Source organism: Cutibacterium sp. LaCa_255 (assembly GCF_057458005.1).
In genome coordinates this window covers 1,782,335-2,013,020 of record NZ_CP190956.1, presented here as the reverse complement: position 1 = coordinate 2,013,020, position 230,686 = coordinate 1,782,335, and the positions used below count along the sequence as shown (strand labels likewise).

The window sequence follows — 230,686 nt, the reverse complement described above, 5'->3', positions numbered from 1 at the left end:
GGCTCTCACCGGATGCGCGGAGAATTCCAGTGAGGGGCCGCGAGCGGCTCGTCCGGCGAGGAGTCCGGGGCGTCGACCGCCCCGAATGGGACGCCGACCCGCCGAGGGGCGGCTCCCGTGTCGCCGACCTCCGCGACCTCGCCCGCCCATGTCGACGACTGGCAACCGGTGCGCGAGCACTGGGCCGAGTCCGACCTGGAACCCTTCCACGGCACCGTCCAGCATCTGTTCATCCACCAGATCATCCCCCTTCCCCCACGTGGCGTTCGCCAGCGAGGAGGGGCAGGACTTCGACGACTGGTACATCACCAGGTCGGAGGCCGTCGCCCTGCTCGACGAGCTGCGCGCCCGTCACTACGTCCTCGTGTCGCTGGCCGACTGCTTCGTGCATCGCGGTCACGCCGTGGTGCCCAACCCCGAGCTGCGCGTGCCTCGCGGTCACAAGCCCCCGTCCTGTCGATCGACGACCTCAGCTTCAACCGTTTCCTCCTGGGCAAGGGGTTCATGGACCGGATCATCATCGACTCGACCGGGCACCTGTCGAGTATCGGCAAGGACCCGTCGACCGGCAGACAGGTCAAAGAACCCACGAACTGCATCGTCGGACTGCTCGACGGGTACCTGCGTGCCCATCCTGAATTCAGCCTCAACGGGGCGGCCGCGACCCTGGCTCTCACTGGGTACGAAGGCATCATGGGTTACCGAACCGACCGTCACGAGCGCAACCGGGCCGCCCAACAGGAGGCCGTCAAGCCCATCATCGCCCTCATGAGGAAACGGGGGTGGACCTTCGCCAGTCACTCCTACGGACACATCGACCTGGGTTCGAAACGGATGACCCGGGAGTGGGTTACCGATGACACCGCCAAATGGAAGCGGGAAGTCGGCGAACTCCTGGGCCCCACGTCCCTGTACATCACCCCGTTCGGTTCCCTGGCCGCCTTGGATGGCCCCTCATGAAGGTCATCCGCGAGGCTGGTTTCGACGTCATCTGCGACGTGTCCGACGGCACGACGGTGGACCAGTGGCCCGACCTCGGCCTCGTCGTGCAGAGCAGAGTGCACGTCGACGGATACGGGATGCGTCACACCCCCCACATCTACCGGGGCTTCTTCGATGTCGACAAGGTCTTCGACCACCGTCACCGGCTGGCCAGGTGGGGCCACCACCACTTGTGACGGCCCACCGACGCTGGTGACGTCGCGGTGACGCCGGCCGCGGGACGATGCGGCCGCTAGGGTGCGTTCCGATAGACTTCGCACCATGTGTGCCAACATTCTTGCCGCCGTCGCGTGGCCCTACGCCAATGGGCCTCGACATATCGGCCATGTGTCCGGATTCGGTGTCCCCTCTGACGTCTTTGCCCGGTACATGCGAATGTCGGGCCACCGAGTTCTCATGGTCTCCGGCTCGGATTGCCACGGCACCGCCATCTCGGTCAAGGCTGATCAGGAGGGTCTCACGGCCCAGGAGTGCGCCGAGAAGTATCACCGCATCATCGCCTCTGACCTGCAGGGCCTTGGCCTGTCCTACGACCTGTACACCTCGACGATGACGGACAACCACGCTCACGTCACCCAGGAGATCTTCACCCGCCTCCACGACAACGGCTACGTCGTCAAGAAGACCGAGATGGGTGCTTTCGAGCCGTCCACCGGCCGCACCCTGCCAGACCGTTACATCGAGGGCACCTGCCCGATCTGTGGGTACGACGACGCCCGCGGTGACCAGTGTGACGACTGTGGCCGTCAGCTCGACCCGGCCGATCTGCTGAACCCGCGTTCCAAGACCACCGGGGCCACTCCCGAGTTCCGCGAGACCGAGCACTTCTTCCTCGATCTCCCCGCCCTCGCCGAGTCCTTGACGGCCTGGATCGACACCCGCACCGATTGGCGTCCCAACGTTCTCAAGTTCTCCCACAACCTCCTCGAGGAGCTGCGCCCGCGCGCCATCACCCGTGATCTTGACTGGGGCGTCAAAGTGCCGGTCGAGGGCTGGGAGAACGAGCCCATGAAGCGCATCTATGTGTGGTTCGACGCTGTCATCGGCTACCTGTCGTCCTCCATCGAGTGGGCCCGGCGCATCGGCAAGCCAGATGCTTGGCGCGAGTTCTGGAACGACGATGATGCCCGCTCCTACTACTTCATGGGCAAGGACAACATCGTCTTTCACTCCGTCATCTGGCCCGGCATTCTGTTGGGCACCAACGGACGTGGTGACAAGGGAGGCGAGCCTTCCGCGGAGCTCGGCATCCTCGACCTGCCGACCGAGATCGTCTCCAGTGAGTTCCTCACGATGAGTGGTTCGAAGGTCTCGAACTCGCGTGGTGCCACCATCTTCGTCGGGGACTTCCTGCGTGAGTTCGGACCAGACGCCCTGCGTTACTTCATCGCGGTGGCCGGCCCGGAGAATCAGGACACCGACTTCACCTGGGAGGAGTTCGTCCGGCGGGTGAACTTCGAGCTGGCCAATGAGTGGGGCAACCTCGTCAACCGGTCCATCTCGATGGCCTTCAAGAACTGTGGCGAGATCCCGGCTGCCGGTGAGCTGACCGACGCCGATCGCGAACTGTTGGACGCCTCGGCTGGCGGATTCGACACCGTTGGGGACCTGCTGGCCCACGCCAAGTTCAAGGCCGCCATCACCGAGGCCATGAGGATCGTCGGACTGGCCAACGCCTACATCTCCGCCCAGGAGCCTTGGAAGCTCAAGGACAACCTGGAGCGCCGCAACACCGTGCTGCACGTGGCCCTTCAGGTCGTCAGTGACGTCAACACCATGCTCACCCCGTTCATGCCGCACTCGGCCCAGAAGATCTACGAGGCGCTGGGTGGCGAAGGCGTGTGGGCGGCCCAGCCCGAGCTCGTCGAGACCGACGGTGCTGCCCCCATCCTCATGGGTGACTACGCTTCGGAGAAGGCTTCGTGGGGACGTCGCGAGATCGCGGTCGGAACCCTGCTGGTCAAGCCCAGCCCGATCTTCCGGAAGCTGGACGCCAAGCTTGCCGAGACTGGTCCGGAGTGGGCCCCGGTCAACCCGCAGTCCTGATACACGGAGCTGCCAAAAACCGGCGATGGCAACGTCACCATCGCCGGTTCCGGGCAGTTTTTGGCAGCTCCGTGTAGTACCCGGCGGGTACCGGCTGGGGCAAGAGGTCAGAGTTGGCTGGCCAGTCGCTGCAATTGGCAGACGATGAGGGCGCACGCCTCGGCGTCGGAGTCCGCCCGGTGGTGATTCAGGTGGTAATTCGGTTCACAGGCCTGAAGTACCGTCGGAAGCTTGTAATTGGGCAGACCACGGATGAGGCGTTGGGCCGTCCGGTAGGAGCAGAAGAACGGGGACGGCAGGGTGACAGTGCCGAAGTACTCGTCGAGCTGGCGCCACACCCGAGAGTCGAACATGGCATTGTGAGCGTAGACGGGGGAGCCGGCGACAAATTCCGAAATCTCGTCGGCCACCGCAGGCCACATCGGGGAGTGCTGGACATCTGCTGCGGAGATGCCGTGCAGGTAGGTGAACTGGAAAGCGTCCCATCCGGGAGGAGGACGCAGCAGGGAGTTGAATCGGTCGACGATTCGGCCTTCACTCACCCTGACCATGGCGAGCTGACATGCGGACACCCCGCCCTGCCGGTTGGCCGTCTCGAAGTCCACGGCGACGAAGGTGTCGCAGGCCATCTGTTCCGGTGAGGGAATCAGTCTGGAATGCCGAGGCGTTCGTGTCGCGCGGCCCTTCCGGATGGGGGCCACGGTGTGCGGCGCCGGGGGCTGACTAACGACGGGCCAGTCCAAGGACATGGTGTCCTTCGTCCGCTTGCCGGCTTCCACTAGACGTTTCCATTCCTCGTGGTATTCCGTGGCGTCGCGTTCCTCCACCTTGGCCCACAGTTCCTGGGCCTTGGCCCGACGTTTCCGCAGGTCTAGGTGTTCGTCGATCCGATAGGACTCGATACCCAGGTTGAGCCAGAACTCGATCGTCCGCGCCTCCTCGGGGTAGCACCTCATCCTGTGGAGGATCTTCGCCACCTCGATGACCCAGGACTCGTCGGCGGTGTCAGGGGCCTCCCGTGCCATCGAGATCATCGAGAACATGCATCCGGATGCCAGGATCAACGCCTGTTCGTAGTCACCCTCACGCTTGAGGGCCGCGATCTCCTGACGCCACCGGCCATTGTCTCGGCCTCGGTACATCGGGACAATCCGGTCGGAGTCGTCCACCATCGCGAAGAGATCGCGAAGGTCTTTCGGTGTCGCACGCTCGGGATGACGCAACAGCCTGCGCAGCCACTGCGGCACTGTCATGCTTGATGCCATGCTGAACGCCCTTCCAGAAACCATCACCGGTCAGGTGCGACCAAGGATTCCGCTCAGGGTATTCCTCGGGGCCGACAGCGTCCCCGTGCGTTGTCACGCCTCCTGCCTTCGGGCCTGACGCATGACCATGAAGGATCCGAGCAGGCCGAGCACCAGGAAGAGTGCGGAGAACCCGATCGACCATGCCGCCGCGTGTGCAAAACCAGTCTCGAGGCCGTGGATGACGGCGTTCCGGGCGTCACCCAGTGAACGGATGAACGGGCTGTCAGGAGAGGCGTTGCGCAGTCCGGTGATGGCGGATCCAGCCGAGTCCTGGGTGGCCCGGACCAGCTTGTCGAGCACCTTGGTCGGCACACCGCTGGTCGAGGACACCTCGTCAGGAATGGTGTGGCTCATCGCAGAGCCAAGGGCAGACCCGGCGATCGCAGCACCGAAGGCCGAGCCGAGCTGACGCACCGTCGACTGGCTGGCCGAGCCCGCTCCCGAGTGCTCCTGGGGAATGTCATGCAACACCGTCGAGGTGAGCTGAGCCGATGCCAGGCCGAGGCCAATGCCGTAGACCACCAGAGTCAGCATGACGAACCACGTCGATGCCTGGGCGCCGACCGTCCAGGCCAGCAGTCCGACGCCGACGACTTCCAGGGCCAGCCCGAGGACGACGACGCCAGGAGCTCCCACACGGGCTGCCAGGTGACGGGCCGAGGCCCCGGAGAAGAAGGCACCCAGGGCCATCGCGGCCAGCACGACACCAGTGCGCACCGTCGACAGACCGACCGAGTTCACCAGGAACAGGGGCAGTACGAACATCAGCGAGAACTCACCGATGGCCACCGTCGCTGCGGTCAGGTTGCCCCAGGAGAAGGTGCCGACACGGAACAGGGTGAGGTCGATCAGGGCGTCACGGCCGATCTTGGCGCGGTGGCTTTTCCACACGATGAACAGTGCGATGAAGACCAGACCGATGGCGATCGCCCACGGCACCGGGGACATCGACCAGCTCTCCGGCCACGACCAGCCGAAGACCTTGAGGGGCTCCTTCTTGGTCCACCAGCCGAGCGAGGTGGCCTCGATGAGGCCGAAGACGAGCAGGCCGAAGCCGATGGCCGAGGTGAGCAGACCGTCGACGTCAACGCCCTTCTCGGCCTGCTTGCCACGAGTCTGTGGCACCCATGCGGCGATTCCCGCCAGCACGAGCAGACCCAAGGGCAGGTTGACCCAGAAGATCCAGCGCCAGGAGGCGTACTCGGTCAGGACTCCACCGAGCAGCGGGCCGAGAGCGGCCATACCGCTCATGACGGCGCCCCAGATGCCGAAAGCCGCGGCGCGGTCCTTGCCCTGGAACAGCGAGTTCACCGAGGACAGGGTGGACGGCAGCACCAGCGCACCACCAACACCCTGGACGGCACGCGAGGCGATGAGTGAACCAGAACCTGACGCCATCGCGGCGAGCAAGGAGCCTCCGACGAAAAGCACGACACCGGCGGCGAAGGTGGTACGACGGCCAACCCGGTCACCGAGACGCCCGGCGCCAAGCAGCAGAGCGGCGAAGATGACGTTGTAGATGGCGTTGACCCACTGTGCGTCAGTGAGGTCCAGGTCGAGGGCCGAGATCATCGTCGGCAGGGCGACACCGACAATCGTCCCGTCCAGGATGATGAGTGAGAGCCCGGCGGCGAGGACGGCGAGGGCCTTCCAGCGTCCGGGGACGCGTTGGGCCGCGGTGGCGGCGGAGGATCTGTCTGTCACGGCATTCCTTTCGACCCCACCGACACTACGGAGCACGAGGCTCCTCAGCATCGATCAAAAGGTTGAAAACCCTCCGGCACTCAACCCATGGTGACTAGTCCATGAGGGACGCGACGGTGGCACTCGCCCGCCTCATGCTCATCGGCTGGAATCCCATGACGATGGCCCGTGATCGCAGTGCAGGCTCTGCCTGGCACAGGGCCAGACCACGACGAATCAGCACGGGTGGGGACTTGCGGTGCTGTCGCAGATCGCGGATGAGACGACGGGCGAAGTTGAACCAGCGGGGACGATCCAACCAGATGGGCAGGACCTCCATGCCGGCTCGCAGGCACGGATCGAGCAGGTCGAGGGCGAAGATCCCCTCGGCGACGACGGCTGTCGCATCTCCCACATCGACGAGGTGGGTGCCATCGGCCCGAGACCTCGAGATGTCGTAGCAGGGAACGACGGTCTGCCCGTCGGCCGCGAGTTCACCGAGGGCGTCCACAGCCGCTGGAAGGTTCCAGGAGGCGACGTCGTCCCAGTCGACCATGCCGCGCACCCGGGGGAGGCCGGGCTCGTCATGATCGTGGTAGAAGTCGTCAAGGCGCAGTTCAGGCAGCTTAGCCATATGGGTCAGACGGGATTTCCCGGCCCCAGAGGGTCCTGCCAACAGGATGATCGTGCGCGCCACGGCTGATCAGTCTATCGGTAGGCCCATCATGACCATGGAGCGCCCACGAATCTGCCGACGATGGAAGAGGCAGCACCGCCTCAGGGGGTTGGTCTCGCAGGGCGCTCGCTGCCAACCGCATGGCGTGGCTCAGTTTCCTGGTGAATTCGCTGATCCCGGTGGCACGGTGTCGTCGCCCTCGACCACCATGGGAGTCTAGAGTGTCACCAGCTTCCACCGCCCCCACCGCCGAAGCCGCCGGAGGATCCCGAGGAGAATCCGGAGCTGGAGCTCGAGGTGCTGGACGACGCTGCTGCCGTCATGGACGACGACATCGCTTCGGTCATGTCGTTGAAGGCCGAGGTGAATGACTGGTTGCGGTGATAGCCGTAGCCGTACAGCGGGTACCACATCGGGTCGGGGGACCAGCGTCCCTCAGCCTCGAGCCGTTCGAACAGGGTGACCCAGCGGTCGACGATGCCGAAGGCCGCGGCCCAAGAAAGGTAGGCCGAGAAGATGTCGAGGTCCTCCTCGATCTGGATCTGCTCCGCCTCGATGGTAGCCAAGTAGTCGCGGAATCCCCGCACCTGATCGGTTACCGCGGTGCCCAGAGCGCTGCGAGGTGGTCGGACTTTCCGGGACAGGCCGAGGAAGAGGATGCCGGCCACGAATGTGACGAAGGTCAGGACGAAGTAGACAATGGTGCTTCCGCCTCCGAGAAGGAAGGGGAATCCGGAGACGAACCCGAGTATGCCGAGGATGATCAGGGCGACCCCGATGGCGACGATCCCGAGCCGTGCCTGGCGATGGGACTTCGTGAAGTAGCCGGCCTGGTCGTTGAGCTCGTCGAGATCCTTCTTGGCGTTCGGCAGAGCAATGTTGCCATTCTGGCGACGCAGTTCTCTGGTGGTGATGCTGTTGCCGCTGCCGATGAGGGAACCGAGGAGACGAGCTTCCCAAGGCGCCAACGAGTCCTCCCCGCGCAGCCAGTTGAACCGCCACTCCGGCTTCTTGAACACCAGGCCGGAAGGCTCTTCCTGGTTGATTGACAGATGGTGCCGAGCGACAAGGTCGAGCATGCCGGCGGTTACGGTATTGGTGTCGGCATTGCCGTTGAGGAGGGCTCCTGCTTGTGCCGGGGTGATGCCAGCCGGCGGATGGACGAGGATGGGCGCCTCGACCTTTCCTCGTCGACGCCGGACCTGCTGCAAATCAGGTGCCGGAATGAACCCAGGGGCTTCGTCGGCAAATTCCATGTCGCGCTTGCGGAACAGGGACGCCCCGAGGCCGATGAGGCCTAGTACAACAACGGCGACAACGTAGGGGATGACGGTGAGGTACTGCGGGAGGTCGGCCCGGGAGCCCGATGTGGCCTCGGTCACCGTGGCGTCAGCAGCGGAGGTGAAGGTACCGGCAGGGACACCGGCCACCACCCGCCAGGTCTTGTTGGCATCAATCTTGCGGGCCGAGAAGGTAACGGTTTTCGTGCCCGTTGAGGAGGTGTCGCACTCGCCGTCCTCGACCTCACAGTAGACCTTCGTTACATTGGCGGGTGCCGTGATGGTCACCTTGGAGTTGCCGACGAGAACGCCCACATTGGTGAAGATGCGCCAGTTGATCTCGTCGAGGTGAGATTCCTTGTTGTCCCGACCGATGAGACCGTGAACCATGTAGGTGATCCGGTATTTCTGCATACCGGTGACGGTCTGGTCCTTAGACCCCATGCGCAGCTGTAGTGCGCCGCCATTCTCCTTGTGGAGGTTGGCCGGAGCTCCCGACGGGCTCGAGGCATGAATGTCACTGTAGGTGACATGGCGGACGTGGCCGGGATTGTCGGTGAGTGACTGTCTCGTGACGAAGGTCAGGTAAGGCCCGTGTCTGTCCGCGTCAGCGAAGTCGTAGGTGAGGTCAAGGGTGACTCGAGCGTCGCCGTCTCGATCGAGGGTGGCGTTGACGTTGTAAGCCGTGATGCGTTCGTCGCCCTGGGCATGGGCCGGAACGGCCGGGACCACAGCGACAAAAAGCGTCAGCAGGAATGCTGTTAATACGGCGAATGGGGTACGTCGCATGGAATCAGTGTGAGGCACCCTAATTCGACCGACACCCTTTCTGAAGAGGAGTGGTGGTCAGTGAGTGGACTTGGGGATCGCTATCCGAGATGTTTTTCGTCTCCCAGGTGAGGTGGTGCCGCTGACCTGATGACCATTTCCCGTGGCCCTTCGGAAGCATCCTCGTCGAGACTGACCTGGGCATCCCCACCAGCGTCGAGAACGGTACCGGCGTCATATTCGGTGATGCGTGACAGCTCGACGGAATGGGTCATCGGAGGCAGACGGTCGGTAGGAAGGCGAGCTATCACGGCACACCGGGGATGTCGCACGATCGACGATGTAGGAGCAAAGGGTTCATTCGCCGCGTACAAGTGACCTCACACGGTGAGAAAGGGGAATCTACCGGTGGCTATTACGGCTTATGCGGAAGGACCCTTTTCATGGGTTCTGATCCGGAGCCATTGCGCCCATACGTCGAGCATCTCCAACGGATACGGCACCACCGATACCGTCTGGAACACCGGCCTGCGCCCCTTCGACCATCCGGCGATGGCTGATCCGGACGGGGAGGCCGCCCCGGACTCGATTCGGGGCGGTGACACTGGGTCGGAATTCCTTGTCAGAATCGCGTCAGATCCCGAGCGCCTTGGCCATCTCCCCGCGCAGGGCGACCATTTCGGCGTCCAGCTTGGACTTGGCAGCCGGCAGGTCGGTCGACGACTCCTCAGGAGTTGCCCGCACCTCGAGGTAACACTTGAGCTTGGGCTCGGTGCCGGAGGGACGAGCAACGACGTGGACGCGAGGTCCAGCCAGCTCGATGGCGTTCTGCTCGGGCAGCCCGGACCCATTGCTGGGGTCGTCGAGGTCGCAGACGTCGACGGGGTCGCCCAGCAGGGTGGCCGGAGGCTGGCTGCGCAGACGGTCCATGGCGTCGGAGATGATCGACATGTCGGTGACGCGCACGGCCAGCTGGCTGGTGCGGTGCAGACCATGGGTGGCCCAGATCTCGTCGAGCCGCTCCGAGATCGTGGTGCCGGAGGCCTTGAGCTCACCCACCAGACGCATGATCGTCGCCAGGGCAGTGATGCCGTCCTTGTCCGGCACATGGGAGGGGTCGCAGCAGTAGCCGATGGCCTCCTCGTAACCGAAGACGAGGCCGGGAACGCGGCCAATCCACTTGAAACCGGTCAGGGTCATCCGGTGCTCGCGTCCTGCTGCCTTGGCCATGCGTCCCAGACAGGTCGACGAGACCACCGAATTGGCGTAGACCCCGTCCAGACCACGACGCAGGGCATCGTCACCCAGCAGGGTTCCGAGCTCGTCACCGGTGAGCATCCGCCAGTCACCGTCGATGACGGCGGCAACGGCACAACGGTCGGCGTCAGGGTCAGAGGCGATGACGACGTCAGCGTCATGTTTGCGAGCCTGGGCGATGGCCAGGTCGATGGCGCCCGGCTCCTCGGGGTTCGGGAAGGCCACGGTGGGGAAGTCCGGGTCCGGGTCGAGCTGCTCAGCGACACCGACGAACTCCGGCAGACCGGCCGTCTCGACGAGGTGACGCACGACGCGGGTTCCGACACCGTGCATGGCGGTGTAGACCCAGGTGACGTCCGGATTGGCCGTGGTCAGTTCGGCAGCACGGGCGACGTAGGCGTCGATGAGTTCGTCGCCGATGAGCTTGATGTCGTCACCACGCGGGATCGCCCCGACAGGATCGGCCGACACGACCTCGATCTCGTGGGCGATTTCGGTGTCGGTGGGAGGCACGATCTGGGAGCCGTCGCCCAGGTACACCTTGTAGCCGTTGTCGGCTGGCGGGTTGTGGGAGGCGGTCACCATGACGCCGGCAACTGCGCCGTAATGCTTGATGGCGAAGGCGGTTACCGGGGTCGGGATGGGGGAGTCGGCCAGCAGGGCGTGGAACCCGGCCCCCGCCATGATCTCGGCTGTGTCGCGGGCGAAGACGTCGGAGTTGTGCCGGGCATCGAAGCCGATGATCACCGACCCCTCCTTCTCGCCGTGGGCACGCAGCCAGGCTGCGAATCCGGCAGCTGCACGCTGGACGACGACTCTGTTCATCCGGGACGGTCCGGGTCCGAGAGCGGCACGCAGGCCAGCGGTACCGAAGGTCAACGGGCCGGAGAAGGCCGACTCAACGGCCGCGACGGCCTCGGAGTCACCGTGCTGGGCACGGGTGAGCAGGTCGGACAGTTCGGTGCGGGTGGCCTCATCAGGGTCCTGGTCGAGCCAGGACTGAACCTGGGTGACGAGTTCGGGGGACAGCCCCTCGGATTGTGTGGTGGTCATGGTTCCTCAATGGGTGTGGGGTGGATCAGATGGCAGCCGTGATGTCAGCGAGCAGACCCGCCAGCCGGGGGGCGGCCTCCTTACCGGCGGCAATGACCTCGGCGTGGTCCAGCGGGGCGTCGGTGACACCAGCAGCGTGATTGGTGACCAGGGACAGGCCGAGCAGGTCGAGTCCGGCTTCCCGGGCGGCGATGGCCTCAAGTGCGGTCGACATGCCGACGAGGTCGGCGCCGATGGTGCGAGCCATGCGTACCTCGGCAGGAGTCTCGTACTGGGGGCCGCGGAACTGGGCGTAGACGCCGGTCGGGGTGCCTGGGGCGACCTTCTCGACGACCTCGAGCAGTGTCGGGGTCCATGCCCTCGACATGTCGATGAAAGTGGCGCCACGCAGCGGGGTGGCACCTGTGAGGTTGATGTGGTCGCGAATGGCGACGACGGTTCCCGGGCCCCAGGACGGGTCGAGGCCTCCGCAGCCATTGGTGAGGATCATCGTGCTGGCGCCAAGAGCCGCGGCGGTGCGCACTCCATGGACAACCGGTTCGACTCCACGTCCCTCGTAGAAGTGGGTGCGTCCGGTCAGAACGACGGCGGTCCTGCCGGTGGGCAGCTTGACAGCAACCAGGTCGCCGCCATGCCCGGCAACGACCGGTGTCGAGAATCCAGGCAGTTCGCCGAGCGGGATTCGTCCAATCATCTCGCCAAGGCGATCAACTCCGGCGGACCAGCCCGAGCCGAGCACGAGTCCCACATCGACGCTGGTGAGCGAGAGGCGGGAACGGATGGCATCGGCAGCATCGCGGGCGATGGCCTGGGGATCGGTGAAATCCGGTGTCGTCATGGGGTCAACCCTAGAGGTTTTCGCCGATCCGGGCGCGCGAACCCCGGCCCATTCGCAGCCGTCTTCCGAGTCCGGAGGAGCAGCGTCGATACGTGTGTTGGAGCAACCTCATTGTCGGGGTAAGCAATTTCTCTCGATGTCAACAGAAATCTCGCCATGGCTGAAAGAATGCGGCCATGACGTCCATGGTGATCATTGGAGCTGGGCCCGGGGGCTATGAGGCCGCCAACGTAGCGGCGGCAGGTGGCGTTGACGTCACCGTCGTGGAAGAAACCGGCATCGGAGGAGCTGCCGTCCTCACCGACTGTGTTCCCTCGAAAACCCTCATTGCCACTGCCGAGGTCACCGCGGCCCTGCGGCGCGCACCCGAGCTCGGCCTTCGCCAGACCCACAAGTTCGAGGTCGATCTCGACGCCGTCAACTCCCGCGTACGCCGTCTGGCTCAGGCCCAATCCGACGACATTGGTCGAGGCCTGGAGCGCAAGGGAGTGCGCCTCGTCAGTGGTCGTGCCCGTCTGGCCGCGGGTGCCCCGGGCCACCTGCACCGGGTCATCATCAATGATGACGAGATCATCGACGCCGACATCGTCCTGCTCGCCACCGGCACGACCCCGCGTGAGCTCCCGGCGGCTCGCTGCGACGGGGACCGCATCCTCACCTGGAAGCAGGTGTACTCGATGACGGAGATCCCCGAGCACCTCGTCGTGGTGGGATCGGGTGTGACAGGTGCTGAGTTCGCGTCGGCCTACGACTCATTGGGATGTCGGGTGACCCTGGTGTCCTCGCGTGACCAGGTGCTCCCCGGCGAGGACCCCGACGCAGCTCGTGTGTTGCAGCAGGTCTTCGAGTCTCGCGGCATGCAGATCCTGTCCCGCTCTCGCGCGGTCTCTGCGGTGCGTGACGGTGATGGTGTCGTTGTCGGTCTCGAGGACGGCCGGACCGTGCGCGGATCCCACGTTCTGATGGCCGTCGGGTCAACGCCGAACAGCTCGGACCTCGGCTTGGAGGAGGTCGGTGTTGCCGTCGGTCCGCGTGGTCACATCACCGTTGACAAGGTTTCGCGCACCAGTGTGCCGGGCATCTATGCTGCCGGAGACTGCACCGGTGTCTTCGCCCTGGCATCCGTGGCAGCCATGCAGGGGCGCATCGCCGTGTGGCATGCCCTGGGCCAGGCCCTCCAGCCCCTCGACCTGTCCTTGGTGTGCTCGAATGTCTTCACCTCTCCCGAGATCGCCACGGTGGGTGTGACGCAGACCGACGTCGACTCCGGAAAGGTCCAGGCCCGATCCACCCGACTCGACCTGTCGACTAACCCGAGGGCCAAGATGCAGGGAATCCAAGACGGTTTCGTCAAGCTCTTCTGCCGTCCTGCCACCGGCAACATCATTGGTGGCGTCGTCGTCTCCCCGCGGGCCAGCGAACTCATCCATCCGATCTCGGTCGCGGTGGCCGAGCGGATCCCCGTCGACGCCTTCCAGCACGACTTCACCGTCTACCCGTCCCTGTCGGGATCGGTGTCAGAGGCTGCCCGACGGTTGCAGAACTTTGTGGAGTGACGTCGTGGTGTGAACCTGCCACGAGACACACCGTGAGAAGGACCCCTCGACGATTCGTCGAGGGGTCCTTCTGGGGGTCGACAATGGATCAGAAGTCGTCAAAGAGGGCTGAGAAGAGCCCCAGACCAACAAGGCCGAGACCACCGACGGCCAGTCCGCTGATGACTGGGTCGGACTCATACCGGCGGTAGTAGCCCTGCACCCACGGCGCGTAGTCCGGGCCAGCCTGCCAGTAGGGCAGCTGGGCGCCATTGACGTCGACGGTGCGGATCCACGGGGAGCGCCCCTGCTGGATGCGCTGGGCGTCGGCGGCGCAGGCCGGAACCTTGCGCGCGACTCCGCCGTCGGGGGAGTACATGACGTCAGTGGTCGACGGGCCGTGAGCCGGGTCGAAGAAGCACGGCGGACGCACCTCGGGAATCGGCTCGCCATTGGCGCGGGCCTGCACGCAGGCGATGGAGTGACGACCCTCCTCGAGGGTCTCGGTGACGAGCGGGATCGAGCGGGTGCCCTTGTCCTGGGCCATGAGTGTCTTGGCGCGGTCGTAGCAGTCCAAGGCCGTGTTCCAGTCCTTGCGACCCTCGGCCGACACCTCCTTGCCGATCATCTCCATGTCGAGATCGCGCAGGGCCTCGCCAAAGGTGGTGACGTCCTCCTCAGTCTCCTGGCGCATCTGCGAGACCTTGGCCTCGATGGCTTTGGCGCGTCGGGCCTCCATCTCGCGGGACTGACGCTGGGCACGCATCAGTGATGCCGTCGTTGCCACAAGCCCCACGAAGAACAGCAGGAAGAGCAGGAGGTCACCGGACATGATCACCAGAATGCTCTCTGAAATGGACACTCACAAGAAAAATCACGCTGCAAACCTCACTCATCGACGATCTCACAGATGACCTCGCCCGAGGCGACCGTCGAGCCGACCGTGGCATTGAGGTCACGGATGACGCCTGAGCGATGGGCGGCCAGAGGCTGCTCCATCTTCATGGCTTCCATGACGACGATCTGGTCGCCCTCGTTGACCTGCTCGCCCTCGACGACATTGACCTTGACGATGGTTCCCTGCATCGGGGATGCCACCGAGGTGCCGGTCGCCGCAGTGTGACGTCCCGCGCGGTTGCGACGGGTGGGGCGACGAGACTTCGTGCTGGGGGCCTGACGGGCGCCGTGCAGGGATGCCGGGATGCGCACCTCGACCCGCTTGCCGTTGACCTCCACGACAACCTCGTGAGGGGGCTCGGTGTCGGCGGACTCCCCCAAAGATCCGGTGTAGGGCTCGATCTTGTTGTCGAACTCGGTCTCGATCCAGTCGGTGAAAACGCCGAAGTGACCGTCGGTTGCGGTAAAGGCAGGGTCCTTGACGACCGCACGGTGGAAGGGGACGACAGTCGGCATACCGTCGATGACGATCTCGTCGAGGGCCCGGGCGGCGCGGGCCAGAGCCTGCTCGCGGGAGTCCCCCGTGACGATGAGCTTTCCGACGAGGGAGTCGAAGGCTCCCGGAACAGTCATGCCGGAGTGGTAGCCCTCGTCAACGCGGATACCGGGGCCACACGGCGGCTGCCACGAGGTCAGGGTGCCAGGCGCAGGCATGAACCCCATGCCGGGATCCTCGGCGTTGATGCGGAACTCGAAGGAGTGGCCGCGCAGTTTCGGATCCTCGGGCTCGAGGTGGCCGCCCTGGGCCACGTGGAACATCATCTGCACCAGGTCGACTCCGGCAACCTCCTCGGAGACCGGGTGCTCTACCTGCAGACGGGTGTTGACCTCGAGGAAGCTGATGGTCCCGTCCAGGCCGACGAGGAATTCGCAGGTTCCGGCACCGACATATCCGGCCTCCTTGAGGATGGCTCGGGAGGACTCGTAGAGACGGGTCAGCTGCTCGTCACTGAGGAACGGCGCCGGGGCCTCCTCGACGAGCTTCTGGTGGCGACGTTGCAGGGAGCAGTCACGGGTCGAGATGATCTGCACGGTGCCGTACTGGTCGGCGACGCACTGGGTCTCGACGTGACGCGGCTTGTCGAGGTAGCGCTCCACGAAACACTCGCCGCGTCCGAAAGCAGTGACGGCCTCGCGCACCGCAGACTCGTAGAGATGGATGACCTCGTCCATCGAGCGGGCGACCTTGAGGCCGCGACCGCCGCCTCCGAAGGCGGCCTTGATGGCGATCGGCAGGCCGTGTTCCTTGGCAAACTCGACGACCTCCTCCGGGCCGTTGACCGGGTCGGCGGTGCCGGGAACGAGCGGGGCGCCGACCTTCTGGGCGATGTGACGGGCCTGAACCTTGTCGCCGAGGGCCCGAATGGCCTCCGGCGGCGGGCCGATCCAGACGAACCCGGCGTCGATGACAGCCTGGGCGAAGTCGGCGTTCTCGGAGAGGAACCCGTACCCGGGGTGGATCGCGTCGACCTCGGCCCGACGGGCAATGTCGAGGATCTTGTCCACGTCAAGGTAGGTCTGAGCAGGGGTCACGCCGTTGAGGGCGAAGGCTTCGTCGGCAAGCTTGACGAACAAACCCTCGGAGTCGGAGTCCGCGTAGACAGCCACGCTCGTAATACCGGCGTCCTCGGCGGCACGGATGACGCGCACCGCGATCTCGCCACGGTTTGCGACGAGTACCCGCTTGATGGTCCTGTCCACGGTTCCTCCGATCGGCTCTCGGGGCGGGTGCCCCTCACGGTGAGTCTAAAGGGTCAGCGTTCGTCCATGGTCACTGTCCACGTCTTCTGGCTCCGAAAGTGCCGTATCGACGTCGCGTGGTACACCCGGAAGATCCGATGGCAACGGCCCGGTGTGGTGGCAGCTCCTGCTCGGATTACCGGGATTGCCATCGCGAATGCGCCGCGAGGCTGTCGTGGATCTGGGACCACGGCTCACTCGGCCGCTAGCCTGACGGTCATGGCGACACCGCAGTTCATCGTGGACCTTAGACGTCACATCGGTCATGACCCGTTGTGGCTGTCCGGTAGTAGTGCTGTCGTGCTGCGCCAGGGGCCACGCGGACCCCAGGTTCTGCTCGTCAAACGTGCCGACACCGGAGCGTGGACACCGGTCTGCGGAATCATCGAGCCGGGGGAGAGACCTGACGAGGCCATCCTTCGAGAGATTCGGGAAGAGACCGGGGTGACGGCGGAGATCGTCCGCCTGGTCCGTGTCAATGTCGCGGCCCCCATCATCTACCCCAATGGCGACCGCTGCCAGTTCCTCGATCACGACTTCCTGTGCCGATGGATCAGCGGGCAGCCGCGAGTGGGTGACGACGAGTCCAGTCAGACCGGTTTCTTCGACGTCGACGACCTGCCCGAGATGGCCCCGCGTCATCGCCGTCGCATCGAGACCGCGTTGCACTCGTCTAACCACGTCATCTTCAGCTCGGATGGGGATGACGACGGCGCTCTACGTGAGGAGACTCCATGAGTCTTTCCCAACTCTCCTCCCGGGTGTGGCAGCGCGGGAAGGTCGTTGCCGAATCAGTCCCCCTGGAAACTCTGAGCGACGAACTCGCCGACGATCAGACGCTGAGCTGGTATGACCTCACCGCTCCCGATCGCGAGGACATCGACACCCTTGCCGACGAACTCGATCTGGAGTTCCACACCGTCGAGGATGCCGAGGCCCCCGGCGAGCGTCCGAAGGTCACCCGCTATCCCGACCATCTCTTCCTGACGACCTACGCCGCGACGATCGGCGAGACGAATGACCCCAACAGTCGCCTCATCATGTCACGGGTCTCGGTGTGGGTGTTCGAACATGGCGTCGTCAGTGTCCATCGAGACGACCTGCCCGAGGTCAAGGAGGTGCTCAACCGCCTCGACGCCAACCTCGATCTGGTCTCGAACGGCCCGATGGGCATCGTCCATGCCATTCTCGACGTCCTCGTGGACGGTCATTTCGACACCGTCCAGCACCTGGACGACGTCGTGGAGCTCGTCGAGGATCAACTCTTCGACGACTCGATCGACACCCAGAAAGTGCAGTTGCGGGTGTATCGGCTGCGCAAGGAGTTGGTGCAGTTTCGTCGAGTCGTGCTCCCGATGCGCGAGATCGTCTCGACGATCAGCCGTCCGAGCAGGGAAGCCGTGGCTGTTCCCCGGGTCCTCGAGCCGTACTTCAACGATCTGCACGACCACTCCATGCGCGTCTCGGAATGGTCCGATTCCCTGCGGGACCTCGTCGCGACGATCTTCGAGACCAATCTGTCCATCCAGGACGCCAAACTCAACACCGTCATGAAGAAGTTGGCAGGGTGGGCTGCCATCATCGCCGTCCCGACCCTCATCACGGGGTGGTTCGGACAGAACGTTCCCTTCCTGGGTGATGGCCGACCGTTGGGGTTGTGGATCTCGGTCGGGCTCATCATCGTGTCGAGCCTCGTGCTGTACCTGGTTTTCCGTAAGGAAGACTGGATCTGAGGAGACCAATAGGCGCCTGACAGTGCAGAACTCTTGTCCTCAGATTGCATCAATTGGGTAAGGCCGCTTACCGTATCGGCACATGTGAGACACCCCGAGGCCGGACAGATCGTGCTGCGCCAGGTTGACCTCGGGTCGTCCCTGTCCATCGTCATCGAATTGTGTAGCGGGGATGCTCCTCCTGGCCCTGCTGCCCACCGGAAAGGACCGCGGACGACCCAAGAAGGGACCTGCTGACGAAGCCATGTCGACGGCCAGGTCACTGTCGATAGAGCAACTGGCCGCTCCCCGCGACATGCGCATACCGGTCAGCCGGATCGACGACACGCTGGTTGCCGCGTACTACTTCATCCCACCTGAGGCGACGGTCAAGGACGAGTCTTGGCGACGCCGCCATGGGCGGTTCCGTCAATTTCAGACGGTGTCGTGGTCACTCCCCGGCAACTCCCGACATCACCGGGCAAGACTCCTAGACTGGCCGACGTGACGAAGATTGCACTAGCCATTGCCGGGTCCGAGGCCTCCGGTGGCGCCGGAGCCCAGACCGACCTCAAGACCTTCCACCAACTCGGGGTGTTCGGATGCACGTCCCTGACCTGCATCGTCTCCTTCGATCCCGACAACGACTGGGGACACCGATTCGTGCCGGTCGATCCGCAGGTCATTCATGATCAGATCGAGGCCGCTGCAGCCGTCCACGGCCAGATCGACGCCGTCAAGATCGGCATGCTCGGTACCCCGACGACCATCGGCGTCGTCGCCGAGGCCTTGGAGGCCTACAAGTTCCCCAAGGTTATCCTCGACCCCGTCCTCATCTGCAAGGGCCAGGAGACGGGTGCCGCCCTCGACACCGACAACGCCCTGCGCGAGCAGATCCTGCCGCATGCCGACGTCATCACGCCGAACCTCTTCGAGACGCAGACCCTCGCCGGCGTGGACGAGATCACCTCGGTCGAGGCCCTCAAGGACGCTGCCAAGAAGATCGGTGACCAGGGAGTTCCGGTCGTCATCGCCAAGGCCGGCACCCTGTTGAACACCGGCACCGCTCTGGACGTCTACTACGACGGCCACGACTGCGAGGTCCTCGAGGTTCCCGCCGTCGGTCAGGAGCGCGTCTCCGGTGCTGGCTGCACGCTGGCTGCCGCGATCACCGCGGAGATCGCCAAGGGAGCCAGTCCGCTGGACGCCGCTCGCACTGCCAAGCAGGTCGTCGTCTTGGCCATCGAGAACCGGATGCACGGCAACGCCCCGTTCGACTGCGTCTACCAAGGTAATTACCGAGCCTGATCATTCATGACTTGACCCCGGCGGATATCCGCCGGGGTCAAGTCATGTCTCGATCCGTCATGATCACAGAAGTTGGGGGTCAGCGTCGGAAGACCGGACGCACTGACAGCTCCTCGATCATGGCCTCGGGGCTGGCCTCCAGGGCCGCGCGGACGGTGACGGCGACGGACTGTGGCCGCAGGTGCTCGGAGGCGTCGTAGGGACGTCCGGCTTGGGCCTGCAGTTCCACCTGCATGTCGGTGTCGACACGACCGGGGTGGATTGACGTCACCCGTACGACACCACGCTCCTCCTCACGCAGGGCATGTGTGAGGGCCCGCAAGGCGTACTTCGAGGCCGCGTAGACGCCGCCGCCAGCCGGGGTCCGCAAGAAACCAGATCCTGAATTGATCATGACGATGTCGCCATGGCTGGCCCTCAGCAGGGGCAGCACGAGGTGAGCGAGGTCGGCGACGGCGACGACATTGATCTCCAGCACTCGACGCCACTCCTCACGGCTCTGAGCTGCGATCTCACCGGGAGACGCGGCACTCACCCCGGCGCTGTTGACGAGAACATCGAGACTGTCCAGCTGAGACACGGCCGCCGCAGTGGCCTCCTCGTCAGCCAGATCGACGACGAAGGGGGAGGCGTCAGGCAGTTCAGAGACCACCTTCTCGACGGCCTCGCGGTGGCGTCCTCCCACGATGATGTGGTGGTCTCGCCCCAGCTCCTCGGCGATCGCCCGTCCGATGCCGCGCGTCGCCCCGGTCACGAGGACTTTCTTGGTGTGCTGGTCGTTGTGTGAAGTTTCCGACGTCGTGGGGGTTTCCATGACGCAACCGTACTCGTCTTGCCAGCGAGCAATCCCGGGTTGTGGTTGGCTACCGTCATGGCAGAAAGCACGTGCGATGTCAGATCCGAAGTCGGGCGGTTACGGACAGTCATCCTGCATCGCCCTGGCGACGAATTGCGCAGACTGACTCCTCGCAACAATGACAAGCTCCTCTTCGATGCAATGCCGTGGGTCGACCAGGCCCAGCGTGACCACGACATTTTCGCCTCGATCCTTGAGGACCGCGGCGTCGAGGTCCTCCTGCTCGGAGAGCTCCTGCGCGAAACCCTCGACGACGAGGTTGCTCGGCGGCAGGCCCTTGACGATCTGCTCACCGATTTGAGATATGGCGACGGGCTGCGCAGATACCTGCGCCAGCGTCTGTCAGAGCTGTCCAGCGAGATGTTGACGAAGGTGCTCATGGCCGGTCTGTCCAATGGTGAACTGGCCACCGTCGAACCCGCTGCACCCCGCAGCTTGGTCACGAGCCTGCTGGCTCCCGAGGACTTCATCATCGACCCGCTTCCGAACCTGCTCTTCACCCGCGACTCCAGCGTCTGGGTGGGTAACCATCCGGCCGTGACATCCCTGACGATGCCAGCACGGCGCCGCGAAACCCAACTGACCGACCTCATCTATCGTCACCATCCGAGGTTCCGGGGGCACGGTGACTGTTACGGCTGGCGGCTGGAGAACCTTGAAGGTGGGGACGTCATGCATCTGGGTGAGCAGGTCATGGCGATCGGCGTGGGGGAGCGCACCACCCCGTCCGGGGCCGAGCGTCTGGCGCGTACCGCCTTCGAGCTGGGAGTGGCTCACACCGTGCTGGCCGTGCCGATCCATCAGCAGCGCGCCACCATGCACCTGGACACCGTGTGCACCATGGTCGACGTCGACGCCGTCGTCATGTACCCGCAGATTGCCGACAGTCTGACGGCTGTTCCGCTCACTCCTGTCGGTGACGACATTCGTATCGGTGAGCCGACACCGTTCCTGACGGCCGCCGCCGACGCTCTGGGGATCGAGCGAATGCGCGTCATCGACACTGGCCTCGACCCCGTGACCGCTGAGCGTGAGCAGTGGGATGACGGCAACAACACCCTCGCCCTGGCGCCACGTGTGGTGGTGGCTTATGAGCGTAACACGAACACCAATGCTCGTCTGGAGGCCGCCGGCATCGAGGTACTGACGATTCCGAGCTCGGAGCTGGGGTCAGGACGTGGTGGCCCACGGTGCATGTCGTGCCCGGTGCTGCGCGACGAGCTGTGAGGTGACATCAGCGATAGCATCACCGGCATGAGGTCCAGAGCAGCGATCGTAGCGACGGCACTGCTCGTCGTGGCAGGGTGCGCTCCCTCGCACGAGGGAGCCGTGCCCACCCCGGCCATCGGTTCACCCACCCCGGCACCGGCTGGGGAGGAGACCCTGGCGAGCCTGGGGTTCGAATATGGTCCGCGGAACTTCCGTCTACCCCAGGGGCTTGACGTCACGATGCGGGTCGATCACGTCAACAACATCACCCTGCTCACCCAGCCCGACACTTCCGGAAAGGTGCATGACTTCCTGGCACAGAACCTGCCTGCGTCGGGGTTCACGGTGACCGGGGATGGCAATGGGTCATTGACGTTCACCTCGAACCGCCCCGACACCACGGGCTGGACCGGGGCGTTCACGAGCTCCGATGAGGCTGCCGGACTGACCCTCCGGCACGGCTGAGAGTCGGTCCCGCGCGGGTCAGTGCCGCGCATACCCTGGCTCAGGACAGGTGCCCGCCCCTGGGCCCGTTCCACAGCGAGGACCATTCGACGTCAAGGTCCATGAGCATCTGACGCACCAATGGCAGGGAGATGCCGGTGACGTTGTGGGGGTCGCCATTGATACGGGTGATGAAGGCGCCGCCCAGGCCGTCGATGGTGAAGGCACCAGCCACCTTGGCCGGCTCGCCGCTGCTGGCGTAGGCATCGATCTCGGCGTCAGTGAGATCTGCGAAGGTGACGACGGTTTGGCCGACGCGGGTCTGCTCGCGGATCTGACCGTTCTCGATGACGGCGATGTGGTGTCCGCTGACGAGGACGCCCTGGTGACCTCTCATCCGGCGCCACCACTGCCGGGCACGGTCAGCGGTGTGGGGCTTGCCGAGGACACGTCCGTCGAGATTGAGTACGGAGTCGCAGGCCACCACGATCGTCCGGTCGGCGGGGTGCTCGTCAAGGGCCCCGGAGCCGATGACCGAGTGGGCCTTGAGGCGGCACAGCCGGGCCGTCATGGTGGCAGCGTCCTCCCCAGGAAGGCGGCTCTCGTCAGCTCCCGAGGCGATGACGACGGGTTCGATGCCGGCTGAGCGCAACATACGCAGTCGGGCGGGCGATTTCGATGCGAGAACGAAACGGGTCGTCATGTCAGTAGCGCCGCAGAGATCCCCGCCAGGCCGCCTGGCCGGGCATGAAGGGTTCACGGATGGTGCGCCAGTAGGACTTCCAGCCGAAGGCGATCGGTCGGTCGTCCGGCACGTAGGCGTCCGGGCCCGGACGGGTGAGCTCGGTCAGCACCGCGACGAGGGCACCAAGCTCCTCGTCGGTGAGATTTCCCCTGGTGACCTTGATCGGATCGTCGTCCATGGTGTGCTCACTCACAGCGGGATGTTCCCGTGCTTCTTGGGAGGCAGCGCCTCGCGCTTGGTGCGCAACAGACGCAGGGTACGGATGACCGAGGCGCGGGTCTCGTGCGGGTGGATGACCTGGTCGATCCATCCTCGCTCAGCTGCCTGGTACGGGTTCGACAGGGTCGTCTCGTACTCGTCGATGAGCTCCCTGCGCTTGACCTCCGGATCGGGATCGGTGGCCAAGGTGCGGCGGTGCAGGATGCTGACGGCTCCTTCAGCACCCATGACGGCGATCTGGGCTGTGGGCCAGGCGAGGTTGACGTCGGCCCCGAGGGTCTTGGACCCCATGACGATGTAGGCGCCGCCGTAGGCCTTGCGGGTGACGACGGTCAGCAGCGGCACGGTGGCCTCGGCGTAGGCGTAGATGAGCTTGGCGCCACGACGGATGATGCCCTCGTGCTCCTGCTCGACGCCGGGCAGGAATCCAGGGGTGTCGACGAAGGTGAGTACCGGGATGTTGAAGGAGTCGCAGGTCCGGACGAACCGGGCAGCCTTCTCGGAGGCATTGATGTCGAGGGTGCCGGCGTTGACCATTGGCTGGTTGGCGACGATGCCGATGACGTGGCCCTCGATGCGTCCGAATCCGCAGATGACGTTCGGGGCGAAGAGCTCGTGGATCTCCAGGAAGGTGTCCTCGTCGAGCACGGTCGTGATGATCTCGTGCATGTCGTACGGATGGTTCGCGGAGTCCGGAATGAGGACGTCGAGCTTGCGGTCGTGATCGGTGATCGTCAGGTCGGCCTCACCGTCGTCGTAGAACGGCGGATCCTCCAAGTTGTTTTGTGGCAGGTAGCTGACCAGGTCGCGGACGAACTCCAGGGCGTCGTCCTCGTCATTGGCCAGGTAGTGGGAGTTGCCCGACTTCGTGGAATGGGTACGAGCGCCGCCCAACTCCTCGAGGGAGACGTCCTCGCCGGTGACCTGCTTGACGACGGCCGGGCCGGTGATGAACATCTGGGAGGTCTGGTCGACCATGACGATGAAGTCGGTGAGGGCGGGGGAATAGACGTGACCGCCAGCTGCGGCGCCCATGATGATGGAGATCTGGGGGATGACGCCGGAAGCCCTGGTGTTGCGGCGGAAGATGTCACCGAACCGGGCCAGGGAGGCCACGCCTTCCTGAATACGAGCGCCGCCGCCCTCGTTGATGCCGATGAGGGGGCAGCCTGTCTTGACGGCGAAGTCAATGATCTTGCAGATCTTCTCGCCGTAGACCTCACCCAAGGACCCACCGAAGATCGTGACGTCCTGGCTGAACACACAGACCGGACGACCATGGATCGCACCGACACCGGTGATGACGCCGTCGGTGTAGGGACGCTTGCGTTCCATGCCGAAGTTCGTCGAGCGGTGACGAGAGAACTCATCGAGCTCGGTGAAGGAATCCTCGTCCAGCAGCCGCAGGATGCGCTCCCTGGCGGTCATCTTTCCGGCGGCGTGCTGCTTTTCGATGGCCGAGGGGGATGCGGCATTGACGGCCTCGTCGATCCTCCGACCGAGGTCGGCGATCTTTCCTGCCGTGGTGTGGATGTCGATCTCCATGAGTTGAGACTATCCGTCACAGGCGACAAGCGTGGCGTCGGGCCGCTTTCCGGGATGGATGGCGGCCATGCGGACCGTGGCTGTCACGAGCTTCCGGAAGTTCCACGGCATCATCGGGCCGGTGACTGGCTGGTCGTCTGGGCCAGGGATGAGCTGGCGCGCAGCACGATGGCTTACGGATAGTCTGGACGGGTGCCTTCCACGCCTGCTGCCATTGCTGATCGCGTCATCGAGCTTGCCGGGAACACGATGTTCACCGGGCCGTGCGGAGGGGGGATTGCCTGTGTCGACTCCACCGGCTCGACCAACGCTGACATGGTGTCCTTCGTCCGCGCCGGGGGAACCTCGTTCCGCCTCCTCGTTGCTGATCACCAGGAAGGCGGACGAGGACGTTTCTCACGCAGTTGGCACGACGTCCCGGGAACGAATCTGGCGATCTCTGCCCTGGTGCCCAATGATCGTCCCGCCCAGGACTGGGGCTGGCTCTCGATGGTGGCCGGACTCGCCGTCGTCGAGGCCATCGAGGAGGTTGGCGGGGCTGATCGCTCCCGGGTGACGTTGAAGTGGCCCAATGACGTCCTGGTGGATCTTGGCACCGACCATGGTGGCAAGGTGAGCGGGATCCTGTCGGAGCGCGTCGACGGACCGGCTGGTCCTCACGCCGTCATCGGGATTGGGATCAACGTGTCGATGGGGACCGACGAACTGCCCGTCCCGACGGCGACCTCCCTGGCGTTGTGCGGGTTGAACCACGACAAGAACGAGCTGTTGGCCAGCCTGCTAGTCCACCTCGACGAATTGCTGACGGTGTGGCTGGCGACCGGAACCGTGCGAGACCAGTACGTGGCGCGGTGCGACACCATCGGTGCCCCGGTGCGACTGACCTTCGACCCGGAGACCATCGGTGGCGGTGACGAGGCCGTCGACGGTGTCGGCGTCGACGTGGATGTCGACGGTGCCATCGTGGTGGAAACCTCGGAAGGACGTCGCACCTTCAACGCGGGAGACGTCAACCATCTGCGCACGAGGTGAGTTCCACCACGGCACCCTGAACGTCCCGACCACCTAGACTGCTGACCATGACGACCCACATCCTGGCCCTTGGTGGCGGCGGTTTCTCGATGTCGAACCGTGGTGAGCCCACCGCTCTCGACCGTCACATCCTTGACCTGTCCGGAAAGTCCTCGCCCTTGGTGTGTTTTGCCCCCACCGCGGCAGCCGATGACCCGGTTTACGTCAATCGTTTTCTGGCCGCCTACTCGGCGCTGGGTGTGCGGACCATGGTGCTGACCCTGTGGCAGGGGGCTGCGGAGTCGGTGGAGCGTCTTTCCCAGGCTGACGTCATCGTGTCGGGTGCCGGCTCGGCGGCCAACCTCATGGCGCTGTGGCGGATGCACGGGGTTGACCACGTCATCCGGCGGATGACGTCCTCGGCGGACGACGTCGTGCTCGCCGGGGTCGCAGCCGGTGCGGCGTGCTGGTTCTCCGGCTGTCTCACGGACGCATTCGGTGACCTGCGTGCGTGGCGAGGTGGAATGGGTCTGCTCGACGGGTCGTTCTGCCCCCACTTCGACGGCGAGTCGGAGCGCGCCCCGATCTACGCACAGTCGGTTGCCAATGGGGTTCTCCCCGCTGGTTACGCAGTCGATGACGGAGCAGCAATCCACTTCGTCGACGGTGAGTTCTCCGTCGCCGTTGCTGAGCGTGAGGAGGCCACGGTCTCGAGGTTCTCCGCATCCGAGGAGCCGACCTCGTCGGGAATCCTGCGCGAGGAGCTCGACGTCACCGTGCTGTGACATTCCACGGTTGCTGATAGTCGTCGAGGTCCTCGTCGCCGTCATAACGCCCGTCGGTCAGGTCCGCGAAGAGGTCTGCCACTCGGCGGGCGCCCGGGACGTTATCGAGGACCAACTGGTCTGACGGTGCGGTGAGGATGAGTTTTCCACAGCCCATCATCCGATCGACGACGTCGGCCTGCCAGGACACGTCGACGAGGCTGTCAATCATGACGTCGTGACCCCGTCTGACGATGACGCCATGACGCAGCATCACGCGTCGTTCAGTGATCGTCATGGTGGTGGTGAACCACTTCAGCCACGGAATGATGGTACCGACGATTATCAGCGCGACTGCGACGACCGCGACGATTGGCCAGTACCGGGCTCGTATCTCGAGCGTCATGAGTCCGAGCAGCGCGGCAGCCCCGATGACTGCGACGAACCCCATGACGACAGGCCAGAACAGTGCTTTCGCGTGACGGCGGGAGTGCACCAGCACCGTCTCGTCACGATTGCGCCGCAGTGGCTGTCCGACTCGCACCATGTTTCCAGTATGGACGACCCCGCAATGTGAACGCGTGACGTGCGGTCTGTGGCCAGGCATGAGGTACGAGTGGGTGCCATGCCCTTACAGTGCAGTCTGTGCCCCAGACAGTCCTCCTGCGTGTTCACGTCACCTTCGAGAGTGTCCGCACCAGCCTTGACCCAGCCGTCCCGGGGCCCTCACCTGGTTGGGGAGGGCGGCTGCGGCCAGCTTTCCCTGCAATACTCGTGGAGAACCCGGAAAGACGGCTGCGCTCTGCTTGATGAGATGGCAGCAGCCCTTCATCTTTTCGGCCGTTCCACGGGCGATCGCTAATAACCCTCGGCCGGTGTCCGGATGGAAAGCCGACGCGAAGACGATCTGACAGGGAAATCCACGGGTGGAAGATCCGGGAGAACAGCTCTTCCGCGGTTCTGTGTCCGGTGGCCGTTACGATGAAGGTCGTGACCTCCTACACCATTGGAATCATTGGCGGCGGGCAGCTTGCCCGCATGATGCACCAGGCTGCGATCGGATTGGGGGTGCGCACCCGTCTGCTGGCCTCCGACCCTGACGAGTCCGCGGCCCAGGTGATGTCTGATGTCGTCGTCGGCTCCCATCTCGACCACGACGCCGTCATGGACTTCGCAGCTGGGTGTGACGTCGTGACCTTCGATCACGAGCACGTGCCGACCGTCCTCGTCGAGGAGATGGAACAGGCAGGGTGTGCTGTCCGCCCCGGATCGGCCGCGATGGTCCATGCTCAGGACAAGGTCGTCATGCGTGAATTCATGGCGAAGGAGGGATTCCCGAACCCGGCCTGGAAGGTCTGTGACACCCCTGACGATCTCGTCGCCTTCGGTGCGGACCACGGCTGGCCCGTCATCGCCAAGACGTCTCGCGGCGGATATGACGGCAAGGGAGTCTTCAAGATCGACGGACCTGACGGTGCCGGGGAACCCTTCGAGGCTGCCGGAGGACTGGCCGACGGCAAACAACCGATTCGTATTCTCGCCGAGGAGTTCGTTGATTTCCGACGCGAACTCTCTGCCGTTGTCGTCCGCTCCCCATCGGGTCAGGGAGCCGCCTATCCGGTCACGGAGACCATCCAGCGTCACGGGGTCTGCGCCGAGACCATCAGCCCGGCACCGGACATGTCCTCGGACCGCCAGGTGGAGCTGCAAACCATGGCCCTGGACATTGCTGGGCGCCTCGACGTCGTCGGTGTCCTCGCCGTTGAGCTCATGGAGCGCGAGGACGGTTCCGTCATCGTCAATGAGCTGGCGACCCGCCCCCACAACACCGCCCACTGGACCATCGACGGTGCTGAGACGAGCCAGTTCGAGAACCACATGAGAGCCGTGCTTAACCTTCCGCTCGGTTCACCGGCCTTGACTGCCCCCGTGGTCGTCATGGCCAATGTCCTCGGCGGGTCTGAGGAAGACCTGACCGGGGCTCTGCAACACTGTTTCGCTCGTGACCCGGAACTGCGCGTCGAGTTGTACGGGAAGTCCGTGCGACCCGGCCGCAAGGTCGGTCACGTCACCTGCCTCGGTGACGACGTCGAGACGACTCGTCGCCGGGCGCGCCACGCTGCCGCCTACCTCATGGGAGAACATGATGCCTGAGACCACCGCCAACAGCCGCAAGCCGCGTCGCGGCAAGAAGGTCGAGACAGCGGCCGGATCCGCACGCCGGTTGGCTGGTGACGCCACGGGCCCGCAGGTGTCGATCATCATGGGTTCGGACTCCGACTGGCCGACGATGGAGCCCGCCGCCCAGGTGCTCACCGACTTCAACGTGGGATTCGAGGCGGAGGTCGTCTCGGCTCACCGGATGCCCGAGGACATGGTCGAGTTCGGCCGTGGCGCCCACGAGCGCGGTATCAAGGTCATCATCGCCGGTGCCGGTGGTGCTGCCCATCTACCCGGCATGGTCGCCGCGCTGACCCCGCTGCCGGTCATCGGAGTGCCGGTTCCGCTGGCCCATCTCGACGGCATGGACTCCCTGCTGTCCATCGTCCAGATGCCTGGTGGTGTACCGGTGGCAACGGTCGGTGTCGGTAATGCCAAGAACGCCGGTCTGCTGGCCGTGAGGATTCTTGCCGCATCGAATCCCGAGCTGTGCGACGCCATGGTCAAGTACCAGACCGAGCTGCACGACATGGCGGCCGCCAAGGGGGAGAAGGTGCGCACCCACTCGCGCCCCTGAGCGAGTCATCGATACGCGGATGGCCCCGAACTGTTGCGGTCCGGGGCCAGTTCGCTGCTTCTAGACCCTTGGTCAGATCAGGGACAGGGTCAGCGACATATCAACCGGGCGGGCGTACAACCGGTGGGACATGATCGGCATCGGGCCGCAGGAGGTCGATCCCAGCGGGGCCGAGAGGGCGTCCAAGGTCAGCCAGGTGTGCCCGTCGGGCTCCAGATCCCAGGTATGGGCGGCGCTGAACAGGGCCTTGGACGTCCACGGGCGAACCGCGAATGCCGGCCAGCCGCCATCAGCGGCGACGCGCAGACCACCGTCGGGGCCGGTGATCGTAAGCTCGTGGACACCCTGACGAAGACCATTCTCCTGAGGCATGACGTAAGGCGTCTGGAGGCTGGCGACGTCGGAGTTCCAGCGTCCCCAGGTGGCGGCGTGCTGGGAATCCGGGTAGTTCTCCGTCGGGCCGAGTCCGAACCAGGACACGGTGCTCCACTCATCCGGCAGCCCCATGGTCACGCCGATGCGCCCCAGCATTGCTGGCCAGTGGCCGTGCGGTTCGACGTGGAGGTCGAGATGGATCCCTTCGGATCCCTCGTCGACCTGGACGGCTTGCCAACTCCACGTCGTCGTCATGGAATCTCGAGCAGCTGCTGCGGCACTACGAGTGACGACGACCAGGTCATCTCCCTCCTCGCGCACCGAGACCGTGGTGTGGACGAGCCGGTCGAGACCGGCAGCCAGTGCGGAGCCACCAATGTTGTTACGAGCCAGGCTGCTGGCCCGGTCGTTGTCGATCAGGGCGCGGAAGAGATCGAGAACCGGTGTGACGATGCCGTTCCCGCCCAACTCCACGAGACGACCACGACGGTCGAAGCGAGCAGGTCCGAGAACCCAGCCGCTACCGTCGCGACGCGGATGGGACGATGCCGGAGGACACGGACGGGGGAGAGGCTCAGGGATCAGCAGGTCCGACGCCCGTGCCACCACGTGGCCCGCCTGAGCCCAGATGGTGTCCTCGACCAACCTGGCCTCGACGACGACGACCATCCGGTCGGAGATCTCGTCGGGAACCGGCACGGATCCGGTCCAGGACTGATGAGCGGGCAGTGCTCCGATGTCCAGAACACCTTCGTCGGTGACCTTGCCGTCGTCGACGAGTTGCCAGACGAATTCGAGATCGGACAGATCGGCGAAGTCGAGGCGGTTGATGACGGTGATGCCGTCGCCGGCGCGCAAACGTGAGCCGTCGACCTCGATGCGCACTGCACCCATCGTCGCCGTGAACTCCAGCAGGCCCGGCGAGGGGGTGCGATCGGGCATGACGAGCCCGTCGCAGACGAAGTTTCGATCGTGCAGAACCTCGCCGAAGTCGCCGCCATAGGCATATCCGCGTCCGGTGTCGATGCCGTGGTCGATCCACTCCCAGATGAATCCGCCGTGCATACGATCGCGGTGGAAATGCGGGTCGAAACAACGTTCCTCGTAGTCAGCGAGCTCACCCGGGCCATTGCCCATGGCGTGGGCGAACTCGCACATGAAGAAGGGCAGTCCGAGCTCGCGGCCGGTCTGCGGAACAGGCTCGGCGCCCGGCATGACAGTACGGTCGCGGACGGCCTCGACCCACTCCATCCCCGGGTACATGACGGTCCACACGTCGGAGATGGTGTGGGTGTAGTCGCCCTCGTAATGGGTGAACCGGGACGGGTCGCGATGCTTGACCCAGTCGTTCATGAGGCGGATGCCCTCACCACAGTGGGACTCGTTACCCATCGACCATCCGATGATCGATGGGTGGTTCTTGTCCCGTTCCACGGTGCGCTGGATGCGGTTGAGTAGGCAGTCGTACCAGCGGTCGTCGCCAGCGGGGTTTCCGTCCCAGCCACCCCACTCGAAGCCGTGGGTCTCCAGGTCGCACTCCAGAAGCACCCAGACGCCGTACTCGTCGCACAGGTCGAGGAAGCGGGCGTCCGGTGGGTAGTGTGAGGTGCGGATGGCATTGACGCCGTGACGCTTCATGAGTTCGAGGTCGGCGCGCATGGTCTCCTCGTCGAGGGTGCGTCCGGTGTGCGGATCCCACTCGTGGCGGTTTACGCCGCGGAAGACGACCTTGTGTCCGTTGACGATGATGACGTCCCCGTCGATGGCGACGGTGCGGAATCCGATCCGCAGGGAGACGGTCTCGGAGCCCGTTGAGACGGTGGTGTCGTAGAGCCTGGGGGTCTCAGCTGTCCAGGGCTGCGCGTCGGGGACGGTCACCTCGGTGTTGCAGGTGGTGGTGACGCCGAGTTCCGGGATGGCGACGGTGGCGCCGTCGGGTCCGTCAATGGTGATCTTGGCGGCGCCGTCCTCCCAGGATGCATGGACGAAGAGGTCGTCGATGCCGCCCTGCGGGCGTGCCAGCAGCGTGACCTTGCGGAAGATCCCCGACATCCGCCACATGTCCTGGTCCTCCAGGAAGGTGCCGTCGGACCATTGACTGACGGCTACTGCCAGCACATTGCGGCCGGGGCGCAGTTGCGCAGTGACGTCGAACTCACTGGTGAGACGCGAACCCTTGGTCCAACCCAGTTCGACTCCGTTGAGCCAGACGCGGGCGAAGGAGTCGACTCCCTCGAAACGCAGCAGCACCCGGTCAGCATTGGTGAACGTCTCACTGACCTGGAAGGTGTGGCGGTAGCACCCGGTCGGGTTCTCATTGGGAACGACGATGTCTTCGTCGGAAGCCGGGACCGGAATCGGGTAGTTGACGTTGAGATAGGCGGGGCGCCCGAACGGTGCTTCGCCTGCCGGGTCGGTCATCTGCCACATCGAGGGAACGGCGAGGTCGACGAAGTCGGTGTCGTCGAATCCAGGGTCGAAGAAACCTTCCGGTACGTCAAAGGGGGAGTCGACGAGCTGGAAACGCCACGTTCCAGACAGGTCGAGGGTCGGGGCATCGGTGTGCAGGTGAGCCCGTGGGGCCACAGGCCCCTGCCACGGGACGAGGTTCGTCAGGGCGGCGTCGATCCCCGGAGCGGTGTCGGCATTGGCAACCATGGACACCACCATAGAACCTGATGATGAAAACGTGTACACCGCGATGTCAGAAGGTGAGCACTGAGGTGATTCGAGGTGTGGTCTCGCTCGGCAGGCTGATGATGCCGTGGTGGTCCCGGAAGATGCGTATCGCACAAGCAGGTGGGATGGCAGTGCCGCCACGGTTTTCCGGAGCTACCGCGGCCTGCTCACGTGATCAGGGCTGGGACGGGCGAGCCAGGCCGTGGTAGTGCGACCGAGAGGAGAGTTGATGGAGACACCGACCTCGGCGTTTCAACGTCAGATCAGGACAGTTCGGTCACCTTTGAGGTGTCACCGCTCCTCAGCTCATCCCACAGCCGAGCCGCTTTCCTGTCATTCCACAGCACCGAGGAACCGGCCGAGGTGTTGGCCGAGACCGTTGACACCGGGACCGTCATCTTGATGCCGTCGTTGCCGGAAACCTTCATGAGACCGCGAGCGGTCTTGAGGGCAGTCAAGGTCGAAGTGTCGGTGCCGAGCTTCACCGCATCCGAGGCCGCCATGTTGAGGTTCCAATATCGCACCGGGTTGATGAGGGTCCACGGACTGAGGGCCTTCGTCGCGACTTGGGAAGCCACCTTCTGCTGCCTCTTGACGCGCCCCAGGTCGCCTTCGGGATCGGCCTTTCGCATGCGGACATATCCCAGGGCCTGAACTCCGTCGAGGGTCTGGGTGCCGGCAGGAAGGTTGGTGTGGGAATCCTTGTCGACCATCGGATTGTCGAGGGTCACCTCGACTCCGCCGACCGCATCGACCATTTCCACGAAGCCACCGAACCCAATCTCGACGTAGCCGTTGACACGCAGGTCGGTGGCCCTTTCAATCGTTTGGACCAGTAGCTTGGCGCCACCAATCGAGTAGGCGGCGTTGAGCTTGTTGTGATGGTGCCCCGGGATGGGCAGGTATGAGTCGCGCGGCAGGGAGATCAGGACGTTCTTTCCCTCCGGCGGCATGTAGAGCAGCAGCATGGTGTCGGTGCGAAGACCGCTCTCGGTGCCGGTACCCAACTCCTTCTGCTGCTTCGTCGTGAGGTTTTGCCTCTCGTCGGTGCCGACGAGAAGCACGAGGGTACCGGGATGGCTTGCACCCCGCGGACCGTCGGGGGTGGCATCGACGGTTCCGGTCCGACTCAACGCATAGGACGGTACGGCGACAAGCCACACCAACCACGCCAACAACAGCACCATGATGACCTTGAAGGGGTGCCGACGCTTGCGAGGGCGTGGTGCGGGACGACTCGCCCGCTGCCGCAGACGAGGAGGAGGGGCTTGACGCGGGGGCCGACGGGCTGGTTGGGCACCCGGCCGGTACGGATCACCAGTGGGCCGTGGGGATGACGTCGACCGTGGGCGCGGTCGGGTGGATCGGTCGGCACCCTGCCGGGATTGCGGACGTCGACCACCTTGCGATCGACCCGCCCCACTGTGGGGTCGGCCCGATTCGCTGTGCGGTGCATTTATCGGATCGATACGGGTGGCGTCATTGGCGTCAACTCCGTATAGCCAGTCCAGGTCGGACTGACGAGATCGCTTGTCGCGGGGACCGCGCCCAGTGTCTCGATTAGGCATGAATTCCACGGTAGTCGCAAGGCCATGCAGATTCCTGAGGCTTATTGGGCGAGTCCCGTGTGCCTCAGGATTCACAGTTCCTTCCGAACTGGCACAATGTCGTCCATGTCATCATACCTCGCGCCCCCGGTCAGTGTTGTCATACCGGTGAGGAACGAGGAACGGTACCTCGAGGAATCGGTGGCCGGTGTCCTCAATCAGGGCTACCCGGGACAGATGGAGGTCATCCTTGCCATCGCTCCCAGCACTGACCGCACCGCTGAGATCGCTCAGGAGCTGGCTGCCCGGGACGATCGCATTCGGGTCATCGACAATCCCGGCGGCACCACCCCCAAGGCTCTCAACCTCGGTGTGGCCGCTTCTCAGTACGAGATCATCGTGCGCGTCGACGCTCACGGTGAGCTCGGCCCGGAGTACATCGCGACGGCTGTCGAGTTGCTGGAGCGAACCGGGGCGGCCAATGTCGGTGGAGTCATGGACGCCAAGGGTCGTACCCCCTTCGAGCAGGCCGTCGCCGTCGCCTACACCTCGAAGCTCGGCCTGGGGAGCAGCGCCTTCCACCAGGGAAATGCCCCTGAAGGGCCAGCGGAGACGGTCTTCCTCGGGGTGTTCCGCAAGGCGGATCTTGAGGCCGTCGGCGGCTTCTGCGCCAAATTCGATCGGGCTCAGGACTGGGAGCTCAACTATCGTCTGCGGCAGTCCGGACGAGAAGTGTGGTTCAGCCCCGATCTTCGGGTGACCTACCGCCCCCGTTCCACCGTCAAGGCGTTGGCCCGGCAGTTCTTCCGCACCGGCCAGTGGCGTCGTGAAGTCATGCGGCGCCATCGCGACTCGGTGAGTCTGCGCTATCTGGCCGCTCCCATTGCGGTCACCGGAGTGGTGACGGGAACCGCCCTCGGAATCGTCGAGGCGGTCAGGCGCAGGCCGTGGCTGAAGCGTTGGCCACTCATCGGATGGGTGGCCCCGCTGGGTTATGGAAGCATCATCGGGATTGGATCGGCGGCGATGAAACGCGACATGGATCCGGGCGTCCGGGCTCGACTGCCAGTGGTGCTGGCGATCATGCACATGAGTTGGGGAGTCGGATTCCTCGTCGGTCTCGGCGAGCGTTCCGAGGACTGATCTCACACCTCGACGGCTCCCTCTTGAGTGGTGATGGCAGCGACATCGTCGCTTGACTCGACCAGGACGAGTGACCCGCCGCCGAGCAGGCAGCTGACGAGGGTCGTGGCGACGAGTTCCCCACCACCGACCCGAATCCGTTCCGGGGAGAGCAGCACCGCTCGGCCCAACGGCACGACGCTGCACAGCTGCTCGCCGGTCCACTCCTGGCATCCCCTGAGCCACACTGACCCGGACGCGGCGGGTCGTGCAGTGACGAGGTCGTCGGGGCCAGCCAGCACGTCAGCGTTGTCGATGGCCCCCGGAACGGGGTTCTGGCACGGGGTTGCCAGTGGCGTGAGGCTGCACTGGACGAGGACCTCGGGGGAGTTAACAGGGTCGGTGTCCGGGCCGATCACTTCCACTGTGGCTTCGTCCAGCCCGGTAAGGTCAACCCGCAGACCGGCCCACCAGGAGGACAGCAGCCACACGCAACTGGTCCAGTGGCCAGGGCGCTGCCTGAAGACCGACAACCTCGCGACGTCTCCTGCCGCGATTCCCTCGGAGTCGAGCAGGTGAACCGACTTGGTCACCCAGGTCAGCAGGGTGCGGGCGGACAATTCGCCGCGATCCGCGCCGTCGTACCAGGTCAGGATCGGCAGCGCACCGGCCTCCTTGCTGCGACGCCACAGGGCGGTCAGCGGGTCAGAACTGCGGGAGGCGGTCGGTCGGGCCAGGGAAACCATGGCAACCATTGTGAAGGATGAAACGCTGTGGTGCGTCCAACACGGTTGCGTCAGTGTGGCCAGATACTCTGTCGACATGCAACACGTCCTCATCCTGGCCGGCGGGTCCGGCACGCGCCTGTGGCCGCTGTCTCATCAAGGAGAGCCCAAACAGCTGTTGGAACTCATCAACGGGATGAGCCTGCTGCGGATGGCATACGAGAGGGTCGCCGGTCTGGTCCCGGACACCAGCATCGTGGTGTGCACCGGAGCCTCGTATGCCGACACGGTGGCCAAGTTGTTGCCGGAGATCCCGGCCGAGAACATCCTCGGTGAACCGGTGGGACGTGACTCCCTCAATGCCGTGTCATGGCCGGCCGGCATCATCGCTGACCGCGATCCTGATGGCGTCATGGCTGTCGTCACGGCTGACCACATCATCCGTCCCGCTGACGACTTCCGTGCCGCTCTGCAGCACGGATTCGATCTCGCCACGGACGACCCTGCCGCACTGGTGACCTTCGGAGTCGTCCCCACCGAGCCGAACACCAGTTTCGGTTACCTCCACCGGGGCGGCCCGCTGGAGTCGGATCCGCGTGCTCACAACGTTCTCGAGTTCGTCGAGAAGCCCAGCCCGGAGCTTGCCCGCGAATACCTCGATTCAGGTGAGTACTGGTGGAACTCAGGTATGTTTGTCTGGCGGGCCTCGACCCTGTTGGACTGCTTGTCCCATCTCAAGCCGCAGACCCGACGCCAGGTCGACGAGCTCGTCGCCGATCCCTCCCGGATCGCAGAGGTCTACCCACTCATGGAGAAGATCTCCGTCGACGTCGCGGTGATGGAACCGGCTTCCCGCGGTGGATGCGGGGTACGTGTCGCTGCGATTCCGCTGGAGATCCAGTGGTACGACGTCGGCTCCTACGAGGCGTTGGCCCCCCACCTGCCTGATGACGGCGAGGGCAACCACGTGATGGGTCTGACCGTCACCGTCGACTCGGACGGGAACCTGCTCATCAACGACCGCCCTGACGCCGTTCTGGCAGTGGCAGGTCTGCACAACATGGCCGTGGTGAGCACCGATCGTGCCACTCTGGTGGTGCCGTTGTCCCAGTCCCAGCAGGTCAAGGCTCTGGTGGCCGAGGTGGCCGCCCAGGCGGGAGGACGATTCGCGTGAAGAACGCCCGGGAAATTCGCGAGCCCATCGCATGGACCGTCATCGTTGTCAGTATCGGATTCCTCGTGGCCGTTCTGGTGCGGGCTGTCACGATGATGACCCACGAGCACAGCGGACTTTTCGGAATGGCTCGTAGCCTGTCGGGAAGCTCGCTGGGCATCGGCATGATCCTGCTGCTGGTGGCCGCAGTCTTGGTGTGCCGGTTCATTCGTCCGGCGACTCCTCATGCCAAATTGCTCGGCAAGGTGTCTGCTCTCATCGTGGCCATCGCGGCCGGATTCGACCTCATCCTTGCCCTGCTCGCTCCCATTCATGGTCCTGGGGGATTCCTGGGAGCGTCCCTGGGGCTCTTCGGTGACCTTCTGGCCATTGCCATCAAGGTTCTGGCCGCGTGGGTACTGCTGGTCCTGACGCGGCCGGAGGTATCCACCTCCGACGATGTCGAGAACTCCGACGAGGAGCCCGAGCCGGAGGATTCGGAGTCGGAACCCGCAAGTCAGCTTGTGGCCACCCAGGAAGCTGACACTCCAGCTCAGGAGGAGTTCAGCTGGCCCGAGGGGGTCGGTGCGGTCTGGACGAGGGCCGGTGATGCCGCGAGTGGAGCAGGCGCATCCGCATGGGATCCGGCGCCGACCAGAAACGCTCAGAGTTGGGCGAGCGATTCGACATCTCAGCAGACCGGAGGAAACTCGGAAGACCACCAATGGTCGAACGACTGCGGACGGCGCTGAGAATCAATCACAGGTATGCCTTGAGCCCCGGCGCGACACGCCGGTAGCTGTGGGGTTTTCCCGAGACGGAGTCGCGCGCTGAATCTCACACGTGTAATTTGTGCATCGGCGCGGAACCCGCCGCGTCTGATCTCGAGGAGCTTCCCCCATGGACGAGATTCTGACTTTGTTTTCCGGAGGCGGTGACGACGAGCCGGAATGGCACGACAAGGCCTTGTGCGCCCAGACTGATCCGGAGGCATTCTTCCCTGAAAAGGGCGGATCCACCCGTGAAGCCAAGCGCATTTGCGAGTCCTGCGAGGTGCGTCAGGAGTGCTTGGAGTACGCCCTCGAGAACGACGAGAGATTTGGAATCTGGGGCGGGTTGTCGGAGATGGAGAGGCGTCGACTGCGCAAGCGGGCGTGACCATCCTGGCGGCACACCACGGTGGGGATGACGGCCCGTTAGAATTTCCTGTCTGCGCGGAGGTGCCGTCGGCGCGATTGGTATGTGTGATGATCAGTCGTGTACATATGACGTGCACGCCGAGTTCCATGACGTCGACGAACAGGTGGTCTACCAGGTGAGTGACGAGAAGTACTCTGCGGAGACCGAGCCCGACGAGGGTCGTTGGCCTGACCTCGGCGATGCTCCACGCACTGCGGAGGGGCTCACGGACTGGACGATTCCCGTCATCCCATCGGTGCGTGTCGATCCGGCGGACTGGGCATGGGCGCATGAACGTCGTGAGCCGGCCGTCCCTGACATCACCGCTGACGAAGTGGCCGTCATCCTGCTCGTTCACCAAGCGGCAGATTGGTTGCCGCGAACTCTCAACGCCTTGCGTCGCAGCGACGAGAGGGCTGCGGTCCAGATCGCGGTTGACCTTGGTTCCACCGACGAATCCACGAACTTGTTGGAGGAGGCTGTCGGTGAGGGGCTGCTGGAAGAATGTGTCACGGCCAGCGCCGACACCACGCCTGGTCAGGGCGTCAACCTCGCCCTTGATCGTCTTCCCGACGACGTCACTCACGTTTGGATCTTGCATGACGACGTGGAGGTGGGCCGGGACTCCTTGAGCTCACTGCTCCATGAGGCTTCTCGCAAGCCTCACCCTGACGTCCTGTACCCGACCTTGCTCAAGCCGGCTCGGCACAATTACCCCGAGTTCATTGACGAGCAGGGCCAGAGTGTCAGTACCGGCGGTACTCGGGTTCTTCCCGTCGTTGACCGCGGTGACATTGACCAGAAGCAGGCTGATCCCGGCCCCATCCTGGGGGGATCGACGGCTGGGATGTTCGTCCGGTTGGAGGCGTGGAGCCGGCTCGACGGATTTGATCCCGCCCTTCCGCTCTTCCGTGACGGTGTCGACTTTGGATGGCGTGCCAACGAAGCAGGCATGGTGGTGCGCACTGCGCCGACCTGCACCATCCACCACCGTCAGGCCGGTCGAGGGTGGCAACGTGAGTCGAATCTGGCCCCTCGCCCGGACGCCACCGACCGTCTCGCCGGCATGCGCATGGTCGCGGCCCGCACCGGTCACCCGACCCGCACCAGTTTCGCCTTGTTGCTGGCCAGCGTGTGGCGATTCATCGTTCTGCTGGTCGGCAAGGCCCCCTCCCGTGCTGCCGACGAGTGGCGAGCCGGATGGCAGCTGTGGAAGACCCGTTCAGTCACCCGCGAGATGTCCCAGCGGTTGCAGGAATTCCACGCTCAGTGCGATCCCGACGATCTGGAGAACACCAAGCGTCTGCTGCCCAGCCGACGCAGTGTGTGGGCTCGAGCCGTCGACCGTTACGCCGGGGACCTCTCCGACCGGATGCATCCGTGGCGAAACGAGGACGGAACGACGATCGACGATCTCACCGGCGACGATTTCACCGCCCGGGACCATCGCTTCGTCGTCAACCCGTACATCGTGATGGTCGGGCTCATGGTGCTCTGCGGGCTTATCGCCTGCCGGGGCCTCTACGGGCCGGGAAGTGTGACCTCGACGTGGCTGGCTCCGGCTCCACATGGGCTGTCCGGTGCCTGGCACCGGTGGCTCACCGCTGTTTCGGGCGTGACGGGAGCGAATGCCCCGTGGCTTGCCTGGTCGGCCTTCGGCTCGGTCCTGACGATTGGCGAGCCAGAAGTCCTCGTCCGCATCCTGCTCGTCCTGGCACCGCTGCTCACAGCGATGTCGGCACATCGTCTCTTCCGTCGCGTCATTGGCGTCGGCGTGACGACCGTGCTGCTCTCCAGCTTCTGGGGACTGTTGCCGATTCTGACCGGAGGTCTGGCACGCGGTTCGGTGACGGCCGTGGCACTGGGCGTCATCCTTCCCCACATGGCATTGCACACCTGGCGTCTGGTGAACTCCGAAACGATTGACGTCGCCGAGCTGCGTGGTGCTGAGATCGGTACCCGTCAGGTCGGGGGCGTCTCTTCCGCAGGTGGCCTGGCCCTGTGGTCAGCTCTGGCGATCAGTTTGGTCCCGGCGCTGTGGATCTACCCGCTGGCGGTTGCTGTAGGCATCCTCACGACCCGGCCGCGCCGTCCGCTGCTGGCAGCCATCGTCACGGTGGGACCGCTCCTGGTCATCTCGCCGTGGATTCCACGGCTGTTCAGCGAGCCCGGACGGATGGTGACTGGGGCCGAGCCGCTGTTGAGCCCCGTCGTCGAGACGCGAGCCGGGCTGTGGTTGTTGGTCGGACGCTCGATCGTCCCGGGCACGGCTCCTACCGCGTTCACCCTGATCGCGATGATCCCGTTGTGGATTGCCACGTTGTGGGCGGTGTGGCGCCTCATCATCGACCGGTCGGCCTCCATCGGATCCCTCACCGGACATCCGAGAGGCCGGATGCTCGCCCTCATCCTCGTCTATTTGGTGTGCCTCATCCTTGCCGGTGTCGGATCGCGCGTCCTGGTTGACGTCTGGGGTGTGCAGGTTCATCCGGCCATTGAGCCGTGGCAGCTCGTAGGCGTCGGCGTCCTGCTCATGCTCATCGCAGCAGCACGCCAGTCCGCCCTGCTCAAGCGGGCTGAGGCCGATCATCATCCCGCTGACGAGTCGCCGACCTTGGGAGAGCTCCTCGTCGGTATTGGTAACCGGTGGTTGCCCTGGGTGATGGCAGTCTCCGTCGCCGCAGGTGGCGTCTGGTGGTTGGTCGGTGGCGCTCGTGGCCCGATGTCCACCACTGACGAGATGCGTCCCGCCTATGTCACTGCGGTGGAGGGCTCGCCGCGCCAGACTCGCACCCTCATGGTGAATGTGCATGGCAGCGATGTCCGCTGGGATCTCGTCGATGCCGAGAACCCGAGCTGGGGAAGTGGCGAGCGCCCCGCCATTTCCTCGGACAGCCGGATCGCCAATCCAGCTTCTGATCTTGCTCTGGCAGTGGCGACGGGTGCTGTCCCTGACGACCTCGCGAGCTGGCTGTCCGCGCTGGGAATTGGCCATCTGTGGCTGCGTGGGGCAGGAGCCGACGTCGTCGCCCAGGTAGGCAATGCGGCTGGTCTGACAGCCGCCATCACTGATCCGATGACGACTGTCTGGACGGTGGATGGGCAGCCGTCCAGGGCCGTCGTCGGCGCGCCCGAGGGAGACCGGGAGCCAGTTGTCGGGAAGGTCACCACGTCAGGCACTCTGACGATCCTCGAACCCCGCGACGACCGCTGGAAGGTCGAGGTGGGTGGCACCGAACTTCAGCCGACCGCTCAGCACGAGATCGGGGAGTCCTACCGCGTCGGATCGGCTCGTGGTGACGTGACTTGGTCGATGCCGACCCAGGGATGGGCCTGCGCCATTGAGGTGGTGGCCACTCTGGCGTTGCTGTTGCTCGCCGGCCCCCAGGCCGCCCAGCGGAATCGTGCCGTCGCCCCGCGTCGTTCCGTCCCCACCCGTGGCCGCAAGGCGCGCCGTAACCGTCGTCAGGAGGAATCATGAGCGACCGTCCACGCCGCGCCCTCGCCGATGACGAGGAGCCCGAGGAGATCTTCGAGGCCGAGCCCGGCGAGGCTGGTCTTGCCCGACGAGCTGTGGATGCTGAGGATGCCGGCGACGAGCCGGTGGTTCGTGCTGCCCGAGCCATGGATCCTGACGACGTTGCCACTCCGGATGAGGACGACCTTGACGGAAACGATGGCGATCCGTCGACAGCATCAGCAGTTGAGAGGCCGGCCACTGACGACAAGGCAGGACACTACTGGAAGGGTCCGGTCTGGGCAGTGACCTTGGCCGTGGCAGCCGTGGCGATCTCATTGTTGACGACGGCGATTCCGGAGTCCCAACGCACGGCTCCGGCGGCTCAGCTCATCTCGTCCGGGCGCACCCTCGTGTGCCCGCCCTCCCAAGGGAAGGCCAGTCTCGCCGCTGGCTCCGTGGGCGGCAGTCTGCACGTCGGCACGTCCGCGGACAAGCTGTCCGAGACCTCGGTTCCTGCCGTGACGAAGATCGACAACTCGGCTGGATTCGTTCGTTCCATGGCAGGGCAGCATCCTCCGACGGGATCAGTCCTGTCTGCCGACCATGGCAAGACGACGTGGGTTCCTTGCGTCGGGACGGCCACCGATGGTGCGGTGAGCCTCACCAATCCGTCTGCCTCCGATCTCGTGGTCGTCAACGCGGATACTCGGGCGGCGACTGTCGACGTCACCTTGTTGGGTTCCAAGGGAGAAATTGACACCGCCGGCATGCGTGGCATTCGGGTGTCTCCCGGGCAGACCAAGGTGCTGCCACTGTCAGTGTGGAACAACGACACCACCCCTGTCACCGCGTTGATCGGCTCCAGGGAAGGGAGAGTCGTCGTCGGCGCCCGTACCTGGGCTCCCAAGGGCCGCGAGACGATCGCGATGGCCCCAGCTTCCAAGACCGTCTACTTGCCAGCGGTCCCGGCGAAGGTGTCCACCGCAACCCTCGTCATCTCCAACCCCGGCACGACCCGGCTGGGTGTGTCCGTGACGGCACTGGCGGGACACGGTCCGTTCACCCCTGACGGTGCTGACCAGATCGACATCGATCCGCGTTCGACGATTCAGGTCGATATGTCAAAGGCGTTGGCGGGAGAGGCCGTCGGCCTCAAGCTGTCGGCCCACCATCCGCTGGTGGCCAGGTTGTTCGTGCAGGGAAAGCACGGCACCACCGACTACGCCCTCGTCGGACCCGGCTCGTCCAGCAAGGTGCTCGAACAGACCCTTGGTGCTGGTGGCACCCTCGAGCTGTCGAACCCCGGTGGGGAAGCCGTGACGTTCACAGGCACTCTGACAGCTGACGGCGGGAAGAAGACCGCGGTCAACGGGACGGTTCCGGCAGGATCCACCTGGTCAGGGAAGGTTCCAGCAGCAGGTCACCTGCACGTCGTCGGGTCGGCTCCACTCATCGGCGGTGTGGTGTCTGGCAGCGGCCTGGCCGTCTTGCCGCTGGACGCCATCGCCACGTCGACGAACGGACGCCGCGCCACCGTCGACCCGCTGCTGCGCTGACAACAGTTGGCCTCAGTCGTCGATATCCGGGTCGATCTTCTCCACCGGAAGACCGGTTAAGGCCGATAACTGCTCTACCAAGGTGCGATGGACGAGGATGGCCAGTCCACGCCGACTGGCAGTTCTCAGTTCGAGGGGACGTCGGTAGATGACGACCCGGGCAGGGGAGTCGTCACTGCCGTCGACCGCCGACGACAGCGGAACCCGTTCCTCGGTCCAGCCCGGCATCGTGGGGACGTCCTCCGCCCCTACGATGACGTTGTCGAGAATCCCCGGACACGACCGCTGCACCTGGCGGACGGCTTCGGCCAGGCAGGCCGTGAAGAACTCAGCATCGGTGGGGTCGATGCGGTCGATACGCCCGCCATAGACACGCGGCAGGACGACTGGCCCACGCTGCCCACGACCATGACGGTTTCGACGCTTGGACATGACACCACTGTATTGCGGATGTACCAATGGTGCGATCAGACGAGTCCGGGCCCCTCCGCAGGTGCAGGTTACATGTCCCTGGTGCACACGCTCGCGCAGCCCCGACCGTATGCGTCGGTACCCGCGTGGCACCACAGGGAAAACAGGACCGTGGCGTACCGTGCCCTGAGTGAGAGAGTGCATTCGACCCGGATGTTCCCGACCGGCAGTCGCGACGCTGACCTACGTGTATGCCGAGCGCACCGCGGTCCTCGGCCCCTTGGGGCCCAGCCGTGAGCCTGGCGCCTACGACATGTGCGCGGAGCACGCCGAAGCCCTCTCAGCCCCGGTGGGGTGGGAAGTCATCCGGCTCCCGGGCATCGATGATCCTGCGCCGGCACCGCCGGTGGACGACCTCATGGCCCTTGCTGCGGCTGTTCGCGAGGTGGGAATGCTGGAAGACGAGGTTGTCCCCGAGCCAGACCCGGCCTCGGTCCATGTCCTGGGTCGTCGTGGTCACCTGTCGGTGATCACGGACGCCAGCCACGACGTGCGAAGCCACTAGGATGACGGTCATGCCTGATCTACCGCTGGCCCCTGAGGCACTCGACCTCTCACCGGCATTCCTGGAGGTGGCGGCCTGCCCGGCGTGCCACTCCCGGTTCGCGCTCGACTTCGACAGCGGGGAACTGGTCTGTTCCTCGCCGTCCTGCGGGCTGGCCTTCCTGGTGCGCGACGGTGTGCCTGATCTTCGCCTTGACGCCGCCCGTCAGAGCGGGGAGACGAGGGCCGCTGACGCGCAGGACACCGAGGCCTTCGAGCCCACCCGTCGTCATGAGCTGAGACCCCAGTGACCTTCGACGACTCACGTCTCGACGCGCCGCTCGACCCTCTGACCGAGGGGGTCTTGCGACATCTGGCAAGCACCGGTGCACGTGTCCGTCGCGACTCGGCCAACCTCGACGAGGTGCGTCGAACCGTCGGTGAATGGGGACAACCCAGGGGAGTTCTCGTCGTCGGTCCGGAAGCCCGTCTGGTGCGCTCAGTTCTGGAGCCGGTGTGCCCGGTCCCCCTCGTCGCGTGGCCGTTCCGTCGTCTACCGGCATGGGTGGGTCCCCTGGATCTCGTGGCCGTCCTCGACACCGATGGACGATGCGCGGCCCAGGTGGCAGAGGCGCGCCGTCGCGGTAGCGCCATCATCCTGGCCTCCACCGGGGACGGCGAATCCTGGCGAGCTGCCGGTAACCATGGCACTGCCCGCATCCAGATGATCTCCGAGGATCCCATCTCAGCCGCAGTTTCCGCGCTGGCAGTGCTGGGCGATCTGGGGCTCGGTCCTGCCGTCGATCCCGGCCAGGTCGCTCGGGTGGCAGACATGGTGGCTGAATCGGCCTCACCGCATCGCGATCTGGCGGTCAACCAGGCCAAGGACCTTGCCTGTGCCCTGGCTGACGCCGAACCTCTGACCTGGGGCGGATCGGTGCTGGCCGCACGCGCTTCTCGTCGCCTGGCTGAGTTGATGCGTCGGGCCACAGGCCGAATCGCGCTGTCGGCTGACGCCGCCGCGCTGCGTCCCATCATTGAATCCGCTCCCAGACGAGATCCCTTTTCCGATCCTGATCTCGATGGTGAATCGCGTCGACCGGTACTTGTCGTCATGGATGACGCCGAGGCCGAGCACGAGGTCACACGTCGGGAGTTGGAGCAACTTTGTGCCGTCCACGACGTGAGGGTGCGCAGCGTCACCCTGCCGTTGGGTATTGATGAGAGGTCCTCCTCGATGGACCGTTACGTTGCCCTCCTGCTGCAGGGAAGTTTCGCCACCGTTTATCTGGCCCTTGGGCTGGACCGCCTGGAGGAGATGTCATGAGTCAGTCCCACGTGGCTGGGGAGCCGGACGAGGCCGAGAAGCCGGAGGAGGAGGGCGGAGGCCGCAAGGCAATCATTGCCGCTGCCTCTGCCAACCTCGCGATCGCGGTGACGAAGGCCCTCGCATGGGCCCTGACCGGCGCATCCTCGATGCTTGCCGAGGCGATTCACTCGGTGGCCGACACCACCAACCAGGTCGTCCTCATGGTCGGAGGCAAAGCTGCCCACAAGAAGGCCGACGAGGACCATCCGTTCGGTTACGAGAGGGCCCGTTACCTGTCCGGCTACATCGTCGCCGTGGTCATCTTCAGCGTCGGTGGATTGTTCGCCCTGTACTCGTCGTACGAGAAGATCAGCGACACTCTCGCCGGTCAGCCTGACGAATTGCTCGACTCCCAGTGGTGGTGGGTGCCGCTGGTCGTGACCGTCATCTCGGCATGTGCTGAGGGAGCCAGCCTGCACACCGCTCTCAAGGAGAGCAAGCAAGATCGTGAGGGCATGACGATCCTGCAGTACATCCGCAAGGCCAAGGCCCCGGAGTTGCCGGTGGTCATGATGGAGGACTCGGCTGCCGTCCTCGGTTTGATCTTCGCGTTCCTCGGTGTCGGCCTCACCATCCTGACGCACAACCCGATCTTCGACGGTATCGGTTCGGCCTGTATTGGCGTCCTGCTGGTCGTCGTCGCAGCCATTCTCTCGCGAGAGATGAAGTCCCTGCTGGAAGGGGAGTCGGCAACTCCGGAGTCACGCAAGGCCATTCACGACGCGCTCGTGAGTGCTGACGGCGTTGACTCGGTCATCTACATGAAGACGGTCCACCTGGGTCCCGACACCATCCTGCTGGCTGCCAAGATCGCCGTCGATCCGGGCGACTCCGCACTCGAGGTGGCACGCATCATCGACAATGCGGAAGTGGCCGTACGTGTTGCGGAACCACTTGTCGGCCCGCTCTTCCTCGAACCTGACATTCGGTACGGCGATCGTCGCATTAGGGAGGATGAGAAGCGTCCGGAGGATCAGGTATGAGCAAGCCTGTCCTAGTGCTCAACGGCCCGAACCTGGGACGACTGGGTCGCCGTGAACCCCAGATCTATGGGGCGACGACTCACGCTGCCCTGGCGGCTCGGCTGATCGAGTACGGCCGCGAGCTCGGGCTCGACGTCGAGGTGCGTCAAACCGACTCCGAGGAGCGGATGATCGGGTGGATACATCAAGCTGCTGACGGTCGGATCCCGGTCGTCATCAATCCGGCTGCCTGGAGCCACTACAACATCGCGATTGCCGACGCCGTGGCCCAGTTGGAAGCTCCCTGCATCGAGGTGCACATCTCGAACATCGCGACCCGGGAGGAGTACCGCCATCACAGCGTGGTCTCGGCACACGTCACAGGGACGATCGCCGGACTCGGCCTCAAAGGTTACGAGTTGGCTCTCGCCTGGTTAGCGACGGTCTGACGCCGACGCGCTCTCTCCGACGTGACCGAACCTGTGTGACGATGGTGCTGGGGGACTCAGCGCTTCATCGACTCGAAGATCTCCTTGCACTCCGGGCAGACGGGGAATTTGTCCGGATTGCGGGAGGGCACCCACACCTTGCCGCACAGGGCGACGACAGGGGTCCCGTTGACCATGGCGTCGGTGAGCTTGGCCTTCGGGACGTAGTGGGAGAAGCGCTCGGCGTCACCGTCATCAAAGGATGGACGAGTCTTCTCCTCGACCGCCGTACTGGAACCTGGTGCCACCTGTGTGCTCATGGTGGACCAGTGTACGTGGCAGACATCATGCCTGACCATGGAGGACGACGAGTCCAGCTGGCAGCGGACGAAATTAGCATCATGGGCCCATCGTGGGAGAATGGACCGGTGACGAATGCGACTCCTCCCCCCATGGGCTGGTACCCCGACCCTGCCGGAAGTGATCAGGAGCGGTATTGGGACGGCGAACGATGGACCCGCAATCTGCGGAATCCGCCGGAACCCGAACCGCGTCATGTCACCGGCCATGTGCCTGAGGCGCTGGCCCCGGTCTCACGGGTACCGTCGTCCCCGCGTCAGACGACCGCTGCGCCGCGGCACGGAGAGGTAGCGCCGCCGCGCAACAAGTGGGGCACCACCGCTGACGGTGTGCCCCTGGCCGGGTGGTGGTGGCGAGCCTTGTCGACCGTCATCGATTTCGTCCTGGTGTGGGCCGTTGTCGGCATCACCATGCACGAGAAGATCGCCAGCATTATGGCCAGCTACCAGGCGTTCCTCGACGAATCGATGCGCAGGATCAGCGCGGGGGCGAGCCCGTCTGACGTCATCACCACGCAGTCGCTGAGTGATGCAGGGTTCGTCTACGACATGACGAATCTTGTTGGTGCCGTCATCATCGCCCAGGCGATTTACCAGTTCATCATGTTGGCGACCTGCGCCGGTTCGGTTGGCCAGCTTGTCTGCGGGCTGCGCGTCGTGGCCACTAATCAGGGCAAAGACCATCGCCGACTGGTGTGGTGGCGTGCCCTTGTCCGTGCCACGGCCTGGGCCTGTGTGGAGATTGGTAACCAGGTCATTGTGTTGTTGACTCCGTTCAGTTATCTCATGCCGCTGTGGCAGCGGTCTCGCCAGACCATTCACGACGCCATTGCCGGCACTCAGGTGGTTCGTCCGGTCCGCCAGCTCGACGCCGAGTGAGTTTCGTCTAGACGGGGCGACGATGTCGTCCCCACAATCCGTCCGCATTGATCCCGCCCCCACGCTGGGGCACCGAAAGGCCGTCATGTCCTTGACAGATCCCCACCTGACGACCCTGGCCGATCACTTCGGCATCGCTCGTGATTACCACGACTGGAAGGGCCAGTACATCGAGGTTGAGGAGGCGACCGTGATCGCCGTCCTTGCCGGGCTCGGGATCGATGCGTCGACCCCGGAGCTGGCCGAACAGGCATGCCAAGAGGTCGCCAACCGCACCTGGCGTCGTGTCCTGCCTGGAATCGTCGTGCTGCGCGAGGGGCAGGAAGGACGCGTCGACGTCCACGTCAATGCCGGGGAGTGGGTCGACGTTCACATCATCTGTGAGGACGGTCATCATCGTGGGTGTTGGCAGGTCGACAACTGGAACCCGGATCGCCGGGTCGAGGGACGCTGGATCGGTGAGGCCACCTTCGGCATCCCGGCTGACCTTCCGCTGGGTTACCACACCATCGTCGCGACGACGGCTGATCATCGCGCCACGTCGACCCTGGTGGTTTCCCCGAACTGGCTCGGTCTGCCGAGGTCAATGGGCTCGTCCCGGGTCTGGGGCCATGCGGTGCAGCTGTACTCCACGCGGTCTCGGGGGTCGTGGGGAATGGGCGATCTGGCGGATCTGGCGGATCTGTCCACCTGGGCGGCAACCCAGGGTGCGGACTACATGCTCGTCAACCCATTGCATGCCAGCCAGGTCGTCTCCCCGATCGAGCCCTCACCGTATCTGCCCTGCAGCCGTCTCTTCCTCAACCCGCTGTACGTGCGCCCTGAGATCATTCCTGAGTTCTCAGACCTCGACTCCTACGAGTGTTCCAAGGCCCGCTCCGCCCAGGCTCATGCGGCTGCGACCACTGAGACGATCGACCGTGACCGTTCCTGGGACTCCAAGCTGCCGGTCCTCGAGGCCGTCCACGCCCTCGGTCTGGAAGGGTCGCGGGAGCTGTCCTACCAGGCCTTCCGCAGGCTGCGCGGCACCCGTCTGGTCGATCTGGCCACCTGGTGTGCGCTGACCGAGGTCTACGGCAGCGACTGGCACGAATGGCCCGAAGGGTTCCAACGTCCCAGCAACCGAGCCGTCTCGGAGTTCGTGCGCGCTCACGAGGATCGCGTCGACTTCTTCATGTGGCTGCAGTGGATTGCTGACCAGCAGCTCTCGGCCGCCCAGTCGGCCGGACGTGACGCCGGGATGTCCCTGGGCCTCATCTGTGACATGGCCGTCGGCGTCTCGGGTGCCGGAGCAGATGCGTGGATGCTCGGTGAACTCTTTGCCGACGGTGTCTCCGTCGGCTCCCCGCCTGATGCCTTCAACCAGGCCGGTCAGGAGTGGGGTCAGCCGCCGATGCGTCCGGACATGTTGGCCGACATGGCCTACCTGCCCTTCCGTGAGATGGTGCGGGCGGCCCTGCGACATGCGGGCGGTATCCGTATCGACCACATCCTTGGCCTGTTCCGGCTGTGGTGGGTCCCAGCCGGTCTTGGCCCGTGCATGGGAACGTACATCCGGTACGACCATGAGGCCATGGTCGGTATCCTGGCCTTGGAGGCCTACCGTGCCGGCGCCCTCGTCGTGGGCGAGGACCTGGGCACCGTCGAGCCGTGGGTGCGCACGTATCTGCGTGAGCGGGGGATCATGGGTACTTCGGTGCTGTGGTTCGAGAATGGCGAGGACGGCCATCCGCTGGCTCCCGAGCAGTGGCGTGAGTACGCCATGAGTTCGGTGACCACTCATGACCTCCCGCCCACCACTGGCTACCTCGCTGGTGACCACGTCGAGGTGCGTAACGAGCTCGGACTGCTCACAGAGTCCTTGGAGCACGAGCGGGCCGAGGCAGCCCGTCAGACCGAGACCTGGATCGGCATCCTGCGGGCGCGTGGAGTGCTGGAGGGGGACGACCCCTCGGAGGAAGAGATCGTGTTGGCGATGCACCGCATGCTCACCCAGACGCCGGCTAAGGTCCTCAACGTCACCCTCACCGATGCCGTGGGGGATCGACGTACCCAGAACCTTCCTGGCACCACCAATGAGTACCCGAACTGGCGGGTGCCTCTCAGCCATCCGGACGGCTCGCCGATGTGGCTCGAGGAGGTCTTCACCGATGAGAGGGCCGCGCGACTGTCCGGGGTCATGAACGAGAAGTGATCGGCTGACTTTGGTCGTAGGAGATGTGAAACCGGGGTCCGACGCTTGATGGCATCGGACCCCGAATGCTTGATCACGGGTCAACAACCCGTGTCAGTCGCTCAGTCGGCAACGGCCTTCTTGAGGGTGCTGGAGGCCGAAATCTTGACAGCCTTGTGAGCGGGGATGGTCATGGACTCGCCGGTGCGGGGGTTGCGACCATTGCGAGCGGGACGCTCGACGGCCTCGGCGGTGAACAGACCGGGAAGCTGCACCTTCTCGCCCTGGGCCAGGGCACTGGTGATGACGTCGGTGAGAGCCTTGACGGCCTCGTTGGTCTGGGCCTCGGTGAGCGAGGCCTGCTTGGCGACGGCCTTGATGAGCTCGGACTTGGTCATGGGGTCTCCTCAGATGGACTGTGTGCGGTTTCCGGCTTCTTGCCGTTTCCCTACTCAAGGACATTAGCGGGTGTTGGTCTTCAGTCAAGCCCAGATGCGCTTTAACAGCGGGCTTTCCACCCATTTCGGGCCAGTGTTTACCCGGTTGTCACACTTCGAGTAGTTGGAGCGGCCGGTTGAGCCAGTGCCGGATTACTCAGGACAACGAGGCGCCGAGTACGGTATCAGCGCCGTCATTTCCCTGCTTCACCATGATGGTCGGAATGGCCTGGTCGCCGCGGGAGATACGTCGTCCGGAGATCGGCAGCTCGGCTATGGCAGCCTGGTGACGCTTACGTGCGGCTTCCAGAGGCTCACGGCCCACGACTTCGCCATTCACGACGAGGGGGACGATGAGGTTGCGGTCGTCAGCGTCGGCGGTCGGCTGCTGGCCCACCCTGACGACCTCGGCGGTGGCGGTACCACCTGAGCCGATGCGTCGCACCGCGTACTTGCGTCCTCCCACGGTGTTCTTGTGAGACGACTTCTTGGCCACCGGCAACAGCTCGGCGTCCGGAGCGTTCGAGATCGCGCGGGCGACCAGCTTGTAGACGAAGGAGCAGGTCGGCGCTCCCGAGCCTGTCACGAGGGAGGTTCCGACGCCGAAGCCATCGACGGGGGCGCCACGCAGGGCGGCGATCTGCCACTCGTCAAGGTCGCTGGTGACGATGACGCGGGTGTTGGTGGCACCGAGGTCATCGAGCAGATCGCGGACCTGGCGGGCGGCGATGGACAGGTCTCCGGAGTCGATGCGGACCGCGCCGAGGCGTCCTTCGGTGAGGCGGACGGCCGTGCGCACGGCGTTCTCGATGTTGTAGGTGTCGACCAGTAGGGTGGTCTTCTCTCCGTAGGCGGCCAGCTGGGCACGGAAGGCGTCCTCCTCGGTGTCGTGGAGAAGGGTGAAGGCGTGGGCGGCGGTGCCGGAGGTGGGGACGCCGTAGCGGATGCCGGCAGCGAGGTTCGAGGTCGGGCCGAATCCAGCGATCCAGGCGGCGCGAGCAGCGGCGACGGCGGATTCCTCATGGGTACGACGAGAGCCCATCTCGATGATGGAGCGGCCCTCGGCCATCATGACCATGCGGGAGGCCGCCGAGGCGATCGCGGAGTCATGGTTGTAGATGCTCAGCAGCAGGGTCTCGAGAACGCAGGCCTCGGCAAAGGTGCCCTCGACGGTGAGGAGCGGCGATCCTGGGAAGTAAAGATCGCCCTCAGCGTAACCATGGATGGATCCGGTGAAACGGTAGTTCGACAGCCACTCGGCCATGTGCGGGCCGACGACCCCGGTCTTCTCCAGGAAGGAGACTTCTTCGTCGGTGAAGTGGAAGTCCTCCACCGCGTCGAGGACACGCCCAGTGCCGGCGACGACGCCGTAGCGGCGGCCCTCGGGGAGACGACGTGGGAACAATTCGAAGACGCAGCGGCGGTCAGCGGTTCCCGATGCCATGGCAGCCTCGACCATGGTCAGCTCGTAATGGTCGGTGAACATTGCGGTCGACATGGGCCACAGTTTAGGGGGATGGGACGCCCTCGTCGGTGGGGTTGTGTGTCCTCTCCTGGTGACAGAATGGACACATGTCTGCAGCCACCGTGGAACCCATTGCACGGACCGACCGTCTCACCGATGAGGAATCGACGTGGACGACGGTCGTCTGGGACGATCCGGTGAACCTCATGGACTACGTGACGATGGTGTTCATGAGGTATTTCGGCTATCCCCGCGAGAAGGCCGAGCAGCTCATGATCCAGGTCCACAACCATGGCCGGGCCACAGTGGCTGAGGGGTCAAAGGAAGAGATGGAGATCGCAGTGCACGCCATGCACGGCTACGGACTGCAGGCCTCGGTCGAAAAGGGCGGACGGGAATGAGGATCGAGGGCACCCGGGATCGGTGGGTCTGGTACTTGGAGCGTCGCGAGACCATCGGCATCGAGATCGCCCTGGGCCACTACGTCGAGGCCTTGTCGCGGTTACGCACCGCTCCGGCCCATCGCACCTCGGGCGGAGATCCGTTCGTCTTCTGGGAGAGCCAGTTCTCCGGTCCCCAGGAGGACGACGAGGTACGTCGCGCCATCCTGCCGAGCGCCTATCGCGACGACGACGCTGCCGACGCCCAGTTCCATGCCAGCCATGACGCCGAGGAGGTCGCCGCGCGTTGGGGAGATGCCCAGGCATTGCGGACTGATCTGGAGACCGTGCACCGAACTGGCCGTATCTCCATGAATCCGGAGACGACGCAGCGGTGGCTTCGTACTGTCAATGTGCTGCGGGGGATGATGGCGGCCAGGTTGGGTATCACTGACCAGATCACCGCTGAGGAGGTCGCCCGGGTCGCCCGGGAGGAGCTGGAGGCCGAGGAGGAGTGCGTTTACGAGTGGCTCGGCTTCGTCGTTGAGGTACTCGTCGAGGTGGAGCTGTCAGAGTAGAGGTCACATCTCTCGGACACTCACCGGCTCGCGCAACCTCAGGCTGAGCTGGCGTTCCAACCTCTGGTGCAAGGTGATGACAGCTGCCGGACAACCCCGGCAGGCACCTTTCATGGCCACGTCGACAGTGCGCTGCCCGCAGTGGAGCGTGACGTCGACCAACTCGATCGACCCACCGTGCATGGCGGCCACTGCACCGACGGGTCCGGCGATGAGCTCGTCGGCACACCGTCTCAAGGTCTCGACCTCGTCAAGGGCCTGGGCCCCAGGACCGCCGATCCAGTCGTCAGTTCGCTCGAGGGCCATCGTCAGGGCCGTGCGGAAGCCGGCGCCGATGCGTCCCCAGCTGTCGTCGAGGACGGTGGCGATGACGGCGCCAACCGTCACCTCGACGCGCACCCGGCCCAGAAACCCATCGAGACCTGGAGCGCTCACCAACTCTCCGGCGAAGGGCAGGCTCACCCCAGACACCACCCAGCGCAGGGTCGCGGGGTCAGCCGTTGTCTCCGGATGGACTGCCATGGACGGACGCGATGCGAGCTTCATCAGATCACCAGGTTCGTCACGAGACGACCGATGAAGGCCATGATCCACGCCAGCGCGAACATGTATCCGAAGGCGACCGCCGGCCACTTCCAGCCCCCGGTCTCCCGTTTCATGATCGCGATCGTCGACATGCACTGCAAGGCATAGGCGAAGAAGAGGATGAGGGCGACGATGGTCGCCGGGGTGAAGACCTTTTCGCCCTCGTGCTCACCGTGTGTCCACGTCCAGCGGTCCAGCTGCTGGGCAACCTCGGCATCGTCCTCTGGGTCGGTGGCTGAAGCCATCTGGCCCAGGGTGGAGACGGCCACCTCTCGAGCAGCCAGTGATCCGATGAGGGAGACGTCAATGCGCCAGTCGAATCCCAGCGGTTCAAAGACCGGCTCGACGGCCTTGCCGACACCAGCGGCGATGGAGTGGTCCATGGTGTAGGCCGCCACGGCGACGTCATCGCGCGGATCGACACCTGCCTTCGACAGTGCGGCGTCAGACCGCATCGGGAAGGTTGTCAGCGCCCAGATGACGATGGTCGCCAGCATGATGATGGTTCCGGCCTTGCGCAGGAACGCCTTGGTGGGCTCCCACATCGCGATGCCCACCGAGCGCAGTGTGGGAATCCGGTAGGGAGGCATCTCCATGTAGAAGGGCAGCAGGACCCCGGACCGGTCGGTGATCTTCTTGACAACCCACGCCGCCGTCATCGCCGAGACCGCACCGAGCAGGTAGAGCAGGAACATCGCCACCCCCCGTCCGGAGAAGGGGCCTGCGCGGGTGGCGTCGGGGATGAGCATTCCGACCAGCAGCACGTAGACGGGTAGTCGGGCCGAGCAGGTAGCCAGCGGGACGCCGAGCATCGTGGCGATCCTGTCCTTGGCCGAGGGAATGGTCCTTGTGGCCATGATGCCAGGTATGGCGCAGGCGAAGGAGGATAGCATGGCCACGAAGGCTCGCCCCTCCAGCCCGGCACGGCTCATCACCTTGTCCATAAGGAATGCCGCCCGTGACATGTAGCCCACCGCATCAAGTAGCGCCAGCAACAGGTACATCAACAGGATCTGGGGGACGAAGGTCAGCACTGCGCCGACACCGCCGATGATGCCGTCGCCCAGCAAACCGGCAAGGATTGGATTGGAGACGTGGGTGTTGACCGATTCACCGAGCCAGCCAAAGAAGCCGTCGAGGGCGTCCTGGAGGGGTGCCGCCCAGGTGAACAGCGCCTGGAAGAACAGGAACATCACGAGGAAGAAGACGATCGTTCCCCACACCGGATGCAGCAAGACCTTGTCAATGCGCTCGGTACGAGAGTCAGGCTGGGGATCCTGGTAACCGACGCTGGCCAGGATCGAGTCGACCCAGCCGGCCAGTTCCTCGGCCGCGGTGGGTGGCGGAATGGGAGGACGGCTCCAAGTCTGCCACTCGCTGATGAGGTGACGTAGTTCCCCGATGCCGATGCCACGGTTGGCGACCACGGAGACCACTGGTACGCCCAGTGCCTGGGACAAGGCTGCGGTGTCGAGGCTGCCGCCGCGGCGTCGCAACTCGTCAGCCATGGTGACGACGACCGCTGTGGGGAGGTCTCGCTCCAGGGTTTCTGCGAGTAGCAGCAGAGATCGGCGCAGGGCCGTCGCATCGGCGACGACGAGGACGGCGTCAGGGGCCGGAATTCCCTCGATCGCCCCGTCCAGGGCTTCGGCGACGACGGCCTCGTCGGGGGAGATGGGGGTCAGGGAATACGTGCCGGGGAGATCCTCGATGCCGTACTCGCTGCCGCCGATCTGGCACACACCGGTGATGCGGGAGACGGTGACGCCGGGGTAGTTGCCAGTCTTGGCGTGCAGGCCGGTGAGGTGGTTGAAGATGGACGTCTTGCCACCATTGGGGGAGCCCACCAGGTCCAGTTTGGGTGAGCCCTTTGCCGGCGCTGCTGTCGGAACGGCATGGCAGGATGTTGCGGTGGGTGTGGGCATCAGGAAACCTCGGATCGGCGCAAATCGGGTTGCGCAAGGTGAAGGTGGAAGGTCACGCGGCGGCAGCGGTGACGCACTGTTGAGCGGCTGGCTGTGACTGGGGTATCGGACGGACCATGATCATGTTCGCCTGGGCGCGGCGCAGGCACATCTGGACGTCGCAGACGTGAAAGACCATGGGGCCGCCGAAGGGCGCCTGGCGAATTTTGGTGATCTCGCGGCCGCGCCCAAAACCGAGCATGTGGAGACGGTGACAGATATGATCCGCGCAGTCGACGGCGATGTCCTCGATGGTTGCGCCTTGCCCGATCGGTAATGAACTGAGCGGTACGACGACCGAGTTGTTCGCGATGTTGCCGTTCATGGACCCCGTCATCCTGATCCCCCTTGATGTCCTTGGCGGCGTCGGAATCCCCAACGCACCCTCAGAGAATAGCCAAGCCTTACCTCAATGTCATCACCGGGGGCGAGTTTTCGTCAGGCGAGCGTCGTGAAAACCTCCGGGGTGGTCACCTGGTGACAATCGCGCGGTAGTGTGTCGAGCCGTGACCGAGCCTGATTCCGACGTTGTCGACTCACCGATCGGCATCTTCGACTCTGGATTCGGAGGGCTGACGGTGGCCCGATCCGTCGTCGACCTCATGCCCAACGAGGACATCATCTATCTGGGCGACACGGCCCGCGCACCCTATGGCGAGAAGACGATTGCCGAGGTGCGTCGCTACGCCCTGCAGTGCCTCGATCGGCTCGTCGCCCACGGCGTGAAAGCCCTGCTCATCGCCTGTAACACGGCGTCATCAGCAGTGTTGAGGGATGCCAGAGAGCGCTATGACGTCCCGGTCATTGACGTCATCATGCCGGCTGCTCGCCGAGCCAGTTCGGCCACCCGGAACGGTCGCATCGGCGTCATCTGTACCGAGGCCACGGCTCGCTCCCTGTCCTACGAGGACGCGCTGGCGGCGGTGCCTGGCATCACCCTGACGACCCAGGCCTGTCCGAAATTCGTCCCCTACGTCGAGGAGGGAATCACCAGCGGACGGGAGTTGGAAGCCATCGCGCGGGATTACCTGGAGCCGATCCGGGAGGCCGGTTGCGACACCCTCATCCTGGGCTGTACCCACTACCCGCTGCTGGCGGGGCTTATTTCCTATGTCCTGGGCGACGACGTCACCCTCATCTCCTCCTCCCACCAGTGTGCGCGGGCTTCCTATTCCTTGATGGCTGACTCGGGGTTGCTGCACTCCGAGCCGCGCGAGTCCATCCGCTACTTCCTGACGACGGGCAATGCAGAGCGCTTCGAGAGATTGGGACGGCGGCTCATGGAGGGTTTCGTCCACGACGTGCAGTCGGTGCACGATGACCGGCATCCTCTCGGGGACCGTGCGGTCGTGCGCGACTGAGCGACGCCGCTGAGTGACCTGGGGAGCGTACCGTGTCGTAGCCCTGATTCGTGTCAGCCCCTCCCACTACCCTTGGCAGCGTGAGTGAGACTTCTCGAATTGATGGACGCCGCCTGGACCAGTTGCGGGACGTCAGGATCGAACGCGGCTGGTTGACCCAGGCCGAGGGATCGGTGTTGGTGAGTTTCGGACGCACCACTGTGCTGTGCAATGCCTCGGTCACCGAAGGGGTGCCGCGCTGGCGCAAGGGATCCGGGCTCGGCTGGGTGACCGCTGAGTACGAGATGCTGCCTCGTGCCACCAATGAGCGCTCCGGCCGTGAGTCCCGCAAGGGCAAGATCGGCGGGCGTACCCACGAGATCTCCCGTCTGGTCGGACGGTCTCTGCGCGCTGTCGTCGACGACAAGGCGCTGGGAGAGAACACCATCATCCTCGACTGTGACGTGCTGCAGGCCGACGGAGGTACGCGCACTGCCTCCATCACCGGTGCCTACGTCGCCCTCGTCGACGCCGTCAACTGGCTGCGTGAGCGTGGCGGCCTCGTCGGGGACCCCATCACAGGTTCGGTGCAGGCCATCTCGGTCGGCGTCGTCGGTGGCACCCCGATGCTCGACCTGGCCTACGAGGAGGATTCCCGGGCCGACACCGACATGAACGTCGTCATGAGCGGCGACGGGGACTTCGTCGAGATCCAGGGGACCGCAGAGGGAGCCCCCTTCAACCGTGGCCTCCTCAATGAGCTGCTCGATCTGGCTGCCGGCGGCTGCGCCTCGCTCAAGGCTGCACAGTCCGAGGCCCTCGGGGTGACCCTGTGAGCAGGGTTGTGCTGGCGTCCAACAACGCCAAGAAGCTGGTCGAGTTGCGTCGTACTTTCGAGGCAGCCGGTACTGACGTCGACATCGTCGGTCTGGCGGAGGTCAGCGATGCCCCGGCTCCCGAGGAGACCGGCACCACCTTCGTCGAGAACGCCCTCATCAAGGCCCGAGCTGCTGCCCGTGACACCGGTCTGCCAGCTCTCGCCGATGATTCGGGTCTCGAGGTGGACGCCCTCAACCGGATGCCCGGGATCCGTTCCGCGCGCTGGTCGGGACGCGAGGCGACTGACGTGCGTAACCTCCAGTTGCTGCTCGACCAAACCTTCGACCTTCCCCACGAGCGTCGTCGTGGCCGGTTCGTGTGCGCGATGGCCTTCGTGGACCCTGATGGCACCGAGATCGCCAAGGTCGCCACGATGGAGGGGAGGATCATCTCCGAGGCTCGCGGGGAGAACGGGTTTGGTTACGACCCGATGTTCGTTCCCGATGCCCAGCCGGGTGACCTCACCAGCGCTGAGATGGCCGATGACGTTAAGGACGCCATCAGCCATCGTGGGCAGGCCGTTCGTGCCATCGTCCCGGCAGTCGTCGCTCATCTGGAAGGTTGCTGACGTGCAGATCTACCTTGACCTGTTGCGACGGATCCTCGACGAGGGCGTGCGTCGTGAGGACCGTACCGGTACCGGGACCCTGAGTGTCTTCGGCCATCAGATGGCCTTCGACCTGCGTGAGGGGTTCCCGCTGGTGACGACGAAGAAGATCTACACCCGCAGTGTGTTCGGGGAGCTGTTGTGGTTCCTGCGCGGGGACACCAATATCGGCTGGCTGCACGAGAACAACATCCACATCTGGGATGAATGGGCCGACGAGAATGGCGACCTGGGACCGGTTTACGGTCACCAGTGGCGTTCCTGGCCCGACGCCGACGGCGGCACGATCGACCAGATCGCCAAGGTCATCGAGCAGATCCGCGCTAATCCGTGGTCGCGTCGTCACATCGTCTCGGCGTGGAATGTGGCCGAGGTCGACGAGATGGCCTTGCCGCCCTGTCACACTTTGTTCCAGTTCTATGTCACCCCTGACGAGAACGGGGATCCGGAATGGCTGAGCTGCCAGCTGTACCAGCGCTCCGGTGACACCTTCCTCGGTGTGCCGTTCAACATTGCGTCCTACGCACTGCTCACCCGTCTGGTGGCATCGGTGACAGGATTGAAGCCGCTGAAGTTCGTCCACACCTTGGGTGACGCCCACCTCTACCTCAATCACCTCGATCAGGTGCACGAGCAGCTCGAGCGTGAGCCGCGACAGCTTCCTCAGCTGACCGTCAATCCGGAGATTCGTGACATCGACGGGTTCGAGCTGTCGGACATCACCTTGACCGGGTACGACCCCTGTCCGGCCCTTCCCGCCCCGATCGCCGTCTGAGCACGGCCGGATTGCAGGATTCGAAGTACCAGGAGGGATGATGAAGGTCGTCGCCATCGCCGCGGTCGCCGACAACGGCGTCATTGGGTCCGGTCAGGACATGCTCTGGCACATCAGCGAGGACTTCCGCCGCTTCAAGAGGGTGACGATGGGCCACACCCTGGTGTTCGGGCGGCGTACCTTTGACCAGATCGGCAAGCTCCCGGGACGGCGTCACATCATCTGCACTCGTGACCAGCAGTGGTCTGCCGATGGCGTCGACGTCGCAGCCAGCCCGCGTGAAGCCATCGGGATGGCTCGTGACGCTGGCGAGGAGATTTGCTTCATTGCCGGGGGAGGGCAGATCTACGCTGATGCCCTCGACCTGTGCGACGAGCTCGACATCACCGAGGTCCACCAGAGACCGGAGGGTTCGGCACGATTCCCCCGCATCGATCGGCGGGTGTGGGGCGAGATCCGACGTGAGCCCCGCGACGGGTTCGACTTCGTCGGGTATCGGCGCCGGGCATGAGATCGACGGCGTCGATCCTCCACCTGGACATGGATGCCTTCTTTGCCTCGGTGGAGCAACGGGACAAGCCCTCCCTGGTCGGCAAGGCCGTCATCGTCGGTGGGGTCGGCGGTAGGGGAGTCGTGGCGACGGCCTCCTACGAGGCCCGTAAATTCGGCGTCCACTCCGCTATGGCAGGGTCACAGGCTCGACGTCTGGCTCCCCATGCCGCCTTTCTCTCGGGACGATTCCAGGCATACCGGGAGTCCTCCAAGGTCGTCATGGCAACCCTGCGAGAACTGTCGCCCCTCGTCGAGCCGCTGAGCCTTGACGAGGCCTTCGTCGATCTGGAGTCGGGAGGGATCGACGTCGAGGATCTTGACGCGCTGCACCAAGTCGCCGCCGATCTCCGTGCCCGAGTCTTCGAGCGCACCGAGGGATTGAGTTGCTCGGTGGGGATCGGCTCGAGCAAGTTCATGGCCAAGGTTGCCTCCGAGATGGCCAAGCCGAAGCGCGGTCACAGTGACCAGGTCGCCCTCGTCGTCCCCGGGACCGAGGGCGACACCATTGCTCCCCTACCAGTGCGGGCGATTCCCGGAGTCGGACCAGTCACTGCGGAAAGGCTGGAGAAGCTCGGCCTGCGCACCATCGCTGATGTCCGTGCTGCTCGGGAGTCGGAGCTCGTCCATGAATTGGGCCATGCGTCGGGGACGAGCCTTGTCGCCTTGTCACGGGCCTGGGATGACCGCCCGGTGGTCGCGAGCCGGATCGCCAAGTCGATCTCGGTCGAGGACACCTTCGAGCACGATCTCACCAATCGTGAGGAGTGTCGCCATATCGTCGAGCGCCATGCCGTCCTGGTGTGCGGGCGACTCAAGAAGTCCGGGCATTTCGCCCGCACCGTCACTCTCAAGGCCAAGATGGCGGACTTCCAGGTGTGGTCACGGTCGGTGACCCTGACTGGCGCCACTGACTCGCCCGAGAGGATTACCCATCTGGCGGTGCGGATGCTCGATTCCCTCGACCTGCGTGAGGGGGTTCGGTTGCTGGGAGTTGGCGTCTCCAATTTCACGACCTCAGCCCAGGAAGAACTCTTCATCGTCGACGACGACGGACATCTGCTCGATGAACCCGAGGTGACCGAGGATGTCACGCCTGTCCAACCCGGGCCCTTCGGCCGGCGGCGATCCTTCGACGGCAGGCGTTGGCCGCCGGGCGCCGACGTGGTTCACGATGAGTACGGTCGGGGCTGGGTATGGGGATCGGGGCACGGAATTGTCACCTGCCGCTTTGAACATCGTGGCAGTGAGATTGGTCGGGTGAAGTCAGTCAGCCAGGATGACGAGGCCCTGCATCCGGCCCATCCGCTGCCGCTGGCATGGCAGCCGCCCCGGGAGGAGACGGCCTCGGAGTGAAGCCGCCCTGATCCCGTGGAATGGTTGGAAGGCTCACACCATGAGGGCGAGAACCGCCGCCATGAGGATCGGCCCGAGCCACACCCGTCCTGTCGCCCGATGGAGTGCGCGGTGAAACAACGGGATGACGATCAACGCCGGTAGCAGGGACCAGAGGGTCATGACCTGCATCCACTTGGTCCTCCAGAAGACCGTTCCGGTTGAGAAGAGGGTCGTGTACTGGATGACGAGAATCACCGTCAGGCTGACGGGGGCGGCCAGACCGAGGAGGATTCCGCTGCGTCGGCAGCTGTCGGACGGCGCTGCGACGAGTAGGGAATTCGCCGGCAGGAAGAGGAAGAGCACCGGCACCACCGTCAAGGCCGTCAGGAACCCGTGTGATGTCAGTGGTCGTATCGCGAGGATGAAGAGTCGATAGTCAACGTGGAAGAACCCGTGGACGATCCCCAGGATGACGTGAAAAACCGTCATGGCAACCAGGGCGAGGGCAATGGTGCGCACGGTTTGGGGCCATGACATCCGTACTCCGGACGCGCCTGCCTGGCCATGACGCAAAAGGATCCAGGCGATCACCAGTCCGAGGACGCCGTTGACGACGAGCCACAGCGCGATCGGCATAGAAACATAGGTCACTGCGGCCACGGCGGCCTGCAAGACGAGAGCTCCCCAGAACACCGCGGTACTGGGTGCCGACGTGGTGGGGGAGAGCTCGCTACGAGCCCCCGAGAACCAGGGAATCGTCAACAGCAACTTCGTCAACGGGACGAGCATGACCAGGGCCGCGATGAGGGAGAGGCCGTTGAAGAGTTCCTTGAGCCACCAGGTCTGGTTGGTGGTGCTCATCTGGTGCGGAGCGCCAATCGTGTCGTCGAAGAACTGGATCATCGACCCTATGGCACTGGGGGTCAGCGGCTGGAAGGGGTGGATGGTGTGGTCGTTGTATGCCACGCGGTAGGTTCGATCGGCAGCTGACCCATAGCCTTTTCCGATGACCACATGATTGACGTGCTGTGACTTCGGCAGGCCCGAGTTGATGACCGCGATGGCTTCCGGGGCATTGCGCAGGTCGCCGTTGTGGTTCTTGTTGCGGTAGCCGCCCTCGTCGTGGAGGGCATACCCCAGGCCGACATTGGAATGGATGTTCGTGAACTTGTCAGCGTCCAGATGGCGCAACCACCCTGCGATGTAGACAGCGTGAATAGGGTTGAGTTTCTCGGCCGTCCTCCGTGGTGATCGTGGTGCCACCGGGGGAGTCAGGAGTCTTGGCCTTCTCCAGGGCCTTGCTCTCCTTGGCGCCGTATATCGCGGCGGTCCTCCGGACCCGGGACCCGCCAGCCGAGTGTCCGATGATGCCGACCCTGGACGTGTCGACATAATTCAGGGTGTGAGTTCGGGTGGCGTAGTCGATGACTAGCTTGATGGCAGGGGCCTTGCTGTGGGCAGGCTGCTTGCTGGAATTCCCCTGGTTGTAGGGGCCAACCGTGATGGTGACGAATCCGCGGCGGGCCAAACTCCAAGGCGTAGGACACCACCGTCTCCTTGGTCTGGTTGAATTCTGGGGTGACGACGACGAGCGGTGCTCGATGCTCGGCAGTGGCGGTGTCGGGGCGGTAGAGATCGGCGCTGACCCTGGATCCATCCGTCCCTGGGATCACCAGTCCTTGGACGCTGATGTGGCCTCCTCCGGTCTGGACGGTGCTGGCGCTAACCGCGCCCACGATGACCAGAAGCAGACAGGTGAGCAGGTGCATCGTGCTGGAGGTCGTCGTGTCGTGGTTTCGGCTGGCATGGGTGCTCCTGATCAGTGAGTGCGTGGGTCATCTGGACCGAAAGCATCATCGGCACAGGCTAAAACCAAGTGACGCTAGGGATTGTAGAACGCCATCGCACCAGTCTCAATGAGGGCCGATCGTCCCTCCAAGGTTGTGGAACTGGAGGGCATTCGTCGTGATGTCAGGCTGGATTTTGCGGCGGGCCTCGGTTGCTCCCGGCTTGGGCCCGACAAGTTCGATCTTGAGTGGGCGTCCATCAGGAGTGATGATCTGCTGCCTGGTTGCACTAGGCGTCTCGTCGATGAACCATCCGAAGACTTCGAGCGGACCGTAGGACAGCGTTACGACGACAGTCCCCCCGAGCCGCCACAGAGCCTCCTTCAAGGAGTCCGTGATTGAGGAGTCCTTGCTCAAGTCCACCATAGAGACGATGAATCCGGCGATAAGGAGCAGGATCAGCCACAGCCAGTTCATGCCAGCCGTGACCATGAGACTCGCGCCAAACCAGAAGGTCGGCCCGGAACGGCCCCGACATACGTCATGGGTTGCCATTCCCAGCGCACCAACGAACGCGAGGGTAACACCCATCCAGCCCCATGGAGTGCCGCTAGCGAGAACAGTGTCCACAGAGTTCAACCAGCCGTCGGGGATGACGAGAGCCTCCAACCAGCCGTGCAGGGTGTCGAGTGGTCGCACGTGGGTGAAGATCGCGAACACAGAGAGGACTCCGACGAAGGAGCCCAGAATCGAGTAGAGAGAATCGAGGACTCCGTCACGAAGCCAAGAGAAAATTTTTTCCAGCATGAGATGGTCTCCTAGGGCGGGTTAGTGGTCCAAGTGGCCGCATTGGGGCCAGAAACCGGAATGTCGGTGGTTAGTTCGGGCTTCTGTGGTGGGATTTTGTTGACACTTCAATGTTGTCGTACAACATCTGTATTGCCATCATTTTTACTGAGAGTGCCGTGAAACACGGGTTTACTGAACGTGCCGCTATCTCTGTGATCACGAACGCCATGTTTACAAAGACATCATTTGACACGTCGCGGGTCCCCGGGGGTTGCGCCGCATCCATATGTCGGACCGGCTCAGTCTGGCCTGACTATCGAGGTCATGGTTTTACCGGCGGCCCCATGCACATTGGTGATCTTTCATGTCATGCAGTTGCGGCCGAAGCGCCGAGTGCTTATGGGCCAGGAGGGATGACTATGACTGACAATCTTGATGGACGGCTGGCGGCTTGGGCTGAATCGGATGCGTCTATCAGTGCACCAGACCAGACTTGCCACGGTGAGGCTGCTGCCGCTGCTGGTCGTCGCGCGATCAGCTGGGCTGGACGGCCCAACACTGGTGAACGCCATGCCACCCGGCAAGGCAGCTCGCCACGCCGCCAGCTCCGTCTGGATGCTAGGACGAGCGCGCGTTTCGATGTCATGGCGGCTGAGACCGGGCGCAGCCCCTCCGGCATCAGGCGCACTGCCCTTGTTGATTACCTCGATGCCGCAAATTGACATTGTTTGCATTCCGGTCGTTTTTAGGATGAGGCCATGGATGACCTAGTCGGGATGACAGTATTTGGCAGTCACCATTCGAAGATTGGTGGGCTTCGGAACCAGAACCCGCCGCAGCGGAAGGAATGTCTTATGACCGAGGTTGAGGCCCAGGGCTGGGAGGGGAGTCCCGGCGAGATGGCAGGGCTGACTCAGCTAGCCCGGATCGCATGGGAAGAGTGGGAGGAGTACGCTCCGACCGCGTTCAGCATGATCAAGGATCCCAGGACGTTCTTTTCGAGCTTGGGGGAGCGGGCTCAGGAAGAGGAGACCCGGCTGGCGGCGGCGATGCAGGGTCCGGACAAGCCAGGGGAATCGACGATCGCCAAAGCCGGACGGATTCAGCAGGCGATGAACGCCGCTCGCGAGCAAGTGATCGTCGGAATGTGTCGGCCCCCGGCGGATCTGATGGAGGACAACAGCGACGAGCTGCTCGACGACCCGGAGTGGGTGAAGACCTGGGTGAAGGGAGTCGATTACTACCTCCTTCCGTGGGTCGAGGAGGAACCCGACCCGGAGGAGGACGAGGAGATGTACGAGCTGTACTGGCTACTGATCTCCCGGAAGTACGAAGCGCAGGAGAGGATGGCCAACAAGCAGAAGGAGCACGAGAAGCTCGTGGTCCGTTGCAGGGAGTTCCTGGGCGACGACGCGATTCCGATTGGTTTCGAGTGAGCGAACCACCTGCCACAGCGGGGGAAGCGGATCTCACAGCCGCACCACGCGCCGTACGGTACGGAGATGGGCCGGGGGTTGCTCCCCGGCCCATCGTCGTCATGTCAGCCTGACAAGGTTTTTCGTCAGAATTCGCCGGTCAGAACATCGGGATGTACGCCACGGATCCGCCCAAGGCCATGAGGGCGAAGATCGTGGTGGTGACAATCGGTCCGAGCCACACCCTGCCCGTGGCGTGGTAGAAGGCCCGATTGAACAGCGGCAGCACCACCATCATGGGGAGCAGGGACTGCAGCATGTTGACGTAGAGCCAGTTCGTCGTCCAGAACACCGTCCCGGTCGAGAAGAAGGTGACGTACTGGATGACGAAGATGGCCGCCAAGCCGATGGAATTGGCCAGCGCAATGATGAGCCAGTTGACCCAGCGGCGTTGGTTGTTGAATCGCATTGAGGTGTTGACTCGCAACGAGTTCGAGAAGAAGAACAGGAACAGGGCGGGCACGTAGGCCAGTCCGATGAGGAACCAGCGCTTCGTCAGGGGGCGGGCAGCCACCACGAAGAGTCGATAGTCAACATGGAAGAAGCCGTAGACGGCGGCCAGGATCGTGTAGAAGATGACAATGACGAACAGGGCCAGCGCCAAGGTGCGTCCGGTCTGGGCCCAGTTCATCCGAACTCCCCAGCTCTTGGCCTCCTCGACACCGTGCTTCTTCGAGATGGAGTGACTGATCCACAGCAGGATGAGCCCCAGCAATCCGTTGACGAGGGACCACAGCACGACCCCGTTGACCATCCGACCGGGGAAGAACCAGCCGTTCTGTTTGTTGGCGGCAGCCGAGAAGATGTGCTGGCTGGCCACGGACAACGGGATGAAGGTCACGCACGCCACGGCGGCCGAGATGACGAAGATCGTCCAGAACATCACGGCTCCCCTGCCCTTGGGCTTCGGCGGGGCAGGCGGTACCTCGGTCCTGGCTCCGGCGAACCACGGGATCGTCAACAGCAACTTCGTCAACGGGACGAGCATGACCAGGGCCGCGATGAGGGAGAGGCCGTTGAAGAGTTCCTTGAGCCACCAGGTCTGGTTGGTGGTGCTCATCTGGTGCGGAGCGCCAATCGTGTCGTCGAAGAACTGGATCATCGACCCTATGGCACTGGGGGTCAGCGGCTGGAAGGGGTGGATGGTGTGGTCGTTGTATGCCACGCGGTAGGTTCGATCGGCAGCTGACCCATAGCCTTTTCCGATGACCACATGATTGACGTGCTGTGACTTCGGCAGGCCCGAGTTGATGACCGCGATGGCTTCCGGGGCATTGCGCAGGTCGCCGTTGTGGTTCTTGTTGCGGTAGCCGCCCTCGTCGTACAGGGCGTATCCAATACCGACATTGGACCGAACGTTCTTGAACTTCTTGGCGTTCAGCTTTTGCAACCAGCCGGAGATGAACACTGAACGAATCGGGTTGAGCTTCTCGGCCTTCTCTCGCTCCTCCTTCGTGATCGTGGTGCCACCGGGGGAGTCTGGAGACTTCGCCTTCTTGAGGGCCTTGACCTCCTTGGCGCCGTATTCGGCAGCCATGCGACGCACCTGGGAACCGCCAGCAGAGTGGCCGGTGATACCGATCTTGGTCTTGTCGACGTAGTTGAGGGTGTCGGTTCGCGAGACGTAATCAATGGCCGGCTGGATGCTGGGGTCATCACTGTGAGGAGGTTGGGACGTCGATTCGCCTTGGTTGTAGGGGTCGACAACAAGGGTGACGTATCCCCGTCGTGCCAGCTCCAAGGAGTAGGAGATCTGGGTTTCCTTGGTGCGCTGGAACCCTGGCGTCACGATGATGAGAGGGGCCTTGCGCTCTGCTGTTGCGGTGTCGGGTCGGAAAAGATCGGCACTGGCCACTGCTCCGTCCTTGCCGGGGATCATGAGGCCTTGGACACTGATGTGGCCGCCGCCAGTCTGGACGAGGCTTGATCCGACAGCTCCAACCACGATGAGTAGGAGGCAGATAAGGACATGTACCGCTGATCGTGATCGTCGCATCGCGGTTGCTGAGTGCATCATTGCTCCTTGTTGTTGGTTCCCGTGGGCACGGACTGCACAGGAGGCGGCAGTGCCATCGAAAGAGGCGTCGCCAGCTGAGGCAATGTTAGTATTTTTTCTATCAACGTCGATGACGTAGTTAAGTTTTCATAACGGTGATGGGTTGACGAAGGAGTCATCATGACAGCTGTGCTGGCGGTGTGTGCACTGCTCGTGACGGTTGCGGCCGGTTGGTTGCTGGTCAAGAAGTACAAGCCAGTGCTGGTTTTGCTTGGAGCCGGACTGTTGCTGCTGCTCATCAGGGTGATTCTCAGGCCTTCGGTTCCGCTGCTGGAAGGCAAGGAGAGTTCTGGCAGCGTCTGGTTCGACATCGTCGGGATGATTGAATCCATCGCGAAGGATCAGCTCACTGGCGTTGGGCTCATCATCATGGCTGCCGGTGGTTTCTCGGCATACATGAATCGGGTTGGGGCCACGGAAGCGCTTGTTCGACTCGTCATCACCCCGATCACCAAGCTGAAGCAGCCCTACCTCATCCTCGTGCTGGCCTACGTTATTGGCCAGCTCTTGTTCATGGTCATTCCGAGCGCCGCCGGTCTGGCCATGCTGCTGGTCGTCGTCATGATGCCAATCATCGTTGCGGCTGGTGTGAGCCCGGCGGCCGGTGCCGCCGTCATTGCGACGACGAGTGCCATGCCCATCGGACCGGCCACCGGAACCGAGATCCTGGCCGCCCACACGGTCGGTCTCTCTCCTGCGGTGTACTTCGTCAAGCATCAGCTGCCCGTGGCAATTCCGACAATCATCGCGGTTGCCATCACCCATTTCTTCGTCCAGCGCCGTCTGGATCGCAAGGGTGAGGACGAGGCCGGAGAACCCAGTGATGAGCACAAGTCCTCGGGCCGTGTGGCGCCGACGTGGTACGCCCTCTTCCTGCTCCTGCCGATCATCCTGTTGGTCGTCTTCAGCCCGCTGGTCGTCAAGGCCATCCAGCTCTCGACAGTGTCGGCCTTCCTGCTGGTGTGGGTGCTCGCCGTCATCGTCGAGCTCATTCGTAACCATGACCGTTCTGCGGTGCTGACTGACGCGAACACCATGTTCGTCGGCATGGGCAACATGTTCGCCAAGGTGGTGTCCCTCATCATCACGGCGCAGCTCTTCGCCGAGGGCCTCAAGCAGGCTGGCGTCATCAAGTTGCTCGTCAGTGGAGCCGAGGGGATCGGTATGCCGTTGTGGGGAATGGCGATTCTGTTCACCCTGGTCGTCGGTCTGGTGACCTTCCTGACGGGTTCTGGCGTCGGGTCCTTCACGTCCTTCGCATCGCTGGCCCCCGGTATCGCCAGCGGTTTGTCAGGCAACGCGACGAACCTCGTGACGCCGATGCAGTTCGCCGGTGGCTTGTTCCGCTCGGTGTCGCCCATCTCGGGTGTGGTCATCACGGTGGCCGGAGCCGCCGGGATCTCCCCGATGGCCGTCGTGAGGCGGACTGCGCTCCCGACGCTCGTCGGTTTCATCGTCATGATGGCCTCGAGTCTCATCCTCATCTGATCCACGGGTAGTATTCATGGCTGCTGAGGCCGCGTCGGTGGTCCTAGCATGCTCTTTACCTCGGAGGAGATGACGATGGCTGAGTCGACGGGCTCGGCGTGCGACGGCCTGTACGCCCGGTTGGGGGAGTTGCAGACAATGACGCCGACTGATGCTGTCATTGCTCAGTATTTTGAAGATTCATTTCCCCATCTGGCTCTGGAGAACCTTGACGAGATCAGTGCTGCGACAGGTGCGTCAACGGCGTCCGTGACCCGTTTTGTTCGCAAACTCGGGTACGCCAGTTTCCGTGACTTCTCACGCAGCCTCCGCGAGGAAGTGGCCGTCAATTTCGATCTTCCCAGCGATCGCACCACGAATGGTCCCATCACCAATGAGCCCGGGGCGATGTGGCGCTCCAAGATGGATGCTGCTCGTCGCAGCATCGACGTCGGCCTCAATTCCATGGACGGGGAAGCTTTCGACCGCGTCGTCGAGGTACTTCGCGACGATTCACGTCCGCTCTACCTCGTTGCGGCTGCCAGCGGCCATCCGCTGCTCGATTACTTCCAGACGTTGGTGCGCTACTACCGTCGCGAGGTCGTCCTGTTGGAATCGACGGATCGGATGGCCCATCAGCTCATCGATCTTCCCGACAACGCCATCCTGCTGGCCTCGGTATTTGACCGGCATTCGCGGATGGTTGAGTCGGTCCTGCGGATGTTCCATCAGCGTGACATGACGACGATCCTGCTGACGAACCGTTCGTCGACCCCGATGCGTCGTTACGCAGATCATGTCCTGCTGGTCTCATCGGAATCCTCGACGGCTTTCCGCTCCCGGGCCTGCTATCTCATCCTGTTGGAGTCGCTGGTGGCTGCCTTGGCCCCTGCGGACCCAGAGATGGAACGCTCGCGGGTCGAGAGGATGCAGGGGCTCTTCGACGAGCTGGGAGTCTTCATCACTCTGTGACACCGGTTCCAGTGTGCGGCTGACCAGCAGCAACACGCCGTGATAGTTCCGCAGACAGACCAGTGTACGACGACGGGTCGGACAACTTGTCAAGGTCGATGTCATCGAGTTTTTCGGCGATCTCTGGTCGGGCATCGACGAACTCGCGCAGGCTGGTTCCGGCAGCTCGATAAGCGGCTGAGAATTCCTGGAGGAGGTCGTGTGCTCCTTCGTGACCCAACCGCGATGCGAGCTCCATCATGATTCCCTCGCTGACGAGTAGAACTCCTTCGCGACGGGCATTGACGTCGAGCTGGCCGGTGCTGAACTCGAGCACGTCAAGGAGTTTGAGGAGCTTCTGTCCCGCTCCGTCGACGGCCGCGAGGATGCGGGGGATGGCGTCGCGTTCGACCTCGAGCTGACGATGGTCTCGCTCGAAGTCGCCAGGGGGGTTGGTGAGGACGGTCGCGGCGGCACCAGCAGCCATACGAGCGGCTGCCGTGATTTTCATCGTGGAGAAAGGGTTGCGCTTCTGCGGCATGGTGCTCGACCCGGACAGATGGGGGTCGAGGGGCTCAGCGGCTTCCTGGAAGTCGGTGCGCTGCATGTCGTAGAGGTCCTCGGCGATCTTCGCGAGGGTCTGGGCGTGGATGGCAAGGTTACATGCCAGCTCGGTGAGTCCGTCGCGGGAAGCGTGCCAGGCGATGAGCTCGCACACCAGACCCAGTTCCTTTGCGACTCCCATGGCGACGGTGGTGCCGTGTTCCCCCATCGAGGCATAGGTTCCAGCAGCTCCCGAGAACTGCACCAGGAGACAACGTTGCCGGGTCTCAGTGAGACGATCACGGGAACGTTCGAGATCGGCGGCCCAGCGGGCGAACCGCATTCCGAGGGTGGTGGGGACGGCATGCTGACCATTGGTGCGTGCCACCATGAGGGTCTTGGCATGGACGCCGGCAAGGTCACGGATACGCGTCAGGAGCTTGTCAGTGCAGTCGTCGATGAGGTCTAGGGAATCCCGGATCTGGAGACCGCGGGCAGTGTCAAGGATGTCCTGGGTAGTGGCACCGTAGTGGACCCAGGGACGGCGGTCGTCGTCAAGGGCGGAGCGCAGCGCGTCGAGGCCAAGAGCGAAGGGATTGCCCGTCCCCCCGCCGAAGATCTGCTCCATGACGGCATCGGTGGCTTGAGCTTGCTCGGTGATACGAGCCCCGGTTCCTTCCGGGATCATGCCGATCGCGGTCTGGACTCGAGCCAGTGCAGCCTCGACGTCATACCAGCTCTGCACTGTCGATTGTTCTGACCAGATCTCGTCCATCTGGGCTGTGACGTAGCCACGGCGGGTGATCTGGTTGTCGAAGGCTCCGAACGCCATTGTTTGCCACCTTTAATAACTAGCTGAGGGTGAAAGTTATTTTACAACGATGACGGGATGGGGGCATGCGGTTCGTCGTCATTGGTGCGTTGCGCTGGCCGATGTGGGAGTCGCGTGGGAGGCCCATGGGCTGTCTCAGCCCTGGTTGGAATGAATCGATGGTTGCTTTCGCCTCTACTGACGAGACGCCGGTACGTCTCGGGTAGGCGGAGACAGCCTGGACCATCCGGTCCCTGGCGATCATCCCCTTTTCCTCATCAGTGAGGTCATTGGTCTTGACAGACTGAGGTAAGGGGGGATGACCCTGGGGCCGAGACGCTCGGCCCTACAGCTGGATAAACCCATGGGGAGGTTCCCTGACGTGGTGACGACGATGTTCGTCACACGGTGCCGGAGAAGGGACTCGAACCCTCACACCACAAGGCACAGGAACCTAAATCCTGCGTGTCTACCAATTCCACCACTCCGGCATAGGGGTCGTAGCGGCCCCCGGGCCACCAATAGGCCCTCGGTGTTCCCGAATCAGCAGTCGATCTTGAGCTCCCTGCAGAGCTTGTCGACATGGCCCTTGGCCCGAACATTGTACTGGGCTTCAACGATCCTGCACGAACCGTCCGCACCGACATCGACGACGAAGGTGGAACGGATGACCCCGACGATCTCCTTGCCGTAGACGTTCTTGGGTCCGTAAGCGCCGTAAGCCGTCATGACGTCCTTGTCCTCGTCGGAGAGCAGGGTCAACGTCAGGGACTCCTTGGCGACGAATTTCTGGAGCTTGGCAACCGGGTCGGGCGAGATGCCCAGTATCTCGTAGCCGGCGCCCTCGAAGTCGTCCAGATGAGTCGTGAAATCGACGGCCTGAGTGGTACACCCAGGCGTCATGGCTGCGGGGTAGAAGTACACGATGACTTGCTTGCCAGCGAAGTCGGAAAGGGTGATCTGATTGCCGTCAGCGGCGGGCAGAGTGAAATCAGGGGCCGCATTACCGGGCTCAAGACGGGTGCTCATGACCTCAACGATATAGGCTGTTGCCAGACCAGCGCCGCGCCTACGCCGGCGCAAAGCGCAGACACGGCACCAGGAGGGGTCACATGGCTGATAGCAAGTCGAAGGCGAAGGACGAGCGCTCCGCTGATGAGATCAGGCGGGACATTGCAGCGACTCGTGCTCGTCTGGCGGCCGGGGTGGAGAGCCTCGTGGAGGAGGTGCATCCGGCCACCCTCAAGCGCGAGGCCACCGATCGCGCCCGTGACTACGTGCAGGGTGAGTTCGAGCAGGTGAAGGGCCAGGTCAAGGGCGAGCACGGCTGGCGGATGGATCGTATCGGCATTGCCGGGGGTGCGCTCGCTGCCGGCATCGTCGGCATCATCGTGCTGCGCGCGATCGTCGGCCGCGCCACCGGAACCACTGCTCGCCGCAAGCTCGAGAAGCTGCAGCTCTCCGAGGCCAAGCGGGTTCGAAAGGAGGCTAAGCAGCGTCGCAAGGACGATGCCAAGGCCGCCAAGAGGAACGCCAAGCTCGGTAAGAAGAATGCCAAGAAGTACGGCAAGCTCGACACCGATGACTCGTCGGTGAGCAACCTTGCGGAGAAGATGCTGAAGCAGGCTGCCGTGCTGCGTGCACAGGCCGCTGCTGAGCGCGAGGAGGGTGCTGCTTGATCGATCGGTTCGGCATGAGCTGATCGACCGCACCGACCTAGTATCAATTCGGCCCCGGTCCGTCGTGGACCGGGGCCGAACTATGTTGTTCAGCAGGCATCACTTGAGACCACCGGCAGCCAGACCGGCGACGATCCGGCGCTGGAAGACCAGCACCATGATGACCAGCGGCACCGTCATGATGACACCGGCGGCCATCTGGGAACCGAACGGGGTGTTGAACTGGGAAGCACCGGTGAACTTCGACAGCAGCACCGTGGCAGGTTCCATCTTCGGGTCGTTGATCATCGTGACGGCGACGAGGAACTCGTTCCACGCACCGATGAAGACGATGATCGCCGTGGTGAAGATGCCGGGGGCAGCCAGCGGCAGGATGATCTTGCGGAATGCTTGGGCGGGGGAGCAGCCATCGATCATCGCGGCTTGCTCCAGCTCGTCGGGCATCTGCTTGAAGAACGTCGTTAGGTTCCACACGGCCAGAGGCAGTGAGAAGGACAGATCAGGGATGATCATGGCTTGGTAGGTGTTGATCCAGTGCCATGCCGAGAAGTTCTTCAGCAACGGGACGATGATGGCCACCAGTGGGAACATCGACGTCGCAATGATGAGGATGAGGAATCCGCCCTTGCCACGAAAATCCAGCCGTGCGAGGGCGTAGGAGGCGAAGGTGGCGATGAGCAGGGCAATGATCGTCACCGAGATCGAGACGATGAGCGAGTTCCCCAGCCCGCGCAGGAAGTTGTTGTTTGGCTGGAAGACGGCCTGGTAGTTCTCCAGCGACGGGTGAGCTGGCCACCACGTGTTGTCGAAAATCTCGTTGTCAGGACGCAGCGAGGACACGATCATCCAGTAGAAGGGCGCCAGGCAGTAGACGACGATGAGGACGATGCCGATGACCGGCAGTACCTTGACCCAGGCGTTCTTGTGGTGGGTCTCCTGGTCGATGGCTCCCGGTGCAGTTGCAGTAGCGGTGCTCATGACGACACCTCCTTGCCACTCGAAGCTGCGGCTTGTGCTGCGTTGGCCTTCTCTCGGGCACGACGTCCACCAGGGCGTCCGCCATTGACGAAGGTGGTGGCCTTCATCTTCTTGCGCCTGTGCTCGTCACCGACGAGATCGGCGCCGAGGATCTTGATGAAGGCAAATGCGATGATGAACACGTAGAGGAACAGGATGATCGCGTACGCTGCGGCCGCGCCGTACCTCAGGTTCGAGGCCTCGTCCTGGACCAGCATCGACAGCGTCTCGACCGACTTCCTGCGCGGGCCGACGAGGATGAACGGCAGGTCGAACATGCGCAGGGCATCGAGGGTCCGGAACAGCACGGCGACGACCAAGGCCGGTTTGACCAATGGCAAGGTGATCGAGACAAATCTCTTCCAGGCATTGGCGCCATCGACCTTGGCGGCCTCGTAGACCTCGGTGGGAATTACCTGGAGACCTGCCAGCGTCAACAGACCGATGTACGGGGCGGTCTTCCAGACGTCGGCGATGATGATCGACCACTTGGCCGTCCAGTTGCCCGAGGCCCACATGATGTGCTGACCGAGGATGGCGTTGGCGACACCGTTCTGGTTGAAGATCCATCCCCACAAAATGGCGGAGACCGCTGTAGGGATGGCCCAGGGGACGAGGATGGCGGCTCGGACGACGCCTCGTCCAGCGATCGCCCGATGCATGATGAGCGCCATGATGACGCCCAGGATGGTCTCGAGAACGACCGTGACGACACCGAAGAGCGTGGTGTTCCAGAACGCGTTCCAGAATCGATCTCCGGAGCCGGTGAAGATGTCGGTGAAGTTCTTCATTCCGACGAACGGCTCGGTGTCGTTGACGAATCCAGTTTCGGGATCCAGACCGGGCTGGCCATAGAGGGCCTGCTTCACCGATTGGATGACTGGGATGACGATGACGATCGTCAGGGCGATGAGGGTTGGCGTGATGAGAGCTAAGGCCAGGCGTTCCTGGGTCCTGGCCCGAGAAGACCGTTTGTTGGTCTTCTCCACTGTTGCAGTGGTCATGATGAAGCTCCTTGTCCCCGGCGTTGTCCGTCGGGTGGTGCGAGCGATGTCATGGATACGGCGGGGTGAGTGACCCGCCCCGCCGTATCCGTGTGGTTAGTTCTGCGTGACGATCAATTCTTGATGATCGTCTTCAGCTTGTCGGCCAGCTGCTTGGCAGCGCTTTCGGCGTCCGTCTTGCCCTGGAGAGCTGGGTAGATGGCGTCCTGGATGGCCGCGGTGACGTCACCGTAGGCGACGGCATGCGGACGGCCCTTGGCGCTGTCCAGAGAGGCCTTCAGGGTCGGCAGGTACGGGAGCCTCTTGACGTTCTCGTCCTTGGTGTACAACTCGCCGTAGATCGGTGCGTTGGACTGCTTCTCGAGGTTGTACTGCTCGGACTCCTGGTTGGTCCACCACTTGACGAACTTGAGGGCCGTGGCCTTGTTCTTGCAGTTGGAGGTGATGGCGCAGTTGTGGCCGCCCAGGGTCGGCATGTAGTCCTTGCCGTCGATGGAGGGCAGCGGGGCGACGCCGAACTTGTCGGGTCCGAGTTCCTTCATGTCGTTGCCGTACTGGTAAGGCCAGTTGCGCAGGAAGAGGACCTTGCCGGACTCGAAGCCGTTACGGCTGTCCTCCTCCTTCCATTCCAGGGCTGCGGTCGGGATGAGCTTGGACTTGAAGGCGTCGACGGCGGTCTGGATGCCCTTGATGGACTCGGGGGAGTCGACGGTCACCTTCCCGGAGTCGTCGACGATCGCACCACCACAGGTGTTGATGAATTCAGAGATGTTGCAGGTGAGGCCCTCATATTTGGCCCACTGGCCACCGAACCCACCGATGTCCTGCATGCCGGGGAGCTTGCGGACGGCCTCGGTGGCCTTCTTGACGTCTTCCCAGGTCTTGGGAACCTCGACCTTGGCCTTCTCGAGGAAGTCCTTGCGGTAGTACATGATCGAGGCGTCAGTGGCATACGGAACGGCGAACTGCTTGCCGCGGTACGAACCGGTCTCCCACACCGAGTCAATGACGCCTTCGGGCTTCATGTCCTGCGGGATCTCCACGATCCAGCGGTTAGCCGCGAACTCGGCAACCCACACCAGATCGAGGCCAATGACGTCGTAGGCGGCAGAGTTCGTCTGAGCGGCGTTGATGAAGGACTGACGCTGCTGGTCGGCCTCCGAGGACAGCTCGATGAGAGTGACCTTCTCCTTGGGGTACTTCTTGTTCCACTCATCGATGCGCTTCTGGACCATTCCACCGGAGAAGTCCTTGCCCTGCACCCAGCTGATGGGGCCCTCACCAGTGAAGTCTGCGCCCTTGGCTGCGGGCTTATTGGATCCGGAGTCCTTCGAGTCTCCGTTGGAACAAGCTGCCAAGGCACCGAGCGCCAGTGCTCCGACGGAGCCCTGGATGAAGGCCCGGCGGGAGTGTGTGTAGTGCGTCATGTGACTTCTTCCTCCTTGAACTGGGCGATGTCGACAGCGACATCACGTACGCATCAGCGATTTCCTACGGGTGCGATAGGTCATAACCTCAGGCAGGACATTACACCGACTGTCCGGCATGTGTGCACGTCGTTTTGCGATGAACCCGAATGATTGTGCACGACAAGTGGGATTGAGGGGCGTTCCCTCCACCGGGGTGGTCAGAGCGGTGTTGGTAGATGACTGGATCAGTCTGAATCGTTGTGGAAGGAGGGTATTGCTCCGAGCGGTGTCCTGGGATTGCCGTCTGCTGGTGACTGGACAATCTCTGGCCTCGGGAGAAGGTAAATTAGGAGTACAGGATGCGAACATGAAGGAAGCCGTTCCATCCTGTCTCCAGTATGGAACGGCTTCCGTTTCGGTGCGCCGCCAGGGACTCGAACCCTGAACCCGCTGATTAAGAGTCAGCTGCTCTGCCAATTGAGCTAGCAGCGCCGGCGAGAAAAAACATTAGCGGACTTCGGCCAAGATGCAAAATCGAGGTGACGAGTTCATGGCCGACCAGTGCGTGCGGCATCGATTCGACGCTGTCTCAACGCCGTGATCTCGGGCAGGTCGAGGGGCTCCAAATGGCGTCCTAGGGCTATTTCGAGCACATGGTCGGCGAGCTGAGGGTTGCGTGCGAGAACTGGTCCGTGCGGGTAGGTGCCGATGACACGCCCCTGCACGGCTCCTTCGTCGCGATGGTTGCCGTTGCCCCAACCAACCTCGACAGCAGCCAGCGGCTTGGCGTCAGAACCAAGTTCTGTCCAGCCGCCGTGGTTCTCGAAACCGGTGATCGGGCAGGTGTTCCCGTCGGGCTGGGTCCAGATGTGCAGAACCTCCCCGACGGCACGCTCCGGGCCGCGTCGGGTCTCGGCGTCGAGAAGCCCGAGTCCCGCAATGACCTCGTCACGGGCTCCGATGGTGAAGGACCTGCCGCAGATCTGGTAGCCGGCGCACACCGCGAAGAGCATTGCGCCGTCGTCGAGGGCGGTGAACAGTCCGCCATCGGCCTTGAGTTCCCGGACAGCGGTGATCTGGGCGGTGTCCTCGCCGCCTCCCAGCAGATAGACGGCCCCGTCAGTGGGCACCTTCTGACCGGGCTCGACGGTGACGAGCTCGGCGTCGATGCCGCGCCATTGCAGCCTCTTGGTGAGGACGACTGCATTGCCGTGGTCGCCGTAGATGCCCAACAAGGACTGGTACAGCAGGACGATCTTGGGACGGTCGGTGTTCATGCCAGTCCTCCGAGTCGGCGCAGTTTCTGAAAGGGGGTGTAGGTCGACAGCACGTCGACGGGGTGGTCAGCGTCCCAAGTGCCGGCCAGCAGTGGGGAGCTGAGGGCCTGGGCGAGATCCTCGATGACGACGTGCTCCACTCCGGCGTATTGCAGCCTGACGGCCAGATCGAGTGCGCGCGGGCCGGTGCAGATGACGGTTCGTCCGGCCAGTTGCTCGTAATCGACGTCCCACAGCCATGAGACGTCCTTGCCGTCGGCGGCCACCGCGTCGATGGCGAGCACCAGCGGATCGGAGGTCGTCAGCGGCAGGGATTCGGTCCAGCCGGCAGGGTTCTTCGACAGCAGCAGGCGGCAATGGGTGCCGCCGATGGTGCAGGTGGCATAGCGGCCGGCGGGGGACTCCACCGTGGCAATTCCGCGCAGCGCGTCCTCGGGCTGAATACCCATGTGGATGGCCGCGGCAAGGGCGCAGATGGCATTGGTGAGGTTGAAGGAACCGGGCACCTGGACATCGAGGTGGAATCGTCTCCCGGAAGCCTCGACGGCCTCGTCACCCTCCACCCACCAATCGGCAGCAGGCTGACTCAGCTCACATCCGGGGCAGTCCCATCCGCCCTCGCCATGGGTGAGGACGGCGCCGCAGTTGGGACACAGCGTCGAGTCGGCGGTCCAGCGAGGCTTGGTGTCCACCCAGATGACGTGACGAGCCTTCTGGCACACCCACACGATGAGCGGATCGCAGGCATTGGCGACCACCGTCGGACCGTGCTCAGCGGCTTTCTCCAGGGCATCACGCCAGTCGCGTCCCAGGAAGGTCAGTTCGTGGTTACGGTCGAGCTGGTCACGGCTGAAGTTGAGCAGGATCAGTACTTCCGGGTCGCCCATCGCGACGACGTCGGCGACGACTCTCTCGTCGGTCTCCAGCACGGCGATGGTGGCGTCAGGGGCCTCTCCCAGGGCCGAGACGATGCCGTGATGCAGGTTGGCCCCATCGGCGTTGGTGACGACGCTTCGTTGGCCGTCAGGAGTCCCAGCTCGCACTGCGGCGGTGAGGAAGTGAGTTGTCGTGGTCTTGCCGTTGGTGCCGGTGACACTGGCGATGCGACGGTCTGCCAGCAGTTCAGGCAAGGCGTGGGGAGCCAACTTCATCGTCACCCGACCACGAATTGATGCTCCTGAGCCCTTCCCCGTCAGGCGGGAGGCTGTTGCGGCTGTCCGCCCGGCCAGCAGGGCCAGTTGCAGCCGCGGGGAGGTGCGGTGTCTTCGAGGTGACGAGGTCATGGCCCCAATCATGGCAGGAAGGGATGACGGCCCTGGTGTGCCCGGCCGGTGACGAGGACGGCTCTATGACCTCCAAACGCTGGCTGGCAAGGGTGTTCGCTGTTGTTCCAGGCAGTCGTCGAGAAACCTGTCGGGCACGCGTGTCACGGTAATTCCCGTCGGCTGCGACGGGCTGACGAACGCCGGACGAGGGGGTGCGTGATGGTTGACATCGAGGAGTTGGTGAGCCGTGGTGTCGACGGTCTGGAAGTTCCCGGTGGCCATGCCATCCACCCATTGCTTCAACCTCTTTTCCCCGGTGGTCTCATGCCCGCCGTCTATCGTCTGGACGGGGCTTCCTCGGTCGGGCTGGGGCTGCTCACCCATGGCTGGTGTGGGGTGGTCGGGCTGCCCGAACTCAGTGTTGAGGCGGCTCGGCAGTGGGGGTGGAGCTGTCACGATTGGTGCTCGTGCCTCATTCAGGAAACTGGCTTGAGACGGTGGCCACTCTCATCGAGGGCCTCGATGTCGTTCTTGCTGCAGCTCCGCCGCCGTTGCCGATGACGGCCAGCAGGCGATTGACGGCCAGGCTGCGTTCTCGCGGCTCGTCCTTGGTGGTGCTGGGGCCTTGGCCCAGCCCTGCCGCTCGAATCGATGTCCGCACTGTGGGGTGGCAGGGACTTGGTCAGGGGTACGGCTGTTTGTCGGCCCAGGAGCTTGAGGTGACCGTGGTGAGGCATCACCACAACCGTTCCGTGCGGCTCATCCGTACCGGCACCGGGGTGTACCCCGCCGAGGAGGTGGCTGATGTCTGCTGAACCACTCAGTGCCGCGCCGGTTCGAGTCCTCATGGCAGTGATTCCCGGGTGGCGAATCGTGGCGGCGTCTCGACGTCAGCCTGGGGATGCCCCTCTTCTGGTCGTCGATCGCGGGGTCGTCGTCGACTGCTGTTCCCGGGCAGCCGAGGAAGGAGCGGTCCCTGGTTTGCGAGTGAGAGCTGCCCAGTTACGCTGTCCAGACGCCGTTGTCGTGTCTCACGATCCTGCCTCTGAGGAGATCCTCTTCGACGAGGTGGTTCGCGAGATTGAGAGGTCAGTGGCGCCTTCGGTCCACGTGGTGCGCCCAGGGGTGGCTGCGGTGGCTGCTCGCGGAGTTGCTCGTTTCTACGGTGGTGAACGCGCCGCTGCGCAGCGCATGTCCGAGGTGTTGGCTCGTATCGGGTACACGGATACGGGGATTTCGGTGGCGGACGGGTTGTTCGCGGCAGAGGTGGCTGCCACCGCAGTGGCCGGCCCCGGGAGTCATGGCCCCAAGATCCTCAGTCCCGGCATGTCCACGGCCTTTCTGGCTCCCCGCGACGTCTCGGTTCTGGCGCGTACCGGACGAGCCGATGAGGCATTGGTTCGGACCTTGCGCCAGCTCGGTCTGACGACTGTTGGCTCCTTCGCCGGTCTGGACCGTCAACATGTCGTCCAGCGGTTCGCGGAGGTCGGTCAGCGCGCCCACGATTGGGCACGTGGCATGGACGTCGCGGTGCTGTCGGCACACCGGCCCGAGGACGACGATGCCATGGAAGTCGTCCTTGACGATCCGGAACCTTCCGGCGCACAGGTGGTGGCCGTGGTGCGTCCTGTGGTGGAGGAGTTCATGGCCGGCCTGGCAGCCAGCGGTCGGGTATGTTCCCAGGCCCGCATTCTCATCCGGGCCACTGCTGGGTTGTCTGAGCGCACCTGGCGTCAACCGTGGCAATTCAGCGGTGATGATCTGTTGGCTCGACTGTCCCGTCAGCTCGACGACCTTTCCCGGGGCATTGGCGAGTTCGGTGCTGATGAGTTCTGCCAGTCCGGTGTTGAGGCGGTGCGGATCGTTCCCACCATCCATCGTGCGGGTGAGGCGGCCGAAGGATTGTTTGGTGCCAGGCCCGCCGAGCATCTCGTCCACATCATCTCCCAGTTGCAGGAGAGGTTAGGCCCCGAGGGGGTTCTGATGGGGAAAGTCGATGGTGGCCGGATGCTCAGGGACCGACGCCGACTGATTCCTTTCGGGACGGTTGCTGAGGACGCGCGTCCGGTGGATCGTCCCTGGCCGGGCCACCTCGATGGCCCCGCTCCCGTCATCGTGTATTCCCGTCCTCTGCCAGCCCGGCTGGAGACGACCGACGGCATGCCACTGACGACATCGTCCGACTTACCGTCGATCAGCCCTGGATGGTTTCATGACGGCACTTCGCGACGGCGCGTCATCGCGTGGGCCGGGCCATGGCCGGTGCACCAGAGGTGGTGGAGCACCCCGGCCGTCTCCGTTGAGCGAGTGCAGCTGGTCACCGAGGACCAACAGGCGTGGGTGTTGGCGGGATCGGCTGACCGTTGGTGGGTCGAGGCTCGTTACGACGAGGCGTGATCGGGGTGAGTTACCACAATCCTCCGATTCCGTGGCGAGAGTTGGAAAGACGCATCTCGGGACGGCGTCCTCCCAATGGCCATCAGGACAGCCATGCTGATCAGACCGGCTATCGCCGCGTCCGTAAACCCTTTGACTGTCGTCCCCTCCGACCCGAGGGGCCAGTGGTGCCCTATGCCGAGCTGCACTGTCACTCCTCCTACAGCTTTCTTGACGGTGCCTCCAGTCCGGAGGACCTCGTCACCCGAGCGGTGGAGCTGGGCCTGTCAGGGCTGGCCCTGACTGATCATGACGGCCTCTACGGGGTCGTCAGAATGGCTGAAGCGGCTGAAGCCTGTGGTCTTCCCACCATTATCGGGTCGGAGTTGTCCATTGGAGTGCCGGAGCCTCAGAACGGGGTGGCTGATCCGGTGGGCAGCCACCTGCTCGTGCTGGCCAACGGCCCGGAGGGCTATCGCCGCTTGGCCGGTGCCCTCACGGACGCCTATCTGGCCGAGGGTGGGCAGAAAGGGCATCCGGTCCATGATCTCAACCATCTGGCCGAGGTGGCCGACGAGCACTGGACTGTCCTCACCGGATGTCGGAAGGGAGCAGTGAGGCAGGGCTTGGTCAAGGGGGTGGCTCAAGCTGAGGCCGAGCTCCATCACCTGGTTGATCTCTTCGGTATCGACAATGTCATGGTCGAGTTGACCGATCATCGCGCTCCCACCGATTCCCGTGACAACGACGTCCTCGCTGAGCTGGCGGGTCGTCATGGCCTGACGACGGTGGCGACGACAGCCGCCCACTACGCCGGTGCTGAGCAGTTCGAGCTGGCCTGCGCTCTCTCAGCGGTGCGGGCTCGACGCAGTCTTGACGAGATGGACGGCTGGCTTCCTCCCGGCCCGGTGGCGAGGTTGCGCAGCGGCGCGGAGATGGCAGACCTGCTCAGCCGTCACCGAGATGCGGTGGACAACACCGTAGCGGTGGCTGAGAGGACGGCTTTCCAACTGAGGTCGGTGCGTCCCCGTCTGCCCGACCAGAAAGTGCCCGAGGGACACACTCCCATCAGTTGGCTGCGTCATCTGGTGGAGGAGGGGCGTCGAGGCTGCTACGGGGATGACCCAGTGGCCAAGGACCGCCTGGCCACGGAACTCGACCTTATCGAGGTTCGGGATTTCGCCGGCTACTTCCTCATCGTCTCCGACATCGTGGAGTTCGCTCGGTCCCGGGGGATCTTGTGTCAAGGACGTGGATCAGCAGCGGCCTCGGCGGTCTGTTACGTGCTGGGCATCACCGTCGTCGATCCGGTGTTTTACGGCTTGCCCTTCGAGCGGTTCCTGTGGGTGCTGCGCGAGGAGGAGTCTGACATCGATGTCGACTTCGACGCTCGACGTCGTGAGGAGGTCATCCAGTACGTCTACGCCAAGTACGGGCGGCGCAACGCTGCCCAGGTGGCTGACGTCATCACCTATCGGCCGCGCAGTGCCATCCGGGACACGGCCAAAGCCCTCGGTTATTCCCAAGGGCAGCAGGACGCGTGGTCGCGTCAGATGGAGAGACGATCAGTGGTGCCGGGCTCCCGGAGCTCCGAGGGCCCCGAGATTCCTGACGAGGTCGTCGCCCTCGCCCAGCAGGTGATGGGGCTACCGCGTCACCTGGGCATCCACTCGGCCGGAATGGTGCTGACCCGAGAACCGGTGGGACGCATCTGCCCGATCGAGCCAGCCCGGATGCCTGGTCGCACGGTGCTGCAGTGGGACAAGGAGGACTGCGCCTGGATGGGGCTGGTGAAGTTCGACCTGCTGGGGCTGGGAATGCTCTCGGCGCTGAGCATCTCCTTCAATCTCATCGCTCAGCACTGCGGACGATCTTGGGCCCTGGCCTCGATTCCGCGCAATGAGCCGGGGGTCTACGACATGTTGTGCCGTGGTGACAGCATCGGCGTGTTCCAGGTGGAGAGCCGGGCCCAGATTGGCACTCTGCCGCGGCTCAAGCCGCGCTGCTTCTACGACTTGGCCGTGGAGATCGGGCTCATCCGTCCTGGTCCGGTGCAGGGAGGCGCGGTGCATCCCTATATCCGACGACGTACCGGTGTCGAACCGATCACCTATCCCCACCCGTTGCTCAAACCGGTGCTCGAGCGCACCTTGGGAATCCCGCTCTTCCAGGAGCAGCTCATGCAGATGGCTACGACGGTCGGCAATTGCACGGCTGCCGACGCTGACCTGTTGCGCCGAGCGATGGGATCCAAACGCGGGGTCGAACGCATTGACTCGCTACGCGCCAAGCTTTTCGAGGGGATGGCAGCCAATGGGATTGACGACGACACTGCCCAGGACATCTATGCCCGCATCGAGTCTTTCGCGAATTTTGGGTTCGCCGAGTCCCATGCCTTGAGCTTCGCCGGACTGGTCTACACCTCAGCTTGGGTCAAGCTGCATTACCCGGCAGCCTTTCTTGCGGCTTTGCTGCGCAGCCAGCCGATGGGGTTCTATTCCCCGGCGACTCTGGTGGCGGATGCTCGACGACACGGTGTGGTGACGCGACGTCCAGACCTGACGAAGTCGTCAGTGGGGGCAGATCTGGAAGCACTGGATCGTGGAGGCGATGACGTGGAGACAGGGATGGACGACTGTCTTCATGACCACGACGAGTCCGAGATCGGTCCTTTTGACCCCGATCGTGATGACGGTGACCATCGTCGGGATACTCACTTCGCGGTGCGGTTGGGCCTTTCTGACGTCTCCGGTATCAGTACCGAGACAGCCACTCGGATCATTGCGGAGCGGGAACGCGAACCCTTCACCAGCCTCGACGACCTCGCTCGGCGCGTTGAACTGGGCAAGGAAGAGGTGGAGGCCCTTGCCCTGGCTGGTGTCTTCGACGATCTCGTGGGGTCAAGACGGGGCGCTCTGTGGCAGATCGGTCAGATCGACGGTGTAGCACCGGGCCAGCTGGATGTTCAGGTGGCTACCCAGCCACCTTTGCTTCCCGAACCCACTCAGTTGGAGTTATTGGGTGACGACATCCGTGCCACCGGAGTCAGTACGGCCGACCATCCTGTTCGCCACGTCCGGGGCGTCCTTGATCGACGAGGTGTGGTGCGAGTTGACCGGCTGGGCGACGTCGAGGCTGGACGGCGTATAGAAGTTGCTGGAGTCGTCACCCACAGACAGAGACCTGGGACAGCAGGGGGAGTGACCTTCCTCAACGTGGAGGACGAAACCGGCCTGCTCAACGTCATCGTCACTCCGGGTGCATGGAAGCATCACCGACGTGTGGCCCGGACGTCGCGAGCTTTGGTGGTGCGGGGGATCTTGGAAAGAAGCGACGAGGGAGTGACGAGTTTGCAAGCAGATCGGTTGGAAGCCCTCGATTTATCAGTACCCACGAGATCCCGTGACTTCCGCTGAACAGCCTTTGACAAGGGGATACGATGACAGCGGCACCCTAATTTGCGTCATTGTTCATCCATGTGTAATGTTTTCCGAGCTGTCAGGGGCTGCTTGAAGCGGCTCCCAGATAGCAGCCGAACTGGATCTCAGCCCGATGGTTTTGGTGAGTCGGGGTTGATCCGGTAAGGTTGATCGGGTCGCTGCTTTTCGGGGTGGTGGCACGGTTTTGGCTGGTTTTGCTGGCTGATCTTGATACCGCGGGTTTTGCGGGGTTGGGGTTGGTGTGGTAGGGTCGGTCGGGTCGCCTCGGGGTGGTCCTGCTTGTTGGTGGGGTTGTTCTGGTGGGTGTGATGCTTGAGAACTCAACAGTGTGTCTTTGATAGTCAATGATTTTTTGATGCATCTATCGATGTGTCGGATTTGTTTATGAATTCCTTTGTGATTCTGGACATGGACTGATTTTTTTGGTCAGTGTTTGGGGTTAGTGTTTTGGATTCTCTTGTGACACCGTTGCCTGCATTGTGTGTGTGGGTGGGTGATATTTTTTCATTGGAGAGTTTGATCCTGGCTCAGGACGAACGCTGGCGGCGTGCTTAACACATGCAAGTCGAACGGAAAGGCCCCTTTGGGGGTACTCGAGTGGCGAACGGGTGAGTAACACGTGAGTAACCTGCCCTTGACTTCGGGATAACTTCAGGAAACTGGGGCTAATACCGGATAGGAATCCTTGCTGCATGGTGGGGGTTGGAAAGCTTCGGCGGTTTTGGATGGACTCGCGGCTTATCAGCTTGTTGGTGGGGTAGTGGCTTACCAAGGCTTTGACGGGTAGCCGGCCTGAGAGGGCGACCGGCCACATTGGGACTGAGATACGGCCCAGACTCCTACGGGAGGCAGCAGTGGGGAATATTGCACAATGGGCGGAAGCCTGATGCAGCAACGCCGCGTGCGGGATGACGGCCTTCGGGTTGTAAACCGCTTTCAGCAGGGGCGAAGCTTTTGTGACGGTACCTGCAGAAGAAGCACCGGCTAACTACGTGCCAGCAGCCGCGGTGATACGTAGGGTGCGAGCGTTGTCCGGATTTATTGGGCGTAAAGAGCTCGTAGGTGGTTGATTGCGTCGGAAGTGAAAACTTGGGGCTTAACCCTGAGCGTGCTTTCGATACGGGTTGACTTGAGGAAGGTAGGGGAGAATGGAATTCCTGGTGGAGCGGTGGAATGCGCAGATATCAGGAGGAACACCAGTGGCGAAGGCGGTTCTCTGGACCTTTCCTGACGCTGAGGAGCGAAAGCGTGGGGAGCGAACAGGCTTAGATACCCTGGTAGTCCACGCTGTAAACGGTGGGTACTAGGTGTGGGGTCCATTCCACGGATTCCGTGCCGTAGCTAACGCATTAAGTACCCCGCCTGGGGAGTACGGCCGCAAGGCTAAAACTCAAAGGAATTGACGGGGCCCCGCACAAGCGGCGGAGCATGCGGATTAATTCGATGCAACGCGAAGAACCTTACCTGGGTTTGACATGGACTGGGAGTGCTCAGAGATGGGTACGCCTCCTTGTGGGGCTGGTTCACAGGTGGTGCATGGCTGTCGTCAGCTCGTGTCGTGAGATGTTGGGTTAAGTCCCGCAACGAGCGCAACCCTCGTTCACTGTTGCCAGCACGTTATGGTGGGGACTCAGTGGAGACCGCCGGGGTCAACTCGGAGGAAGGTGGGGATGACGTCAAGTCATCATGCCCCTTATGTCCAGGGCTTCACGCATGCTACAATGGCCGGTACAAAGAGTTGCGAGCCTGTGAGGGTGAGCGAATCTCGGAAAGCCGGTCTCAGTTCGGATTGGGGTCTGCAACTCGACCCTATGAAGTCGGAGTCGCTAGTAATCGCAGATCAGCAACGCTGCGGTGAATACGTTCCCGGGGCTTGTACACACCGCCCGTCAAGTCATGAAAGTCGGTAACACCCGAAGCCGGTGGCCTAACCTGTGTGGGGGAGCCGTCGAAGGTGGGACTGGTAATTAGGACTAAGTCGTAACAAGGTAGCCGTACCGGAAGGTGCGGCTGGATCACCTCCTTTCTAAGGAGCACTTCATTGTAAGGACTCATCATTGCTGTGTGGCTCGTCGTGAGTCGTTGGTGGATGGGTTAGCTTCTTGTGGAACATTGGCGTGTTCATCTTGTGGTGGACGGTCTGAGGCATGCTGTTGGGGTTCTGGGGTATCACACGTGTGTGTGGTGGCCTGGTGCGGTGATGCTGCGTCTGCTGTGTGGTGGGTGTGGTGTTGATTCGTGTGGTGGTTGAGAACTGTATAGTGGATGCGAGCATCTTAATTTTTTGTGTCTTGTGTTGTTGTGCAAGTTGTTAAGTGCGATCGGTGGATGCCTTGGCACCAAGAGCCGATGAAGGACGTTGTAACCTGCGATAAGCCCTGGGGAGTTGGTAAACGAGCTGTGATCCGGGGGTGTCCGAATGGGGAAACCTGGAATGTCCGGAGTAGTGTCCGGTGACCCTGCCCTGAATGTATAGGGGTGTGGGAGGTAACGCGGGGAAGTGAAACATCTTAGTACCCGTAGGAAGAGAAAACAACCGTGATTCCGTGAGTAGTGGCGAGCGAAAGTGGATGAGGCTAAACCGTGTGTGTGTTCAAGCCGGCAGGTGTTGCATGTGCGGGGTTGTGGGGGCCTTTGGGTTCTGCTGCCGCAGGATTGGCCAGTGATAAATGTTGCGTGAAGGTGAAGCGTCTGGGAAGGCGTACCGGAGTGGGTGAGAGTCCCGTAACTGTAAGCGTGGCACTGGTGAGGGTTACCCCAAGTAGCGTGGAACTCGTGGAATTTCGCGTGAATCTGGCGGGACCACCCGTCAAGCCTAAATACTCCTTGGTGACCGATAGTGGATCAGTACCGTGAGGGAATGGTGAAAAGTACCCCGGGAGGGGAGTGAAATAGTACCTGAAACCGGTCGCATACAAGCCGTCAGAGCCTTGTGGGGTGATGGCGTGCCTTTTGAAGAATGAGCCTGCGAGTTAGTGATGCGTGGCGAGGTTAACCTGTGTGGGGGAGTCGTAGCGAAAGCGAGTCCGATAAGGGCGTGAGTCGCGTGTTCTAGACCCGAAGCGGTGTGATCTATCCATGGCCAGGATGAAGCGTCGGTAAGACGTCGTGGAGGTCCGAACCCACTTCAGTTGAAAATGGAGGGGATGAGCTGTGGATAGGGGTGAAAGGCCAATCAAACACCGTGATAGCTGGTTCTCCCCGAAATGCATTTAGGTGCAGCGTTGCGTGGTTCTTGTCGGAGGTAGAGCACTGGATGGTCTAGGGGGCCTATCAGCTTACCGAAATCAGCCAAACTCCGAATGCCGGCAAGTGGAGCGTAGCAGTGAGACGGCGGGGGATAAGCTTCGTCGTCGAGAGGGAAACAGCCCAGATCATCAGCTAAGGCCCCTAAGTGGTAACTCAGTGGAAAAGGATGTGGAGTTGCGCAGACAGCCAGGAGGTTGGCTTGGAAGCAGCCATCCTTGAAAGAGTGCGTAATAGCTCACTGGTCAAGTGATTCCGCGCCGACAATGTAGCGGGGCTTAAGTTATCCGCCGAAGCTGTGGCAAGCCCGTGAGGGTTTGGGTAGGGGAGCGTCCTGTGCGAGGTGAAGCTGCCGGGTGACCGTGTGGTGGATTGTGCGGGAGTGAGAATGCAGGCATGAGTAGCGAATGACGGGTGGAAAACCCGTCCGCCGATTATCCAAGGGTTCCAGGGTCAAGTTAATCTGCCCTGGGTGAGTCGGGACCTAAGGCGAGGCCGACAGGCGTAGTCGATGGATAACCAGTTGATATTCTGGTACCGGCTTGTCACCGTCCGTGTCGAGGTGTGTGATGCTAAGCGTGCGAGCCTGCCTCCGCGACATCGTTGATGTGGTGGTGGTGTGGTGAGTGTGTGAACCGATCATGTAGTAGGCAAGCTGCGGAGGGACGCAGGGAGGTAGCTCATCCCCGGCGATGGTTGTCCGGGGCTAAATGTGTGGACCGTCTGGTAGGTAAATCCGCCAGGGTTGTGGTTGAGGCATGATGGCGAGCCCACAGGAAGTGGGTGAGTGAGTGATCCTGTACTGTCGAGAAAATCTTCGTGAGCGAGGTGGCTGGTCCGCCCGTACCCTAAACCGACACTGGTGGATAGGTAGAGTATACCGAGGCGATCGAGATCATCATGGTGAAGGAACTCGGCAAAATGCCCCCGTAACTTCGGGATAAGGGGGACCTGAACCGTCAAGGCTTTTACAGTTGGTAGCGGTGAGGGGCGCAGAGACCAGGGGGAAACGACTGTTTACCAAAAACACAGGTCCGTGCGAAGTCGTAAGACGATGTATACGGACTGACTCCTGCCCGGTGCTGGAAGGTTAAGGGGAACTGTTAGCGTTGGCGAAGCGGTGAACTTAAGCCCCAGTAAACGGCGGTGGTAACTATAACCATCCTAAGGTAGCGAAATTCCTTGTCGGGTAAGTTCCGACCTGCACGAATGGAGTAACGATTTCCCTACTGTCTCCACCATGAACTCGGTGAAATTGCATTACGAGTAAAGATGCTCGTTACGCGCAGCAGGACGGAAAGACCCCGGGACCTTTACTATAGTTTGGTATTGGTGATTGGGACGACTTGTGTAGGATAGGTGGGAGACTGTGAAACGGCCACGCCAGTGGTTGTGGAGTCATTGTTGAAATACCACTCTGGTCGTTCTGGTTATCTAACTTTGGGCCGTGATCCGGTTCAGGGACAGTGCCTGATGGGTAGTTTGACTGGGGCGGTCGCCTCCTAAAAGGTAACGGAGGCGCCCAAAGGTTCCCTCATCCTGGTTGGTAATCAGGTGTTGAGTGTAAGTGCACAAGGGGGCTTGACTGTGAGACTGACAGGTCGAGCAGGGACGAAAGTCGGGACTAGTGATCTGACGGTGGCTTGTGGACGCGCCGTCACTCAACGGATAAAAGGTACCCCGGGGATAACAGGCTGATCTTGCCCGAGCGCTCATAGCGACGGCATGGTTTGGCACCTCGATGTCGGCTCGTCGCATCCTGGGGCTGGAGTCGGTCCCAAGGGTTGGGCTGTTCGCCCATTAAAGCGGCACGCGAGCTGGGTTCAGAACGTCGTGAGACAGTTCGGTCCCTATCCGCTGCGCGCGGAGGAATCTTGAGAAGGGCTGTCCTTAGTACGAGAGGACCGGGACGGACTGACCTCTGGTGTGCCAGTTGTTCTGCCAAGAGCATGGCTGGTTGGCTACGTCGGGTTGTGATAACCGCTGAAAGCATCTAAGCGGGAAGCACGCTTCAAGATGAGGGTTCCTGCAGATGAATCTGGTAAGGTCTCCGGTAGACGACCGGGTTGATAGGCCAGGCGTGGACGCATCGTAAGGTGTGGAGCTGACTGGTACTAATAGACCGAGGACTTACAAACACACACTTTCACGTCCAATAAGAATTTTGATGATCGCATCCACTGTACGGCTCCCAGCCCCCACGCGGGGGGTTGCGCCAAGCCTGACTGGCCCCATAGTTTTTCCGGTGGCCTTGGCGGAAGGGAAACACCCGGTCCCATACCGAACCCGGTAGTTAAGCCTTCCAGCGCCGATGGTACTGCACGAGGGATCGTGTGGGAGAGTAGGACGCCGCCGGAATTCTTATTTGTGTGCGTGTGGAGACAAGGATCATCCTTGTCTCCACACGCTTTTTCTGTATACCCACACACCCAACAGCCGGGGGCGATGACACCAATCAACCCCCGGCCCCGTGCCGTCTATTCACAACCACCCACACCAACGCAGATCTGTTTTCGGTTTCCCCTTAGGCGCTAGGTAAATACGGACAGAGCGGGCATAGCACTGAGGAGATTGTTCATCCTCAAGACGCCCTCCCGTAATTGATGCCGTTTCCTCCAGAAGCGGGCTTTCTGCCTTCAAAACACGGGGTCAGGGTCTCTCGGCCGAGGCGGTAGCAGCGCTGAGTCGAACTCAAGAACATGGGCCTTGAAGGCGACATGCATCCTCGGGAAAACTGACCGCAGTGCTTCCTTCCCCCGGCAACCGGGACCTGGACTCGCGTCCTCACCACGCTCGCGTACCGGCACATCGCCCCACTCGTGAGGTGCGGAGAAGCCGAGAGTGGCAAATGCATGGGTGGCGGCTGAGGTCCAGAGCCTGGGGCAGGAATGTCCCGACGAGAAAGTGAGGATACAAAACGTGGCCCCTCTCTGTGAGAAGGGCCACGTCAGTTTTGGAGGAGGACGTCAGCAGGTAGTCGGGATGAAGCTGGAGTTCCTGATCATGTAGGCAACGACCCTGCCGCCGTTGAATAGGTAGTCGACTTCCTTGCCATCGCTGGAGAACGCAAGGGCCTTCTCGTATCCCATTCCATGGAAGTCCGAGGTGACGTCGGTCAGCTTGAGCTTGGAGTAGTCGGACCGCAGCTGTGCCTCGGTGATGCCGATCCGCGCACCGTTAGAGCTGGCGTTAGTACCACCAACGAACAGGTAGGCCTGGACATCGTCTCCGCTCGTCCATACTCCGCCGAGGAAGCCGTTGTAACGCGCATACACCGGGGTGTTGCGGGTACATACTCCGCTGATGCCGTCCGGGATGACATGGATCGTACCGGCGAGTTCCGCGGTGGACTTGTCTAGGTTAAGAGGCCCGACACCTGCCATATCGCCGAGTCGGATTGAGCCCTTCTTCGCCATGTCGTAGACGATTGCCGCATCGCACTGCTTGCTGCTCATGACCTGGCTGGCAGCGACAGCAGCCTTGTCTCCCAGCACTTTGAGCATGGCATCGCAGTCATTGTCGTCAGCAATAACCCCGCCTTGGGGGAGAGGCTCCCAATGCCCTCCGTTCTTCCTCATGACGAGGTGGCCGCCATTAGGGCCGGCCGACTTGCCGTTGATGTTGAAATTGGGTGCATACGCCACAGCGGCGTTCTGACCGTCGGCGGCCAAGGAGACCCACTGGACCTGGGCGTCGGGCGCGTTGAAGAGCTGTCGCACGAGATCCGGCGTCGGCGTGACCGAGGCATTGTTCGGAACGCTCGGCTTCGGTGCGGCTGGTGTTGATGCTGTCGATGAAGCGGTAGCCGCAGACGAAGCGGTCGCCGTCGACGTCGAGGTAACCGTCACCTCTGGGGTCGGGGTGTGGGAGGCTGACGCGGCAGGCTTGGAGGCCGGCGCGGGGACTGCCTTCGTCGCATCATCATTCTTGGGCTTGAGGAAGTAGAAGAGGCCAACTCCCAGAGCCACGACGAGGATTGCGGCGACGGCAACGATCCAGTACTGGCTCTTACGTTTCGGTTGGGGCCCATCGCTGAAGGGGATGCCGCCTATCGACTCATTAACGTCTGGGCGATCAGCGGCAGTCGCACCCGCCAGTCCTGCGGACCTGTCAGGCAGGTACTCGGCGGCCTGTTTACCGTCGCCCAGCTGTTGCTGTTCCTGGGGATATGTGCCATCCCAGTTTCCCGTTGGCTCAGTGCCCGCCCAGCCTTGCTGGTCTTGATTGGGATCCCAGCCCTGCGGATTCTGAATGGCGTCCGAATCCTGCTGCTCGTCCCACCCCGGCTGGTTTTGGGACTCCTGCCATCCCTGTTGGCTGTATTGATCAGCGGTCCATGCCTGTTGGGCGGGTTGGCCTTCCCAGCTTTCCTGACTGGGCTGCTGTTCCCAGTCTTGCTGGGGGTATTGGTTCGGGTCCCAGCCTTGCTGGGGGTATTGGTTCGGGTCCCAACCTTGCTGCGGGTACTGGGCATTCCAGCCGTCATACTGACCTGTCTGAGGACTCCACTCTGGCGCGTTACCGCCCTGCGGATACTGGTTCCAGTCCTGCGGGTACTGGCCGTTCGGGAAGTCACCCTGCTGCGGATACTGCTGATCGGCGTAGGGGGTTTGCGAACCGTCCGGCTCGGCAGGGATCTGTTGTGTCGCGTCGTTGTTTTCTGGCAGCTCCTGGGTGGGTTCATGGCCCTGCCCCTCAGCAGAGCCTGAATCGGACTGCTCAGGGATCAGCCCTGTCTCATTGTCGTCAGAGTGGGCATCGTCGGGGTGATTCCCCTTGTCGAATCCATCGTCAGCCACGATTCATTCTCCCTCTCAGCGTGTCAGTGAATGCGCCAGTTTGACGTTGATGACATGGCGAGCAGCGTCACTGAGACGCTTCTTGCCCGACGAGGACGCCGCCATCGACGTCAACGCCTGAATCATGGGGCCTGCCAGGCCAGGATCGGCAGTAATCGCCAGGTCACCGCCAGCAGACACGAATTTGCTTGCACGGCGTCCACCGTCGACCGAGAACACCGACACTGAGCTACCCAGGTCATCTGAAACGATGAGGCCCTGGTATCCGAAGTCGCCGCGAAGCATGTCGGTCATAACCTTCGACGAGAACAACGCGAGAGTTCCTGGATCGATCTTCGAGTAGGTCGCGGAGGCGATCATGACCGCTTCAGACCCAGCATTGAATGCCATTCGGAACGATTCGAGATACGGGTCATGGCGAATTGTCTTGTGGTCGGTAATTCCGTCAGCTTTGAAATCCGTGTCCTCGGCGATGCGCCCAATTCCGGGGAAATGCTTAGCCGTCGGGATGATCCCGGCCTTGCGATGCCCCGCAATAACGGAGGCCGCGTACCGGCCACACGTCTGAGGATCGGTGCCGAACCCACGATGGTGCTTGGCGATCGGCTTGTTCTTGACGCCAAGTTCAGGATCGATGACGTCAGCGACGGGGGAGAAGATCATGTGGACGCCGAGGTCGGCGAGTTGGCGGGCACCTCTCATCACCACCGACTGAGCTTTGGCCGGGGACATCCGGGCCAGAGCTTCCTGGCTCGGCAGCCGGTCGACTCCCGGAATCCGGATGTTCTGAACCTCGCCGCCCTCATGGTCGCTCGCGACGATGGGCTTGATGCCGTGCGGGCTGACACTGTTGACGGCGTCAAGCATGGCCTCGAGCTTCGACCTCTTGGTCCAATGACCCAAGATGAAGATGCCGGCAAGGCACTTGGAGTCAATGAGGTTGGCGATGTACTCCGGAGAATCTGAGGGAACCACCCCGACGAGAATGCACTGACCAGCACGCTCTTCGAGCGACATATCCGCCACGACATGGGCGGCCCGTGGATCCATCGGGATTGGGGTCACCTTCTCCGTCGGCGTCGAGGTAGGGCTCGGGGTAGGGGTGGGGGTGGCTGAGGACGGGCTGGGAGTTGGCGTGTCAGACGGAGACGACGACGTCACGGGTGCAGGCGAGGGTGATTCGGCTGGGGGCTCGGCTTTTGAAACGCAGCCAGCCAATGGTGCGCTCAAAGCGGCTGTGATGATTGTTCGGCGTCTCATGGTCGCAGTATTCCACAGCCTTTCCATTGCTGACAGTGACCAAGAACGTTACCTCGGAATGACGAGGTATACCTCCAAATCGATGTTACTGCAGTCGAGGTATTCGCCGACAACATTGCAGAAGAACTTGTGAGAGCGCCCAGTTTGCGGGTTTCGCGTACTGACAAAGAAGTTCGACGGATGATTCGGCGGCACTGACTGAGCGAGGTTCAGAGCCAAGGAGCAATCCGTACGCGTGTTGGCGACCCATGTCCCCGGACCACACTCGGAGGCCCCGGCGGGGAGGTCGATGTGGGCGGGGACGCTGACTTGGGCGGGGACGCCGACCTGGGCCGGAGCCGGGGGTGGTGCAGCGGTGGTCGTCACCGTGGCATGGGCCGTTACTGTTCGCATCGGTCTGACCTCAGGCGTCTGGCTGGGTGCCGGGGTCGCGGTATGAATTGGCTGAGCGGTGGCCTCGGAATGAGATCCGGGCATCCCTTTGAGATAGACGAACGCGCCGGCTCCGACCAACAGAAGCAAAGCCAACAGAGCGATGAACCATCCAGCGTCGCTGCCGCGCTGGTTTGTCGCCGCATGTGCTGCTGGCGCAGACGGAGCCGGGGTTGCCATGCTCACCGCTGACGGAGGCCGCGCCGCCGAGGGCGCCGAGTACGGTGGAACCGGTTGTGGCGGCGCAACCGGGGCTGGCGGCGTCGGAGGAGGCGGTAGCGGACGAGGTACAACGAGCTGGACCGGCGGTCCGCCGTCGAGCCATGAGCGCAGCTCAGATGCCAGTAACTCCGCACTGGCAGGGCGTCCGGCCGGATCAGGCGCCAGACACGTCATGATGGTGTTCCACAGTCGTGGATCAACCCCGGGAATGTGGTCCGGGGGTTGGTCACGCAGAATATTTCCAGCTGAATCTGCCTGGAACGGAACGCGGCCGGCCAGCAATTGGTACAAGGTGACGCCGAAGGAATAGAGGTCGCTTGCCGCCAATGGCGTTCGTCCTGCAGCTACTTCTGGAGCCTGATAGTAGGGAGTCCCGACGATTTCGTGGGGATTGCCTGAAGCGACCATTTCCGAGACGCCGAAATCTGTGATTCGTGCCCCACGGACCTCCTCTCGGTCCTCGATGAGGATATTTGCCGGCTTGATGTCGAGGTGACGAATGCCGACCCGGTGAATCGCGGTAAGGGCCTGACAGACTTCGATTCCCAGGCGGACCGCCGTGGCTGGCTCGAGGCGGTGGTCGGGAATGGACTCCAGCACGTGCGCAAGGTCGGGGCCGTCAACCAATTCCATGATGATGGCGAAGGTGGAGGACTCGACGACCATGTCAGTCACCCGGACGACCGCGTCGTCGGCGACGGTCATCAGGATGTCGCGCTCCTGGATGAAGCGCCTCGTCGCGCCTTTGTTATTCGTCAGTTCGGGTTTGAGGACCTTGATGGCTCGAGGTGACCCGTCGTTGAGATCATGCCCACGCCAAACCGTTCCCATCGAGCCTTGGCCGAGCACCTCGTCGAGGATGTAATGGCTGCCAATTTGACGTACTGTCGACCCGCCGGTGGCGTCCTCCTCGGACATGATTCACCCCTTTAATGATCGCTCGGCAACCACTCTCACTGTAGCGACCACAGCTTGGCCGAGGACATAGCGGCCCTCAGTCGGTGACGTCTTCCAAGTCGTCACTGTGGGAGCGACGACGCACGATCACCCAGGCGATGCCGAGCACGATGAACCACACGGGGGTGGCAAGGAGAGCCTGGCGGGTGTCGTCAGCCCCAGCCAGAAGGACGACGACAAAGACGAAGAAGGCCAGGACAACCCACGGCATGAAATGGGCCCCAGGCATCGGGTAGATCGACTCGGCATGGGCCTGCGGGTTACGACGCACGTGCACGATGTAGCTGACGAGGATCATGCTCCACACGAAGATGAACAGCACGGCGGAGACTGTCGTCACCAGGGTGAAGGCCCCCATCACGGTGTCTTTCGCGGCAAGAATGAGGGCCGAACCAATGAGGATGACGGTGCACACCAGGCCCCAACCGGGGACGCCATTGCGGGTGAGTTTGCCGAAGGCCCTCGTCGCCATGCCCTTGTGGGCCAGTCCGTAGAGCATCCGAGAGGTCGAATAGACCCCGGAGTTGGCGCTGGATGCGGCAGACGTGAGAACGATGAAGTTCATGATGCCGGCAGCCGCGGTGAAACCGACGAGTCCGAACATCTGGACGAACGGCGAGGAGTCCTTCTCGATGAGATTCCACGGGATGACACACATCATGGCGAGCAGGGCAACCACATAGAACACCAGGACGCGCACGGGGACGGCATTGATGGCCTTGGGCATGGTCTTGCGGGGATCACGGGTTTCCGCGGAGGTAGTACCGACCAACTCGATGCCCACGTAGGCGAAAACAGCAATCTGGAAGCCGCCGAAGAATCCGCTCCAGCCCTTCGGTGCGAATCCGCCATGGTTCCACAGGTTCGACACTGAGGCCTTGTATCCGCCCGGCGAGGTGAACCCCATGATGATGAGCACCACAGCCACGACGATGAGGATGCCGATCGCGACAATCTTGATGAGCGCAAACCAGAACTCAAGCTCACCAAAGAGCTTCACCGTGAGCAGGTTGAGGACCAGCAGGAGAAGCAAGGTGGCCGCGGTGAGGATGAAGGCCCACATTCGGTCGTGGGTCCAGTAACCCCAATATGAGGTGATGGCGATCACGTCAGCCATACCCGTGACGACCCAACACAACCAGTACGACCAGCCGAGGAAGAATCCCGCCCAAGGGCCCAGGAGATCAGCCGCGAAATCCTGGAAGGACTTCCACTGCAGGTTGTGCAGCAACAGCTCGCCCATGGCCCTCATGACGAAGAAGAGCATCGTGCCGATCACGAGATAGGCAACCACGATGCTCGGGCCCGAGGTGTTGATGGACTTTCCGGACCCCATGAACAGGCCGGTTCCGATGGCGCCACCGATGGCGATCAGCTGAATGTGGCGGTTGCTCAGGCTGCGGCGCAGGTGCTGCATGTCTCCAGCCACATCGTTGTTCTCGCGGTTCATGGGGAGGATTGTTACGCGAGAAGGGGCCAGGTACAGCGTGTCATCTCACATTGTGCAACTACTGTCCGATCTTCGGCATTCCGGGGAATGCTGGAGTGAGCGTCGTTCTGCGAGGAGATGATGACGATGACCACGACCGTAGCTCTGACCGGTGCCAGCGTCCTGACATGCGACCGAGATGGAACCGTGCTGGCCGATCACACCGTGCTCGTTGGCGAAGACGGTTCGATCGAGGCCGTCGGACCCGCCCAGCAGCTCGCTGATCGAGCGGCGGCGGCTCAGCGGCGGATCGACTGTGCGGGAAAATGGGTCATGCCGGGGCTCATCAATGCCCACGCTCACCTCATGGCTGACGGGCGTCCGCTGCCCAGGGCGTTGACGAATCCGGTGCTCGCGCGGGGGATCGTGGGATTCTGGAAGACTCCGTTGGGGCGTCCCATGCTGCGCGAACGTGCACGGGGATTTGCAGACGCCGAGCTCAATTCCGGCGTGACCACCATTCGCAGCCTCGGTGAGTATGACAACGAGGCCGTCTCCCTGGGCCGCGAGAGCGAGTCCAGACAATGGCTCGGCCCTCGCGTCATGGCGTCGGGCCCGCTGCTGGCCATCACGGGCGGCCACGGTGCTGAGCTGGGCGTCGCGCGGATCGTCGATGCTCCCTGGGAGGGACGCAAGGCGGTGCGTCAGAACCTGCGTCTGGGGGCAACCTCCATCAAGATCGCCGCGACCGGCGGTGTCACCGATGCGAAGGCCGTCGGGGAGGCCGGGCGTCCACAGATGACTACCGAGGAAATGACAGCAATCTGCGAGGAGGCCCACTCGGCGGGCGTGCTCGTCGCTGCCCACGCCCAGAGCCCTGAGGGGGTGCTGAGGTCCCTCAAGGCTGGAGCCGACACCATTGAGCACGGCTCGGCCATGACCGACGAGATCGTCGAACTGTTCCACGACAATCCCAGGTCGCTGCGAGGTTGGTCGGCTTTCGACGCCACCCTGTTGGCTGCCGCTCCTCTGGTCGAGATCGACACGGAGATTACCGGGGCCAGCGATGTCGTCAAGGAGAATGCTCGCATCGTCCTGGACTCGATGGTCCAGGGGATTCGCGACGCCATCACGAACGATGTGGTGCTCGGATCCGGGTTGGATTCCTCGATGACCTTTACTCCCCACTACGCCATGTGGCGTGAGCTCGACCTTGTGGTGTCGCGGGCTGGGTTGTCCCCGGCACGGGCTTTGGAGGCCGTGACCCGGGTCAATGCCAAGATGCTCGATCTGGAATCCGTGACGGGTGCGGTGGAGCCAGGGCTGTCGGCTGATCTGTTGGTGCTGGGAGCCAATCCTCTTGACGATCTCAAGGCACTTGAGGGAGTTGAGACGGTTGTCGTCAGGGGCGATGTCATTGACACCCCGACGGTGGAGAGGTTCGGCGAGATCGACGAGCTGCTCGACACCTTGCGCGGATGATGGCGTCGACTATGAAGAGAACGGATGAGTGACGCGGCCAGGCAGATCGTCGTGCTGGGGGTTTGGTGAGCACGAGGTGCAGGTGTGGTCCCGGCCTGGACCTGGCAGCGCACCCTCGCCGGAGGAGACCACGCGGTGGTGGACCTGCATCGTCTCACCGGAGTTCAGCGAAAGCTGACGGAGCGAACCTGCTCTTACGAGGAGAGACGCGACCACGAAAGTGACGGCGGGGCCGAACTCGTCCCTGTCGTCGTTTTGCGCCGAGAATGCGACTCTGAGGAGTTCACATCGGAACAACGGTGTGGATATGTCCAGGGAAGTCGTCGGGAGCGTATGAAAACAGCTCGACCCATAAACTCGAGTACGAGGGAAGTCGCGATTCTCAGAGTGTCTTGCCCCTCTCGGGGTGGCAAGGGGGCCGCCCAAGTTTCAGGATAACCGGAGTGTGCCCGCTGGCTGGATTCGCTCGAGAAGTTCAAGGGGGAGTCGTATCCCCTTGATGAAAACTGGGGTGGCTAACGGGACTTGAACCCGCGACCCCCTGGACCACAACCAGGTGCTCTACCGACTGAGCTATAGCCACCATGTGCCTTCATCAGACAACCCGAGAAGAGTACCGGTTTTCGGAGTGTGAATGCAACCCGGCCTTCCCCTCCCGGTCGTCGGCGTCAGTCCCTGCCGGCTCCAGTGAGGAAGCCTTGGTACTTCGCAGCGATCTCGGCGCACCGGTTAGCGTCCGGGCCGGGGGAGGGAACCATGAGGGCTTCGCGCCAGTACATCAGCTCCTCGATCGACTCCTGGATGTCAGCGAGGGCACGGTGGTTACCCTGCTTCTCCGGGGTGTGGCCGAAGGCGCGTGGGTACCAGCGTCGTGCCAGTTCCTTGATGGAGGAGACGTCGACATTGCGGTAGTGCACGTAGGACTCCAACTCCGGCATGTCCTTGGCCAGGAAGGAGCGGTCGGTGCCGATGGTGTTTCCGGCCAAGGGGGTCTTGCCGGCTTGCGGGACGTGGGTACGGATGTAGTTGAGCACCTGATCCTGGGCCTCGGCCATCGTCAGTCCCTTGTCGAGCTCCTTGAGGAGTCCGGACTTGGTGTGCATGCCGCGCACGAAGTCATTCATGTGCTCGAGCCATTCGGGCTCAGGCTTGATGATGACGTCCACACCCTCGCCCTGGACGTTGAGCTGCCCATCGGTGACCAGGGCGGCCACCTCGATGAGTCCGTCGTGGGCCAGGTCGAGCCCGGTCATCTCGCAATCGATCCACACCAACATGTCTTTCACGTCACAACAGACTAGTTGGTGGTGACGACATGCCACTTTTGAGCGGTTGATGAGGAAGAGGTCCTTACCTTTTGCCGCGCGGCACCCAGCGGCCCATCCAGTAGCTGCCGACCAGACCGATAATCGCCATCACGATGCTGGCTGCCGACAGCGGCCAGACCAGGGTGACGAGGGTGACGACGATAGGCCCCATCGCCGAGCCGGTGTCCGAGAGCAGTCGCCATGCAGCCAGGAACTGAGGCCGTCCGATGGCGGGAGACGCGTCGGACCCCAGGGTCATGACGATGCCGGAGCTGGCGCCATTTCCGATGCCGATGATGAGGGCGACGATGCCAATCGTCGTCGCAGTGTGGGCCAGCGGCAGGGTCAACAGCGCGACGGCCTGGATGAAGATCGACGGCACTGCCACCCACCAGCGTCCGAACTTGTCCATGAGGGCACCGCCGGGCAGGAAGAGCAGGACGTCGGCAGCCATCGACCAGGCGTAGATGAGATCCGTGGTGGCCGGGGTGAGTCCGCTCGCATGGCACCACAGCGGCAGCAGAGAGCGGCGGGCCGACCGAACGAGCATGAGGGCCGTCACTCCCAGACCAGTCGTCCAGAGGACTCTCGCGTTCTGTTTGGCGATGGTCCAGGTCGAGACCTTGTCGGGAGCTCCTTCCTCGGCGAGTTCCGGGGTGTCGACCGGTGGCAGGTCGGGCATGACGGTGGTCACGGCGGCTGCGAGCACACTGGCGATGGATGCAAATCCATATGCCCATGCCATCGAGGATTCCCGGAGGATCCATGACCCCGCCATGGGGCCGACGAACCAACCCACCCGGAATACCCCTCCCAGGGTGGACAGGGCACGGGCGCGGTAGCGATAGGGGATGGCGACCGTCAGGTAGTTCTGTCGAGCGATGCCGTAGACGGCACCGGCCATGCCATTGACGAGTACCGCGATGGCGAGCAGTCCAAGGTGATGGGCCAGCCCCATGGACCCCAGGGCCATCGCGTCGATGAGCATGGCGATGACCAAGGACCACTTCTCGCCGATCTTCGTGACCAGCCACCCTGCAGGTACGTCACCGATGATCTGGCCGATGCCGACGAGAGCGGCGATCGCGGCAGCGAGGGCAGCGGATGCACCGTTGTGAACCGCGGTGAGCGGAATGAGCGGGATTACCGCGCCGTATCCCAGGGACGACATCAATGTCGGCAGGTAGGCGGAGACGATGATTGACGACCATTTCACCGGTGGGGTCGGGGACTCGGTGCGCGTCGAATCAATCACGGAGAAAGGTTAGGACGGCGAACAAATGTGTGCAGCCTTGCTCGCCACCTGATTGGGGCGGGCTGGGTGATGGTGGCCGGATCCCGTTAGGATGTCAACCATGGCCCGGTAGCTCAGCGGATAGAGCAGCAGCCTTCTAATCTGTCGCGCGTGGGTTCGATTCCCACCCGGGCCGCCATCATCCTTCCGCGTTCCGCGGGGCGAGGAATTGACGCAGCGGAAACTGTCCCAGGTGCCCGGTAGTCTTTCAACTATGTCCTACGTTGCCCCCGCGCCCGTTGTGCGTCGTCCCTGGTGGCAGCGTCTGTTGCGTAATCCGTGGTTCTGGGTGCTGCTCGTCCTGGTGTTGGTGTCAGCTGCTTGTGTGGTTCACACCTACGTGAGCATGCATGCGGACACCGAGGTGGAGCGCGACGGCCAGAAGGGTGTCGTTCCCGGCATCACCAATCAGTCGTTCAAACTTGCCTTCCACTACGCATGGCCGACGGCAGCGGTCTGGTCGGCGATCTTCATCCTCATCGACCGTTTCAGGACCCGGCATCTTCACGTGTGGTTCCTCTGCTTCTGCTGGGGAGCGTGCATAGCGACCTGGATCAGCCTGCACGTCAACACCTGGATGGCGGGGATGCTCTCGGTGACAGGCGGGGTCGATCCGGCTTCAGGTGCAGGTCCTGCGGTGTACTCGGCTCCCTTCGTCGAGGAGTCTTGCAAGGCCATGGTGCTTTTCGGGCTGGCCGTGGTCACCGGGCGACGGATGACCTCGGTCGTTCAGACGGTCAGCGTGGCCGGGCTCTCGGCGATCGGCTTCGCCTTCGTCGAGAACATCATGTATTACGCCCGCGCTGACAACTATGCTCGCGTGACCGCCGCGGCCGGAGACCCGAAACAGGCTGTCATGGAGATGGTCATGCTGCGCGGCGTGTACACCTCCTTCGGCCATCCCCTGTTCACCAGCATGACGGGTATCGGTCTGGCTCTCGGGCTGAGATCGCGTAGCCGCCTCGTGCGGGTCCTGGCCCCGACCACCGGCTTCGTCATCGCTGTGCTGGGGCACATGCTCTTCAACGGCTTCTCCTCGGTACTGCCGATCGGCACTCTGAAGAACCTCTGGTATGTCGCCCTTGCCATCGTCGCGTCCGTCGTGGTTTTCGTGATCATCCGCATGGTGCGCGAGGGCAGGACGATTCGGAACCGTCTCGAGGACTACGTCAAGGCCGGATGGTTGCCGGAACACGATGCCGACACCCTCTCGGCGCTGCGGCGTCGTCAGTGGGCGGCTCTGGTCGCTCTCAGCCAGGGCCCGCGTCGGTGGTGGCACACGCTGGAGTTCCTGCGTACCGGCACTGATCTGGCCTATCTGCGTGACGCCGTTGTGCGAGGACTCGACGATGACCCGGGAACGCGTCAGATCCAACTCATCAATCACATGAACTCGCTGCGTCCCATGGCTGTTACCGTGGCCCGAGGCGCGAAACTGTCCAAACCGAGACTGCCCGCATTCCTCAGACGACGTCGGAACCAGCCGGTCAACAACGAGTTGCAGTGGGCACCGCCACAGGCCTGACGAGTGACCAGGAAGGATCACCATGAACACCGAGCAGATGCTGCTGTCGCTTACGGATCTGCGGCACGACCTGCGTCAGGCTGAGTTTCCCCTTGATCTGCCCGAGGCCATCACCCAGGCAGGTTTGGCTCGTCGAATTTCCAACCAGCTCAACGACTACGTCCTTCCTCGGCTGGAGACCGTCGACGCACCGCTGCTCGCCGTGGTCGGTGGGTCGACAGGTGCCGGAAAGTCCACCCTGGTCAATTCGCTGGTCGGACGAGTGGTGACACGGCCCGGCGTCATTCGTCCCACCACAACCTCTCCGGTTCTCGTCCACCACCCTGACGACGCAGCGTGGTTCGACGGTGACCGGGTGCTGCCCACGCTGGTGCGCTCCCGAGTTGCCAGCAATGACGCCTCGAGCCTCCAGCTGGTCGCTGAGCCTGGGATCCCGAAAGGGTTGGCCATTTTGGACGCCCCCGACATCGATTCCGTGGTAGCGCGAAATCGCGACCTGGCTGCCCAGCTGTTGCAGGCCGCAGATCTGTGGGTCTTCGTCACCTCGGCTGCTCGCTACGCGGACGCCGTGCCCTGGGACTTCCTCAACGAGGCCCAGGAGCGACATGCCTCGGTGGCGGTGGTGTGCGACCGCGTTCCGCCGGAGGCCATGAGGGAGGTTCCCCCGGATCTCGGTCGGCTTATGACAGAGCGTGGGCTGGCCGATTCCCCGCTCTTCGCCGTGCCGGAGACCAAGACCAATGCCGATGGCCTCCTTCCTGACCAGGCCGTTTCACCGCTACGGTTCTTCCTGTCGAGCCTGGCCCAGGATCAGCAGAAGCGGCGTGAGGTCATCGCGTCCACCTTGTCCGGGGCCATCGGCTCGGTGTGCGAACGGTCGTCCTACATCGCCGCTGGCCTGGAAGCCCAGGCGGATGCCACATCCAGGCTGGCTGAGGATGCTCAGTCGATCATGGCCGAGGAGTCGCAATCGATTGCTGCGCAGTCGGCCGACGGTACCCTGCTACGAGGCGAGGTGCTGGCACGGTGGCACGAATTCGTGGGAACTGGTGAATTCATGCGGGCCATGGAGGCGAAGGTCTCGTGGCTCAGAGACCGCGTCGTCCGGGCATTCAAGGGAGCACCGCCGGAGGTCGAGAAGGTCAGTGTCGCGGTGGAATCTGGCCTGGAAAACCTCATCATCGCGGAAACCCAAGCTGGGTGTGAGCGAATCGAGGCCGTGTGGCAAGCTGACCCGGCCGGCCGCAGTGTCCTGGAACGGGCGGACGAGGATCTGGCCCGCCCGTCGCAGAGTTTTGAGGAATCCGTCTCTCGCATGGTGAGGGACTGGCAGGGCGACGTCATGGAATTGGTTGCTGGGGAGGGCATGGACAAACGATCCAAGGCCCGATTCATGGCCTTCGGCGTCAACGGGGTTTCCGTCGCACTGATGCTCGTCGTCTTCGCCCACACTGGCGGACTCTCCGGGGCGGAGGCCGGAATTGCCGGCGGCTCGGCCATCGTCGCGCAGCGGCTTCTCGAGGCCCTCTTTGGCGACGACGCGGTGCGGCGTCTGGCGAAAGTCGCCAAGGAACAGCTTGACGCCAGTGTCGAGGGGCTGCTCGCCAATGAGGTTGCGCGCTATCAAGACGTGCTCGGATCATTGGGGGTTGATGAGGAGCTGCCTGCTCGGATCCGCACCTCGATCGAGGAGGTGCGGCAGGCCCAGGAGGCGCCGGAATCTCGCGATGGCGAGGTGACGATTCGAACCCGTCCGAAGATCCGGGAGGTGGAGGCGTCCGGGGCTCCTGAACTCGGGCAGATGAGAGCTGGCATGCCCGTTCTCGACGCCGAGATCGTCGAACCATCGGCTGTTCTGGAACCTGAGCCTCGTCAGGAGGAACGATGAGGAGACAACGCGTCGACCTCGCCGAGCGCATCGAGATGCTGAGCAAGGCGGTGGAGCTGTCTGCTGGACGTGTCCCCGACGATGTGGCAGACCATGCCCGTACGGTTCTGGATCGTGCTGACCAACGCTGCCGAATCGGTGGGGACCACACCGTCATTGCCCTTGCCGGCGCCACAGGCTCGGGGAAGTCATCCACCTTCAACGCACTGGCAGGTGCGGAACTGGCGGATCCCGGCGTGCGTCGTCCGACGACCTCGAAAGCCACGTCAGCAGTGTGGGGAAGCGAGTCGGCCGAGTCCTTGCTGGACTGGCTCGATGTCCCTCGGCGACACCACATGGGCAGCGACGATGCCCTCGACGGTCTGGTGCTGCTTGACCTGCCCGACCACGATTCGGTGCGAATCGAGCATCGCCTGGAGGTGGACCGGCTGGTCGAGATGGTCGACATGATCGTGTGGATCGTCGATCCCCAGAAATATGCCGACGCCGCTCTGCACACTCGTTATCTGGCGCCGTTAGCGACCCATTCCGAGGTCATGACGGTCGTTCTCAACCAGGTTGACCGTCTCGACAAGGAGCAGCGCAAGAATTGCCTGCGCGATCTGCGTCGGCTGCTGGACTCTGAAGGCCTGGACAAGGCCAAGATCATGGCGATCTCGGCCACCACCGGTGAGGGCGTGGAAGACATGCGCGTCGCATTGGCTCGTGCCGTGCGTGCCAAGAAGGTTCAGGCAGCTCGTCTCCATGCTGACCTCGACAGCGTCTCTCAGCAATTGTCGGGGGCAACCGGTGACGAGGCAGGCCAGGTGAGCCAGGACTCCGTCGACCAATTGATCGAGGCATTGTGCACTGCCGGAGGTGTTGACCCCGTCGTTGAGGCAACCCGGGAGGCCTACCGAAAGAGAGGGCACTACGCCACTGGCTGGCCGGTCACGTCCTGGGTGTCGAAGATTCGTCAGGATCCGTTGCATCGGCTGCACCTGGACCTGGTGCCGAGGAGGAAGAAAGGGCTGTCGCGCGGGACGGAACCCACCGATGTACAGCGAAGCGCCATGACGGCACGCGTCGGCGTCGCAGGAGCCAAGGTGGACACGGCAGTGCGCTCTCTGGCGTCGGAGGCGTCCAATGGACTACCTCGTCCGTGGGCCGACTCGGTGCGGGCTGCCTCATTGTCGAACCGCAAGGACCTACCCGACGACATCGATCGAGCTGTCGCCGCCACGGATTTGGGGGTGCATCGCGGGACCGGCTGGTGGAAGTTGGTGACGGTGGTGCAGTGGATTCTCATCGTCATCGTCGTTGTCGGGGCGGCCTGGTGGCTGGTGGATGCTTTGACGGCCTACTTCCAATTCCGGGTTCCACCGGTGAGATGGCGCAACGTCCCGGTGCCGCCCCTCATCGTGATGGGGGGCGCCGTCGCGGGGATCGTGGTGTCACTGCTGTGCCAGGTCGGTGTGCAGGTGGGGGCGCGGGCAGCTGCGCATCATGCCAGGTCTGAATTGCGGGCCAACCTCACCGAGGTGGCATGGAAATCGGTCGTCGATCCGGTCAATGTGGAGCTCGATCACCACGACGAGGTTGTCAAGATCTTGTCCAAGGCGTCCTGATCCGGGTTCGGGGCCAGTGGCGGGCCCGAGTTGTCCACAGGGCCCTCGGCAAACGGTATCGGAGTTGTCCACAGATCTGAAATTGTCTGACGGGTTTCGCGGGTCCACGACGATAACTATGTGTGAGCGGAAAGGAGCTCACAGATGGACGCAAACGTGTCATTCACTGGAAATCTTGGAACTGACGTCGAGATGAAGACTGGCGAGGGTTGGCGGGGAGCCCGATTCCGGGTTGCTCACACTCCTCGCGTCATGAGGCAGGGGGAGTGGGTCGACGGGACGACGACGTGGCTGTCGGTGCACGTCTACGGGCGTCTCGCGGACAACTGCGCCGCCTCCTTGCACAAGGGGGATCCGGTCATGGTGACCGGACGACTACGTACCCGTAACTGGATCGACGACGAGGGCTCCCACGCGCAACTCATCGTGGTCGCGAGCAATGTCGGACCAGATCTGTCTCGAGTGTCGGCGGTGTGCCGCCGTCCCGAGAAACGGGCCGAGGCGCCGCTGGACGACGATCGCGTGCTGCGCTTCCAGGAGTCACACGATGTGGTTGACGGCGACGAGATCGACGACGTCGAATTGGTCGGTTCCTGAAGTCCGAGGTGATCCATCGGGAATGAGTTGGTGACGGGGGTCGTTACAACGACTGGCATACTGTGCAACGGTCGGTGAAGTGCCGGCCGCCCCGTTCCCGCAGATTCTGGAGGAGTGCCGATGGCCGAGTTCATCTACACCATGCACAACGTCCGAAAGGCGGTGGGTGACAAGGTTATTCTCGACAATGTCACGCTGTCGTTCTTCCCGGGCGCCAAGATTGGTGTTGTCGGACCGAACGGCGCGGGTAAGTCGACGATGCTCAAGCTGATGGCTGGGCTCGACAAGCCGAACAACGGTGACGCCAACCTCGCCAAGGGAGCCACAGTCGGAATCCTGCTCCAGGAGCCCCCGCTCACCGAGGACAAGACGGTTCGCGAGAACGTCGAGGAGGCCGTCGGCGACATCAAGGCGAAGCTCGCACGGTTCGAGGAGGTTTCGGCCAAGATGGCCAACCCGGACGCCGACTTCGACGCCCTCATGGCCGAGATGGGCGAGCTGCAAACCGAGCTCGACAACGCCAACGCCTGGGACATCGACACCCGCCTCGAGCAGGCGATGGATGCCTTGCAGTGCCCTCCCGGCGACACCCCCGTCGACGTGCTCTCCGGTGGTGAGCGTCGTCGCGTCGCCCTGTGCAAGCTCCTCATCGAGCAGCCTGACCTGCTGCTCCTCGACGAGCCCACCAACCACCTGGACGCCGAGTCCGTCAACTGGCTGGAGGGCCACCTCAAGTCTTACCCAGGTGCCGTCCTGGCCGTCACCCACGACCGTTACTTCCTTGACCACGTGGCCGAGTGGATCTGTGAGGTCGACCGCGGTCAGCTGCACCCCTACGAGGGTAACTACTCGACTTATCTGGACACCAAGCGCAAGCGTCTCCAGATCGAGGGCAAGAAGGACGCCAAGCGCGCCAAGATCCTCGAGAAGGAGCTGGACTGGGTGCGCTCCTCGCCGAAGGCTCGCCAGGCCAAGAACAAGGCCCGTCTGGCCCGTTACGAGGAGCTGGCTGCCGAGGCCGAGCGCAACCGCAAGATCGACACCGCCGAGATCAACATCCCGCCGGGCCCGCGCCTTGGCAACGTCGTGCTGGAGGCAAACCACCTCACCAAGGGGTTCGGCGACCGTGTCCTCATCAAGGACCTGTCCTTCACCCTGCCGCGAGCCGGCATCGTCGGCGTCATCGGCCCGAACGGTGTTGGAAAGACGACCCTGTTCAAGACCATCGTCGGACTGGAGAAGGCCGATTCCGGCCACCTCAAGGTCGGCGAGACAGTCAGCTTCTCCTACGTCGACCAGAACCGTACTGGCATCGACCCGGAGAAGAACGTCTGGGAGGTCGTCTCCGACGGACTGGACTACATCAAGGTCGCCAACTTTGAGGAACCCTCGAGGGCCTATGTGGCGAGCTTCGGCTTCAAGGGACCGGACCAGCAGAAGAAGTCCGGTGTGCTTTCCGGCGGTGAGCGCAACCGCCTGAACCTGGCCCTGACCCTCAAGCAGGGCGGCAACGTCCTCCTGCTCGATGAGCCGACCAACGACCTGGATGTCGAGACCCTCTCGAGCCTCGAGGACGCCCTCCTGGAGTTCCCGGGATGTGCCGTGGTCGTCTCCCACGACCGCTGGTTCCTCGACCGCATCGCCACTCACATCCTGGCCTGGGAGGGCGAGGACGAGGACGGTGTACCGCGCTGGTTCTGGTTCGAGGGCAACTTCGCCGACTACGAGGTCAACAAGATCGAGCGCCTCGGGCCGGAGGCGGCTCGTCCACATGCCTCGAAGCATCGTCGACTCACTCGTGACTGAGCGGTGACGCACTGGTGAAGAGTCAATGAACTCTTCCTGTTGGCACCGTTCACGGCGCCGGCTCATTGCTATAACGCTGTTATGGGTCGGCGTCGTTATGTTCCCACCGTCGTCATCGCTTTTGTCTCCGCGGTGTGTTTGGCCGTCACAGGATGCTCAATGGGCTCCTTGACGTCCCGTGACCCGAGTACGCCTGAGGCCGCAGAGGCAACGGGTCCGGCGGTTCTCCGTATCGTCGCTGGGTCTGAGCAGAAGACGGTGCTCGAAACCATCGTCGGTCCGTGGTGCAAGGACAAGGGGTACACCTGTACGTGGAAGCTCAAGGGATCGGTTGATCAGGCCCGTGACCTCCAGGCTGGGCAGGTCGAGGCCGATGCCTACTGGTTCGCATCCTCGGTGTTCTCCCAGCTCGCCAACACCAAGCACGTCCTCAGCGACGTCAAGCCGATGTTCCTCACACCGGTCGTCTACGCCGGGTACAAGCCGGTGATGGACAGGCTTGGCCTCGTCGGGAAGGACGTCACCGCAGTCCAGATCATTGACAGCCTCGAATCCGGCAAGGCCAAGGTGTGGGCAACCAACCCGACCCAGTCGAATTCCGGTGCCACGGTCCTGTTCAGCTTCCTCAACCACTTCGCAGGCAACCCACCTGGTCAGGCCCTGACGGCGGCTCAGCTCAAGGATCCCAAGGTTGTCGACGGCATGAAGAAGTTCTTCAATGCCATGGATCGCACCCCTCCTTCCACCGGCACCATGACCAGTCAGTGCGTCAAGGAGCCCAACCTCTGCCAGACGATGTTCACCTATGAGGACCTCGTCATTGAGGAGAACCAGAAGTTGGTCGGGGAGGGGAAGGACCCTCTCTACGTCGCCTATCCACGCGGTGCGATGGCGATCTCGGATGCTCCATTCGGTTTCGTGGACCACGGTCAGGCCAATGCCGAGGAACATCACAAGATCTTCACCGAGCTGCAGAACTACTTGCTCGAGGACGAAGCTGCACTGAAGAAGTTGGCCGCCATCGGACGGCGTCCGGGCAATGGGGTCGGCCTGTCCATGAGCAACGCCGACACCAAGGTCTTCAATCCTGACTGGGGTATCAAGACCACCCTCAAGGAGCAGGGAGTCACCTTCCCCAGTTCCGAGGTGATCGACCAAGCTCTGGACAATTACCACTCCCTGTACCGCAAGCCGGTGAACACCTACTACTGCCTCGACGGGTCCGGATCGATGGACAGCAATGGCGGCTGGGACGGCGTCAAGGATGCGGCGAGGGCATTGTTTGATCCCGCCGAGGCCAAGCGCAACAGGCTGCAAACAGCGGAGAAGGACGTCACCACGGTTGCGATCTTCAACAGGAACCTTACCGCCGGACCATGGACGGTCACCGGCAATGACCCCAGCAAACTCACCGATCTGCGCGAGAAGATTGACGGTTACGACCCTCATGGCGGAACGAACATGTACACCTGCCTCGACCGTGCAGTTCAACAACTGTCGACGTCCTCGGTGAGCAAGAAGCTGATCGTCGTCATGTCCGACGGTCAGTCCGAGGACGATTCGCGAGACCCGTCCATCGATGCGCTCAGGAAGGCGCACATCCCCGTCGTGACGATCGCCTTTGGAAAGAGTGCTTCGCCCGGACAGCTTCAAGAGGTCGCGAAGGCCAGTGGTGGTAGCTACGTGAGCAACGAGAACATGGTGTCGGCATTGCGGGAAGCTGCGGGATACAAGTGAGTCGACGACGCGCCCGTACTGTCGCCTCCGTGGCCGCCCTGGCTGCGATCGCCGTGGTCTTCATCGTCATGATGATCCTTCTTGACGGAGCCGCGACGGTCCCTCGTCTGGCCATCTCGACCGGCTTGGCCATCGCCACCGCAGTTGGTGTCAGCCTGGTCATGTGGCGCTCCCCGGCCCAAATTAGCGACGACTCCTACAACGACGATGCCGAGGACAAGGTGAGGTCATGTCGTCGGATTGTCGACGAGATCAGCAGTCAAGGTCACTCCTTGCACTCGGCGTCCATGAAGTCACTGGTGCAGCAGATCTCCAAGGTTGTTCCGGATCTGTTGGATCGGGTGAAGCGGGCGTCGCCGTCATCCCTGTATTCCTCGGCTAGCCAGCTGGAAGGGCACCTGCGCTCACTGTCGGGGGTGGTGAGCACCTACTGCGACGTTGAGGAGCATCCGTCCTACTACAAGCAGCCTGACGAGGTGTTGCTGGAAGGGGAGCAGGCGACGCGGCGATTCCTTGACTTCGCCGTCGACTCGATCCGACTCATCAACCAGGGTGATTTGGCGGAATACCGCGCAAATCTCGCGACCGTCGCCCCGCCTGAAATGCCCGTTCTCGCCATCGAGGAGAAATGATGTCCAAACCACGTTTCATCATCGGGGTCGTCATCCTGCTCCTCGTGTGCGTCGTCGGGGGAGCGTCGTACCTGTACCTGCGACCGGACTCATCTTCGTCTGCCGGTAGTGGCAAGGCGACGTCGTCGTCCGAGATCACCGAGATCAAGTGTGCCGGTGGTTCGGAGAAGACCGAACTCATGGCCGACCCCGAAGTCACCAAGGTGCTCGCCGACAAGTACCACCTCAAGCTCGAGTTCGTGCCGATGGGCTCCTACTCCCAGGTCCAGATGCCGACCGATGACATCAAGAAGGGCGGATACAACTGTCTATGGCCCTCCAGCGCTTCGGCACAGCGGATCTTCGAGGCCGACCATCTCGGCCAGTTCTCCGGATACCGTGCCCAGACGGTCCTGCAATCCCCTGAGGTGGTGTACTCCGGTCCGGAGGCGACGGCCGCGTTGCAGCGCGCCAAGGTCGTCACCAAGGTCGACAATCATTACGAGTTCGACATCAAGACCTTCCTACTTGACCACGCCACGAAGAGCACCACGTGGCAGAAGCTCAAGGCCGGGAATCTGGCCGGTCCGGTGCGAATCCGTAGCACCGATGCTCGAAGCTCCAACTCCGGATTCACCATGATGCAGCTCGAACTGACGATCCTGGCCACCAAGGACAGCACCTCGTCGCCGACGTTGGCCCAGGCCAAGGCGGTATTGCCGCAGATGAGGCAGCTGTACGCGACCTCGGGTCTGCAGGCAGCCAGTTCCGAGAATGGCTTCAGCCAGTGGCTCACCCAGGGCGGTGAGTACGCGGCCCCGCTGTTCGCCGGGTACGAGAACCAAATCATCCAGCTGGCGGCCACCAATTCGAACTCGAAGGAGATCCTCAAGGATGTCACGGTGCTGTACCCCAGCCCGACGATCTACTCGGATCACCCGATCCTGGCCTTGGACACGGACGGCCGGAGGCTCATCAGCGCCATGCGTGACGACGAGATTCAGAAGATCGCGTGGAAGAAATACGGTTTCCGATCCACGACGAATGCTGGGATAAACACCACGTCAACCTTCAAGGACTTGCCTCTCGCGTCACGGGTGCGGACCATTCCCGCCACCAACGCGGACGTAACTCAGGCCCTGATGTCCTGCCTCACTGACGCCAAGAAGTGTTCCTGAACACAACCACGAGAACAGCACCACCGAAAGGTTGACCATGTCCGAGATGTCGATCGATTTCAATGCCTTGGCGGGAGCCGAGACTCCTGACAGGGGAGCGGCCGAGTCCAGTGTGGGAGAACTCGCTGTCCAAGCCGCGCAGGGGGCTGAGCCCGGTCACACCCTCTCATGTTTGGCCATGCTCACTCCTGAGCAGCAGGAGGCGGCGAGAAAGGTGGCTGCACAGCAGTTTCCGCACCTGCTCGCTGACACCGATGCGCTGGGGACCTTCGGCGACCAGGCGCTGTCAGCCGTCAATAGCCAGGTGAATCGGATCTTCCAGGAGGTCGGCCCGGTGCAGATTCCCGAGCTGACCTCGATCATGAACGAGATCAACGACCGGATGCGTGCCTTCCGCCGCAACTATGACCCGAGCCTCAACCGCGAGGTGCGCGAGACGTTCGACAAGTTCGCCGACGCCGTCAAGGGAATCTTCCGACGTGGCCGCGACATCGTCGAGATGCTCTTCGAGGAGGCTCGCTCGGTCGATCAGCAGCTTGACCGCATTGCCGGGCAGCTCGCCACCAAGCAGCACGAGCTGCGTCGCAACGTCGTGTTGTGTGACGAGCTCTACCAGGCCAACGAGGTCTCGATCGCCCAACTCGTCGGTGCCATCGCCGTGATGGAGGCCATACTCGACGAGGCTGCCAAGGCGCAGGCTGCGATCGTCGTCGAACCGTCTGCCCCAGATGGCCGTGCCAAGCAGGAGGAGAGGGCTCGGATCACCGAATTCATGACGGCGATGCAGACGCGCATCAACGAGTTCCAGCAGCGTCTGTTCGTGGCATGGTCGACCAGCCCGCAGATTCGCAACATCCGCGCCCTGCACTACGGGCTCGGCCAGCGTCTGGCCCTCATGGTCAACCTCACCATCCCGACGATGAAGCTCACCATCGCCCAGTGGGGTCTGCTGCTCGAGGCCCAGCAGGCCGCAGGTATGCAGAAGGCCGTCGCCGAGGGTGCCAACGAGGTGCTATCGGCCTATGCCGCGGCTTCTGGACAGACCGTTGGCGAAATCTCCCGCACGATGCAGACCCCGACCCTGGATCCGCAGACGATCCTCGACGTCGCTGAGTCCCTTGACCAGCAGGCCACTGGTCTGGAGGACGCGGTTCGTTACGGCGAGTCGGCTCGTCAGGAGGTGGTCGCCGCGATCCTCGTCGCCCAGTCGAGCATCGCCAGGACCTCTGCCGACCTGGACAAGACGGTCGCCGAACTAGTCGTCAAGTCGGCGAACAAGGTTGAGCTTCCTCCCGCACCACACCTGCCCGAGGCTGTCATGGCCCAAGTGCCCACCGAGAAGAAGTCTGCGGTCGTCGCGATCACCGCGTGAGCTCTGCGTGAGGTAGGGCTCAGGCCGGGCCAATGGTGGTCCGGCCGACTTGTCGTGTGGCCCCTGCCGCGTTGTGTCCTTTCGACGTCGTGCCGTCAGCGTGTTGCGTGGGACGGCAGGTGCGAGGCAAACAGTTCCGAGAAGGTGAGGGCCCGTCGTCCCGTCAGGTCAGAAGTCTGGCGCCGGCAGGAGAATCCGTCGGCCACGATGATGGCCTGCTGGCCGGCGTCCTCGATGGCCGGGAGGAGGTCGTGCTGGGCAACCTTCACCGAGAAGTCGTAATGACCGTTCTCGACGCCGAAGTTTCCGGCGTAACCGCAGCAACCGCCGACCACCGTGACCTTCGCCCCCGCAGCCTCGAGCAGGCGCTTGTCCGGGCCAAATCCGAGGATCGACGCATGGTGGCAGTGGGGCTGGGCGACAACAGTGTGGCCGGCCAGGGAGGGCGGGACCCAGTTCGCTGCCTCCAGCATCTCAGCGACGGTGTGCATGTTCCGGGCGACGCGACCAACCCGTGGATCGTCCGGAAGGAGGCGTAGGGCGTCGTCGCGCCAGACGGTCGTGCAGGACGGTTCCAAGCCAACGACCGGGATGTTGGCGTCGGCCAGGGGAGCCAGCACCGCCAGTCCTGCGCGCAGCCGGCGACGAGCGCCGTTGAGCTGGCCAGTGGTGATCCAGGTCAACCCACAGCAGACGTCATCGGAAAGGACCCTCGGGCGGTAGCCGGCGTCGGCCAATACCGTGACGACGGCGGGGAGGTCCGAGCCTTCCAACATGTCGGAGAAGGAATCCACCCAAATGACGACGTCTCCCCTGTCCCCGCTGCGGCGAGTCGGTGAGGTCGATCCGGTTGAGGGGGTTTTGGTAGCAGGCGAGGTCGGAGTTTCCTGATCCGCCACGATGGTTCGGGCTGAGGTCGCCTGCTTGCTGGCCAGTCTGGACGAGGGCTGGAACCGGGGAAGCGGACGGCGCTGATCGACACCGGCCGTCCATCGGGCCAGGTGAGCGAAGGGTGAGACCGCCAGTACCTTGTTGGCCAGGGCAGGCGCTCCCGGGATGCGGTTGAGAAGGCGCTCCCAGAGAGGAAGCAGGCCCATGGTCACGTGGGAGCGGGGGCGAAGCCGGTGGCGGTACTTCTCGTTGAGGACCGTGCTGCGGTAGCTGGCCATGTCGATTCCGGTAGGGCAGTCGCGGGCACATCCCTTGCATGCCATACAGAGGTCGAGGGCGCGTTCCACCTCGGGGGAGTCCCAACCGTCGATGAGGGTGCCATTGACCATCTCCTTGAGGACGCTGGCGCGGCCTCGGGTGGAGTCCACCTCGAGCCCGGAGGCCTGGTACGAGGGGCACATCACCGCGCTTGGGGCAGTGTGGGCGACGCACTTTCCGACTCCGGTGCAGCGATGGACGTCGGCGGCGAATTCAGGATGGGAAATGGTGATCGCGGAAAGAGCTGATTCGTGGGTTCGGATATTGGTCTCGAGCGGTGCGGGATCGACGAGAATCCCCGGGTTGAACACGTTGTCCGGGTCGAGGATCGCCTTGACCTTGCCGAAGAGGCTCAGGGCATCAGGGGAGTACATCGTGTCCAACAGGGCCGAGCGTGCCCGGCCGTCGCCGTGCTCACCGGAGACTGACCCACCATGCCGTGCGACCAGTTGCGCCGCCTCGGTGACGAAGGAGCGGTAGCGCTGGGGTCCGTCGGACTGATCGAGGGGGAAGTCGATGCGGCAGTGCAGGCATCCCTCGCCGAAGTGGCCGTAGGGCAGGCCATGGAGACCGTGGTCCTCCAACAAGGACTCGAAGTCGCGGAGGTAGGCGCCGAGGTCGGCAGCGGGAACGGCCGAATCCTCCCACCCGGCCCAGGCGGGCTTGTCGAGGCTGACGCCGGCCAACCCTGCTCCGTCAGCACGGATTTTCCATAGGGCCGCGGCCTGTACTGGATCGGAGACCACCCAGCCATCGAGGCATCCGCTGGCAGCGACCATGTCTTTGGCTCGCGATGCCACCTCGGCCTCGTCATCGCCGCGAAGCTCCACGAACATCCAGCCGTCGCCACGCGGGAGATCGGGAACCGGGCGTCCTGCCCGGGAGACCACGTCGACGATCCGTCGCCCGAATCCTTCGCAAGCGACGGGGGAGAAGGGCAACAAGGCCGTGACGGCATCGGCGGCCTCGGGCATTGATGGGTAGCCCAGTGCCGCCGTCAATCCGTAGGGAGCTTCGCGGACGAGCCGGACCGTCGCCTTCGTGACGATACCCAAGGTAGCTTCTGTGCCCGCGATGAAGGCGGGCAAATTGCGACCACGCTCGGGTAGCAGCCACTCCATGGAGTACCCGGAAACTTGGCGGGAGAAGGTCGCGAATTCGGTCCGGATGGTCGCAAGGTTCGCGTCTGCCAGATCACCCAGGCGTTCCGCGAAAGGAGTCGTGAGGTCCCCGGGGCGGAGGGTCGTGACGTGGCCGTCAGCAGTGAGGAGGTCAAGGTCGACGATGTTGTCCCCGGTACGTCCGTACCCCAAGGCTCGCGGTCCGCAGGCGTTGTTTCCGATCATCCCGCCGATGGTGCAGCGAGTCGATGTGGAGGGGTCCGGGCCAAACCGCAATTGATGGGGAGCTCCGGCATGTTGAAGCCAGTCCTGGACCACACCCGGCTCGACGACTGCGGTAGCCGATTCGGGATCGAGGGAAAGGATGCGGTTGAGGTGCGCCGAGGTATTGATGATGAGTCCGGTTCCAACGGCATTGCCAGCACATGTCGTACCGGCGCCTCGGGTTGTCACGGGTAGTCCGACGTGACTGGCTGCCGTGACCAAGGCACAGAGCTCGTCAGTACTTCGTGGATGGGCAACTGCGGCAGGGACAACGCGGTAGATCGAGGCATCGGAGGAGTACAGGGCGCGCGCCAGCCGGGAATCGTCCAGGATTTCCACGGCAGAGGCGTCCAGACCCCTCAGAGTTGATTGAAAGTCCTGGAGAATGTCCGTGGTGGCCGTCATGGGCTCAGTCTGACACGGAAAGGACAGCCTTCATGGCCCGTCCCAAGGCCGAGAAATCCTCTGGATCGACCGGGTCAACGAAAACGTGGCGGACCGCACGGACATGGTCGGGGGCAGCCTGCCGCAGCAGGTCCATGCCGTCAGAGCTCAGCCTTGCGACCACTCCGCGACGATCCCGCACGTCAGGCTCACGCACGACAAGTCCGCGTGCCTCGAGCCGTTCGATGGCGTGAGTGAGTCGTGACCGTGACTGATGCACCTCGATGGCGAGGACAGACATCCGAACTGCGTGATCGGGGGCTTCCGAAAGACTGACGAGGATCTCGTACTCGCACAGCTCAAGGCCATGGCGTCGCAGATCCTCCGAAAGATGCGCCGTGATACGAGCTGATCCGAGGAGCCAGGCTCGCCAGATTCGTTGCTGCTCGATGCTCAGCCAAGGGGCAGCCGCCGACCGCTCTACCTCAGGCCCGACATCGTCAAAAGACGCCATCGATGGCGTCTTCGAGGCATCGCCATCATGGATGCTGCGCCTGGAACCGCCCTGTGACATGATCACTATCGTACCTGTGGTGCGGGGAACGTCCTCCTGCCCGCTCCTGTGGACACCTACCTACGGGTGTCATCGGGAATTGTGGGGACCGGCCAGTGCGCCATGCAATAGCGTGGCAGAAGTCATTTTTGACCGAGGAGAGGGTGAGTTGATGAGGCGTACCAGTGACGAGGAGTCCCTTGCTCTGCAGCACAAACTCATTGCATCCTCGGCCAAGAACTTCGCGGCGATGCTTGATCGACAGGCCGATGCCCATCCGAATCGCATCGCCTTTCTCACTCCTTCCGGCGCTGACGATGAGCCCAACGCCTGGCTCCCCATGACCTTTGCTGAATTCCGTCGTCAGGCCCACGAGGTGGCTGCTGGACTGATGGAGTTGGGGCTTCCTCGGGAGGGCCGTGTCGCCCTGCTGTCCGGAACGCGCACCGAGTGGATCATTGCCGACATGGCCATCTCCTCCGCCGGTGGCGCGACGACGACGATCTACCCGAATTCCGGGCCGGACGAGGCAAGTTTCATCCTGGTGGACTCCGAGTCATCCATTCTTTTCGTCGATTCCACCGCCCAGGTTGCCAAGATCCAGGGCAGGCCCGAGGTCGACGCGGTGGTTCGGCACATCATCAGCTTTGCCGACGATTCCGAGGAGACCGGCGTCCGAGATGACCGGCTCACCACCATGGCCGAGATCATTGCGAATGGACGTCGACGCCTGGCCGTCGAGCCGGATCTCGTGCGGCGCATGATCGATTCCGTCGAACCCGACGACCTGTGTACCCTCATCTATACCTCTGGCACGACGGGCACGCCCAAGGGAGTCGAGCTGACTCACCGGGCGTGGACGTACATGGGCCAGGCGTGGAAGAACCTCGACATGTTCCGTGGTGGGGACGTCCACATGTTGTGGTTGCCGTTGTCCCATGCCTTCGGGAAGTGTCTCATCGCCATTTGCGTCGAGATCGGGATCACGCAGGCCGTTGAGCCCCGGATCTCGCGGTTGGCCCGTAGCCTGGGCGAGGTGAAGCCACGCGTCATGTGTGGTGTGCCGCGCATCTTCGAGAAGATCCGTGCCGGTGTCATGACGGCATACCCACAAGGACGTCTGGCAAGTCGTGTCTCGCGGTGGGCCTTCGCAACCGGACGCGACGCCCAGCGCTACCGGAACGCTGGCGATCGGGTACCGACCGTGCTCGAGGCCAAGCGGAAGATCGCTGATGCGCTGGTCTTCTCGACCCTGCGTCGCAAGCTTGGCGGCATCGAGTTCATGATCTGCGGCGGTGCCAAGTTGTCGGAGCAGGTTCGGCAATGGTTCTCCTCCGCGGGGATTCCCATCATCGAGGGATATGGGGCGACTGAGGTCGGGGCAGTCGCGTTCTTCAGCGGGCCTGATGCCATTCGGCCTGGCACAGTGGGACCGGTCGCTCCTGGTTGCCTCGCGCGGATTGCTGAGGATGGTGAGATTCTGGTCTCCGGACCGATCGTTGCTCGTGGCTACCACAGCATGCCCGAGAAGACGGCCAAGGCGTTCACCGACGGCTGGTTCCACACTGGCGACATCGGCGAACTCGATGAGATGAACTACCTGCGCATCACCGACCGCAAGCGCGACCTGTTCAAGACCTCGGGCGGAAAATATGTCGCCCCACAGAAGGTCGAGGCCACCCTGATGGCCAACTGCCCATACCTGTCCAACGCGGTGGTTCTGGGTGAGGGACACAAGTATGCAGTGGCCCTCCTCACCCTCGAGAAGGGTGCTCTCATGACGTGGGGACGCCGGCATGGACGTCCCGACGCCAGTTACGCCGAGCTCACGGCAGACCCGGACGTGCGGCGCAGCATCCAGCGGTATGTTGATCGCGCAAACTCCCGCCTCGAGCGCTGGGAGACCGTCAAGAAGTTCGCGATCCTCGACCACGAGCTGACCGAGGACTCCCATTCGGTGACGACCAGCCTCAAGGTGCGTCGCGGCGTCGTGGCCGAGAAGTATTCCGACATCGTTGACGAGATGTTTGCCGACGAGAATGAACAATCGAGTGTGGCCAGGGGAGACGACGCGTCGTGACGGGCGCTGTCGTCGTCGATATTCCACTGCGTTGGTCCGACATGGATGCGCAGGGACACGTCAACAACGTTCGCATCAGCGAGCTGGTTCAGGAATCTCGAAATCAGGCGTTCTACACGAACGGCGCCCAGGAGATGCTCGAGACCGGGATCGTCGTCGTCACTCAGGATGTCGAATTCTTGGCCCCGTTCGTCGTGGATGGGAGCCCGCTGCGGGTCGAGGTCGGCTGCTCCAAGGTCGGTGCGGCACGAACCATCCTGGATTACCGCGCCTGGCACCATGACATCGAGGTCGCTCGGGCACGCGGGATCATCTGCCCCTTCGATTTCGACGCAGGACGCCCTCGCCGGCTCACCAACGGCGAGCGAGGCGCCTTCGAGGCCATGAAGGTCGACGAGATTCCGTGGAAGCCGATCAAGGTCGTCGACGTCTCCGGGATCGGCGACATCGTCGACGTACCTATCCGGTGGTCTGACGTCGATCGGCAGGGTCACGTCAACAACGTCAGCATGGCTGGTTACCTCCAGGAGGCCAGGATCCTCGCGACGACGTCGTGGTCGCCAGGGATGAGGCGAGCTGGGGACCACCTGTGGGTCGTCGTGCGTCAGGACATACGTTATCGACGCCAGGTTCCACCGTCGCAGCGGTCATGCAAGGTGCATACTGCGCTCACACGGCTGGGAACCTCGTCAATGACCCTCGCCGGGTCGATTGCCACAGACGAGGGATCTGCCCTCGATGCCGCCACCGTGCTCGTCTGCGTCGATCCGGACACCGGAGCCTCGGTCCCGATTGACGACCGGACGAGGGAGGCGTTGGCAGTCCACCTCGTCACGGTCTGATCAGTGTTCAGGCTCGCAGCCACACGGCTTGGTCACGGCCGACGGATGCGAGTCCGTGGTGGATCTTCAGCGAGGTCGAGGTGACGATGATCTTGTCTGGGTCCACGGTCACTGGGTCGTCACCGAAGTTCACAACGCAACGGAAGCCGGGCTCGCGGGAGAAGTCGAGGACATCGTCGGACGACTCGTTCCACGTCATCGTCCCGGCTCCCAGGGCAGGGTTGACCCGGCGCTCAGCCAGCAGAGTGCGGTAGAGGGTCAGGAAGGACGACGGATCGTCCTGCTCGGCCTCGACCGTCCAATCAGCCCAGTCGTGCGGCATCGGAAGCCAGGTGTCGCTCGTTGACGACCATCCGTAAGGGGCCTCGGAACCGCTCCACGGAATCGGGACGCGGCAACCGTCACGTCCGCGGTCATTGTGTTCAGAACGCTCCCAGGTAGGATCCTGCAGGACGTCGTCGGGGAGATCCTCCACCTCTGGCAGACCGAGCTCCTCACCCTGGTAGACGTAGGCGCCACCAGGAAGGGCGAGTTCGAGCATGACGGCCGCGCGGGCGCGACGACGTCCCAGAGCAACATCGGTCGGTGTGCCGTGGAACGTGGCATGGGGAGCAGCGGGATCCGAGAAGTCCAGACCCGAGATCTCCTTGCCGTAGCGGGAGACGGGGCGGAAGTTGTCGTGGTTGCCCAGCACCCAGGTGGCACTTGCGCCCACTGACTCGTGGGCCGCCAGGGATTCGGTGATGGTGGTGCGAAGCGAACGGGCCGACCACGCCGAGATGAGGAACTCGAAATTGAACGAGGTGTGCAGCCTGTCCGATTCGAGGTAGCGCACCAGATGGTCATGGGGGAGATACGCCTCGGCGACGAACATGCGCGGCCCCTCGGGGGTGTCGGCATATTCGTCGGCGATGGCTCGCCAGCGGCGCTGGATGGGTGCCAGTCCAGGCTGATCCCACATCGGGCTGTCGCCAACCAGCTCGCCGATCTCCTTGTTCTCGGGTAGGTCGGGCAGACCGGATTCCTTGACCATCGAGTTGGCGACGTCAATGCGGAAACCATCGACACCGCGGTCGAACCAGAACCTCAGAACGCGGTCAAACTCCTCGACGACTTCGGGGTTCTCCCAGTTCCAGTCGGGCTGTGAGACGTCGAAGAAGTGCAGGTACCACTGCCCAGGGGTGCCGTCGGGCTCAGTGATGCGTTGCCATGCACCACCTCCGAACACCGATGGCCAGTTGTTCGGAGGGAGTTCGCCGTTCTCTCCGCGGCCATCTCGGAAGATGTAGCGGTCGCGCTCAGGCGAACCGGGGGCAGCAGCGAGGGCATCCCTGAACCACGGATGCTCCTCGGAAGAATGGTTGGGGACGAGGTCGATGATGACTCGCAGGCCCAATTCGTGGGCCCGTGCCACGAGTGTGTCAGCGTCGTGGAGAGTGCCGAAGTCAGGGTTGATGGCACAGTAGTCGCTGACGTCGTAGCCGCCATCGGCCAGCGGGGAGGGGTACCACGGTGAGATCCAGAGGGCATCGACGCCCAGAGCGACGAGATGGTCAAGGTGTTCGATGATGCCGCGGACGTCGCCGATGCCGTCGCCGTTCGAGTCGGCGAAACTACGCGGGTACACCTGGTAGACAACGGCGGACTTCCACCAGTCGTGGGTCGTGGGGATAGTGGTCATGGGGGTCCTTGAAGGGTTGTGAGGGTCGTCAGGGGCGGGGTGGGCCCGCGGCGTGCCCGACGATGTCCGCCGCCGCGGAGCTGTTGGAGGGTCAGTCTACGCGGACCTCTCGTCCGTCGCCGGACCAGTTGACGTGCCAGGAACCCTCGTCGTCGACACGGCGGTAGGTGTGAGCGCCGAAGAGATCGCGCAGGCCCTGGGTGAGGGCGGCGTTGAGACGTGGCGCGCGAACCTGGTCGTAATAGCCCAGGGCTGAGGAGAATCCCGGAACTGGCACTCCGGCCTCGACCGCTCGGGCGACGACACGACGCCATGCCTGCTGGCAGCGAGCGAGCTCGGCCTTGACGGAAGGTGCCTCCAGAAGGGTGGTGAGGTCTCCGGCCGCGTACTCGTCCTTGATGCGCTGAAGGAGGCGGGCTCGGATGATGCAGCCATCGCGCCAGATGGAGGCGACCTGGCCCATGTCGACCTCCCAGTTGTACTCGACCGCCGCAATGCGGATCTCATCGAGCCCTTGGGCGTAGGCGACGACCTTTGCGGACCACAGAGCGTCACGAACGTCGTCGATGAAGGCCTGACGGTCATCGACCGAGATGGTGCGGTCCGGCCCCTCGAGGGTCTGCTGGCCCACCGTGCGCAGCGGCAGGGCGCTGGAGACTGAGCGAGCAAAGACGGCCTCACTGATGGTGGAGACGCCAACTCCGAGCTCAAGAGCCGTCTGCACGGTCCAGGTGCCCGTTCCCTTCATCCCTGCCTCGTCGCGGATGACGTCAAGGAGGTCGGTGGCAGGGTCGCGAGGATCCTTGGCACGCAGCACCCGGGAGGTGATTTCGACGAGGTAGGAGTCGAGATCACCATGGTTCCAGGACTCGAAGACGTCTCCGGCCTCGGCGTTCGTCAGACCGGCAGCGCGCAACAGGGCGTGGGCCTCACCGATGAACTGCATGTCGGCGTACTCGATGCCGTTGTGGACCATCTTGACGAAGTGTCCGGCGCCATCGGTGCCCATCCATGCGCAGCAGGGCTCGCCGTCGACCTGTGCCGAGATCTTCTCCAGAACCGGACCGATGGCTTCGTACGACTCAGGGGAGCCGCCTGGCATGATTGACGGTCCCTCCAACGCTCCGACCTCGCCACCGGAAATGCCGGTGCCGACGTAATGGATGCCGGTCGGGCGGATTTCTTCCTCCCGACGTCGGGTGTCGCCGAAGTAGGCGTTGCCGCCGTCGACGAGAACATCACCCGGCTGGAGCAGGGGAGTGATCTCCTTGATGACGGCATCCGTGCCACGACCGGCCCTGACCATCATGACGATGCGGCGCGGGCGCTCGAGACATGCGACAAAGCCAGCCAGATCATGGAACGGCAGGAGGGTTCCCTCGTTCCCGTGCTCGGCCATGACCTCGTCGGTGCGTGAAGCTGTGCGGTTGTAAACGGCGACCCGGAAACCCTTGTGAGCCATGTTGCGGGCCAAGTTGGACCCCATCACGGCCATCCCGATGACGCCGACCTCGGCGGTCTGCGGCGCAGTGTCACTCATGCGATTCCTCCTAGATGTCTCGCTTCCATCCTTCCAGGCATTTCCGCGTGGTGCAGGCGCGGATGGGTGGGGATGACGTGAGACAGCGAGGATGATAGAAGTTTTGGTGATGGAATCCTGCGGTGTTTCCGAGATCACCACGACAGGCGTGGCCGTACCCGGGCTGATGACACATCGTGACCAGAGACGCAACGGTGTCAGGTGCAGTGACGGTTTGACGACGGCGAATTTTCCTCAGAGAGGTCCAACGAAAGCGCCCAGGCAACTATCAGGTCGGGGCCAGACCAAGCATGATCCGCGAAAGCTCGTGGTCTGACATCATGACCTTTGGGCGATGCCGCTTGTGGATCCGCTGTGCCAGCCACTCCAGCACGAATCGTGGTCGTTGCCTGAGCATCGTCGGAGTGATGTGCAGCATCCGCCAGCCATGTCGATCCAAACTCGCTGATCGCATCATGGTCGCTTCGTAACCTTCGGGTGTGCCGTGCACGCAGCGGCCGTCGACCTCAACCCCAACGCGTTCCGCATCGAAGGCTTGGTCGAGGGTGAAGGCTTCTTCGGCGGTGTCCACCCGTGTGTTGGAGTGCCACCCGGTGAACCCGACCGCGCGGAGCGCCCGAGACAACCACAATTCCGGCACCGACCAGGGATTGAAGGAAATATCGGCCAAGGCTGCTGTGATGCGGTGACGGCCGAACTTCCAGGACAGGCAGGAACGAGCCGACCTGCAGGAACGTGGGGTGACGAGTTTTTGTCTCAGCGCCTCGCAGACCCATTCCCATTCTCCCCGAACGGCCAGAAGGAGGACGGACGCCTCAGGAATTGCCATGGGGACATCGCGGTATTGGGTGACGTATCGGCGCGGAACTCGCCATCGGTGCACGAGGATTCCCTCTCGCTTGATGCCCCTCGTCCGTGAAAACGCCTCCACCAAGTGAATGGCGCTGAAATCTCGCGTCCGGCTCCCCGGGGGAATCATTCCTTGCGCGACGAGGGCGGCTTTGCCAATGATGACCGCGTCTCGATGCCACATGTGTATCGCCTGCATCTTCACTCGAGAATCGTCAGCTCGCCCGGCATCCGCAACGACTCCCGGGAGCATGCGTATTGCGCGGCCGGCTTTCACAGCGCGGTCAGCTTGCCCGCGAGTTCTGCTGAAGCGATGTATCCGCACGACACCGCCGCAGTCCCTCATGTCCAGTTCAAGTTCGTTCACACCACTATTTATCGGCGGGACACCAGAGAATCCGTCAGCCAAATCAAGATCTGTGGACATCGTCGGGAGAACCACCGAGAAGATTGTGGATAACCTCGAGGAATGGGGTCCTGGGATCCGGCTGGAGAGGAATTCGCGGCACAACCACCAAGGAAGCCCACCGTCCTCCATGAAGATGAGAGAGATCCCAAGGTTTCGGGTTGCCCCTTATCCGGCGTGGTAACTCAGGAAAGACGGACCGTCCATGATCGGGAAGAGTTCGCGACGCGCCATATGTCCGTGTTCGCCAACGTACTTCTCCGTGAAATCTCTCCCGTTACCTTGCTGGTGGCCCCGTAAGGAGGGGTCACGGTCGTCGGGCCCGGCATGACTTGCTGCCCCTGTCTCATGAATGATCCGGGGGGTGTTGTCACCGGGCTTGGTGGCGCCAGCCGACCGCTGATAGGGACACGGCCTGCTTCAAAGGTCTCTTCGTAACGTGGGTGCCGGCAGCTGATGCATCACCACCCGGGCGACCGTTCATCTCGGGATGGAAGGATGGCGGTTGTCATGAATCAGGACAGCGGCTTCGACATCTGGTGCGGGCTGGACGTTGGCAAGACCGGCCACCACGCCTGCGCATTGGATGCTGCTGGCCGGAAGGTCTTCGACAAGCCCCTGCCCCAGGACCAGAAGCGCCTCGAGGAACTCTTCGACAAGCTCCAGACCCATGGCCGGGTCCTGGTGATCGTTGACCAGCCGAACACAATCGGAGCACTACCCATCGCGGTCGCCCGGTCCATGGGAATCCAGGTCGCCTACCTGCCCGGGCTGGCCATGCGCCGCGCAGCAGACCTCTACCCGGGCAACGCCAAGACCGACGCCCGCGACGCGTTCGTCATCGCCGACACCGCGAGGACCATGCCCCACACCCTGCGCCGGGTCGACGCCGGCGAGGAAACCCTCGCGGAGCTGAAGGTGTTGGTCGGGTTCGACGAGGACCTCGCCGCCGAAGCGACCCGGCTGTCGAACCGCATCCGAGGATTGCTCACCCAGATCCACCCGGCCCTGGAACGCGTTGTCGGACCCCGGTTGACCACCAAGCAAGGCCTCGCGGTGATCGAGCAGCTCGGCGGGCCCCAGGCCATGGCCGCTGCGTCGAAGTCCAAGCTGCTGCGGGTCATCAGCAAGGCCTACCCGCGCGGCGCCCAAGAGTTCGCCGATGCCATCACCACCGCCCTGGCCGAGCAGACCGTCATCGTTGCCGGAACCGCCGCAGCCGAGCAGGTCCTGCCCCAACTCGCTGCATCGCTGCGCCAGACGCTGGACCAGCGACACGCACTCGCGGCGCAGATCGAACAGGTTGTTGATGCTCACCCTCTTGCCGAGGTCCTGACCTCGATGCCAGGCGTCGGGGTCAGGACCGCAGCACGGATCCTGCTCGACGTCGGCGACGCCTCCCAATTCCCCACCGCCGGACACCTCGCCGCCTACGCCGGACTCGCCCCAGTCACCCGACGATCCGGAACCAGCATCCGCGGCGAGTTTCCCGCCCGCTCTGGCAACAAACACCTCAAACGAGCCCTGTTCCTGTCCGCCTTCGCCGCACTGCGCTCAGACCCCACCTCCAAGGCCTACTACGACCGCAAACGAGCCCAGGGCAAGAAGAAGCACAACGCCGCCCTCATCTGCTTGTCACGCCGACGCTGTGATGTCCTGTTCGCCATGCTCAAGAACCGGGAGCCCTACCGGGCCCCCACCCCAACGCGAGAGCCATCACCCCTGCCCCTCGCCGCTTGACGGGGAACATAGGGACACCCCCCAAGGTCGGTCCAAAACTGGTGCGAAGACGCTACGCTGAGCCCATGATCGATGCGGTGGCCCTTGTGCCCATGAAAACCCTGCCTGGCTGGCCCGAAGCCGAATTCAGCTCCGTGCACCTACTCATGTTGTGTGTCGTGTGGCCGATCGCCACGGCTGTCCTGTTCACCCTCATTGGTTGGGGAGTCCATTTTGCCAAGGGACGCGGCGGCAAGAACTCGGACTGATCCTCGTCACGCAGCCTGAGTGCTGAGCACGAGGACGAATGCGGCCCCGAACCGGCTGGTTCGGGGCCGCATTCATGCGTCACAGCTCAGTGACGGCTGGCCTCCTGGCAACGCAGGGTGCGGCGAGCGTTGTCGGCGCGCTCGGCAAGAACGCGTCGCACAGTGCTGCCCGGGTTGTTGTCGGAAACCCAGCCATCGAGCTTGTCGAGCCAAGCCTCGTCGATGACCTCGGTGCTCGGGAAGAGCCACATCAGGGCGTTCTGGACCTGGGCGTGACCGGCCTTGGCCCACTGGCCGTCGCGGGAGTCGATGGACTTGCACAGCTCGAGGTAGGGATCGACGTACTGCGAGAGCGCCTCGGCCTGATCAGGCTGAATGAACTGGCTGACGAGCTGCCGGTAGGTCTCGTTGGGCACCGAGTCGTCGGTGGTGGCGCGCTGCCAAGCAGCCTGCTTCGCCTCGGCCGTGGGCATCGCGGCGCGAGCGCCAGTTGCCTGCTCCGATCCCGAGATGGTGTTGTCACGCTGCAATTCGGCAGTGATCTCCGGTTCGCCGACTCGGCCCATACCGGCCAGGGCGATGAGGAGACGCCAACGCACTCCCTGATCGATGTCGAGGCCCTCTGGCACCTCTTCGCCATTCAGCCACCCCTCGAGCAGGTCAGCGGCGTCCTTCGTGGCAGCAGCGGCCAGACCGTTGGCGTAGGCCACCTGATGGTCCGAGCCGGGCTCGGCGTCACGCAGTCCCGCCGCCGAGATCGCAACGAGATGATCGCGCACATCCTGGCGAGCCTCACGAGTGGTGTATGAGATCGCGGCGGTGGTGGCCTGGCGAAGGAGGGAGGTGACGGCCGTGAGATCTGTCTCGCTGGGAAGCCCCTTGCCAACCAGGGTGACGTAGTCCTGGGCCTTCATCTCGGCGTCGCGGCACATGTCCCAGGCGGAACTCCAGCACAATGCGCGGGCCAGCGGATCGGACAGGGCGTCGATGTGCTCGATGAGGGTGGCCATCGAGTGATCATCCAGACGGACCTTCGCGTAGGTCAGGTCACCGTCGTTCAGCAGGACCAGATCACCGCGGGAATGTCCGACGAGGGCGGCAATCGGGGTGCGCTCGTCATGGATGTCAACGTCGAGGCGTTCGGTCCGGACGAGCTTGCCGTCGGTCAGTGTGTAGATGCCGATGCCCAGACGATGGGTCCGTAGGGTGGGGTACTTCTCGATGGCCGTTTGTACGATGTCGAAGCGGGTGAAGTTGCCGTTCTCATCGACGTCATAGTCCGGACGGACGGTGTTGACCCCTGGGATGCGCAGCCACTGCTCGGTGAAGGACGACAAATCGCGTCCCGACGCCACCTGGAGCTGATGGAGGAGATCCTTGAGCTCAGTGTTCGAGAAGGCGTTCTGGGCAAAGTACGTGCGCACGCCGGCCAGGAACTCGGCCTCCCCGACGAAGGCAACCAGTTGTTTCAGGGTCGAGGCACCCTTGGCGTAGGTGATGCCGTCGAAGTTCTGCTCGACGGTGTCGAGATCGACCATGTCAGCGGCGATCGGGTGAGTGGTTGGCAGCTGGTCCTGGGTGTAACCCCACGTCTTGCGCTGGTTCGCGAAGGAGACCCATGGGTCAATGCCGCCGTGCTTCTCGACGATCTTCTCCTGACAGTGATGCGACGCCCACTCGGCGAAGGACTCGTTGAGCCAGAGGTCGTCCCACCACTTCATGGTGACGAGATCGCCGAACCACATGTGAGCGAGCTCGTGAAGGATGGTGTTGTCGCGGTTCTCGTAGGCGGCCGAGGTAACGCGGGAACGGAACAGCAGGTCGTCACGGTGAGTGACGCAGGCAGCGTTCTCCATGGCCCCGGCGTTGAATTCCGGCACGAAGGACTGGGTGTACTTGCCGAATGGGTACGGGTAGCCGAATTCAGACTCGTAAACCTCAAATCCACGTTGTGTGGTGGTGCGGATTCGGTCGGCGTCGAGGTGTTCCTTCATTGACTGACGGCACAGAATGTCGGCGTCCATTTCGCCGGACAATGTGTGAATGGTTCCGTGATCGACGTGGTACTCGCCGGCGACAAGGGCTGTCAGATATGTCGAAATTGGAAGGGTGGGCTCAAAAGACCACCGTGACATCCCTTCCCAGGGGCCTTCCGTCGGCTCTGGGGTCGGGGAGTTCGAGACGACGGTCCAACCAGTCGGAGCGATGACCTGCAGTTCGAATGTCATCTTTTGATCGGGCTGCTCGAAATCAGCGTACATACGCCTGGCATCAGCAATCTCGAACTGGGTGTAGAGGTAAACCTTGCCGTCAGCAGGGTCGACGAAACGATGCAGGCCTTCACCCGAATGGGAGTAGCGGCACAGCGCCGTGACCGTGATTTCGTGAGTTCCCGCTTCCGTGGTGAACGGGAAACGATTATTCGAGAATGCAGCCGGATCCAGCGGGGTGCCGTCGAGATCTGCAGCGTAGACACCGTCAGCAATGAGGTCAAGATGACTCTCGCCGCCGGTCGACGAAAACTCGATGGTTGACGAGGAGACGAAGGTTTCGGTCGGCTCGGCGAGCGGATCGCCGTTGGGGTCACGTCCAGAAAGATCAACGAGCACCTTGGAGTTGTGCGCCGTGATGACCTGGGAGCGCTGCTGCGCCTCCTCACGAGTGATGTTGACCGAACTCATCATGCCTCCGTGGAACATATGTTAGTTAAGGGCGCACAAAAGCACCCAACAATTCCCATGAAACTCTATCGGTTCTTGCCTTTCGCTGTCTCGTTAAGCGGGAACTGTATCTCGCGTCATTACTGCGCCTTACGCGAACAATGACGGGGTCAGTCTTTGCGTGCGCGGGCGCGTGCGGTTGGCTGGTGCCATGACCACAACAGTTGATTTTTGGTTTGACCCGTCCTGCCCCTGGGCGTGGATGACGTCGCGCTGGATGCTCGAGGTGGAGAAGGTTCGTGACGTCCATACCGTCTTCCACGTCATGAGCCTGGCCGTCCTCAATGAAGGACGTGATCTGCCGGACGACTATCGTGCCGAGATGGACAAGGCGTGGATCGGCGCTCAGGCTGCCACTGGCGTCGTCGAGGTGCATGGACAGGAGGCTGTTCGTGATTTCTACACCGCCCTTGGAACCCGCTACCACCTTGGCAAGGAGGAGCGCAGCATCGAGACCGTCAAGGCAGCGTTGGTGGAGAGCGGCTACGACGAGTCCATCGCGGATCGTGCTGGCAAGGGTGAGTTCGACGAGGCCATGCGCGCTTCGCATCACAAAGGCATGGATCCGGTCGGACAGGATGTCGGTACCCCTGTTCTCCATATCAACGGCATGGCGCTCTTCGGTCCGGTGATGTCTCCGGCTCCCAGGGGTGAGGAGGCCGGAGAGCTCTTCGACGGGTTCGAGAAGGTGACGGCCTACCCCGGTTTCTTCGAGCTGAAGCGGACCCGTACCGTTGGACCGATCCTGGACTGATCCCCTCTGGAGCTGTCCCCGGAAGGTCATTGAAACGTTGATCGGGCGTCACCTGCCGTACATGGAGGTGACGTCCGAATCAGCGAGGGTATGGCCAAACTGATCGATCTTCTCGGGAGCACACCATGCCTTCCAGACCTTTCCGTGTTCTTGGCGCCATGGCTGTCGGGTGTCTGGCCATCACCTGTGCGCCAATTGCTCATGCTGACACCGACGACTCGCTGTCGACGAAGACTCCGTATCGCTATTCCGGTGGCGCCCTGCAGGCCCCGCCCGTCGGATTCCACCGCGTCAACACCCAGGTCGTTGCCCGTCACGGCTCTCGTGGCCTGTCGAGCTTCAAGTACGACGCTCTGACGATGGCGATCTGGGAAAAGGCCAATGAGTTGGGAGCTGTGACTCCCCTCGGCCAGGATGTTCACGCCCAGGCCATGAAACTTCATGAGGCCAATGAAAATCTCGGCAACGAGGGCACCTGGGCCCACATGGAGGCCGACGGAGTTGAGCTCAGCAAGGGCAACAAGCTCGAGAGGGGGTACGGCAACCTCACCCGGGTGGGAGCTGATCAGCATCGTCAACTGGGTGAGCGTCTGGCCCACCGGATGCCCGAGATCTTCAACGGGGAAGACAACACGGTCGTCGTGGAGTCCTCGGGAGAACCGCGTGCTGCGGAGTCCGGATACGACTTTGTCACTGGATTGCTCCATGGTGCCCCGCAGATGAGCGGGCATATGTCACGCGCCATTGAGGCCGACACCAAGACGCTGTACTTCCACAAGGACAAGTCGAACCCGGACTACAAGGCTTACAAGGAGTACCAGGACAGCAAGGAACTCTCTGATTACGTCGATGCGGTGAATTCGCGTCCGGAGGTTCGCAAGGCCGCCCGTGAGGTTCTGGAAAAGATCTATACAAAGGACTTCATCGACCGACTGGCAGCAGGGGAGTGGACCTTCGAGACCCCCGAGGGCAAGAAGGCCAAGAACGACGTCGACGCGGCCCTCAACCTGTACAACCTGTACATCATCGCTCCCTCGATGGCTGCTGAGACCAAGGTCGACTTCGCCAAGTACTTCACGAAGGACCAGGCCAATGTCTTCGCGATGTCCCTCGACGCTGAGGACTACGCCGAGAAGGGTCCCGGCTTCAAGGGATCGGACATCGCCCATCGCAATGCCCGCCCTCTTCTTAACGATTTCCTGGCCCAGATCGATCAGCAGACCAAGGACCATCCCAAGGGATCGGCGACCTTGCGGTTCGCCCACGCTGAGACCCTCGTTCCCTTCGAGGCGCTCATCGGCGCACCTGGATCTCGTACCCAGATCAGTCCGCAGGACACCAATTTCTGGCAGGCCACAGATTGGCGGGGTGCCAAGGTGGCTCCGCTGGCCTCCAACGTGCAGTGGGACGTCTTCGAGTCGGGGTCAGGGCAGAAGGTCGTCCGGATGCTCCTCAACGAGCAGCAGGCTACTTTCGGACGTGGCTGTCGTCCGATCTCGGTCAACTCATTCTTCTACACTCTCGACGAGCTCAAACATTGCCTGACTGGTGCTTCCATTGCTGATGGTGGTTGGTTGGTTAAGCCGTCTGGTGACGGGCCGTCGGCCCCGACCACGCCGGCTCCTTCCTCCACCGCTCCGACCGTGACGCCGAGCAGGCCAGGAGACTTCGCCGGGGCACTTCCGGCCACCGGAGTCTGAAAAACCACTGTGGGGACCGGTGGCCGCGGAGCTTCCGCGGCCACCACACCTCGTTGTGGGAGGCAGGTCGACTGATACCCGAATGCACAGGTATGGGAACTGCGCAAGGATGGGACCATGGTTGACGATCCCATCCGAGGCGATGAGTTGGAGCCAAGCGAGTCCGAGTCTGAGGCGCGCCATCGCTGGACTGAGCTGGCCGAACGCATCCTGGACGCCCAGGACGCCTACTACGCCAACGACGCCCCAACGATCTCCGACGCCGAGTACGACCAGCTCATGATTGAGCTGAAAAAGCTCGAGGACGATCACCCTGAGTTGAGGAGTCCGGATTCGCCCACCCAGCGAGTTGGAGCTCCACAGCGGGTGACCGATTTCGCCCCGGTGGAGCATCTGGAGCGTCTGTTGAGCCTGGACAACGTCTTCACCCGTGACGAGCTCTCGGAGTGGATGAATAGGGTCGCCACGTCCGTCGGAAACGTCCCGGATTTCCTGTGCGAGCTCAAGATTGATGGTCTTGCCGTCGATCTCGTGTATCGCGATGGTGAACTCGTCTCGGGGGCCACCCGTGGCGACGGTCGTATCGGTGAGGACGTCACTGCGAACGTCCGTACCATCAAGGCGATCCCGCAGAAACTGGCTGGTGACGACATCCCAAGCCTGCTCGAGGTACGAGGTGAGGTCTTCTTCCCGGTCGCCGACTTTGCAGACCTCAACGCCGCTCTCGTCGAGGCTGGCAAGAATCCCTTCGCCAATCCTCGTAACGCGGCCGCGGGATCGTTGCGACAGAAGGATTCGCGGGTGACGGCTTCACGTCCCCTGTCGATGATCGTTCACGGGATTGGCACCGTTGAAGGACATGAGTTTCCCAGCCAGGGACACGCGTACGACAAGCTCGCCGAATGGGGCTTGCCGGTGTCGCCGTACCTCAAGATCGTCGAGAACGCCGAGCAGGTGCATGAGTTCGTCACTTCCTGGGGAGAGTCGCGTGATGAGGCCTCCCACCAGATCGACGGTGTGGTGGTCAAGGTCGATGATGTCTCTCTGCAACGCAAGCTTGGTGCAACTTCTCGAGCTCCCCGGTGGGCCATCGCGTACAAGTACCCGCCGGAGGAGGTCAATACCGAACTTCTCGACATTCGTGTCAATGTCGGAAGAACGGGCCGCGTCACGCCGTACGGGGTCATGAGGCCGGTGACCGTTGCGGGATCGACTGTCGAGATGGCCACCCTCCACAACGCCTTCGAGGTCAAGCGCAAGGGAATCCTCATCGGAGACACCGTGGTATTGCGCAAGGCCGGCGACGTCATTCCCGAGATCTTGGGCCCGGTTGTCGAGTTGCGTAACGGTTCGGAGCGGGAGTTCGTTATGCCCGATCACTGCCCCAGCTGCGGCGCTGAGCTAGCGTACGAAAAGGACGGTGACAAGGATCTTCGCTGCCCGAACGCCAAGGAATGCCCTTCTCAACTGCGGGAGCGTGTTTTCGGGCTGGCGTCACGCGGCGCCCTCGATGTCGAGGCGCTCGGATGGGAAGCCGCCATCGCTCTGGTCGACCCGGAGAATCAGCGACCGGATGAGGGTGAGGTTGCCGAGGGGCTTCCGGACCGGCAGGTCCCGGTGCTCAACTCAGAAGCAGGGCTCTTCGACCTACAGCCCGACGACCTGGCCGAGGTCAAGGTGTGGCGTCGTCGGAAGGTGCGCGGGAAGTTGGGGCCCTGGCAGCTCGAGCCTTACTTCTTCACGAAGCCGACAACGAAGAAGCCCTCCGTTCCGACTGCCACGACCAGGAAGATGTTCGACGAGTTGACCAAGGCCAAGTCCCAGCCCCTGTGGCGGGTGCTGGTGGCATTGTCGATCCGTCACGTTGGTCCGACGGCGGCCCGGGCTCTGGCCACCCACTTCGGTTCGATCCCGGCCATTCGAGAATCATCCTTGGAGGAGCTCGCCGGGATCGACGGGGTCGGCGAGATCATTGCGGAATCAGTCCAGCAGTGGTTCGAGGTCGACTGGCATCAGGAAATCGTCAGCCGGTGGGCTGCGGCTGGGGTGCGAATGGCCGACGATCGCAACGAGGCACCTGAGCAGACCCTGGAAGGGCTGACTGTGGTCGTCACGGGAGGTCTGGAGGGATTCACCCGTGACGAGGCCAAGGAAGCCATCGTTTCCCGAGGAGGCAAGGCCGCCGGATCAGTGTCGAAGAAGACTGACTACGTCGTGGTGGGAGAGAACGCCGGGTCCAAGGAGACGAAGGCACGTGAGCTGGGTCGTCCGATTCTCGACGAGGTGGGATTCCAATACCTGCTCGAAAACGGCCCACAGGGAATCACAACCGTCGCATGATGGTCGATCTTCCCGGGTCGCCACGCGGGAAGGACACAGCTGGTAGGACATACATGTGGGCCGGGCATGAGCGCCCGGCCCATGTTGTCGAGATGAGGGCTCAGAACTCCGAGATGTTGTGAGCCACGTCGACGGTTGAGAACATTCGGTCGACCGCCGCGATCTGCTCGTCAGTACCGGTGATGCGGTGGGCGGCGGCCAGCGAGAATCCACGTCCCATGCCGAAGTACAGCGATCCGAGGGCAGCCACATCGAGAGTTGCAGCATCGGTGAAATCGTCGACCCGAGTCACCGTGGCCGGTGCCCCCGGGGCATCCACGTCGACACGCCACGTACCCTCGGCGTAGCCCATCGAGTCGGTGACGTGGAAGGTCACTGAGCCTTGGTGATCCCAACCTCGCACTGCCATCGCCCGGTCGACGTCAAGGATGCGCAGCCACCCGAGATCAGTGTGACGGGTGAACGTGACCACCCTCGGGTCCTCGACCGCCCACGGCAGCGGCGTGGCGGGATCGACCTGCGGTGCCTTGATCGTCTCGATGAGGTCGACGGAGGCCAGGAACTCCCACAGAGCCACCTCGGCGTTCGGGGTGGTTGCCACCATGTCAACGACGGTGATCTGTGAGCCGAAGTCCTTGTCGATCTCGTAAGACACGACGCCATCAGGCTCTCCCTCGTCATTGCGGTGGACGATCGAACGGATTCGACGGTTGGGACCGCCCTTCTGGGAGCTCCAGCGCCCGGAGGAGAAATCGACATGCCAGGGCTGGCGGTTGTGGGAACCACGATGGGCCTGATGGAATTCGGAGAACACCTTGAGGCGCAGATCATCGATGGCCAGCGGATCGGCCATCGACACAGTTCCGCTCGGTTCGTGGTTGAGCTTGAACCGACCATCCGCAATGATCTCGACGTTCTGAGCTCGAGTCGAGATGCCGTAGCCAAAGCGTCCGTAGATGCTTCCCTCGGTGGCTGTCAGTGCGGCGAAAGGCAGGCCCTCCTCCATGGACCGGGTGAGGGCATTCGTCATGAGGGTGCGAAGCAGCCCGCGGCGGCGGTGGCTGGCGCGCACGGTCACGTCGGTGATGAAGGTGGCTGGTTCGAGATGACCGTGTCCGGTGTTGATGGTGCTGGGGTACGCGGCCATCGTGGCGACCGGGAGACCCGGGAACTCCGGATCGGGGTCAGGCTGCCGAATCGTCCACAACCGTTCACCCTCGACACAGGTGGCGTAGTGCTCGAGCTCGGCGTCGGATGGTTGTGCCAGGTGGAAACCCAGTGCCACGGCGCGTACCACATTGTCGACCTCGTCACTGCGGGAACCGTCGCTGGTGACGAGCTCCAAGCGGTAGGGGTCGGGGACCTGAACGGATGAGGTGCTTTCAACCATACCCCTCACGCTAGCGGAGTTGATCCCTCCTGAGCAGCCAACGGGCTGGAGGTTGGTGCCATGATTGAACCATGACCTTCAAGCCTTCACACGTTCATATTGGTACTGATCACGCGGCCTTCGAGCTCAAGGAGTTCCTCGTCGGCAAGCTGACCGAGGCCGGATATCAGGTCGTCGACCATGGCGCGTCGACCTATGATTCCCTCGACGACTACCCGGACTACTGCATTCCGTGCGCTCAGGCCGTGGTGGCTGAGCCTGGTTCCCTGGGCGTCGTTCTGGGCGGCTCGGGAAATGGCGAGCAGATCGCGGCCAACAAGGTCAAGGGAATTCGTGCTGCGCTGGCCTACACCGTCGAGATTGCCGAGCTGGCCCGTCTTCACAATGACGCCAACGTCGTCTCCTTGGGGGGCCGGATGCAGACCCACGAGGAGGCTTGGAAGATCGTCGAGACCTTCCTGACGACGGACTTTTCCCACGAGGATCGTCACCAGCGTCGTATTGACAAGCTCACGCGTTGGGAGGACGAGGGCTCACTGGGCTGAACCGACCTCATCAGACTCCTTGACCGTACTGGCGGTGGCTCGACGACGAAGATGCGCTAGCACGGTCGGCCATTCCTGACCCGGATCGGGCATCTGGGAGTCAGCGGCGGGCTCTGATTGCTCGGCGAGTTCCCGTGCCCTCATGGCGCGGTCTCCATCGAGAATGGGTCCACGGCCGCGTCCGTGGTCGTGGGTGTGTCGGTGTTTGCCGTGGCCAGGGGCATTCATGTGACCATCCTGCCTCAAGTACTCGTCGCCGTACTCATCAATCCACGATTTCCGCGATTACCTCGCCATCTCATCGACCTCGAGAGGACAACCGTCTGTGCCCGAAGGCCACGTCATCCATCGTCTTGCCAACGCCATCGGTACCGCCTTCGCCGGAGAACCGGTCGAGGTCACCTCGCCACAAGGCCGTTTCGCCGAGTCCGCAGCCATGCTCGACGGAACGGTGTTGGCGTCGGCCCAGGCACGGGGCAAGCACCTTGTCATCGATTTCGACAATCATCGTGACGACCACCTGCTCCATATCCACCTGGGGCTCATCGGGAAGCTTGCGGTGGGGCCATCAGTTCCGGTGGTCGGACAAGTCAGATTGCGCATTACCGACGGAGTCACGGCTGCGGACCTGCGCGGGCCCCAGACCTGCGAACTCATCAATGACGATGACTGGGCGGTGGTCGCGGCCACGATCGGTCCAGACCCCATTCGTGACGACGCAGATCCCGAGATTGCCTGGCACAAGGTGCGACGGTCCTCCCGCCGGATCAGTGACCTGTTGTTGGACCAGAAGATTGCAGCAGGGGTTGGCAACATCTACCGAGCCGAGGTCCTCTTCCGGCATCGGATCGATCCAGCGACCCCTGGCAAGCAGATTTCCCGCTCGACATGGCGGGCAATGTGGGATGATCTGGTCATGCTCATGCGCGCCGGGGTCGAGGCAGGACGCATCGATACCGTCCAGCCAGAGCACACCCCGGAGGCGATGGGGCGACCGCCCCGCGTTGATCGCCACGGTGGCGAGGTCTACGTCTACCGACGAGAGAACCAGCCATGTCTGGTGTGCAACACGCCGGTGAAGATGGTCGTACGGGGAGGGCGTCACCTGTTCTGGTGCCCACGGTGCCAACGTCGGCATCACTGACGGTTGAGTCAGGTCTGGAGGTCAAGATGAGCCACATCAGCGTCGGTCAGCCGTGGACCCTGGTGTCATGCCAGGAGTCCGCCGACGATTCTTCGTGGATGTGGACTCACCCGTGCGGGGCGGTGCTGTCCGCCCGGCTACGCCAATCCGACGAGGTCGAGCTCATTGCCGGAATCACCATGCCTCCTGGCATCGACACTGCGGAAATGACGGTTCCCGGTCCGATCTGGATCCCTGACGATCCGCTCCCTGCTGCTGTGTGGGCGGCTGGGGCTCACGGCCTCGTCGTCACCAGAACATGCCGCGACGAGCATCCGGCACTCATGGTTTGGCGGCAAGACATGGGGGATTCATGCGCGGTGGACGAGGGCGTCAGCCTCCTTGGCAGCGAGATTGCCCTGGCCCCGGGCAATTCCCGGATGGCGTTGTGGCGTGGTCGGCTCACGGACGACATCGGGGAGGCGCTGGGCTCCCTTCCTGCGTGGTTGCCAGCCGAGACCATTGTCGATCAGCCCGAAGAGATGGTGTGTCACACCCCCGATGCGGGCATTCTCGTCGATGGGGCCGAACACACCAGCGAGACGATTGGCCCGCTGCCGGTGGGGGCGCATGACCTGGCAATTCATGAGTCCAGGGGAGCCACCCGAGTGTTGATCGGTTGGTCACCCGATCTGGCCACGGCTGTGGGCGCACGGGTCGACGAGATTCTTTCCGGTTTTGACCCACGTACCGTCACTGGACCACAGATGTGGCTCCTCATGAGTGCAGTTGGTATGAGGGTCGCACCATTTTCCGCTCTGGAGATGGCTGTTGAGGGCCTCGAGAATGTCTTGTCACGGCCGTTCGGTTCTGCTGATGATCACGTTGCTCGGCTTCTCACCTGCTGTGCAGCATTCAGGCTGGGCCATCGCATGAGTGATTCCGAACTGCGCGACGAGGGATTGCGCCGGTTGTGGGAACTGTCATTGGACGAGCCGGGAACGTTCATGTCCCGCTGTATCGCCTCGGCCGAGCTGGCGACGTTGGTGCCCGAACACGTGTGGGTCAATGTCGTCTCGGGCGAGGGGGAAGACCCGCTGGTACGTGCCGAGAGGGCCATTTGGACCGGCAGGTGCGCGAGCCGGGATGCCGACGAGGCCGTGTGGGAGCTGGGAGCTTTCCTCCCGACCGTTCCTGGCGGGCCTCTTTACGCGCAGGGCCATCGCGTCTCCAGACGCCGGGCCGCGCTCGCTCATGCCATGACGACGGTGTGGCCAGAGGAGCTGACGAGTTCGTTCGGCTCGCCCCGGGTGGGGGAATTGCGCCAGCGGACGTTGCGACGCCTCCTCGTCAGTGAGCATCTGGACGACGAGGATCTGGCTCTCCTGACATGGTGATGTCGCCGAAACGAGATTTGTCAGGATCATGAATCCGTTGGAAAAGTCTCATTTTGCCTCGGTTGTGCCATTTTCAGTAGGCAAGAACGGCTGTGCAGCGAATGAGGTTCTGGTTGTGTCCGCGGCACGTGGCACAGTTGGGACGTGACTTCGTCCCATTTCGTACCTGAGACGCGAGCAGCAACGACAGCCCGGACGCGATCCGGTTCGCAGTCGACCCCGAATCCGAGGTCGATGCCGGTTGTCGTCATACCGCGATTGATGAATGTTGCCGTCCTCCTCATCGTGCTGCGCCTGGTCTTCAGCCGCACGACGTGGGTTGGAGTCGCGAACAACCTGTTCTCGGTGTTCATCTTCCCGATCGACGGTTTCGGTTGGGCGGGGGCCGTCGTCCTGGTGGTGCTGGCGGATGCGCTGTCGAGGCGCAAGAGATTCGCCTGGTGGGTGAGCATCATCCTCTTCGGGCTGATGTGGCTCGTTGCGGCCACGTTTTTCGTCGTTGTTGTTGCCGAGGTCATCATGGGTGGCCCGACGGACACCTTCAATGACCTCGATCTCGCGGGGTATCTGTTCAACGTCTTCTCAGTCGGCTGGATCCTCGTCGCCCTGCTGACTCATCGAAAGGACTTTGCGGCACACACAGTTCGGACCAATCTCGGCAAGGCCATCGCCGTCCTCATTGGCGGGCTGTTGGCGACCGGCTTTATTGGCTGGTTGCTGGTCTCCCTGACCGGTGGTGTCGGACGGCCTCGTAACCGGTTGGTGCGCATTGTCGGTCGGATCATTCGCGGAAATGGTGCCGAAATTGCACCTGCTCCCACGTCTCCGCACTGGGTGCAGGAAGTGATCTCCTTCCTTCTCGCCCTCGTGCTGGTGGCCGCTCTTGTCGTCATGCTGCGATCTCAGCGCAACATCGCCATGATGAGCCTGTCCGATGAGCTGCGCCTGCGTCGGCTCCTCGAGGAAAATCCGGCGGACTCCCTCGGCTATTTCGCACTGCGTCGTGACAAGGCCGTCGTGTTCTCGCGAAACAGCCATGCGGCAGTGTGCTATCGAACCGAAACAGGGGTCGCACTGGCCTCGGGGGATCCCGTCGGCCCAGTGGATCAGTGGCCCGGTGCCATTGAGGCATTCCTTGACGTCGCTCACACTTATGGTTGGGTTCCGGCCGTCATCGGCACTTCTGAGGAAGGTGCGATGGCATGGACCCAGGCCGGACTCAAGGCCATGCGCATCGGCGACGAGGCCATCATCTCTCCCGCCGCGTTTAGCCTCGATGACCCCGACCTCAAGCCGGTCCGCCACACCGTCACCAAGTTGCGCGCAATGGGGTACACCACCCGAGTGCGTCGTCATGAAGACATCGACCCGCAGGAGCTTCAGGGGCTCATCGACCTCACTGACAAATGGCGTCAGAATGGTGACGAGCGAGGGTTTTCAATGGCTCTTTCCCGTCTGGGAGACCCGCTCGACGGGCGATGCGTCATGGTGGAGGCGCTGTACCCCGACGACGGTCCGCGTGCTGGCCAGACGGCAGGAATTCTCTCCTTCACCCCTTGGGGCAATGACGGATTGTCCCTGGACGTCATGCGTCGTGACCTGGACGGAGCCGACAACGGAGTCACCGAGCTCATGGTCGCCGGTCTCATGGCTGCCGGACCGGAGATTGGTATCAGGCGCGTGTCGATGAACTTCGCGGTCTTTCGCGAGGCGATCGAGGAGGGTGCCCGCGTCGGTGCTTCCCCGGTGCGTCGTCTCAACCGCTGGCTTGTGCTCGTTGCGTCGAAGTGGTTCCAGATCGAGCAGCTCTACCGCTCCAACGTGAAGTACAAGCCGAGCTGGCAGACCCGCTACCTCAACTTCACCGATACTTCTGACCTGGCGCAGATCGGTGTGGCGATGGGTATTGCCGAGGGCCAGCTCGACATTCCGAGTTGGATCTACCCGGTGGAGCCGCCGCCCCAGCCGATTTACTCGATTAGCGGTCACCCCGAGATCGCGGAATTTCTGGCTGAGGAACGCACTCCCACTCTTCTTCAGCGGCGGCTCCCGGAGCAGGTTCGTACCCGGATGGCCACGCGTGAGCGGCTCCTCGAGTCCGGGGCGGAGGCATACCCTCCCGACTGCAAGCCCGATCACCGTCCTGGCGACGTCATCGTCGAGCTGACCGGTCAGGAGATGACGGTCTCCGGGCGGATCGGTGCCTGCCGCGATCACGGCGGTGTCATCTTCGTCGATCTGTTCGACTGGACCGGGTCCTGCCAGTTGGTGATGGAGCGTGACTCGCTGGGAGCCGACAGGCTTCGGGAATTCCGGCATGCGGTGTCTCTGGGAGACCACCTCGTGGCATCCGGGACCGTGGGGGCTTCCCGCAATGGAACGCTGAGTTTGGAGACGGCGTCGTGGCGATTGGCGGCGAAGTCCCTGCGACCATTGCCGTCGCGGCGGTCGGGATTCAACGACCCTGAGGCGAAGGTTCGGCAGCGTTACCTCGATCTCATTGTCAACCCGGGCGCTCGTGATCAGTTGAGGGCTCGCTCGAACGCCATTCGTGCGGTGCGAGAAACCCTGCTGAGTCACGATTACATCGAGGTCGAGACCCCGATTCTGCAGACGATCCATGGTGGCGCGAATGCCCGGCCGTTCCGCACCCACATCAACGCTTACGATCTGGACCTTTACCTGCGCATTGCCCCGGAGCTCTACCTCAAGAGGCTCATGGTTGGCGGAGCTGGACGAGTCTTCGAAATCGGCCGGAACTTCCGTAACGAGGGAGCTGACGCCACGCACAACCCCGAGTTCACGATGTTGGAGGCCTACCAGGCCTATGGCGACTACGTGCAGATGCGTCATCTCACGCGCGCGATGATCCTGGCAGCGGCGCGCAACGCTATCGGTGACACCGTGATCCGGGGGTGCGACCGCAAGGGCGTTGAGCACGAGATCGACCTGGCAGACGACTGGCACGTCATCACCGTCAACGAGGGAATCTCGCGAGGACTGGGGGAGGAGGTCACCGCCGACACCCCCAAGGAGAAACTCCTCGAATACGCCAACAAGCTTGGTATCGCGACGATGCCGAAGTGGAGCCGCGGTGACGTCGTCCTCGAGCTGCACGAACACCTGAGCGAGCACGTCACCGTCGAGCCGACCTTCTTCTGTGACTTCCCGACCGATGTCTCCCCACTGACCCGCCAGCATCGCGACGATCCGCGCCTGGCCGAGAAGTGGGACCTCATCATCTTCGGGTCCGAGGTGGGTACCGCCTACACCGAGCTCGTCGACCCGGTGATTCAGCGGGAGCGGTTCACCGCCCAGTCATTGCTGGCCGCTGGTGGTGACCCAGAGGCGATGGAGCTCGACGAGGACTTCCTGGAAGCTCTCGAATATGCCATGCCACCCTCGGGCGGAATGGGCATGGGCTTGGACCGTTTGGTGATGATGCTGACGAATGCGTCAATTCGCGAGACGATTGCCTTTCCGCTGGTGCGCCCGCGCACCTCGTGAGGCCCTGACGAGTGTGGTGTGAGGCAGGAGATTGCCATGAGTGAGGATGCTGACGCCAGCTGTTCCGACGGGTGCGGTCGCAAGGCTCTTGACTCTGCCCACGACGCCTTGACGTCGGTTCGGGAGCTGGGCGGACGGCCAATTCGTGTCGTCTACAACGATGGTGAAGGGCCCGATCACAACGTCGACGAGCCGGTCATCCTCCTCATGGCTGGCGCCGCGGCGTCGAGCGACTTCTGGAAACCGGTGGTAGATCGTCTGCAGGACCTCGACGTCATCACCTATGACAGACCAGGGCTCGGTGGAACGGTCTGGCCCGGACACTATCCGGACCTCGACGAAGAGGTCGCCAGCCTGAGGGACTTGGTCGGGGTCATTCAAGGGCATTGGGACACCAAGGAACCACGGAAGGTCATTCTCGTCGCCCACTCCATGGCGGCTTTCCACGCCGAGGCCTTCACCCGTATCCATCCTGACGTCGTCGCCGGAATCGTTCTCGTGGACCCGTCGGTGGAATGGCCGATCCATCCGCCGCGTCGTCGAAGCCTCGCCTTGCCGAACACGGTGTACAGGGTTGTGGATTCAGCGGCGGGAACGTTGGGGCGTAGCGTTTTCGCCATCGGCGTCATGGCGCAAACCATGAGATCCGGGTCGGCGGTGTGGCGTCAATTCCAGGAACACCGGCTTCATCGGGTGTACGGGAGCCCTGACGCCATGGCAATGGCGGTAGCCGAGTGGATTGGGTATGACCAGCAGGCATGGGACCTCTTGGCCGTGCGTTCGGAGCATCCCTGGCCTGACCTGTCGACGGTGCTGTTGTCGGCGGTGTACTCAGGCCAGGAGCAGGAGTTGGATCGTCACGAACGTCTGGCTCCGATGCTCGGCGCGAAGTTGGTCGTCGTTGAGAACTCCCATCACCTCATGATGTTGGATCGCCCTGAAGTCATCGCCGACGCCATCCGATCGGTGTCGAAGTGACGGAATTGGCGTTGGAGAGGTGTCTCATTGGCCGAGTGACGGGGTGTTCCACTAAGCTGTCGATGTTCTCGTTGCGATAGACGTGACGAGACGGGGCGTAGCGTAGTGGCTAGCGCGCCTGCTTTGGGAGCAGGAGATCGCAGGTTCGAGTCCTGTCGCCCCGACCACCTAGTCAGGGCCACTTTGACGGCATTACCGCTTGTCAGGTGGCCCTTTTTCATGCCCTCACCATGTGGCAGTAGCGGCACGGGGTGACCCTGGGCGTCGTTATGTGACTGTACCGGGTACGACTGCGACTAGGGGTTTTACCTGCATGGTCTCAGACGATCTGTACCCAAACCGTACCGGCGGTGTCTTCTAGTGGGCGCTCTGATCGGGGTTCATCGCTCACGTGTATGAGCGATTCCAACAGGTCGTGACACGCAAAAAAAGCCGCCCCCGACCACACACTGTGGCCGGGGGCGGGGTAATGGAGGGTGATGTGTCTATCGGGTTTCGGGCCAGTCGTCATCTGTGAGGTAGACGGCGTGGACCTCGTAGCCGGTACGCGTGGAGCCGGTCATAATGCACCGATTCGTTCCAGCGTTGAGGAGTACGCGGCCCGGTACGGCACCATGCGACATGACCGCGACGGTTGCGGCGATTCTCGGCCTCCAGCCATACGGTAGGCCGGTCGTGGTCGTGTGGTCGGCATCATCCGTTTTATCGAACGCAAAATCGATTTGAACGAGGTGCCCGTAGCGGCGGGCGGCCACGGGCTTGTTTGCGGTCAGGGTGACGTTTGTGCCGTCGGTGAGGGCGCTCACCCATGCCGGATTGGTGGTCATGTTTCGGGATCCGGTGTCACCGTGGGTGACGGTCCATCCGGCGGTGGTGCGCTGCCATGTCCACGCACCAACCCCGGCCCCGTCGGTGGACGAGAACATCGCACCCACAGGTGCCGACGAGGCGAACGCCCGGCCTGCCGCGTCCATCGTGTCGGGCTTGTCGGGCCGTCCTTTCCCGGAGGCGTGGAGCGGGGTCGACGGGCCCGCAGGGCCAGGTGGACCGGCAGGGCCAGGCGGGCCATGGAACGCGGTTTGGGGCACACCATCGACGGCGTTACCGTGACGGATCAGCACATCACCATCGGCCACACTCGCGGGGACGAGCAGGGTCACCGGCGGGGTGTCGAGGCTGGGCGGCTGCCACCCGGCGGTAGCGAACAGGTCCACCGGGTTCTTGGCGTCGTTTTTCGCGGTGACCGTGATCTGGTAGGACGGCCAGCCGAGCGCATCGGCGAACACCACCAGCCAGGTGCCAGCCCACAGCCACACACCCTTCTGCCCGTTGAGCGACAGGTAGCCGTCCTGGTCGAAATCGGCAGAAATGGACTCGTGTTGGGCCCTGACCGACGGTTCAGGGTTGGCGCGGGTGATGATCCGACCGGTCTCAATAGGCCGGAACGTCACCGCGCGGTTCATGACGACCGGGGGCCCGTCAGGGTAGGGGTCGTCCTCGGCGGTGGAGTCCGCGACGGCCCGGATAGCTCGGGCGACCACCAGCCCATAGGCGTACTCGGCGGGCAGTTTCGGCTCGGCCATACGGGTTTACTCCTGCCCGTGGCGCGGCACAGCCACCGATTCGCCGTCATCGTCACGGTCATCGTCGAGGCCATCGGCCTCCGGCTCAGGCTCGGGGTCCTCGTCAGGATCCGGCTCGATCATCCCCGGATCATCGGGGTCCACCAACGCCGGGCCGTGACCCGACGGCTCTACGAGACCATGCTCAGCAGCGGCAGGGCGTCCAGCCACAAAACCCGGCGAGCCGATAGAGGTTGCCAGCGACAGCACCGCCGACACGGCGGCTGTAATCAACGCAGAGGCCCAGGGCAAGGCCTTGAATCCGTCGACGGTGTACACCGCACCAGCAGTAACACCCAGCACCGCCACAAACGTTTGGACAAACGTTTTAAGAGCGCGTTCACCGGCACCCTTCCAAAACTCTCGCGTCATCACTTCACCTTCTTTTCCAGCGTCGACAGGCGGGCCTCGAGTTTGCCGAGACGAGATCGGCAGTCCAGCACGTAGTACCAGATCGACCACAAGGCGTCCTTGGTGCGCCACAGCTTGCCGCTGACCGGGTTCTTCACCCATGACAGGGATTCCAGCTGGCGGCGGAGGTTACCCGCCTGCGTCTGCACAACACCGATATCGTGGTGCAGCTGCTTGTTCGATTGCTGAATAAGACCTTTGAGCATATTGACATCTGACACAGTTAGTTCCTCCTGGCGTGATGGTGCGGAATGGCCATTAACAAGCGCGATAAACCCGTCCCACGGGAAATAAGGACCGGGGTCGTCATGGTCGGATTGGTGGAAGGCCTCGGAGACCTCGTTGTGGCCGCAGATGCCGCGCTTCCCGGCCTTGACGTCAGCGATCGAGAGGCGGCGGATCGGGATGTTGTGGCGTTGACAGATACCGCGCGCCAGCATCGCGGCACGCTCCACAGCAGGCCACACCTGAGGGCTCAACCACTGCTCGCGGGTGTAGGCGTGGGCAGGGTTCGAAAACGAGGCATGCGACCCACCGTCAGCGCATATCTCAATACCGATGGAGTGTGAGTTCGGCGGGGCGTGATAGCCCACCGTCTCCTCAGACAGACACTGCACCGTGGTCGATATGTCACAAATGTAGTGGGCGGATGCTGGCCGGGTCGTTTCCTGAAAATAGTGGGCCGTCGACACCGCACGGCCAGCGCGCGACGCAGACGGATAGCCCACATCCGGGCATGTGGCGTGAATGACAAGACGAGTCACGGGAGGGTTGTTGTGGCCGCCGTGATGCTTGGCCTGAATGAATGTCATGGAGTCTCCTTCGGGGTCGGAGCTGGTGCGGGTGCTGGTGCTGGTGCAGGGGTTTGGCAAGCCGTGGCCCCGGCGATCGTTTCGGCGGTGCCGTCAGTCCACACCGCGACAAGACGACCGTCGTGGCATTCGAGGGCCGTCAGGCCGCGACCGGACAGCCCCTCAGGGCCGGGACGCCCAGCAGGGCCGGGCGGGCCAGGAGGACCGGCAGGACCAGGCTGACCCGCCACACCCGATGGGCCGACACCGCCAGGGCCGCCAGAGGGTCCAGCAGGACCAGGCAACCCCGTAGGGCCGGTTTTTCCGGGGACTCCGGGACGCCCAACGCCGCCAGCCGGGCCGGGAAGCCCCGTAGGACCAACAGGACCAGGTCCACCAGAGGGTCCCGCAGGGCCAGGCCCACCGGAGGGGCCGACACCGCCAGGACGACCAGGAGAACCGGCAGGGCCAGACGGCCCAGACGGGCCTTGGGGTCCCGCAGGGACGTGCACAGCGGCAGGCTTCCCGCTAGCCAGCGACGAGGACACATGTGACGCCTGCGAGCACAGCCCGGCGTCACGCACAGCCTTACCGTCGGCGCTGTCAGCCCGGCACGCCACCGCAACCTTGTCAGCCAGAGATAGGGCCGCCTGTGTCGCGTCGTCGGCTTTCTGCCCGGCACGGTCACGCTCACCCACCGCACGACTCAGCCACATCGCAGACACCACCAGGCACACCACCGTCAACGCCAGCACAATCGCCTGCGCGGCGGCCAGCCGTTCAGCCGACGCCCGGTGACGTCGCTCCATGTCCAGTTGGTTACTCGTCCGCGTCATCGCTCATCCAATCCGGTAGATCGGGCAGGGTGGCCGCATCATCGCCTCCGGGATGCCGTGACAGGTTGTGGCGTCGTAGCGCCTGCCGCGCCGAGTAGGCCCACTCCTGCAAGGCGTCGACCTGGGCGGCTAGCGCCCGCTGTTTGCGGCGTGTTTTCTGCGACAGGGCCGGGATGGATGCCAGCACCGATCCGGCGAGGGTGACGAGCCCCCCGATGATGACCTCTATGAGGTGAGACACCGGACCCTCCCGTCATCACTGTCGTCGATGGTGAACGCTGGCGTCACACGCCAACGGCAAACCAGTTCGCCTCTGCTTTGACTCCGGCAGGCTTCGAGCCGTCGACCGTGACGAACGCGAGTGAAAACCCGGTCGTCGTGACGTTGAAGGTGCGGACGTTAATCATCTGCGTGCCTCCCGCGCCGGTCGCCATCGACGCGACCACCGTCGGCGGTTTCCGGTACGGATGCTCGAAATCAACCTTGTACGAGTACACCGACGAGCTGTTAAACATGGCGTACCTGTAGCCCGTTTCGATACGCGGGAACGGAGCACCCCACCCCCTGCCACGGTAAATCCAGGCGGCAGGCTCACCGGTGACAATCATGTCGCCCTCGTGGGGGGTCGGGATCGCCGAGAGACTGTCGGCGTAGGCGACCCGACCGGCGAACGCCCGCCGATCCAGCACCTCAATATCACCGTTGACCGTTTTGATGGCCGCCAGCAACTGCTGGTGTTTCATGCCCGGATTATCGGCGATGACATCACGGGCACGCTCAGCCGTGCCACCCGTGATGATCTCAAACTTGGCGGAGTTGTTCTGCCAGTCACGAGTCAACACCACATAGTCGTAGTGGGTGCCCTTCGGTGTCAGCTGGGTGGTGGCCGTCTCTGTCGCATCACTGGTCACCATGACGCCATGCGCCCACGACACCCCGGAGACGATCGCAGCGGTGACCGTGGTGCCCTGCACATCAGCCGACACCGTGAGGTCGTCGGCATCCCGGACTGTCGGCACACCCCCCATCAGCTGGGCCATACGCGCCCAGTCCGCTTCGGTCATCTGGCCGTCGAAACCTTTACACACAATAGCCACAGCACAGCCCTTCTATAGTGTTCGCATATACCGGATATTTGACGACATATCGGCTATTTTCGACGCCAGCGCCCGCGACGGATCATCAACGAACTCCCCGGCGATCGGCGTCACCCGAGTCCACCCCGAGCCCGGATCATCGCAGACGTACTCGATTTCTTTGATCCGCTCGACCACATCCACCCCGGCCACATGAACGATGATTTCGTCGCCGGGACGCATCGTCACAGCGCCCAACAGCTGCTGCACCCGATCCGACAAGGTGATTTTGAACCCCGACGTCGGTTTAGACTCGGCCAGTGTTTGCCGCGCCTCATCCAGCAAGGTCACCTTCTGCGAGTCGGAGTTCCGGGCGTCGGTGAACACCTCGACACAGTCGGCCCACTCTTCGTGGAGGTCGGCGTCTTCGGCCATCGTGAACAGGCGGGCCTTGCCCTCACCCGAGCCGCCCACGATCACACGGGTCGCCTTGGGTGCGGAGCGGGTGAACTCCCACGCCTCAATCGTCCCCGACTCCTCAGAAAATACGTGCGGAACCGCCATCGTGGGCACACAATCGGCGACCAGCTCGCCGTCACCCTGCGACACCGACACCCGCATACCAGCCGCCGACATGAGGGGTAGAACCCGGTCGGCGAACGTGTGGAACCGCACCGACGCCGCCACCGTGGGGCCGCGCCCCTTGTCCGGGGCCACCGATATAGGCGACACCATCCGGTCGCAGTTCTCACCGATCAGCGTTTTCGCGACCGTCTCAGCCGGTGCCTTGATTGACCGGTACTCGCGGTCCAGGACGACACCCGCATCACCCGACGGGGTGATATTCGTCGCAGGCCACAGCAGCATCCGCCACAGCAGCCGGTTATCGCCCTCAGCGGTGACCGTCACCGTCGACGACGACGAGGGCCCCTTGCCGGTCACACCGCGCACCGGACCCGAAAACAGCTGACGGCCTCCATAGTCGACCACCAGCCGGGCACCCGGCTCTACCAGGTTAGGAATCCGGTCGTGATTGCCCGACAAGACCAGCTCCATCGTCGACAACTCGTCGTAGCGGTCAACGATCTTCACCGACTCGAAAAAATTGATCGGCGCTATCCTCTCGAACATCGACGAATAGACCGTGATCTGGGGTGTGTCCATCATCACCACGCCGCCAGGAACATCGGCTGAGTGGTGGCCGTCACGTCGCCTTGGCCCTTGATTTTGACCTTCACTTTCGCAGCCGTGGCCTTGTCGATAGGCCGGAACTCCCACGAGTCCAGCAGCATGAACGCATCCACCCCATCCCAGTCCACGCGCTGGGTACGCGGATCAGAGTCGATCACCATCGTTTCCCCCTCATCGAGGCCACCCTTGTATGACACCCTCGCATCATCAACGGAGATCGTGAACGAATCGACCGGGCCACGGATGGTCCACACCGGCCACGACGGCAAATCGCCGACGTTTTCCAGCAACGCTTGGCCCTGGTTGCCGCCAGGCATGAGCACAATCGGGAACGCCGTACCGGGCTTGTCGAGTGGGCCACCGCCGAGCCAGTCCACACCGCCCCGGTTCGACCACGACACCGACGACGCCGCGCCCCGCCAAAACGGGTCAAACGCCATGAGCTTCACCGACACGACGGCGTAGCCGCGATTCACCGGGTCGACGGTGAACGAATCATCGATGCCCACGCAGCGGCAGCCGATCGTGCGGGTCGACCCTGACGGCGTTGTCACCGACAGGGTGCCCTCCTCGCCGGGGTGAAAACAGCGGGTCACCGTATCCCACGACCCAATGAACCCGTCGCGTGATTCGTCGTCGTCGCCGTTCGACGACACCACCAGCGGAAGCGTGATCTCGCGCGGTTTCGCATTCCAGCCCCGCCACATCGCCCCGTGCACACCGGCATGCGTGGACTCCTGGTGTTCAATGTCAGGGTAGCCCAGCCCGGACACGGCCTCGGACAGCAAAAACACCTCCGAGCCGTACCCGGATAGGTTCAGCCGGGTTTTCCCGGACTGGTATCCGATGGTCAGCCCGGACCCGTCGGCTGCATTAGGCAAAAACATGAACTCACCCCAGGTTTAGGCGTAGGCCAACATCGTTAACGCTTCGCGCTGTTTCTGTTCGATCCGGCGGGCAAAATCGTTCGGGTCGCCGTAGGTGGGGCCGTTGACGTTGACCGTCACCCCACCGGCGGCAGTCCAGGGGGCACCGTTGGGTTGCCGCGACGGCTTCACGCGCGCCGGAACCGGCGGCACCACAGCCGCGTCAGTGGCGAAGGCGGGCGGCAGCGCGGCAGCCATAGCCTCCACCGACCCCACCGCATCGGAGGCGTTACGGTCGATGCCCTGCACCAAACCGGCGACGATTTGGGCACCCACCTCATCACGGAACACCCGCGACGGGGAATTGATATCCAGCACCCTCTTGGCGGCGTCGGTGATTTTCGAGCCGACGTTGCGTATCGTGTCAAACACCTTGTGGGCCGCACTAGTGATACCGCGCCCCAAGCCGTCCATGATGGACCGGCCCGTGCCGACCAGCCACGAACCGGCGTTACCAAGCGCGCCACGGATACGGCCCGGCATGGACCGGAAAAACCCGAGCACCGCAGAGATACCCGACGACACCGCCGACCCCATGGCGTGCATGCCAGCCGATGCGGCAGACCTGGCACCATTAAACGCCGACACGGCGGCAGAGCGGATACCCGACCCGAGACGGCGGAAAAACCCGACCACCGCCGACACGACCGTTGACACAATCGACGCCATGGCGTGCATACCGGCGGAGGCCGCAGCTCTCGCACCGTTGAACGCCGCAGACGCGGCGGCATGGATCGACGACCCCATGCGACGGAAGAACCCGACGACGGCGGTGACAACCCCGGATACGATGGCGCGCAGAGACGACCCGAACGCGCGGGTAGCGGCGGTGATGGCGTTCCAAGCGCCCCGGAACACTGCTTTGAGGGCGTTGAGGGCAGCCGAGGCGATGCCCTTGATGGCCCCGAAGTTGCCGGTAAACAGCGCCCGAAGCGTCAACCAAAACGCCGCAGCTGTGATTTTTATCACATTCCATGCTGCCGTGAACACCGCACGCAGAACGCTCGTCCACGCCCGGACAGCCGCACCAATGACAGCCATCGCACCCGAAAAGATCGCCCCAATGGACGCCCACAACGCCGTAAAGAATGCGGCCAACGACTGCCACGCCAACTTCAAACCTTGGATAGCGATACGGGCCGGAGCCACCGCAGCAGTCCACACCACCTGCAACGCAGGCAGGAACACCCCGGTAAACCAGGTGATGACAGCACCGAATGCGGTTGAGATCGCCGTCCCGATAGTCGACAGCACCGCCGTGATGCCGTTCCACACCGATTGAAGAGTAGGGACGAGGGTTCCCGTAAACCACCCCGCAACAGCCGATGCAGCAGCCTGAATACCACCCCACACCGCACCCACGGCGTTACGGAACGTCTCCGAATGCTGATACGCCAGAGTGAACCCGGCCACCAGCGCGCCGATAGCCACGACGACGATACCGATAGGGCCAGCCAGCGACACGAACACCGTGCGGATGACGAACAAGGCCGTATGAACCGTCTTAATGACGTTCACGACGACCCGGACCACCGAGACGACCTTCCCTACGATAGCCGTCACCACGCCGATAATGCCGATAACGGCCTTGATCGCGCCGATCACACCAGCAATACCGGCAGCAATGGACGCCACGACACCCATATGCGACGCGATGAAGCCGACGAGCGCCGTGATGACCGGAGCCAACCCGGAGATGATAGCTGCCACAACGTGGGCGAGAGCAGCTCCGACCTGCGCGATGACCGGAATCACCGTAGCCGCGATCTGCGACACCACCGGGATGATGCTGGAGATTGCCGGAGCCAACGCCTTCGCAACCTGAGCGACCAGTGTCACGATGACCGGCAGCAGCCCGTTGATGGCGTCTCTAAACTGGGCGTTCGACGCATAGGCGGCACCCAGCAGCGACAGCACGATCCCCAACGGGGACGTCAGGCCGCGCACAACCCCGCCAACGCCGCCCAGCGACCCCGACAGGCGCACCAGTGACGGCGTGAGCTTTGCCACAAGGCCACTGATGGGGCCGAGATGCCCCTTGAGCAGCGAAAACGCCGACGCCACGACCCCGATAGCCCCAGCTGCGCCAGAAAACATGGCTTGCACGTCGATCTTGGGCAGTGGGATGTCCCACCGGCTGAATAGCTGCTTGATGGAGGTGACCTTCGCGCGGATAGCGGCCTGCGCTCTCGTCAACGCGGCAGGAAGCCGACCGATGGCCGCGACGATGCCCGGCATAGCCGCGTTGATCCGAGCCCCCACGGCGTCAAACATCGGCTTGAAAGCGTCACCGAACTTGTCGATGACCGGGATGAGCGCCACGAAAATACGGCGCAGCGCATCCATGGGCACCGTCAGGGCGTTAGCCGACACACGACTTAGCGCGGCTTTCACGTTGGCCATAGCGCCCGCAAAAGTGGTGCCCGAACTCATGGCGGCCCCGCCGAGGCCCTTTTGCATGGCAGCGGAGAACGTTTTGAAGTCCACCTGACCCGACGACACCATATCCGAGACTTCGGCCGTGGTCTTCCCGGTCTGCTTGGCCAGGAACTGCAGCACCGGGATACCCGACGACAGCAGCTGAAGCATGTCGTCACCCTGAAGCTTGCCGCGTGCGGCAACCGATGAGAAGATCGCGCCAATGTCGGTCATGGAACGGCCCGAAATGGTGGCCGTGTCGGCAACCAACTTCAACGCGCCGGTGAGGTCGTTACCCATCGAGACGCCCGACGCCGACAGGGTAGCCGCCACCGTCGCGGCATCCCCCAAACCAAAAGCCGTGCCCTTTACCGACGTCAGCGCAGACCCCATAATCGAGGAGATTTCTTTACCCGAGTGGCCCAAGCCTTGCAGTTTCGCGCGTGCCTGGTCGATCTGCATGGCGCGGTTGATGCCGCCACCCACCGACACGTCGTAGATCGACTTGAGACCCTTCTTGGCGACGTTGATCGCGCCCATCATCACCGAGCCACCCAGGGCCAGCTTCATACCCTTGGCGAACAGGTTTCCGGACTGTTTGCCCTGTGCGGGCATGACGCCAGCCAGCTGCTTGGACACGTCCGACTTAAGGCCGGGCATTTTCGTGTACAGCGACACATACGCGGACGCAATCTCACCCGCCATCGCGTGCACCTCCTACGGTGATCGGTGTCGACGCGGACCCGGCGGCACGCACCCGCGACAAAATAGCGTCAACCTCTTGCTTCGACATGCCCGGCGTTCTCGGCTTCTCGGTGGGCCGGGGCACCGGGTCGGCTTTCCCCTCGCTGTTCGCAGCCCGGTAGGTGTCCAGGAAGTCGAGCACCGCCCATTCGGTGAACGTGAACGGTCGTCGCCACTGCCCGAGCGCGGCGGCCAGCTGACTGGACCCGTCACTGGTCAGGGTCACAGCCAGCCGCACCGCTTCACTCCACGACATCGCGTCAGTGCCTACCGCTGTCAGCGGCAGCCCAAACCGGGTCCGCCAGTCGTATTCGAGCGCCCCACGGTGTGTGTGCATCACACCGCGGAGCCAGATCATTTCCCCAACGACTCAGACGGCTCGCCGTCGCCGTCGTCGGGCTTGTACTCCATCCACTGGCGGAACCGCTCGGCGACCTCCACCATCGGCAGCTCCTCCAAGGCGTCGATAGCCTCGGTCGGGGCGGCCACAGCCAGCAGCGAGAACATGACCTCGATCTGGCCTAAATCCATGTCGTCGCCAGACTCGGCGATCCGGGCGGCACGCCGGAAAATCTTCGCCGGGGCCTTCTCGACAACCTGTTCTGCGGGGGCGAGCGTCCACGACTGCCCGCCGATAGTCAGGGTGTAGCCGTCAGCCATCGTCAGGCCTCGCTATCGCCGGAGCCACTGGAACCGGGCTTAGGGGAGACCGGGCCAGGGGCCGGGCTGGCGTTGTCCTTGAGCGCGGTCATCCAGCCACGAGCCGACAAGTAGTCGCCCGTGTCGCCGATCTTGGCCGGATGCGCGGACAGGGTGACACCGTAGCCCAGAAGCTCACCGTTTTGGCCCTTGATCTCCTCACGTTCGGTCAGTTCGACCTCGGGGAAGTAGTAGCGCACAACCTCCTTGCCGTCGACGAAATCAACGAGCAGGGACCGCACACCAGACGACTTTCCCGGCGACACGTCAAAGCTGCCAGCCTCCTTGCCACCGGTGACCGTGGTCTGCCAGTACAGCTCGATGGCCTGCTTGGTGGACTCAATCATCGTGAACGACACCTCAAGAGACGACTCGCTCGAGGTCGTGCGCACAATATCGGAGTTCTGCCATGCGGTGATGGCGTCGCTCTTACGGTCCGGCTTGATCTCCACGCCGTCCTCGGACAGGTAGCCCAGCGCGGTCATACCGGACGGCACAGTCGAAATAGAGGTGATGGAGTCACCGGCGTGAGGGTCACCCACGTACACGTCACCGGCGACAGCTATACGAACATTCGAGGCGTTACGGTCAGCCATAACAACAACCTTTCAGCGGGTTTTACTTGATTTCTTTTCGTTCGCCTACCTCGTAGGCGCGACATGTGATGTCGAACAGGGTGTAGCAGTCGTACACGGTCTCATCGGGTATGAGGTTCGGGCCGGTGGATCGAGACAGCCGCACCACCGGGTTGCCGTCTACGCTGTCTCCCAGCACGGCCTCCACCTGCCGCGACATCGCTAGGGCGGTGTCAGATCGTTCGTGGTACACGTTGACGCGCAGGAACAGCCGTTCCCGCAAGTGCAGTTCGGGGCCGCCATCCATGGACACCCAGATCCGCGGATAGCCGGTGTTGTCCGGGTCGCCACGTGACCCCGACACCTGCCATGCGCCAGTGATCGGGTCGTCGCGTAACGCGGCAACAGCCCACACGCGCGGGTCTTTGTATTCGATCACGAGGCGGCCCCTATCGAGCGGGCCAGCACGCCCGTTCGGGCCTCCATGCGTTGCGCGCCGGGGTAGGTGGTGCCGATACGGGCGACCGCCTCCACCCGGTGGATGCGCACCTGAGACGACAAACCGGCGGTGTAGCCCTGCCGATCCCGCGCATTGCCAGACACCGAGCCGCGCACCGCAGCCTCGACACGATCACCGCGTTGAGCGAGCATGGCCTGCACACCCTCCGACTTCAACACCTCCCGGATGCCGGGCATGTCCAGTTTCACGGTCACATCGCCAGACATCACGTCACCCCTGTTGCTTCCCGGCCCGGTAGCGGACCGTTTTTACGCGCAGCACCCATCCGAGAGTTGCGCCGGTGAACGGGTTGGTCCAGCGTCGCCACTGTCCGGCAGGGCGACACAGCAGGTCACGGATACGGTAGGCATCCGCCACCTGGCCCGGATCAACCCGCGAATACAGGTCGTACAGGTCGGTCACGTCGGCACCCGACACGAACTGATCGGAGCTTGAATCCACCGGGGCCACCGCACAGTTGGCAAGAGCAGCCCCGTCGTCGGCGTCGATATATTCGCGCTGAATATCGCCCAGGCTGTCGGTGTGGCGTGACGCACGGCAGGCCGTCACCTGCTCCCCGCCGGGAAACCCGCAATCAACGGTGTCAGTCACGGGCTACACCTCCCACAGCGGGCCACGGTAGGCGTTGATATCCGAGCCGCACGAACACCCGTCACCCCACACCGTCGAACACACATCGGAGTGGACGCCCGGACCGTATCCGGCGGTGGGGTTGATCGTGAACGCCCGACCAGACCCGGCGTCCCGACACAACCGCTGCAACGCCGCCACCTCGGAGGGCCACAGCAGTTCTTGACTCGTGCGGGTTGTCACCGTCTCCGAGAACGGGCCCGCCGACTGCGACGACACCGACCCGGATACGCCGGTTTCATTCCAGCGCAGCACCGCGCGGCGCAGGATCGCCTTGGCTGCACCCAGGTGTACAAAATCGGGCTTGGCGATGCAGGGGGCGACCTGGATCGCCACGGCCTCCACGTCGGCGATCATCGCCTCTGCTCGGGCGTCATCAATGGACGCGAACGGGGCTAGATCGTCGTTGGTGAGGATCGTTCCCACAGGTCACCCCCTGTAACTCGCTATGGACGGTCAGCGTGCAGAGTCGGAGCCACTGGAACCGGGCTTAGGGCTGCTGCCGGGGCCAGAGGATGCTTCAGTGGCGGCCTTGACCACCGCGAACGACTCGACATCTTCAATGACGACGTACAGGACAGCCTCCACGCGCACCAGCACCTCGTTGTGGCCCTTGAGGTCGGAGCCGGTGTTGTCGGGGTCGCCGTACTCGATGATCTCCATCGGGAAGTTCCGCTGGAATCCCCAATGGACACGTGACCAGTCGCCGATGATCGCCTGAATGCCGGAATCGGGGTTCATCTCGGGGGCACCGGAGACCGTGGACGACTGGCCGACCGTCAGGCCGCGCCAGTTCTGCATACCGGCGAACCCGGCCTGCGGGTAGATCGGCTGACCCGCCAGGGCCGTGCCCTTCGGCCACACCTCGGTGGCCAGCTGGTACCCGAATGCCGGATTGATGGCCAGACCGTTAGGCACGACAACACCGGTCGAGGCCAGTGCGCCAACAGCCTTCGTCAGATCATCGGTGGGCGAGGTCGTCGCATTAACGACCTTCGTGGTCTTGTCGATGGCGTTCGGGATGCTCACAGCAGGCGCACCCGTTGCCGGGTCGATGCCGTGGAACGCGATGAGGTCTACGGCTCGACCGATGGACGCACCCAGTGCGGGGGCGATGAGGTCGCTCATGACGCCCAGACGGTAGTCCGTGTCGGCCCACATGAACTCATCGCTGATGCGCTGCTGCGACACAATCTTGATCGGCTGTGCGCTCCAGGATGTGATCTTGGGGAGTTCGGCGGCAGGCTTGGCCTCGGACTCGCCCACGATCTTGGCGCGCGGAATCCCGGAGAACGTGGCCCCCTTCACGGGGCCGAAAATGGTCGGCTGCTCAGGGGTCAGCTGCCCCAGAATGCCGCCGCCATCAAGCGCCCTGTCCCTGACGATGCCCAGCATCGTGCCAGGCAGTTCCAACTTTGAGTTTTTGACGCCGAGTGCTTCGGCCATGGTTTACCCCTTTGCTCTGTCCACGAGGGCGTCGACGAACTCGCGCTCCTCGCGGTGTTTCGTGTCTTCGGCAGGCGGGCTTCCGGCCAGCCTGCGCATGGGTTTGGTGTTGCTGTCGATCAGTTCGCGGATGCCCTTCGCTGCCGCCTCGATCTCCTCGCGGGTGTCCCCGGCCAGGAATGCGACAGCGGAGGCGGGTAGGTCGTGCTCGGCGGCGATGTCGCGTCGCATGCTGTCGCGTGACAGCGCGTCGAGACGGCCCTGTAGTTCGCCGTTGGTCTTCTCCAGCTCTTCTAGGCGGGCTTGCGCCTCCTGGTGGGCTGTCGTGACCTTCTCCAGCTCGGACAGGTTGCCCTTGGCCCGGCTTTCCCATTTGCGGGCCTCGGACTTCCAGTCCGTGCCCTCGGTGTGCTCAGCGGCCTTGTTCTCGACCTCACCCTTGGCGGGTTCGGTGGTTTCGGTGGGCTGAGTTTCGGTCTGATCGGCCATGAGTGTTCTCCTTTGCGGATGTGTTCACCCCCATGCGGGGATGGCGCGCCAATATGGGTGGCGTGCGACCCAAAACCGTGATGGCACGAGAGAGGGTGTCTTCCTCTCTCGCCGGGCCTGTGGCAAGGCCTTTTGTCGCGTGATGGTTCTCCGGGATGCTTACCGGGATGCCTGCGCGCGGGCATGAGAAAACCCCGCAGGATCACCTACGGGGTTTGGGTGGGGTTTACTGTCGGCTCAGCTCCGAACGAGCTTCTTTGCGCGAGCCTCCTTGAGAGTGCGGAGCCCTTCGGCTTTGCGCTTTGCGATCTCTCGCTCACTAAGACCAAAGCGTTTTCGAGCTGCGTCTACCCGCTTAGGATCGGTGACAGGCACCATGATCAGGGGGCTTTCAAGCGCTGTACTCATATAACCATGTTAGGCCATGTCGCACCAGACATGAAGAACGCCATCGACCATCTTGGCGTCCGTAATCGCCATGAGCTTTCCGTGTATGACGAGCGTCTCACGTTGCTTTGGCTTCTCTGATACTTGCTCGATGTATGCCGCAGGTGTACCGCGCGGGACGGTGATATGAACTCTCACGACAGCATCAGGGCTAGTCTTGACGCCGCCAGGGCGCGTCGACAAAGCGACATAGGCGGGCAGGTCAACGATGCGACCTACCTGTGAGATCACTTCATCAAAGGTTGTCGCCTGGAATGCTGCGAGCGTGTCACGCCGGTGAAGCTTGACATCCACAGGAAGCGGATTGCGTGCCAGTGCGACATCAATCCGCTGTACTACTTTCGCGATCTGATCATCCAGTTTGCCTGCGCGTAGCTGTTCTTGGATGATCTTATGCTCACTGGTCGTCCAGCGCCGCAGGGCTTCCAACTCGTCGGCGCTAGCACCGTCAAGACTGTGACGCTTCCAATCCTCGAAGTCCCCATAGTCGTCACCGGCTGCTCGGGCGGTTGGCGGTTTGCGGCCACCTCCGCCCGACCCACCCGTTGCGGTCTTGGGTTTGGTCTCGCTGGTCCTAGAGCTGGCACGGGAGGTTTCCTTCGGCTTCGGGCCTGGTTTCTTCCGTTTGCTGTCGGATACGTGGGAGTCGTGGACGACGCCCTCGCCGAGGCTGCGCATTTTCTTCAGCACGTTGCCAGCGGTGGGCGAGGAGCCTTCATCGGCTAACGCTTCCTGCGCCTTGTCGTACAGGTCTTGGTGGGCGAGGTCGTCATCGGTGGGTTCCCACTCGCCGAGCACCTCGACGGCGGTACAGCCGCAATGGTCGTGGTACTGGGACCCTAGCGGGCGCTTGTGGCGTTTGCGGCGCGACGACCCACCGCCAACGTGCAGCGCGGCATCCTTGCTGCTGTAGTCGTCTCGGGTGGCCAGCATCGCACAGAACGCGCACGGGTTGGCGTCGGTGACTCTGCGCCAGGTGCGGTGGGCAGCAGCAGCCGACGCGGCTACCGTGTCCCGGCCAGCGTTGAGCACTGCACGGTTGAGACCGACCGCATACCGACCGATGACAGTCTCGGCGGCATCGGGGTCGGCCTCCACTGACCGGACCAGCGCGATCGTGCGCGCCAGCGCGGCAGCCTCATCGAACTCGCTCGCCACCACCGCACCAGCGTCGACGCCGTTGAGTTCCCGGAACTCGCCCAGAAACCGGGCCGCCGCCTTGGCTGAGGTGTCATGTCCGGCGCGTTCCAGGGCTATATACAGCCTCATGTACTGGTCGTCGGTCATTTTCCCGGCGCGCCACAGCCGACTTAGCTCCGCCGCATGGGCCGCGTATTGTCCGGCTAGCCGGATTTGGTCACGCTGATACTCGCCAGCCGCCAGCCGTGCTTCAACGCCGAGAGCGGTCACGGCTGAGCCGTCTGACGCGAGATAGCGGTAGCCAGCGATGCCAACGGGTCAGCCGAGGCGGCCCGGTGATCCACAATCGCGTCGATCTGGGCGTCATCCATGCCCAGCATCTCCAATGTCACCCGCGAGTCGGCGGGCAGGATGCCAGCACCGACCAGCTTGGTCACCGCGTCGGCGGTGGCGGCACGGGTCGGGGTGGACGCGTCACGCCACCGTGAGCGCACCGTCTGGTGGAACTGGGCCTCGTCGATGCCAGGATCGAGCGCCTTGGCGGCCAGGTAGCCGACCGTCGACCATCCCAACCCGAAACCGGTTTGGCGGCGCTCGGCACGCTTAACAAGCCTCGACTCCTCAGCCGCCAACGCTTCACCCGAGGGCGGATTGGATGTCAGGAACCCGAAGTACCGTTCAGGGACGGCAGATTCCCCGGACATGAGCTGCGCCAACAGCCTCACTTGGTCCGAGTACGGGGTGGGCGGGTTGACGGGGAACGAGCCAACGTTCGGCGTGTCGCCGTCCTCGTCTTTGTCGACGGCCCACACGCTCGCCATGGACAGCACCCAGCCGGGTTGGGCGAACTCGTCAGCGGACACGCCGGTCACCCACCTCTGCGGGTAGGCGTAGAAGTCGCGGTTGATCGACTGGCCCAGCAGGGTGCGCACAGCCTCATCGGTGTAGCCGCGAATGGAGCGGGTGATCTCGCTTCGACCCGCCTGTCGGGAGGTCCGGCGACGGTTCACCAGCGGCACCAGAGGCACCACGCCTAGCGTGTTCGGCTGCCTATCCACCTCATCCCAGCTGGTGCCGTGACGAGTGGCGGAGATGATCCACTCATCGGTGAGCACCTCGGCCTCGATGACATCGGGGTCACTCGTGGGCTGCTCCACCAGGCCAGCAACGAGACGGGAGCCATCGTTGGACATGACGCCGGTCGCATTCTTGGGCGACTGCGGGGAAATGGAGACATGGCCTGCGCCATCGGCGTTGATAGCCACAAACGACACGCCGAAAATCAGGGCGTCCAGGTGGGCAGCCCCCGACGACACCGCCAGGCGAGACGACGCGAACACCTCCGCTAGCCCATAGTCGTCACCGCCAGCCCAGCCGAGCCAGTCCAGCCGCTCATCCAGGGCGTCCACGGCGATAGACGGCCACGACACGACCGTCTGGACCCGTTGCAGCTCGGGCGGTATCGCCACCCCGAGATGACGCACCCGCGCAGAGCCTTCGTAGTAGCCCTCGATGCGGCACTGCCACGGCCTGAGCCCAGAAAGCCGGGCATGCATACGCTCGGCGAGCGCCATTTCTTCGGCGTTCATACCACGGACACCCTCTTTCTGTGGCTCTTCTTTGTCTTCGGTCGTCTGCGGGTTGTTCGCGCAGCCCAGTAGGCCAGAGATGCGGCCTCCAAGGGCACCTCGCCGCCGTCTTTGGCGCTCGAGCCCCAGCCCCAGCCCCATCCGCGTTGACGTTGCACAGCCCCGCGAACTGACAGTTCGAGCATGTCGCGGCGTGCATCGGTGCGCGGATGAGTGACACCCTCGGCGCGCACACCCTCCAGAAACTGGGTGCAGGCTTCAACGTACTGGCCGGTGTTGGCGACGATGACCCCGCGCGCGGGAACGCCCCGGTCACGTAGCTGCTGTTGCAGCAGCAGCGCCCCCGATCCTGCCGCGACAATCTGGGCCGTGTCAGGCCAGCGCAACGCCAACCAGTCCGCCAGATCGCCCAAACCGTCACCGATGCCGCCAGACAGCGCGTCCACAATCTCGACATGAATCGCCTCGGCGGTCTTACCGGCACCAGCCAGGGCCACCAGGGAGCCGTTACGCGAAAACGACACCCCAAACGATTTGGGGCCAACCAGGGTGGCCACATCGACGGCACCAGCCGCCCACTTGTCAGCCGGGATAGCCGCACGGGTTTTCGCCGAGCGGTCCCACCAGCCCAGGCGCTCACGACAGAACCCCTCGTCAGACATGGATTCGTGCTCGTCGGTGACGGTGGACATGTTGAGCCGGATACCCAGAGCCGGGTTCGTCTGGGCCACCAGCTTGCGCCACTGCCTCATAGCCACATCTGGGGTCATGTCGTCGGCAATCGAGAACTCAGTCCAGGCAATCCGCTTCGGATGTTGCAGGGCCTGGCTTCGTAGCCGCATGAACACCGACCCGTCAGCCAGGGGGCCGGGCGGGGTTCCGGTGAAAATCTGTTGCGGGTCACCCGACGGGGCCGCTGAGATGGTCGGCAGGAGAGCCTCGAGCTGCTCGTCGGTCAGCTCCTGGGCCTCGTCACACACCAAGTCGTCGACGGTGAAGCCACGGCCAGAGCCACGAGAGCGAGCCACAAACTCCACCGACCCCCACCCCTGGCAGCCACACCCGCGCGCGAACGTGGGGCACTCGGGATGATGCAGAATAATGGCCTCTTGGCCGTTGGTGGACCGGACCGTCTTCATCATTCGTGCCAGGTCCGGAAATTGACTCTCATTCTCAAAGAATGAGCGCAGCCGCATGAACGCCTTGCGGGCGGTCTTCAGCTCCTGGGCCGTGTGCAGAATCCGGCGGCCCTGAATCGTCGCCTTGAACAGTTCGATGATCTCCAGGATGGCGTTCTTGCCGTTCTGGCGGGGGACAGCCAGGCCGCACACGCCAGACAGGAGAGCCCCTTTGGTGTTGGTGGCTAGCCAGTCATCGAGGACATACTGCTGCCACAGGTCGGGCTTGAGTCCGTACGCCTCGCCCAGCGTGCCAGCATCGGAACCGGCGGTCACCCGGTAGGCGGGGGCTATGCGGTATCGCGGCAGCTGGTTTCCGACCAGATCAGCCACGACTACGCGCCCTTCTTCCGTTTCCGATACTTGTCCATCATCGCCACAGCCGCAGAATCGCTCGGCGTGACAGCCGGGGTGGCCCCTTGCGCCGTCGAGTACTTGTCGAGCCTGCGCATGAACGACAGCTCATGGGCGCGCAGATTAGGTATCTGGGCATAGTCACCGTCGCTCCACACTCTGGCGTGCAGGATTGCCGCCTCGAGGAGGAAGTTCCAGTCCGCTTCGGTGCACCTAGCTGTGCGAGGGTCACGGCCCCACGCAGCCCACCACTCATAGGTTTTCTGGCCCCACGTCCAGTCCAGGTCTGCGTCATCGGGCAGGGGCGGCTGTGCCATGACGACCTCCTCATGTGGCTATCCTGGGAGCAATGGGCCAGTGCCGTACTCACAGTGAGGTGTCAGTCGGGCCTCAGTCATCCTCCCGGCTGAAAATGTGAGGTATTTCACACAGGGGGGGATTTCACTAAGCCCGGGGACCTCTTTTGGCCTCTCGGCGGGGGTCTTCCCCCTGGATTTATTCGGCTGGTGAGATATTCGGTGGCGGAACCGAGTCTCGGGAACCGAGTTTATTCGGTTGGTGAGATGCGGGTCACCACTCGACGAGATTGGCTCGAGTCTGCCGCGACACCGGCATAAGCGGGCCCTCGCGGTCACCCTTGGAGCGGTTGCAAGTGCGACAGACGGCCTGGCCATTGCTCAGCTCATTGCGGCCACCCCAACGCACGGGGATGATGTGGTCAGCTTCGACCGAGTTGGGTAGCCCATACTCTCCCCAGGCCAGCTCGACTCCACACAGCGGGCAGGTGGTTTGTCCTGCCTGCTGGGCGCGGGCGAGAACCCTGTCACGCCACCGGATGTGGGCCGCTGATGCGGTTCTATTGGTGCGCATGTCAGCCCCCAACGATGGGTGATCGGGTACAGGTGTGCCCTCGGCTGTCATCATAGCATCGCGATATGAGCCTTGTGGTCATGCGGCATCTCTGTCTTCGATGGCCTCGGCTATCGCTGGCCACAGCCGCGCGATCACATCCCAGGGCCGGAACCGTGGCGGGTTGGTGCCGGGCGCGGGCTTGATGTGGCTGCGACGTTTCCACTGGGCAATCCTGTTGCGCGAGATGGGCAGCTGCTCGGCTAGTTCGGCGGCTGTCATGGGTGCCGCGAACCGCCAACGCTTCTCGAGGGCGGCGGGGCCTGGGTACTCGTGGCGCTGGCCCTCGGGCTGGGCTCGGGTGGCGGTGCATGCCAGTACTGGGCCGTCGATCTCGCAGGGGGAGCCGCACGCCGGGCAGGCGATGGCGCGGGGCGGGGTGAGTCCGACGGCGCGAGCGAGGCAGACATAGATGCTGTTGATGGTGTCGTCGACCATGGCCATGTCGGCTGCGTCGAGGAACGCCCGCGAGTCGGCCCACACTCCGGCCAGCCACAGGCATTCGGTGGACCAGCTGAGCTGGGTTGGTTGAGGGTGGGATGCGCGGGTGTCGGTGTCGAGGTCTTCCCAGATGACCCGTGATGCCTCGCTAGCAAGGGTGGTCAGGGCTGCCGGCTCCCATCCGGGGGTGGGCAGGATGTCGAGGCGGGCCACGTCCAGCGGTGGCCTGGCCCCTGGCACTGACCTGGTGGGTGCTGTCTCGCCATCGGGGTTGCGGGTGGAGCCGAGGGCTTCGAGCTCAGCAACGAGGTGGGGCATCTGGGTGAGACGACCGACAGGGTTGGTGGCGGGGATCCATGCGAGGCTGGGGTGGGTCACTGGTCCTCCTGGAGGGCGTCGAGGATGGCGATTTGCTCTCCGACGATGCGGGCGAGTTCGCGGGCCGGGTTGGTGGCGGGCTGGATGTTGATACGGTGCAGTTCCCCATTGATGCGGGCCTCGAGCACGTTTGCTGCGGCATTTCTGCGGGCTGCTGGGATCATTTCTCCGTGGAGTCGGCAGCGTTTTCCGCTGCGGGTTTTTGCGCCACGGCGCCGGGTTTCACGAGCTGGATTGTTTTCCTGCTGGTCCGTGGGATCGCTGACCTTGGCTGGATGTTTGGGTGTGGTCATCGTGTTCTCTTCAGTTTGTCTAGTGTGGGGTTGACTTTATGTTCTAGTGGCTCTAGACTTGCTCTTGTGAAGCGGCGGGAAGTGCTCAAAAAACTTGAGAAGGCGGCCAAGGCTCGGGGTCTGTCATTCACGATGACAGAACTCACGCGTCACACTGGCGTCACTATCGGCACCTCTCGCCACACTCTTGGTCGTCATAGTGAGATCGACGAGAAGACGGCCGGGAAGTTTTTCGACGAGTTTGCCGATGTGCTCGGCGGGAAGGGGTGGTGGCGATGAGTCGCACGTTCACGGTGACGGCCGAGCGTGGCCGGGGGAACTGGTGGGTGCTGGAATGCCCTGAGGTGGGGGCCGTCTCGCAGGTGCGCAGACTGGACCAGGCTGCCGACGAGATGGTTGAGGCAATCTCCTGGCTGGCGGATCTTCCTGCTGACGAGGTGGAGGTGCGCGTTGAGCCGGTGGCACCCGAGGGTTATGCCGAGCATATGGAGGCGTCGAGGAGAGCGGCGGCTCAGGCGGATGCTGCCCGTGCTGTGGCAGCCCGGGAATCGCGTCAAGCGGCGGCGGTTCTGCGTGATGCTGGGTTGACCATGCGTGATGTTGGCTCGCTGATGGGGGTGAGCTATCAGCGAGCGTCTCAGCTTGTGGGGCACTGATTGGTGTCTGTCGGTGTAGTGCTCGGCCTCGAGTCTGCCGATGATGGCGTGGCAGTGGTGGCATGCCCATTGCATGGTTGGGTCTCCTGTGCTGTTTTGTGGTTCTGCGTATCGATCTGTGACGGTTTTGCAGGATTGGGTTGGGTCGATGGTTTCTGGGCTGTCAGAGACTCGATCATCTGGCTGCCGTTTTAAGAGCCTTTTTGAGCTGCTCTCGTCTATGTGCCCGGACTCGGGCTGCGGTCGCGTCTGAGGGGCCCTTCTGTGCGTCTGAGGCATGGTCTAGGGCTGGGGACTGAGTGGCATTGCCGCTGGCGATGTGCTGGCGGGTGGCTTTGAGCCACTGGCAGTAGGCGGCTGGGTCGGTGGGGGCCCCGGAGGTGGGGGTGGCGTCGAGGCGTGCGGTGCGTACGCGACGGACCTCGTTGAGGATCTGGCGGGGGTCGATCCACAGCGGTTTGGTGTCGGTCGACCTGGCGATACGGCGCACGGCAGCCATAGCGTCGGGCATGGCGATGTCGTCGAGGACGAGGTTCCAGGCTTCTGGGGTGAACTCGTCTTGTGCCTGCGCCGGGCAGATAGCCCTGATGGTGCGCAGCAGGTCTGCGGTTTCGTCGAGGGTCATGATGCCTCCTTGATGAGCTCCAGCAGCGGGTTGATGCCTGTGGCGGCGCGCTGTTTGGCTCGGGCGTACTGGGCGTCGATTTCTTGCTGGCGGCGAGACAGGTGGTCTGGGTTGTCCTGGTTCATCTCTTCGGCGCGGGCAAGCCAGTTCTGCCAGGTGCGGTTCCAGTCGGTCTTGCGGCCTCTGGCCCCTGGCAGGGCGATCCAGTAGTTGCGGAACTTCGTCAGTTCACGCTCGAGCCATTGCTGGCTGTGGCCGGATTCGGCTCTCTCGTTTCCTGGGGTGCGTGCGGGGAACCAGCCGTCGGGCAGCCGTGACCCGCGAGCCGTGTCGCGCTTCGGTTCCGCTGTCGCGGGGGCGGTCGGAGCGGCAGCGACGACATCGGGCAGATGAGGCTCGTCGGAGTTGTCACCCCCCTGCACCCCCGAACGAAGTGAGGGGGTTATATATCTGTTCATCTGTTCATCTGGGGCACAGGAAACCGACCCGGAAACGGTACTGGAAACGGTACTGGAATCGGTACAGGAAACTGCCCCGGAACCGGGGACCTTTCCGGGGCGGTTTGCGGTCCCGCCCCTAGTCGCAGGCTTTTTGCGCCGACGATCGTTGGCTCTGTCCCGCTCGATATCCGCCACAGATCGGTTCCATCTCAGCCATGCAGAGATGAGCCATCCGCTGTCGACGCGCTCGATGAGCCCCACATTTGCGAGACGTTCCGGAATTTTTCCTGTACCACTTCCAGTACCGTTTCCAGTACCACTTCCGGTAGGCGTAAGCCGTCGGACGACCGCATCGGGGACGACTCCCTCGGTCTCCGGCTGCCCGGACGCGAAGGCAAGCATCCTGACGAACAGCAGCTCGGCATCCTCACCGGCCTCGACGATCTTGGGGTCGTCGTAAAAATGAGTAGCTAATGGGACATAGGTCCCCGGGCGCTTGATCCTCATGACAGCTCCTCCAGGGTGATAGTGACGGTGTGGTGGCCCCGTGGTGGGGCTTCGGTGGCGCGGCGCATGTCGGGGCCGATGACGTGCTCCGAATCGTCGTCGGGCCACACGCTGGCATCGGTCATGCCGTCTAGCAGCGCCTTGATGGTGGGGTATGCGTTGGCGGGGTCGGCGCGCCCACCCCGGTAGCCGATAGTGGCGGTGACGTGGACGGGTCCGTGGGCGTGGATGTTGTGGCGGCGGCATTGGGTGGCCGCCATGGCCCGCAAGACTCGCGTCCTGCGGGCTCGATCGGCCCAGTGGTAGCGCCCATTCGAGGTCATCCACGCGGAGCTGGGTACCTGCACGGTGAATTGCTTCATGCTGCTCTTCTCCCCGCGACGGAGCCGGCGATAGTGCGGATGTGGCGAGGTGCCAGGTCTGGTGGCGTGGGCGGGTTGTCCGGCCTGATCTGGTGGGGGTCGATGAGCATGTCGATCAGATCTGCGGCGTCGTGGTCACGCAGCAGCTGCTCGCACGCCCCGGCCTGCGCCTGGGTGATGCCGGTGCTGGTGTCTTCGAGATAGGTTGCGGTTTTGTCGTGCATGTCAGAATGGGGCCGCGTCAGTCTGCTGGGTCCACGGGTCGGCCTGCTGTTGGGCGGCCTGTGGGGGCTTGCCGTTGTCTTGCTGGTTTCCGCTCTGCTGGGGCCATCCGCCGGGCTGACGTCCGCCTGGCTGGCTGCGGGTCACCTTCGCTGTGGCGTACCTCAGCGACGGGCCAATCTCGTTGACGTCGATCTCGTAGGAAGTGCGACGGTTGCCGTCGCGGTCCTGCCAGGAGCGGGCTTTGAGATTGCCCTGAACGATGACGTGCATTCCCTTGGAGAGGGACTCGGCGACGTTCTCGGCGACCTGGTTCCACACCGAGCATGCAAGGAATAAGGCTTCGCCGTTTACCCATTCGTTGCGCTGCTTATCAAACTTGCGCGGGGTAGACGCAACGGTGAAGTTCGCTACCGGGGTGCCGTTGTTTGTGAATCTCAATTCAGGATCGGCGGTCAAGTTGCCAATTACCGTGATGGGTGTTTCTCCGTTCATGGGGTCTTCTCCAAAGTTCTAGTAGCGTCTTTTTTCAGTGATTCGTGGATACGGCGTACGTGAGGGATTGCTGCTACGTCGGCGGCGCTCCAGCCAGTGGCCTCGCTGATGAGCCGCCAGCTCCAGCCATGGGATCGCAGGTAGGCCACCTGGTCGAGGTCGACTGGCTCGACGTCATCTCCTGCGGTCTCCGAGGTGACGATTCGCAGATGGTGGGGGCTGACGCACTGCGGTGTCGTGCAGGTGCGCTCCAGCTTTCCGGTGGGGGTGACCCAATCGTGGGAGGCGGCGTAGGCGACGCGGGAGGCGTGGAGGTACATGCCGCCGTCGGTGCTGTGCACCCAGATCTGTCGCCGTGTGGCGGTGGCGCACCCCTGCGGCGTCCACTGGAGGCTCTGCGCCAGGGCTTTCTCTGCCCAGGTGGGGTCGAGGCTGACCGATCTGCCGGCGCCGTTCACTGCTGCACCTCGCCAGTGGCCTCGTCGACAACCTCGGCGTCGACGGGCTGGCTAGGCTCATCCTGGGAGGCGGCGAGAATGGCTGAGGCGGTGGTGTCGAGCTCGTCTTGGGTGAGTCCTCCTAGGGTGGACACCTCCTTGCCGAGTGTCGAGGAGGCGATATCGAGGACCTGCTGCTGGGTGGCACCGGTGGCCTTCATCGCGGCGAGGATGCCGCTCCAGTCGGGTCGGTCGTCATGGCGGCGCTCGGAGACGGCGACACCAGCTGGGCGTACGGGCTCGGTGAAGTCGGCCACCTCGTCGGGGGTGTATCCCACACCTCCCATGACCTCATAGCAGGCTTCGCGCACACACTCGGACAACGCCCGATTGCGCAGCATAAGCTCAGGATTCTTGGACCAGTGGCCTTTGCCCCAGTATCCGTGCTGCTCGGCCTTTTTACGATCCCATTCGGCGACATGCTCGAAATCCGGGTCGTCGGCTCTGATGATGACACAGCGCGCCACGCCATTCTCAAATGATTCGCGCAAAAGATGTCCGGCTTTGCGGACTCTGGTGCGCATGAATTTGGCGCTAAAAGATGGCTTGCCGCTGATAATCGCCATCTCTTGCATAATGGTCCACGGGGACTCGTCGAGAGTGCGAGCCTCCTCCATAGCGATCAGGACGTTGGCGGGCTGGCGCTGGAATGCGGGTGGAAGAATAGTGGATGCCGATAGCGCTCTCGCATACTCCATTTGCTCGCCCAGGGATGCTACCTGCGGCTGTGCGGCGTGCTCGTAATGCTCGATATCGGTTCTCATGATGTGCCTTTCAGTTGAGGGTGATGTAGGGGTTTCCGGGCTGCCCGTCGCGGCCCTTGCGGGCTCGGCGGGTGGCTAGCGTGGTGCCGTCTGGGGCTAGTGCGGTGCGGGCGTCGCCCATCGCTGCGGCGAGGATGGCCTTGGCGTTGTCTTCGAGCTCGCGGGCCTCGGCTGTGGCCTCCCTGGCGGCGGCGTGCAGCTGTGCCGCCTGGCCGATGGCGCGCAGATCACCGGGGTCGGTGATTGTGACCTGCTCGTCGGTGATGCTGGGGTGCCTCAGGCGCTGGACTGCATACTGTGCCGCTGGGGTGGTGTCCGTATCGGGTGGCTCAATGCCTAGCTCGAGCATGGCGATGAATGATTGGGCCTCACTTCTGGCGTAGCCCAGCCATTCGTCATCCCGCTCGACGTGGAAGCAGCGGAACCCCCACGTAGAGAGCACGGCGAAATCGGCCCATTCGACGCCGAAAACGTCCATGTACCACTGCGCCTGTGCCCAATAATGCGCAGGCGGGCTATCGGTGCCGTCGCGTCCCCACTGGCTCGCGTTGTTGGGCGTGTACTTGATTTCCAGGACGCCTACCGGATGCCGCTCCGAGTGCGGGTTGTCGACGATGAGCCGGTCAGGGTTGGCCAACTGCCAATCCCGATCCTGGTGCACCCACGTGCCGCTGTTGCGCAGATGTAGCCCCCCAGGAAGGTGATGGTCGGCGTACCATTGCGCGGCTGCTGGCTCCACATAGTGCCCGGCCTCCAACAGCGCCGACGGCGACTGCCCATCCTCGAGGCCGCGCTTGTCGTGCCACAGCTGCCACCGTGACTGCCACGGCGACAGCCCCATGACGGCGGCAATGTCTGAGCCTCCGATGCGGCTCTTGCGAGCCTCTAGCCATTCGGGCGACCCGTCTGGCCATGATCCGAGGGCTACTGCTGTTCCTGAGCGTCTCATCGTCGGGCCCCCATGAGGATTCCGCTACCGCCACAGGTGCGGCAGAACCCGACGTGCTTGGCCTCGCCCGAGCCGTTGCAGTCCGGGCAGGGGTGCTCCTCGATGTCGGCTGCCCGGTTGACCCAGGCCAGGAACTCTCGCTCGGCCCGAAGGGATTCTTGTCTGGCCCTCGTCATTCCGCGCACCCCTCATACTCTCCGGCCTCTATCGGGTCAGCCTCTGTGTCGTGGGCGGTGAGGAGTTCTTCTATTTCAAGGGAAGCCTTCGTGGCGAAAATAGCCGGCACCCTGACGCGATTCCAGTACAGGTTCGCGTCGCCCTCTTCAATGGCCGACAAGGCATCTACTGCAATGTTGAGGTGTGATAATGCATCCCGCATGAGCTTCATTTCTACGCTGGTTGTGTCATTCATGCCGTTTCTCTCTTCGCGCTTGAATCGTCGACCGCCTTTGCTGAGTCGGCTTTGATTACTAATGTTTTGAATATGTCAAATAGGGCCACCTCCGAGGTTTTAAGGCCGAGCCGTAACGATGCGATTGCGGCTTGGTGCGCTTCGGCTTCGTTGGGGTCAATTTCTTCGAGGTCGTCAGGGCCAATCTCTGCGAGATATTCGAGTACCCACATGAGCTTCACCCATGCCTGATCTAGGCAGACAATGGCGCGGGGTTCATTCGCACTCATGCTGTTCCTTCTGCTTTAATGCCGAGTTCGGCGAGCACGATTTTTCGCCCGCTCGGGTCGTTGTCGTCGAGAGGTCTAGGGGTCACGCCGTTGTTGGGTTGAATGCCGTCAAGGGCGATTGAGAGATCAAATAGCCACATGTCAATGACATTGACAGGAATCCCCGAACCAAGCTTTTTCAGCACGACAGCCATTGGTGGCGGATAATCATCCGGCGGGCCAAACACGTGCAACGAGTGATCCCAATGGTTCGTCATCATCTGGCTGCCTGACGCCACGCCATTCTTGGGAGGCACCCCGTAGTCGATCTGCCAGCAGTCCAGACAAAACACAGGGTTGATACTCATGATCGTGCCTCCGGTTCGATGCCGGTGCCGTGGCAGTGCGGGCAGGAGCCGGGCTTGCTATCGGTGGCCCCGTCGCAGTGAGTGCACCAGTCGGCGGACTTGTCGGCATCGTCGCGCAGCTTCGCGCCAACGATGACGGCGACCATCGCCATGACGAGAACCAAAGCCCTCCCGTCGGCGGCGACAATGAGGGCGATCATGACAGCCTCCTGGTGACCGTGTGCTCGCGCAGGAACGCCGCGATTGCCGACTGCGAGATGCGGTAGCGGGCCTGGCCTTGGGGGCCAGTCGTCATGATGTGGGTGATCTGGCGTGATGAGCACAGCTCGCGGACAGCGCGAGGGCTCATGTGCAGCTGAGCCGCAGCCTGGCGTGGAGTGAGCAAGGTGTCAGTCATGCCGCTGCCTCCTCGTCGCTTGAGAGGAGATAGTCCAGGTCGTCGGTGCCGCCGAGGATGCGGTGCAGGACCGACAGGCCTTTGGTGGTGATGCGGATCGTCGGCGCCGGAACCTCCAGCTCCCCAGTGCGATGATTGAGGAATGGCCCTGACAGCTTGTGGGCGAGCCTGCCGTTCTCGATCTGGGTTTGGTAGGCGTGCCACTGGTTGCGGTCCCCGGCGCGGTATATCCACCCGGCATCGGCCATCGACGAGAACAGCCGGTTACGCCCGGTGGAGATGGCCGCGTCGCGTGACAGGACCTTGGCGGCATGGTCAACCGACATGTCGCCGTGACAGGCGGCCATAGTCGTCCAGGCTCGGGCTGCCGGTTCGAGTTCGCGCGCTCTCATCTCCGCGACCTCGCGGGCGTCCTCGGCGTCGATGATCATGCGGGCCAGGTCGCGGCGCGACAGCTCGGCGACAGTGGCAGAGCTTGTCTCGGCCTGCCGAGTGCGCACAGCAAAGTAGGCCTGCGCCGCGGCAACCTCGGGCTTGTTGGGGTCGCCGTTCATGGCGACGAGGTAGCAGGCGAACCTAGTCAAGCGATAATCGAACTGACTGGGTCCTCGGCCTCCAGAAACTTTACGGGATCCCGTAAAGTTATTTTCGACGTTGACTCCCTGTGCCTCGGCGGACTTCATGGCTCGATTCAGAGGCACTTCGAATGCTTGCCACTTTGTGTAGCCCATGAGTGGCATAAGGTCGCGGGCTGACCAGTACTCGCCGCGCTCATCGGTGCGCTTGATCTGGTCGAAGGGCGAGTGGGTGTACTGGTCCCGTGAAACGTGCTCGGGTAACATGAAATGTGTCCTTTCTGGACGGTTAGCCTCGGGGCTGACGAGAGAATTGGGGCATGGGATGGATGAGTGACCCGCAGTGGTGGTCGGCTATCGCTGCGGTGGTGTCGATCGTGTTCGCGGCGTTATCGCTATGGGGGGCTCGACGCTCCGGCCAGCACGAGAAACAGGCCAGCGAGGCACTGGGGGAGATCGCCCGGCAGGGGCGACGCCCTGCGTTAGTCCTCCACCACGTCGAAGGGAAGGCGTGGGCGGTGGAGAACACACTTGATGAGCCGGTGACGGTGACCGGCGTTGCCAATTGCCAGGACTGGGCTTCCGTGGAATGGCACAAGGGGCTGCCGGTCACGATTGACCCCCACCAGTTCGCGGGGTTCCTCCCGATCGGTCACTGGGGTGGTGATTCGACTCAGATCGTCCTTGAGACTGATCACGGTCGGATTGCCTTGCTGATGCAAAGGTCTTGAATGCGCCAATCCCCGAGACGACAGCCCCGGCGATGGCGACGGCGGCGAAGAACCAACTGATCATGCTGCGCTTCTTTCTGTGTGGGTGGGTGATGGATGATGTGGTCATGCACTGGTGGGATGGAGTCGTTCTGACCGTCACGTGCCTGTCGTTCCTCGGGCTGTGCTGGCAACTGATCGACTCGTGGTGGCGCAGGCCACCCAGCGGGAGCTCCGTCGCTCGGTCGCCACTGTCCGATGGGAGGTGGGCGATCACGTTCGCCCCTCTCGGTGCAGCCGTGATGTACGACCCTCAGGTGCGGTGCATCGACTGCTACGTCGAGGACTGGGGCCGCCATCGCCAGGAACTGGACCCCGGTCTGAACGTCCTTGACGGGAACGGTCGAGTGGAGTTCGTCGTGGTGGTCGCACAACCAGAGCGGCCCGAGCTGGCCACGGTCGAAATATCGTGGGTCTCAGGTACAGATCGACGACGCAGTCGGAGCCTGGTGCGCTACCGTCCCGCAACCGGGCAGAAGCTCGAATGGCGTCGATACCGATTTCCGCGAGTGCATAGCGCGCCTGGACGCTGGGTCGAGCGCAGAACAACTGACGCAGACGCGGGTTGAACCTCGTACGGGTGGGTGTGGTGGTCATGCGGCTGCCCTCGCGTGCTTTCCACGCTGCGAGCTTGGATGGGCAGGCGCGTAAGAGTCCCCGCCGTAGGCGAAGGCGTCCTCCACGTCGATGTCGAGCTTGCGGCAGATGGTCAACGCGAGCGCTTCGGAGCAGGTTCGCGTGGTCCCGGTTTCGATCATGGAGATGAACTGCTGAGTGCATCCCGTGATGGCTGCCAGGTCGGTCTGTGACAGTGACCTACGTCGTCTCGCGCGGCCGACAGCACCGGGGTTGGTGATCCTCATCCATGAGCCTCCCTTCCGTCTGTGTGTGGATCTCATCGTGCACGCTCTCGGCTTGGAATACAAGTACCTCATGTGCAAAAACCGTACGGGTTGTCGCTTGTACAAGCAAGCGAAAAGCGTGTATTCCCTAGTCGCGTCGCGTGTCGTCGGCTGTATAGGTATCAGATGCTTGTACAACCGATATGCTTGTGTGGTGTACCTCTGACACAAGGCGGCGATTATGGATTCCGTGACCACGCCACTCCAGCAGCTCATCGCTGACCGGCAGCGCGATCTGGGGATGTCATCCCTCATCGCGACGTACCGGGCTGCTCATCTGCCGGACGGCTCGATCACGTACGAGACGCTCAGGCGTATCGCTAGCGGCAAGCAGCGTGCAATCCGCGAGGACCGCACCTATGTCGACTTGGCTGCCATCCTCCGTGTGTCCGTCGACGATGTGAAGTCGGCGGAGGCCGGATACACCCCCGTGGGTGGATGGAAGCGCTACGAGAGCCTCACGGATCGCGAGAAGCAGGCAGTCGAGGCGGTAATGGACGCCATCCTCGCTGCCCATGATGAAGGAGGTAACAGTGATGACCGGCAGTCTGAGGCTCAGAAGAGCCCGCTAGAGGCGTCGGGGAGCGAGGAAGCCACCCTCGCCGCCGACAACCCCGGCATTCCGACCGACCGCGAGCGCATGGAAGCAGAGTGGGGCGATGAACCCGCCTAACCCGTGGGCATGGCTGCGCTCGCGGCCATGCATCGACCTCGTGTGGGGTGGGCTGCCAGCCGGATGGCGTGGAGCCACGGACGGGCGCACCATCTGGATAGCCGAGGGGCTCACTCAGCGGGAGCGACGATCCACCCTCGCGCACGAGATCACACACATCGAGCTAGGGCTCCTCGGGCCACAGCCACCCGTCTGTGAGGAGCGCGTCAGGGTCGCCACGGCACGGTGGCTGCTGCCAGACATCGAGGACGTGGTACACGTCCTCGCCGACTCGACACCGCAGGATGCAGCGGTTGATCTGTGGGTCACGGACGACATGCTGCAGACCAGACTGGCTCACTTGACCGATGATGAGCGTGACCACATGAGACGGCACGTCTGTGCGGCTGCATGAAAAGGGGAATCGATGATGTCGACTGGCGCTGGTGACAATAGCAAGCCGAACGCAGTCAGCAAGGAGTGGCACGAGGCATGAGCAGTTCTACCAAGAAGCTGCACTTCTTTCGGCTCGTCTATACCTCTCGCATGGACGCCTCCAGCAAACCACGCCAGGTTCAGTGGAGGTCCAAGCTTTCCGAACAGAAAAGGAAAGGAACGTTTTTCGAGTTCGGGGAAGAGTCATCTTATGAGGCTGAGTTGCATGACGAGGGAACCCTCATTATGGGCAAGCGGGTCGATCCAAACGACTACCAACGCACGGACGGCCAGCGATTCGCCCCCATCGCCGATGATAACCAGGACAGTTACCTCGCTCGTGTGAATATTGCAGTTCTTTATGACTTCAACGCCTTCGCTGTCCTTGGAGCATCCGCCGAGGCCCCCGGAGTTAAGGTCATCGAAGCGTTGGCAAATACGCTTGACCCTGGCGGCGAAGGCGCTTGGAAGACTGAACCGATCATGAGCGATCCTGATATCAGCCAATTCAAGAAAGCTCGCAAGGTCAAGCGCATGACTGTACGAACAACCGTATTCCCGACTAACCTGCTTTCAGGCCTTAAAAACGAGGATTACGGCTCAGCGTTCGAGTCTTTTTCCGACGCCCTCGGGTCCGCTGAAGTCGAGCTCACCATGGACATCAAGGTCAAAAGGCCGAAAAACAACCAGGGCGCGCAGGATAAACTCAAGCAGTTCACTTCTGTTTTTATGGGGGACCCTGGACTCAAGAAGCTAGACGCGTATCCGACCGACACGGAGTTCACTCAAGACGTGCTCCGACTGGTCGAGTATCGCCTCACCCAGCAGGTTGAACTTCCTCAACAGCTAGACCCGGCAGCCATGTGCGAGGCTGTAGCGCGGGAAGCAGAGAAGCGTCAGAAGGAGGTGCAAGACTGGATAAAGAAAGCCGAGAGGCGCTAGGAGGGCATCATGATGCGACGTCGTGGAAGGGTGGTAGCCCGTTTCGTGCGCAACCATGCCGGTTGCGACCTGGTAGGTATGGTTCTCGGCGTCGCCGCCTGGCTCATCCCGACCGCTAGTGGTGACGATGCTCGTGCTCTTGCCACCGCAACAGCGAGTCTCATCGCTGTCTTGGCGGCGATCGTGACGTTCTCGCTCGGGTTCTTGTTTCAGTCCTCTAACGAGGCCGTGGTGGAACAACGAAGAAAACTTGGCAAGCATATGAGAACCACGTGGAAGTGGTGTGTCAGCATCATGCTGGCCGCTTCCGTCGCCCAACTGGTGGCAGTGGCGATCGCCATGACCTTCCCCCTCGCGGCGATGGTCACATGCTGGGCACTCATGGGGCTCGCACTCGCTGCAACATGGAGAGCCCTCGACGTGTTTGCTTTTACTGTCATGGTCGTCGACAACTGAATCCTTGCCGCAAGCTTGTTTCACTGTGAGCGCACGTAACGCGTCACAGCCTAGGGCCATGATCGTGGCATGGATCATCCATGGCAAAGATTGAGGGCACTCGACACGTGGGAGCTCGCATACATCACGAGCCGTATCGATGCGGCGTAAGAAAGGGAGCAGAAATGCCCGATGAGAACCCCAACCCCACCGCTAGCGGGAAGGACAAGAAGAAGTCCGGATGCCTAGCTGTCGCTGCATTGATCGTCGTGGTCATTGTCGCTTTCGCTTCGTGTGGCGGCGAAGGTGACAAGGCCGCCGATCCGAGTGGTGCCGCGTCCGAGAGTGCGCAGGTGGAGACGCAGAGTCAGGCCGCACAGGCAGCCGTATCCACGGCTGTTACTAGTAGCGCCAAGCCTGCCAAGGCGGCAGGGAAAGTCGGTCAGAGTACAGCCGCCGCTGCCCTTGCTGTACTGCCAGTCAAGGGGCGTGCCCCGAAGACCTGGTACTCGCGAGACCAATTCGGCCAAGCATGGGCCGACGTGGATCGTAATGGTTGCGACACCCGCAACGACATCCTGCGCCGCGACTTGGCCAACAAAACCTACAAGCCGGGTACGGGCGACTGTGCCGTTGCATCCGGCACCCTGTCCGACCCCTATACCGGGCGAACCATCGCTTTTAAGCGTGGTCCACACTCTAATGCTGTTCAGGTAGACCACGTGGTTGCCCTGTCGAATGCGTGGCAGACCGGAGCTCAGCAGCTGTCAGATGACAGCCGGGAGGCGTTCGCTAACGATCCGCTGAACCTGGTAGCCGTCGATGGCCCCACAAACGAGGCCAAGGGTGATGGTGATGCCGCTACGTGGCTGCCGTCCGGCAAGCCGTTCCGGTGCTCCTATGTGGCGCGCCAGGTGGCAGTGAAGAAGAAGTACCACCTGTGGGTGACCAAGCCCGAACGCGACGCCATCTCAGGTATCCTGCATAGCTGCCCTGGACAAAAAGTACCGAGCAGTTCCGTGATACCGGCAGTACGTGGCCACAGCGGCGGTACCCATGCCGCCAAGCCTCGCCATACAGTCCCCGCGACTCGCCATCCTGCGACCAGTGGGGCCACAAAACGCCACACGGCATCCAAGCCGACCAAGAAAGCCACGCATCACGCAGAACCCGGCTCATCGACAAGGAAGCGGCCAAGTGAGGGGAAGGTTCACGGGGGAGCCTTCTGTACAAACGAAGGCGCACAGGGCGTGACCACAAAAGGAACAACGCTGACGTGCAAGATTGCCAAGGATGGCCGTCTACGCTGGGAAAAGTGACCGGTGGCCGTCCAGGACTTGTGGCGTGACCGTCACGGTCACCCGACACGGCGTGATGGTCGCGGGAAGCGTTACCGGGTCGTCGTGCCGGGCTGGCCGTCGACGGCATGCCGCACCAAGGCCGAGGCCGACCGGTTGCACGCCATCCGGCTCACAACAAAGCCGCCACGCCCCGAGGATGGGCGCACCGTCGGTGAGCTGGTGAGCGTGTGGCTGGACGGGAAGCGCGGCCTGAGCCCCAAGGGTTTCGCGGCAGCCGAGCTGGCGGCCTCCTATGTGCGTGACCGCTGGGGTGACGTTCCGCCTGACGATGTTGATGCCGCCGACGTGCAGGCGTGGCTGGCGTCGCTGCGCACAGCCAAAGGCCCCGCGTCAGCGTCGCTCAAACACAAGGTGTTGCAGTGCACCCGGGGGGCGCTGGCTGGCCGGGTCGATCTGGCGTCAGTGTCAGTACCGCGCGAGGTGCGCCGAGATGTGCACCCGTTGAGCATGGACGAGCTACGGACTCTGGCCGACGAGATTGGCCAAGGCCGCGACGACTCGGCGGCTCTGGTGTGGCTGCTCGGCACGACAGGTCTACGTATCGGGGAGGCTCTGGCGCTGAACGTCGGCGATGTTGACGTGCGGCGTCGCCGGGTCAGGGTTCACCGCTCCAAGACTGGCGGGGGTCGCGATGTGCCGGTGCCTGCGTCGGTGCTGGCGATGCTTGATCTGTCCCGCGACCCGGCTGATCCGTTGGTGCGCGGGGCGCATGGAGGGCGGCTACACAAGGACCCGTGGCGGCAGCGGCGGTTCCGTCCGGCCTGTGATCAACTGGGCTGGGATGGGGTGCGTATCCACGATCTGCGGCACACGGCTGCATCGCTGGCCATCGCCAGCGGGGCCGACGTCAAGGCCGTGCAGCGGATGCTCGGGCATGCGTCGGCGACGATGACACTGGACCTGTACGGGCATCTGTGGGATCGCGGGCTGGATGATGTGGCGGATCGCATGGACGCCATGATGGCAGATGCCGACCGTACCCAATCCGTTGCGTCATCTCCTGACTAGGCGTGACGCCTGCTTTGGGAGCAGGAGACCGCAGGTTCGAGTCCTGTCGCCCCGACCGCCTCGTGTTCAGTCGAAGTGCGGCTGTGCGCGGAATGTGATGCCACAACGGTGAGGAAAAATGAACAGCCTCGGACTGCATCCAGCGCGTCCTGGGTGATGCTCCTTCGTGTAAGCTTGTAGCTACGTCGTGTCTGCAAGGACACCTGATGCCATTGCAGTCAAAGGTCATGCTGGTACGCGGCAAGCCATTCCGGGTGTCTACCAGTATCAGCGTTGGTGGAGGGGGTAGGCGCCACGGGCAGGGATTGGGCACCTGGGTACTCCCACGGAGGTTCTCCGGTGAGTCGTGGTGATGGCATCCCATCTCCACAGCAGGCGTGGATCGTCCCGGTCCGCTGTGTGCTTGCCACGACGATACGGGCGACAACAACATCCAAGACTGGTCGTTGTGGTCAACGGAACGGGGCAGGCAAGGTCAATCAGCCCAGTGGTCGATGGGTCGAAGTATGATCAAAGGTACGAACGTGGTGAGGGACTTCATGGCGCGCCACCCGTGGTGGTGTGCTCTCGTTGTCTCTGCCATGGTTCTCATACCGAGAGCGGGAATATGGTTAGCTGCTGGGTTTTGGCTCGCGATCATTGGTAATCGTATTGGGAGCAAGAATGTATTGCCTGCCGCAAGGGTGGCTGTCAAGGTAGATTCTTTGGGGCCTTCGACGAATTATTACGTCGGGGACAGAGTTACACGGTACGATGTTTTCGGAATGTGCTATTACACAGTTCCCCGATCGATTGTTGGATTAACAACGTTATGCGTTGAGCGTGAACCTCGGAATAGTCACGACCACAACGCTCTCAAGGTAAGCATAAATGGTCATCAGATCGGTTACATGTCGGTATGGGCCGCCGCCGAAATAGCTCCAGAATGGGATGCCCTCGGTGTGACGTCAATGGAGGTTCACGGACGCGTCATGAGCACCCTCGGCGCTTATGTCGAGGTGCCGACGAATGATGCCCTCCGTGCGGCGCTGTCACGACAAGGTACGGACCAGGGCCGACGCCCCATCCTGCTGAGGGGTCACGCATTGTCATTACCGTCGGCATCGGTGATGGCTCGCACACAAGTGCCAGTTCACCCGTGGGGGCCATGTACCCGTAGCCGTAAGCTGGTGGTGACGAAGAAATCCAAAGCTGGCATTTCTCGAGTCTGTCAGTCTTATGGTCAGAACGGTAAGCATGACAAGGCTCGGCTGGATGATCTCGACGCCCACATAAGGCTGACCGTGAATCACAAACTTGCCGTTTTCATCGACGATGTCCAAGTTGGAATGGTCCCAGATGAAGTGAGGGAATCATATCTCAATGTGGTCGAGGCTCTTGACTCCTCGGATCGATGCTTGTCAGTTCCGGCATCGATCTGGATGACGTATCAGCGCGGTTTTCGAGCCGGAGCGAGCATCGCATTGCCGCTACCCGATGAGATTGCGACCCCCGTCGGAATGCCACAGGGGCCAGTCGCAGTCTTGCCGCGGGGTCGTAAGGTGCAGGTGACCCGAGAAGAGGACCACATGGAGGCACTGTTGGGCCTACTTGACGGCGAGCATTCCGTGCCAGTGGTGGCAGAACTTGAATCCTGCATAAAACAACTCAAGACGACTCAGAAAACAGTGGTTGGCGTCAAGGTGTGCGGTGAGATGGTGGGCTTGTTGTCAACCCAGACGAGTCAGCACTTTCTTCCGGTCGTCGAAGTGTGCGAGGACGCAGGAATTGCGTTGGTCTGTCACGGCAGGGTCACCGGTAACCAGCTGAAAGTCGATCTCGTCCTCGAGGCTGCCAAAGGCAGCGAATTACCTCCAGAGTGGGTCGACGACAACGTACATGGGCACGCCAACAAGCCCGTCGGAGAAGCGGGAGCTCCGGTGTCTTCGCCATACCGGTGAATCTATCCATCAGGTGAATTCATGCTGAGCGTCTCACCGGGACTCTGATCGGCCACGGCAGCTCATGGCAATGCGAGAATGTCTCGAGCTCACTGTTCGGAGCAGCCATTGACCGGTATTCCAAGGCTCGAGCGTTCTCAAGATGTGCTGGGCATCCCCAGCCGAAACGGAGGCGCTCAGCAACGGGCTGGGCTGATCGGACCAACTCACGACAAGCTCATCGCGGGCTCGCGACGCCGCCACGTACAGCAGCGACCGCTCCCGGAGCAGAGCCTGGTCTTTCTCATCCTGATCGAAGTCGTATGCCTTGATGCCCATGGGGATGGACCGCGAGGAGACCCCCAAGAGGTACACCTTGCTGAACTCGATGCCTTTGGCACGATGCATGGTCATGACGACCGGCGCCCCCGGCGGTATCGAACCGTGATCAACGGCTCGGGTCTGTACTCCCCGTTCATGCAGCGCATCTACTACTCGCTCGCGCTGTGACCGGTCCCTCACCAGCACCGCCGTGGTCTCGGGTTGTTCGCCCCTCGCCCATTGTCCGACGACCTGGGCCAGGACGTTGAACTCCTCGGTGATTGTGCCACACGGGTGGGTGGAGACCTCAGGTCCGCGTCGAGCCGACCGGTACTGCGTTAGCTCGTCGTCGCCACCATCCAGGTCTACGTAGGACCCGCCCTCGAGCACCTTGGCCGACCAGCGAAGTATCTGCGCCGTGGTGCGGTAATTGAGGGTGAGTCGCCGCGAACGGCCTCTCGTCATGATGTCGTAGCGCGACAGCACCAACCGGTGCCCGTATATGCGCTGGTGAGAGTCCTCAGCGATGAAGATGTCATTCGGCCCCTCGGGCACCAGTGATCGGATGAGCCTCCAGTGGGCCGGGGCGAGGTCCTGGCCCTCATCGACAAGGACATGATCGGCGACGTCACGATGGCTGGTGAGGTACTGCCCGGCAATAGCTGCCGCCTCGACGAACGAGATGGTGCCATCCATACGAGATCGCTCGCGATACGCATTCACCAGCTGCCACACCTCATCACGATCGCGACGATTGAGTCGGAAACCTCGCCCGGGGCGTCGCACCCGCAGATACTCTTCCTGCGTCGTGATGAGACTCGGCAAGACAATGTGCTCGTACTCGGTCTCGAGCAGTCGGTGGTGAGCCAGCCGCTCGGGTACGGTGCCGCGAGCCTGATCAACGACGTCGCGCCACAGCCGCGACGGCGTGCGCCCGGTCAGATCAGTGCGGGGGGGGGTGTCCCTATGTTCCCCGTCAAGCGGCGAGGGGCAGGGGTGATGGCTCTCGCGTTGGGGTGGGGGCCCGGTAGGGCTCCCGGTTCTTGAGCATGGCGAACAGGACATCACAGCGTCGGCGTGACAAGCAGATGAGGGCGGCGTTGTGCTTCTTCTTGCCCTGGGCTCGTTTGCGGTCGTAGTAGGCCTTGGAGGTGGGGTCTGAGCGCAGTGCGGCGAAGGCGGACAGGAACAGGGCTCGTTTGAGGTGTTTGTTGCCAGAGCGGGCGGGAAACTCGCCGCGGATGCTGGTTCCGGATCGTCGGGTGACTGGGGCGAGTCCGGCGTAGGCGGCGAGGTGTCCGGCGGTGGGGAATTGGGAGGCGTCGCCGACGTCGAGCAGGATCCGTGCTGCGGTCCTGACCCCGACGCCTGGCATCGAGGTCAGGACCTCGGCAAGAGGGTGAGCATCAACAACCTGTTCGATCTGCGCCGCGAGTGCGTGTCGCTGGTCCAGCGTCTGGCGCAGCGATGCAGCGAGTTGGGGCAGGACCTGCTCGGCTGCGGCGGTTCCGGCAACGATGACGGTCTGCTCGGCCAGGGCGGTGGTGATGGCATCGGCGAACTCTTGGGCGCCGCGCGGGTAGGCCTTGCTGATGACCCGCAGCAGCTTGGACTTCGACGCAGCGGCCATGGCCTGGGGCCCGCCGAGCTGCTCGATCACCGCGAGGCCTTGCTTGGTGGTCAACCGGGGTCCGACAACGCGTTCCAGGGCCGGGTGGATCTGGGTGAGCAATCCTCGGATGCGGTTCGACAGCCGGGTCGCTTCGGCGGCGAGGTCCTCGTCGAACCCGACCAACACCTTCAGCTCCGCGAGGGTTTCCTCGCCGGCGTCGACCCGGCGCAGGGTGTGGGGCATGGTCCTCGCGGTGTCGGCGATGACGAACGCGTCGCGGGCGTCGGTCTTGGCGTTGCCCGGGTAGAGGTCTGCTGCGCGGCGCATGGCCAGCCCGGGCAGGTAGGCGACCTGGATTCCCATGGACCGGGCGACCGCGATGGGTAGTGCTCCGATTGTGTTCGGCTGGTCAACGATCACCAGGACCCGGCCATGGGTCTGGAGCTTGTCGAAGAGTTCCTCGAGGCGCTTCTGGTCCTGGGGCAGGGGCTTGTCGAAGACCTTCCGGCCAGCAGCATCCAATGCGCAGGCGTGGTGGCCGGTCTTGCCAACGTCCAGCCCGCACCAGATGTCGAAGCCGCTGTCCTGATTCATGACAACCGCCATCCTTCCATCCCGAGATGAACGGTCGCCCGGGTGGTGATGCATCAGCTGCCGGCACCCACGTTACGAAGAGACCTTTGAAGCAGGCCGTGTCCCTATCAGCGGTCGGCTGGCGCCACCAAGCCCGGTGACAACACCCCCCGGATCATTCATGAGACAGGGGCAGCAAGTCATGCCGGGCCCGACGACCGTGACCCCTCCTTACGGGGCCACCAGCAAGGTAACGGGGGGGCTCCGAGGACGGCCCTGACTGCCCCAGCGCGGACGCTCGCGGCAGGGTCGGATCAAGTGACTTCAGGGTCTCCGACAGTTCATTGGCGAGGTTCGTCGTGAAAGTCGTGACGACGATGCGGGCATCGGGGTTCTCGCGAGCCAGCGATGCAGCCCGGTGAAGGATGACAACAGTCTTGCCGGTTCCGGCCCCGCCGCCCAACCGAAACGGCCCGTTCCACCGGCCGTTGACGAATCGATGCTGTGTCGGATGCAGGAACACTCGCCACGCCCCGAAGTCTCCGTCCTCGATGACCCGTCGCAACTCGTCCTCACCCTCAATCATGGCGAATTCCATGGCCGCCGCAGGGCTGCGCAGACTATTGAGCAGCGCGGCGTCAGACTCGCGAGACACGTCCTTGTGGGGCGCCGGTTCCTGTTCTGCCTCGGACTCTTCCGGCGGCTCGAGCAGCTCCTCGCGCACCTGGTCTGGCGTCTTGCCGGTGGCCAGATTGATGAGTGCGGCCCCCTGCCACCCACTCAGCGGCGCGGCCATGTCGAGTATGGCGTCTTCGCTGGTGAGAGTGAGTGCGGCATCGACGAGGTTGGCGTCGAGCCCGAGGGACAGCATGTCTGCCCGATCAGCGGTGATGATGGGAGAGGATCCTTGGACGGGGCTCGTCAGGGGGCGCTGACGTATGGCTTGCTGACACTCGTAGTGTCGGCGTCGCTGGACGGTTCAGCCTCTTTGATCTCAGGGATTCCGTTGAGAGGGTTGATGGCGAGTTCGACGCGCGAGGCCACGTTGTAGGCCTGGTCGTGGTTGTAAATGCCCTCGAGGACATAGTGGTTACGCCCCTCACCGGTGATCTTGAACAGCACGGCGCGGTACTGGTCGTCGACGCGGCCGGTCCGTACTCTGCTGTCGCGGCAGTTTTTCACCTTCTCGACATTCAGGCCGGGCATCGCGTCATCGGCGGCGAGTTTGGCCAGGAAGGTGTACGTCTTCGCCTTGAGGAATTCGCCTGCTTCGACATGACGATCGTCGGCTCAGCCATGGTGTCCTTCCCCCGACTCCACGTTTTCCAACGCCGCGGTGATGTCGTGTGCTGTTGCCTGCACCAGTGTCCATCCGTCCTTGGCCAGTAGTTCCTCGTCGCCGGATTCCGATTCGAAGATGACTGCTATACCCTCCTCGGGCCATGACAGGTCAAGCATGATGCCCTCGGAACCGATCTCCTCGCCGGCCACCGGTTCAGCTACCCCATGCGCCGCGAGATCCTGCAACAGATCGGAATGCTCGGGTGAGGGGTCGAGGATCTCGAAGACGGCGGGCCAGGGGACGTGTGCAATGTCGATCGCCGGCGTGGTGACGGCCGTCTCCTGCCCACTCGGCTGCTGCGGTGTGGCACAGCCGAGGATGACCGTCTGGTCCGATGCATCGCGCAGCATGAGTGCGTTGCTCAGCGCAAGCCACCGACGCCACGCGTCCAAGAAATCGGACTCGTTGGCGTCGTCGTCGAGAACAACGCAGATGTCGCTGGCCGGTGGGAAGCTGACCGGTCGTAGTCGGGTCCGAATGCTCAAGAGGCTGTCCTCACTCCACCAGATGCGCGTATCCTCAGGCGTGTGTTGCGGCTACCGGGGTCGCTTCTCGTGGATCCAGCGGAATGGTGTCCAGGTGTTCGTAGAACGTCGCCGTGGTGCCACGGACGAGGTCTGACAAGCCCTGAACCGTCACGAGCTGTCCGTCGTCGGTCTGCTCAACAGTGCTGACGAGCCACTCCTCGTCACACACTTGGACGACGGAACCTGGCGCGACGGTGATCGTCATGGTCAACTCCATCCTCGTGATTGCTACCGCCCGTCTCGGCGCCAATGACGACGCGTCCGTCGCCGATCGGGCGGACTCGACCACTCGTTGCGCTGGCAGACACCGTCGTGACGGTATCTGCATGCGAACGATATACGACGAGCGTTCACCCCTTGTCCAAGGGTCACTCCGCTGAGTGGTCACTGAGGAGTCGTGAGCTGATCCTGATTCTTGCCTGCGGGCAGTGACGTGAACAGGGCCACCATGAGGCCGATGAGACCGACGGACAGGCCGATGTGTCCAAGTCCTGCAATGCCGGAGATCACGGGGGAGACGTCGGTATGTCCGTTGATCTGCATGATGCCGTGGACGACGAGCGTGGTGATCGTCACCACCAGGCCAAGGTTGAATCCCCAAAAATACGTGGCGAAGGCACCGCGGTGCTGCGACAGAGTGAATGCCTGCTCTAAGAGGAGCGCGATGAGGGTCAGCATGAAGCCCAGCGCCAGGCTGTGGGTGTGCACCACCTTGAGCTGGGTCCAGCCGGTGAAATCGTGGGCCTTGGTGAACTCGCGGTAGAACACTCCGCCGACCAGGCCAATGACTAACCAGGTCGCCGCGCAGGTTGCAAGCTTCTTCAACGGTGTCATGAGGCCATCACATCATGGGAATCGGCTGTGGACATGGTCCGAAAGGTTGATATCTGGGTGACGAGCGGACGGGTTCAGGACGTTCCGACGTACCGTGCCACGACGGATGTGACGTCAACGGTCAATCCATGTATGCTGTCGGGGTCCCGTTGGGGACATGCGGATGTAGCTCAATGGTAGAGCCCCAGTCTTCCAAACTGGCTACGCGGGTTCGATTCCCGTCATCCGCTCGCTGATCGCCCCGAGCCGTCTGGCACGGGGCGAATTTCTTTTATCAGCACGAGGCTCCCCGCATCAGCTCCATGACGACCTGATGGCTGCGTTCCAGACTCGGCAGCGGCAGGAATTCGCATCGGGAATGGAAATTGTGGGCGCCGGTGAAGAAATTCGGGGTGAAGATGCCTTGGGTGGACAGCCAGGAGCCGTCGGTCCCACCACGCATTGACCGGTGGATGGGCTCGACTCCCACGGCCGACATGGCGTCGAGCAATCGTTGGGCAGCGATCGCGTTGTCGGGGGTCTTGGAGTCTTCGAGATTGGCATAGATGTCCTCGAAGGTGACGTCGATCCGCGCCCGAGGATGAGCTGCGCGCACTTGCTCGACGACATGTCGAATCTCGTCCTTGCGCTCCTCGAAACGGGCACGGTCGTGGTCACGGATGTTCAGATCAACTGTCGTCGCCGACTGGTCGCCGTGGATGGCATCGACCCAGATGTAGCCCTCGCGGTCCTTGGTGCACTCCGGAGTCTGGGCCGGGTCGAACCTCCCGATGAGGTCGTGGGCAACGAGGATCGGATTGACCAGAACGCCAAATGCGCTCATCGGATGGGCTGCAACTCCCTCGATCACCACCGTCGCGTAGGCGGCGTTGAAGGTGGCCTCGACCACCTCACCGAGCTCGCAGCAGTCCAGGGTGTACGCCCAGTCGACCGGGAATCGCTCGAGGTCCATCGTCCGTACTCCGCGCAGTCCGATCTCCTCATCGGGTACGAAGGAGAGGTACACCTCCGGATGGGGCCGCGAATCGGCCATCAATGTGACGACAGCCTCCATCACCGACGCCACGCCAGCCTTGTCGTCGGCCCCCAGCACGCTGGTTCCGTCGGTCACCAGGATGCGTTGGCCCACGTAGGCGTCGATCTCTGGGTGTTCCTCACGGCGGATCCACTGGTCACCACCCAGGTGGATGTCCCCACCGGGGTGTTCGATGATCCGGGCGTGGACGTCTGGGCTGAGGCCTGAGTCAGCGGTGTCAAGGTGGGTGCAAAAGCCGATTGTCGGCGCCTTCGTGCCATCAGGCAGGGTCGATGGGATCCGTGCCGTCAGCACGCAGGTGTCGCTGAGATGAATGTTCTCGACGCCGGCTTCCTCGAGTTCCATGGCCAGCAACTGCGCAAATTCCCACTGCCCCTGCGAGGAGGGAACAACGGTGGCGGAGGCGTCACTCTGACTGGATATTGCGCTGTAGCGCAGGAAACGAGTGGCGAGAGCGTCCTGGAGTTCGATGGATGTAGTGCTCACGGCGGGCTTCCTCTCATGGGCGAATGCACGGACGAATCATCATCGGGATCATTCCAGAATCTGCGTGCGGCCGAGGGGAATAGTCGGCATAGGCGTGGTGACTCTGGAAAAACGCGGGTAGCGGACCATCAGATCACCTCGAAGGCGTCTCATTGGCTCGCATGCCACCACATCGCTAGAATCGGATGGAATGTGTGTTCCCTGAAACGGGGACGACAGAATCGGAACCACAGGAGAAACTTCGTGCCCAGCACCCTTGAGAAGCTCAGCACCAACCGTGTGAAGCTCACGATCGAGATGCCCTTCGATGAACTGAAGCCCAGCCTTGACAAGGCTTACAAGGACATTGCCGACCAGGTGAACGTCCCCGGCTTCCGTAAGGGAAAGGTGCCGGCTCCGGTCATCGACCAGCGTTTCGGCCGTGGCGTCGTCCTTCAGGAGGCCATCAACGACGCGCTGCCCGCCGCTTACGGCAAGGCCGTCGAGGAGAATAAGGTCGTTCCCCTTGGTCAGCCCGAGATCGAGGTGACCAAGCTGGAGGACGGTGAGGTCGTCGAGTTCACCGCAGAGGTGGACGTCCGTCCTGAGTTCGACCTGCCTGATCTCTCCGCCATCTCCGTCGAGGTGCCCGCCGTCGAGGTGCCTGACGAGGATGTCGACGAGCGCGTCGAGACCCTGCGCCAGCGTTTCGCCACCAACACTGAAGTCGAGCGCGCTGCCGCCAAGGATGACCTCGTTACCATCGACCTGGCTGGCACCCGCGACGGTGAGGCCCTGGAGGACGCCACCGCTTCCGGCGTCACTTACAAGGTCGGCTCTGAGGGCATGCTCGAGGGACTCGACGAGGCGGTCACCGGTCTGAAGGCCGGCGAGTCCGCCGACTTCCACTCCACTCTCGTCGGTGGCCCGCTGCGCGGCCAGGAGGCCGACATCAAGGTCACCGTCACCAAGGTCTGCGAGCAGGAGCTCCCGGCCGTTGACGACGACTTCGCCCAGCTCGTCAGCCAGTTCGACACCGTCGACGAGATGCGTGCCGACCTGCGCACCGCCCTCGAGAACATGGCCCGTCTGGACCAGGCTGCCGACGCTCGTGACAAGGTCCTCGAGGAAGTTATCTCCAAGATTGACATCGAGCTGCCGACCGCCCTCGTCGACGCCGAGCTTGAGGCCCGTCGTCAGCAGGTCAGCCAGCAGCTGACCCAGGCTGGCATGACGGTCGAGGAGTACCTCGAGGAGTCCGAGGAGGAGGCCGACAACGCCGACGACTTCTGGGCTGAGATCGAGAAGCGCTCCCTCGACGCCCTCAAGGCTCAGGTCGTCCTCGACAAGATGGCTGACGACGACGAGATCGGCGTCGAGCAGAATGAGCTGACCGAACTGCTCTTCCGCAAGGCTCAGCAGAACGGAACCTCCCCTGAGGAGGAGGCCCAGCACATGATGCAGCACAACCACCTGCCAGACTGGATGCAGGAGATCCGTCGTGGCAAGGCTCTGGCCTCGATGGTCGGTACTGCCACCGTCAAGGATTCGAAGGGTGAGGCCCTCGAGCTCGACCGCATCCAGCCCGACGGCACCATTGCCGACAAGCCGGCGGAGACCGAGAACTCCGACGAGGAGGCCGAAGGCAAGACTGAGGCTTCCGCCGAGGAGGCCAAGGCCGAGAAGAAGCCCACTGCCAAGAAGCCCGCTGCGAAGAAGGCTCCGGCCAAGAAGCCCGCTGCCAAGAAGACGACCTCCAAGAAGGCCGCCGATAAGGACAAGGTTGACGAGAAGCCTGCTGCCAAGAAGCCGGCCGCCAAGAAGTCGACTGCGGCCAAGTCGACCAAGTCGGCTGCCAAGGAGGACAAGTCTGAGTGACGATCCGGGACGGCAGTCCCCTAGGATCGACATGATCCGTTGATGACCGGCGTCGTGCGGGTTTTCCGCGCGGCGCCGGCTTCATGTCAACCTGAGGAAGTCCGATGAGCAAACGCCCCTCACGCACCCCACGGCCTCGACGCCGGATCTCCGTTGCTCCCGCCACCCGTCAGTTGCGCAATGTGCGCCAGATGGTGGCCGACGACATCGCGGTGGCCCGCGCTGTCGAGCGCGGCGAGGTCGAGACCGACGAAGCAACGCTCGAGGAGCGGCCGACTCATGGCGCGACGAGTGCCAAGATGGCTGCTGAGTCCGGTCTTCAGCCTCAGCCCAAGGACGAGGAGAAGGCCAAGGCTGCGTCCAGCAAGCACGGCTTGCCCAAGGTTACGATCGTCCTTCTCACCCTGGCCGCAGCGTGGCTCGGGCTGAGCTTCCTCCACGAACTCTCCAGCGTCATTACGCCGCTGTTCTTCGCCCTGAACCTGCTCATCACGGCATACCCGATCCACACCTGGCTCGTAAAGCACAAGTGCCCGAGGTGGATTTCCGCCACATCAGCCGGCACCGTCGTCGTCATCGTGTTGGCAGCGGGAATGGCTGGAATGGTGTGGTCGGTCGCGGCCATGATCAACCAGCTGCAGAGCTACATCCCGCAGATGGAGAAGACCTACACCCAGCTGTTGAACTGGTCGACGCAGCTCGGCTACTCCCAAGAGGTCATCACCGAGAAACTCAAGAAGATTGATCCTCAGCAGGTGATGTCGGTCGTGACATCCTTGGCCTCGGACACCACGAGTGTGGTGACGATGATCGTCGTCATCCTGACGGGCATGATCTTCATGGTCATGGACACCCCGCAGATGCACGATCGTCTTCGTCTGGCTGGTAAGCGGAAACCCGACGTCGTCATCGCCCTCGAGTCCTTTGCCAGCGGTATTCGCAAGTACTGGCTCGTCACGACGGTGTTCGGTCTCATCGTTGCGCTCTTCGACTGGGCGGCCCTGCTCATTATTGGTGTCCCTCTTGCCGGGGTGTGGGCGTTGTTCAGCTTCCTGACGAACTACATCCCGAACATCGGCTTCATCATCGGTGTCATCCCGCCGGCCCTGCTGGCTCTCTTCGGCGACGGTTGGGTTGCGGCACTTGCTGTGATCATCGCTTATTCCGTGCTCAACTTCGTCATCCAGTCCATCATTCAGCCGAAGTTCGCGGGTGACGCCGTCGGCCTGACTCCGACGATGTCCTTTGTCTCCCTGTTGTTGTGGGGCTGGGTCTTCGGTGCGCTGGGAACCCTCATCGCTCTACCGTGTTCGCTGCTCGTCAAGGCGACCCTCATCGACCACGACCCGGGCGCCCGGTGGGCCAATGCTCTCATCTCCTCCCGACCTACTGAGGGCCTTGAGGATAACCCGGATGAGGAGCATGCCGACCTCGTCGAGGACCGCTGAAGGCGAAAGCCCCTGGAACTGTCGTTCCCACAAGGTAGGTTCAGAATCGTGAACCACAACACTTCGATCACTTCCCAGGGCATGCCCGCCATGGCCGGCCCCGAGACCGGCGGTGCCGGGATGACCGACAACGTCTACCAGTCGTTGCTGCGCAACCGCATCGTCTTCCTCGGGTCCGAGGTCAAGGACGAGAATGCCAACGCGCTGTGCGCCCAGATGTTGCTGCTCAACGCCGAGGATCCCGAGGCTGACATCTACCTGTACATCAACTCCCCGGGTGGCTCGGTCACCGGCGGAATGGCGATCTACGACACCATGCAGTGGATCTCCAACGATGTCGCCACGGTGACGATGGGTATGGCTGCCTCAATGGGCCAGTTCCTGCTGACTGCCGGTACCCCCGGCAAGAGGTACGCCCTGCCGCATGCCAAGATCCTCATGCATCAGCCTTTGGGTGGCGTCGGCGGTACCGCCACGGAGATCGCCATCAACGCCAAGATGCTCAAGGACACCAAGCGGGAGCTCTCCCAGCTCAATGCCGACCACTCCGGCCACACCTTGGAGCAGATCCTCGAGGACTCCGACCGTGACCATTGGTTCACCGCTCAGGAGGCTCTTGAGTACGGGCTCATCGACCACGTCTACAGCAACGCGTCGCAGCTCCGCGGCGACGCCCCCAATCAGTGAGGTGACCATGGGATTCAACGCCTTTGACAGGAGTCGGCTGGCCGCCTTGAACGCCGAGCAGGCCGAGCAGGCTGCTCCTGGTGGGCTGGCCCCGGCAAGTCCGCGCAACGACTACTACATCCCGCAGTGGGAGGAGCGCACCTCCTATGGCGTGCGTCGTGTCGATCCGTACACCAAGCTGTTCGAGGATCGCATCATCTTCCTCGGCACCCCGGTGACCGACGACATCGCCAATGCCGTGATGGCTCAGCTGCTGTGCCTGCAGTCGATGGATGCCGATCGCCAGATCAGCATGTACATCAACTCGCCCGGTGGCTCCTTCACCGCGATGACGGCGATCTACGACACCATGAATTACGTGCGTCCCGATGTTCAGACGATCTGTCTGGGCATGGCAGCCTCGGCTGCGGCCGTGTTGCTGGCTGCGGGGGCGAAGGGGCAGCGTCTGTCCCTGCCGAACTCGACCATTCTCATCCATCAGCCGGCGATGGGTCAGGCCACCTATGGCCAGGCCACCGACATCGAGATCCTGGACGACGAGATTCAGCGCATCCGCAAGCTCATGGAGGGCATGTTGGCTGATGCGACCGGTCAGAGCGTCGAGCAGGTGTCCAAGGACATCGACCGCGATAAGTACCTGACCGCCCAGGGCGCCAAGGAGTACGGCCTGATCGACGACGTCCTCACCTCTCTGTGAGGTCGCCGGACTAGTTCTCGTCCGGCGTGTGGTGGCCCTCGAGTCTCGAGGGCCACTGCAGGGTTCCTTGTCGTCACCCAACACGGGAGGCGACAACGACGGGGTAGATACCGTCCACGGCTATGGTGGACGGCGCACACCTCGGGGAACGAACGCCCGGAGGGACGTGACGATGTTGGCCTGCCGACAAGGAGGAGAGCCGGATGGCGCGGATTGGTGAGAGCGGGGACCTCTTCAAGTGTTCCTTCTGCGGAAAGAGCCAGAAGCAGGTCAAGAAGCTCATCGCTGGCCCCGGGGTCTACATCTGTGATGAGTGCATCGATCTGTGCAACGAGATCATCGAGGAGGAGTTCTCCTCCTCTGAAGAGGTCGGTGGCCTCGACGAGTTGCCCCGTCCTCGTGAACTGTGTGAGTTCCTTGATGCGTGGGTGATTGGGCAGGAGGAGGCCAAGCGCACCCTCTCGGTGGCTGTCTACAACCATTACAAGCGAATTCAGTCCGAGGTCGACGTGCCGCACGCCCGCCGCGCCGAGGACGATGGGGTGGAGCTCGGCAAGTCGAATATCCTCATGCTCGGGCCGACGGGTTGCGGCAAGACCTATCTCGCCCAGACGATGGCTCGTCAGCTCAACGTTCCCTTCGCGATGGCTGATGCCACGGCTCTGACCGAGGCCGGCTACGTCGGTGAGGACGTCGAGAACATCCTGCTCAAACTGCTCCAGGCCGCTGACTTCGACGTCAAGCGTGCCGAGCGGGGAATCATCTACATTGACGAGATCGACAAGGTGGCTCGCAAGTCGGAGAATCCGTCGATCACTCGTGACGTCTCTGGTGAAGGAGTCCAGCAGGCTCTGCTGAAGATCCTCGAGGGGACGGTCGCCTCGGTGCCGCCCCAGGGCGGACGCAAGCATCCCCAGCAGGACTTCATCCAGATCGACACCACCAACATCCTCTTCATCGTGGGCGGCGCCTTCGCTGGTCTGGAAGACATCATCACGAAGCGGATCGGTACTCGTCCGCTCGGGTTCAACAACGATCCAGGAGTTCGCGACGCCATCGAAGGACCGGAGGCCTTGAGCCTGGCCCGCCCGGAGGACCTTCACGAGTTCGGGCTCATCCCGGAGTTCATCGGTCGTCTGCCCATGGTCACGGCCGTTCATCCGCTGGATCGCCACGCCTTGGTGCGTATCCTCACTGAACCGCGCAACGCCCTGACCCGTCAGTTCGAGAAGCTCTTCGAACTCGATGGCGTCGAGTTGACCTTCACTGACAGAGCCCTAGAAGCCATAGCCGACAAGGCCGTGGCCCGGGGGACCGGTGCTCGCGGTCTGCGAGCCATCATCGAGGAGACCCTCATGGACGTCATGTTCGACGTACCCTCCCGTGATGACGTCGCCCGTGTTGTCGTGACCCGCGAAGCCATCGAGGGGGAGGGGAAGTGCCAGTACCTGTCCTCACCGAGCTTGGCGCACGGGCGAGGACGGTTGTCGGCCTGACCTCAGTGCTCGTCGAGAACTTCGGCAAGCAGCTTGTCAGCCCGTTTCTGCAGGTTCGAGACGGACTTGCGGCGTTCCTTGCCGCGTTGCACCTTGACCAGCGGAATGCGGGATGCGATGTCGTTGGCCTCGTCGCGCCATTCCTGGGCCTTGGAGCTGGGCGAGCGGTCGGCATACTCCAGCACGCGATCCACGGTGAGCTGAACCCGTCCCAGCGCTGTCTTCGAGGTCGCCGACTTACGGGCCTTGTCGTAGCCTGATTTCGCCCATGCCTCGGCACGGCCGTCCGTGTTGATGGAATCCCACAGATCCTTGGCCAGCGGTGTTCCGGCGGCTATGGCCGTCTTGACGAGCTTCGACTTCGCGGACTTTCGCGTACCTGCCATGGGGTTACTCCTCCTGTTGCTCTCCTGACAAGACGGTACCCTGACACCTATGGCAACCGGATATCTGCGATACCCCGATGTCCACGGTGACCTCGTGGTTTTCACTGCTGACAACGACTTGTGGTTGGTCCCCGTCCTTGGAGGACGGGCAAGTCGGCTCACCAGCGATCACGTCATGGTCCGTAATCCTCGTTTTAGTCCGAACGGCACGAAGATTGCGTGGACCTCTTACCTGGGTCAGCGACCCGAAGTCTTCGTCATCGACCTGGCCACGGGCGACCAGCGCCGGCTGACCTGGCTGGGAGCTGCTCGCAACCTCGTGGTGGGATGGCAGGACGACGAGCACGTGGTGTTCTCGTCTCCGCATCAGACCAATGACGTCGGTCTGTCCTGGCTGTACACGGTGTCCCTGGACGGCCACGTCGAGCGTCTTGGATACGGGCCAGGAATGGACCTGGCCGTGAACGCGGACGGTGCTGTCGCCGTCGTCACCCCGAACTCTGGAGACTGCTCGCGCTGGAAGCGCTATAGGGGTGGCACGGCCGCCCAGATCTGGCTGCGTCCTGCTGGGGTGGGCAGTTTCCTGCGCGTGCTGCGGGACGGCAACGACGACCACGACGGTCGATACGCCGCCGCGGGACGTTACGGCGTTGGCTGGGTCGACGGTCGACTCCTCTTCAGTTCCGACATGAGTGAAGACGACTGCCCGCGCGCCCAGGCCCAGCTCTGGTCGGTTGACGGTCAGGGCCATGACCTGCGTCAGCACACCCATCACGGCGAGGATCAGGGTTACGTTCGCGACCCTCGTACTGATGGAAGGACGATCGTCTACCACGCTCACGGTGCGCTCTGGGCAATGACTGGCCTCGACGCCGAGCCTCAGCGTCTCGAGATCGATCTTGGTGTCGGAGCACCCCAGCGTGTTCCACTGGACCCCACCGACCGTCTGGAGGCCGTCGTCTCCGACCACGGCGGCGACGGATCCCTGCTGGAGTGGCGGGGAGCTGCCTACTTCCTCACCCACCGCTCCGGCCCGGCTCGAGCCCTTTCGGCAGCAGACGGGGTCAGGCTCCGTGAACCGCGCGTTCTTGGCCAGACTGGTCAGGGGGTGTGGGCCAGCGACGTCGAGGGAGAGGACTGCCTCGAGATCGCCAATCTCGACGGCACCGGCGATGTCCATCGCGTGGCGCAGGGACAGATCGGTCGTGTACTGCACATGGCACCAGCCCCCGATGGTACGAAGGTCGCCCTCGTCAGCCATGACGGTCGCATCCTCATCGTCACCATGGCCGACGGTGCCGTCCGCCAGATTGCGAATTCCCCGGAGGGTGAGGCCAGCGGTCTGGTGTGGTCCCCGGACTCGCGCTATCTGGTGTGGCGTTCACCGGTTGCCTCCGGAGACGCCATGATCGGTCAGATTCGTTGCTGGGACGAACAGGAGATGGGGGAGTCCTTCGCCCTCACTCGCGGTGCCTTCGACGACTCATGCCCGGTCTTCACCGCCGACGGCAAGTACCTCGTCATGCTGTCGGCCCGCACCTTTGACCCGAACTACGACGGCCAGACCTTCGACCTGTCCTTCGGACACACGCAGCGTCCGTGGTTGGTTCCGCTGAGCGCCACCGAGGTGTCCCCCTTCGGTCCGTCCTCCCAGGGATGGCAGATCAGCGAGGTCCAGGACGCCAAGGCCAAGGCCACCGCTGAGGCTGGCAATGACGGCGACAAGACTCCCGAGGTCGTCTGCAACCTCACCGCTGATGGCTTCGAGGAGAGGATGGTGCCCTTCCCGGTGCCCTCGGGCTCCTATCGCGGACTGGCAGCGGTCAAGGATGGCCTGGTCTGGATCGAGATTGCCGATCGTGGTGGCGAACTCGGAGCTACTCGTGCCGGTGTCAGCGGGGAAGTCCCCAGCGACGTGTTGTGGCACTACAACCTCGTCAACCGTCATCTCGACAAGCTCTGCGAGCACGTCGACTCCTACTCGGTCTCCGGTGACGGGGAGCGTCTGGTGGTGCGTTACAAGGATGACGTCATCGTCGTTCCCTCCTCCCACAAGGTGGACGACGACGACCCGGCGTGCATTCGCGTCGATCTGTCGCGGCTGCGTCGAACCATTGATCCGCGTGCCGAATGGCGTCAGATGTTCGACGAGAATGGCCGCCTGATGGCCAGCCACTACTGGCGTGAGGACATGAACGGCGTCGACTGGGACGGCGTGCTGAATCGGTACCGTCCGCTCGTTGATCTGTGCCATGTCGTCGACGACCTCCACGACATCCTGTGGGAGACCGTCGCGGAGCTCAACACCTCGCACTCCTACGTCTCTGCAGCGGGGGCTTCCGGTGATCCCGACATGCGTGCGGGTCTGCTGGGCGCTGACGTCAGCAGCGAAGGCGATGGGGCCAAGGTCGTCCGCGTCGTTCCCGGTGAGTCCTCGGACCCGCGCGCCTGGTCCCCGTTGCGGGCGGCTGGGGTCGCAGTGGCCGACGGTGACGTCGTCGTCGCGGTGGATGGCCGCAAGGTTGGCGTCGACGGCACCCTTGGCGAGCTCCTGGAGGGATCCGCCGGACGGGTCGTCGAGCTGACGGTGTGCCGGGGCGAGGACCAGCGGCAGGTCGCCGTCGTGCCGATGGCCGACGAGGCCCCGCTGCGCTACCACGACTGGGTGGCGTCTCGTCGCCGCTATGTCGAGGAACACTCGGGCGGACGGCTCGGTTACCTGCACGTGCCGGACATGGTGTCCGACGGCTGGGCCGAGCTGCACCGTCAGATCAACGAGGCGACCAGCCATGAGGGCGTCATCGCCGACGTGAGGTTCAACCACGGTGGCCACACCTCCCAGCTGGTCGTCGAGAGGCTGGCTCGCAAGGTCGTCGGATGGGACTTCAGCCGTTGGTGCGAGAGTCCTACCACTTATCCGCAGAACGCGGTGCGCGGACCGATCGTCATGGTCACCAACCAGTGGGCGGGCTCCGACGGCGACATCGTCTCGGCCGTCACCCAGGCCATGGGGTACGCCACCGTCGTCGGGGAACGCTCCTGGGGAGGTGTCGTCGGGATCGATGGACGATTCGACCTCGTCGACGGCACCTCGGTGACCCAGCCGCGGTACGCCGGGTGGTACGGCGACTACGGGTGGGGCGTGGAGAACCACGGCGTTGACCCTGACATCGAGGCCGTCGTCTCGCCGGAGGATTGGGAGTCCGACCGCGACATCCAGCTCGACGCCGCCATCGACGTCTGCCTGTCCGAGCTGGGGGAGCATCCTGCCGCCACGGCGCCTGCGTTCCCGGCCCCGGTCTTCGGTCAGCCGCGGCAGGACTGACGCGCTCACGGGATCCTTCCGACGTCGGGGTCGTAGGAGCCTGCGGACGAATCACGTCAAGCGCCAATGAGAAGACCGACGGGCGAGGCCCGAAGACCCCGCCCGTCGGCTCACCTCGCTCGGTGCGTCTTAGCGTCGGGGCAAATGCACCACTGCGACCGAAGTCAGCAGGACCACCGCAGCCAGGGGCAGGCTGGCGTGGTCACCGGAGGCACCCGTGTGCGGCAGCGTGTCCGGCCTGCCGGCGGGGTGCCGCGGCACCTTCGGACGACCGGACTCGCCCGGGTGTCTCGTGGCCTCGGGGCGATCCCACGTTCCCGGGTGGCTGGGTGATGCCGAGTCACTCGGCTTGGCCGACGTCGGAGCCGTCGTGGGTGCCACTGTCGGAGTCGGGGTCACGGTGGGCACGGGTGTCACGGTCGGGGCCACCGGCCCCGAGCAGCTCGCCGAGAGCCGAATCTCCCCGGCTCCGCCGAACTGCGCCCCGTTCTGCGAGGAGGTCTCCACGAGTTTGACGAACGGACCGGGCACCGGCTTGGTGAACTCGACCACCTGCGGCGTCGTCACGTCGGCGAAGTCACCCGAGGCCACCGGGTCGCCCCACGTCTTGGCGTCGCGGGAGGCGAACACCTGATACCCCTTGGCCCGGCCATTGGCGGCGTTCTGCCGCGCCGTGTATTCCAGCGCGTTGATCTGACAGGTCGTCCCCGTGGTGAGCGAGGCGGTCGGCCGGATGACGATGGAGTGCGGGTAGCTGTCGACGGTCGGGTCCCACCGGGTGTGCCAGTAGGTCGACGGATCGCCGTCGATGGCGGCTGCCGCCGGGCCGTTCGGTGCCGGCTCGGCGTCCCCGGTCTGCTCCGAGCTCGCCTCGACGAGCGTGAGGTCCGACCCACCGATCGGGTCCACGAGCGGGAAGTGCTCAGGGTCGATCGGGATTGACTCGGTGCTTTTCCCGGCCTTGCCAGCCAGGGTCCATGTCGCCTTGACCACGAGATTGCCGGGGTCCGCATTCCGCGGCACCTTGACCGTCCACGATGCGACGGCGTCATGCCCGGTCGAGACGTTCGAGGCTGCCGTGGTCAAAGGCGTCACCGTCCATCCCCGCGGGCCAGTGAGGGCCAGACGCACGTCGGTCGCGGAGCCCTGCGACAGGGCCAGCGATCCGGTGACAGTGAGCTCGCGCATCGTCGGATCGGACGACGTCACCGCCTTCGAGGAGACCGAGAGGACCGGCTTCGCACCGAGGTCATCGACCCGGAACCGGTCGATGACCAGGTCACCCTGCACCTTGCTGCCCTGCTTGACGACCCCGAGGAAGGCGTTGTCACCGGCGGTGAACTCGGTGCTGAAGACCTTCGTCCCCGAGCCGGTGGCCCTCCTCGAGTGCCACCCGGCGCCGCGAGCCCGGGTGATCGGCACGGTACGGTCGGTGGTCGCCTTCCACGCCCCGCCGGTGGCCGAGTCGTGTCCGACGACCAGGGAGTAGTCGTCGTCGTAGGCGGTCTGGTAGTCGAAGCTCACCCAATAGGTGTGGCCCTTGGCCAGTGGGACGAGGCTCTGGGTGGTGCGCAGGATGAGTCCGCCATTCTCCTGGTGTGCCATGAGCGACCAGTGGCCGTCCAGGACGTTGTCGAGGTACTTCTGGCCCTGCGTGGCCGTGCGTGCCGAATCGTCGACGAGACCGTACCAACCCGACTGCGAGTACGGGGCGTGTCTTTCGGCGAGCTGGGTGCGAGCGTCGCCGCTCGCATTCGCCGACCCCGTGACGAACGGCCCGTAGCCGTCGTCGATGTGCTCGAAGTCCTCGTAGACGACGGTCGAGGCAGCTGGTGCCGGATCCTTGGGAATCGTGGTGGGGACGACGCGTAGGTCGTCGACAGAGACGATCGCCGAGCCCTCGCCCGCACGCACCGTGAGGGTCGCGGGCGCCCCGTTCGTGGAGAAGCGTACCGGCACCCGCTGGAAGTACGTGCCGACCTTCTCGTCGGAGGCGGTCGCGTTGGGCGCCGTTGAGGCGCCGATCGACGTCACCGCCTCACCCTTGCGCCCGCCCTGGTGACCGGCAGGAGCGATATCAGACCCGGACACCGACACCTCGACGTGACGTGTGGCACCCGGCTGGACCTGTACCCACGCCCAGGCGCTGTACGTCCCGGCAGGCAACGTGAGCTGTTGGGACAGAGAGGACGCCCCGGTGCCGAGCTCAGCCTGGAAGTTGCCCCGGTCAGACTTCGTCACGTGGACCGACCCACTCGTCCGGTAGGCCTTCGTCGTTCCCGAGAAGAACCCGGGATCGGCGATGTGACTGCCGGCTCCCCAGTTCGGGGTGGCGGCTTCCGGGACGGCCGAGGTCGGGTACAGGACGTACGCCGTGTCCGCCTCGGTGGCCGGTAGGGTGACCTTGCCGTCCGAGACGGGCAGGTCGGCGACCTTGACCCGGCCGGTGTCGGTGAGCTTGAACAGCGTGAGGCTGGACTGCGAGGCCCATGCCTTCGTCAGCTGCCAGGTGGCGGCCTTGCCCGACGGGTTCCAGTAGTACAGCCGGTTCGAGCCGCCGTCCTTCCACGGCAGCAGATAGGTGCCGTCGTGGTAGACGACCGCCCCGTCAGTCGTGATCGTGCGGTCGGTGGGTATGGTCCGCCCGTCGATGGAATCCAGCGGCGAGGTGGCGACGGTGCCGTCAGCCAGCTTCACCTCGTGGTTGGACCAGCCCACGATGGGCGAGCGCTGCATGAACTTCGTCGGCAGGTTGCGCTGCCAAACATTGGCGATGAAGGCGTCGTAGTCGTTGTGGCCCGTCCAGCCCTCGAACTCGACGACGTTGGTGTTGCCGAGCATGGGGTCGGGATTCCACGTGTCACGGTAGGAGTTCTCGACGAACCGGATGAGCTGGGAGTTGAGGCCCTTGTTGTTGGACCCGCCGTAGTTCTCGTCATTGGCCCAGTGCGACCAGGTGCTCGAGCGGGGCATGGCGTCGGCCCACTCGGAGCCCTGACGCCACCCCTGCTTGGCCACCTCGGCCGCGAACCGGTCACCCTGCCAGCCGCGCGGGTAGTAGACGTCCCAGTACAGCCAGTTGAGGTTGCTGTCGGCCGGGAAGTCCTTGCGTAATTGCGTGAGCCGCTGGAGGACGGCACCGGTGGCCAGGTCCTTGGGGCTGTTCACGTAGTACGCCTGGTTCATCCAGCCCCAGGCTTTCTGCGGGGGCATCTGCAGCAGGTCGGGCCCGAAGGCCTTGGCCTCGGAGTACGACTCGGTGGCGTTGACGTGGATGCCGAAGGTGGCGTTCCACGACTTGCCCTGGTTCACCAGGGTGCGCAGGTCGGTGAGGCCGCCGGCCTTGCCGTTGTAATGGCCGGCGTAGTCGCCCTGGGCCGAGTCGTGCCCCTCGGCCTGGTAGCCCTTGAGCAGGACCTGCTGGCCGAGCCCGTCGGTGGCCAGGGAGATCCGCTTGACGTCGTCGAGGGTTCGCAGGAACGGGTGGGTCGCCTGGGAGACGATGTTGAACGGAATGTGCGCGATGACGTCGTTCGGCACATCGGCGGCCCCGACGATCGGCGCGAGGATGTGCCGGGTGGCGATGGCGCCGTCCTGCCAGTCGACGGTGCCGTCGGCATTGGCGTCGGCGGTGAGCCGGACCTGGATGGTGGGGTCGTCGTCGGGGCCGATCCCGGACCCGTCGTCATGGGTCGTCACCGCACCCGAGCGGTAGGTCCACTGGGCGGGGGAGACGGAGGCCACCGTCGTACCGGAGACATCCTTGACGGTGTGGACGAAGCGTGCGGTCGTGCCACCACCGTGAGGCACGGTGTTGTCGCCGATGGCGTTGGTCTCGAAGCCTGCTGCCAAGGCGGAGCTGTTGGCCGTGACCATCCACGCGCTGCCGGTTCCGGGGCTCGCCTTCGCCACGTCGATGACTTTGTCACCGGAGGTGTCGCGGCTCACCGAGATTCCGGCGGCGAGGATCCGGGACTTCGCGTCGGCGCCGGTGAGGCTCACGAGGTCGAGACCGGGGATGGCGATGCGATGCACGAGCTTGCCGGGGTCGACGATGTCGGTGAGCTTGTACGTGAGGGTGTCCTCGGCGACTGAGACGACCGCTGTGAGGTGGACGCCGCGCAGTCCCGGTACGGTGACCGGATAACTCGCCGAGTGCTTGTCGGCCGAGACAGTGGGTGCGCTGACCTTGACCTTCTGAACCTTTCCGTCGATGGTCATGGACGACAGCGCGCCGCCGTATCGGCCGACGAGGGTCCGACCGGCCAGGGAGTAGTCGATGACCTGGGGGAAGTCGGGTCGTAGACGCACCGACAGGGTGCCGTCACCGATCGACAGTGTCCCCTTGGGCACCTGGGGGGTGAGCGGCGCCGCGGGGGTGGTCGGCGTCGCCGAGGAGGTCGAGGAGGTGAAGGCGTTGAACTCGGCGAGGGAAGCGACCTGTTCGGTGGGGGACGTGTCCGCCGAGCCGCTCGCTCCGCCCCAGGATGAGTCGTACTGCACCTTGACGCAGGTCGCCTTGACCGGGTTGTCGAGGACGATCGACCGCACCTGGGCCTTGTTGGCGACGAGGCCGTCGAACTGGCCGGAGGTCACTGGGGAGGCGGTGCCGAAGGAGTCCTTGGTGCATTGCGGGGTGTTGACGGCGAACAGCTTGTACTCGTGGACGCGCCCCGACCCGTTCGACGATTGTCGCGGCGTGAGGTCGACCCTGGCCAGGTCGACCGCCTTGTCGGCGAGTTTGATGACGAACCAGTGCGGCGTCGGGGCCACTGTGTCCTTCCACTGGGTGTGCCAGTACGTCGAGTCGTCCCCGTCGAGCACGAGTCCGATCGGGCCGTTGGCGCCCTCACCGCTGTTCTCGACCGAGTCGGCCGCGACAGCGGTCATTGACGACTGGTCGATCCGCGTGTACTGAGGCGCACCCATGGCCGGAGCCGTCGTGATGGCGACGGCGGCGACCATGCCCACCGAGACCACGCCGGCGCCCAGCGCTCTCCTTCGTCGTGACTGTGACATCAGTGTCCTTCCCTCTGGTGGCGACGAGCGCATCGATGCGAGTCGTCCGAGGACAGTCTATGAACACGTGTACAACACGTGCGCAGAGGGTGAGGAAGTCACTCATGGGAAGTGCTCACGCTGAGAACGCTCACCGGTAATGTGCCTGCTCGAGGGCCGCGTATAGCGCACACCACCGACGTACTCCGGTCACCTGCGTGACCGGAGTACGTCATTGTGCCGGAGGGTTCTTCCGACGACGGCGAGGACCGCAGGAGCCCGCGGACGACGCCAGATCCGTCAGCGTTTGGCCGGTACCTGTCCCAGCTTGGCGTCGAGGGTGATGGCCTCGCCGCCCTCGAGCCAGGTAAACTCCTCCGTCTTCGAGACGTGAGCGAGGTCCGACTCGACCGCCTGCAGATGGGCGATGACCGAAGCCGGAGCGGTGATGGTCGCGTGGAGGATCGGCGTGCGCATGGGCACCTTGTGAGTCGATTTCACGCCTCGCAGTTCGACGAGGACGGCCGAGACGTCCTCGAGCAACTCCACGTCGCCGACGCTCGGCAGCTCCTCGGCCAGCGGCCACGACGAGGTGTGCACCGAGCCCGTCTTCCACCAGCTCCACACCTCCTCGGTGACGAACGGCAGGAATGGGGCGAAGAGCCGCAGCAGCACGTCCAGGGCCAGCCGCAGGGCTGTCCGGGCGCTGGTGGCCCCGGTCGGGTCGTCGTCCCCTGAGTCGTAGGCTCGCTCCTTGACCAGCTCGAGGTAGTCGTCGCAGAAGGTCCAGAAGAACTGCTCGGAGGCCTCGAGGGCGGCGGTGTAGTTGAACTCCTCGAAGCTGGCGGTGGCCTGTTCCACCAGGGTGCGCAGCTGCGACAGCATCGCCAGGTCGGCTGGGTTCGTCACAGCGGTGACGTCTCCACCCTCACCGAAGCCCAGGACGAACTTCGAGGCGTTGAGGATCTTCATGGCCAGGCGGCGTCCGACCTTCATCTGGGCCTTGTCGAAGGGGGAGTCCATACCGGGCCGGGCCATGGCAGCACGCCAGCGCACGGCGTCGGCACCGAACTCCTCAATGATCTCGGTCGGGACGACGGTGTTGCCCTTCGACTTCGACATCTTCTTACGGTCGGGGTCGGTGACGAAGCCAGAGATGGCGGCACGCTTCCACGGCAGCACACCGTTCTCCAGATGCGCGCGCACCACACGGGAGAACACCCAGGTACGAATGATGTCGTGAGCCTCGGGCGCGAAGTCCATCGGGAAGGTCTTGGCGAACAGGTCGGCGTCGCGCTCCCAGCCAGTGACGATTTGGGGGGTCAGGGACGAGGTGGCCCAGGTGTCCATGACGTCCGGGTCCCCGATGAAGCCGCCAGCAACGCCACGCTGGGACTCCTCGTAGCCGGCCGGTGCCTGGGAGGCCGGGTCGACTGGCAGCGCCGACTCCTCGGGCAACAGCGGGTGGTCGTAGTCGGGCTCGCCGTCGGCGTCCAGCGGGTACCAGACCGGGAAAGGAACGCCGAAGAAACGCTGACGGCTGATGAGCCAGTCGCCGTTGAGGCCCTCGACCCAGTTCTCGTACCGGTGACGCATGTGCTCGGGCACCCACTCGAGTTCCTGGCCACGCTCCAGCAGTGCCTCGCGCAGGTCGGCGTCACGTCCGCCGTTGCGGATGTACCACTGACGGGTACCGATGATCTCCAGCGGCTTGTCGCCCTTCTCGTAGAAGTTCGCCTTGCGCTGGGTGGGCTTGGGCCCACCGTCCATCTCGCCAGACTCCACCAGGGCCTCGACGACGAGCTTGCGGGCGGTGAAGGTGGTCTTGCCGGCAATGGCCTCGTACCTGTCGGCGGAGCCGGCGTCGATGATCCACTGCGGGGTCTCACCGAGGACACGTCCGTCGCGACCAATGATGGTACGAGTCGGCAGCTGCAGCTCGCGCCACCAGGCGACGTCAGTGAGGTCACCGAAGGTACAGCACATGGCGATACCGGCGCCCTTGTCCATCTCGGCGGCGGTGTGAGCCAGGACCGGGACCTCGACCCCGTACAGCGGAGTGGTGACAGTGGTGCCGAAGAGATGCTGGTAGCGCTCGTCGTCCGGATGAGCGACGAGGGCGCAGCAGGCGGCCAGCAACTCCGGACGGGTCGTCTCGATGAAGACGTCACCATGACCGTCGGTGCGGTGGAAGGCGAGCCGATGGTAGGCACCGGGGTAGTCGCGGGCCTCGAGCTCGGCCTGGGCGACGGCCGTGGAGAAGGTGACGTCCCACAGGGTGGGGGCGTCGTTCATGTACGCCTCGCCGCGCGACAGGTTGCGCAGGAAGGCCAACTGGGCGATCCGCTGGGACTCCGGGGAGATCGTCGTGTAGAGCTGGTTCCAGTCTACCGACAGGCCGACCGAACGCCACAGGTCCTGGAAGGTCTTCTCGTCGACGGCAGTCAGCTCGACGCACAGCTCGACGAAGTTCCGACGGCTGATCGCGACCTGGTGCTTGGGGTCGGGCTTGGCCGGCGGAGTGAAGTCCGGGTCATAGGGGAGCGAGGGATCGCAGCGCACACCGTAGTAGTTCTGTACGCGTCGCTCGGTCGGAAGACCGTTGTCGTCCCAACCCATCGGGTAAAAGACCTTCTTACCGCGCATCCGCTGGTAGCGGGCGACGGTGTCGGTGTGGGTGTAGGAGAAGACGTGCCCCGGGTGCAGGTGTCCCGAGACGGTGGGAGGCGGGGTGTCGATCGAGAACACCTGGTCACGGGAGTCCACCGAGGTGGCGGCGAAGGCGTAAAGCTGCTGGTCCTCCCAGACCTGACCCCACTTGTCCTCGAGGCCCTCGAGGACCGGCTTGTCAGGTACGACGCCACGCGCCGGGGACGTAGCGGATGAGGGCGCAGAGGTCTGTGAGGTCATGTTCCAAACTCTAATGTTCGACTCGGACAGGTTGCCAGGCGAGCGGCGTTCGCCAACCGCCCGGATTTGGGTTGATCAACAGGCCGCTGGGAGCCAGCGGCCGGTCACAATCAGTGGGCCTTCTTGATGGCCTTGAGGAGTTCGTCGGCAGAGGGGACGGCCTGGAAATCTCCCCAGCCCTCCCACGGCTTGCCGTCAACGAGGAAGGTCGGGGTACCAGCGCTGCCGAACTTCTGTAGCTCCTGAAGACCCTGGTCATTGCCATTCTTGACGAATTGCTCGGTCTGCTTGTTGTCGTAGACCCGCTGGAAGGTCGTCAGATCCTTGCCAGTGATCCCGGCCTCAGAGGCGAATTCCTTGCGCAGCTGCTCATCGGTGTAGCCGGCGCCCTCCTCCTTGGGCTGATGGGAGTAGACGACGTCGTGGTAGGCCTCGTACTTACCGACGACATCGGCCGCAGCCGCCGCCATCGCGGCGCGGGACGAGGAGTCGTTGCGCAGGTTGCGATCCAGGAAGGTCAGGGTGTGGTACTGCAGCTTGATCTCGCCCTTGGAGGACAGATCATTGAGCGGCTTGCCGAGCAGATCCTCGGCTCCCTTGCAGGCCGGGCACTGGTAGTCCTGGAAGACCGTCACCGTCGGAACGCCGCCCTTCGCCTTGTCCTTGTTCAAGGTGTAGACGCCGTCCTTGGTGGCTGAGGGAGGAGTGATCTGGCCGGTGGTCGGCACGTCGTCGGACTTGTGGTTGAGCCCAAGGACGACAGCGACGACGACGGCCGCCACAATGACGACTCCAGCAATGACGCCGATGATCCGACGACGTTTCTTCGCTGATTCCTGGGCCTCTTGCTGGGCGCGCAGGGCATCCCGCTTCGAGGTGCTGGCGGTTGACTTCTTGTCAGCCATCGGTTGAGGTCCCCTCATGCAATCAATGATGTGTCGCACATGATGGTAGCCGGTCGGTCAACCACCGCCGTATCCCGCTCGCGTATCAGCTGTTGATCCAGCGGTCCACGCACAGGGCGGTGCGGGGGCGCACGACCAGCCAGACGCCGCACAGCGCAAGGCCGAGATCACGCAGGATGTCTAGGGCATAGGTGCGCTGGGTGTGGGCCCAGCTGCGTTCGACGGGCCCACCGTTTCCGAAGCAACCGCAGTCCAGGGAGATGTGGCGAGCCCACACCGACGAGATACCGATGATGAAGACGACCATGGCCAGGGTCCCGAGCAGGCCGGACCACCGCGTCGCAATGCCGAACACGAGCATCAGACCGACGATGATCTCCAGAATTGGCATCGCCCAGCCGACGACCGGGGCGAAGTCCCACGGAACGATCTGGTAGGTGCGTACGGACCAGGTGGTCGAGTCGATGTCAGTCGCCTTGATGATTCCGGCCACCAGGAGGGTGCCACCGAGGATGATCCGGGCCAGAAAGCCCACCCAGTCACGGACCTTGGCGGATCGCGACGACGGCTGAGAGTCCATGGCTGCCATCCTAGTTGGGTTCCCCGGCCGCGATCTGTGGGTCATCCGCCCTGCGGACGGCGAATTGCCGTCGGCGTGGGCGATCAGATGTCCGCATTGGCGCCGAGATCACTTGGCCGCGTCAATGGCCTTGAGGAGCTCGTCGGGAGTGGTGTTGTTGCCGAGCTGCTTCCACCCCTCCCACAGCTTGTCGTTAACCGCGAAGGCCGGGGTGCTATCAGCATCGAGATCTTGCATCTTGCGAAGACCGTTGTCGTTGGCCTCGGTGACGAACTGCTCGGTCTGACGGGTGTCATAGATGTGCTGGAACTTGGTGAGGTTCTCCCTTGTAATTCCGGCTTCGGCGGCGAACTTCGTGCGCAACTGCTCATCGGTGTAGCCGGCGCCCTCCTTCTTGGGCTGGTGGGAGTAGACGACGTCGTGGTAGGCCTCGTACTTACCGACGACGTCAGCTGCGGCGGCTGCCATAGCAGCGCGCTGAGAGTTCTCACCCTCGATGTTCTGATCGAGGAAGGCCATGGTGTGGTACTGGAGCCTGATCTCTCCCCTGGTGGACAGCTCGTTGAACTGCTTGCCCAACGCGTCCTCAACAGCCTTGCATCCGGGGCACTGGTAGTCCTGGTAGACCGTCACGGTGGGAGCGCCCTTCTTCACCTTGTCCGGGTTGAGGGTGTACACGCCGGTCTTGGTGGCCGAGGGTGGGGTGATCTGTGTTGACGAGGCGCTGCTGTCGGACTTGTGGTTGATGCCGAGGACGACGGCGAGGATGATGGCCGCCACGACGACGACCCCGACGATGACGGCGATGATCCGTCGACGCTTCTGGGCAGCTGCCTGAGCTTCCTGCTGGGCTCGCAGCGCAGCGCGTCTCGAAGTACTTGTCGGGGTCTTCTTGTTCGTCATCGGTCCGGGGGTCCTCTCACACATGGCCAGCTGACACCCTCGATGGTAGCCACCGCTCCCAGCGGCTGTCGGGATCATCCCCGGGCGGGGCCAGCCAGGTGGGCGTCGGCGTCAGAGCGAGCAGTTGTACCGCGGCAACCCGATCGAGGCGTCGTGGTCGACCATCCAGCTCGTCTCGATCGTGCCGTTGGCCCAGGTGGCCGGCAGGGAGTCATCCCCGGCGAAGACCTTCTCGACGGCGTCTGCCTTCTCCGACCCGCTGACGAGGAACCACACCCGCTTCGACCGATTGATGACCGGCATCGTCACCGAGAGACGGTCCGGCGGGGGCTTCGGAGCATCCGTGACGCCGACAGCCAGTGCGGTCGTCGTGGGATTGAAGGAAGGATGGCCCGGGAAGAGCGATGCGACGTGGCCGTCCGGGCCCATTCCGAGCAGACAGATGTCGAAGACCACGTCGCTGAGTTCCTGGGCGTAGGAGTAGGCGGCCTCGTCGGGATCGGCCTTGCCATCGGCAGCCGGCATGACGTGGGTCTTCGAGGGGTCCAGCCGGATGGCAGCCGACAGCAGAGGCAGGGCCTGCAGGGAGTTGCGGTCGGGGTGGCCGGTGGGGACGAACCGATCGTCACCCCACCACACGTGCAACTGGTCCGGACGGATCTGGGTGCACTCTGGGACGTCACCCATCGCGGCATAGACGGTATTGGCGATCCGTCCCCCAGTCAGACACAGGTCGATGCGTTCCTGGTCGGCCTGCACCTTGACGATGGTCTGGACGAGGCGGTGGGCAACGCCTTCAGCCAGTCCTTGGGCGGACCGGTATCGCATGAGTCGTCGGTTCGTCATCATTCATCCCCCTCACCCGTCGACGAGACACGGCCGGCTCCGTCGTGAACCTCAGTCATGACAGCGGTGAAGACCTCATCGGAATCCAGGCGGCGAAGCTCCTCGCCGATGAGCATCTGGACCTCCCGGCGGTCCAGGGCCACACCACGAGCAGGTTCACCCGGTATCCGGTAGACGGCATACCGACCGCTGCGGCGTCGAATCTCGATGTCGCCGCCGGAGGTCGACATGACGATGGCCGAGATTCCGGGGGCATCCGTGGACACCCTCTCCACCGGAACACCGAGCCGGAGCCCCAACCAGGCTGCCAGCAGCATGGCCGGTGCGTTGTCGGCGGCCGATTCCACCCGGGCAGCCCTGACGGTGGCGGGATGCTGATCCAGAGCAGCGGCAGCCAGCGCCCGCCATCCCGTCGTGCGAGGCCAGCAGAGGTCAGAATCGCCTGGCGACAGATGGGCGGCACGTCGTGCTAGCGTCCTGCAGGGATCCTTGTCAGCGGCCGAATCAGTGATGCGGCGGTCAGCCAGGGCCCCGATGGGATCAGCGGCGAGATCGTCGGGACCCGAGAAGGGCCACCAGGCGATGACGGGGGAGTCCGGTAGCAACAGCGGAAGGATGACCGAGGCCGGTCGCTTGGCCATGGCTCCGGAGAACCGCAGCACGATGACCTCGCCGGGAGTTCCCTCGCCAGCGTGTACCTCGGCGTCGAGCTTGTCCTTGCGGGAACGGGTCGTGACCACCATGAGAAGACGCGACGGGTGCTGACGAGCAGCGTCTCGGGCAGCATCGAAAGCGGCGTCGAAGTCGGAGGAATCACAGACACAGATGAGGGTGTGAACCAATCCGGAACCGGACCCGACGGTGCGACGGGCCTCCACGATGGCGGCGCCGATCTTCGACGCGGTGGTGTCGTTGAGTGTGACGATCATGTCTCCTCCTCAGGGTCTGCGCCAGACGAAGCCGTCCCGGGCGATCATCTCGTCAGCCTCGGACGGGCCCCAGCTGCCGGACGGATAGTCGCACGGGGGAGTGTCGGACTCTGCCCAGAAGTCGAGCACCGGATCGAGGATCTTCCACGCCAATTCGACCTCCTCGTGCTGGGGGAACAGCGGTGGATCGCCCAGCAGGACGTCGAGGATGAGCCGTTCGTAAGCCTCTGGGCTTGCCTCCGTGAAGGAAGATCCGTAGGCGAAGTCCATCGTGACGTCGCGGATCTCCATCTGGGTGCTCGGCACCTTCGCGCCGAAGCGCAGGGTGACTCCTTCATCGGGCTGAATACGCAGGACGACAGCGTTGGTACCCAGGGCCGCGGTGTCGGAGAACGGCAGGTGTGGGGCTCGTTGCAGGTTGAGGGCTACCTCGGTGACCCGTCGCGGCATCCTCTTGGCGGTGCGCAGGTAGAACGGCACTCCTGCCCACCGACGGTTGTCGATGATCAGCCGGACGGCTGCGTAGGTCTCGGTGCGGGAGTGCGGATCGACGCCGTCCTCCTCGAGGTAGCCGCGTACCCGTTCTCCTCCCTGACTACCGGCAACGTACTGCCCGCGGCAGGTCTGGGTGGCCATGTCTTCAGGGGGCTGGATGGCGGCCAGAACCTTGGTCTTCTCGGCACACAGCTGCTCGGCGTCGAAGCTCGTCGGCTCCTCCATGGCGGTCAGGGCCATGAGCTGTAGCAGGTGGTTCTGGATGACGTCACGGGCAGCACCGATGCCGTCGTAGTACCCCGCTCGTCCCGCAATGCCGATGTCCTCAGCCATGGTGATCTGGACATGGGAGACGTAATGGTTGTTCCAGATGGGCTCGAAAATCTGGTTGGCGAACCGGAACGCCATGATGTTCTGGACGGTTTCCTTGCCCAGGTAGTGGTCGATGCGGAAGACCGACTCCGGGCTGAACGCGCTTCCGACGATCTCGTCGAGGTCTCGCGCGCTTTCCAGGTCATGGCCGAAGGGCTTCTCGATGACGACCCTGCTCCAATGGGAGGAGTCGTGGCCGGTCATGCCGTGGCGCTTGAGCTGGCTCACCACGGACTCGAAGGACTTCGGCGGGATCGACAGGTAGAAGGCATGGTTGCCGCCCGTTCCGCGTTCCTCGTCGAGTTCGCGGATCGTGCCTGCCAGTCGCTCGAAGGCTTCGTTGTCGTCGAATTCGCCGCGAACGAACCGGATTCCCTCGAGCAGTTGTTCCCACACCTCCTCGCGGAAGGGGGTACGAGCGTGCTCGGCCACCGCGTCATGAACGACCTTGGCGAAGTCCTCGTCCTCCCAGTCGCGTCGGGCGAATCCCACCAGCCCGAACCCTGGTGGTAGCAGGCCGCGGTTGGCCAGGTCGTACACGGCCGGCATGAGCTTCTTGCGTGAGAGGTCGCCGGTGACACCGAACATCACCAAGACGCACGGGCCTGCCACGCGGGGCAACCTGCGGTCGGCTGGATCGCGTAACGGATTGATGCGATCGCCGCGCAGCCTACTGGTCGCTCTGGTGGTGCTTCCTGAAGCGTCTCGACCCGCCACCTCACCCGTCCTTCCGAAACCGGTTGTCATGTTGCGGAACTGAGGTTCCACCAGCCCAACGGTAGTCGGTCGAGCTGTCCGGCTGGTTACCGTGTTCAGCGACAGGCGGACGGATATGTCCCGTTGCCGCACTCGACGATGAGGACATCCGGGGCAGGAGAGCCTAAAATCGTGAGGACGACCTTTCGCGGCACACCCTGTCTCACGGGTGTACCACGCCCAGAGGCGGCCTCAGCACATCTTCCAATTTCGAAGGACACCGTGAGCAACCAGACGACGCACGTGGCGACGGCGCCAGCCTCGCAGCGTCCCGACCCTGTCGAGACGAAGGTGGAGCAGACGCAGGAACGTACCCGACTGTCGGCCCGTGACGTCGTGGGTGCTTACATCTCCTTGACCAAGCCACGCATCATTGAGCTGCTTCTGGTGACGACCCTGCCAGTGATGTTCCTGGCGTCCCACGGGTTGCCCAAGCTCGGGCTGGCTGTCGCGACGATGCTTGGTGGTTTGCTTGCTGCGGCGAGCGCAAACGTCTTCAACTGCGTCATTGACGCCGACATTGACGAGAAGATGCGCCGGACTCGGCGTCGCCCCCTGCCGCGCCATCAGGTGCCGCGCCGGAGTGCCTTGATCTACGGAGTGGTCCTCGGTGTCGTGGCCACCCTCGTGTTGGGATTCGGCACGAACTGGTTGTCGGCCGTCCTGGCTCTGGTTGCCAACCTCTTCTACGTCTTCGTCTACTCGATGCTCCTCAAACGTCGTACCTGGCAGAACACGATCTGGGGTGGCATCGCTGGATGCTTCCCGCCCCTCATCGGCTGGACAGCCGTCACCGGACATCTCGGCTGGGAGCCCCTCGTCCTCTTCCTCATCATCTTCTTCTGGACACCGCCGCACACCTGGGCATTGTCCTTCCGCTACCGTGAGGACTACCAAGCCGCCGGTGTGCCGATGCTCCCGGTGGTCAAGGGGGCACCAGCGGTCGCCATCCAGGTTCTCGTCTACACCGTCGCCACCGTTGCGATTTCCCTGGTGTTGTGGCCGGTGGCCCAGATGGGGTGGATCTACGGCGTCGTCGCAGTACTCGCAGGGGCGATCTTCATCCTCGAGGCCATCCAGTTGCTGCGTCGTGCCAACGCTGGTCTACGTGATGCTCTGTTGAAGCCGATGCGGCTGTTCCACTGGTCGAACACCTATCTGTCTCTGCTCTTCCTGGCCATCGCGATCGATCCGCTCATCCATCTGTGACGGTCAAGGTCCTCAATTGGCCTTCCCACGAGGCCATCGACGAGTACAGGAGCCGTCGGGGCCGGTGGCGTGGTATGGGAGCGTGATGGCATCCACTCAGGATCCGAGCCTCGCTCCGGCCACCACCGAGAGGAGCATATTTCGGCACCGCCGTGCCACTGCATCCGGTAGCGTCGGGTTAAGCAACGTGGCTGTGACAGCGCGTGAACATATGACCCGAGGAGTATTTATGACCACCATGTCAACCATCCGATCGGCTCTGGGCACGAAGGTCGACCAGGCAGCCAAGTTGCTTGCCGACGGCTACTTGTTCCAGGAGAGGCTGCGGGCGTCGAAGGGCCGTAAGGCCGGGGACGGATGCCCCATTGATTTCACCTTCATGGGCAAGCCGGCCACCTTGGTCCGTGGCAGCAAGGGAGTTGACCTCTTTTACAACGCCAAGCGCATGATGCGCGAGGAGGCCATGCCTCTTCCCGTGCGCGGCCCCCTCTTCGGAGCTGGAGCCATTCACGGCACTGACGATGAGGTGCATCAGGCTCGTAAGGACAACTTCATCAAGGTGGTCTACGACGATGCTCAGGTCGAGCGGTTCAAACCACTCATCGAGGACGAGATGCGCAAGGTGGTTGAGACCTGGGGCCGTCGTGAGGGCAACGTCTATGACGACACCGTGGTGGCCTACGGTCGTGCCGTCCTCAAGTGGGCCGGAGTTCCCGGCAGCGACGTCGATCTCGACCCGTGGGCCAAGCGCCTCGGTCAGATCGTCGAGGGATTCGGTCACATGCCTGCCGGACACACGCTGGCCTGGGTGAACCGTGCCCGTTGTGACAAGTGGGCTGCCGGTCTCATCGAGAAGCAGCGCAGCGGCCAGATCAACGCGCCCGAGGGTTCGGCCCTGTGCGAGTGGGCTCGCTACCGCGGCACGGACGGCAAACTCCTCGACGCCAAGCTGGCCGGAATCGAGCTGCAGAACTCCACCCGTCCCGCGATCGCCGTGAGCCGGTTTGCCGCCTTCGCCGCCCGGTTCCTCGTCCTCTACCCCCAGTACCGCGAGGACATTGCTCGCGAGGTAGAGACCTCGGGAACCCTCGTGGACAACGAGCACGCCATTGCCTTCGCTCAGGAAGTACGCCGTCTCAGCCCCTTCGTGCCGATGCTGCCGGCCTTCGCCCGTGAGGACTTTGAGTGGGAAGGCCACCAGATCAAGGAAGGTCAGCGAGTCATCATCGACATACTCGGCACGAACACCGACCCGAGCGAGTGGGAGGAGCCGCTGCGCTTCAAGCCGGAGCGTTTCCTGGGTGTCGAGGACGCCGAGGCCATCAAGGCCTTCATCCCGCAGGGTGGTGGAGACGTCGCCACCGGTCACCGCTGCCCAGGGGAGAAGGTCGCTGTCACGGAGCTGGCTGCCACCGTCTCGGCCCTGTGCCAGCCGGGAATCAACATCGATCCGGGTGACCTGGATTACGATCCCACGATGATGCCGACGAGGCCGCGCAGTGGTGGCCGCGTGCAGAAGGACTGACGCCGAGCACGCTTGGTCGTTCGACGGGCACAGACTTGTAGTCGCACAGACAAACATGGCGGGCGGGCCAGGGAACACTCCTTGGCCCGCCCGCCGTCGTCATGAGTCGTCAGGACCGCTTGAGTACCGGGGAAGGGGTCGGACGCACGCTGCACCACAGGGCCCCAACCGCCGCTGCTGACAGCGCGACGCCCACCATGTGCCAGATGACCAGCCACGGGTCGAGATGGGTGAAGTACTGGGAGTATCCGATGATGGCCTGGTAGATCTCGACAGCCACCAAGGCAATGCTCCAGCGACGCATCATGGCCAGGTGGCGGGTGGTAGCGACGGCCAGGCAGGCGATCGTCAGGGCGACGGTGATCCACACTGAGATGCCATGCAGTCGTGCCACAGCCTCAATGTCGAACCCGGTCCGTGCCGAGCCGGAGTCCCCGGCGTTGGGACCAGATCCGGTTACCACTGTTCCCAGCCACATCACGACGCACATCATCGCCACGGTGGCGCGCACCAACCCCATCGTTAGTCCGTCGACGGCCTCGCTCGAATGAGGTCCGGTCAACCAGATCATCTTGACGTCAACGAGGATGATCGCCACCGACAACAGTAGGTGCAGCGCCACGACGAACGGGTTGAGCTCGAGGAGTACCGAGATCCCGCCAATGACAGCCTGCAGAGCGATGGACACCAGGTTGATCCATGCCAAGGCCATGAGCTGGGCCGTGACGCGGACCCGGTAGCAGCGGACGAGCAGGCCGATCGCCACCGCCACCAGGACGAAGGTCAGCAGGCGGTTGCCGAACTCGACGTAGGAGTGGATCCCCATCGCCTCATGGGGGGTGAACGTCCCGGCGGTGCAATGGGGCCAGGTGTTGCATCCCAGTCCTGAACCGGTTAGGCGTACCACCGCACCGGTGACGATGATGCCCATGTTGGTGACGAGGGCAGCGATGCACCAGCCGTACAAACGGCCATCTCGGGAGGTCATGAGATCCACCTGAACACCTTTCGTGCCAGCAGGCCAAGCAGAATCGCCCAGATCAGCAGACTTGCCAGTGGCGACCAGAGAGTCTGTCCGGCGCCCCAGGCTCGCAGGGACTCCCCGAGCGCAGTGGTTGGCAGGACGGCGATGATGGGGCGAATGGCCTTCGGGTAATCGGCCAGTGGCCACAGGATGGCGCCTGCGACCAGACCGACGATGTAGATCAGATTGGCCAACCCGAGGGTGACCTCGGCCTTGAGAGAACCAGCCATTGCCAGGGCCAGGAAACCGAACGCCAGCATGGCAAGGATGACGTTCCCGAGGGCTGGCAACCAGGCCAGAGCTGACCCGTGGGGATGCCATCCCAGTGTCGAGGAGACGATGACGAGCAAGATCACCTGGACCAGGCTGATGACGGAGTAAGCCATGGCCTTGCCGGCCAGCAGGCCCGATCTCCCCAGGGGAGTGGCGGACAGACGCTCCAGCACGCCGTACCTGCGTTCGAATCCGGTCATGATGGCCTGGGACGTGAAGCAGGTCGACCAGATGGCCAGTGCAAGAACCGACGGAGCCAGCAGGTCCATCGTCAGTCCGACTCGGTCGCCGAGAAATCGTCCTGCGACGAGGATCCCGATGGGGATGACGAGGGCCAGCAGCAGCTGTTCACCATTGCGCATCACGAGGCGAATCTCGGTACGGGCATGATTGCGGATCCGCGCAGCCGCCGGTGCCGCTTGCGGTGCGGGGTGAAGGTCTAGTGTCGTCACGTCAGTTCCTCCCCGCCGCGCGGTCACTGGTGTGTGTCAGGAAGACGTCTTCCAGACTCGCCTCAACGGTGAGCTCCGGCACCGTCCCGTGGACGGCGACCTTTCCCCGATCGACGATCCAGACGTGGTCGGCCAGCCGCTGGGCCTCGTCCATGGCATGGGTGGTGAGGACGACGGAGACCCCGTCGTGTCGCATCTGCTCGATGATGTCCCAGGTGTGGTGACGCGCGTGGGGATCCATTCCCGACGTCGGTTCATCGAGGAAGACCAGCTGGGGACGTCCTATCAGGGCGGCAGCGAGGTTGACGGCCTGCTGCTGACCACCGGAGAGACGTCGGTATGTGGTGCGCACGAAGGGCGTGATCGCCAGGGCGTCGATGAGGAGATCGGGATCGATCGGGTCGGCATGCAGACCTGCCATGTACTGCAGCAGCTCACCGGCCCGAATACCGCTCCAGGCGCCCGCGCTTTGCGGCATGAGACCAGTGGCGGCGGTGGCCTCGGAGCTGCCCGGGGCGTGGCCGAGGACGTCGATACGCCCGGAGTCGGGGGAGACGAGAGAGGTGCAGCAGCGCATCATCGTCGTCTTGCCCGCACCATTGGGGCCCAGCACAGCGGTGATGGCGCCGGTGGCGGCGGACAGACTCAGCCCGTCGAGGGCCGTGACACGACCAAAGGTGACCCTCACGGCGTCGAGAATCAGAGCTTCTCTCGGAGCGTGAGGGTCACCACTCGGGGTCAAAGGGGTTTCTGGCACGACGGCCAGTGTAGAACCCTTCCATCAGTCACAGCCCGCTGCCAGCCTCCTTGGCGACGTCGTCGTACTCGTCGTTGCCGCCGGCTGAGTCAATCCGCATGCCGTAGAAGGAGCGGTAGACGAAGAAGCAGGCGATGAGGAAGAACACCGCAGCGAGGATGTAGGTGAGCGGTCCGGCACCGATCGACACTGCCAGCTCGACGGCCAGCAGACCGAAAAGGGTTGTGAACTTGATGACCGGGTTCAGGGCCACCGAGGAGGTGTCCTTGAACGGGTCACCGACGGTGTCACCAACCACGGAGGCATCATGCAACTCGGTGCCCTTGGCGTCCAGGTCAACCTCGACGATCTTCTTCGCGTTGTCCCAAGCACCGCCTGCGTTGGCCATGAAGATGGCTTGGTACAGGCCGAAGATAGCGATCGAGATCAGATACCCGATGAAGAAGTACGGATCGACGAAGGCGAATCCCAAGGCTGCGAAGAACACGCCCAGGAAGATGTTGAGCATGCCCTTCTGGGCATACTCGGTGCAGATCTGGACGACCTTCTTGGAATCCTCGGTGGAGGCCTTCGTGGCGTTCTCGTCAAGCTGCATGTTGTTCTTGATGAACTCGACGGCTCGGTAGGCACCGGTCGTCACGGCCTGCATCGAGGCTCCGGAGAACCAGTAGATGATCGCACCACCGGCGATCATGCCGAGCAGGAACGGAGCGTGGGTCAGACCGAGCTTGTTGACCTCGGCAGCATTCGACAGGCCCTCGGTGAGCATCATGATGATTGAGAAGATCATCGTGGTGGCACCGACGACGGCAGTCCCGATGAGTACCGGTTTGGCCGTGGCCTTGAAGGTGTTGCCAGCGCCATCCTGGGCTTCCAGGATGTGCTTGGCGACGTCCCACCGGGGTGCGAATCCGTACTGCTTCTCGATGTTCTCGGAGGCATTCGGGATCTCCTCGATGGTCGACAGCTCGTAGACGCTCTGGGCGTTGTCGGTGACAGGGCCGTAGGAGTCGACGGCGATCGTCACCGCTCCCATGCCGAGGAAGCCGAAGGCCACCAGGCCGAAGGCGAAGACAGCCCACTTGACCTCGCTCATGGCTCCCATGTCGCCCAAGCCGGAACCGGTGCCGGAGACGAGGAAGGAGATGCCCATGAGGGCGACGATGATGATGCCCAACCAGAATCCGGAGAAATTACCGGCAACCAGACCGGACAGGATGTCCAGGGAGGCGCCGCCTTCGCGGGCGCTCGTGACGACCTCACGGACGTGCCGGGAGTTCGTCGAGGTGAAGGCCTTGACGAGCTCTGGGATGAGGGCGCCGGCCAGGGTGCCGCAGGAGATGATGATGGACAGCTTCCACCACATCGTCCCGTCGCCCATCGAGCCGAGCATCCACCAGGTGGTGAGGACGGTCAGCAGGATCGACATGACCGAGGTGATCCAAACCAAGGAGCTCAACGGCTTCTCGAAGTCCATCTCGGGGACCTTGCCGTAGCGGGCCTTGGCGACCGCGTTGTTGATGAGGTACGAAACGAAGGAGGCGATCAGCATGACGACGCGTACCACGAAGATCCACACCAGCAGCTGGACCTGCTCGGTCTGGTCCGGGACGGCTCCCAGCACAAAGGTGATGAGGGCGACGCCGGTGACGCCGTAGGTCTCGAATCCATCAGCGGAGGGGCCAACCGAGTCACCCGCGTTGTCACCGGTGCAGTCAGCGATGACGCCGGGGTTACGGGCGTCGTCCTCCTTAATGTGGAAGGCGATCTTCATGAGATCGGCGCCGACGTCAGCAATCTTGGTGAAGATCCCGCCGGCGATACGCAGGCAGGCGGCTCCGAGGGACTCACCAACGGCGAATCCGATGAAGCACGGGCCGGCGAGGTCACCGGGCAGCACCAGCATGATGAAGAGCATGAGGGTCAGCTCGACGCTGATGAGGACCATGCCGATGCTCATGCCGGAACGCATCGGGATGTCGAAGGTTTCCCATGGGGAGCCACGCAGCGAGGCGTGGGCAGTACGGGAATTGGCAAAGGTGTTGACGCGAATGCCGTACCAGGCGACTCCGAACGATCCTGCCATGCCGATGAGGCTGAACAGCAGGATGATGAGCACCTTGGCGCCCATATGTTCCAGGAACAGGAAGTACACGACGATGACTGCCGCGATGAAGGCCCACAGCAGCATGAGGAACTTGGCCTGCTGCTTGAGGTAGGTCTTGCAGGTTTCGTAGATGAGCTCGGAAACCTCGTGCATCGCCTCGTGGACGGGCAGCTTCTGCAGCTTGGAGTACGTCACCAGACCGAACACCAGACCGAACAGGCAGATGACCAGACCGATCCACAGCAGTGCGGTTCCGGAGACGTTTCCGACTTGCTCATTGAGAGGAGGCAGTTTCAGATTGGCCTCACCACCACCTCCCCTCGGTTCCCCGTCGCTTGAGCCACATCCGGTCAGAGCGAGGGTGGTGAGAAGTGCGGGCAGTGTGCAGCCTAGTAGGCGCTTCATGGGGGAAACCCCCTTGTCAATCGTGTTCACGATCCTGTCTCTTCCCTGAGAACTCTCGTGCACCTGCTTCGGTGCAGGCCTTATCCCCAACGGTATGACTTGCTGGTCACATTGTCAGCAGCCGGGATCACGATGTGCAGAATGTCACCGTGTCGGGCCGGTATCGCTCATGGGTTCAGCGCGTCTCGGCATGCCGGGTGCGTTGGCTCTCTGCACCCGGGGTGTCGGGCGTCAGCGTTCTCAGAGTGATTCCGGCGATCGAGCGATATTGCCCCGCCGTCCCACCGGAGGAGTGCGTGGACCACGTTGACGCACCACAGACGCCAATGGATGATGTTCGATCCCGGGCGTTGGCGGAACTGGACGCTCTCGTGTGCCAGCTTCGACCGGCTCCGCATCGCGATCGTGACCTGGATCGAACGCAACTACCATCGGCGACGCTGACGAGCCCGTCTCGGACGCGTGACACCGGTCGAGTTTGAGATGCTTCGATCACAACAGGCAGCTACCGCCGCCTGAGCTACCGTGTCAACCACACTCGCGGCAGACCCGCGTGTATTGCAGCCACACCTGCTACATCCGCCACCGCTTCGGCACCAAAGGCGCACGCCTATGACGTCCACTCAGCCGCGTGTCGAGGCGGCCATGGCAATCGCCCTCGCCCGACTCGACCACCTTCAGCGATCCGGTGTCTTCACCGGGGCACAGATGGCTCGTATCGCCGGTCGGGTCGCCGCTGATAGGGGTGCGGAAATCGGGACGTTGAAAGCACAAACCTTGGTTGACTTAACCGTCGATCAGAGCGGGGTATAGACGTGCGAACGATATAAAATCTGTAGTCAAAGAAAGAAGCGTGGTGATGGTGACAACGGAACGCATCACCGAGCCACTCAAGAGTGCTCGGACCAGGAATATCGCGCCGTATGCTTGCATTTCGATGGAAAACGACCGGACCCCGAAGTCGTTGTTGTCACAGATTTTTTGCTATTCCGAACTGATCCAAGCCACCCCCGGCTGGGGCTATGCGGGCGCCTACGCCGACTCCGGTATTCCGAGCGGAAAGCTTCACATACCGTCGTCCCCGTCGTATATGTGGGGGATAATGTCGAGAGTGAATACGTCACTCACCTGAGCGGTGTTCGGGAGTGGAAGCGGTCGGTGAAGTGGTGAGAAGAGTAGCCTTGATGTCAGCCTTGGCGGTTGGGGTCGTTGGCTTATCAGGGTGTGGCGGTCAGCAGGGCGAGACCTCGCCTTCTCCGGAGGTCAAGGTGACCTCGTCGGCAGCGGCTCGCTCTGCATGTCGAGACTCTTCTATGACCTCTCGGGCAGAGAAGCTCACCACCTCGAATGTTGATTCCCTCAAGGGACACAAGGCGTGGGGCTGTGCAATTGGTGGAGATGATGACGGCGAGGGTATGCAGTTTGAGACCATCACTCAGGCTGACGTCGACTCAATGAAGAAAGACCCCATTATGGCTGACGTCCCCGTCCCGACGGGATCCAGCTGTGACGTCCCTCACGGTGCCGTGTATCTATTGTTCCTTGAGGATGGCCGTATTTTCCAGCATCGGTTGGTCGAGTGTTCGTATCACGACGAGAAGTGATCTGGCCGTTCGCTGTGGTTGTGGCCCGGCTCCGCGTCAACGGAGCTGGGCCCCGTATCGTGTGAGACTCACTCTCGCGCCGTTACTTCAGGGTTTTCAGGATGCTCATGCGCGTCGGGCGGGCCCCGTCGTAGCGCGTATGACCAGTTCCGGGCGCACCAGTCTCTCTCTGAGGAAAACCGCGTCACCGCGCACCAGACCGATGAGAGATTGCACCGCCATCGTCGAGATGAGTCCGACGTCCTGATGCAGACTCGTGAGCGGGGGATCGGTGTACCGCATCAGGGCTGAGTCATCGCTACCGATGACGGAGACGTCACGGGGGACCGACAGGCCCTGTGCGCGGACGGCCCGGATTGCTCCCAAAGCCATGAGGTCGGAGCCACAGATGATGGCGCTGACCCCCTGACCGAGGAGGTCGACAGCCGCATGAGCTCCGCCGTCGACGGAGAACACGGTGTTGCTGACGGTGACCTTGCCATGCCCGCCGAGTCGACGATCCATGGCCGCGCATACACCTTGTTCCTTGCGCTGTGCCGGGACGTATCTGCGAGGACCCACCGCGAGGCCGATGTGCTCGTGCCCAAGGCTGACGAGATGGGCGATGGCCTGATCCATGGCGGACACGTCGTCGTCACTGATCTGCGGCGTCGCAATGGTGGGCGAATACCCGTTGACAAGCACCAACGGTAACCCGACGTCAACGAGGTGGTGGTAAGTGGACATGTCCGCAGTGGTGTCGGCATGCGACCCTGACATGACGATGATTCCCGAGACCTGACGTGATCGCAGCACCCGGATGTAGTCGTCCTCGCGCATGCCGCCGGGGGCCTGGGTACATACGGCGGTGGCGTACCCCTTCCGCGAAAGCAGGGTCTCAATAGCTTGGGCGTAGCTTGCGAAGGCGGGATTGGTGAGCTCGGGAACGATGAGTCCGACGAGCCCCGTCGTGACGGGCTTGAGGTGGGTGGGGCGCTGATACCCCAGGACGTCGAGGGCGGTGAGCACACACTGCCGGGTGGAGTCTGAGACCCCGGGCTTGTCATTGAGGACCCGGGAGACGGTGGCCTGGCTGACGCCTGCCTGGTCGGCGATCTCGGCAAGGGTTGGTCCGCTCATCTCTTCTCCTCCCGGCAGTGTGTCACGTCACTTCACCGCCCCACCGGTCAGCCCGGAGACGATGTACTTCTGCAGCCAGAGGAACAGCACCATTGGGGGAAGGGCGGCGAGCACGGCGCCGGCCGCGAAGACTCCCCAGTTGGAGCTGGTCTCAGTGGAGACATACTGGTACAAACCGATGGCCAGGGTCGAGGTATGTGGGTCGGCACCAAGAATGACCGAGGCCACCACGTATTCGGTGAAGGAGCCGATGAAGCTCAGCAGACCGACGACCGCCAGAATCGGGGCCACCAGCGGCAGGATGAGGGTGAAGAAGATGCGGGCATGGCCTGCACCGTCCATCCGGGCAGCCTCGTCGAGGGACTGCGGCACGGTGTTGAAGAAGCCGTACATGAGGTAGGTGTTCGCTCCCAGGGCTCCGCCCAGGTACACCATGATGAGCGCCAGCCGGGACCCGATTCCCAGCACCGGGTAGACGTCACCGAGCCATGTCAGTAGCAGGAAGATGGCCACCACCGTCAGAAGCTGGGGGAACATCTGCACCAGCATGAGAGCCAACAGACCACCGCGACGCGCCTTGAAGCGCATCCGGGAGAAGCTGTAGGCAGCCAGAGCTCCCAGGAAGACGGTGAAGATCGCGGTGACCGCGGCGATGATGACGGTGTTGAGGTACCACCGACCGTATGGACGCACAGGGTCGCTCATGAGTTTGGAATAGTTCGAGAAGTCGATCTTCGAGAACAGCTGGTTGGAGCCGGTCAGGGTGCCGCCTGGCGACAGGGACGCCGAGAGCACGTAGACCAGTGGGAAGGCCGCGAAGACAACAGCGATGATGCCGAGCAGATGACGCCACCACTGCGACTTGAGTCGCTTGGAGAACGGCGTGCGGCAGTTGGCGTCCTTGATGGCAGAGGACACTGTTGCGGTGCTCATCAGTTGACCTCCTCAAGGTCCTTGGTCTGGCGGAATCCGAGCCAGGAGATCACGCCGACGATGATGAAGATGATGACGGAGAAGGCGCTGGCCAGGCCGTAGTCACGACTGGCACCGGAGAAGGCGACCTTGTACACCATCGAGATGAGGATGTCGGTGGCGCCGACATCGAGGCTGGTGTCGGTGAATCGGGGGCCACCGAGGGTCAGCATGTAGATGAGGACGAAGTTGTTGAAGTTGAAGGCGAAGGAACTGATGAGCAGCGGTGCCAGCGGCACCATGAGCAGTGGCAGCTTAATCTTCGTGAAGGTGCGCCAGGCGCTCGCGCCGTCGATCCGAGAGGCTTCCAGGATGTCTCCCGGGATGGACTGCAGAGCGCCCGTCGAGACGATGAACATGTAGGGGAAACCCAGCCACAGGTTGACGATGAGGACCGCTGCCTTGGCGATCCAGGGATCTGTCAACCAGGGAATGGATGCTCCACCCAGCAACACCTGGTTGATGAAGCCGAACTCCTGGTTGAACATCCCCGACCACACCAGGGCTGACAGGAACCCTGGGAAGGCATAGGGCAGGAGCATGAGGATGCGGTAGAACTTCTGTCCCTTCATGGAGGTGTCGTTGAACAACAGGGCCAGGGCCAGACCGAGGGCGAAGGTCGTCAACACCGATAGCACGGCAAAGGCGAAGGTCCACGCGGTCACCCTCAGGAACGGTCCGCGGACATCATGGTCGGTGAGAGCCTTCTTGAAGTTCTCGAACCCGACGGTGACCTTCCAACCGGGCTCCAACGCCTTGCCGGAGGCTGAGACGAAGTTGCCGTGACCGTTGTCCTTGTAGACGGTGCCGTTCGTGTCAGTCATCGTCGCGGTCTTCTCGTCGTAGGTCATCGTCGAGGTGAATTCGAAGGCCTGTGAGCCAGTCGTGGTGCGGATGAATCGGGCTGATGCGCCCTTGGAGACGGGAACCTGCAACTGAGAGATCTCATCGCTGCGTTGGGACACCTCAGAGAACGGGAGAACGCGGTAGCCCGGAAGATCTTTGATCCTTCCCAGAGAGTTGAGCTGTGCCCCATCGACGGGTTCCAGGGGCTGATCGGACGTGCCAGCTCGTACCTTCTTGGTACTGGGATCGATGATGATCAGGGCCAGCTTGCCATCCTTCTCGGCGACGCTCGAGTCATAGACCGGAGCGTTGGGGACACGTTGCTGGTTGTCTCGTTGGATGGCTGCGACGGCGTCGTCATGACTGCCGTTGTGCCCATCGCCGTAATTTGTGAAGCCCACGTAGATCGTGTAGGCCATCACGCCCACCGAGAAGACGAGCATGAAGACGATGCCGGGAGCCAGGTACTTGGCCGGCAGCATCCGGTTGGGTGGCAGGTAGATGAGGGTGATGATGACGGCGATGACGCCGATGCCGATGGCCATTGCAGTGGATCCATGGGCGATGGCAGTCATGACGCCGTAGACGGCGATCGCGTCGAGGACGCCGAGAAGTGCGATCTTGAGGATCCAGGCCCACAGTGACCCGGAGCACTTGCCGCTGGCTGCGGCGACACGCTTTTCCCGTGACTCGTGGTCGACGGTTGATGATGACGACATGATGTGGGGTTCTCCGGTTCAGCGGGGCATGTGAGGAAACGCCGGCACTGGCGTTGCGGGAGGTGGGGGCGCGCGACATCGTGCGCCCCCACCTGGAGGCTGAGATCAGCCCTTCTTGATCTTGTCGTTGATGGACGTCACGGCCTTGTCCCAGGTGGCCTTGGGGTTGGAGACCTTGCCGCTGATGATCTGAGCCTCGGCGACGCCCCAGTCAGCCCACACCGATCCCATGGCGGGGATGTTCGGCATCGGGACGGCCTTCTGGCCGACGGCGCCGAATGCAGCGACGTCCTTGTCCGCCTTGGCCTTCTCGAAGGCCTGCTTGTTGGCCGGTGGACGATTGCCGACCTTGAACAGCTCGGCCTGAACGTCCGGGTTGCCGACGTACTCGACGAGGAACTTCTGGGTGGCGACGGCGTTCTTGGTCTTGGTGCTCATCCAGAATCCCTGGACGCCGACGAACGGGGTGGCGGGCTGGCCACCGGCAGAAGGGATTTCGCTGATCTCGTAGCTGATGCCAGCCTTCTTGAAGCCGTCGAGGTTCCACGGTCCGGTGAGGATGAAGGCAGCCTCGCCCTTGCCGAACAGATCCTTGGAGATGTCCTGGGAGATGTTGAGGTTGAGGTTCTTGGCCTTCCCCTGCTCGGCCAGCCATGCGGCGAACTTCTCGCCATTGGAACCGCCCATGGCGACCTTGGCGGCGTCGAAGCCATTGTCCTTGAACTCGAAAACCGGGGCGCCGAAGGAGGCCTGGAATGGGTACAGGTGGTACGGATCGGACTCCTTGGGGTCAAGCCCCACGAGGAAGGGGTACTTCGCGCCGGACCTCCTGCCCATCTCGATCATCTCGTCGAAGGTCTTCGGGGCGTCGGTGACGAGCTTGGTGTTGCGAACCAGAGCAATGTTCTCGGTGGCATAAGGAACGCCGTAGATCTTGCCGTTGACGGTGAAGGCCTGGATGGCGACGCCCTGGTAGGCGGAGGTGTCGTCGAGCTCCAGTGGGGCGACGACACCGTTCTCGACCATGCGACCGGTGCCGTCGTGGGCAGCGATGGCGGCGTCAGGGCCCTTACCGGTCGGGACCTGGGTGATGAAGTCGTCGGGGATCTTCGCGAAGTCCTTGACGGCCAGCTTGACGGTGACCCCGGTGTCGGACTTGAACTGCTCGGCGACCTTCCGAAGGACGGGTTCACGGTTGGAGTCAGTCCACACCAGGATTGAGCCGGCAGCTCCGGCGGCCGAGGACGCAGCACCGGATGCTGACGAGGTGGATGACGAGGGGGAGTCATTGCCGCCGCATGCGGACAGGACGCCGACGGCAGCAACACCGAGACCTCCAAAAAGCATTGAGCGACGCGTGATGTCAGGCATGTGGGTACACCTTTCGAGGCAGCTCGACGCTCATCGTCGAGCACGTAGTTGTGCATCAGGCCGACGTATCGCTGTCGGTCGTTTGCAGCGTGCTGTCAGTGTTGCAAAGTGTTACACGGTTGTCTAGTCCAAGCGAGGTGAGATTTATCACTATCTAGCAGCTACGAGTCCCGGGCGGCGTTCTAATGGGTTCTGACGACGAGGACCGCGCCTGATGAAAGTGTTGCGGTCTTGGTCTGCATCGTGGCGCTTCGTCGCCACGATGGGCTCCAGTCGGGGCTTCGTCGTGGTACTCCCTACACCCCGGTGAAAAGGCCAGTTGGAAATCAATACACTACCGCGTATTCTGGGAATTAGAATGTCTAGGGTGACTGGAAATTGATTGCGGGAAAATCGTACTCGCCAAACGTGTATAACGCAGGGAATTCCTCGTTATCACGCCATTCTGGCGCTGGGCTCTATTTTGGTGGTCTCGCTATTGGCCGTCAGCTGTGCAGCTCGGGTAGAACTTCGGGGCAGATCTGCGGATATATCGTGCAGGATAATTTTGGTCGCATCAAGCTTGATGGTGTTACGGCTGGCCATCAAATAACGCTTGCAAAGCAAGAGGGTAGATGGAATTCCCATGGTTATAATGGTATTAGGGGGGGAGATTCAGGCGGCCCCGTCCATTATAACAATGGATCTGGAAAGATGGTCTATGCCGACCTGGTTAAAGGTTACTCGTGGTGGAAGCCGGGGACACAAAAACGATGCACCTACTACGCCACGCAATTGAGTGGAGTTCGCGCGTGGAAAAGCTCAGTCCGATGGTGAGGAGAAGCTCGGCATGGTGGGGTGCCATCGTCGTGATCGTACTGATGGCCACGGCGTGCACCTCGACCCCGAAGCCCGACGGTCCGGCCTCATCACCTGTCGCGACGACATCATCAGCGGCACTGGCTATGTGCCGAGACCGAGGTCAGCTTGACCGCGCTCAAGAACTGACTACATCCAATGTTGCCCACATCAAGGGACACAAGGCCTGGGTGTGCTGGGTAAAACCGTCAGGTCAAGCGGAGGGGGTCGTGCCTCAAGGCCCTTACAGTGACGCCGATATGCGTGAGACCCGCAAGTCCGGAATCCTGGGCGACACACCCGTTCCCACTGACGCGGACTGCCATGTCGCGCCAGGCAAGGTGTACATACTGACTGACGATGGACAGGTGTGGTGGCATCGGATCGTGGAGTGCGGGGAGAACTTGAGCTGACGACCGAGAGCCACCTGACAGTCGCGGGTCGCGATGTCGTCGGCAGGCACCAGCAGGCCAGTGATGACAGCTACACGAGGAATCGCGTGAGGTCGTCCATCCTGCACAACGGCCCGTCGACGGCACGGGCCTTCAACTGCTGTCTGGCATGGTCACGGTTCCAGCTGGTCACCTCCACGACCTGATCCAAGATCCGGCCCTTGTCCTTCTCCGAAGCGGCCTGGTAGGCCCGGGCATACTTCTTGGTGCTCACACCCGATCGTGGCCGACACTCACTTCGCGGGGAAAAATGTGTGGGGTACGGACCCTTGCTACGCGGGGACTTTATGTGAGTGTCGTCGCAGGCTTGACGGAGTGGGTGTTCTGGTGTTGCGGCATTTGATTTCGGGAAAAGGGTAACGACGCCCTTTGGTCATCGATGACACCTGTGTCTGCTAGTGCTGTTACCTCGTTCAACGGTGAGAATGATGATGGTTATGAACAAGAATTCATGATTGGCTTTGGTTCTTGTGGGGATTCTCTGCTGTGGTGTACTTCAGGCGGGGGTGTCCCAAGCGTCACCAGAAGAGGGGGAGCTGGTCCGTGCGATCTGTGAGAGTCCTCGGTCTGCTGATGGGGATTATTCCTTTGATGGCTCTCCTTTCAGGGAAGTCAATGACGCCAGTGATGAATTGGCGAGCGTTTTCGATCGGTATCGTGACGTATGGGGTGGGGGCGAGTTTTGTCGTGATTATTCTGGCTTGAGGGTTTACGTCAAGGACCCTTCGAGCGTGGAAGAAGTCGGTGACGTGGTGAGAAAGCTAGCTATGCTGCCAGTTCTGATGGTTGGTCTCGTCGGCCTGTCGGGGTGTGGCGACTCTTGAGGTCTCTCCTTCTCCGAGCATCAAGGTGACCTCGTCTGCAGATGTCCGCTCCGCATGTCAGGACACCAGCGTCATGTCTCGGGCGGAGAAACTCACCACCTCGAATGTTGATTCCCTCAAAGGACACAAGGCATGGGGCTGTGTGATTGGTGGGGGAGGATGACGGCGAGGTTCTGCAGTTTGAGTCCTTCGCCCAGTCTGACGTCGACTCGATGAGAAAAAGCCCCGAACATGGCTGATGTCCCGCTTTCCAAGGGATCCAACTGTGAGGTCACCAACGAGGTGACGGTCCTCTTCCTCGACGATGGCCGTGTCTTCCAGCATCGAGTGGTCTAGTGCACCTATGCCGACGAGAAGTGATTCTCTTGGCGTTGCGCAGATGGTCCGGCTTCGTATCAGTGAACCCGAGCCGCATGTGGTCCAGGCCTGGCCCCGCCTTTTGGTGCCCGGGGTGCCCACCGGCGGGTCGGCATCGGCATAGGGTTGCCTAACTTGCATCAGGGTCGGTTTAAGTAACAATGGAGTTGTGAAAAATTCGACCGACACCGAGGTGGCCGCCGCAGGTCGCGACGTCGTCGGCGAGCACCAGCAGGGGGGCGCGGATAGCTCCACGAGGGATCGTGTGATGTCGTCCATCCTGCACAATGGCCCGTCGACGGCCAGTGAGCTGGCCGATCGTCTCGGCCTGACAGCAGCGGCAGTGCGCCGCCATCTCAGTTCCCTCGTCAACGAGGGCCTCGTCGATTCCCGCGAGAAGAAGGTCTTTGGAGCACGAGGCAGGGGTCGTCCCTCCCGTGTGTTCTTCCTTACCGATCATGGGCGGGCCGATTACTACACCGCATACGACGACCTGGCGATCTCGGCGCTTCGGCAACTTGCTGACGCTGTCGGGCCGTCGGCCCTTGACGCGGTGGCCAAGGCCCGAGTCAACGACATTGAGTCGCGGTACCGCACCCTGCGGGAAGAACGTCCTGACGAAGTCCCGGCCCAGTTACTGGCCGAGGCCCTGTCAGCAGACGGATACGTGGCCACCATCCAACCGGCAGGCACCGGGCAGCAGATCTGCCAGCACAACTGCCCGGTTGCCGAGGTGGCCAAGGTCTTCCCGCAGTTGTGTGAGGTCGAGACCCAGTTGTTCTCCGAACTCCTCGGGTCGCACGTCCAGCGGTTGGCAACGATCGCTCACGGTGACGGGGTGTGCACCACCCACATTCCCGTCGACGTCGAGATCACCCGTCGGGCACTCTCCGAGCCGTCCAAGCGTCCATCCATCCGAAAGGATCACTCATGACCCAGGTTGACACCCCCACAAGCCTCCCGGGCACCGGCGCCAGCCAGGACGAACACCTGGCTGCCCTCAGCGGCTACAAATACGGCTGGCACGACTCCGATGCCTACGCAGCAGCTTCTCAGCGCGGACTGTCCGAGGATGTCGTGCGCGGCATCTCGGCCATGAAGCATGAGCCGCAGTGGATGCTTGACATGCGTCTCAAGGCCCTCAAGCTCTTCGGGCGCAAGCCGATGCCGACCTGGGGCGTCGACATCAGCACGATCGACTTCGACCAGATCAAGTACTTCGTGCGCGCCCAGGAGCGTCAGGCCCAGTCCTGGGAGGACCTTCCGACCGACATCAAGAACACCTACGACCGTCTGGGCATCCCGGAGGCCGAGAAGGATCGTCTGGTTGCCGGTGTGGCCGCCCAGTACGAGTCCGAGGTCGTCTACCACAAGATCAACGAGGAGCTCGGCAAGCAGGGAGTGCTGTTCCTCGACACCGACACCGCCCTCAGGGAGGAGCCCGAGCTCTTCCGTGAGCACTTCGCCAGCGCCGTCCCGCTCGGTGATAACAAGTTCTCCGCGCTGAACTCCGCCGTGTGGTCCGGTGGCTCCTTCATTTACGTGCCGAAGGGCGTCCACTGCACCATCCCGCTGCAGGCCTACTTCCGCATGAACACCGAGAACCTCGGCCAGTTCGAGCGGACCCTGATCATCGTCGACGAGGGTGCCTACGTGCACTACGTCGAGGGCTGCACCGCCCCGATCTACAAGTCGGACTCACTGCACGCGGCAGTCGTCGAGATCATCGTCAAGAAGAACGCCCGTTGCCGTTACACGACCATCCAGAACTGGTCGAACAACGTGTACAACCTCGTCACCCAGCGTGCCTACGTCGAGGAGGGCGGCACGATGGAGTGGATCGACGGCAACATCGGTTCCAAGGCCAACATGAAGTACCCCGCCTGCTACCTCATGGGCCCGCACGCCAAGGGTGAGGCTCTGTCGGTCGCCTTCGCAGCCGAGGGACAGCACCAGGACACCGGCGCCAAGATGGTCCACAACGCCCCGTACACCTCGTCGACGATCGTTTCCAAGTCGATCTCCCAGGGCGGTGGACGCTCGGCCTATCGCGGCCTCGTCGCCGTCGGCAAGGACGCTCACCACTCCTCCTCAGCAGTGCGCTGTGACGCCCTGCTGGTGGACGATATCTCGCGCTCGGACACCTACCCGTACAACGACATCCGTACCGACGAGGTGTCCATGGCCCACGAGGCCACCGTCTCCAAGGTCAGCGAGGATCAGCTGTTCTACCTCATGCAGCGTGGTCTGACCGAGGAGGAGGCCATGGCCATGATCGTGCGCGGATTCATCGAGCCGATCGCCAAGGAGCTGCCGATGGAGTACGCCCTGGAACTCAACCGGCTCATCGAGCTGCAGATGGAGGGTGCGGTCGGCTGATCCGCCCCCCGCCCAGACGAACCCCACTTTTCCCAGAAAGAGAGAAACTGCGTTGAGCGCACCAGCCGCCGCGCCCAGAAAGGGCCACAACGTCGCCATCGAGAACGACGTCGAATCCCATCTGCACCCCACCCCGTCGTGGGAGGTCGCCGATCATCCCATGCCCACCGGGCGTGAGGAGATCTGGCGGTTCACCCCGATCAAGACCTTCACCCCGATCCTCTCCGAGCTCGCTCTCGAGTCGAGCCAGGAGGCCGACGGCATCGACGTCGACGTCAGGGGGGCCGAGGGCATCACCGTCACCGACCTGGCTGCCAGCGAGCTGAATGACCTGGCCGAGACCCCGCAGGACCGTCTGTCGGCTCTGGCCGCAGCCGACCCGCACGCCGTCAATCATCGTCTGGTCATCCCGGCCGAGGCCGAGCTCAAGGTTCCGGTCGAGATCACCGTCAATGGTCACAACGACGAGATCTCCTGCCACCACAACGTGGTCGTCGAGATCGGCAACCATGCCCAGGCCACCGTCATCGTTCGTCACCGTGGTGTGGCCCGTCTCGGTGAGAACTGGACCTTCCGCGTCGGTGACGGTGCCCAGGTGACCGTCCTCTTCGTCCAGGAGTGGGACGACACCGCCATTCACGGTGCCCAGATCTCCTTCGAGATCGGTCGTGACGCCACCGTCCGCACTGCCCAGGCCAGCTTCGGCGGCAAGGCCGTGCGCATTTCCCAGACCGCCTCCTACGACGGCCCCGGTGGCAACCTGACCCAGCTCGGTGCCTACTTCGCCGATGCCGGCCAGCACATCGAGCACCGCCTGTTCGTCGACCACAATGCCCCCAGCACCGAGTCCCACGTGGACTTCCGTGGTTGTCTGCAGGGCAAGGACGCGCACTCGGTGTGGATCGGTGACGTCCTGATCCGTCCGGTGGCCGAGGACATCGAGACCTACGAGTCCAACAAGAACCTCGTCCTCACCGAGGGCTGCCGTGCCGACGCCGTGCCGAACCTGGAGATCCAGACCGGCAACATCCGTGGCGCCGGACACTCCGCCTCCACCGGACGCTTCGACGCCGAGCAGCTGTTCTACCTGCAGTCGCGTGGTGTCGAGGAGGCCGAGGCCCGTCGTCTCGTCGTGCATGGCTTCTTCACCGACATCGTCCGCAGGATCGGCGTGCCAGAGATCTCCGAGGAGCTCGTCGCCCGCATCGAGGCCGAGCTCGTCGAGAACCTCGGCCCCTCCACCACAGCGGAGGAGGACTGATGCCGGTCGTCACCAGTTTCTCGGCCCTCGAGGAGGATTCCCCGCAGGAGTTCGAGGTCGACGGCACCGAGATCGTCCTGGTACGCACCGAGGGTGAGGTCCACGCTATCGGAGCCATCTGCACCCATGCTCAGGTGCCGATGGCTGACGGTGACGTCGAGGACTGTGGCCTCGAGTGCTACATGCACGGGTCGATCTTCGATCTGCGCACCGGCAAACCCCGCAACCTTCCGGCCACCGAGCCGCTTCCCGTCTATCCCGTGACCATCGACGGCGACGACGTCCTCGTCGACGTCGCCAACCCCATCACCAAGGAGTCCTGAACCACCATGGCAACCCTGCAGATCAATGACCTTCACGTCGACGTTGAGACCGAGGCCGGTCCCAAGCAGATCCTCAAGGGAGTCGACCTGACCATTAACTCCGGAGAGGTCCACGCCATCATGGGCCCCAACGGTTCCGGCAAGTCGACCCTGGCCTACACCCTGGCCGGTCACCCCAAGTACACCGTCACCGGTGGTTCCGTCACCCTCGACGGTGAGGACCTGCTGGCGATGACCGTCGATGAGCGTGCCCGCGCCGGTCTGTTCCTGTCGATGCAGTACCCGGTCGAGGTGCCCGGTGTCTCCGTCGCTAACTTCCTGCGTACCGCTCGTACCGCCACCGACGGTCAGGCCCCGAAGCTGCGCACCTGGGTCAAGGAGGTCAATGAGGCCCTGACCCGTCAGGAGCTCGACCTCGACTTCGCCGAGCGGTCCGTCAACGAGGGATTTTCCGGTGGTGAGAAGAAGCGTTCCGAGATGGCCCAGCTCGAGCTGCTCCACCCGAGGTTCGCGATCCTCGACGAGACCGA

199 protein-coding genes, 6 tRNA genes, 3 rRNA genes and 9 pseudogenes (1 of these 217 only partly in view) are annotated in these 230,686 nt (G+C 63.2%); 98 read left to right on the top strand and 119 right to left on the bottom strand.

Annotated elements, in window-relative coordinates; genetic code table 11:
- Positions 1-117: 117 nt before the first annotated feature.
- The 3 genes from ACP8ML_RS09140 (at position 118) to metG (ending at position 3,048) form a co-directional block, all read left to right on the top strand.
- Positions 118-960, top strand: coding sequence for a polysaccharide deacetylase family protein (locus tag ACP8ML_RS09140; protein ID WP_249361313.1), 843 nt, complete (start codon positions 118-120; stop codon positions 958-960).
- The gene (locus tag ACP8ML_RS09135; protein WP_249361315.1) at positions 957-1,178 is read left to right on the top strand and encodes a hypothetical protein; all 222 of its coding nucleotides are present in this window, start codon (positions 957-959) and stop codon (positions 1,176-1,178) included. Before ACP8ML_RS09140 ends, ACP8ML_RS09135 begins: the two co-directional genes overlap by 4 nt.
- Positions 1,179-1,263: 85 nt before the next feature.
- The gene (gene metG / locus ACP8ML_RS09130; RefSeq protein WP_117189660.1) at positions 1,264-3,048 is read left to right on the top strand and encodes a methionine--tRNA ligase; all 1,785 of its coding nucleotides are present in this window, start codon (positions 1,264-1,266) and stop codon (positions 3,046-3,048) included.
- A 107-nt stretch (positions 3,049-3,155) separates the two neighbouring features.
- Here the strand turns inward: metG and ACP8ML_RS09125 are convergent, their stop codons facing one another.
- The 7 genes from ACP8ML_RS09125 to ACP8ML_RS09095 form a co-directional block, all read right to left on the bottom strand.
- Positions 3,156-3,677 carry a 3'-5' exonuclease gene (locus ACP8ML_RS09125; protein ID WP_429830924.1) on the bottom strand — a complete coding sequence of 174 codons (522 nt, stop codon included), beginning with the start codon at positions 3,675-3,677 and terminating at the stop codon, positions 3,156-3,158.
- A gap of 729 nt (positions 3,678-4,406) precedes the next feature.
- Positions 4,407-6,059, bottom strand: a complete 1,653-nt coding sequence (locus tag ACP8ML_RS09120) for an MFS transporter (protein ID WP_171048657.1) — start codon at positions 6,057-6,059, stop codon at positions 4,407-4,409.
- Between the two features lie 94 nt (positions 6,060-6,153).
- Positions 6,154-6,672, bottom strand: a complete 519-nt coding sequence (locus tag ACP8ML_RS09115; protein ID WP_117189663.1) for a nucleoside/nucleotide kinase family protein — start codon at positions 6,670-6,672, stop codon at positions 6,154-6,156.
- Positions 6,673-6,938: 266 nt separating this feature from the next.
- Positions 6,939-8,783 (bottom strand): DUF2207 domain-containing protein, encoded by a 1,845-nt coding sequence (locus ACP8ML_RS09110; protein WP_117189686.1) that lies wholly within the window; start codon positions 8,781-8,783, stop codon positions 6,939-6,941.
- Between the two features lie 80 nt (positions 8,784-8,863).
- Entirely contained in the window at positions 8,864-9,037 is a 174-nt protein-coding gene (locus tag ACP8ML_RS09105; protein WP_171048658.1) for a hypothetical protein, read from the bottom strand.
- 358 nt (positions 9,038-9,395) lie between these two features.
- On the bottom strand, positions 9,396-11,072 hold the full coding sequence (locus ACP8ML_RS09100; RefSeq protein WP_065673800.1) for a phospho-sugar mutase: 1,677 nt from the start codon (positions 11,070-11,072) through the stop codon (positions 9,396-9,398).
- A gap of 25 nt (positions 11,073-11,097) precedes the next feature.
- Positions 11,098-11,910, bottom strand: a complete 813-nt coding sequence (locus ACP8ML_RS09095) for a purine-nucleoside phosphorylase (protein ID WP_063279515.1) — start codon at positions 11,908-11,910, stop codon at positions 11,098-11,100.
- A gap of 176 nt (positions 11,911-12,086) precedes the next feature.
- On the opposite strand from ACP8ML_RS09095, the gene ACP8ML_RS09090 reads away from it, so the two are divergent.
- Positions 12,087-13,466, top strand: coding sequence for an NAD(P)H-quinone dehydrogenase (locus ACP8ML_RS09090; RefSeq protein WP_065673799.1), 1,380 nt, complete (start codon positions 12,087-12,089; stop codon positions 13,464-13,466).
- Between the two features lie 88 nt (positions 13,467-13,554).
- On the opposite strand, the gene ACP8ML_RS09085 is transcribed toward ACP8ML_RS09090, so the two are convergent.
- Positions 13,555-14,277: a hypothetical protein gene (locus ACP8ML_RS09085; protein WP_171023531.1), complete on the bottom strand. Its 723-nt coding sequence runs from the start codon at positions 14,275-14,277 to the stop codon at positions 13,555-13,557.
- 56 nt (positions 14,278-14,333) lie between these two features.
- Complete coding sequence (locus ACP8ML_RS09080) at positions 14,334-16,103, bottom strand: acetyl/propionyl/methylcrotonyl-CoA carboxylase subunit alpha (RefSeq protein ID WP_063279512.1); 1,770 nt, start codon at positions 16,101-16,103, stop codon at positions 14,334-14,336.
- A gap of 258 nt (positions 16,104-16,361) precedes the next feature.
- Between ACP8ML_RS09080 and ACP8ML_RS09075 the strand changes: the two genes are divergently transcribed.
- The 4 genes from ACP8ML_RS09075 (at position 16,362) to ACP8ML_RS09060 (ending at position 19,162) form a co-directional block, all read left to right on the top strand.
- Entirely contained in the window at positions 16,362-16,880 is a 519-nt protein-coding gene (locus ACP8ML_RS09075) for an NUDIX hydrolase (protein ID WP_069103031.1), read from the top strand.
- Complete coding sequence (locus ACP8ML_RS09070; RefSeq protein WP_486702921.1) at positions 16,877-17,875, top strand: magnesium transporter CorA family protein; 999 nt, start codon at positions 16,877-16,879, stop codon at positions 17,873-17,875. The genes ACP8ML_RS09075 and ACP8ML_RS09070 overlap by 4 nt, the downstream gene beginning before the upstream one ends.
- Positions 17,876-18,047: 172 nt before the next feature.
- Positions 18,048-18,362 (top strand): hypothetical protein, encoded by a 315-nt coding sequence (locus ACP8ML_RS09065; RefSeq protein ID WP_065673796.1) that lies wholly within the window; start codon positions 18,048-18,050, stop codon positions 18,360-18,362.
- Positions 18,359-19,162 carry a hydroxymethylpyrimidine/phosphomethylpyrimidine kinase gene (locus tag ACP8ML_RS09060; RefSeq protein ID WP_486702920.1) on the top strand — a complete coding sequence of 268 codons (804 nt, stop codon included), beginning with the start codon at positions 18,359-18,361 and terminating at the stop codon, positions 19,160-19,162. The genes ACP8ML_RS09065 and ACP8ML_RS09060 overlap by 4 nt, the downstream gene beginning before the upstream one ends.
- Before the next feature lie 79 nt (positions 19,163-19,241).
- Here the strand turns inward: ACP8ML_RS09060 and ACP8ML_RS09055 are convergent, their stop codons facing one another.
- A complete protein-coding gene (locus ACP8ML_RS09055; protein WP_065673795.1) occupies positions 19,242-19,976 on the bottom strand; it encodes an SDR family oxidoreductase in 735 nt (244 codons plus the stop codon).
- A 57-nt stretch (positions 19,977-20,033) separates the two neighbouring features.
- Here ACP8ML_RS09055 and ACP8ML_RS09050 point away from each other — a divergent pair, with 57 nt between their 5' ends.
- Positions 20,034-21,245, top strand: coding sequence for an arginine deiminase (locus ACP8ML_RS09050; protein ID WP_036975433.1), 1,212 nt, complete (start codon positions 20,034-20,036; stop codon positions 21,243-21,245).
- A 27-nt stretch (positions 21,246-21,272) separates the two neighbouring features.
- Positions 21,273-21,692 carry a hypothetical protein gene (locus ACP8ML_RS09045; protein ID WP_063279507.1) on the top strand — a complete coding sequence of 140 codons (420 nt, stop codon included), beginning with the start codon at positions 21,273-21,275 and terminating at the stop codon, positions 21,690-21,692.
- Between the two features lie 40 nt (positions 21,693-21,732).
- Here the strand turns inward: ACP8ML_RS09045 and ACP8ML_RS09040 are convergent, their stop codons facing one another.
- From ACP8ML_RS09040 to ACP8ML_RS09030, 3 genes are read right to left on the bottom strand one after another with little or no spacing between them, the layout of a single operon-like run.
- Entirely contained in the window at positions 21,733-22,374 is a 642-nt protein-coding gene (locus ACP8ML_RS09040) for a Maf family protein (protein WP_284950241.1), read from the bottom strand.
- Between the two features lies 1 nt (position 22,375).
- Complete coding sequence (locus ACP8ML_RS09035) at positions 22,376-22,594, bottom strand: acyl-CoA carboxylase subunit epsilon (protein WP_015582265.1); 219 nt, start codon at positions 22,592-22,594, stop codon at positions 22,376-22,378.
- 11 nt (positions 22,595-22,605) lie between these two features.
- On the bottom strand, positions 22,606-24,180 hold the full coding sequence (locus ACP8ML_RS09030; RefSeq protein ID WP_486702919.1) for an acyl-CoA carboxylase subunit beta: 1,575 nt from the start codon (positions 24,178-24,180) through the stop codon (positions 22,606-22,608).
- Positions 24,181-24,372: 192 nt separating this feature from the next.
- On the opposite strand from ACP8ML_RS09030, the gene ACP8ML_RS09025 reads away from it, so the two are divergent.
- A complete protein-coding gene (locus ACP8ML_RS09025; protein WP_036975428.1) occupies positions 24,373-25,212 on the top strand; it encodes a biotin--[acetyl-CoA-carboxylase] ligase in 840 nt (279 codons plus the stop codon).
- Between the two features lie 47 nt (positions 25,213-25,259).
- Positions 25,260-25,976, top strand: a complete 717-nt coding sequence (locus ACP8ML_RS09020; protein ID WP_004808877.1) for a Type 1 glutamine amidotransferase-like domain-containing protein — start codon at positions 25,260-25,262, stop codon at positions 25,974-25,976.
- Here ACP8ML_RS09020 and ACP8ML_RS09015 read toward each other — a convergent pair.
- Positions 25,963-26,502, bottom strand: a complete 540-nt coding sequence (locus tag ACP8ML_RS09015; RefSeq protein ID WP_065673792.1) for a PH domain-containing protein — start codon at positions 26,500-26,502, stop codon at positions 25,963-25,965. The genes ACP8ML_RS09020 and ACP8ML_RS09015 overlap by 14 nt on opposite strands.
- Positions 26,503-26,936: 434 nt before the next feature.
- Here ACP8ML_RS09015 and ACP8ML_RS09010 point away from each other — a divergent pair, with 434 nt between their 5' ends.
- Positions 26,937-28,109, top strand: a complete 1,173-nt coding sequence (locus tag ACP8ML_RS09010) for a 5-(carboxyamino)imidazole ribonucleotide synthase (protein ID WP_117189666.1) — start codon at positions 26,937-26,939, stop codon at positions 28,107-28,109.
- Entirely contained in the window at positions 28,102-28,692 is a 591-nt protein-coding gene (gene purE / locus ACP8ML_RS09005; RefSeq protein ID WP_065673790.1) for a 5-(carboxyamino)imidazole ribonucleotide mutase, read from the top strand. Before ACP8ML_RS09010 ends, purE begins: the two co-directional genes overlap by 8 nt.
- 72 nt (positions 28,693-28,764) lie before the next feature.
- Here the strand turns inward: purE and ACP8ML_RS09000 are convergent, their stop codons facing one another.
- Positions 28,765-31,725, bottom strand: a complete 2,961-nt coding sequence (locus ACP8ML_RS09000; protein WP_486702918.1) for a glycoside hydrolase family 2 TIM barrel-domain containing protein — start codon at positions 31,723-31,725, stop codon at positions 28,765-28,767.
- Between the two features lie 284 nt (positions 31,726-32,009).
- A complete protein-coding gene (locus ACP8ML_RS08995) occupies positions 32,010-33,314 on the bottom strand; it encodes an LCP family protein (RefSeq protein ID WP_434964855.1) in 1,305 nt (434 codons plus the stop codon).
- Between the two features lie 105 nt (positions 33,315-33,419).
- Between ACP8ML_RS08995 and ACP8ML_RS08990 the strand changes: the two genes are divergently transcribed.
- On the top strand, positions 33,420-34,436 hold the full coding sequence (locus tag ACP8ML_RS08990) for a glycosyltransferase family 2 protein (protein WP_486702917.1): 1,017 nt from the start codon (positions 33,420-33,422) through the stop codon (positions 34,434-34,436).
- A gap of 2 nt (positions 34,437-34,438) precedes the next feature.
- Here ACP8ML_RS08990 and ACP8ML_RS08985 read toward each other — a convergent pair whose 3' ends face one another.
- The gene (locus ACP8ML_RS08985) at positions 34,439-35,170 is read right to left on the bottom strand and encodes a TIGR03089 family protein (protein WP_486702916.1); all 732 of its coding nucleotides are present in this window, start codon (positions 35,168-35,170) and stop codon (positions 34,439-34,441) included.
- Between the two features lie 67 nt (positions 35,171-35,237).
- On the opposite strand from ACP8ML_RS08985, the gene ACP8ML_RS08980 reads away from it, so the two are divergent.
- The 5 genes from ACP8ML_RS08980 (at position 35,238) to ACP8ML_RS08960 (ending at position 42,488) form a co-directional block, all read left to right on the top strand.
- Complete coding sequence (locus ACP8ML_RS08980) at positions 35,238-36,314, top strand: mannose-1-phosphate guanylyltransferase (protein ID WP_486702915.1); 1,077 nt, start codon at positions 35,238-35,240, stop codon at positions 36,312-36,314.
- Complete coding sequence (locus tag ACP8ML_RS08975) at positions 36,311-37,045, top strand: hypothetical protein (protein WP_270236443.1); 735 nt, start codon at positions 36,311-36,313, stop codon at positions 37,043-37,045. The genes ACP8ML_RS08980 and ACP8ML_RS08975 overlap by 4 nt, the downstream gene beginning before the upstream one ends.
- Before the next feature lie 148 nt (positions 37,046-37,193).
- Positions 37,194-37,451, top strand: coding sequence for a WhiB family transcriptional regulator (locus ACP8ML_RS08970; protein ID WP_117189669.1), 258 nt, complete (start codon positions 37,194-37,196; stop codon positions 37,449-37,451).
- A gap of 157 nt (positions 37,452-37,608) precedes the next feature.
- The gene (locus tag ACP8ML_RS08965; protein WP_486703071.1) at positions 37,609-40,953 is read left to right on the top strand and encodes a glycosyltransferase family 2 protein; all 3,345 of its coding nucleotides are present in this window, start codon (positions 37,609-37,611) and stop codon (positions 40,951-40,953) included.
- Positions 40,950-42,488: a DUF5719 family protein gene (locus ACP8ML_RS08960; protein ID WP_117189670.1), complete on the top strand. Its 1,539-nt coding sequence runs from the start codon at positions 40,950-40,952 to the stop codon at positions 42,486-42,488. Before ACP8ML_RS08965 ends, ACP8ML_RS08960 begins: the two co-directional genes overlap by 4 nt.
- Positions 42,489-42,500: 12 nt before the next feature.
- Here ACP8ML_RS08960 and ACP8ML_RS08955 read toward each other — a convergent pair whose 3' ends face one another.
- Positions 42,501-42,920 carry a metallopeptidase family protein gene (locus tag ACP8ML_RS08955; RefSeq protein WP_117189671.1) on the bottom strand — a complete coding sequence of 140 codons (420 nt, stop codon included), beginning with the start codon at positions 42,918-42,920 and terminating at the stop codon, positions 42,501-42,503.
- Between the two features lie 169 nt (positions 42,921-43,089).
- Here ACP8ML_RS08955 and ACP8ML_RS08950 point away from each other — a divergent pair, with 169 nt between their 5' ends.
- Genes ACP8ML_RS08950 through aroQ form a run of 5 tightly spaced genes read left to right on the top strand, consistent with a single transcriptional unit; the run spans position 43,090 to position 46,222 of the window.
- Positions 43,090-43,464, top strand: coding sequence for a DUF3499 domain-containing protein (locus ACP8ML_RS08950; RefSeq protein WP_169311828.1), 375 nt, complete (start codon positions 43,090-43,092; stop codon positions 43,462-43,464).
- A 10-nt stretch (positions 43,465-43,474) separates the two neighbouring features.
- The gene (locus ACP8ML_RS08945; protein ID WP_117189692.1) at positions 43,475-43,753 is read left to right on the top strand and encodes a Trm112 family protein; all 279 of its coding nucleotides are present in this window, start codon (positions 43,475-43,477) and stop codon (positions 43,751-43,753) included.
- On the top strand, positions 43,750-44,769 hold the full coding sequence (locus ACP8ML_RS08940) for a phosphoheptose isomerase family protein (protein WP_117189672.1): 1,020 nt from the start codon (positions 43,750-43,752) through the stop codon (positions 44,767-44,769). Before ACP8ML_RS08945 ends, ACP8ML_RS08940 begins: the two co-directional genes overlap by 4 nt.
- On the top strand, positions 44,766-45,794 hold the full coding sequence (locus ACP8ML_RS08935; protein ID WP_117189673.1) for a cation diffusion facilitator family transporter: 1,029 nt from the start codon (positions 44,766-44,768) through the stop codon (positions 45,792-45,794). Before ACP8ML_RS08940 ends, ACP8ML_RS08935 begins: the two co-directional genes overlap by 4 nt.
- Positions 45,791-46,222, top strand: coding sequence for a type II 3-dehydroquinate dehydratase (aroQ, locus tag ACP8ML_RS08930; protein ID WP_117189674.1), 432 nt, complete (start codon positions 45,791-45,793; stop codon positions 46,220-46,222). The genes ACP8ML_RS08935 and aroQ overlap by 4 nt, the downstream gene beginning before the upstream one ends.
- Positions 46,223-46,278: 56 nt before the next feature.
- Here aroQ and ACP8ML_RS08925 read toward each other — a convergent pair whose 3' ends face one another.
- On the bottom strand, positions 46,279-46,521 hold the full coding sequence (locus ACP8ML_RS08925) for a DUF3039 domain-containing protein (RefSeq protein ID WP_004808857.1): 243 nt from the start codon (positions 46,519-46,521) through the stop codon (positions 46,279-46,281).
- A gap of 108 nt (positions 46,522-46,629) precedes the next feature.
- Here ACP8ML_RS08925 and ACP8ML_RS08920 point away from each other — a divergent pair, with 108 nt between their 5' ends.
- Positions 46,630-47,439, top strand: coding sequence for an RDD family protein (locus tag ACP8ML_RS08920; protein WP_117189693.1), 810 nt, complete (start codon positions 46,630-46,632; stop codon positions 47,437-47,439).
- Positions 47,440-47,524: 85 nt separating this feature from the next.
- Positions 47,525-49,633, top strand: coding sequence for a 4-alpha-glucanotransferase (gene malQ / locus ACP8ML_RS08915; RefSeq protein ID WP_117189694.1), 2,109 nt, complete (start codon positions 47,525-47,527; stop codon positions 49,631-49,633).
- 101 nt (positions 49,634-49,734) lie between these two features.
- Here the strand turns inward: malQ and ACP8ML_RS08910 are convergent, their stop codons facing one another.
- Entirely contained in the window at positions 49,735-50,010 is a 276-nt protein-coding gene (locus ACP8ML_RS08910) for an HU family DNA-binding protein (RefSeq protein WP_065673780.1), read from the bottom strand.
- 196 nt (positions 50,011-50,206) lie between these two features.
- A complete protein-coding gene (locus ACP8ML_RS08905) occupies positions 50,207-51,547 on the bottom strand; it encodes a nicotinate phosphoribosyltransferase (RefSeq protein WP_117189675.1) in 1,341 nt (446 codons plus the stop codon).
- Between the two features lie 74 nt (positions 51,548-51,621).
- On the opposite strand from ACP8ML_RS08905, the gene clpS reads away from it, so the two are divergent.
- Together clpS and ACP8ML_RS08895 are read left to right on the top strand one after the other, a co-directional pair.
- Complete coding sequence (gene clpS / locus ACP8ML_RS08900; protein ID WP_004808852.1) at positions 51,622-51,915, top strand: ATP-dependent Clp protease adapter ClpS; 294 nt, start codon at positions 51,622-51,624, stop codon at positions 51,913-51,915.
- The gene (locus tag ACP8ML_RS08895; protein WP_065673778.1) at positions 51,912-52,472 is read left to right on the top strand and encodes a DUF2017 family protein; all 561 of its coding nucleotides are present in this window, start codon (positions 51,912-51,914) and stop codon (positions 52,470-52,472) included. Before clpS ends, ACP8ML_RS08895 begins: the two co-directional genes overlap by 4 nt.
- Before the next feature lie 3 nt (positions 52,473-52,475).
- Here ACP8ML_RS08895 and ACP8ML_RS08890 read toward each other — a convergent pair whose 3' ends face one another.
- The 3 genes from ACP8ML_RS08890 to ACP8ML_RS08880 form a co-directional block, all read right to left on the bottom strand.
- Positions 52,476-53,018 (bottom strand): NifU family protein, encoded by a 543-nt coding sequence (locus ACP8ML_RS08890; RefSeq protein WP_065673777.1) that lies wholly within the window; start codon positions 53,016-53,018, stop codon positions 52,476-52,478.
- Positions 53,018-54,904, bottom strand: a complete 1,887-nt coding sequence (gene feoB / locus ACP8ML_RS08885; protein WP_117189676.1) for a ferrous iron transporter B — start codon at positions 54,902-54,904, stop codon at positions 53,018-53,020. Before feoB ends, ACP8ML_RS08890 begins: the two co-directional genes overlap by 1 nt.
- A 130-nt stretch (positions 54,905-55,034) precedes the next feature.
- Positions 55,035-55,346, bottom strand: coding sequence for a FeoA family protein (locus ACP8ML_RS08880; protein ID WP_065673775.1), 312 nt, complete (start codon positions 55,344-55,346; stop codon positions 55,035-55,037).
- 181 nt (positions 55,347-55,527) lie between these two features.
- Here ACP8ML_RS08880 and murI point away from each other — a divergent pair, with 181 nt between their 5' ends.
- Genes murI through ACP8ML_RS08850 form a run of 6 tightly spaced genes read left to right on the top strand, consistent with a single transcriptional unit; the run spans position 55,528 to position 60,527 of the window.
- Positions 55,528-56,382, top strand: coding sequence for a glutamate racemase (gene murI, locus ACP8ML_RS08875; protein WP_065673774.1), 855 nt, complete (start codon positions 55,528-55,530; stop codon positions 56,380-56,382).
- A gap of 50 nt (positions 56,383-56,432) precedes the next feature.
- Complete coding sequence (gene rph / locus ACP8ML_RS08870; protein WP_171048659.1) at positions 56,433-57,197, top strand: ribonuclease PH; 765 nt, start codon at positions 56,433-56,435, stop codon at positions 57,195-57,197.
- Positions 57,194-57,808: an RdgB/HAM1 family non-canonical purine NTP pyrophosphatase gene (gene rdgB / locus ACP8ML_RS08865; RefSeq protein WP_117189678.1), complete on the top strand. Its 615-nt coding sequence runs from the start codon at positions 57,194-57,196 to the stop codon at positions 57,806-57,808. The genes rph and rdgB overlap by 4 nt, the downstream gene beginning before the upstream one ends.
- Before the next feature lies 1 nt (position 57,809).
- Positions 57,810-58,622, top strand: coding sequence for a thymidylate synthase (locus ACP8ML_RS08860; protein WP_065673771.1), 813 nt, complete (start codon positions 57,810-57,812; stop codon positions 58,620-58,622).
- A 40-nt stretch (positions 58,623-58,662) separates the two neighbouring features.
- Positions 58,663-59,133: a dihydrofolate reductase gene (locus ACP8ML_RS08855; RefSeq protein WP_117189679.1), complete on the top strand. Its 471-nt coding sequence runs from the start codon at positions 58,663-58,665 to the stop codon at positions 59,131-59,133.
- The gene (locus tag ACP8ML_RS08850) at positions 59,130-60,527 is read left to right on the top strand and encodes a DNA polymerase IV (RefSeq protein WP_117189680.1); all 1,398 of its coding nucleotides are present in this window, start codon (positions 59,130-59,132) and stop codon (positions 60,525-60,527) included. Before ACP8ML_RS08855 ends, ACP8ML_RS08850 begins: the two co-directional genes overlap by 4 nt.
- Before the next feature lie 33 nt (positions 60,528-60,560).
- Here the strand turns inward: ACP8ML_RS08850 and ACP8ML_RS08845 are convergent.
- A pseudogene (locus tag ACP8ML_RS08845) lies at positions 60,561-62,278 on the bottom strand (alpha/beta hydrolase).
- 144 nt (positions 62,279-62,422) lie between these two features.
- Positions 62,423-63,103, bottom strand: coding sequence for a hypothetical protein (locus ACP8ML_RS08840; RefSeq protein ID WP_117189833.1), 681 nt, complete (start codon positions 63,101-63,103; stop codon positions 62,423-62,425).
- Positions 63,104-63,504: 401 nt separating this feature from the next.
- Between ACP8ML_RS08840 and ACP8ML_RS08835 the strand changes: the two genes are divergently transcribed.
- Positions 63,505-63,807 carry a ribbon-helix-helix domain-containing protein gene (locus ACP8ML_RS08835; RefSeq protein WP_117189834.1) on the top strand — a complete coding sequence of 101 codons (303 nt, stop codon included), beginning with the start codon at positions 63,505-63,507 and terminating at the stop codon, positions 63,805-63,807.
- A 132-nt stretch (positions 63,808-63,939) separates the two neighbouring features.
- The gene (locus ACP8ML_RS08830) at positions 63,940-64,521 is read left to right on the top strand and encodes a hypothetical protein (RefSeq protein ID WP_147318449.1); all 582 of its coding nucleotides are present in this window, start codon (positions 63,940-63,942) and stop codon (positions 64,519-64,521) included.
- A gap of 139 nt (positions 64,522-64,660) precedes the next feature.
- Here ACP8ML_RS08830 and ACP8ML_RS08825 read toward each other — a convergent pair whose 3' ends face one another.
- Positions 64,661-66,574, bottom strand: a complete 1,914-nt coding sequence (locus tag ACP8ML_RS08825; protein ID WP_270237467.1) for an alpha/beta hydrolase — start codon at positions 66,572-66,574, stop codon at positions 64,661-64,663.
- A gap of 162 nt (positions 66,575-66,736) precedes the next feature.
- Here ACP8ML_RS08825 and dcuC point away from each other — a divergent pair, with 162 nt between their 5' ends.
- Positions 66,737-68,104: a C4-dicarboxylate transporter DcuC gene (dcuC, locus tag ACP8ML_RS08820; RefSeq protein ID WP_117189682.1), complete on the top strand. Its 1,368-nt coding sequence runs from the start codon at positions 66,737-66,739 to the stop codon at positions 68,102-68,104.
- Positions 68,105-68,179: 75 nt separating this feature from the next.
- Complete coding sequence (locus tag ACP8ML_RS08815) at positions 68,180-69,055, top strand: MurR/RpiR family transcriptional regulator (protein ID WP_065673696.1); 876 nt, start codon at positions 68,180-68,182, stop codon at positions 69,053-69,055.
- Here ACP8ML_RS08815 and ACP8ML_RS08810 read toward each other — a convergent pair.
- The 4 genes and pseudogenes from ACP8ML_RS08810 to bcp all read right to left on the bottom strand — a co-directional run bounded on the left by ACP8ML_RS08810 (position 69,045) and on the right by bcp (position 71,417).
- Positions 69,045-70,205, bottom strand: a complete 1,161-nt coding sequence (locus ACP8ML_RS08810) for a lyase family protein (RefSeq protein ID WP_249361321.1) — start codon at positions 70,203-70,205, stop codon at positions 69,045-69,047. The genes ACP8ML_RS08815 and ACP8ML_RS08810 overlap by 11 nt on opposite strands.
- Positions 70,206-70,409: pseudogene (locus ACP8ML_RS08805) on the bottom strand (lyase family protein); the annotation flags it as partial.
- 388 nt (positions 70,410-70,797) lie between these two features.
- Positions 70,798-70,879, bottom strand: a tRNA-Leu gene (locus tag ACP8ML_RS08800).
- A gap of 52 nt (positions 70,880-70,931) precedes the next feature.
- Positions 70,932-71,417 carry a thioredoxin-dependent thiol peroxidase gene (gene bcp / locus ACP8ML_RS08795; RefSeq protein ID WP_016665896.1) on the bottom strand — a complete coding sequence of 162 codons (486 nt, stop codon included), beginning with the start codon at positions 71,415-71,417 and terminating at the stop codon, positions 70,932-70,934.
- An 83-nt stretch (positions 71,418-71,500) separates the two neighbouring features.
- Here bcp and ACP8ML_RS08790 point away from each other — a divergent pair, with 83 nt between their 5' ends.
- Positions 71,501-72,067 (top strand): DUF3618 domain-containing protein, encoded by a 567-nt coding sequence (locus tag ACP8ML_RS08790; RefSeq protein WP_065673694.1) that lies wholly within the window; start codon positions 71,501-71,503, stop codon positions 72,065-72,067.
- Between the two features lie 99 nt (positions 72,068-72,166).
- Here ACP8ML_RS08790 and ACP8ML_RS08785 read toward each other — a convergent pair whose 3' ends face one another.
- The 6 genes from ACP8ML_RS08785 to ACP8ML_RS08760 all read right to left on the bottom strand — a co-directional run bounded on the left by ACP8ML_RS08785 (position 72,167) and on the right by ACP8ML_RS08760 (position 77,925).
- A complete protein-coding gene (locus tag ACP8ML_RS08785) occupies positions 72,167-73,045 on the bottom strand; it encodes a carbohydrate ABC transporter permease (protein ID WP_065673693.1) in 879 nt (292 codons plus the stop codon).
- Positions 73,042-74,088 (bottom strand): carbohydrate ABC transporter permease, encoded by a 1,047-nt coding sequence (locus ACP8ML_RS08780; RefSeq protein WP_016665894.1) that lies wholly within the window; start codon positions 74,086-74,088, stop codon positions 73,042-73,044. Before ACP8ML_RS08780 ends, ACP8ML_RS08785 begins: the two co-directional genes overlap by 4 nt.
- 113 nt (positions 74,089-74,201) lie before the next feature.
- Positions 74,202-75,515, bottom strand: a complete 1,314-nt coding sequence (locus tag ACP8ML_RS08775; protein ID WP_065673692.1) for an ABC transporter substrate-binding protein — start codon at positions 75,513-75,515, stop codon at positions 74,202-74,204.
- Positions 75,516-75,916: 401 nt separating this feature from the next.
- Positions 75,917-75,989: transfer RNA gene (locus ACP8ML_RS08770), tRNA-Lys, on the bottom strand.
- Positions 75,990-76,045: 56 nt separating this feature from the next.
- Positions 76,046-76,774, bottom strand: a complete 729-nt coding sequence (locus ACP8ML_RS08765) for a type 1 glutamine amidotransferase (RefSeq protein ID WP_065673691.1) — start codon at positions 76,772-76,774, stop codon at positions 76,046-76,048.
- Positions 76,771-77,925, bottom strand: coding sequence for a MurT ligase domain-containing protein (locus ACP8ML_RS08760; protein ID WP_117189683.1), 1,155 nt, complete (start codon positions 77,923-77,925; stop codon positions 76,771-76,773). Before ACP8ML_RS08760 ends, ACP8ML_RS08765 begins: the two co-directional genes overlap by 4 nt.
- Before the next feature lie 333 nt (positions 77,926-78,258).
- Between ACP8ML_RS08760 and ACP8ML_RS08755 the strand changes: the two are divergent.
- The 6 genes and pseudogenes from ACP8ML_RS08755 to rrf all read left to right on the top strand — a co-directional run bounded on the left by ACP8ML_RS08755 (position 78,259) and on the right by rrf (position 89,459).
- Positions 78,259-78,854 (top strand): annotated as a pseudogene (locus tag ACP8ML_RS08755) (hypothetical protein).
- On the top strand, positions 78,844-80,436 hold the full coding sequence (locus ACP8ML_RS08750) for a Y-family DNA polymerase (protein WP_117189684.1): 1,593 nt from the start codon (positions 78,844-78,846) through the stop codon (positions 80,434-80,436). Before ACP8ML_RS08755 ends, ACP8ML_RS08750 begins: the two are co-directional and overlap by 11 nt.
- A 5-nt stretch (positions 80,437-80,441) precedes the next feature.
- On the top strand, positions 80,442-83,831 hold the full coding sequence (locus ACP8ML_RS08745; protein ID WP_249361317.1) for an error-prone DNA polymerase: 3,390 nt from the start codon (positions 80,442-80,444) through the stop codon (positions 83,829-83,831).
- A gap of 528 nt (positions 83,832-84,359) precedes the next feature.
- Positions 84,360-85,881 (top strand): 16S ribosomal RNA (locus tag ACP8ML_RS08740).
- Positions 85,882-86,156: 275 nt separating this feature from the next.
- A 23S ribosomal RNA gene (locus tag ACP8ML_RS08735) occupies positions 86,157-89,239 on the top strand.
- Between the two features lie 103 nt (positions 89,240-89,342).
- Positions 89,343-89,459, top strand: a 5S ribosomal RNA gene (rrf, locus tag ACP8ML_RS08730).
- Together the 16S, 23S and 5S rRNA genes form the textbook arrangement of a ribosomal RNA operon.
- Positions 89,460-90,067: 608 nt before the next feature.
- Here rrf and ACP8ML_RS08725 read toward each other — a convergent pair.
- From ACP8ML_RS08725 to ACP8ML_RS08710, 4 genes are all read right to left on the bottom strand, one after another.
- Positions 90,068-91,900, bottom strand: a complete 1,833-nt coding sequence (locus ACP8ML_RS08725; RefSeq protein WP_117189804.1) for a hypothetical protein — start codon at positions 91,898-91,900, stop codon at positions 90,068-90,070.
- Between the two features lie 15 nt (positions 91,901-91,915).
- Positions 91,916-92,950, bottom strand: a complete 1,035-nt coding sequence (locus ACP8ML_RS08720; RefSeq protein WP_117189805.1) for a glycoside hydrolase family 3 N-terminal domain-containing protein — start codon at positions 92,948-92,950, stop codon at positions 91,916-91,918.
- Between the two features lie 258 nt (positions 92,951-93,208).
- Entirely contained in the window at positions 93,209-94,732 is a 1,524-nt protein-coding gene (locus ACP8ML_RS08715; RefSeq protein WP_117189807.1) for a serine/threonine-protein kinase, read from the bottom strand.
- A gap of 76 nt (positions 94,733-94,808) precedes the next feature.
- Positions 94,809-96,230, bottom strand: coding sequence for an amino acid permease (locus tag ACP8ML_RS08710; protein ID WP_429830935.1), 1,422 nt, complete (start codon positions 96,228-96,230; stop codon positions 94,809-94,811).
- Between the two features lie 117 nt (positions 96,231-96,347).
- On the opposite strand from ACP8ML_RS08710, the gene ACP8ML_RS08705 reads away from it, so the two are divergent.
- Positions 96,348-97,682 carry an amidohydrolase family protein gene (locus ACP8ML_RS08705; RefSeq protein WP_171048679.1) on the top strand — a complete coding sequence of 445 codons (1,335 nt, stop codon included), beginning with the start codon at positions 96,348-96,350 and terminating at the stop codon, positions 97,680-97,682.
- A 507-nt stretch (positions 97,683-98,189) separates the two neighbouring features.
- Here ACP8ML_RS08705 and ACP8ML_RS08700 read toward each other — a convergent pair.
- From ACP8ML_RS08700 to ACP8ML_RS08690, 3 genes are all read right to left on the bottom strand, one after another.
- A tRNA-His gene (locus ACP8ML_RS08700) sits at positions 98,190-98,265 on the bottom strand.
- A gap of 85 nt (positions 98,266-98,350) precedes the next feature.
- A complete protein-coding gene (gene orn, locus ACP8ML_RS08695) occupies positions 98,351-98,959 on the bottom strand; it encodes an oligoribonuclease (protein ID WP_117189810.1) in 609 nt (202 codons plus the stop codon).
- A 73-nt stretch (positions 98,960-99,032) separates the two neighbouring features.
- Positions 99,033-100,205 carry an MFS transporter gene (locus ACP8ML_RS08690; RefSeq protein ID WP_171048680.1) on the bottom strand — a complete coding sequence of 391 codons (1,173 nt, stop codon included), beginning with the start codon at positions 100,203-100,205 and terminating at the stop codon, positions 99,033-99,035.
- 141 nt (positions 100,206-100,346) lie between these two features.
- Between ACP8ML_RS08690 and ACP8ML_RS08685 the strand changes: the two genes are divergently transcribed.
- The 10 genes from ACP8ML_RS08685 to ACP8ML_RS08640 all read left to right on the top strand — a co-directional run bounded on the left by ACP8ML_RS08685 (position 100,347) and on the right by ACP8ML_RS08640 (position 112,604).
- Positions 100,347-100,422: transfer RNA gene (locus ACP8ML_RS08685), tRNA-Arg, on the top strand.
- A gap of 75 nt (positions 100,423-100,497) precedes the next feature.
- The gene (locus ACP8ML_RS08680; protein ID WP_065673379.1) at positions 100,498-101,808 is read left to right on the top strand and encodes a PrsW family intramembrane metalloprotease; all 1,311 of its coding nucleotides are present in this window, start codon (positions 100,498-100,500) and stop codon (positions 101,806-101,808) included.
- 22 nt (positions 101,809-101,830) lie between these two features.
- Positions 101,831-103,696, top strand: a complete 1,866-nt coding sequence (locus ACP8ML_RS08675) for a GTPase family protein (protein ID WP_016665853.1) — start codon at positions 101,831-101,833, stop codon at positions 103,694-103,696.
- A complete protein-coding gene (locus ACP8ML_RS08670; RefSeq protein WP_117189811.1) occupies positions 103,693-105,303 on the top strand; it encodes a YfjP family GTPase in 1,611 nt (536 codons plus the stop codon). The genes ACP8ML_RS08675 and ACP8ML_RS08670 overlap by 4 nt, the downstream gene beginning before the upstream one ends.
- 144 nt (positions 105,304-105,447) lie before the next feature.
- Positions 105,448-105,900, top strand: coding sequence for a single-stranded DNA-binding protein (locus tag ACP8ML_RS08665; protein WP_065673377.1), 453 nt, complete (start codon positions 105,448-105,450; stop codon positions 105,898-105,900).
- A gap of 120 nt (positions 105,901-106,020) precedes the next feature.
- Positions 106,021-107,706, top strand: coding sequence for an energy-dependent translational throttle protein EttA (gene ettA / locus ACP8ML_RS08660; protein WP_486702914.1), 1,686 nt, complete (start codon positions 106,021-106,023; stop codon positions 107,704-107,706).
- Positions 107,707-107,865: 159 nt separating this feature from the next.
- Positions 107,866-109,443, top strand: a complete 1,578-nt coding sequence (locus ACP8ML_RS08655) for a vWA domain-containing protein (protein WP_117189814.1) — start codon at positions 107,866-107,868, stop codon at positions 109,441-109,443.
- Entirely contained in the window at positions 109,440-110,075 is a 636-nt protein-coding gene (locus tag ACP8ML_RS08650) for a hypothetical protein (RefSeq protein WP_016665848.1), read from the top strand. The genes ACP8ML_RS08655 and ACP8ML_RS08650 overlap by 4 nt, the downstream gene beginning before the upstream one ends.
- Positions 110,075-111,232 (top strand): hypothetical protein, encoded by a 1,158-nt coding sequence (locus tag ACP8ML_RS08645; protein ID WP_249361346.1) that lies wholly within the window; start codon positions 110,075-110,077, stop codon positions 111,230-111,232. The genes ACP8ML_RS08650 and ACP8ML_RS08645 overlap by 1 nt, the downstream gene beginning before the upstream one ends.
- A 46-nt stretch (positions 111,233-111,278) precedes the next feature.
- Entirely contained in the window at positions 111,279-112,604 is a 1,326-nt protein-coding gene (locus ACP8ML_RS08640) for a toxic anion resistance protein (protein WP_249361347.1), read from the top strand.
- Positions 112,605-112,699: 95 nt separating this feature from the next.
- Here the strand turns inward: ACP8ML_RS08640 and ACP8ML_RS08635 are convergent, their stop codons facing one another.
- Both ACP8ML_RS08635 and ACP8ML_RS08630 read right to left on the bottom strand, forming a co-directional pair.
- The gene (locus ACP8ML_RS08635; protein ID WP_065673372.1) at positions 112,700-115,603 is read right to left on the bottom strand and encodes an FAD-binding and (Fe-S)-binding domain-containing protein; all 2,904 of its coding nucleotides are present in this window, start codon (positions 115,601-115,603) and stop codon (positions 112,700-112,702) included.
- A gap of 4 nt (positions 115,604-115,607) precedes the next feature.
- Positions 115,608-116,165, bottom strand: coding sequence for a MarR family winged helix-turn-helix transcriptional regulator (locus tag ACP8ML_RS08630; RefSeq protein WP_065673371.1), 558 nt, complete (start codon positions 116,163-116,165; stop codon positions 115,608-115,610).
- A gap of 142 nt (positions 116,166-116,307) precedes the next feature.
- Between ACP8ML_RS08630 and ACP8ML_RS08625 the strand changes: the two genes are divergently transcribed.
- Together ACP8ML_RS08625 and ACP8ML_RS08620 are read left to right on the top strand one after the other, a co-directional pair.
- Complete coding sequence (locus ACP8ML_RS08625) at positions 116,308-118,215, top strand: AMP-dependent synthetase/ligase (RefSeq protein ID WP_021107710.1); 1,908 nt, start codon at positions 116,308-116,310, stop codon at positions 118,213-118,215.
- Positions 118,212-119,057: an acyl-CoA thioesterase gene (locus ACP8ML_RS08620; protein ID WP_065673370.1), complete on the top strand. Its 846-nt coding sequence runs from the start codon at positions 118,212-118,214 to the stop codon at positions 119,055-119,057. The genes ACP8ML_RS08625 and ACP8ML_RS08620 overlap by 4 nt, the downstream gene beginning before the upstream one ends.
- A gap of 7 nt (positions 119,058-119,064) precedes the next feature.
- Here ACP8ML_RS08620 and ACP8ML_RS08615 read toward each other — a convergent pair whose 3' ends face one another.
- From ACP8ML_RS08615 to ACP8ML_RS08605, 3 genes are all read right to left on the bottom strand, one after another.
- Complete coding sequence (locus ACP8ML_RS08615) at positions 119,065-120,738, bottom strand: glycoside hydrolase family 13 protein (protein WP_065673369.1); 1,674 nt, start codon at positions 120,736-120,738, stop codon at positions 119,065-119,067.
- A 91-nt stretch (positions 120,739-120,829) separates the two neighbouring features.
- The gene (gene gndA / locus ACP8ML_RS08610; protein ID WP_117189817.1) at positions 120,830-122,278 is read right to left on the bottom strand and encodes an NADP-dependent phosphogluconate dehydrogenase; all 1,449 of its coding nucleotides are present in this window, start codon (positions 122,276-122,278) and stop codon (positions 120,830-120,832) included.
- A 268-nt stretch (positions 122,279-122,546) separates the two neighbouring features.
- The gene (locus tag ACP8ML_RS08605; RefSeq protein ID WP_117189818.1) at positions 122,547-123,473 is read right to left on the bottom strand and encodes a hypothetical protein; all 927 of its coding nucleotides are present in this window, start codon (positions 123,471-123,473) and stop codon (positions 122,547-122,549) included.
- A gap of 570 nt (positions 123,474-124,043) precedes the next feature.
- Here ACP8ML_RS08605 and ACP8ML_RS08600 point away from each other — a divergent pair.
- Positions 124,044-125,273, top strand: a complete 1,230-nt coding sequence (locus tag ACP8ML_RS08600) for an IS110 family RNA-guided transposase (protein WP_486702910.1) — start codon at positions 124,044-124,046, stop codon at positions 125,271-125,273.
- 65 nt (positions 125,274-125,338) lie between these two features.
- Positions 125,339-125,521, top strand: coding sequence for a hypothetical protein (locus ACP8ML_RS08595; RefSeq protein ID WP_065673387.1), 183 nt, complete (start codon positions 125,339-125,341; stop codon positions 125,519-125,521).
- Between the two features lie 86 nt (positions 125,522-125,607).
- Here the strand turns inward: ACP8ML_RS08595 and pepN are convergent, their stop codons facing one another.
- The gene (pepN, locus tag ACP8ML_RS08590; RefSeq protein ID WP_117188602.1) at positions 125,608-128,220 is read right to left on the bottom strand and encodes an aminopeptidase N; all 2,613 of its coding nucleotides are present in this window, start codon (positions 128,218-128,220) and stop codon (positions 125,608-125,610) included.
- 172 nt (positions 128,221-128,392) lie between these two features.
- Here pepN and ACP8ML_RS08585 point away from each other — a divergent pair, with 172 nt between their 5' ends.
- The 3 genes from ACP8ML_RS08585 (at position 128,393) to ligA (ending at position 133,035) form a co-directional block, all read left to right on the top strand.
- Positions 128,393-128,995, top strand: a complete 603-nt coding sequence (locus tag ACP8ML_RS08585; protein ID WP_171048539.1) for a mycothiol-dependent nitroreductase Rv2466c family protein — start codon at positions 128,393-128,395, stop codon at positions 128,993-128,995.
- Positions 128,996-129,120: 125 nt separating this feature from the next.
- Positions 129,121-130,695: a histidine-type phosphatase gene (locus tag ACP8ML_RS08580; RefSeq protein ID WP_117188604.1), complete on the top strand. Its 1,575-nt coding sequence runs from the start codon at positions 129,121-129,123 to the stop codon at positions 130,693-130,695.
- A 117-nt stretch (positions 130,696-130,812) separates the two neighbouring features.
- Positions 130,813-133,035, top strand: a complete 2,223-nt coding sequence (ligA, locus tag ACP8ML_RS08575) for an NAD-dependent DNA ligase LigA (protein WP_117188606.1) — start codon at positions 130,813-130,815, stop codon at positions 133,033-133,035.
- 100 nt (positions 133,036-133,135) lie between these two features.
- Here the strand turns inward: ligA and ACP8ML_RS08570 are convergent, their stop codons facing one another.
- A complete protein-coding gene (locus tag ACP8ML_RS08570; RefSeq protein ID WP_065673363.1) occupies positions 133,136-134,425 on the bottom strand; it encodes a GNAT family N-acetyltransferase in 1,290 nt (429 codons plus the stop codon).
- Between the two features lie 71 nt (positions 134,426-134,496).
- On the opposite strand from ACP8ML_RS08570, the gene ACP8ML_RS08565 reads away from it, so the two are divergent.
- Positions 134,497-134,970 (top strand): ribose-5-phosphate isomerase, encoded by a 474-nt coding sequence (locus ACP8ML_RS08565; protein ID WP_016665831.1) that lies wholly within the window; start codon positions 134,497-134,499, stop codon positions 134,968-134,970.
- Here the strand turns inward: ACP8ML_RS08565 and ACP8ML_RS08560 are convergent.
- Positions 134,959-135,198, bottom strand: coding sequence for a hypothetical protein (locus ACP8ML_RS08560; protein ID WP_065673362.1), 240 nt, complete (start codon positions 135,196-135,198; stop codon positions 134,959-134,961). The genes ACP8ML_RS08565 and ACP8ML_RS08560 overlap by 12 nt on opposite strands.
- A 97-nt stretch (positions 135,199-135,295) precedes the next feature.
- Between ACP8ML_RS08560 and ACP8ML_RS08555 the strand changes: the two genes are divergently transcribed.
- The 5 genes from ACP8ML_RS08555 to ACP8ML_RS08535 all read left to right on the top strand — a co-directional run bounded on the left by ACP8ML_RS08555 (position 135,296) and on the right by ACP8ML_RS08535 (position 142,142).
- A complete protein-coding gene (locus tag ACP8ML_RS08555; protein WP_021107701.1) occupies positions 135,296-136,114 on the top strand; it encodes an Fpg/Nei family DNA glycosylase in 819 nt (272 codons plus the stop codon).
- A 98-nt stretch (positions 136,115-136,212) separates the two neighbouring features.
- Positions 136,213-137,490: a hypothetical protein gene (locus ACP8ML_RS08550; RefSeq protein WP_171048549.1), complete on the top strand. Its 1,278-nt coding sequence runs from the start codon at positions 136,213-136,215 to the stop codon at positions 137,488-137,490.
- A gap of 261 nt (positions 137,491-137,751) precedes the next feature.
- Positions 137,752-140,997, top strand: coding sequence for a bifunctional lysylphosphatidylglycerol synthetase/lysine--tRNA ligase LysX (lysX, locus tag ACP8ML_RS08545; protein WP_486702913.1), 3,246 nt, complete (start codon positions 137,752-137,754; stop codon positions 140,995-140,997).
- Between the two features lie 36 nt (positions 140,998-141,033).
- Positions 141,034-141,975, top strand: coding sequence for an alpha/beta fold hydrolase (locus ACP8ML_RS08540; protein WP_117188615.1), 942 nt, complete (start codon positions 141,034-141,036; stop codon positions 141,973-141,975).
- A 91-nt stretch (positions 141,976-142,066) separates the two neighbouring features.
- A tRNA-Pro gene (locus tag ACP8ML_RS08535) sits at positions 142,067-142,142 on the top strand.
- A gap of 318 nt (positions 142,143-142,460) precedes the next feature.
- On the opposite strand, the gene ACP8ML_RS08530 is transcribed toward ACP8ML_RS08535, so the two are convergent.
- The 25 genes from ACP8ML_RS08530 to ACP8ML_RS08410 all read right to left on the bottom strand — a co-directional run bounded on the left by ACP8ML_RS08530 (position 142,461) and on the right by ACP8ML_RS08410 (position 163,078).
- Positions 142,461-143,558, bottom strand: a complete 1,098-nt coding sequence (locus ACP8ML_RS08530) for a hypothetical protein (RefSeq protein ID WP_117188617.1) — start codon at positions 143,556-143,558, stop codon at positions 142,461-142,463.
- 6 nt (positions 143,559-143,564) lie between these two features.
- Positions 143,565-143,969, bottom strand: a complete 405-nt coding sequence (locus ACP8ML_RS08525; protein ID WP_117188619.1) for a holin — start codon at positions 143,967-143,969, stop codon at positions 143,565-143,567.
- A complete protein-coding gene (locus tag ACP8ML_RS08520; RefSeq protein WP_117188621.1) occupies positions 143,969-144,820 on the bottom strand; it encodes an N-acetylmuramoyl-L-alanine amidase in 852 nt (283 codons plus the stop codon). The genes ACP8ML_RS08525 and ACP8ML_RS08520 overlap by 1 nt, the downstream gene beginning before the upstream one ends.
- Positions 144,821-144,959: 139 nt before the next feature.
- Positions 144,960-145,349 (bottom strand): hypothetical protein, encoded by a 390-nt coding sequence (locus ACP8ML_RS08515; RefSeq protein WP_216362422.1) that lies wholly within the window; start codon positions 145,347-145,349, stop codon positions 144,960-144,962.
- A gap of 269 nt (positions 145,350-145,618) precedes the next feature.
- Positions 145,619-145,876: a hypothetical protein gene (locus ACP8ML_RS08510; RefSeq protein WP_117188623.1), complete on the bottom strand. Its 258-nt coding sequence runs from the start codon at positions 145,874-145,876 to the stop codon at positions 145,619-145,621.
- Between the two features lie 43 nt (positions 145,877-145,919).
- Positions 145,920-146,699 (bottom strand): H-type lectin domain-containing protein, encoded by a 780-nt coding sequence (locus ACP8ML_RS08505; RefSeq protein ID WP_249361186.1) that lies wholly within the window; start codon positions 146,697-146,699, stop codon positions 145,920-145,922.
- Between the two features lie 45 nt (positions 146,700-146,744).
- Positions 146,745-147,989, bottom strand: a complete 1,245-nt coding sequence (locus ACP8ML_RS08500) for a Gp37-like protein (RefSeq protein WP_486702912.1) — start codon at positions 147,987-147,989, stop codon at positions 146,745-146,747.
- Positions 147,878-148,789, bottom strand: a complete 912-nt coding sequence (locus ACP8ML_RS08495; RefSeq protein ID WP_117188629.1) for a phage tail family protein — start codon at positions 148,787-148,789, stop codon at positions 147,878-147,880. Before ACP8ML_RS08495 ends, ACP8ML_RS08500 begins: the two co-directional genes overlap by 112 nt.
- Positions 148,790-148,804: 15 nt before the next feature.
- Positions 148,805-151,951 carry a tape measure protein gene (locus ACP8ML_RS08490; RefSeq protein WP_117188631.1) on the bottom strand — a complete coding sequence of 1,049 codons (3,147 nt, stop codon included), beginning with the start codon at positions 151,949-151,951 and terminating at the stop codon, positions 148,805-148,807.
- Positions 151,941-152,330 (bottom strand): hypothetical protein, encoded by a 390-nt coding sequence (locus ACP8ML_RS08485; protein WP_212750679.1) that lies wholly within the window; start codon positions 152,328-152,330, stop codon positions 151,941-151,943. The genes ACP8ML_RS08490 and ACP8ML_RS08485 overlap by 11 nt, the downstream gene beginning before the upstream one ends.
- A gap of 14 nt (positions 152,331-152,344) precedes the next feature.
- A complete protein-coding gene (locus ACP8ML_RS08480) occupies positions 152,345-152,650 on the bottom strand; it encodes a hypothetical protein (protein WP_117188633.1) in 306 nt (101 codons plus the stop codon).
- 2 nt (positions 152,651-152,652) lie between these two features.
- On the bottom strand, positions 152,653-153,285 hold the full coding sequence (locus ACP8ML_RS08475; RefSeq protein ID WP_117188635.1) for a phage tail tube protein: 633 nt from the start codon (positions 153,283-153,285) through the stop codon (positions 152,653-152,655).
- 22 nt (positions 153,286-153,307) lie between these two features.
- Positions 153,308-153,703: a hypothetical protein gene (locus ACP8ML_RS08470; RefSeq protein WP_117188637.1), complete on the bottom strand. Its 396-nt coding sequence runs from the start codon at positions 153,701-153,703 to the stop codon at positions 153,308-153,310.
- Entirely contained in the window at positions 153,700-153,990 is a 291-nt protein-coding gene (locus tag ACP8ML_RS08465) for a hypothetical protein (protein WP_117188722.1), read from the bottom strand. Before ACP8ML_RS08465 ends, ACP8ML_RS08470 begins: the two co-directional genes overlap by 4 nt.
- Before the next feature lie 4 nt (positions 153,991-153,994).
- A complete protein-coding gene (locus ACP8ML_RS08460) occupies positions 153,995-154,375 on the bottom strand; it encodes a hypothetical protein (RefSeq protein WP_117188639.1) in 381 nt (126 codons plus the stop codon).
- Positions 154,376-154,378: 3 nt separating this feature from the next.
- Entirely contained in the window at positions 154,379-154,840 is a 462-nt protein-coding gene (locus tag ACP8ML_RS08455; protein WP_117188641.1) for a hypothetical protein, read from the bottom strand.
- A gap of 30 nt (positions 154,841-154,870) precedes the next feature.
- Positions 154,871-155,860 carry a major capsid protein gene (locus ACP8ML_RS08450; protein WP_249361187.1) on the bottom strand — a complete coding sequence of 330 codons (990 nt, stop codon included), beginning with the start codon at positions 155,858-155,860 and terminating at the stop codon, positions 154,871-154,873.
- 3 nt (positions 155,861-155,863) lie between these two features.
- Positions 155,864-156,349, bottom strand: a complete 486-nt coding sequence (locus ACP8ML_RS08445) for a capsid assembly scaffolding protein Gp46 family protein (RefSeq protein ID WP_117188643.1) — start codon at positions 156,347-156,349, stop codon at positions 155,864-155,866.
- 417 nt (positions 156,350-156,766) lie between these two features.
- Positions 156,767-158,206: a VG15 protein gene (locus ACP8ML_RS08440; protein ID WP_117188645.1), complete on the bottom strand. Its 1,440-nt coding sequence runs from the start codon at positions 158,204-158,206 to the stop codon at positions 156,767-156,769.
- The gene (locus tag ACP8ML_RS08435; protein WP_117188647.1) at positions 158,203-159,525 is read right to left on the bottom strand and encodes a phage portal protein; all 1,323 of its coding nucleotides are present in this window, start codon (positions 159,523-159,525) and stop codon (positions 158,203-158,205) included. The genes ACP8ML_RS08440 and ACP8ML_RS08435 overlap by 4 nt, the downstream gene beginning before the upstream one ends.
- On the bottom strand, positions 159,522-161,036 hold the full coding sequence (locus ACP8ML_RS08430; RefSeq protein ID WP_117188649.1) for a P-loop NTPase family protein: 1,515 nt from the start codon (positions 161,034-161,036) through the stop codon (positions 159,522-159,524). The genes ACP8ML_RS08435 and ACP8ML_RS08430 overlap by 4 nt, the downstream gene beginning before the upstream one ends.
- 2 nt (positions 161,037-161,038) lie before the next feature.
- Positions 161,039-161,374, bottom strand: a complete 336-nt coding sequence (locus ACP8ML_RS08425) for a hypothetical protein (protein WP_117188651.1) — start codon at positions 161,372-161,374, stop codon at positions 161,039-161,041.
- A 253-nt stretch (positions 161,375-161,627) separates the two neighbouring features.
- Positions 161,628-161,927: an HNH endonuclease gene (locus ACP8ML_RS08420; RefSeq protein ID WP_117188724.1), complete on the bottom strand. Its 300-nt coding sequence runs from the start codon at positions 161,925-161,927 to the stop codon at positions 161,628-161,630.
- Positions 161,928-162,005: 78 nt separating this feature from the next.
- Positions 162,006-162,785 (bottom strand): hypothetical protein, encoded by a 780-nt coding sequence (locus ACP8ML_RS08415; protein ID WP_117188654.1) that lies wholly within the window; start codon positions 162,783-162,785, stop codon positions 162,006-162,008.
- Positions 162,782-163,078, bottom strand: a complete 297-nt coding sequence (locus ACP8ML_RS08410; protein ID WP_138774605.1) for a hypothetical protein — start codon at positions 163,076-163,078, stop codon at positions 162,782-162,784. The genes ACP8ML_RS08415 and ACP8ML_RS08410 overlap by 4 nt, the downstream gene beginning before the upstream one ends.
- Positions 163,079-163,144: 66 nt before the next feature.
- On the opposite strand from ACP8ML_RS08410, the gene ACP8ML_RS08405 reads away from it, so the two are divergent.
- Entirely contained in the window at positions 163,145-163,357 is a 213-nt protein-coding gene (locus ACP8ML_RS08405; protein WP_212750680.1) for a ribonuclease PH, read from the top strand.
- Positions 163,354-163,734: a hypothetical protein gene (locus ACP8ML_RS08400; protein ID WP_138774606.1), complete on the top strand. Its 381-nt coding sequence runs from the start codon at positions 163,354-163,356 to the stop codon at positions 163,732-163,734. Before ACP8ML_RS08405 ends, ACP8ML_RS08400 begins: the two co-directional genes overlap by 4 nt.
- Before the next feature lie 175 nt (positions 163,735-163,909).
- On the opposite strand, the gene ACP8ML_RS08395 is transcribed toward ACP8ML_RS08400, so the two are convergent.
- Genes ACP8ML_RS08395 through ACP8ML_RS08325 form a run of 15 tightly spaced genes read right to left on the bottom strand, consistent with a single transcriptional unit; the run spans position 163,910 to position 170,862 of the window.
- Entirely contained in the window at positions 163,910-164,359 is a 450-nt protein-coding gene (locus ACP8ML_RS08395; RefSeq protein ID WP_117188657.1) for a hypothetical protein, read from the bottom strand.
- Positions 164,356-165,306, bottom strand: coding sequence for a hypothetical protein (locus tag ACP8ML_RS08390; RefSeq protein WP_486702911.1), 951 nt, complete (start codon positions 165,304-165,306; stop codon positions 164,356-164,358). The genes ACP8ML_RS08395 and ACP8ML_RS08390 overlap by 4 nt, the downstream gene beginning before the upstream one ends.
- Positions 165,303-165,668 (bottom strand): RusA family crossover junction endodeoxyribonuclease, encoded by a 366-nt coding sequence (locus tag ACP8ML_RS08385; RefSeq protein WP_117188661.1) that lies wholly within the window; start codon positions 165,666-165,668, stop codon positions 165,303-165,305. The genes ACP8ML_RS08390 and ACP8ML_RS08385 overlap by 4 nt, the downstream gene beginning before the upstream one ends.
- Complete coding sequence (locus tag ACP8ML_RS08380; protein ID WP_117188663.1) at positions 165,665-165,892, bottom strand: hypothetical protein; 228 nt, start codon at positions 165,890-165,892, stop codon at positions 165,665-165,667. Before ACP8ML_RS08380 ends, ACP8ML_RS08385 begins: the two co-directional genes overlap by 4 nt.
- Position 165,893: 1 nt before the next feature.
- Entirely contained in the window at positions 165,894-166,385 is a 492-nt protein-coding gene (locus ACP8ML_RS08375; protein ID WP_117188665.1) for a single-stranded DNA-binding protein, read from the bottom strand.
- The gene (locus ACP8ML_RS08370; protein ID WP_117188667.1) at positions 166,382-166,843 is read right to left on the bottom strand and encodes a hypothetical protein; all 462 of its coding nucleotides are present in this window, start codon (positions 166,841-166,843) and stop codon (positions 166,382-166,384) included. The genes ACP8ML_RS08375 and ACP8ML_RS08370 overlap by 4 nt, the downstream gene beginning before the upstream one ends.
- Positions 166,840-167,646, bottom strand: a complete 807-nt coding sequence (locus ACP8ML_RS08365; protein ID WP_117188668.1) for a recombinase family protein — start codon at positions 167,644-167,646, stop codon at positions 166,840-166,842. The genes ACP8ML_RS08370 and ACP8ML_RS08365 overlap by 4 nt, the downstream gene beginning before the upstream one ends.
- 10 nt (positions 167,647-167,656) lie before the next feature.
- Positions 167,657-168,595, bottom strand: a complete 939-nt coding sequence (locus ACP8ML_RS08360) for a YqaJ viral recombinase family nuclease (RefSeq protein WP_117188670.1) — start codon at positions 168,593-168,595, stop codon at positions 167,657-167,659.
- Positions 168,592-168,771, bottom strand: a complete 180-nt coding sequence (locus tag ACP8ML_RS08355; RefSeq protein WP_117188672.1) for a hypothetical protein — start codon at positions 168,769-168,771, stop codon at positions 168,592-168,594. The genes ACP8ML_RS08360 and ACP8ML_RS08355 overlap by 4 nt, the downstream gene beginning before the upstream one ends.
- Positions 168,768-169,007, bottom strand: a complete 240-nt coding sequence (locus ACP8ML_RS08350; RefSeq protein WP_138774608.1) for a hypothetical protein — start codon at positions 169,005-169,007, stop codon at positions 168,768-168,770. Before ACP8ML_RS08350 ends, ACP8ML_RS08355 begins: the two co-directional genes overlap by 4 nt.
- Positions 169,004-169,276, bottom strand: coding sequence for a hypothetical protein (locus ACP8ML_RS08345; RefSeq protein ID WP_117188676.1), 273 nt, complete (start codon positions 169,274-169,276; stop codon positions 169,004-169,006). Before ACP8ML_RS08345 ends, ACP8ML_RS08350 begins: the two co-directional genes overlap by 4 nt.
- Entirely contained in the window at positions 169,273-169,623 is a 351-nt protein-coding gene (locus ACP8ML_RS08340) for a hypothetical protein (RefSeq protein WP_117188678.1), read from the bottom strand. Before ACP8ML_RS08340 ends, ACP8ML_RS08345 begins: the two co-directional genes overlap by 4 nt.
- Positions 169,620-169,823 (bottom strand): hypothetical protein, encoded by a 204-nt coding sequence (locus ACP8ML_RS08335; RefSeq protein ID WP_117188680.1) that lies wholly within the window; start codon positions 169,821-169,823, stop codon positions 169,620-169,622. Before ACP8ML_RS08335 ends, ACP8ML_RS08340 begins: the two co-directional genes overlap by 4 nt.
- The gene (locus tag ACP8ML_RS08330; protein WP_117188682.1) at positions 169,820-170,020 is read right to left on the bottom strand and encodes a helix-turn-helix domain-containing protein; all 201 of its coding nucleotides are present in this window, start codon (positions 170,018-170,020) and stop codon (positions 169,820-169,822) included. Before ACP8ML_RS08330 ends, ACP8ML_RS08335 begins: the two co-directional genes overlap by 4 nt.
- Complete coding sequence (locus ACP8ML_RS08325; protein ID WP_249361188.1) at positions 170,017-170,862, bottom strand: phage antirepressor KilAC domain-containing protein; 846 nt, start codon at positions 170,860-170,862, stop codon at positions 170,017-170,019. The genes ACP8ML_RS08330 and ACP8ML_RS08325 overlap by 4 nt, the downstream gene beginning before the upstream one ends.
- Positions 170,863-170,915: 53 nt before the next feature.
- On the opposite strand from ACP8ML_RS08325, the gene ACP8ML_RS08320 reads away from it, so the two are divergent.
- Entirely contained in the window at positions 170,916-171,326 is a 411-nt protein-coding gene (locus ACP8ML_RS08320; RefSeq protein WP_117188684.1) for a hypothetical protein, read from the top strand.
- Between the two features lie 632 nt (positions 171,327-171,958).
- Here ACP8ML_RS08320 and ACP8ML_RS08315 read toward each other — a convergent pair.
- Entirely contained in the window at positions 171,959-172,228 is a 270-nt protein-coding gene (locus tag ACP8ML_RS08315) for a helix-turn-helix transcriptional regulator (RefSeq protein WP_171048541.1), read from the bottom strand.
- A gap of 229 nt (positions 172,229-172,457) precedes the next feature.
- Between ACP8ML_RS08315 and ACP8ML_RS08310 the strand changes: the two genes are divergently transcribed.
- From ACP8ML_RS08310 to ACP8ML_RS08280, 7 genes and pseudogenes are all read left to right on the top strand, one after another.
- Complete coding sequence (locus ACP8ML_RS08310; protein ID WP_171048542.1) at positions 172,458-172,940, top strand: hypothetical protein; 483 nt, start codon at positions 172,458-172,460, stop codon at positions 172,938-172,940.
- The gene (locus ACP8ML_RS08305) at positions 172,927-173,334 is read left to right on the top strand and encodes a M78 family metallopeptidase domain-containing protein (RefSeq protein WP_117188687.1); all 408 of its coding nucleotides are present in this window, start codon (positions 172,927-172,929) and stop codon (positions 173,332-173,334) included. Before ACP8ML_RS08310 ends, ACP8ML_RS08305 begins: the two co-directional genes overlap by 14 nt.
- Positions 173,335-173,411: 77 nt before the next feature.
- Positions 173,412-174,296 carry a hypothetical protein gene (locus ACP8ML_RS08300; protein ID WP_117188689.1) on the top strand — a complete coding sequence of 295 codons (885 nt, stop codon included), beginning with the start codon at positions 173,412-173,414 and terminating at the stop codon, positions 174,294-174,296.
- Between the two features lie 9 nt (positions 174,297-174,305).
- Positions 174,306-174,752 (top strand): hypothetical protein, encoded by a 447-nt coding sequence (locus ACP8ML_RS08295; protein ID WP_117188691.1) that lies wholly within the window; start codon positions 174,306-174,308, stop codon positions 174,750-174,752.
- 332 nt (positions 174,753-175,084) lie between these two features.
- Positions 175,085-175,744 (top strand): annotated as a pseudogene (locus ACP8ML_RS08290) (HNH endonuclease family protein); the annotation flags it as partial.
- A gap of 309 nt (positions 175,745-176,053) precedes the next feature.
- Positions 176,054-177,100, top strand: a complete 1,047-nt coding sequence (locus ACP8ML_RS08285; RefSeq protein ID WP_117188695.1) for a tyrosine-type recombinase/integrase — start codon at positions 176,054-176,056, stop codon at positions 177,098-177,100.
- A gap of 506 nt (positions 177,101-177,606) precedes the next feature.
- Positions 177,607-179,040, top strand: coding sequence for an HIRAN domain-containing protein (locus tag ACP8ML_RS08280; protein WP_036975374.1), 1,434 nt, complete (start codon positions 177,607-177,609; stop codon positions 179,038-179,040).
- Between the two features lie 159 nt (positions 179,041-179,199).
- Here the strand turns inward: ACP8ML_RS08280 and ACP8ML_RS08275 are convergent.
- The 6 genes and pseudogenes from ACP8ML_RS08275 to ACP8ML_RS08250 all read right to left on the bottom strand — a co-directional run.
- Positions 179,200-180,294, bottom strand: a pseudogene (locus tag ACP8ML_RS08275) (3'-5' exonuclease); the annotation flags it as partial.
- A 22-nt stretch (positions 180,295-180,316) separates the two neighbouring features.
- A complete protein-coding gene (locus ACP8ML_RS08270; protein ID WP_486702910.1) occupies positions 180,317-181,546 on the bottom strand; it encodes an IS110 family RNA-guided transposase in 1,230 nt (409 codons plus the stop codon).
- Between the two features lie 253 nt (positions 181,547-181,799).
- Positions 181,800-182,823: pseudogene (locus tag ACP8ML_RS08265) on the bottom strand (UvrD-helicase domain-containing protein); the annotation flags it as partial.
- Positions 182,816-183,376, bottom strand: a pseudogene (locus ACP8ML_RS08260) (DEAD/DEAH box helicase); the annotation flags it as partial. The pseudogenes ACP8ML_RS08260 and ACP8ML_RS08265, both read right to left, overlap by 8 nt.
- A 25-nt stretch (positions 183,377-183,401) precedes the next feature.
- Positions 183,402-183,599 (bottom strand): annotated as a pseudogene (locus ACP8ML_RS08255) (DEAD/DEAH box helicase); the annotation flags it as partial.
- Positions 183,600-183,778: 179 nt separating this feature from the next.
- Positions 183,779-184,228, bottom strand: a complete 450-nt coding sequence (locus ACP8ML_RS08250) for a DUF2871 domain-containing protein (protein ID WP_117188598.1) — start codon at positions 184,226-184,228, stop codon at positions 183,779-183,781.
- A 159-nt stretch (positions 184,229-184,387) separates the two neighbouring features.
- Between ACP8ML_RS08250 and ACP8ML_RS08245 the strand changes: the two genes are divergently transcribed.
- Positions 184,388-184,458: transfer RNA gene (locus ACP8ML_RS08245), tRNA-Gly, on the top strand.
- Between the two features lie 44 nt (positions 184,459-184,502).
- Here the strand turns inward: ACP8ML_RS08245 and ACP8ML_RS08240 are convergent.
- Positions 184,503-185,750, bottom strand: coding sequence for a peptidase T (locus ACP8ML_RS08240; protein WP_117188596.1), 1,248 nt, complete (start codon positions 185,748-185,750; stop codon positions 184,503-184,505).
- A gap of 243 nt (positions 185,751-185,993) precedes the next feature.
- Here ACP8ML_RS08240 and tig point away from each other — a divergent pair, with 243 nt between their 5' ends.
- From tig to clpX, 5 genes are all read left to right on the top strand, one after another.
- Positions 185,994-187,607 carry a trigger factor gene (tig, locus tag ACP8ML_RS08235; RefSeq protein ID WP_117188592.1) on the top strand — a complete coding sequence of 538 codons (1,614 nt, stop codon included), beginning with the start codon at positions 185,994-185,996 and terminating at the stop codon, positions 187,605-187,607.
- Positions 187,608-187,798: 191 nt separating this feature from the next.
- Positions 187,799-189,055, top strand: coding sequence for an AI-2E family transporter (locus tag ACP8ML_RS08230; RefSeq protein ID WP_486703070.1), 1,257 nt, complete (start codon positions 187,799-187,801; stop codon positions 189,053-189,055).
- Between the two features lie 81 nt (positions 189,056-189,136).
- Positions 189,137-189,742 (top strand): ClpP family protease, encoded by a 606-nt coding sequence (locus tag ACP8ML_RS08225; RefSeq protein ID WP_002516946.1) that lies wholly within the window; start codon positions 189,137-189,139, stop codon positions 189,740-189,742.
- 7 nt (positions 189,743-189,749) lie between these two features.
- The gene (locus ACP8ML_RS08220) at positions 189,750-190,439 is read left to right on the top strand and encodes an ATP-dependent Clp protease proteolytic subunit (RefSeq protein WP_016665810.1); all 690 of its coding nucleotides are present in this window, start codon (positions 189,750-189,752) and stop codon (positions 190,437-190,439) included.
- 203 nt (positions 190,440-190,642) lie between these two features.
- The gene (gene clpX, locus ACP8ML_RS08215) at positions 190,643-191,935 is read left to right on the top strand and encodes an ATP-dependent Clp protease ATP-binding subunit ClpX (protein WP_016665809.1); all 1,293 of its coding nucleotides are present in this window, start codon (positions 190,643-190,645) and stop codon (positions 191,933-191,935) included.
- Positions 191,936-191,937: 2 nt separating this feature from the next.
- Here the strand turns inward: clpX and ACP8ML_RS08210 are convergent, their stop codons facing one another.
- Entirely contained in the window at positions 191,938-192,321 is a 384-nt protein-coding gene (locus ACP8ML_RS08210; protein WP_004808763.1) for a hypothetical protein, read from the bottom strand.
- 49 nt (positions 192,322-192,370) lie between these two features.
- Between ACP8ML_RS08210 and ACP8ML_RS08205 the strand changes: the two genes are divergently transcribed.
- Complete coding sequence (locus ACP8ML_RS08205; RefSeq protein WP_117188590.1) at positions 192,371-195,646, top strand: S41 family peptidase; 3,276 nt, start codon at positions 192,371-192,373, stop codon at positions 195,644-195,646.
- 129 nt (positions 195,647-195,775) lie between these two features.
- On the opposite strand, the gene ACP8ML_RS08200 is transcribed toward ACP8ML_RS08205, so the two are convergent.
- The 8 genes from ACP8ML_RS08200 to zwf form a co-directional block, all read right to left on the bottom strand.
- Positions 195,776-200,665, bottom strand: a complete 4,890-nt coding sequence (locus ACP8ML_RS08200) for an endo-alpha-N-acetylgalactosaminidase family protein (RefSeq protein WP_486702909.1) — start codon at positions 200,663-200,665, stop codon at positions 195,776-195,778.
- 279 nt (positions 200,666-200,944) lie between these two features.
- Positions 200,945-203,554 (bottom strand): valine--tRNA ligase, encoded by a 2,610-nt coding sequence (valS, locus tag ACP8ML_RS08195; RefSeq protein ID WP_117188587.1) that lies wholly within the window; start codon positions 203,552-203,554, stop codon positions 200,945-200,947.
- 110 nt (positions 203,555-203,664) lie between these two features.
- Positions 203,665-204,459 carry a DsbA family protein gene (locus tag ACP8ML_RS08190; protein ID WP_016665803.1) on the bottom strand — a complete coding sequence of 265 codons (795 nt, stop codon included), beginning with the start codon at positions 204,457-204,459 and terminating at the stop codon, positions 203,665-203,667.
- Positions 204,460-204,544: 85 nt separating this feature from the next.
- Complete coding sequence (locus ACP8ML_RS08185; protein WP_036975369.1) at positions 204,545-205,048, bottom strand: DoxX family protein; 504 nt, start codon at positions 205,046-205,048, stop codon at positions 204,545-204,547.
- Between the two features lie 99 nt (positions 205,049-205,147).
- Positions 205,148-205,942, bottom strand: coding sequence for a DsbA family protein (locus ACP8ML_RS08180; protein ID WP_117188716.1), 795 nt, complete (start codon positions 205,940-205,942; stop codon positions 205,148-205,150).
- A 111-nt stretch (positions 205,943-206,053) separates the two neighbouring features.
- Positions 206,054-206,788 (bottom strand): 6-phosphogluconolactonase, encoded by a 735-nt coding sequence (gene pgl, locus ACP8ML_RS08175; RefSeq protein WP_065673445.1) that lies wholly within the window; start codon positions 206,786-206,788, stop codon positions 206,054-206,056.
- On the bottom strand, positions 206,788-207,717 hold the full coding sequence (locus ACP8ML_RS08170) for a glucose-6-phosphate dehydrogenase assembly protein OpcA (RefSeq protein ID WP_065673437.1): 930 nt from the start codon (positions 207,715-207,717) through the stop codon (positions 206,788-206,790). The genes pgl and ACP8ML_RS08170 overlap by 1 nt, the downstream gene beginning before the upstream one ends.
- Positions 207,718-207,726: 9 nt before the next feature.
- Positions 207,727-209,301, bottom strand: coding sequence for a glucose-6-phosphate dehydrogenase (gene zwf, locus ACP8ML_RS08165; RefSeq protein WP_117188585.1), 1,575 nt, complete (start codon positions 209,299-209,301; stop codon positions 207,727-207,729).
- A gap of 261 nt (positions 209,302-209,562) precedes the next feature.
- Here zwf and ACP8ML_RS08160 point away from each other — a divergent pair, with 261 nt between their 5' ends.
- On the top strand, positions 209,563-210,549 hold the full coding sequence (locus ACP8ML_RS08160) for a heme o synthase (protein ID WP_065673439.1): 987 nt from the start codon (positions 209,563-209,565) through the stop codon (positions 210,547-210,549).
- 238 nt (positions 210,550-210,787) lie between these two features.
- Positions 210,788-212,074: a cytochrome P450 gene (locus ACP8ML_RS08155; protein ID WP_462553017.1), complete on the top strand. Its 1,287-nt coding sequence runs from the start codon at positions 210,788-210,790 to the stop codon at positions 212,072-212,074.
- Between the two features lie 109 nt (positions 212,075-212,183).
- Here the strand turns inward: ACP8ML_RS08155 and ACP8ML_RS08150 are convergent, their stop codons facing one another.
- From ACP8ML_RS08150 to ACP8ML_RS08135, 4 genes are read right to left on the bottom strand one after another with little or no spacing between them, the layout of a single operon-like run.
- Positions 212,184-213,062: a COX15/CtaA family protein gene (locus ACP8ML_RS08150; protein WP_065673441.1), complete on the bottom strand. Its 879-nt coding sequence runs from the start codon at positions 213,060-213,062 to the stop codon at positions 212,184-212,186.
- Positions 213,059-213,850, bottom strand: a complete 792-nt coding sequence (locus ACP8ML_RS08145; RefSeq protein ID WP_171048537.1) for an ABC transporter permease — start codon at positions 213,848-213,850, stop codon at positions 213,059-213,061. The genes ACP8ML_RS08150 and ACP8ML_RS08145 overlap by 4 nt, the downstream gene beginning before the upstream one ends.
- Positions 213,825-214,580, bottom strand: a complete 756-nt coding sequence (locus ACP8ML_RS08140; RefSeq protein ID WP_171048536.1) for an ABC transporter ATP-binding protein — start codon at positions 214,578-214,580, stop codon at positions 213,825-213,827. Before ACP8ML_RS08140 ends, ACP8ML_RS08145 begins: the two co-directional genes overlap by 26 nt.
- 28 nt (positions 214,581-214,608) lie before the next feature.
- Complete coding sequence (locus ACP8ML_RS08135; protein ID WP_117188712.1) at positions 214,609-217,092, bottom strand: sodium-translocating pyrophosphatase; 2,484 nt, start codon at positions 217,090-217,092, stop codon at positions 214,609-214,611.
- A gap of 1,313 nt (positions 217,093-218,405) precedes the next feature.
- Here ACP8ML_RS08135 and ACP8ML_RS08130 point away from each other — a divergent pair.
- The gene (locus tag ACP8ML_RS08130; protein WP_117188579.1) at positions 218,406-218,696 is read left to right on the top strand and encodes a hypothetical protein; all 291 of its coding nucleotides are present in this window, start codon (positions 218,406-218,408) and stop codon (positions 218,694-218,696) included.
- A 105-nt stretch (positions 218,697-218,801) separates the two neighbouring features.
- Here the strand turns inward: ACP8ML_RS08130 and ACP8ML_RS08125 are convergent, their stop codons facing one another.
- The 4 genes from ACP8ML_RS08125 to ACP8ML_RS08110 form a co-directional block, all read right to left on the bottom strand.
- Complete coding sequence (locus tag ACP8ML_RS08125; RefSeq protein WP_117188576.1) at positions 218,802-219,815, bottom strand: LacI family DNA-binding transcriptional regulator; 1,014 nt, start codon at positions 219,813-219,815, stop codon at positions 218,802-218,804.
- Between the two features lie 27 nt (positions 219,816-219,842).
- Entirely contained in the window at positions 219,843-220,748 is a 906-nt protein-coding gene (locus ACP8ML_RS08120; protein ID WP_016665788.1) for a sugar ABC transporter permease, read from the bottom strand.
- Complete coding sequence (gene malF, locus ACP8ML_RS08115; protein ID WP_117188574.1) at positions 220,748-222,352, bottom strand: maltose ABC transporter permease MalF; 1,605 nt, start codon at positions 222,350-222,352, stop codon at positions 220,748-220,750. Before malF ends, ACP8ML_RS08120 begins: the two co-directional genes overlap by 1 nt.
- Before the next feature lie 105 nt (positions 222,353-222,457).
- Positions 222,458-223,564 carry a sugar ABC transporter substrate-binding protein gene (locus tag ACP8ML_RS08110; protein ID WP_486702908.1) on the bottom strand — a complete coding sequence of 369 codons (1,107 nt, stop codon included), beginning with the start codon at positions 223,562-223,564 and terminating at the stop codon, positions 222,458-222,460.
- Between ACP8ML_RS08110 and ACP8ML_RS08105 the strand changes: the two genes are divergently transcribed.
- Positions 223,548-223,850 (top strand): hypothetical protein, encoded by a 303-nt coding sequence (locus ACP8ML_RS08105; RefSeq protein WP_416241598.1) that lies wholly within the window; start codon positions 223,548-223,550, stop codon positions 223,848-223,850. The genes ACP8ML_RS08110 and ACP8ML_RS08105 overlap by 17 nt on opposite strands.
- 308 nt (positions 223,851-224,158) lie before the next feature.
- Here ACP8ML_RS08105 and ACP8ML_RS08100 read toward each other — a convergent pair whose 3' ends face one another.
- The gene (locus tag ACP8ML_RS08100; RefSeq protein ID WP_138774602.1) at positions 224,159-224,350 is read right to left on the bottom strand and encodes a hypothetical protein; all 192 of its coding nucleotides are present in this window, start codon (positions 224,348-224,350) and stop codon (positions 224,159-224,161) included.
- A 440-nt stretch (positions 224,351-224,790) separates the two neighbouring features.
- Here ACP8ML_RS08100 and ACP8ML_RS08095 point away from each other — a divergent pair, with 440 nt between their 5' ends.
- A complete protein-coding gene (locus ACP8ML_RS08095) occupies positions 224,791-224,973 on the top strand; it encodes a hypothetical protein (RefSeq protein ID WP_216362421.1) in 183 nt (60 codons plus the stop codon).
- Positions 224,970-225,098, top strand: a pseudogene (locus ACP8ML_RS08090) (transcriptional regulator); the annotation flags it as partial. The gene ACP8ML_RS08095 and the pseudogene ACP8ML_RS08090, both read left to right, overlap by 4 nt.
- Here the strand turns inward: ACP8ML_RS08090 and ACP8ML_RS08085 are convergent.
- Positions 225,044-225,226, bottom strand: a complete 183-nt coding sequence (locus tag ACP8ML_RS08085; RefSeq protein ID WP_065673449.1) for a hypothetical protein — start codon at positions 225,224-225,226, stop codon at positions 225,044-225,046. The pseudogene ACP8ML_RS08090 and the gene ACP8ML_RS08085 overlap by 55 nt on opposite strands.
- Positions 225,227-226,362: 1,136 nt before the next feature.
- Between ACP8ML_RS08085 and ACP8ML_RS08080 the strand changes: the two genes are divergently transcribed.
- From ACP8ML_RS08080 to sufC, 5 genes are all read left to right on the top strand, one after another.
- Entirely contained in the window at positions 226,363-227,127 is a 765-nt protein-coding gene (locus tag ACP8ML_RS08080; RefSeq protein ID WP_117188571.1) for a helix-turn-helix transcriptional regulator, read from the top strand.
- On the top strand, positions 227,124-228,572 hold the full coding sequence (sufB, locus tag ACP8ML_RS08075; RefSeq protein WP_015582398.1) for a Fe-S cluster assembly protein SufB: 1,449 nt from the start codon (positions 227,124-227,126) through the stop codon (positions 228,570-228,572). Before ACP8ML_RS08080 ends, sufB begins: the two co-directional genes overlap by 4 nt.
- Before the next feature lie 160 nt (positions 228,573-228,732).
- Entirely contained in the window at positions 228,733-229,833 is a 1,101-nt protein-coding gene (gene sufD, locus ACP8ML_RS08070; RefSeq protein ID WP_117188709.1) for a Fe-S cluster assembly protein SufD, read from the top strand.
- A complete protein-coding gene (locus tag ACP8ML_RS08065) occupies positions 229,833-230,156 on the top strand; it encodes a non-heme iron oxygenase ferredoxin subunit (RefSeq protein ID WP_015582400.1) in 324 nt (107 codons plus the stop codon). The genes sufD and ACP8ML_RS08065 overlap by 1 nt, the downstream gene beginning before the upstream one ends.
- A gap of 6 nt (positions 230,157-230,162) precedes the next feature.
- Positions 230,163-230,686: the 5' portion of a Fe-S cluster assembly ATPase SufC gene (gene sufC, locus ACP8ML_RS08060; protein WP_004808738.1), read on the top strand. 244 nt of this gene lie beyond the right edge of the window; only the first 524 of its 768 coding nucleotides appear in the window; its start codon is at positions 230,163-230,165; its stop codon lies off the right edge, out of view.

What these genes read in the sequence shown, in the direction of transcription:
- ACP8ML_RS09135 (WP_249361315.1), top strand. Translation starts at nt 957, where the DNA reads ATGAAGGTCATCCGCGAGGCTGGTTTCGACGTCATCTGCGACGTGTCC.
- metG (WP_117189660.1), top strand. Translation starts at nt 1,264, where the DNA reads ATGTGTGCCAACATTCTTGCCGCCGTCGCGTGGCCCTACGCCAATGGG.
- ACP8ML_RS09125 (WP_429830924.1), bottom strand. Translation starts at nt 3,677, where the DNA reads ATGGCCTGCGACACCTTCGTCGCCGTGGACTTCGAGACGGCCAACCGG.
- ACP8ML_RS09115 (WP_117189663.1), bottom strand. Translation starts at nt 6,672, where the DNA reads ATGGCTAAGCTGCCTGAACTGCGCCTTGACGACTTCTACCACGATCAT.
- ACP8ML_RS09110 (WP_117189686.1), bottom strand. Translation starts at nt 8,783, where the DNA reads ATGCGACGTACCCCATTCGCCGTATTAACAGCATTCCTGCTGACGCTT.
- ACP8ML_RS09105 (WP_171048658.1), bottom strand. Translation starts at nt 9,037, where the DNA reads ATGACCCATTCCGTCGAGCTGTCACGCATCACCGAATATGACGCCGGT.
- ACP8ML_RS09100 (WP_065673800.1), bottom strand. Translation starts at nt 11,072, where the DNA reads ATGACCACCACACAATCCGAGGGGCTGTCCCCCGAACTCGTCACCCAG.
- ACP8ML_RS09095 (WP_063279515.1), bottom strand. Translation starts at nt 11,910, where the DNA reads ATGACGACACCGGATTTCACCGATCCCCAGGCCATCGCCCGCGATGCT.
- ACP8ML_RS09090 (WP_065673799.1), top strand. Translation starts at nt 12,087, where the DNA reads ATGACGTCCATGGTGATCATTGGAGCTGGGCCCGGGGGCTATGAGGCC.
- ACP8ML_RS09085 (WP_171023531.1), bottom strand. Translation starts at nt 14,277, where the DNA reads ATGTCCGGTGACCTCCTGCTCTTCCTGCTGTTCTTCGTGGGGCTTGTG.
- ACP8ML_RS09075 (WP_069103031.1), top strand. Translation starts at nt 16,362, where the DNA reads ATGGCGACACCGCAGTTCATCGTGGACCTTAGACGTCACATCGGTCAT.
- ACP8ML_RS09070 (WP_486702921.1), top strand. Translation starts at nt 16,877, where the DNA reads ATGAGTCTTTCCCAACTCTCCTCCCGGGTGTGGCAGCGCGGGAAGGTC.
- ACP8ML_RS09065 (WP_065673796.1), top strand. Translation starts at nt 18,048, where the DNA reads ATGCTCCTCCTGGCCCTGCTGCCCACCGGAAAGGACCGCGGACGACCC.
- ACP8ML_RS09055 (WP_065673795.1), bottom strand. Translation starts at nt 19,976, where the DNA reads ATGGAAACCCCCACGACGTCGGAAACTTCACACAACGACCAGCACACC.
- ACP8ML_RS09050 (WP_036975433.1), top strand. Translation starts at nt 20,034, where the DNA reads ATGGCAGAAAGCACGTGCGATGTCAGATCCGAAGTCGGGCGGTTACGG.
- ACP8ML_RS09045 (WP_063279507.1), top strand. Translation starts at nt 21,273, where the DNA reads ATGAGGTCCAGAGCAGCGATCGTAGCGACGGCACTGCTCGTCGTGGCA.
- ACP8ML_RS09040 (WP_284950241.1), bottom strand. Translation starts at nt 22,374, where the DNA reads ATGACGACCCGTTTCGTTCTCGCATCGAAATCGCCCGCCCGACTGCGT.
- ACP8ML_RS09035 (WP_015582265.1), bottom strand. Translation starts at nt 22,594, where the DNA reads ATGGACGACGATCCGATCAAGGTCACCAGGGGAAATCTCACCGACGAG.
- ACP8ML_RS09030 (WP_486702919.1), bottom strand. Translation starts at nt 24,180, where the DNA reads ATGGAGATCGACATCCACACCACGGCAGGAAAGATCGCCGACCTCGGT.
- ACP8ML_RS09020 (WP_004808877.1), top strand. Translation starts at nt 25,260, where the DNA reads ATGACGACCCACATCCTGGCCCTTGGTGGCGGCGGTTTCTCGATGTCG.
- ACP8ML_RS09015 (WP_065673792.1), bottom strand. Translation starts at nt 26,502, where the DNA reads ATGGTGCGAGTCGGACAGCCACTGCGGCGCAATCGTGACGAGACGGTG.
- ACP8ML_RS09010 (WP_117189666.1), top strand. Translation starts at nt 26,937, where the DNA reads ATGAAGGTCGTGACCTCCTACACCATTGGAATCATTGGCGGCGGGCAG.
- purE (WP_065673790.1), top strand. Translation starts at nt 28,102, where the DNA reads ATGCCTGAGACCACCGCCAACAGCCGCAAGCCGCGTCGCGGCAAGAAG.
- ACP8ML_RS09000 (WP_486702918.1), bottom strand. Translation starts at nt 31,725, where the DNA reads ATGGTTGCCAATGCCGACACCGCTCCGGGGATCGACGCCGCCCTGACG.
- ACP8ML_RS08995 (WP_434964855.1), bottom strand. Translation starts at nt 33,314, where the DNA reads ATGCCTAATCGAGACACTGGGCGCGGTCCCCGCGACAAGCGATCTCGT.
- ACP8ML_RS08990 (WP_486702917.1), top strand. Translation starts at nt 33,420, where the DNA reads ATGTCATCATACCTCGCGCCCCCGGTCAGTGTTGTCATACCGGTGAGG.
- ACP8ML_RS08985 (WP_486702916.1), bottom strand. Translation starts at nt 35,170, where the DNA reads ATGGTTGCCATGGTTTCCCTGGCCCGACCGACCGCCTCCCGCAGTTCT.
- ACP8ML_RS08980 (WP_486702915.1), top strand. Translation starts at nt 35,238, where the DNA reads ATGCAACACGTCCTCATCCTGGCCGGCGGGTCCGGCACGCGCCTGTGG.
- ACP8ML_RS08970 (WP_117189669.1), top strand. Translation starts at nt 37,194, where the DNA reads ATGGACGAGATTCTGACTTTGTTTTCCGGAGGCGGTGACGACGAGCCG.
- ACP8ML_RS08960 (WP_117189670.1), top strand. Translation starts at nt 40,950, where the DNA reads ATGAGCGACCGTCCACGCCGCGCCCTCGCCGATGACGAGGAGCCCGAG.
- ACP8ML_RS08955 (WP_117189671.1), bottom strand. Translation starts at nt 42,920, where the DNA reads ATGTCCAAGCGTCGAAACCGTCATGGTCGTGGGCAGCGTGGGCCAGTC.
- ACP8ML_RS08945 (WP_117189692.1), top strand. Translation starts at nt 43,475, where the DNA reads ATGCCTGATCTACCGCTGGCCCCTGAGGCACTCGACCTCTCACCGGCA.
- ACP8ML_RS08935 (WP_117189673.1), top strand. Translation starts at nt 44,766, where the DNA reads ATGAGTCAGTCCCACGTGGCTGGGGAGCCGGACGAGGCCGAGAAGCCG.
- aroQ (WP_117189674.1), top strand. Translation starts at nt 45,791, where the DNA reads ATGAGCAAGCCTGTCCTAGTGCTCAACGGCCCGAACCTGGGACGACTG.
- ACP8ML_RS08925 (WP_004808857.1), bottom strand. Translation starts at nt 46,521, where the DNA reads ATGAGCACACAGGTGGCACCAGGTTCCAGTACGGCGGTCGAGGAGAAG.
- malQ (WP_117189694.1), top strand. Translation starts at nt 47,525, where the DNA reads ATGTCCTTGACAGATCCCCACCTGACGACCCTGGCCGATCACTTCGGC.
- ACP8ML_RS08910 (WP_065673780.1), bottom strand. Translation starts at nt 50,010, where the DNA reads ATGACCAAGTCCGAGCTCATCAAGGCCGTCGCCAAGCAGGCCTCGCTC.
- ACP8ML_RS08905 (WP_117189675.1), bottom strand. Translation starts at nt 51,547, where the DNA reads ATGTCGACCGCAATGTTCACCGACCATTACGAGCTGACCATGGTCGAG.
- clpS (WP_004808852.1), top strand. Translation starts at nt 51,622, where the DNA reads ATGTCTGCAGCCACCGTGGAACCCATTGCACGGACCGACCGTCTCACC.
- ACP8ML_RS08895 (WP_065673778.1), top strand. Translation starts at nt 51,912, where the DNA reads ATGAGGATCGAGGGCACCCGGGATCGGTGGGTCTGGTACTTGGAGCGT.
- ACP8ML_RS08890 (WP_065673777.1), bottom strand. Translation starts at nt 53,018, where the DNA reads ATGAAGCTCGCATCGCGTCCGTCCATGGCAGTCCATCCGGAGACAACG.
- ACP8ML_RS08880 (WP_065673775.1), bottom strand. Translation starts at nt 55,346, where the DNA reads ATGAACGGCAACATCGCGAACAACTCGGTCGTCGTACCGCTCAGTTCA.
- ACP8ML_RS08855 (WP_117189679.1), top strand. Translation starts at nt 58,663, where the DNA reads ATGAAGGTCGTCGCCATCGCCGCGGTCGCCGACAACGGCGTCATTGGG.
- ACP8ML_RS08850 (WP_117189680.1), top strand. Translation starts at nt 59,130, where the DNA reads ATGAGATCGACGGCGTCGATCCTCCACCTGGACATGGATGCCTTCTTT.
- ACP8ML_RS08840 (WP_117189833.1), bottom strand. Translation starts at nt 63,103, where the DNA reads ATGCTGGAAAAAATTTTCTCTTGGCTTCGTGACGGAGTCCTCGATTCT.
- ACP8ML_RS08835 (WP_117189834.1), top strand. Translation starts at nt 63,505, where the DNA reads ATGACTGACAATCTTGATGGACGGCTGGCGGCTTGGGCTGAATCGGAT.
- ACP8ML_RS08830 (WP_147318449.1), top strand. Translation starts at nt 63,940, where the DNA reads ATGACCGAGGTTGAGGCCCAGGGCTGGGAGGGGAGTCCCGGCGAGATG.
- ACP8ML_RS08825 (WP_270237467.1), bottom strand. Translation starts at nt 66,574, where the DNA reads ATGCACTCAGCAACCGCGATGCGACGATCACGATCAGCGGTACATGTC.
- dcuC (WP_117189682.1), top strand. Translation starts at nt 66,737, where the DNA reads ATGACAGCTGTGCTGGCGGTGTGTGCACTGCTCGTGACGGTTGCGGCC.
- ACP8ML_RS08815 (WP_065673696.1), top strand. Translation starts at nt 68,180, where the DNA reads ATGGCTGAGTCGACGGGCTCGGCGTGCGACGGCCTGTACGCCCGGTTG.
- ACP8ML_RS08810 (WP_249361321.1), bottom strand. Translation starts at nt 70,205, where the DNA reads ATGGAGCAGATCTTCGGCGGGGGGACGGGCAATCCCTTCGCTCTTGGC.
- bcp (WP_016665896.1), bottom strand. Translation starts at nt 71,417, where the DNA reads ATGAGCACCCGTCTTGAGCCCGGTAATGCGGCCCCTGATTTCACTCTG.
- ACP8ML_RS08790 (WP_065673694.1), top strand. Translation starts at nt 71,501, where the DNA reads ATGGCTGATAGCAAGTCGAAGGCGAAGGACGAGCGCTCCGCTGATGAG.
- ACP8ML_RS08785 (WP_065673693.1), bottom strand. Translation starts at nt 73,045, where the DNA reads ATGAGCACCGCTACTGCAACTGCACCGGGAGCCATCGACCAGGAGACC.
- ACP8ML_RS08780 (WP_016665894.1), bottom strand. Translation starts at nt 74,088, where the DNA reads ATGACCACTGCAACAGTGGAGAAGACCAACAAACGGTCTTCTCGGGCC.
- ACP8ML_RS08775 (WP_065673692.1), bottom strand. Translation starts at nt 75,515, where the DNA reads ATGACGCACTACACACACTCCCGCCGGGCCTTCATCCAGGGCTCCGTC.
- ACP8ML_RS08765 (WP_065673691.1), bottom strand. Translation starts at nt 76,774, where the DNA reads ATGAACACCGACCGTCCCAAGATCGTCCTGCTGTACCAGTCCTTGTTG.
- ACP8ML_RS08760 (WP_117189683.1), bottom strand. Translation starts at nt 77,925, where the DNA reads ATGAAGTTGGCTCCCCACGCCTTGCCTGAACTGCTGGCAGACCGTCGC.
- ACP8ML_RS08750 (WP_117189684.1), top strand. Translation starts at nt 78,844, where the DNA reads ATGTCTGCTGAACCACTCAGTGCCGCGCCGGTTCGAGTCCTCATGGCA.
- ACP8ML_RS08720 (WP_117189805.1), bottom strand. Translation starts at nt 92,950, where the DNA reads ATGGATCCACGGGCCGCCCATGTCGTGGCGGATATGTCGCTCGAAGAG.
- ACP8ML_RS08715 (WP_117189807.1), bottom strand. Translation starts at nt 94,732, where the DNA reads ATGTCCGAGGAGGACGCCACCGGCGGGTCGACAGTACGTCAAATTGGC.
- ACP8ML_RS08705 (WP_171048679.1), top strand. Translation starts at nt 96,348, where the DNA reads ATGACCACGACCGTAGCTCTGACCGGTGCCAGCGTCCTGACATGCGAC.
- orn (WP_117189810.1), bottom strand. Translation starts at nt 98,959, where the DNA reads ATGTTGGTGTGGATCGATTGCGAGATGACCGGGCTCGACCTGGCCCAC.
- ACP8ML_RS08680 (WP_065673379.1), top strand. Translation starts at nt 100,498, where the DNA reads ATGTCCTACGTTGCCCCCGCGCCCGTTGTGCGTCGTCCCTGGTGGCAG.
- ACP8ML_RS08675 (WP_016665853.1), top strand. Translation starts at nt 101,831, where the DNA reads ATGAACACCGAGCAGATGCTGCTGTCGCTTACGGATCTGCGGCACGAC.
- ACP8ML_RS08670 (WP_117189811.1), top strand. Translation starts at nt 103,693, where the DNA reads ATGAGGAGACAACGCGTCGACCTCGCCGAGCGCATCGAGATGCTGAGC.
- ACP8ML_RS08665 (WP_065673377.1), top strand. Translation starts at nt 105,448, where the DNA reads ATGGACGCAAACGTGTCATTCACTGGAAATCTTGGAACTGACGTCGAG.
- ettA (WP_486702914.1), top strand. Translation starts at nt 106,021, where the DNA reads ATGGCCGAGTTCATCTACACCATGCACAACGTCCGAAAGGCGGTGGGT.
- ACP8ML_RS08655 (WP_117189814.1), top strand. Translation starts at nt 107,866, where the DNA reads ATGGGCTCCTTGACGTCCCGTGACCCGAGTACGCCTGAGGCCGCAGAG.
- ACP8ML_RS08645 (WP_249361346.1), top strand. Translation starts at nt 110,075, where the DNA reads ATGTCCAAACCACGTTTCATCATCGGGGTCGTCATCCTGCTCCTCGTG.
- ACP8ML_RS08640 (WP_249361347.1), top strand. Translation starts at nt 111,279, where the DNA reads ATGTCGATCGATTTCAATGCCTTGGCGGGAGCCGAGACTCCTGACAGG.
- ACP8ML_RS08635 (WP_065673372.1), bottom strand. Translation starts at nt 115,603, where the DNA reads ATGACGGCCACCACGGACATTCTCCAGGACTTTCAATCAACTCTGAGG.
- ACP8ML_RS08625 (WP_021107710.1), top strand. Translation starts at nt 116,308, where the DNA reads ATGAGGCGTACCAGTGACGAGGAGTCCCTTGCTCTGCAGCACAAACTC.
- ACP8ML_RS08615 (WP_065673369.1), bottom strand. Translation starts at nt 120,738, where the DNA reads ATGACCACTATCCCCACGACCCACGACTGGTGGAAGTCCGCCGTTGTC.
- gndA (WP_117189817.1), bottom strand. Translation starts at nt 122,278, where the DNA reads ATGAGTGACACTGCGCCGCAGACCGCCGAGGTCGGCGTCATCGGGATG.
- ACP8ML_RS08605 (WP_117189818.1), bottom strand. Translation starts at nt 123,473, where the DNA reads ATGAGGGACTGCGGCGGTGTCGTGCGGATACATCGCTTCAGCAGAACT.
- ACP8ML_RS08600 (WP_486702910.1), top strand. Translation starts at nt 124,044, where the DNA reads ATGAATCAGGACAGCGGCTTCGACATCTGGTGCGGGCTGGACGTTGGC.
- ACP8ML_RS08595 (WP_065673387.1), top strand. Translation starts at nt 125,339, where the DNA reads ATGATCGATGCGGTGGCCCTTGTGCCCATGAAAACCCTGCCTGGCTGG.
- pepN (WP_117188602.1), bottom strand. Translation starts at nt 128,220, where the DNA reads ATGTTCCACGGAGGCATGATGAGTTCGGTCAACATCACTCGTGAGGAG.
- ACP8ML_RS08585 (WP_171048539.1), top strand. Translation starts at nt 128,393, where the DNA reads ATGACCACAACAGTTGATTTTTGGTTTGACCCGTCCTGCCCCTGGGCG.
- ACP8ML_RS08580 (WP_117188604.1), top strand. Translation starts at nt 129,121, where the DNA reads ATGCCTTCCAGACCTTTCCGTGTTCTTGGCGCCATGGCTGTCGGGTGT.
- ligA (WP_117188606.1), top strand. Translation starts at nt 130,813, where the DNA reads ATGGTTGACGATCCCATCCGAGGCGATGAGTTGGAGCCAAGCGAGTCC.
- ACP8ML_RS08570 (WP_065673363.1), bottom strand. Translation starts at nt 134,425, where the DNA reads ATGGTTGAAAGCACCTCATCCGTTCAGGTCCCCGACCCCTACCGCTTG.
- ACP8ML_RS08565 (WP_016665831.1), top strand. Translation starts at nt 134,497, where the DNA reads ATGACCTTCAAGCCTTCACACGTTCATATTGGTACTGATCACGCGGCC.
- ACP8ML_RS08560 (WP_065673362.1), bottom strand. Translation starts at nt 135,198, where the DNA reads ATGAATGCCCCTGGCCACGGCAAACACCGACACACCCACGACCACGGA.
- ACP8ML_RS08550 (WP_171048549.1), top strand. Translation starts at nt 136,213, where the DNA reads ATGTGGACTCACCCGTGCGGGGCGGTGCTGTCCGCCCGGCTACGCCAA.
- lysX (WP_486702913.1), top strand. Translation starts at nt 137,752, where the DNA reads ATGAATGTTGCCGTCCTCCTCATCGTGCTGCGCCTGGTCTTCAGCCGC.
- ACP8ML_RS08540 (WP_117188615.1), top strand. Translation starts at nt 141,034, where the DNA reads ATGAGTGAGGATGCTGACGCCAGCTGTTCCGACGGGTGCGGTCGCAAG.
- ACP8ML_RS08530 (WP_117188617.1), bottom strand. Translation starts at nt 143,558, where the DNA reads ATGGCCGAGCCGAAACTGCCCGCCGAGTACGCCTATGGGCTGGTGGTC.
- ACP8ML_RS08525 (WP_117188619.1), bottom strand. Translation starts at nt 143,969, where the DNA reads ATGACGCGAGAGTTTTGGAAGGGTGCCGGTGAACGCGCTCTTAAAACG.
- ACP8ML_RS08520 (WP_117188621.1), bottom strand. Translation starts at nt 144,820, where the DNA reads ATGACATTCATTCAGGCCAAGCATCACGGCGGCCACAACAACCCTCCC.
- ACP8ML_RS08515 (WP_216362422.1), bottom strand. Translation starts at nt 145,349, where the DNA reads ATGTGTCCTCGTCGCTGGCTAGCGGGAAGCCTGCCGCTGTGCACGTCC.
- ACP8ML_RS08505 (WP_249361186.1), bottom strand. Translation starts at nt 146,699, where the DNA reads ATGACCGAAGCGGACTGGGCGCGTATGGCCCAGCTGATGGGGGGTGTG.
- ACP8ML_RS08495 (WP_117188629.1), bottom strand. Translation starts at nt 148,789, where the DNA reads ATGTTTTTGCCTAATGCAGCCGACGGGTCCGGGCTGACCATCGGATAC.
- ACP8ML_RS08490 (WP_117188631.1), bottom strand. Translation starts at nt 151,951, where the DNA reads ATGGCGGGTGAGATTGCGTCCGCGTATGTGTCGCTGTACACGAAAATG.
- ACP8ML_RS08480 (WP_117188633.1), bottom strand. Translation starts at nt 152,650, where the DNA reads ATGGCTGACGGCTACACCCTGACTATCGGCGGGCAGTCGTGGACGCTC.
- ACP8ML_RS08475 (WP_117188635.1), bottom strand. Translation starts at nt 153,285, where the DNA reads ATGGCTGACCGTAACGCCTCGAATGTTCGTATAGCTGTCGCCGGTGAC.
- ACP8ML_RS08465 (WP_117188722.1), bottom strand. Translation starts at nt 153,990, where the DNA reads ATGTCTGGCGATGTGACCGTGAAACTGGACATGCCCGGCATCCGGGAG.
- ACP8ML_RS08450 (WP_249361187.1), bottom strand. Translation starts at nt 155,860, where the DNA reads ATGGCCGAAGCACTCGGCGTCAAAAACTCAAAGTTGGAACTGCCTGGC.
- ACP8ML_RS08445 (WP_117188643.1), bottom strand. Translation starts at nt 156,349, where the DNA reads ATGGCCGATCAGACCGAAACTCAGCCCACCGAAACCACCGAACCCGCC.
- ACP8ML_RS08435 (WP_117188647.1), bottom strand. Translation starts at nt 159,525, where the DNA reads ATGAACGCCGAAGAAATGGCGCTCGCCGAGCGTATGCATGCCCGGCTT.
- ACP8ML_RS08425 (WP_117188651.1), bottom strand. Translation starts at nt 161,374, where the DNA reads ATGGCACAGCCGCCCCTGCCCGATGACGCAGACCTGGACTGGACGTGG.
- ACP8ML_RS08420 (WP_117188724.1), bottom strand. Translation starts at nt 161,927, where the DNA reads ATGCGCACCAATAGAACCGCATCAGCGGCCCACATCCGGTGGCGTGAC.
- ACP8ML_RS08410 (WP_138774605.1), bottom strand. Translation starts at nt 163,078, where the DNA reads ATGACCACACCCAAACATCCAGCCAAGGTCAGCGATCCCACGGACCAG.
- ACP8ML_RS08400 (WP_138774606.1), top strand. Translation starts at nt 163,354, where the DNA reads ATGAGTCGCACGTTCACGGTGACGGCCGAGCGTGGCCGGGGGAACTGG.
- ACP8ML_RS08395 (WP_117188657.1), bottom strand. Translation starts at nt 164,359, where the DNA reads ATGACCCTCGACGAAACCGCAGACCTGCTGCGCACCATCAGGGCTATC.
- ACP8ML_RS08390 (WP_486702911.1), bottom strand. Translation starts at nt 165,306, where the DNA reads ATGAGGATCAAGCGCCCGGGGACCTATGTCCCATTAGCTACTCATTTT.
- ACP8ML_RS08385 (WP_117188661.1), bottom strand. Translation starts at nt 165,668, where the DNA reads ATGAAGCAATTCACCGTGCAGGTACCCAGCTCCGCGTGGATGACCTCG.
- ACP8ML_RS08380 (WP_117188663.1), bottom strand. Translation starts at nt 165,892, where the DNA reads ATGCACGACAAAACCGCAACCTATCTCGAAGACACCAGCACCGGCATC.
- ACP8ML_RS08375 (WP_117188665.1), bottom strand. Translation starts at nt 166,385, where the DNA reads ATGAACGGAGAAACACCCATCACGGTAATTGGCAACTTGACCGCCGAT.
- ACP8ML_RS08365 (WP_117188668.1), bottom strand. Translation starts at nt 167,646, where the DNA reads ATGAGAACCGATATCGAGCATTACGAGCACGCCGCACAGCCGCAGGTA.
- ACP8ML_RS08360 (WP_117188670.1), bottom strand. Translation starts at nt 168,595, where the DNA reads ATGAGACGCTCAGGAACAGCAGTAGCCCTCGGATCATGGCCAGACGGG.
- ACP8ML_RS08355 (WP_117188672.1), bottom strand. Translation starts at nt 168,771, where the DNA reads ATGACGAGGGCCAGACAAGAATCCCTTCGGGCCGAGCGAGAGTTCCTG.
- ACP8ML_RS08350 (WP_138774608.1), bottom strand. Translation starts at nt 169,007, where the DNA reads ATGAATGACACAACCAGCGTAGAAATGAAGCTCATGCGGGATGCATTA.
- ACP8ML_RS08345 (WP_117188676.1), bottom strand. Translation starts at nt 169,276, where the DNA reads ATGAGTGCGAATGAACCCCGCGCCATTGTCTGCCTAGATCAGGCATGG.
- ACP8ML_RS08340 (WP_117188678.1), bottom strand. Translation starts at nt 169,623, where the DNA reads ATGAGTATCAACCCTGTGTTTTGTCTGGACTGCTGGCAGATCGACTAC.
- ACP8ML_RS08335 (WP_117188680.1), bottom strand. Translation starts at nt 169,823, where the DNA reads ATGATCGCCCTCATTGTCGCCGCCGACGGGAGGGCTTTGGTTCTCGTC.
- ACP8ML_RS08330 (WP_117188682.1), bottom strand. Translation starts at nt 170,020, where the DNA reads ATGACTGACACCTTGCTCACTCCACGCCAGGCTGCGGCTCAGCTGCAC.
- ACP8ML_RS08325 (WP_249361188.1), bottom strand. Translation starts at nt 170,862, where the DNA reads ATGTTACCCGAGCACGTTTCACGGGACCAGTACACCCACTCGCCCTTC.
- ACP8ML_RS08320 (WP_117188684.1), top strand. Translation starts at nt 170,916, where the DNA reads ATGGGATGGATGAGTGACCCGCAGTGGTGGTCGGCTATCGCTGCGGTG.
- ACP8ML_RS08315 (WP_171048541.1), bottom strand. Translation starts at nt 172,228, where the DNA reads ATGAGGATCACCAACCCCGGTGCTGTCGGCCGCGCGAGACGACGTAGG.
- ACP8ML_RS08305 (WP_117188687.1), top strand. Translation starts at nt 172,927, where the DNA reads ATGAACCCGCCTAACCCGTGGGCATGGCTGCGCTCGCGGCCATGCATC.
- ACP8ML_RS08300 (WP_117188689.1), top strand. Translation starts at nt 173,412, where the DNA reads ATGAGCAGTTCTACCAAGAAGCTGCACTTCTTTCGGCTCGTCTATACC.
- ACP8ML_RS08295 (WP_117188691.1), top strand. Translation starts at nt 174,306, where the DNA reads ATGATGCGACGTCGTGGAAGGGTGGTAGCCCGTTTCGTGCGCAACCAT.
- ACP8ML_RS08280 (WP_036975374.1), top strand. Translation starts at nt 177,607, where the DNA reads ATGATCAAAGGTACGAACGTGGTGAGGGACTTCATGGCGCGCCACCCG.
- ACP8ML_RS08270 (WP_486702910.1), bottom strand. Translation starts at nt 181,546, where the DNA reads ATGAATCAGGACAGCGGCTTCGACATCTGGTGCGGGCTGGACGTTGGC.
- ACP8ML_RS08250 (WP_117188598.1), bottom strand. Translation starts at nt 184,228, where the DNA reads ATGACACCGTTGAAGAAGCTTGCAACCTGCGCGGCGACCTGGTTAGTC.
- ACP8ML_RS08230 (WP_486703070.1), top strand. Translation starts at nt 187,799, where the DNA reads ATGGTGGCCGACGACATCGCGGTGGCCCGCGCTGTCGAGCGCGGCGAG.
- ACP8ML_RS08225 (WP_002516946.1), top strand. Translation starts at nt 189,137, where the DNA reads ATGCCCGCCATGGCCGGCCCCGAGACCGGCGGTGCCGGGATGACCGAC.
- ACP8ML_RS08220 (WP_016665810.1), top strand. Translation starts at nt 189,750, where the DNA reads ATGGGATTCAACGCCTTTGACAGGAGTCGGCTGGCCGCCTTGAACGCC.
- clpX (WP_016665809.1), top strand. Translation starts at nt 190,643, where the DNA reads ATGGCGCGGATTGGTGAGAGCGGGGACCTCTTCAAGTGTTCCTTCTGC.
- ACP8ML_RS08210 (WP_004808763.1), bottom strand. Translation starts at nt 192,321, where the DNA reads ATGGCAGGTACGCGAAAGTCCGCGAAGTCGAAGCTCGTCAAGACGGCC.
- ACP8ML_RS08205 (WP_117188590.1), top strand. Translation starts at nt 192,371, where the DNA reads ATGGCAACCGGATATCTGCGATACCCCGATGTCCACGGTGACCTCGTG.
- ACP8ML_RS08200 (WP_486702909.1), bottom strand. Translation starts at nt 200,665, where the DNA reads ATGTCACAGTCACGACGAAGGAGAGCGCTGGGCGCCGGCGTGGTCTCG.
- valS (WP_117188587.1), bottom strand. Translation starts at nt 203,554, where the DNA reads ATGACCTCACAGACCTCTGCGCCCTCATCCGCTACGTCCCCGGCGCGT.
- ACP8ML_RS08190 (WP_016665803.1), bottom strand. Translation starts at nt 204,459, where the DNA reads ATGGCTGACAAGAAGTCAACCGCCAGCACCTCGAAGCGGGATGCCCTG.
- ACP8ML_RS08185 (WP_036975369.1), bottom strand. Translation starts at nt 205,048, where the DNA reads ATGGCAGCCATGGACTCTCAGCCGTCGTCGCGATCCGCCAAGGTCCGT.
- ACP8ML_RS08180 (WP_117188716.1), bottom strand. Translation starts at nt 205,942, where the DNA reads ATGACGAACAAGAAGACCCCGACAAGTACTTCGAGACGCGCTGCGCTG.
- pgl (WP_065673445.1), bottom strand. Translation starts at nt 206,788, where the DNA reads ATGACGAACCGACGACTCATGCGATACCGGTCCGCCCAAGGACTGGCT.
- ACP8ML_RS08170 (WP_065673437.1), bottom strand. Translation starts at nt 207,717, where the DNA reads ATGATCGTCACACTCAACGACACCACCGCGTCGAAGATCGGCGCCGCC.
- ACP8ML_RS08155 (WP_462553017.1), top strand. Translation starts at nt 210,788, where the DNA reads ATGTCAACCATCCGATCGGCTCTGGGCACGAAGGTCGACCAGGCAGCC.
- ACP8ML_RS08150 (WP_065673441.1), bottom strand. Translation starts at nt 213,062, where the DNA reads ATGACCTCCCGAGATGGCCGTTTGTACGGCTGGTGCATCGCTGCCCTC.
- ACP8ML_RS08135 (WP_117188712.1), bottom strand. Translation starts at nt 217,092, where the DNA reads ATGAAGCGCCTACTAGGCTGCACACTGCCCGCACTTCTCACCACCCTC.
- ACP8ML_RS08130 (WP_117188579.1), top strand. Translation starts at nt 218,406, where the DNA reads ATGACCTCTCGGGCAGAGAAGCTCACCACCTCGAATGTTGATTCCCTC.
- ACP8ML_RS08125 (WP_117188576.1), bottom strand. Translation starts at nt 219,815, where the DNA reads ATGAGCGGACCAACCCTTGCCGAGATCGCCGACCAGGCAGGCGTCAGC.
- ACP8ML_RS08120 (WP_016665788.1), bottom strand. Translation starts at nt 220,748, where the DNA reads ATGAGCACCGCAACAGTGTCCTCTGCCATCAAGGACGCCAACTGCCGC.
- malF (WP_117188574.1), bottom strand. Translation starts at nt 222,352, where the DNA reads ATGTCGTCATCATCAACCGTCGACCACGAGTCACGGGAAAAGCGTGTC.
- ACP8ML_RS08100 (WP_138774602.1), bottom strand. Translation starts at nt 224,350, where the DNA reads ATGGGAATTCCATCTACCCTCTTGCTTTGCAAGCGTTATTTGATGGCC.
- sufB (WP_015582398.1), top strand. Translation starts at nt 227,124, where the DNA reads ATGACCCAGGTTGACACCCCCACAAGCCTCCCGGGCACCGGCGCCAGC.
- sufD (WP_117188709.1), top strand. Translation starts at nt 228,733, where the DNA reads ATGCCCACCGGGCGTGAGGAGATCTGGCGGTTCACCCCGATCAAGACC.
- ACP8ML_RS08065 (WP_015582400.1), top strand. Translation starts at nt 229,833, where the DNA reads ATGCCGGTCGTCACCAGTTTCTCGGCCCTCGAGGAGGATTCCCCGCAG.